The sequence below is a fragment of the Pseudomonas trutticola BRTCR10 genome (assembly GCF_056155105.1).
Map to the genome: position 1 here is coordinate 3,336,283 of NZ_CM149552.1, position 230,686 is coordinate 3,566,968.

198 protein-coding genes, 2 tRNA genes and 4 pseudogenes (2 of these 204 running past the window's edge) are annotated in these 230,686 nt (G+C 59.8%); 109 read left to right on the top strand and 95 right to left on the bottom strand.

The genetic code is table 11. The annotated features are described in order from the left end of the window. Positions 1-451: the 3' end of an ABC transporter permease subunit gene (locus ACVVH8_RS14965; protein WP_315445459.1), read on the top strand. The gene continues 1,145 nt to the left of window position 1, outside the view; the window shows 451 of its 1,596 coding nt (coding positions 1,146-1,596); its start codon lies beyond the left edge, outside the window; the stop codon is at positions 449-451. Beyond that, a complete protein-coding gene (locus ACVVH8_RS14970; RefSeq protein WP_475224484.1) occupies positions 448-1,506 on the top strand; it encodes an ABC transporter ATP-binding protein in 1,059 nt (352 codons plus the stop codon). The genes ACVVH8_RS14965 and ACVVH8_RS14970 overlap by 4 nt, the downstream gene beginning before the upstream one ends. Here ACVVH8_RS14970 and ACVVH8_RS14975 read toward each other — a convergent pair whose 3' ends face one another. After that, positions 1,507-2,397 (bottom strand): site-specific integrase, encoded by an 891-nt coding sequence (locus ACVVH8_RS14975; protein ID WP_315445541.1) that lies wholly within the window; start codon positions 2,395-2,397, stop codon positions 1,507-1,509. A 433-nt stretch (positions 2,398-2,830) separates the two neighbouring features. Between ACVVH8_RS14975 and arnB the strand changes: the two genes are divergently transcribed. The 14 genes from arnB to ACVVH8_RS15045 all read left to right on the top strand — a co-directional run bounded on the left by arnB (position 2,831) and on the right by ACVVH8_RS15045 (position 18,376). Then, complete coding sequence (gene arnB, locus ACVVH8_RS14980; protein ID WP_475224486.1) at positions 2,831-3,979, top strand: UDP-4-amino-4-deoxy-L-arabinose aminotransferase; 1,149 nt, start codon at positions 2,831-2,833, stop codon at positions 3,977-3,979. Beyond that, positions 3,976-5,010, top strand: a complete 1,035-nt coding sequence (gene arnC / locus ACVVH8_RS14985; RefSeq protein WP_103302022.1) for an undecaprenyl-phosphate 4-deoxy-4-formamido-L-arabinose transferase — start codon at positions 3,976-3,978, stop codon at positions 5,008-5,010. The genes arnB and arnC overlap by 4 nt, the downstream gene beginning before the upstream one ends. Continuing rightward, the gene (gene arnA, locus ACVVH8_RS14990) at positions 5,007-7,013 is read left to right on the top strand and encodes a bifunctional UDP-4-amino-4-deoxy-L-arabinose formyltransferase/UDP-glucuronic acid oxidase ArnA (RefSeq protein ID WP_475224489.1); all 2,007 of its coding nucleotides are present in this window, start codon (positions 5,007-5,009) and stop codon (positions 7,011-7,013) included. The genes arnC and arnA overlap by 4 nt, the downstream gene beginning before the upstream one ends. Continuing rightward, positions 7,013-7,897 (top strand): 4-deoxy-4-formamido-L-arabinose-phosphoundecaprenol deformylase, encoded by an 885-nt coding sequence (arnD, locus tag ACVVH8_RS14995; RefSeq protein WP_315445463.1) that lies wholly within the window; start codon positions 7,013-7,015, stop codon positions 7,895-7,897. Before arnA ends, arnD begins: the two co-directional genes overlap by 1 nt. Continuing rightward, positions 7,894-9,546, top strand: a complete 1,653-nt coding sequence (gene arnT / locus ACVVH8_RS15000) for a lipid IV(A) 4-amino-4-deoxy-L-arabinosyltransferase (RefSeq protein ID WP_475224492.1) — start codon at positions 7,894-7,896, stop codon at positions 9,544-9,546. Before arnD ends, arnT begins: the two co-directional genes overlap by 4 nt. Continuing rightward, complete coding sequence (gene arnE / locus ACVVH8_RS15005; protein WP_401296298.1) at positions 9,543-9,887, top strand: 4-amino-4-deoxy-L-arabinose-phosphoundecaprenol flippase subunit ArnE; 345 nt, start codon at positions 9,543-9,545, stop codon at positions 9,885-9,887. The genes arnT and arnE overlap by 4 nt, the downstream gene beginning before the upstream one ends. After that, positions 9,884-10,288, top strand: coding sequence for a 4-amino-4-deoxy-L-arabinose-phosphoundecaprenol flippase subunit ArnF (gene arnF, locus ACVVH8_RS15010; protein WP_103302027.1), 405 nt, complete (start codon positions 9,884-9,886; stop codon positions 10,286-10,288). Before arnE ends, arnF begins: the two co-directional genes overlap by 4 nt. Next, on the top strand, positions 10,285-11,664 hold the full coding sequence (locus ACVVH8_RS15015; protein WP_103302028.1) for a UDP-glucose dehydrogenase family protein: 1,380 nt from the start codon (positions 10,285-10,287) through the stop codon (positions 11,662-11,664). The genes arnF and ACVVH8_RS15015 overlap by 4 nt, the downstream gene beginning before the upstream one ends. Then, positions 11,661-13,256, top strand: a complete 1,596-nt coding sequence (locus ACVVH8_RS15020) for an ArnT family glycosyltransferase (protein WP_475231189.1) — start codon at positions 11,661-11,663, stop codon at positions 13,254-13,256. Before ACVVH8_RS15015 ends, ACVVH8_RS15020 begins: the two co-directional genes overlap by 4 nt. Before the next feature lie 35 nt (positions 13,257-13,291). Then, on the top strand, positions 13,292-13,810 hold the full coding sequence (locus ACVVH8_RS15025) for a GNAT family N-acetyltransferase (RefSeq protein WP_475224494.1): 519 nt from the start codon (positions 13,292-13,294) through the stop codon (positions 13,808-13,810). 118 nt (positions 13,811-13,928) lie between these two features. Continuing rightward, positions 13,929-15,107, top strand: coding sequence for an MFS transporter (locus ACVVH8_RS15030; protein WP_475224497.1), 1,179 nt, complete (start codon positions 13,929-13,931; stop codon positions 15,105-15,107). A gap of 154 nt (positions 15,108-15,261) precedes the next feature. After that, positions 15,262-15,951 carry an HPP family protein gene (locus ACVVH8_RS15035; RefSeq protein ID WP_475224499.1) on the top strand — a complete coding sequence of 230 codons (690 nt, stop codon included), beginning with the start codon at positions 15,262-15,264 and terminating at the stop codon, positions 15,949-15,951. Between the two features lie 163 nt (positions 15,952-16,114). Beyond that, positions 16,115-17,221, top strand: a complete 1,107-nt coding sequence (locus tag ACVVH8_RS15040) for an enoyl-CoA hydratase/isomerase family protein (RefSeq protein WP_475224502.1) — start codon at positions 16,115-16,117, stop codon at positions 17,219-17,221. A 3-nt stretch (positions 17,222-17,224) separates the two neighbouring features. Next, on the top strand, positions 17,225-18,376 hold the full coding sequence (locus ACVVH8_RS15045) for an acyl-CoA dehydrogenase family protein (protein WP_212808877.1): 1,152 nt from the start codon (positions 17,225-17,227) through the stop codon (positions 18,374-18,376). 121 nt (positions 18,377-18,497) lie between these two features. On the opposite strand, the gene ACVVH8_RS15050 is transcribed toward ACVVH8_RS15045, so the two are convergent. From ACVVH8_RS15050 to ACVVH8_RS15075, 6 genes are all read right to left on the bottom strand, one after another. After that, entirely contained in the window at positions 18,498-19,271 is a 774-nt protein-coding gene (locus tag ACVVH8_RS15050) for an enoyl-CoA hydratase (protein WP_212808878.1), read from the bottom strand. A gap of 16 nt (positions 19,272-19,287) precedes the next feature. After that, a complete protein-coding gene (locus ACVVH8_RS15055; protein WP_475224504.1) occupies positions 19,288-20,415 on the bottom strand; it encodes an acyl-CoA dehydrogenase in 1,128 nt (375 codons plus the stop codon). A gap of 142 nt (positions 20,416-20,557) precedes the next feature. After that, positions 20,558-21,751 carry an acetyl-CoA C-acyltransferase gene (locus ACVVH8_RS15060; RefSeq protein ID WP_103302036.1) on the bottom strand — a complete coding sequence of 398 codons (1,194 nt, stop codon included), beginning with the start codon at positions 21,749-21,751 and terminating at the stop codon, positions 20,558-20,560. A gap of 12 nt (positions 21,752-21,763) precedes the next feature. Continuing rightward, the gene (locus ACVVH8_RS15065; RefSeq protein ID WP_475224507.1) at positions 21,764-22,525 is read right to left on the bottom strand and encodes an SDR family NAD(P)-dependent oxidoreductase; all 762 of its coding nucleotides are present in this window, start codon (positions 22,523-22,525) and stop codon (positions 21,764-21,766) included. Positions 22,526-22,541: 16 nt separating this feature from the next. After that, a complete protein-coding gene (locus ACVVH8_RS15070) occupies positions 22,542-24,206 on the bottom strand; it encodes an AMP-binding protein (protein ID WP_475224510.1) in 1,665 nt (554 codons plus the stop codon). Positions 24,207-24,453: 247 nt separating this feature from the next. After that, positions 24,454-25,470 (bottom strand): AraC family transcriptional regulator, encoded by a 1,017-nt coding sequence (locus ACVVH8_RS15075; RefSeq protein WP_475224513.1) that lies wholly within the window; start codon positions 25,468-25,470, stop codon positions 24,454-24,456. 290 nt (positions 25,471-25,760) lie between these two features. Here ACVVH8_RS15075 and efeU point away from each other — a divergent pair, with 290 nt between their 5' ends. The 4 genes from efeU to efeO (ACVVH8_RS15095) are packed head-to-tail and all read left to right on the top strand — an operon-like array spanning position 25,761 to position 29,976. After that, entirely contained in the window at positions 25,761-26,600 is an 840-nt protein-coding gene (gene efeU, locus ACVVH8_RS15080) for an iron uptake transporter permease EfeU (RefSeq protein ID WP_212808882.1), read from the top strand. Positions 26,601-26,608: 8 nt separating this feature from the next. Further along, a complete protein-coding gene (gene efeO, locus ACVVH8_RS15085) occupies positions 26,609-27,808 on the top strand; it encodes an iron uptake system protein EfeO (RefSeq protein ID WP_475224516.1) in 1,200 nt (399 codons plus the stop codon). A gap of 17 nt (positions 27,809-27,825) precedes the next feature. After that, positions 27,826-29,124, top strand: coding sequence for an iron uptake transporter deferrochelatase/peroxidase subunit (gene efeB / locus ACVVH8_RS15090; RefSeq protein ID WP_475224518.1), 1,299 nt, complete (start codon positions 27,826-27,828; stop codon positions 29,122-29,124). Between the two features lie 27 nt (positions 29,125-29,151). After that, positions 29,152-29,976: an iron uptake system protein EfeO gene (gene efeO / locus ACVVH8_RS15095; RefSeq protein ID WP_475224521.1), complete on the top strand. Its 825-nt coding sequence runs from the start codon at positions 29,152-29,154 to the stop codon at positions 29,974-29,976. Positions 29,977-30,107: 131 nt separating this feature from the next. Here efeO (ACVVH8_RS15095) and pssA read toward each other — a convergent pair whose 3' ends face one another. Further along, a complete protein-coding gene (gene pssA / locus ACVVH8_RS15100; RefSeq protein ID WP_475224524.1) occupies positions 30,108-31,451 on the bottom strand; it encodes a CDP-diacylglycerol--serine O-phosphatidyltransferase in 1,344 nt (447 codons plus the stop codon). Between the two features lie 206 nt (positions 31,452-31,657). Here pssA and ACVVH8_RS15105 point away from each other — a divergent pair, with 206 nt between their 5' ends. The 6 genes and pseudogenes from ACVVH8_RS15105 to ACVVH8_RS15130 all read left to right on the top strand — a co-directional run bounded on the left by ACVVH8_RS15105 (position 31,658) and on the right by ACVVH8_RS15130 (position 36,655). Beyond that, positions 31,658-32,221, top strand: coding sequence for a TetR/AcrR family transcriptional regulator (locus ACVVH8_RS15105; protein WP_475224527.1), 564 nt, complete (start codon positions 31,658-31,660; stop codon positions 32,219-32,221). Between the two features lie 55 nt (positions 32,222-32,276). Beyond that, on the top strand, positions 32,277-32,756 hold the full coding sequence (locus ACVVH8_RS15110) for a nuclear transport factor 2 family protein (protein ID WP_103302046.1): 480 nt from the start codon (positions 32,277-32,279) through the stop codon (positions 32,754-32,756). Between the two features lie 268 nt (positions 32,757-33,024). Beyond that, positions 33,025-33,882, top strand: coding sequence for a glucose 1-dehydrogenase (locus ACVVH8_RS15115; RefSeq protein ID WP_103302047.1), 858 nt, complete (start codon positions 33,025-33,027; stop codon positions 33,880-33,882). Between the two features lie 306 nt (positions 33,883-34,188). Next, complete coding sequence (locus ACVVH8_RS15120) at positions 34,189-34,800, top strand: Yip1 family protein (RefSeq protein WP_475224530.1); 612 nt, start codon at positions 34,189-34,191, stop codon at positions 34,798-34,800. A gap of 45 nt (positions 34,801-34,845) precedes the next feature. Further along, a pseudogene (locus tag ACVVH8_RS15125) lies at positions 34,846-36,208 on the top strand (cation:proton antiporter). A 150-nt stretch (positions 36,209-36,358) separates the two neighbouring features. Beyond that, positions 36,359-36,655, top strand: a complete 297-nt coding sequence (locus ACVVH8_RS15130) for a hypothetical protein (RefSeq protein WP_475224532.1) — start codon at positions 36,359-36,361, stop codon at positions 36,653-36,655. A 78-nt stretch (positions 36,656-36,733) separates the two neighbouring features. Here the strand turns inward: ACVVH8_RS15130 and ACVVH8_RS15135 are convergent, their stop codons facing one another. The 4 genes from ACVVH8_RS15135 to ACVVH8_RS15150 all read right to left on the bottom strand — a co-directional run bounded on the left by ACVVH8_RS15135 (position 36,734) and on the right by ACVVH8_RS15150 (position 43,236). Continuing rightward, entirely contained in the window at positions 36,734-37,270 is a 537-nt protein-coding gene (locus ACVVH8_RS15135) for a hypothetical protein (RefSeq protein ID WP_212808889.1), read from the bottom strand. A 76-nt stretch (positions 37,271-37,346) separates the two neighbouring features. After that, positions 37,347-39,266: a hybrid sensor histidine kinase/response regulator gene (locus tag ACVVH8_RS15140; RefSeq protein ID WP_401296335.1), complete on the bottom strand. Its 1,920-nt coding sequence runs from the start codon at positions 39,264-39,266 to the stop codon at positions 37,347-37,349. Positions 39,267-39,271: 5 nt separating this feature from the next. Next, complete coding sequence (locus tag ACVVH8_RS15145; protein ID WP_475224534.1) at positions 39,272-41,587, bottom strand: ATP-dependent DNA helicase; 2,316 nt, start codon at positions 41,585-41,587, stop codon at positions 39,272-39,274. Continuing rightward, positions 41,584-43,236, bottom strand: coding sequence for a VRR-NUC domain-containing protein (locus tag ACVVH8_RS15150; RefSeq protein WP_475224537.1), 1,653 nt, complete (start codon positions 43,234-43,236; stop codon positions 41,584-41,586). The genes ACVVH8_RS15145 and ACVVH8_RS15150 overlap by 4 nt, the downstream gene beginning before the upstream one ends. A 194-nt stretch (positions 43,237-43,430) precedes the next feature. Between ACVVH8_RS15150 and ACVVH8_RS15155 the strand changes: the two genes are divergently transcribed. The 3 genes from ACVVH8_RS15155 to ACVVH8_RS15165 all read left to right on the top strand — a co-directional run bounded on the left by ACVVH8_RS15155 (position 43,431) and on the right by ACVVH8_RS15165 (position 44,324). Then, complete coding sequence (locus ACVVH8_RS15155; RefSeq protein ID WP_103302452.1) at positions 43,431-43,655, top strand: YgdI/YgdR family lipoprotein; 225 nt, start codon at positions 43,431-43,433, stop codon at positions 43,653-43,655. Between the two features lie 140 nt (positions 43,656-43,795). Continuing rightward, positions 43,796-44,041: a type II toxin-antitoxin system ParD family antitoxin gene (locus ACVVH8_RS15160; protein ID WP_212808893.1), complete on the top strand. Its 246-nt coding sequence runs from the start codon at positions 43,796-43,798 to the stop codon at positions 44,039-44,041. Further along, the gene (locus ACVVH8_RS15165) at positions 44,034-44,324 is read left to right on the top strand and encodes a type II toxin-antitoxin system RelE/ParE family toxin (RefSeq protein ID WP_212808894.1); all 291 of its coding nucleotides are present in this window, start codon (positions 44,034-44,036) and stop codon (positions 44,322-44,324) included. Before ACVVH8_RS15160 ends, ACVVH8_RS15165 begins: the two co-directional genes overlap by 8 nt. Positions 44,325-44,381: 57 nt before the next feature. Here the strand turns inward: ACVVH8_RS15165 and ACVVH8_RS15170 are convergent. The 7 genes from ACVVH8_RS15170 to fdnG all read right to left on the bottom strand — a co-directional run bounded on the left by ACVVH8_RS15170 (position 44,382) and on the right by fdnG (position 53,483). Then, positions 44,382-44,477 (bottom strand) — tRNA-Sec (locus ACVVH8_RS15170). 6 nt (positions 44,478-44,483) lie between these two features. Next, positions 44,484-46,400, bottom strand: a complete 1,917-nt coding sequence (gene selB, locus ACVVH8_RS15175) for a selenocysteine-specific translation elongation factor (RefSeq protein WP_475224539.1) — start codon at positions 46,398-46,400, stop codon at positions 44,484-44,486. Further along, entirely contained in the window at positions 46,397-47,809 is a 1,413-nt protein-coding gene (gene selA, locus ACVVH8_RS15180; RefSeq protein WP_475224542.1) for an L-seryl-tRNA(Sec) selenium transferase, read from the bottom strand. The genes selB and selA overlap by 4 nt, the downstream gene beginning before the upstream one ends. An 80-nt stretch (positions 47,810-47,889) precedes the next feature. Beyond that, a complete protein-coding gene (gene fdhE / locus ACVVH8_RS15185; protein ID WP_475224544.1) occupies positions 47,890-48,816 on the bottom strand; it encodes a formate dehydrogenase accessory protein FdhE in 927 nt (308 codons plus the stop codon). A gap of 3 nt (positions 48,817-48,819) precedes the next feature. Then, complete coding sequence (locus ACVVH8_RS15190; protein WP_475224547.1) at positions 48,820-49,485, bottom strand: formate dehydrogenase subunit gamma; 666 nt, start codon at positions 49,483-49,485, stop codon at positions 48,820-48,822. Next, positions 49,482-50,417: a formate dehydrogenase subunit beta gene (fdxH, locus tag ACVVH8_RS15195; RefSeq protein WP_475224551.1), complete on the bottom strand. Its 936-nt coding sequence runs from the start codon at positions 50,415-50,417 to the stop codon at positions 49,482-49,484. Before fdxH ends, ACVVH8_RS15190 begins: the two co-directional genes overlap by 4 nt. Beyond that, a complete protein-coding gene (gene fdnG, locus ACVVH8_RS15200) occupies positions 50,418-53,483 on the bottom strand; it encodes a formate dehydrogenase-N subunit alpha (protein WP_475224553.1) in 3,066 nt (1,021 codons plus the stop codon). A 334-nt stretch (positions 53,484-53,817) separates the two neighbouring features. Between fdnG and ACVVH8_RS15205 the strand changes: the two genes are divergently transcribed. The 3 genes from ACVVH8_RS15205 (at position 53,818) to ACVVH8_RS15215 (ending at position 56,552) form a co-directional block, all read left to right on the top strand. Then, on the top strand, positions 53,818-54,972 hold the full coding sequence (locus tag ACVVH8_RS15205; RefSeq protein ID WP_475224556.1) for a MalY/PatB family protein: 1,155 nt from the start codon (positions 53,818-53,820) through the stop codon (positions 54,970-54,972). 108 nt (positions 54,973-55,080) lie between these two features. Then, on the top strand, positions 55,081-55,671 hold the full coding sequence (locus ACVVH8_RS15210; protein WP_475224558.1) for a carbohydrate binding domain-containing protein: 591 nt from the start codon (positions 55,081-55,083) through the stop codon (positions 55,669-55,671). A gap of 101 nt (positions 55,672-55,772) precedes the next feature. After that, positions 55,773-56,552, top strand: coding sequence for a TSUP family transporter (locus tag ACVVH8_RS15215; RefSeq protein WP_103302453.1), 780 nt, complete (start codon positions 55,773-55,775; stop codon positions 56,550-56,552). Here ACVVH8_RS15215 and nudC read toward each other — a convergent pair. The 4 genes from nudC to ACVVH8_RS15235 form a co-directional block, all read right to left on the bottom strand. Beyond that, positions 56,520-57,350, bottom strand: coding sequence for an NAD(+) diphosphatase (gene nudC, locus ACVVH8_RS15220; protein WP_475224561.1), 831 nt, complete (start codon positions 57,348-57,350; stop codon positions 56,520-56,522). The genes ACVVH8_RS15215 and nudC overlap by 33 nt on opposite strands. Before the next feature lie 6 nt (positions 57,351-57,356). Beyond that, positions 57,357-58,169 carry a crotonase/enoyl-CoA hydratase family protein gene (locus ACVVH8_RS15225; RefSeq protein ID WP_212808904.1) on the bottom strand — a complete coding sequence of 271 codons (813 nt, stop codon included), beginning with the start codon at positions 58,167-58,169 and terminating at the stop codon, positions 57,357-57,359. A gap of 204 nt (positions 58,170-58,373) precedes the next feature. Continuing rightward, a complete protein-coding gene (locus tag ACVVH8_RS15230) occupies positions 58,374-59,297 on the bottom strand; it encodes a CorA family divalent cation transporter (protein WP_315445491.1) in 924 nt (307 codons plus the stop codon). 7 nt (positions 59,298-59,304) lie between these two features. Next, positions 59,305-60,879: a RimK family protein gene (locus ACVVH8_RS15235; RefSeq protein ID WP_249412033.1), complete on the bottom strand. Its 1,575-nt coding sequence runs from the start codon at positions 60,877-60,879 to the stop codon at positions 59,305-59,307. A gap of 92 nt (positions 60,880-60,971) precedes the next feature. Between ACVVH8_RS15235 and rimI the strand changes: the two genes are divergently transcribed. Beyond that, the gene (gene rimI, locus ACVVH8_RS15240) at positions 60,972-62,072 is read left to right on the top strand and encodes a ribosomal protein S18-alanine N-acetyltransferase (RefSeq protein WP_401296411.1); all 1,101 of its coding nucleotides are present in this window, start codon (positions 60,972-60,974) and stop codon (positions 62,070-62,072) included. 167 nt (positions 62,073-62,239) lie between these two features. On the opposite strand, the gene ACVVH8_RS15245 is transcribed toward rimI, so the two are convergent. Continuing rightward, positions 62,240-63,385, bottom strand: coding sequence for a PQQ-dependent sugar dehydrogenase (locus ACVVH8_RS15245; protein WP_475224563.1), 1,146 nt, complete (start codon positions 63,383-63,385; stop codon positions 62,240-62,242). 52 nt (positions 63,386-63,437) lie between these two features. Next, positions 63,438-63,755 (bottom strand): hypothetical protein, encoded by a 318-nt coding sequence (locus ACVVH8_RS15250; RefSeq protein WP_475224566.1) that lies wholly within the window; start codon positions 63,753-63,755, stop codon positions 63,438-63,440. Positions 63,756-63,944: 189 nt separating this feature from the next. On the opposite strand from ACVVH8_RS15250, the gene ku reads away from it, so the two are divergent. Continuing rightward, the gene (gene ku / locus ACVVH8_RS15255; RefSeq protein ID WP_475224568.1) at positions 63,945-64,805 is read left to right on the top strand and encodes a non-homologous end joining protein Ku; all 861 of its coding nucleotides are present in this window, start codon (positions 63,945-63,947) and stop codon (positions 64,803-64,805) included. Between the two features lie 133 nt (positions 64,806-64,938). Here the strand turns inward: ku and lpxO are convergent, their stop codons facing one another. Further along, on the bottom strand, positions 64,939-65,838 hold the full coding sequence (gene lpxO / locus ACVVH8_RS15260) for a lipid A hydroxylase LpxO (RefSeq protein WP_475224570.1): 900 nt from the start codon (positions 65,836-65,838) through the stop codon (positions 64,939-64,941). A gap of 383 nt (positions 65,839-66,221) precedes the next feature. Here lpxO and ACVVH8_RS15265 point away from each other — a divergent pair, with 383 nt between their 5' ends. After that, a complete protein-coding gene (locus ACVVH8_RS15265) occupies positions 66,222-67,808 on the top strand; it encodes an ABC-F family ATPase (RefSeq protein ID WP_103302075.1) in 1,587 nt (528 codons plus the stop codon). 263 nt (positions 67,809-68,071) lie between these two features. Further along, positions 68,072-69,259, top strand: a complete 1,188-nt coding sequence (locus tag ACVVH8_RS15270) for an MFS transporter (protein ID WP_475224573.1) — start codon at positions 68,072-68,074, stop codon at positions 69,257-69,259. 67 nt (positions 69,260-69,326) lie between these two features. Here ACVVH8_RS15270 and ACVVH8_RS15275 read toward each other — a convergent pair whose 3' ends face one another. Together ACVVH8_RS15275 and ACVVH8_RS15280 are read right to left on the bottom strand one after the other, a co-directional pair. Next, the gene (locus tag ACVVH8_RS15275; protein WP_103302077.1) at positions 69,327-70,364 is read right to left on the bottom strand and encodes an alpha/beta hydrolase family protein; all 1,038 of its coding nucleotides are present in this window, start codon (positions 70,362-70,364) and stop codon (positions 69,327-69,329) included. Between the two features lie 236 nt (positions 70,365-70,600). Then, positions 70,601-71,212: an FMN-dependent NADH-azoreductase gene (locus tag ACVVH8_RS15280; protein ID WP_201238228.1), complete on the bottom strand. Its 612-nt coding sequence runs from the start codon at positions 71,210-71,212 to the stop codon at positions 70,601-70,603. A 128-nt stretch (positions 71,213-71,340) separates the two neighbouring features. Between ACVVH8_RS15280 and ACVVH8_RS15285 the strand changes: the two genes are divergently transcribed. Continuing rightward, complete coding sequence (locus tag ACVVH8_RS15285; protein WP_475224576.1) at positions 71,341-72,249, top strand: LysR substrate-binding domain-containing protein; 909 nt, start codon at positions 71,341-71,343, stop codon at positions 72,247-72,249. Continuing rightward, positions 72,246-72,605 carry an MmcQ/YjbR family DNA-binding protein gene (locus tag ACVVH8_RS15290; RefSeq protein ID WP_103302080.1) on the top strand — a complete coding sequence of 120 codons (360 nt, stop codon included), beginning with the start codon at positions 72,246-72,248 and terminating at the stop codon, positions 72,603-72,605. Before ACVVH8_RS15285 ends, ACVVH8_RS15290 begins: the two co-directional genes overlap by 4 nt. 56 nt (positions 72,606-72,661) lie before the next feature. On the opposite strand, the gene ACVVH8_RS15295 is transcribed toward ACVVH8_RS15290, so the two are convergent. Both ACVVH8_RS15295 and ACVVH8_RS15300 read right to left on the bottom strand, forming a co-directional pair. Beyond that, entirely contained in the window at positions 72,662-73,090 is a 429-nt protein-coding gene (locus ACVVH8_RS15295) for a DUF1294 domain-containing protein (protein WP_475224579.1), read from the bottom strand. Then, positions 73,087-73,917 carry an undecaprenyl-diphosphate phosphatase gene (locus ACVVH8_RS15300; protein WP_315445499.1) on the bottom strand — a complete coding sequence of 277 codons (831 nt, stop codon included), beginning with the start codon at positions 73,915-73,917 and terminating at the stop codon, positions 73,087-73,089. Before ACVVH8_RS15300 ends, ACVVH8_RS15295 begins: the two co-directional genes overlap by 4 nt. Before the next feature lie 304 nt (positions 73,918-74,221). Here ACVVH8_RS15300 and ACVVH8_RS15305 point away from each other — a divergent pair, with 304 nt between their 5' ends. From ACVVH8_RS15305 to ACVVH8_RS15345, 9 genes are all read left to right on the top strand, one after another. Beyond that, entirely contained in the window at positions 74,222-75,856 is a 1,635-nt protein-coding gene (locus ACVVH8_RS15305; RefSeq protein WP_212808912.1) for a methyl-accepting chemotaxis protein, read from the top strand. A gap of 286 nt (positions 75,857-76,142) precedes the next feature. Continuing rightward, complete coding sequence (gene pnuC, locus ACVVH8_RS15310) at positions 76,143-76,706, top strand: nicotinamide riboside transporter PnuC (protein ID WP_212808913.1); 564 nt, start codon at positions 76,143-76,145, stop codon at positions 76,704-76,706. Further along, entirely contained in the window at positions 76,703-77,227 is a 525-nt protein-coding gene (locus tag ACVVH8_RS15315) for an AAA family ATPase (RefSeq protein ID WP_103302085.1), read from the top strand. Before pnuC ends, ACVVH8_RS15315 begins: the two co-directional genes overlap by 4 nt. 344 nt (positions 77,228-77,571) lie before the next feature. Next, on the top strand, positions 77,572-78,021 hold the full coding sequence (locus ACVVH8_RS15320; protein WP_103302086.1) for a hypothetical protein: 450 nt from the start codon (positions 77,572-77,574) through the stop codon (positions 78,019-78,021). Between the two features lies 1 nt (position 78,022). Next, the gene (locus ACVVH8_RS15325; RefSeq protein ID WP_212808914.1) at positions 78,023-78,595 is read left to right on the top strand and encodes an adhesin; all 573 of its coding nucleotides are present in this window, start codon (positions 78,023-78,025) and stop codon (positions 78,593-78,595) included. A 73-nt stretch (positions 78,596-78,668) separates the two neighbouring features. After that, on the top strand, positions 78,669-79,691 hold the full coding sequence (locus ACVVH8_RS15330; RefSeq protein WP_212808915.1) for a heme utilization protein: 1,023 nt from the start codon (positions 78,669-78,671) through the stop codon (positions 79,689-79,691). Positions 79,692-79,754: 63 nt separating this feature from the next. Then, positions 79,755-80,435 carry a C39 family peptidase gene (locus ACVVH8_RS15335; protein WP_103302089.1) on the top strand — a complete coding sequence of 227 codons (681 nt, stop codon included), beginning with the start codon at positions 79,755-79,757 and terminating at the stop codon, positions 80,433-80,435. Positions 80,436-80,479: 44 nt separating this feature from the next. Next, positions 80,480-81,226: a hypothetical protein gene (locus ACVVH8_RS15340; RefSeq protein ID WP_103302090.1), complete on the top strand. Its 747-nt coding sequence runs from the start codon at positions 80,480-80,482 to the stop codon at positions 81,224-81,226. A 45-nt stretch (positions 81,227-81,271) separates the two neighbouring features. Then, positions 81,272-82,579 carry a transporter gene (locus tag ACVVH8_RS15345; protein WP_103302091.1) on the top strand — a complete coding sequence of 436 codons (1,308 nt, stop codon included), beginning with the start codon at positions 81,272-81,274 and terminating at the stop codon, positions 82,577-82,579. 94 nt (positions 82,580-82,673) lie between these two features. On the opposite strand, the gene ACVVH8_RS15350 is transcribed toward ACVVH8_RS15345, so the two are convergent. Continuing rightward, the gene (locus ACVVH8_RS15350; RefSeq protein ID WP_103302092.1) at positions 82,674-83,999 is read right to left on the bottom strand and encodes a sigma-54 dependent transcriptional regulator; all 1,326 of its coding nucleotides are present in this window, start codon (positions 83,997-83,999) and stop codon (positions 82,674-82,676) included. 355 nt (positions 84,000-84,354) lie between these two features. Here ACVVH8_RS15350 and ACVVH8_RS15355 point away from each other — a divergent pair, with 355 nt between their 5' ends. From ACVVH8_RS15355 to nhaB, 3 genes are all read left to right on the top strand, one after another. Next, complete coding sequence (locus tag ACVVH8_RS15355; protein WP_103302093.1) at positions 84,355-84,621, top strand: hypothetical protein; 267 nt, start codon at positions 84,355-84,357, stop codon at positions 84,619-84,621. A gap of 283 nt (positions 84,622-84,904) precedes the next feature. Beyond that, positions 84,905-86,194: a hypothetical protein gene (locus ACVVH8_RS15360; RefSeq protein WP_475224581.1), complete on the top strand. Its 1,290-nt coding sequence runs from the start codon at positions 84,905-84,907 to the stop codon at positions 86,192-86,194. Positions 86,195-86,300: 106 nt separating this feature from the next. Beyond that, the gene (gene nhaB / locus ACVVH8_RS15365) at positions 86,301-87,803 is read left to right on the top strand and encodes a sodium/proton antiporter NhaB (RefSeq protein ID WP_475224584.1); all 1,503 of its coding nucleotides are present in this window, start codon (positions 86,301-86,303) and stop codon (positions 87,801-87,803) included. A 121-nt stretch (positions 87,804-87,924) separates the two neighbouring features. Here the strand turns inward: nhaB and ACVVH8_RS15370 are convergent, their stop codons facing one another. Genes ACVVH8_RS15370 through gnd form a run of 3 tightly spaced genes read right to left on the bottom strand, consistent with a single transcriptional unit; the run spans position 87,925 to position 91,231 of the window. Next, a complete protein-coding gene (locus ACVVH8_RS15370; protein ID WP_315445503.1) occupies positions 87,925-88,734 on the bottom strand; it encodes a Cof-type HAD-IIB family hydrolase in 810 nt (269 codons plus the stop codon). Beyond that, positions 88,731-90,254: a glucose-6-phosphate dehydrogenase gene (zwf, locus tag ACVVH8_RS15375; RefSeq protein WP_103302097.1), complete on the bottom strand. Its 1,524-nt coding sequence runs from the start codon at positions 90,252-90,254 to the stop codon at positions 88,731-88,733. The genes ACVVH8_RS15370 and zwf overlap by 4 nt, the downstream gene beginning before the upstream one ends. Then, entirely contained in the window at positions 90,251-91,231 is a 981-nt protein-coding gene (gnd, locus tag ACVVH8_RS15380) for a phosphogluconate dehydrogenase (NAD(+)-dependent, decarboxylating) (protein ID WP_103302098.1), read from the bottom strand. The genes zwf and gnd overlap by 4 nt, the downstream gene beginning before the upstream one ends. 274 nt (positions 91,232-91,505) lie before the next feature. Between gnd and ACVVH8_RS15385 the strand changes: the two genes are divergently transcribed. From ACVVH8_RS15385 to ACVVH8_RS15400, 4 genes are all read left to right on the top strand, one after another. Continuing rightward, a complete protein-coding gene (locus tag ACVVH8_RS15385) occupies positions 91,506-91,688 on the top strand; it encodes a DUF6026 family protein (protein ID WP_103302099.1) in 183 nt (60 codons plus the stop codon). 213 nt (positions 91,689-91,901) lie between these two features. Next, a complete protein-coding gene (locus ACVVH8_RS15390; RefSeq protein ID WP_103302100.1) occupies positions 91,902-93,650 on the top strand; it encodes a phosphoethanolamine transferase CptA in 1,749 nt (582 codons plus the stop codon). Positions 93,651-93,797: 147 nt separating this feature from the next. Beyond that, the gene (locus ACVVH8_RS15395; RefSeq protein WP_475224586.1) at positions 93,798-96,026 is read left to right on the top strand and encodes a TonB-dependent siderophore receptor; all 2,229 of its coding nucleotides are present in this window, start codon (positions 93,798-93,800) and stop codon (positions 96,024-96,026) included. Between the two features lie 186 nt (positions 96,027-96,212). Next, positions 96,213-96,422 (top strand): hypothetical protein, encoded by a 210-nt coding sequence (locus tag ACVVH8_RS15400; RefSeq protein ID WP_103302102.1) that lies wholly within the window; start codon positions 96,213-96,215, stop codon positions 96,420-96,422. A gap of 91 nt (positions 96,423-96,513) precedes the next feature. On the opposite strand, the gene ACVVH8_RS15405 is transcribed toward ACVVH8_RS15400, so the two are convergent. The 5 genes from ACVVH8_RS15405 to ACVVH8_RS15425 form a co-directional block, all read right to left on the bottom strand. Further along, positions 96,514-97,005 carry a GNAT family N-acetyltransferase gene (locus ACVVH8_RS15405; protein ID WP_103302103.1) on the bottom strand — a complete coding sequence of 164 codons (492 nt, stop codon included), beginning with the start codon at positions 97,003-97,005 and terminating at the stop codon, positions 96,514-96,516. 224 nt (positions 97,006-97,229) lie between these two features. Continuing rightward, a complete protein-coding gene (locus tag ACVVH8_RS15410; RefSeq protein ID WP_475224589.1) occupies positions 97,230-97,811 on the bottom strand; it encodes a DinB family protein in 582 nt (193 codons plus the stop codon). Between the two features lie 17 nt (positions 97,812-97,828). Then, positions 97,829-98,947, bottom strand: a complete 1,119-nt coding sequence (zapE, locus tag ACVVH8_RS15415; RefSeq protein WP_475224592.1) for a cell division protein ZapE — start codon at positions 98,945-98,947, stop codon at positions 97,829-97,831. Between the two features lie 68 nt (positions 98,948-99,015). Then, a complete protein-coding gene (speB, locus tag ACVVH8_RS15420) occupies positions 99,016-99,987 on the bottom strand; it encodes an agmatinase (protein ID WP_103302105.1) in 972 nt (323 codons plus the stop codon). A gap of 28 nt (positions 99,988-100,015) precedes the next feature. Beyond that, positions 100,016-101,107 (bottom strand): polyamine ABC transporter substrate-binding protein, encoded by a 1,092-nt coding sequence (locus tag ACVVH8_RS15425; RefSeq protein ID WP_475224594.1) that lies wholly within the window; start codon positions 101,105-101,107, stop codon positions 100,016-100,018. A gap of 99 nt (positions 101,108-101,206) precedes the next feature. Here ACVVH8_RS15425 and ACVVH8_RS15430 point away from each other — a divergent pair, with 99 nt between their 5' ends. After that, the gene (locus tag ACVVH8_RS15430; RefSeq protein ID WP_475224597.1) at positions 101,207-102,100 is read left to right on the top strand and encodes a LysR family transcriptional regulator; all 894 of its coding nucleotides are present in this window, start codon (positions 101,207-101,209) and stop codon (positions 102,098-102,100) included. Between the two features lie 121 nt (positions 102,101-102,221). Here ACVVH8_RS15430 and ACVVH8_RS15435 read toward each other — a convergent pair whose 3' ends face one another. Then, the gene (locus ACVVH8_RS15435; RefSeq protein ID WP_475224599.1) at positions 102,222-102,353 is read right to left on the bottom strand and encodes a hypothetical protein; all 132 of its coding nucleotides are present in this window, start codon (positions 102,351-102,353) and stop codon (positions 102,222-102,224) included. Positions 102,354-102,404: 51 nt separating this feature from the next. Between ACVVH8_RS15435 and ACVVH8_RS15440 the strand changes: the two genes are divergently transcribed. The 3 genes from ACVVH8_RS15440 to ACVVH8_RS15450 all read left to right on the top strand — a co-directional run bounded on the left by ACVVH8_RS15440 (position 102,405) and on the right by ACVVH8_RS15450 (position 105,007). Continuing rightward, complete coding sequence (locus ACVVH8_RS15440; protein ID WP_475224602.1) at positions 102,405-103,871, top strand: nucleobase:cation symporter-2 family protein; 1,467 nt, start codon at positions 102,405-102,407, stop codon at positions 103,869-103,871. Between the two features lie 63 nt (positions 103,872-103,934). Then, on the top strand, positions 103,935-104,408 hold the full coding sequence (locus tag ACVVH8_RS15445; protein ID WP_401296509.1) for an LEA/WHy family protein: 474 nt from the start codon (positions 103,935-103,937) through the stop codon (positions 104,406-104,408). Positions 104,409-104,461: 53 nt separating this feature from the next. Further along, a complete protein-coding gene (locus tag ACVVH8_RS15450; protein ID WP_475224604.1) occupies positions 104,462-105,007 on the top strand; it encodes a GNAT family N-acetyltransferase in 546 nt (181 codons plus the stop codon). Between the two features lie 123 nt (positions 105,008-105,130). Here ACVVH8_RS15450 and ACVVH8_RS15455 read toward each other — a convergent pair whose 3' ends face one another. Continuing rightward, positions 105,131-106,054 carry a carbon-nitrogen hydrolase family protein gene (locus ACVVH8_RS15455; RefSeq protein ID WP_475224606.1) on the bottom strand — a complete coding sequence of 308 codons (924 nt, stop codon included), beginning with the start codon at positions 106,052-106,054 and terminating at the stop codon, positions 105,131-105,133. An 84-nt stretch (positions 106,055-106,138) separates the two neighbouring features. Here ACVVH8_RS15455 and ACVVH8_RS15460 point away from each other — a divergent pair, with 84 nt between their 5' ends. Next, positions 106,139-107,053: a LysR family transcriptional regulator gene (locus tag ACVVH8_RS15460; RefSeq protein ID WP_475224608.1), complete on the top strand. Its 915-nt coding sequence runs from the start codon at positions 106,139-106,141 to the stop codon at positions 107,051-107,053. Between the two features lie 7 nt (positions 107,054-107,060). Here ACVVH8_RS15460 and ACVVH8_RS15465 read toward each other — a convergent pair whose 3' ends face one another. Then, a complete protein-coding gene (locus ACVVH8_RS15465) occupies positions 107,061-107,315 on the bottom strand; it encodes a hypothetical protein (protein WP_475224611.1) in 255 nt (84 codons plus the stop codon). 154 nt (positions 107,316-107,469) lie between these two features. On the opposite strand from ACVVH8_RS15465, the gene ACVVH8_RS15470 reads away from it, so the two are divergent. Next, the gene (locus tag ACVVH8_RS15470; protein ID WP_016982860.1) at positions 107,470-107,787 is read left to right on the top strand and encodes an ElaB/YgaM/YqjD family protein; all 318 of its coding nucleotides are present in this window, start codon (positions 107,470-107,472) and stop codon (positions 107,785-107,787) included. A gap of 167 nt (positions 107,788-107,954) precedes the next feature. Here ACVVH8_RS15470 and ACVVH8_RS15475 read toward each other — a convergent pair whose 3' ends face one another. Next, a complete protein-coding gene (locus ACVVH8_RS15475) occupies positions 107,955-108,995 on the bottom strand; it encodes an Ldh family oxidoreductase (protein WP_475224613.1) in 1,041 nt (346 codons plus the stop codon). 243 nt (positions 108,996-109,238) lie between these two features. Between ACVVH8_RS15475 and ACVVH8_RS15480 the strand changes: the two genes are divergently transcribed. Next, entirely contained in the window at positions 109,239-114,122 is a 4,884-nt protein-coding gene (locus ACVVH8_RS15480) for a dermonecrotic toxin domain-containing protein (RefSeq protein WP_475224616.1), read from the top strand. Positions 114,123-114,180: 58 nt separating this feature from the next. On the opposite strand, the gene ACVVH8_RS15485 is transcribed toward ACVVH8_RS15480, so the two are convergent. Then, positions 114,181-114,450 carry a PepSY domain-containing protein gene (locus ACVVH8_RS15485; protein ID WP_103302113.1) on the bottom strand — a complete coding sequence of 90 codons (270 nt, stop codon included), beginning with the start codon at positions 114,448-114,450 and terminating at the stop codon, positions 114,181-114,183. Positions 114,451-114,602: 152 nt separating this feature from the next. On the opposite strand from ACVVH8_RS15485, the gene ACVVH8_RS15490 reads away from it, so the two are divergent. Next, a complete protein-coding gene (locus ACVVH8_RS15490) occupies positions 114,603-115,604 on the top strand; it encodes a FecR family protein (protein ID WP_475224619.1) in 1,002 nt (333 codons plus the stop codon). A 56-nt stretch (positions 115,605-115,660) separates the two neighbouring features. On the opposite strand, the gene pvdQ is transcribed toward ACVVH8_RS15490, so the two are convergent. Next, complete coding sequence (gene pvdQ / locus ACVVH8_RS15495) at positions 115,661-118,006, bottom strand: bifunctional acylase PvdQ (protein ID WP_475224621.1); 2,346 nt, start codon at positions 118,004-118,006, stop codon at positions 115,661-115,663. 304 nt (positions 118,007-118,310) lie between these two features. Here pvdQ and ACVVH8_RS15500 point away from each other — a divergent pair, with 304 nt between their 5' ends. Next, positions 118,311-118,688 (top strand): fe2+ zn2+ uptake regulation protein, encoded by a 378-nt coding sequence (locus tag ACVVH8_RS15500; protein WP_103302116.1) that lies wholly within the window; start codon positions 118,311-118,313, stop codon positions 118,686-118,688. Positions 118,689-118,706: 18 nt separating this feature from the next. Here the strand turns inward: ACVVH8_RS15500 and ACVVH8_RS15505 are convergent, their stop codons facing one another. Beyond that, on the bottom strand, positions 118,707-118,895 hold the full coding sequence (locus tag ACVVH8_RS15505; RefSeq protein ID WP_103302117.1) for a hypothetical protein: 189 nt from the start codon (positions 118,893-118,895) through the stop codon (positions 118,707-118,709). Positions 118,896-119,052: 157 nt separating this feature from the next. Here ACVVH8_RS15505 and ACVVH8_RS15510 point away from each other — a divergent pair, with 157 nt between their 5' ends. From ACVVH8_RS15510 to ACVVH8_RS15535, 6 genes are all read left to right on the top strand, one after another. Continuing rightward, positions 119,053-119,193 carry a hypothetical protein gene (locus ACVVH8_RS15510; protein WP_177431341.1) on the top strand — a complete coding sequence of 47 codons (141 nt, stop codon included), beginning with the start codon at positions 119,053-119,055 and terminating at the stop codon, positions 119,191-119,193. A 246-nt stretch (positions 119,194-119,439) separates the two neighbouring features. After that, positions 119,440-120,687, top strand: a complete 1,248-nt coding sequence (locus ACVVH8_RS15515) for an MFS transporter (protein ID WP_315445519.1) — start codon at positions 119,440-119,442, stop codon at positions 120,685-120,687. Between the two features lie 10 nt (positions 120,688-120,697). Beyond that, the gene (locus ACVVH8_RS15520) at positions 120,698-121,828 is read left to right on the top strand and encodes a LuxE/PaaK family acyltransferase (protein ID WP_103302119.1); all 1,131 of its coding nucleotides are present in this window, start codon (positions 120,698-120,700) and stop codon (positions 121,826-121,828) included. 1 nt (position 121,829) lies between these two features. Continuing rightward, positions 121,830-124,232 carry an acyl-CoA reductase gene (locus ACVVH8_RS15525; protein WP_475224624.1) on the top strand — a complete coding sequence of 801 codons (2,403 nt, stop codon included), beginning with the start codon at positions 121,830-121,832 and terminating at the stop codon, positions 124,230-124,232. Between the two features lie 42 nt (positions 124,233-124,274). Beyond that, positions 124,275-125,585 (top strand): phenylacetate--CoA ligase family protein, encoded by a 1,311-nt coding sequence (locus ACVVH8_RS15530; protein ID WP_475224627.1) that lies wholly within the window; start codon positions 124,275-124,277, stop codon positions 125,583-125,585. Further along, entirely contained in the window at positions 125,563-126,507 is a 945-nt protein-coding gene (locus ACVVH8_RS15535; protein ID WP_475224630.1) for a GNAT family N-acetyltransferase, read from the top strand. Before ACVVH8_RS15530 ends, ACVVH8_RS15535 begins: the two co-directional genes overlap by 23 nt. 58 nt (positions 126,508-126,565) lie before the next feature. Here the strand turns inward: ACVVH8_RS15535 and ACVVH8_RS15540 are convergent, their stop codons facing one another. Further along, positions 126,566-127,093: a hypothetical protein gene (locus tag ACVVH8_RS15540; RefSeq protein ID WP_103302123.1), complete on the bottom strand. Its 528-nt coding sequence runs from the start codon at positions 127,091-127,093 to the stop codon at positions 126,566-126,568. A 381-nt stretch (positions 127,094-127,474) separates the two neighbouring features. Here ACVVH8_RS15540 and ACVVH8_RS15545 point away from each other — a divergent pair. The 19 genes and pseudogenes from ACVVH8_RS15545 to ACVVH8_RS15635 form a co-directional block, all read left to right on the top strand. Further along, a pseudogene (locus ACVVH8_RS15545) lies at positions 127,475-128,605 on the top strand (HAMP domain-containing protein); the annotation flags it as partial. A gap of 333 nt (positions 128,606-128,938) precedes the next feature. Beyond that, positions 128,939-129,466, top strand: a pseudogene (locus ACVVH8_RS15550) (methyl-accepting chemotaxis protein); the annotation flags it as partial. Between the two features lie 323 nt (positions 129,467-129,789). Then, a complete protein-coding gene (locus tag ACVVH8_RS15555) occupies positions 129,790-130,236 on the top strand; it encodes a DUF411 domain-containing protein (protein WP_103302125.1) in 447 nt (148 codons plus the stop codon). Then, positions 130,236-130,670 carry a VTT domain-containing protein gene (locus ACVVH8_RS15560; protein ID WP_315445525.1) on the top strand — a complete coding sequence of 145 codons (435 nt, stop codon included), beginning with the start codon at positions 130,236-130,238 and terminating at the stop codon, positions 130,668-130,670. Before ACVVH8_RS15555 ends, ACVVH8_RS15560 begins: the two co-directional genes overlap by 1 nt. A gap of 87 nt (positions 130,671-130,757) precedes the next feature. Then, positions 130,758-131,795 (top strand): alpha/beta fold hydrolase, encoded by a 1,038-nt coding sequence (locus ACVVH8_RS15565; protein WP_212808941.1) that lies wholly within the window; start codon positions 130,758-130,760, stop codon positions 131,793-131,795. A gap of 13 nt (positions 131,796-131,808) precedes the next feature. Further along, complete coding sequence (locus ACVVH8_RS15570) at positions 131,809-132,762, top strand: D-2-hydroxyacid dehydrogenase family protein (protein ID WP_401296538.1); 954 nt, start codon at positions 131,809-131,811, stop codon at positions 132,760-132,762. 620 nt (positions 132,763-133,382) lie between these two features. Next, on the top strand, positions 133,383-134,969 hold the full coding sequence (glgA, locus tag ACVVH8_RS15575) for a glycogen synthase GlgA (RefSeq protein ID WP_103302129.1): 1,587 nt from the start codon (positions 133,383-133,385) through the stop codon (positions 134,967-134,969). A gap of 17 nt (positions 134,970-134,986) precedes the next feature. After that, complete coding sequence (gene treZ, locus ACVVH8_RS15580; protein WP_475224632.1) at positions 134,987-136,789, top strand: malto-oligosyltrehalose trehalohydrolase; 1,803 nt, start codon at positions 134,987-134,989, stop codon at positions 136,787-136,789. Continuing rightward, a complete protein-coding gene (gene malQ / locus ACVVH8_RS15585; protein ID WP_103302131.1) occupies positions 136,786-138,864 on the top strand; it encodes a 4-alpha-glucanotransferase in 2,079 nt (692 codons plus the stop codon). The genes treZ and malQ overlap by 4 nt, the downstream gene beginning before the upstream one ends. Then, the gene (locus tag ACVVH8_RS15590; protein WP_475224634.1) at positions 138,861-141,629 is read left to right on the top strand and encodes a malto-oligosyltrehalose synthase; all 2,769 of its coding nucleotides are present in this window, start codon (positions 138,861-138,863) and stop codon (positions 141,627-141,629) included. Before malQ ends, ACVVH8_RS15590 begins: the two co-directional genes overlap by 4 nt. Positions 141,630-141,657: 28 nt before the next feature. After that, on the top strand, positions 141,658-141,972 hold the full coding sequence (locus ACVVH8_RS15595) for a DUF2934 domain-containing protein (protein WP_103302133.1): 315 nt from the start codon (positions 141,658-141,660) through the stop codon (positions 141,970-141,972). Between the two features lie 298 nt (positions 141,973-142,270). Next, positions 142,271-144,430 carry a glycogen debranching protein GlgX gene (gene glgX / locus ACVVH8_RS15600; protein WP_401296545.1) on the top strand — a complete coding sequence of 720 codons (2,160 nt, stop codon included), beginning with the start codon at positions 142,271-142,273 and terminating at the stop codon, positions 144,428-144,430. Position 144,431: 1 nt separating this feature from the next. Then, positions 144,432-145,430, top strand: coding sequence for an acyl-CoA dehydrogenase (locus tag ACVVH8_RS15605; RefSeq protein WP_475224637.1), 999 nt, complete (start codon positions 144,432-144,434; stop codon positions 145,428-145,430). Then, positions 145,427-146,197, top strand: a complete 771-nt coding sequence (locus tag ACVVH8_RS15610) for a PIG-L deacetylase family protein (RefSeq protein WP_475224639.1) — start codon at positions 145,427-145,429, stop codon at positions 146,195-146,197. The genes ACVVH8_RS15605 and ACVVH8_RS15610 overlap by 4 nt, the downstream gene beginning before the upstream one ends. Further along, positions 146,194-146,793, top strand: coding sequence for an SAM-dependent methyltransferase (locus tag ACVVH8_RS15615; protein WP_475224641.1), 600 nt, complete (start codon positions 146,194-146,196; stop codon positions 146,791-146,793). Before ACVVH8_RS15610 ends, ACVVH8_RS15615 begins: the two co-directional genes overlap by 4 nt. After that, positions 146,790-147,476 carry a glycosyltransferase family 2 protein gene (locus ACVVH8_RS15620; protein WP_103302138.1) on the top strand — a complete coding sequence of 229 codons (687 nt, stop codon included), beginning with the start codon at positions 146,790-146,792 and terminating at the stop codon, positions 147,474-147,476. The genes ACVVH8_RS15615 and ACVVH8_RS15620 overlap by 4 nt, the downstream gene beginning before the upstream one ends. 157 nt (positions 147,477-147,633) lie before the next feature. Then, positions 147,634-148,392, top strand: coding sequence for a PIG-L deacetylase family protein (locus ACVVH8_RS15625; protein WP_103302139.1), 759 nt, complete (start codon positions 147,634-147,636; stop codon positions 148,390-148,392). Positions 148,393-148,835: 443 nt separating this feature from the next. Next, the gene (locus ACVVH8_RS15630) at positions 148,836-149,618 is read left to right on the top strand and encodes an endonuclease/exonuclease/phosphatase family protein (protein WP_103302141.1); all 783 of its coding nucleotides are present in this window, start codon (positions 148,836-148,838) and stop codon (positions 149,616-149,618) included. 414 nt (positions 149,619-150,032) lie between these two features. Further along, a complete protein-coding gene (locus tag ACVVH8_RS15635) occupies positions 150,033-151,103 on the top strand; it encodes an autotransporter domain-containing protein (RefSeq protein ID WP_212808953.1) in 1,071 nt (356 codons plus the stop codon). Between the two features lie 162 nt (positions 151,104-151,265). Here the strand turns inward: ACVVH8_RS15635 and glgB are convergent, their stop codons facing one another. The 3 genes from glgB to ACVVH8_RS15650 all read right to left on the bottom strand — a co-directional run bounded on the left by glgB (position 151,266) and on the right by ACVVH8_RS15650 (position 158,997). After that, the gene (gene glgB, locus ACVVH8_RS15640) at positions 151,266-153,497 is read right to left on the bottom strand and encodes a 1,4-alpha-glucan branching protein GlgB (protein WP_475224644.1); all 2,232 of its coding nucleotides are present in this window, start codon (positions 153,495-153,497) and stop codon (positions 151,266-151,268) included. Between the two features lie 2 nt (positions 153,498-153,499). Beyond that, positions 153,500-156,841 carry a maltose alpha-D-glucosyltransferase gene (gene treS / locus ACVVH8_RS15645; RefSeq protein ID WP_475224646.1) on the bottom strand — a complete coding sequence of 1,114 codons (3,342 nt, stop codon included), beginning with the start codon at positions 156,839-156,841 and terminating at the stop codon, positions 153,500-153,502. Positions 156,842-156,999: 158 nt separating this feature from the next. Next, on the bottom strand, positions 157,000-158,997 hold the full coding sequence (locus ACVVH8_RS15650; protein WP_475224648.1) for an alpha-1,4-glucan--maltose-1-phosphate maltosyltransferase: 1,998 nt from the start codon (positions 158,995-158,997) through the stop codon (positions 157,000-157,002). A 217-nt stretch (positions 158,998-159,214) separates the two neighbouring features. Here ACVVH8_RS15650 and ACVVH8_RS15655 point away from each other — a divergent pair, with 217 nt between their 5' ends. Beyond that, positions 159,215-159,373, top strand: a complete 159-nt coding sequence (locus ACVVH8_RS15655; RefSeq protein ID WP_212808956.1) for a hypothetical protein — start codon at positions 159,215-159,217, stop codon at positions 159,371-159,373. Positions 159,374-159,513: 140 nt separating this feature from the next. Here ACVVH8_RS15655 and ACVVH8_RS15660 read toward each other — a convergent pair whose 3' ends face one another. Beyond that, positions 159,514-160,026: an MgtC/SapB family protein gene (locus ACVVH8_RS15660; protein WP_103302146.1), complete on the bottom strand. Its 513-nt coding sequence runs from the start codon at positions 160,024-160,026 to the stop codon at positions 159,514-159,516. A 124-nt stretch (positions 160,027-160,150) separates the two neighbouring features. Here ACVVH8_RS15660 and ACVVH8_RS15665 point away from each other — a divergent pair, with 124 nt between their 5' ends. From ACVVH8_RS15665 to mapR, 3 genes are all read left to right on the top strand, one after another. Next, entirely contained in the window at positions 160,151-160,399 is a 249-nt protein-coding gene (locus ACVVH8_RS15665; RefSeq protein ID WP_103302147.1) for a DUF3203 family protein, read from the top strand. 195 nt (positions 160,400-160,594) lie between these two features. After that, positions 160,595-162,025, top strand: a complete 1,431-nt coding sequence (gene ccoG / locus ACVVH8_RS15670) for a cytochrome c oxidase accessory protein CcoG (RefSeq protein WP_475224651.1) — start codon at positions 160,595-160,597, stop codon at positions 162,023-162,025. A gap of 238 nt (positions 162,026-162,263) precedes the next feature. Further along, entirely contained in the window at positions 162,264-163,673 is a 1,410-nt protein-coding gene (gene mapR, locus ACVVH8_RS15675) for a GntR family transcriptional regulator MpaR (RefSeq protein WP_008087199.1), read from the top strand. 221 nt (positions 163,674-163,894) lie between these two features. On the opposite strand, the gene ACVVH8_RS15680 is transcribed toward mapR, so the two are convergent. From ACVVH8_RS15680 to tpx, 7 genes are all read right to left on the bottom strand, one after another. Beyond that, positions 163,895-164,641, bottom strand: a complete 747-nt coding sequence (locus ACVVH8_RS15680) for an SDR family oxidoreductase (protein ID WP_103302149.1) — start codon at positions 164,639-164,641, stop codon at positions 163,895-163,897. Between the two features lie 165 nt (positions 164,642-164,806). Beyond that, positions 164,807-166,888 carry a putative bifunctional diguanylate cyclase/phosphodiesterase gene (locus tag ACVVH8_RS15685; RefSeq protein WP_475224654.1) on the bottom strand — a complete coding sequence of 694 codons (2,082 nt, stop codon included), beginning with the start codon at positions 166,886-166,888 and terminating at the stop codon, positions 164,807-164,809. Positions 166,889-167,106: 218 nt separating this feature from the next. Further along, a complete protein-coding gene (locus ACVVH8_RS15690; RefSeq protein ID WP_103302151.1) occupies positions 167,107-168,579 on the bottom strand; it encodes an efflux transporter outer membrane subunit in 1,473 nt (490 codons plus the stop codon). Next, the gene (locus tag ACVVH8_RS15695; protein ID WP_103302152.1) at positions 168,576-171,683 is read right to left on the bottom strand and encodes an efflux RND transporter permease subunit; all 3,108 of its coding nucleotides are present in this window, start codon (positions 171,681-171,683) and stop codon (positions 168,576-168,578) included. The genes ACVVH8_RS15690 and ACVVH8_RS15695 overlap by 4 nt, the downstream gene beginning before the upstream one ends. A gap of 100 nt (positions 171,684-171,783) precedes the next feature. Further along, entirely contained in the window at positions 171,784-174,885 is a 3,102-nt protein-coding gene (locus ACVVH8_RS15700; protein ID WP_475224657.1) for an MdtB/MuxB family multidrug efflux RND transporter permease subunit, read from the bottom strand. Then, the gene (locus tag ACVVH8_RS15705) at positions 174,882-176,189 is read right to left on the bottom strand and encodes an MdtA/MuxA family multidrug efflux RND transporter periplasmic adaptor subunit (protein WP_475224660.1); all 1,308 of its coding nucleotides are present in this window, start codon (positions 176,187-176,189) and stop codon (positions 174,882-174,884) included. Before ACVVH8_RS15705 ends, ACVVH8_RS15700 begins: the two co-directional genes overlap by 4 nt. A 188-nt stretch (positions 176,190-176,377) precedes the next feature. After that, on the bottom strand, positions 176,378-176,878 hold the full coding sequence (gene tpx, locus ACVVH8_RS15710) for a thiol peroxidase (protein WP_103302155.1): 501 nt from the start codon (positions 176,876-176,878) through the stop codon (positions 176,378-176,380). Between the two features lie 336 nt (positions 176,879-177,214). On the opposite strand from tpx, the gene ACVVH8_RS15715 reads away from it, so the two are divergent. After that, positions 177,215-177,640 (top strand): YciI family protein, encoded by a 426-nt coding sequence (locus ACVVH8_RS15715; RefSeq protein WP_475224662.1) that lies wholly within the window; start codon positions 177,215-177,217, stop codon positions 177,638-177,640. 121 nt (positions 177,641-177,761) lie between these two features. Here ACVVH8_RS15715 and ACVVH8_RS15720 read toward each other — a convergent pair whose 3' ends face one another. Further along, positions 177,762-177,965, bottom strand: coding sequence for a cold-shock protein (locus tag ACVVH8_RS15720; protein WP_401296581.1), 204 nt, complete (start codon positions 177,963-177,965; stop codon positions 177,762-177,764). A gap of 191 nt (positions 177,966-178,156) precedes the next feature. Here ACVVH8_RS15720 and ACVVH8_RS15725 point away from each other — a divergent pair. From ACVVH8_RS15725 to ACVVH8_RS15735, 3 genes and pseudogenes are all read left to right on the top strand, one after another. Further along, positions 178,157-179,614: pseudogene (locus ACVVH8_RS15725) on the top strand (spermidine synthase); the annotation flags it as partial. Positions 179,615-179,714: 100 nt separating this feature from the next. After that, positions 179,715-181,352, top strand: coding sequence for a J domain-containing protein (locus ACVVH8_RS15730; RefSeq protein WP_475224664.1), 1,638 nt, complete (start codon positions 179,715-179,717; stop codon positions 181,350-181,352). Continuing rightward, entirely contained in the window at positions 181,349-182,353 is a 1,005-nt protein-coding gene (locus ACVVH8_RS15735) for a DUF3829 domain-containing protein (protein ID WP_475224667.1), read from the top strand. The genes ACVVH8_RS15730 and ACVVH8_RS15735 overlap by 4 nt, the downstream gene beginning before the upstream one ends. A gap of 46 nt (positions 182,354-182,399) precedes the next feature. Here the strand turns inward: ACVVH8_RS15735 and ACVVH8_RS15740 are convergent, their stop codons facing one another. Beyond that, positions 182,400-183,071, bottom strand: coding sequence for a DUF3313 domain-containing protein (locus ACVVH8_RS15740; protein WP_103302159.1), 672 nt, complete (start codon positions 183,069-183,071; stop codon positions 182,400-182,402). A gap of 215 nt (positions 183,072-183,286) precedes the next feature. Between ACVVH8_RS15740 and ACVVH8_RS15745 the strand changes: the two genes are divergently transcribed. Then, the gene (locus ACVVH8_RS15745; protein ID WP_475224669.1) at positions 183,287-185,647 is read left to right on the top strand and encodes a tetratricopeptide repeat protein; all 2,361 of its coding nucleotides are present in this window, start codon (positions 183,287-183,289) and stop codon (positions 185,645-185,647) included. A gap of 58 nt (positions 185,648-185,705) precedes the next feature. On the opposite strand, the gene ACVVH8_RS15750 is transcribed toward ACVVH8_RS15745, so the two are convergent. The 3 genes from ACVVH8_RS15750 to ACVVH8_RS15760 form a co-directional block, all read right to left on the bottom strand. Then, positions 185,706-186,677: a hypothetical protein gene (locus ACVVH8_RS15750; protein ID WP_103302160.1), complete on the bottom strand. Its 972-nt coding sequence runs from the start codon at positions 186,675-186,677 to the stop codon at positions 185,706-185,708. Positions 186,678-186,999: 322 nt separating this feature from the next. Next, entirely contained in the window at positions 187,000-187,479 is a 480-nt protein-coding gene (locus ACVVH8_RS15755; protein WP_475224671.1) for a DUF934 domain-containing protein, read from the bottom strand. Continuing rightward, the gene (locus ACVVH8_RS15760) at positions 187,476-189,149 is read right to left on the bottom strand and encodes a nitrite/sulfite reductase (protein ID WP_475224674.1); all 1,674 of its coding nucleotides are present in this window, start codon (positions 189,147-189,149) and stop codon (positions 187,476-187,478) included. Before ACVVH8_RS15760 ends, ACVVH8_RS15755 begins: the two co-directional genes overlap by 4 nt. A gap of 409 nt (positions 189,150-189,558) precedes the next feature. Here ACVVH8_RS15760 and ccoN point away from each other — a divergent pair, with 409 nt between their 5' ends. After that, the gene (ccoN, locus tag ACVVH8_RS15765; RefSeq protein ID WP_475224676.1) at positions 189,559-190,986 is read left to right on the top strand and encodes a cytochrome-c oxidase, cbb3-type subunit I; all 1,428 of its coding nucleotides are present in this window, start codon (positions 189,559-189,561) and stop codon (positions 190,984-190,986) included. Between the two features lie 18 nt (positions 190,987-191,004). Continuing rightward, the gene (locus ACVVH8_RS15770; RefSeq protein WP_103302163.1) at positions 191,005-191,223 is read left to right on the top strand and encodes a CcoQ/FixQ family Cbb3-type cytochrome c oxidase assembly chaperone; all 219 of its coding nucleotides are present in this window, start codon (positions 191,005-191,007) and stop codon (positions 191,221-191,223) included. Positions 191,224-191,352: 129 nt separating this feature from the next. Here the strand turns inward: ACVVH8_RS15770 and ACVVH8_RS15775 are convergent, their stop codons facing one another. Beyond that, positions 191,353-191,844 (bottom strand): hypothetical protein, encoded by a 492-nt coding sequence (locus ACVVH8_RS15775; protein ID WP_475224679.1) that lies wholly within the window; start codon positions 191,842-191,844, stop codon positions 191,353-191,355. A gap of 192 nt (positions 191,845-192,036) precedes the next feature. On the opposite strand from ACVVH8_RS15775, the gene ACVVH8_RS15780 reads away from it, so the two are divergent. Then, positions 192,037-192,729: an aspartate/glutamate racemase family protein gene (locus ACVVH8_RS15780; protein WP_475224682.1), complete on the top strand. Its 693-nt coding sequence runs from the start codon at positions 192,037-192,039 to the stop codon at positions 192,727-192,729. Between the two features lies 1 nt (position 192,730). Here the strand turns inward: ACVVH8_RS15780 and ACVVH8_RS15785 are convergent, their stop codons facing one another. The 14 genes from ACVVH8_RS15785 to ACVVH8_RS15850 form a co-directional block, all read right to left on the bottom strand. Continuing rightward, positions 192,731-193,249, bottom strand: a complete 519-nt coding sequence (locus ACVVH8_RS15785) for a GNAT family N-acetyltransferase (RefSeq protein WP_475224685.1) — start codon at positions 193,247-193,249, stop codon at positions 192,731-192,733. A gap of 193 nt (positions 193,250-193,442) precedes the next feature. Then, a complete protein-coding gene (locus ACVVH8_RS15790; protein ID WP_475224688.1) occupies positions 193,443-194,423 on the bottom strand; it encodes a LysR family transcriptional regulator in 981 nt (326 codons plus the stop codon). A 183-nt stretch (positions 194,424-194,606) separates the two neighbouring features. After that, a complete protein-coding gene (locus tag ACVVH8_RS15795) occupies positions 194,607-195,554 on the bottom strand; it encodes a peptidylprolyl isomerase (protein WP_475224691.1) in 948 nt (315 codons plus the stop codon). Beyond that, positions 195,551-196,024 (bottom strand): YbjN domain-containing protein, encoded by a 474-nt coding sequence (locus tag ACVVH8_RS15800; protein ID WP_475224693.1) that lies wholly within the window; start codon positions 196,022-196,024, stop codon positions 195,551-195,553. Before ACVVH8_RS15800 ends, ACVVH8_RS15795 begins: the two co-directional genes overlap by 4 nt. 17 nt (positions 196,025-196,041) lie before the next feature. Then, positions 196,042-196,671: a DNA repair protein gene (locus tag ACVVH8_RS15805; protein ID WP_475224696.1), complete on the bottom strand. Its 630-nt coding sequence runs from the start codon at positions 196,669-196,671 to the stop codon at positions 196,042-196,044. 17 nt (positions 196,672-196,688) lie between these two features. After that, a complete protein-coding gene (locus tag ACVVH8_RS15810; RefSeq protein WP_475224698.1) occupies positions 196,689-198,386 on the bottom strand; it encodes a putative porin in 1,698 nt (565 codons plus the stop codon). A 39-nt stretch (positions 198,387-198,425) separates the two neighbouring features. Further along, positions 198,426-199,130: an energy transducer TonB gene (locus tag ACVVH8_RS15815; RefSeq protein WP_475224701.1), complete on the bottom strand. Its 705-nt coding sequence runs from the start codon at positions 199,128-199,130 to the stop codon at positions 198,426-198,428. Positions 199,131-199,133: 3 nt separating this feature from the next. Beyond that, positions 199,134-199,559, bottom strand: coding sequence for an ExbD/TolR family protein (locus ACVVH8_RS15820; RefSeq protein ID WP_007915482.1), 426 nt, complete (start codon positions 199,557-199,559; stop codon positions 199,134-199,136). Positions 199,560-199,570: 11 nt separating this feature from the next. Next, positions 199,571-201,370: a DUF2341 domain-containing protein gene (locus tag ACVVH8_RS15825; protein ID WP_475224703.1), complete on the bottom strand. Its 1,800-nt coding sequence runs from the start codon at positions 201,368-201,370 to the stop codon at positions 199,571-199,573. Between the two features lie 12 nt (positions 201,371-201,382). Beyond that, positions 201,383-202,981, bottom strand: coding sequence for a ShlB/FhaC/HecB family hemolysin secretion/activation protein (locus ACVVH8_RS15830; RefSeq protein ID WP_315449152.1), 1,599 nt, complete (start codon positions 202,979-202,981; stop codon positions 201,383-201,385). A gap of 59 nt (positions 202,982-203,040) precedes the next feature. Next, positions 203,041-203,652: a transposase gene (locus tag ACVVH8_RS15835; RefSeq protein ID WP_103302175.1), complete on the bottom strand. Its 612-nt coding sequence runs from the start codon at positions 203,650-203,652 to the stop codon at positions 203,041-203,043. 280 nt (positions 203,653-203,932) lie between these two features. Beyond that, positions 203,933-205,141, bottom strand: a complete 1,209-nt coding sequence (locus tag ACVVH8_RS15840; protein ID WP_475231191.1) for a DSD1 family PLP-dependent enzyme — start codon at positions 205,139-205,141, stop codon at positions 203,933-203,935. A 74-nt stretch (positions 205,142-205,215) separates the two neighbouring features. Continuing rightward, positions 205,216-206,544, bottom strand: coding sequence for a D-arabinono-1,4-lactone oxidase (locus tag ACVVH8_RS15845; protein ID WP_475231193.1), 1,329 nt, complete (start codon positions 206,542-206,544; stop codon positions 205,216-205,218). Between the two features lie 76 nt (positions 206,545-206,620). Continuing rightward, on the bottom strand, positions 206,621-206,983 hold the full coding sequence (locus ACVVH8_RS15850; RefSeq protein ID WP_103302178.1) for a c-type cytochrome: 363 nt from the start codon (positions 206,981-206,983) through the stop codon (positions 206,621-206,623). A 355-nt stretch (positions 206,984-207,338) separates the two neighbouring features. Between ACVVH8_RS15850 and ACVVH8_RS15855 the strand changes: the two genes are divergently transcribed. Both ACVVH8_RS15855 and ACVVH8_RS15860 read left to right on the top strand, forming a co-directional pair. Then, entirely contained in the window at positions 207,339-208,964 is a 1,626-nt protein-coding gene (locus tag ACVVH8_RS15855; protein ID WP_103302179.1) for an NADP-dependent glyceraldehyde-3-phosphate dehydrogenase, read from the top strand. 46 nt (positions 208,965-209,010) lie between these two features. Beyond that, a complete protein-coding gene (locus tag ACVVH8_RS15860) occupies positions 209,011-210,051 on the top strand; it encodes an FUSC family protein (protein WP_475231195.1) in 1,041 nt (346 codons plus the stop codon). Positions 210,052-210,054: 3 nt separating this feature from the next. On the opposite strand, the gene ACVVH8_RS15865 is transcribed toward ACVVH8_RS15860, so the two are convergent. Further along, positions 210,055-210,948 (bottom strand): DMT family transporter, encoded by an 894-nt coding sequence (locus tag ACVVH8_RS15865; RefSeq protein ID WP_475224706.1) that lies wholly within the window; start codon positions 210,946-210,948, stop codon positions 210,055-210,057. A gap of 148 nt (positions 210,949-211,096) precedes the next feature. On the opposite strand from ACVVH8_RS15865, the gene ACVVH8_RS15870 reads away from it, so the two are divergent. Together ACVVH8_RS15870 and ACVVH8_RS15875 are read left to right on the top strand one after the other, a co-directional pair. Continuing rightward, positions 211,097-211,534: an Lrp/AsnC family transcriptional regulator gene (locus ACVVH8_RS15870; protein ID WP_103302181.1), complete on the top strand. Its 438-nt coding sequence runs from the start codon at positions 211,097-211,099 to the stop codon at positions 211,532-211,534. 57 nt (positions 211,535-211,591) lie between these two features. Further along, on the top strand, positions 211,592-211,909 hold the full coding sequence (locus ACVVH8_RS15875) for a YceK/YidQ family lipoprotein (protein WP_212808996.1): 318 nt from the start codon (positions 211,592-211,594) through the stop codon (positions 211,907-211,909). A gap of 81 nt (positions 211,910-211,990) precedes the next feature. Here the strand turns inward: ACVVH8_RS15875 and ACVVH8_RS15880 are convergent, their stop codons facing one another. Beyond that, the gene (locus ACVVH8_RS15880) at positions 211,991-212,662 is read right to left on the bottom strand and encodes a Bax inhibitor-1/YccA family protein (RefSeq protein ID WP_008081508.1); all 672 of its coding nucleotides are present in this window, start codon (positions 212,660-212,662) and stop codon (positions 211,991-211,993) included. Positions 212,663-212,784: 122 nt separating this feature from the next. Between ACVVH8_RS15880 and ACVVH8_RS15885 the strand changes: the two genes are divergently transcribed. Next, a tRNA-Ser gene (locus tag ACVVH8_RS15885) sits at positions 212,785-212,872 on the top strand. Between the two features lie 305 nt (positions 212,873-213,177). Here ACVVH8_RS15885 and ACVVH8_RS15890 read toward each other — a convergent pair. Beyond that, complete coding sequence (locus tag ACVVH8_RS15890; RefSeq protein WP_475224708.1) at positions 213,178-213,498, bottom strand: hypothetical protein; 321 nt, start codon at positions 213,496-213,498, stop codon at positions 213,178-213,180. A gap of 392 nt (positions 213,499-213,890) precedes the next feature. On the opposite strand from ACVVH8_RS15890, the gene ACVVH8_RS15895 reads away from it, so the two are divergent. Then, a complete protein-coding gene (locus tag ACVVH8_RS15895) occupies positions 213,891-215,021 on the top strand; it encodes an ATP-binding protein (protein ID WP_475224711.1) in 1,131 nt (376 codons plus the stop codon). A gap of 48 nt (positions 215,022-215,069) precedes the next feature. Here ACVVH8_RS15895 and ACVVH8_RS15900 read toward each other — a convergent pair whose 3' ends face one another. Then, the gene (locus tag ACVVH8_RS15900; RefSeq protein WP_475224714.1) at positions 215,070-215,288 is read right to left on the bottom strand and encodes a hypothetical protein; all 219 of its coding nucleotides are present in this window, start codon (positions 215,286-215,288) and stop codon (positions 215,070-215,072) included. 432 nt (positions 215,289-215,720) lie between these two features. Here ACVVH8_RS15900 and ACVVH8_RS15905 point away from each other — a divergent pair, with 432 nt between their 5' ends. Further along, complete coding sequence (locus ACVVH8_RS15905; RefSeq protein ID WP_475224716.1) at positions 215,721-216,446, top strand: hypothetical protein; 726 nt, start codon at positions 215,721-215,723, stop codon at positions 216,444-216,446. Between the two features lie 23 nt (positions 216,447-216,469). Beyond that, positions 216,470-217,150 carry an SOS response-associated peptidase family protein gene (locus ACVVH8_RS15910; protein WP_475224718.1) on the top strand — a complete coding sequence of 227 codons (681 nt, stop codon included), beginning with the start codon at positions 216,470-216,472 and terminating at the stop codon, positions 217,148-217,150. Here the strand turns inward: ACVVH8_RS15910 and ACVVH8_RS15915 are convergent, their stop codons facing one another. The 7 genes from ACVVH8_RS15915 to ACVVH8_RS15945 all read right to left on the bottom strand — a co-directional run bounded on the left by ACVVH8_RS15915 (position 217,151) and on the right by ACVVH8_RS15945 (position 224,256). Further along, positions 217,151-217,381, bottom strand: a complete 231-nt coding sequence (locus tag ACVVH8_RS15915) for a hypothetical protein (RefSeq protein WP_475231197.1) — start codon at positions 217,379-217,381, stop codon at positions 217,151-217,153. A gap of 182 nt (positions 217,382-217,563) precedes the next feature. After that, positions 217,564-218,070 carry a lysis system i-spanin subunit Rz gene (locus ACVVH8_RS15920; protein WP_475224720.1) on the bottom strand — a complete coding sequence of 169 codons (507 nt, stop codon included), beginning with the start codon at positions 218,068-218,070 and terminating at the stop codon, positions 217,564-217,566. Beyond that, positions 218,070-218,492 carry a cell wall hydrolase gene (locus tag ACVVH8_RS15925; protein ID WP_475224723.1) on the bottom strand — a complete coding sequence of 141 codons (423 nt, stop codon included), beginning with the start codon at positions 218,490-218,492 and terminating at the stop codon, positions 218,070-218,072. Before ACVVH8_RS15925 ends, ACVVH8_RS15920 begins: the two co-directional genes overlap by 1 nt. A gap of 60 nt (positions 218,493-218,552) precedes the next feature. Next, on the bottom strand, positions 218,553-218,912 hold the full coding sequence (locus ACVVH8_RS15930) for a phage tail protein (RefSeq protein WP_475231199.1): 360 nt from the start codon (positions 218,910-218,912) through the stop codon (positions 218,553-218,555). A 347-nt stretch (positions 218,913-219,259) separates the two neighbouring features. Further along, positions 219,260-219,769 (bottom strand): hypothetical protein, encoded by a 510-nt coding sequence (locus ACVVH8_RS15935; protein WP_475224725.1) that lies wholly within the window; start codon positions 219,767-219,769, stop codon positions 219,260-219,262. A gap of 106 nt (positions 219,770-219,875) precedes the next feature. Next, positions 219,876-220,601, bottom strand: coding sequence for a hypothetical protein (locus ACVVH8_RS15940; protein WP_475224727.1), 726 nt, complete (start codon positions 220,599-220,601; stop codon positions 219,876-219,878). A 382-nt stretch (positions 220,602-220,983) separates the two neighbouring features. Further along, positions 220,984-224,256 (bottom strand): TipJ family phage tail tip protein, encoded by a 3,273-nt coding sequence (locus ACVVH8_RS15945; RefSeq protein WP_475224730.1) that lies wholly within the window; start codon positions 224,254-224,256, stop codon positions 220,984-220,986. A gap of 97 nt (positions 224,257-224,353) precedes the next feature. Between ACVVH8_RS15945 and rhuM the strand changes: the two genes are divergently transcribed. Beyond that, the gene (gene rhuM, locus ACVVH8_RS15950) at positions 224,354-225,382 is read left to right on the top strand and encodes a RhuM family protein (RefSeq protein ID WP_475224732.1); all 1,029 of its coding nucleotides are present in this window, start codon (positions 224,354-224,356) and stop codon (positions 225,380-225,382) included. Positions 225,383-225,466: 84 nt separating this feature from the next. On the opposite strand, the gene ACVVH8_RS15955 is transcribed toward rhuM, so the two are convergent. The 6 genes in view from ACVVH8_RS15955 to ACVVH8_RS15980 are tightly spaced (at most 43 nt apart) and all read right to left on the bottom strand, a layout consistent with a single transcriptional unit that may run on beyond the window. After that, positions 225,467-226,057 (bottom strand): tail assembly protein, encoded by a 591-nt coding sequence (locus tag ACVVH8_RS15955; RefSeq protein WP_475224735.1) that lies wholly within the window; start codon positions 226,055-226,057, stop codon positions 225,467-225,469. Between the two features lie 43 nt (positions 226,058-226,100). Continuing rightward, complete coding sequence (locus ACVVH8_RS15960) at positions 226,101-226,499, bottom strand: hypothetical protein (protein ID WP_475224738.1); 399 nt, start codon at positions 226,497-226,499, stop codon at positions 226,101-226,103. Between the two features lie 33 nt (positions 226,500-226,532). Further along, entirely contained in the window at positions 226,533-227,288 is a 756-nt protein-coding gene (locus ACVVH8_RS15965; RefSeq protein WP_475224741.1) for a C40 family peptidase, read from the bottom strand. Between the two features lie 2 nt (positions 227,289-227,290). Then, on the bottom strand, positions 227,291-228,040 hold the full coding sequence (locus ACVVH8_RS15970) for a phage minor tail protein L (protein ID WP_475224744.1): 750 nt from the start codon (positions 228,038-228,040) through the stop codon (positions 227,291-227,293). An 8-nt stretch (positions 228,041-228,048) separates the two neighbouring features. Continuing rightward, a complete protein-coding gene (locus ACVVH8_RS15975) occupies positions 228,049-228,387 on the bottom strand; it encodes a phage tail protein (RefSeq protein WP_315446145.1) in 339 nt (112 codons plus the stop codon). Next, positions 228,387-230,686, bottom strand: the 3' portion of a protein-coding gene (locus tag ACVVH8_RS15980) for a phage tail tape measure protein (protein WP_475224746.1). The gene runs 1,165 nt beyond the window's last position; 2,300 of the gene's 3,465 nt are visible here — the last part of the coding sequence; its start codon lies off the right edge, out of view; the stop codon is at positions 228,387-228,389. The genes ACVVH8_RS15975 and ACVVH8_RS15980 overlap by 1 nt, the downstream gene beginning before the upstream one ends.

Genomic DNA, 230,686 nt, shown 5'->3' on the forward strand with positions numbered 1-230,686 from the left:
GGCGCTGGCCTTGGTCACCGTGACCATCCATTTCGCCCGGCCGATCTACCAGACCACCATTACCGTGCTGCTCGCTTACCTGCTGATGTTTTTGCCGCGTGCGCTGGTCAGCCTGCGCGCCGGTTTCGCTCAGGCACCGGTTGAGCTGGAAAACATCGCGCAAAGCCTCGGCCGCTCGCCACTGCGCGCCTTGTGGCTGATCACCCTGCGCCTCGCCGCGCCCGGTGCAGCCGCTGGTGCGGCGCTGGTATTTCTGGCGATCACCAATGAACTGACCGCCACGCTTCTGCTCGCCCCAAACGGCACACGGACCCTGGCCACCGGTTTCTGGGCCATGACCAGTGAAATCGATTACGCCGCCGCTGCGCCTTACGCGCTGCTGATGGTCCTGCTTTCACTGCCGCTGACAGCCATTCTCTATCACCAATCCAGGCGCACCGCTGGCCGATGAACGCACTCGAACTGATCTCCCTAAGCAAATCCTTTGGCGCACAGAAAGCGCTGGATGACATCTGTCTGTCCGTCGCGACCGGCAGCCGCACGGTCATTGTCGGCCCTTCCGGTTCCGGCAAAACCACGCTGTTGCGGATGATCGCCGGTTTTGAATTTCCCGATGCCGGCAGCCTCACCCTTAACGGCCAGACGCTGGTCGACAGCAGCCACGCCGTGCCGGCCTACCAACGCCAGATCGGCTACGTGCCGCAGGATGGTGCACTGTTTCCGCACATGACCGTGGCCGCCAACATCGGCTTCGGCGTGGCCCTGACCGGTGCGGCCAGAACCGAGCGCATCGCGCAATTGATGGACAGCGTGGCGCTTGACGCCAACATGGCCAGCCGCTGGCCACACGAATTATCCGGCGGCCAGCAGCAACGAGTGTCCCTCGCCCGGGCGTTGGCCCAGCAACCGCGCTTGATGCTGCTCGACGAGCCGTTTTCCGCCCTTGATACCGGACTGCGCAGCGCCATGCGCAAAATGGTCGCGCGCCTGCTTGAAGAGGCCGGCGTCACCACCATTCTGGTGACTCACGATCAGGGTGAGGCGCTGTCGTTCGCCGATCAGTTGGCGGTCATGCGTGGCGGGCGGCTGGTGCAATCGGGTCATCCAATGGACCTCTACCGCTACCCGGACGATGAGCAGACCGCGCATTTCCTCGGCGAAGCGGTGGTGATGCCGGCGCGCATCGAATCCGGTTGGGCGCACTGCGATCTCGGCCCGGTGCCGGTCAACAGCAACGGCTTCATCGGCAATGCACAGATCATGTTGCGCCCGGAGCAGTTGCAGGTGATCGACGGGGTAAACGACGCGCAGGCCTGCAATGCCGTGGTCACCGAGCGCGATTTCGCCGGCAACACCTGCACGCTTACCGTCGAACTGCGTTCGCAAACCACTCAGGACCCGGGCCGTTCGCTACTGGTGCGCAGCTCGGGCATGCACGCGCCACCGGCCGGAAGCGCGGTGCAGTTGTCGATACTCGGCGCCGCCCATGTGTTCGCCGCGTCCTGATCAGAGGTCGAAGCGATCCACCGCACGGCGCCGCTCGTTGTCGTCGCGCACGTCGTAGTTGGCCGTGGTCTGGATGTTGCTGTGGTGCGCGAGCTTCTGCGCAATCGACAGATCGTGCTCTTCAATCACCCGGGTGATGAACGAGCGGCGGAAATCGTGGGGCATGATTTTCACGCCGACCTGGGTGCCGCGCTGGCGGGCGATGTAGTAGATCGCGTGTTTGGTGATGCGCTCGCGGGTGATGTGGCTGCCGCGACGGATGCGGTTGAACAGAAAGGCATCGTCGCTTTCGCCCTCCTTGAGTTGCGAGCGGCGAAATTCCAGCCAGGCATTGAGCTTGGCAAACGCCCAGGCCGGTGCGTACTTGATCAGTTGTTTGTTGCCCTTGCCGGTGACGGTCAGGCTGCGTTCGCTGAAGTCGACCTGATTCAGGTCCAGATCCACCGATTCCGACTTGCGCATCCCGGTGCCGTACAGCAAGGCAATCACGGCGGCGTCGCGCAGGCCTTGCGGGCGTGGATCGGCGGCGCACACCTCCATCAATTCGTGAATCAGCGTGCGCTTCAAGTTGCGCCCCTGCGACAAACGCGTGCCGGCAATGCCTTTGACCGAACGCATCTTCAATAAATGATCCTGCGTGATCAGGCTCATCCGCCACGCTTCATTCATCACGCCGCGCACGGCATTTACATAGAGCGAAGAAGTGTTTGGCGCGTAGTTGTCTTCGCGCAACGCGGCGACTAACGCAACAACATCTTCAGGTTGCAAGGCGTGCCACGGAATCTCTTCGACGTTCATGTCTTCGAAACCGAGGCGGTCGGCAGCGTCCTGCAAAACATAACGCATGGTCAGTTGGCTGGAGGGCGCCAGACGCGCCAGATACACAGTCATCGGATTGGTTTGGCGGGTTTCCAACGGGACAGCGGACAAGTCAGTCAAACGTAAAGGCCTTGAGTAAAAACAATTCAACACACCAACTAACAACTGCAACATTCCCAGTATAAGGGGAACACTTCTGTAGGACTTTTCTACTAAAAATGACGATAAACGGTAGAAGTCTGAACAGTGGCTGTATGAGTTTCATATAAACGATTCGCCAACCGCTTTTTCATGTTCCTTTCACAAAAACGGGCATAACCTTAATTCCAATAGAACCCGCGGCGGCGGTGCCCAAACTGCCGCGCAACGCCCGAAAAGTCAACCTGACCCCGACGGTAAGTCATTTCAGCAACTTATTGATGCGAAGGAATTTTTTGCGTCTACGCTGAAGTTGGATCCGATTTTCCGAGTTGGTTTTCTACTGATTGTTTGTGATGAGGTGTTCATGAGTCAGGCGTTTCTCCCCTTCTCTCGCCCCAGTATCGGTGATGAAGAAATTGCAGCCGTAGAGCAAGTATTGCGTTCCGGCTGGATCACTACCGGGCCGAAAAACCAGGCACTCGAAGAGCAATTTGCACAGTACGTTGGCTGCCGGCATGCGGTTGCCTTGTCTTCGGCCACCGGCGGCATGCACATCACCCTGCTGGCGTTGGGTATTGGTCCGGGCGACGAGGTGATCACGCCATCGCAGACCTGGGTCTCGACCGCCAACATGATCTCGCTGATCGGCGCCACGCCGGTGTTCGTCGACGTCGACCGCGACACACTGATGACCGACGCTGCCCGCATCGAAGCCGCCATCACCCCGCGTACCAAAGCGATTATTCCGGTGCATTACGCCGGCGCGGCTTTCGATCTCGATCCGCTGTACGCCCTGGCCGACAAACACGGCATCGCGGTGATCGAAGACGCTGCCCACGCCGCTGGCACCCGTTACAAGGGCCGTCACGTCGGCGCTCAGGGCACGGCGATCTTTTCTTTCCACGCGATCAAGAACATGACCTGTGCCGAAGGCGCGATGTTCGTCACTGACGACGAAGCGCTGGCCAGTCGTGTGCGCATGCTCAAGTTCCATGGTCTGGGCGTTGACGCCTACGACCGTCTCACCGGTGGCCGCAAGCCGCAGGCGCAGGTGATGGAACCGGGTTTCAAATACAACCTGGCCGACATCAATGCGGCGATTGCCCTGGTACAGCTGCAGCGTCTGGACGCGATCAACGCCCGCCGCACCGAGTTGGCCGCTGCTTACCGGCAAAAGCTCGAAGGCTTGCCGGTGCAACCGCTGGCCCTGCCCGACTACGCGCAAACCCACGCCTGGCATCTGTTCATCCTGCGCATCGGCAGCGAGCGCTGCGGCATGGACCGCGAAGCCTTCATGAAGGGTTTGCAGGATCAGGGCATCGGCACCGGCATCCATTTCATCGCCACCCACCTGCACACCTGGTACCGCCAGCGTGACCCCGATCTGTATCTGCCCAACACCGAATGGAACTCGGCGCGGCTGTGCTCGATTCCGTTGTTCCCCGACATGACCGATCAGGACCTTGATCGCGTGGTCGGCGCCATCGCCACTCTTATGGACAAACGCCCGTGAAACCTTACCCAATCCGTTGTGTGTCGATCGTCATCCCGGTCTACAACGAACAGGACAGCCTGCCGGAACTGTTGCGCCGCACCGAAGCGGCGTGCCGGATGCTGCGCCACGACTACGAAATCGTCCTCGTCGACGACGGCAGCCGTGACGAGTCCGCCAATTTGCTTGAGGAAGCCGCGAGCCGCGAAGACAGCCCGTTTGTGGCGGTGATCCTCAACCGCAACTACGGCCAGCACGCGGCGATCATGGCCGGGTTCGAGCAGTGCAAGGGCGACGTGGTGATCACCCTCGACGCCGACCTGCAGAACCCGCCGGAAGAAATCCCGCGCCTGGTCGCCGAGGCCGAAAAAGGCTACGACGTGGTCGGCACAGTGCGCGGCAATCGTCAGGATTCGGCGCTGCGCCGCTACCCGTCGAAACTGATCAACCTCGCCGTGCAACGCTCAACCGGCGTTGCGATGAGCGACTACGGCTGCATGCTCCGCGCTTACCGCCGCACGATCATCGACGCGATGCTCGCCTGCCGTGAGCGCAGCACATTCATCCCGATTCTGGCCAACAGCTTCGCCCGCCACACCACCGAAATCGTCGTCGCCCACGCCGAGCGTGAGCATGGCGATTCGAAGTACAGCCCGATGCGTCTGATCAACCTGATGTTCGACCTGATCACCTGCATGACCACCACGCCGCTGCGTTTGCTGAGCATCGTCGGTTTCACCATGGCCGGGCTCGGTCTGCTGTTTGCGTTCGCGCTGATTGTCATGCGTCTGGCTTTTGGTTCCGGCTGGGCCGGTGACGGCATGTTCGTGCTGTTCGCGGTGCTGTTCGTGTTTACCGGTGGCCAGTTCATCGGCATGGGCCTGCTCGGCGAATACCTGGGACGCATGTACAGCGACGTGCGCGCCCGCCCGCGTTTCTTCATTGAAAAGGTCCTGCGCAGCCACCCCGCTACGCCGGCGCCGGCCGTCACCGTTGATGGTCTGTCCTCTACTCCGTCTACAACTTCTACTACCGGTCAGGTTCTCTCATGAGTGCAAAAACTGTTGTCTTCGCTTACCACGATATCGGCTGCGCCGGCATTCAAGCCCTGCTTGACGGCGGCTTCGACATCGCCGCGGTGTTCACTCACGCCGATGACCCGAAAGAGAACGCTTTCTACGCCTCGGTCGCGCAATTGTGTGCAAACAAAGGCATTCCGGTGCATGCGCCGGAGGACGCCAATCACCCACTGTGGATCGAGCGCATCGCCAAGCTCGACCCGGATTACATTTTCTCCTTCTACTACCGCAACCTGCTGAGTGAGGCGCTGCTGGCCACCGCAAAAAAAGGCGCGTTCAACCTGCACGGCTCGTTGCTGCCACGCTACCGGGGTCGCGCGCCGGCCAACTGGGTGCTGGTCAACGGCGAAACCGAAACCGGCGTGACCCTGCACCGCATGGTCAAACGTGCCGATGCCGGCGCCATCGTCGCCCAGCAGCGCGTGGCCATCGAGCGCAGCGACACAGCGTTGAGCCTGCACGGCAAACTGCGCACCGCCGCCAGCGATCTGCTGCACGACACCCTGCCGGCGATGCTGCAAGGCAAGATCAGCGAAACCGTGCAGGACGAAACCCAAGCCACGGTGTTCGGTCGCCGTACCGCAGCGGACGGCAAACTGGTCTGGGCGCAACCCGCCGAGCAGCTGTTCAACCTGGTCCGCGCCGTGACTCAACCGTACCCGGGCGCCTTTTGCGCCGTGGGCGAGCACAAACTGATTGTCTGGAGCGCCGAAGTTGCCAAAGGCAACGAAGGCCAGGCGCCGGGCCGGGTGATCAGCGTCGATCCGCTGCGCATTGCTTGTGGCGAAGATTCGTTGGTGATTCTCTCGGGGCAGCGCAACGACAACGGTCTGTACCTGAGCGGCCCGCAACTGGCCAACGAACTCGGTCTGGTCGACGGCTCGCTGCTGCGCGGCGCCGAGTCCGGCCGTGGCCCACGTCGCACTCGCGTGCTGATCCTCGGCGTCAACGGTTTCATCGGCAATCACTTGTCCGAGCGTCTGCTGCGTGATGACCGCTATGAAGTCTATGGTCTGGATATCGGCTCCGACGCCATCGAGCGTCTGCGCAGCCATCCGCGTTTTCACTTCGTCGAAGGCGACATCAGCATTCACTCCGAGTGGATCGAGTACCACATCAAGAAGTGCGACGTGGTCCTGCCGCTGGTGGCCATCGCCACGCCGATCGAATACACGCGCAATCCGCTGCGGGTGTTCGAACTCGACTTTGAAGAAAACCTCAAGCTGGTGCGCTACTGCGTCAAATACAACAAGCGCGTGATCTTCCCGTCGACCTCGGAAGTCTATGGCATGTGCCAGGACAAGAACTTCGACGAAGACAAATCCAACCTGATCGTCGGGCCGATCAACAAGCAGCGCTGGATCTACTCGGTGTCCAAGCAACTGCTCGACCGGGTGATCTGGGCCTACGGCGCCAAGGGCCTGAATTTCACCCTGTTCCGGCCTTTCAACTGGATGGGCCCGCGTCTTGATCGTCTGGATTCGGCGCGCATCGGCAGCTCCCGGGCAATCACCCAACTGATCCTCAATCTGGTGGAAGGCACGCCGATTCGTCTGTTCGACGGCGGTGAGCAAAAACGTTGCTTCACTGACATCGCCGACGGCGTCGAAGCACTGGCGCGGATCATCGATAACGACAACGACGTCTGCAACGGCCAGATCATCAACATCGGCAACCCGGACAATGAAGCGAGCATCCGCCAGTTGGGCGAAGAGTTGCTGCGCCAGTTCGAAGCGCATCCGCTGCGCCACAACTTCCCGCCGTTCGCCGGTTTCCGCGACGTCGAGAGCAAGGCGTTCTACGGCGCCGGTTACCAGGACGTCGAACACCGCAAACCGAGCATCGCCAACGCCAAGCGCCTGCTGGACTGGACGCCGACCGTGGAAATGCGCGAGACCATCGGCAATACGCTGGACTTCTTCTTGCGTGAAGCCATGCTCGAAATCGCGGAGCACTCGAACAAAGAGGCAGGCTGATGCAGGCCGGTCTACGCATCGACGTCGATACCTTTCGCGGCACCCGTGAGGGTGTGCCGCGTCTGCTGGAAATGCTCGACGAAGCGCAGATCAAGGCAACGTTCTTCTTCAGTGTCGGCCCGGACAATATGGGCCGGCATCTGTGGCGCCTGATCCGCCCGCAGTTCCTCTGGAAGATGCTCCGTTCCAACGCGGCCGGCCTGTATGGCTGGGACATTTTGCTGGCCGGTACCGCGTGGCCGGGCAAACCGATTGGCCGCGAACTCGGGCACCTGATGCGTCAGGCCCGAGACGCCGGGCATGAGGTCGGCCTGCACGCCTGGGATCACCACGGCTGGCAGGCCAATGCCGGGCGCTGGAGCGATCAGCAACTGATCGAGCAGATCCGTCAGGGCGTCGACACCTTGAGCGACATTCTTGGCGAGAAGGTCACCTGTTCGGCCGCTGCCGGTTGGCGTGCCGACGAGCGCGTGATTGAAGCCAAGCAGGCGTTCGGCTTTCGCTACAACAGCGATTGCCGAGGCACGCGAGTGTTCCGTCCGCTGCTGGCTGACGGCACACCGGGCACGCCGCAGATTCCGGTGGATCTGCCGACCTTCGACGAAGTCGTCGGCCCCATCGTTGCGGCGCGGGATTTCAACCGCTTCATCCTCGATCACTTTCTGCCGCGACAACTCAACGTCTACACCATTCATGCCGAAGTAGAAGGGATTCTGATGGCTCAGGACTTTCGTCAACTGCTGGCCGATGCGCGCCAGCGCAACATCGACTTCACCCCGCTGGGCGACTTGTTGCCCGAGTTCTTCAACACCTTGCCCGTGGGGCGCGTGCAGCGCGGCGCCCTCGATGGCCGCGAAGGCTGGCTGGGAGTGCAAGGCGCATGACTAAACGCTGGACACTGCCGCTGCTGTTGTTGGCGATCTGTCTGCTGGCCTACCTGCTGCCGCTGGGCAGCCATGGCTTGTGGATTCCCGACGAGACCCGCTACGCACAGATCAGTCAGGACATGCTGCTGAGCGGCAACTGGGTGTCGCCGCATTTCATGAGCCTGCGCTATTTCGAGAAGCCGATTGCCGGCTACTGGATGATCGCGCTGGGGCAGGAATTGTTCGGTCAGAACCTGTTTGGCGTGCGCTTCGCTTCGGCGCTGAGCACGGGTTTGAGCGTGTTGCTCTGCTACCTGATCGCCCGGCGCCTGTGGAACGAGCCGCGCAAAAGCTTCGTCTGCGCCCTGCTCTACATGAGTTTCACCGTGGTTGCCGGGCAATCGGGCTACGCCAACCTCGATCCGCAATTCACCTTTTGGGTCAACCTGAGCCTGGTGGCGCTGTGGTTTGCCGTCGACAGTCAAAGCAGCGGTCAACGCATGGCCGCGTGGGCTGTGCTGGGATTCGCCTGCGGTATGGGCTTCATGACCAAGGGTTTTCTCGCCTGGGTGTTGCCGGTGCTGATCGCCTTGCCGTGGATGCTTTGGCAAAAACGCTGGCGCGAACTGCTGCTGTACGGCCCGGTGGCGATTGCTGTGGCGATCATTGTCAGCTTGCCGTGGGCGCTGGCGGTGCATGCGCAGGAACCGGACTACTGGCGGTTCTTCTTCTGGCATGAACACATTCGCCGGTTCGCCGGGGACGATGCCCAGCACGATGCGCCGTGGTGGTTTTATCTGCCACTGCTGGTGGCGTTCAGTCTGCCGTGGGTGGGGTTGTTGCCGACTGCTTTCAAGCAGGCATGGCAGAGCCGTACTCAGCCCAAAGTGGTGTTTCTGTTGCTGTGGTTGCTGATGCCGCTGGCGTTCTTCAGCCTGAGCAACGGCAAACTGCCGACGTACATCCTGCCGTGCCTGTTGCCGATGGCGTTGTTGCTCGGCAACGTGCTGGCCGATCGCCTGCGGCTGGAGCAAGGTCGAGCGTTGGGCATCAATGGTTTGCTGAATCTGGTGCTCGGAATCGCGGTGCTGATTGCGCTGGTGTATGTGCAGCTGACGCGGCCGATTTATGACCATGAACTGCACAGCCTGGTGCTGGTGTTCATCGCGCTGATCGGCTGGATCATCGCCAACCTGTTGCAAGCCTTCCTGCCCTTGCAATGCTGGGCGGCGCCGGCCTTCGGCAGTCTGTTGCTGATCGCGCTGTTGCCGGCGGCATTGCCAAAATCGGTCATCGCCAACAAGACACCTGATCAGTTCATCAAGCATCACGTCAGCGAACTGGCGCAGGCCGAGCATCTGTTGAGCAACGATCTAGGCGCCGCGTCGGCCCTGGCCTGGCGGCTGAAACGCCCGCAAGTGGGGTTGTACAACACGATAGGCGAATTGAAATATGGCCTTGCCTATCCTGACGGTATTCAACAACGGGTCGATCCCGAACAGGTTCAACAGTGGATGCGCGAGGCGCGCCGCAGCGGTTCGGTCGGCGTGGTGATGCGCGTCAAGGGGCAAGACGAACTGGACGAAATCGACAGACTGCCAAAGGACGGCGTGCGTTATGAGCAGGGCAACCTGGTGATCATGATTCTGCCCAAGGAGGCGTCATGAGCCTGTTGCTGCTGTTGCTCGCCTGCCTGCTGACCTGCCTCGGGCAGGTCGCGCAAAAGTACGCCGTGGAAAGTTGGCGCGGTGTCGAGTCGTCCTGGGCCGACAAACTGCGCTCGCCGTGGTTGTGGCTGGCGTTGCTCGCGCTGGGCTCGGGCCTGCTGGTCTGGCTGTTGGTGCTGCAGCGTCTGGAAGTCGGCATCGCCTACCCGATGCTCAGCCTCAACTTCGTGTTGATCACCCTGATCGCGCGCTTCGTTTTCCGTGAACCCATCGACCGTCAGCATTGGCTTGGCGTGGCGCTGGTGATCGGCGGCGTGGTTTTGCTGGGGCAACAATCATGAACCAGCGTCGTGGAATCACCTTCGCCATGGGCAGCGTGTTGTTGGTCAGCGCCGCACAACTGGGCATGCGCTGGAGCATGACGCGCCTGCCGGCGCCGGACCATTGGCTTGCGCTGGACAGTATCGACCTGCGTGCGCTGGCGGTTGTTGTCGCGGCGATCGTCGCCTACGCACTGTCGATGCTCTGCTGGCTCGCCGCCCTGCGCGATCTGCCGCTGGGCCGCGCCTATTCGCTGCTGAGCATCAGCTATGCGCTGGTGTACCTGTTGGCGGCCAGCCTGCCGCTGTTCAACGAATCCTTCAGTTTCACTAAATCACTGGGCGTGGCGCTGGTCATGCTCGGGGTCATCACTATCAACACTCGTCCGGCTCGTGCGCCCGAATTCAGGAGTGCTCCATGAAAATCACAGTATTTGGTAGCGGATATGTCGGCCTGGTGCAGGCCGCAGTACTGGCTGAGGTCGGCCATGACGTCGTGTGCATGGACGTCGATCAAAAGAAAGTCGACCTGTTGCGCCAGGGCCACGTCAGCATCTTCGAACCGGGGCTGGCCAGTCTGGTGCGTGAGGGCCTGGATTCGAAACGCCTGCTGTTCACCACCGATGAAAAACTCGCCGTGCAGCACGGTCGGGTCGCATTTATCGCAGTCGGCACACCGTCCCGTGAAGACGGTTCGGCGGATCTGCGTTATGTGCTTTCGGTCGGCGACGCGATTGCCCGGCATCGTGAACAGCCGTTGATCATCGTGGAGAAATCCACGGTGCCAGTGGGCACCGGCGACACCCTGCGCACGCACATCGAAAAGGCCCTGATCAAGGTCGGTCGCCTGCTGCAATTCGATATCGTCTCCAACCCGGAGTTTCTCAAGGAAGGCTCCGCCGTCGCGGATTGCCGCCGGCCGGATCGCATTGTTATCGGCTGCGAAGGCGATGAAGTGCGCGATGTCATGCGCGACTTGTATTCGCCGTTCAACCGCAACCATGACCGCATCATGTTCATGGACCTGCGCAGCGCCGAGCTGACCAAGTACGCGGCCAACTGCATGCTGGCGACCAAGATCAGCTTCATCAACCAGATCGCCGAACTGGCCGAACACCTCGGTGCCGACATTGAGTCGGTGCGTCAGGGCATCGGTGCCGACACGCGCATCGGCTATCACTTTATCTACCCGGGTTGCGGCTATGGCGGTTCGTGCTTCCCGAAAGACATGCGCGCATTGATCCACAGCGCCGAAGAAGCGCACTGCTCCAGCGATCTGCTGCAAGCGGTCGAGGCGATCAACCAACGGCAGAAACACAAGCTGTTCGAGCGCATCAACGCGTTCTACAAGGGTGATTTGCGCGGCAAGACCTTCGCCCTGTGGGGCCTGGCCTTCAAGCCCAACACCGATGACATGCGCGATGCACCGAGCCGGGTGTTGCTGGAAGAATTGTGGGCGGCCGGTGCCAGCGTGCGCGCATTCGATCCGGAAGCCATGCAGGAAACCCAGAGTCTCTACCCGGATGAGTCGAAACTGATGCTGATGGGTACGCCTGAATCGGTATTGCCCGGCGCCGATGCGCTGATCATCTGCACTGAATGGCAGCAGTTCAAGGCGCCGGATTTCGACCTGATCAAGCAGCGTCTCAACACACCGGTAATCTTCGACGGTCGCAACCTGTATGACGCCGAGCGCCTGGCGCGCAACGGCTTCCAGTATTTCCCGATGGGCCGTGGCGAATCGCGCAAGTTACCGATCCCGCTGCAACAGTGGCCGCACGCGTCCGACGTCGCTTGATTACGCTGACGCCTGCCATTCGCCGGCAGTCCCTGATCGCAGGGCTGCTGGCGTTTTTATTGTTGATCGCCGGGGTCTACGGGCAGGCCCCTATCGGTTTTGATTCACGTTTTGTGCTGTTCGCGCAGGAAATGCTGCGCCACGGGCCGACGGTGTTTCCCACCACTTACGGTGAGCCGTACGCGGACTACTCGGCGCTGTCGACGTGGTTTGTCTGGCTGCTGTCGCTGCCGTTCGGCACGGTCAACGCCTTAACCGCCTGGGCGCCGAGCGCTGTCGCCGGGGCCGTGATGGTGACGTTGATGTATCGCCTGCTCGCGCCGTATTCGCGGCGTTGGGCGCTGATCAGCATTGCCTTGCTGATGCTCACCGGCACCTTCGTCACTGAAGTGCGTGCGGTGTCGCAGGACCTGATGCTCGCCGCTGTGGCGTTTGCCGTGTTCTATCTCGGTTATGCCCATGATCATTTCAGTGGTGGACGGCGCTGGTCGCTGATCTTTGTGTTGCTACTGCTCGGTTTCGGTATTCGCGGGCCGATCGGGCTGGTGGTGCCGACCGGGATGCTGTGCAGTTATTACCTGCTCAATCGGCAATGGTCGCGATTGCTGATGTTCGGCGGGCTCGCGGCGCTGTTGCTGGTGGCGTGCGTCGGGCTGTTGTTGTGGCTGGCGCAGGTCAGCGGTGGTCCGGGGTTCATGCAGGACGTGATCCGCATGCAGTTCATGGGGCGCATGGACGGCAGCGAGGGTGTCAGCGGTTCGTTGTATTACTTCACCAGTTCACTCGGCAACTACGCGCTGGCGTATCCCTTGGCCTTATTGGCGTTGGCTTGCGCATGGCTGAGCAAACCGCACCAGCGCGGGCCGGCCTTGCGCCTGGTGCAATATTGCGCGGCGGCGGGGTTGATCGTGATGGTCGGGCTGTCGATCCCGCAGGCGAAGAAGGCACGGTATCTGCTGCCGATGTTGCCGATGGCGGCGATCATCGCGGCATATCCGTTTCAGGTGGCGCACGGTCGCGTGTTCGTCTGGTTGCGCGGCCTGATTCAAGGGCTATGGCTGCTGACGCCGGGGTTGTTGATGGTGGTGTTGCTGGTTGCGCGGCGGCGGGTTCCGGAGTTGCAAATTGGGTTGGCAGGCGTGTTGATCGTGCTTGGCGTGCTGCAAGCGTTTGCATTGTCGCGCCTGTTGCAGCCGCGCTGGCGTGCCGAGGTCATGGCATTCAGCGCGGTGCTGGCGTTGTGGGCGGTATATGCCATGGTGTTCGAACCGGTTGAGCGGCAGATGTACGACACCCGCACCTTCAGTCGTGAAGTGTTCGCCCAGGTTCAACAAAACCCGGCGCCACTGGTGCTGCACGGCATGGGCAAAGATGCCAAAGCGATCAAGTTCATGGTCAACCTCGAACAGGATCTGCAACCGCAGTTCAGCGAAACCGTGCAGGATCTGGAAGCACTCAAAGGCCCGGCGTGGCTGATGATGGATCGCAATGACTTCAAGGCACTCGCGGGCACGCCGCTGCAAACGCTGGAACCGGTGTTGAGTGGGCGTTTCGATAAAAACGACTATGTCCTGCTGTGGCTGAAACCGTAATCTGTCGGGCTTTGCTCGACAGGACTCGTCCCGACATGACTTTCATCGTCCGCCGCGCCAGCCCTGCTGACGCGGCCGCCCTCCCCGCCATCGAACGCTCGGCTGCCGGGCTGTTTCGTCTCGACCCTAACCTCGCCTGGCTCGCCGACGCCGAAGTGCCAGATAGTGCGCAACATGTGCAGGCCATCGAGCAGATGTGCGTTTGGGTGGTTGAAGGTGCTGACCAGTCACTGGCGGGGTTTCTTCGGGCACTGGAAATCGACAGTCAATTGCACATCGAAGAGCTGTCGGTGAGTCAGGATTTTCAGGGGCAAGGCATGGGGCGTGCGTTGGTATCAGCGGCCATTGAGCACGCGCGTCAGATGCAATTGCAGGCCGTAACCCTGACCACCTTTCGCGACCTGCCGTGGAATGCGCCGTTCTATCAGCGCCTCGGGTTTATCGTGCTCGGCGCTGAAGACACGCCACCGCATCTGCTGACCGCCCTGCAAACCGAAATCAACCACGGTTTCCCCGGCGAAAGACGTTGCGCGATGCGCCTGCCACTTCCCTGACAACACTCAAAACCAGCTCCTACATGGGCATGTCGGTGTGTCAGGTTGACCGCCGGGCGAGAGCCGGGGAGGATGACGGCGCGCCTCTCGCATTTGAAATAAGGACGTTGACCTCTTCGTGGCCACCTACTCGCGCCTCATTCGCCGACTGATGATCAGCTCGCTGACCGTCGTCGTCAGCCGTGCCCTGATCAGTCCGCTGCTGACCCTGTTCCTCAGCAACAAACTCGGCCTCAACCCGCAGGACGTCGGCCTGCTGCTGGGCGTCGCAGTGTTCAGCGCGACGCTGTTGTCGCTGTACGGCGGCTACATCATCGACAAACTCGACAAGCGTCAGTTGCTGATTGTGACGATGCTCTCCAGCGGTATCGGCCTGATGCTGCTGACCTTCGCGCAGAACCTGTATCTGGTCACCCTGGTGCTGATCATCAGCGAGACCGCGTCGGCGCTGTTCCTGATCTGCTCCAAGGCGATCCTCAGTGAAAACCTGCCGGTCGGCCAGCGGGTCAAGGCGTTCTCGCTGAATTACACGCTGACCAATATCGGCTATGCGGTTGGGCCGATGATCGGCGTGGTGATTGCCGGCATCCAGCCTTCCGCGCCCTTCATCGTTGCCGGCGCGATTGCCATTGGCAGTATTTTTCTGCTGCTCGGCGCCGCGAAAGAGGCCAGCCCGATCTCGCCAGTCGGCCAGCCACAAAGCTTTTTGAATACGCTGATCATCCTCAAGAACGATCGCACGATGATCCTGTTCACCCTCGGTTGCCTTCTCAGCACGCTGGTGCACGGGCGTTTCACGTTGTACCTGTCGCAATACCTGCTGGTGACCCACACCCAGCAACAGACGCTGGACACCATGGCCGCCCTGCTCGCCTGCAACGCGATCACGGTGATCCTGTTGCAATACCAGATCGGCCGCTTGCTCAAACGCGAGTACTTGCGCCAGTGGATTGCCGGTGGCACGGCGTTGTTCATTGTCGGTCTGATCGGTTTCAGCCTGGCCGACAGCCTCGTGGGCTGGTGCGTGGCGATGTTCATCTTCACCTTGGGCGAAATGATCATCTACCCGGCGGATTTCCTCTTCGTTGATACGCTGGCCCCAGAGGAGTTGCGTGGCAGCTACTACGGCGCGCAGAACCTGGCGGCACTCGGCGGTGCGGCGAGTCCGGTGATGTGTGGATTCCTGCTGATGCACACGCCGGCGCCGAGCATGTTTTACGCGCTCAGCGCGTTGGCGGCGTTGGGCGGTTATCTGTGTTTTGTCAGCGGCCGAAGAGTGGCGTCAGTTCAAAAATAATGCACTGAAACTGCATTAATATGAATTTGTCAGCATCGTGAATGATCGGCACACTGTGCACGTTCCTCCCCCAATGTTGGAACACTTCGAGGGCTTTCCGGATTGCCGGACAGTCCTTTTTTTTGCCCGCAATTTTTTACAGGATCTGATCTGCATGCTTGCTCGCTGGTTGCCCGCCGCCATCAACACCCGCCCCACCGAATGGAGCCGCGCCGCCATCGGCATGGCCTTGGGCACGCTGTTCAGCGTTTGGCTGTGTGCGCAGGTGTTCGGTCATGACGTGGCCTATCACCTGATCGGCCCGTTGGGTGCGTCGGCGGTGTTGCTGTTCGCTGTGTCGTCCGGTGCGCTCGCCCAGCCTTGGTCGATTCTCGGCGGTTACTTGTGTGCCGGTGTCGTCGCATTGTTGGTGGCCCACGTGCTCGGGCGAACCCTTGGCAGCGCGTGTCTGGCGGCGGGCATGGCGTTGATTCTGATGTGCTGGCTGCGTTGCCTGCATCCGCCGGCCGGTGCCTTGGCGTTGACGCTCGTGTTGGCAGATCCGGTGACCATCGCCATGGACTGGACAGCCATGGGGCCGGTGATGCTCGGCGCTGCGTGCATGCTGCTCAGCGCCCTCGCTTACAACAACCTGACGCGGATTCGTTATCCGAAACGTGCTGCCGATCCCGCACCAACGGTGGCACCGGTCGACAGTCAGGCGATCACCGCTGAAGACTTGAAACTGGCACTGGCGGACATGGAAGCGTTCATCGACATCACCCCCGAAGACCTCGAACAACTGATCCACACCAGCGAACAGCACGCCAAACGGCGCAGCATCGGTGAAGTCTTCACACGTTAGCCGCTGAGATCCCTCGCCACAAAGGCGATCTTGTGTCTAAGGTAAAAACGCAGACAGACCCTGCACATATCCCCGTTGTACAGGGCAAATTTGCACTGTTACGATCCGCTAACGCTCGCGCGCGAGCTTCTCGAATAAAGACAATAAAAGCAGGGAGTTAGTGATGACTGCTCAGGCTTCATCCCCGCGGACTGTGTCCATGGATGCCACGCAAAACGAAGTGCTGGCCGAGGTTCGCAACCACATCGGTCACCTCACCCTCAACCGCCCCGCCGGCCTCAACGCCATTACCCTCGACATGGTGCGCCTGCTGCAACAGCAGCTCGACGCCTGGGCGAGCGATGCCAATGTTCACGCAGTCGTGCTGCGCGGTGCCGGTGAAAAAGCCTTCTGCGCCGGTGGCGATATTCGTTCCCTGTACGACAGTTTCAAAAGCGGCGACACGCTGCACGAAGATTTCTTCGTCGAGGAATACGCCCTCGACCTGACGATTCATCATTACCGCAAACCGGTGCTGGCGTTGATGGACGGTTTTGTCCTCGGCGGTGGTATGGGCCTGGTGCAAGGCGCGGATCTGCGCGTGGTCACCGAGAAGAGCCGACTGGCGATGCCGGAAGTGGCCATCGGTTATTTCCCGGATGTCGGCGGCAGTTACTTCCTGCCGCGTATTCCCGGTGAGCTGGGCATTTATCTGGGGGTCAGCGGCGTGCAGATCCGTGCTGCCGACGCGCTGTATTGCGGCCTCGCCGACTGGTATCTGGACAGCAGCCAACTGGCGCTGCTTGACGAAAAACTTGATGAGATGGAGTGGCAGGACACGCCGCTCAAGGCCCTGCAAAACCTGCTGGCCAAACACGCCGTGCAAACCCTGCCCGACGCGCCACTGGAAGCCTTGCGCCCGGCCATCGACCATTTCTTTGCTCTGCCCGATGTACCGAGCATGGTCGAGCAACTGCGCGCAGTGACCGTGGCCGACAGCCATGAATGGGCGACTACCACCGCCAACCTGCTGGAAACCCGTTCACCGCTGGCCATGGCCTCGACTTTGGAAATGCTCCGTCGCGGCCGTCATCTGAGCCTGGAACGTTGCTTCGCCCTGGAACTGCATCTGGATCGCCAGTGGTTCGAACGCGGCGACCTGATCGAAGGCGTGCGCGCCCTGCTGATCGACAAAGACAAGACACCTCGCTGGAACCCGCCGACCCTCGCCGCGCTGGACGCGGCGCATGTTGCGAGTTTCTTCCACGGTTTTGATGAGAGCGGGAACTGAGCCATGCACGATCTCGAACTGACAGAAGAACAAGTGATGATCCGCGACATGGCCCGGGACTTTGCCCGTGGCGAAATCGCACCCCATGCACAAGCCTGGGAAAAGGCTGGCTGGATCGACGACGCGCTGGTGGCGAAGATGGGCGAGCTGGGCCTGCTCGGCATGGTCGTACCGGAAGAATGGGGCGGCACTTACGTCGACTACGTGGCGTACGCACTGGCGGTCGAAGAGATTTCTGCCGGCGACGGCGCGACTGGCGCATTCATGAGCATCCACAACTCGGTCGGTTGCGGCCCGGTGCTCAACTACGGCAGCGAAGCTCAGAAACAGACCTGGCTGGCGGATCTCGCCAGTGGGCAAACCATCGGTTGCTTCTGCCTGACCGAACCGCAGGCCGGTTCCGAAGCGCACAACCTGCGCACCCGTGCCGAATTGCGTGACGGTCAATGGGTGATCAACGGCGCCAAGCAATTCGTCAGCAACGGCAAACGGGCGAAACTGGCGATTGTGTTTGCAGTGACCGATCCGGAGCTGGGCAAGAAAGGTATTTCGGCGTTTCTGGTCCCGACCGACACGGCGGGTTTCATCGTCGACCGTACCGAACACAAAATGGGCATCCGCGCCTCCGACACCTGTGCGGTAACGCTGAACAACTGCAGCATTCCCGAGGCCAATCTGCTCGGCGAACGTGGCAAAGGTCTGGCGATTGCCCTGTCCAACCTTGAAGGCGGCCGCATCGGCATCGCCGCGCAAGCGCTGGGCATCGCCCGTGCGGCGTTTGAAGCGGCGCTGGTTTATTCGCGTGATCGTATCCAGTTCGGCAAGCCGATCAATGAGCACCAAAGCATCGCCAATCTGCTGGCCGACATGCACATGCAACTGAACGCGGCGCGCTTGATGATTCTGCACGCGGCGCGGCTGCGCACAGCGGGCAAACCGTGTCTGTCAGAGGCTTCGCAGGCCAAACTGTTTGCGTCGGAAATGGCCGAGAAGGTCTGCTCGTCGGCGATTCAGATTCATGGCGGGTATGGGTATCTGGAAGATTATCCGGTCGAGAAGTACTACCGCGATGCGCGGATTACCCAGATCTATGAAGGGTCGAGCGAGATTCAGCGGATGGTAATTGCTCGGGAGCTGAAGAACTACCAGATCTAAAAGCAAAAGCATCGCTGGCAAGCCAGCTCCCACAGGGTTCTCGGTCGATCACAAATGTTGTGTACACCGAAGATTGTGTGGGAGCTGGCTTGCCAGCGATGACGTCAGTAAGACTGCAGTATTATTTGCCCTGAAAATCCGGCGTCCGCTTGGCCACAAACGCCGCCATTCCTTCCTTTTGATCCTGCGTGGCAAACGCTGCATGGAACACCCGGCGCTCGAAACGCACGCCTTCAGTCAGATTGACCTCGAAAGCACGGTTGACGCTTTCCTTGACCATCATCGCAATCGGCAGCGACTTGCTGGCGATCACCGCGGCAACCTTCAGCGCTTCTTCCAGCAACTCATCGCTCGGCACGATCCGCGCAACGATGCCGCAACGCTCGGCTTCCACCGCATCGATCATGCGCCCGCTCAGGCACATTTCCATGGCCTTGGCCTTGCCCACGGCGCGGGTCAGACGCTGGGTGCCGCCCATGCCCGGCAGCACGCCGAGGTTGATTTCCGGCTGACCGAATTTGGCGTTGTCGCCGGCCAGAATGAAGTCGCACATCAACGCCAGCTCACAGCCGCCACCGAGGGCAAAGCCGTTGACTGCGGCAATGATCGGCTTGCGCCGGTTGGCGACGCGGTCGCTGTCACTGAACAGATCGTCCATGTAGATCTGTGGGTAGGTCAGCTCGGCCATTTCCTTGATGTCGGCACCGGCGGCGAAGGCTTTTTTCGATCCGGTGAGGACGATGCAACCGATGTTCGCATCGGCTTCCAGGCCATCGAGGGCATGGTTCACTTCGCTGACCAGTTGCGCGTTCAGGGCATTCAGCGCCTGCGGCCGGTTCAAGGTGATCAGGCCAACGCGGCCGTGGGTTTCCAGCAGAATGGTTTCGTAAGTCATGAATGCAGATTCCTTCTCAAAGATTGCGCGAAATGACCATGCGCTGAATGTCACTGGTGCCTTCGTAGATCTGGCAGACGCGCACGTCGCGGTAGATACGCTCCAGCGGGAAGTCGTTGAGGTAACCGTAACCGCCGAGGGTTTGCAACGCCATCGAGCAGACCCTCTCGGCCATTTCCGAAGCGAACAACTTGGCCATGGAGGCTTCGACCAGCGCCGGTTGGCCACTGTCGCGCAGGGCGGCGGCGTAATGCACCATTTGCCGAGCGACGGCGATTTGCGTGGCCATGTCGGCGAGGCGGAACGCCACGGCTTGATGCTCGATGATCGGCTTGCCGAAGGTGTCGCGCTCTCGGGCGTAATCACGCGCCGCTTCAAACGCGGCACGGGCCATGCCCACCGATTGCGAGGCGATGCCGACGCGGCCGCCTTCAAGGTTGGCCAAGGCGATTTTGTAGCCCTCGCCCTCCTCACCCAGTCGGTTGGCGACCGGGACTTTGAGGTCTTCAAAGAGGATCTGGCAGGTGTCCGAGGCGTGCTGGCCGAGCTTGTCTTCGACGCGGGCGACTTTGTAGCCCGGCGAATCGGTCGGCACGATAAACGCAGTGATGCCGCGCTTGCCGGCACTCGGATCGGTCACCGCAAACACGATGACGATCCCGGCGTTCTGCCCGGAAGTGATGAACTGTTTGCAGCCGTTGAGCACGTAGTGATCGCCTTCAAGACGCGCACGGGTTTTCAGGCTGCTGGCGTCGGAACCGGCCTGCGGTTCGGTCAGGGCGAACGCGCCGAGCATCGCGCCACTGGCCAATGGCTTGAGGAAGCGTTCGCGCTGGTCGTCGTTGCCGAACTTGAGAATCGGCACGCAACCCACCGAGTTGTGCACGCTCATGATGGTCGAGCAGGCGCCATCACCGGCAGCGATTTCTTCCAGGGCCATGGCGTAGGCCAGATAACCGGTGTCACATCCGCCCCACAGCTCCGGCACGAGCATGCCGAAGAAGCCCAGTTCGGCCATCTCGCCGATGGCCTCCTTGGGGAAACGGTGCTCGCGATCCCACTCGGCAGCGAACGGCTTGAGCCGTTCCTCGGCAAATTGCCGGGCCATGTCGCGGATCTGGGTTTGGTCTTCGTTGGGAATCATGGTGAATCCTTAAATCCGGGTGACAACACAAAACCCTGTGGGAGCGGGCTTGCCCGCGATGGGGTCGTGTCAGCAAACATATCTGCTACATGACCCACCGCTATCGCGGGCAAGCCCGCTCCCACAAGGTCAGCGATCAACTTCAGTAAACGCATTCCACGGCCATCGCCGTCGCTTCACCGCCGCCGATGCAGATGGCCGCGATCCCGCGCTTGAGGTTTCGCTGGCGCAGCGCCGAGAGCAAGGTCACCAGAATGCGCGCGCCGGACGCACCGATCGGATGGCCCAAGGCACAAGCGCCGCCATGCACGTTGAGCTTGTCATGGGGAATTTCCAGGTGAGTCATCGCCGCCATCCCCACCACCGCAAACGCTTCGTTGACCTCGAACAGATCAACGTCGCCCAGCGACCAACCGGTTTTCTTGATCAGTTTCTTGATCGCGCCGATCGGCGCCACCGGGAACAGCCCCGGAGTATCGGCAAACGCGGCATGGCCATGGATGACGGCCAGCGGTTTCAGACCGAGTTTCTGCGCCTGGGATTGACGCATCAACACCAACGCCGCTGCGCCATCGGAAATTGAGCTGGAATTGGCCGCTGTTACCGTGCCGCCTTCGCGGAACGCCGGTTTCAGCGAAGCGATCTTGTCCAGTTTGGCTTTCGGTGGCTGCTCATCGTTGCTGATCAGCACCTGTTCTTTGCCGACGGTCACGGTCAGCGGAACGATTTCGTCCTTGAAGCTGCCGTCTTTGATAGCCTGCTGCGCACGGGTGGTCGAGGCGATGGCAAAAGCGTCCTGCGCTTCGCGGCTGAAGTCATTGGTTTCGGCGCAGTCCTCGGCAAAAGTGCCCATCAGACGGCCCTTGTCGTAGGCGTCTTCGAGGCCGTCGAGGAACATCGAGTCGAGCACGCGGCCATGGCCCATGCGATAACCGGCGCGGGCACGATCCAGCAGATACGGCGAGTTGGACATGCTTTCCATGCCACCGGCAATCACCACGTCGGCACTGCCTGCAACCAGCATGTCGTGGGCCAGAATGGTGGTTTCCATCCCCGAGCCGCACATCTTGTTGACGGTGGTGCAGCGGGTCGATTTATCCAGCCCGGCGCCCAATGCCGCTTGCCGCGCAGGTGCCTGGCCGAGGCCGGCGGGCAGTACGCAACCGAACAACACTTCGTCGACCGCATCGCTGGCGACTCCGGCACGTTCAACCGCAGCCTTGATCGCAGCGGCGCCGAGTTGTGGCGCGGTGAGGCTTTTCAGTTCGCCTTGAAAACCGCCCATCGGGGTGCGGACGGCGCTGACGATGACAATCGGATCGTTGGAAAGGGTCATGACAAATCCTCCTTACTTGGCGGCCATGCGCAAGGCACCGTCGAGACGGATCACCTCGCCGTTGAGCATGCTGTTTTCGATGATATGCCGAACCAGTGCGGCGTACTCGGCAGGCTTGCCCAGACGCGGCGGGAACGGCACGCCGGCGGCCAGCGAGTCGCGTACTTCCGGGGTCATGCCGGCCATCATCGGTGTTTCGAAAATGCCCGGGGCGATGGTCATCACGCGGATGCCGAAACGCGCCAGCTCACGGGCGGCCGGCAGGGTCAGACTGGCGATGGCGCCTTTGGATGCCGAGTACGCCGCCTGGCCGATCTGGCCGTCGAACGCCGCTACCGAGGCGGTGTTGATGATTACACCGCGTTCGCCGTCGGCATTGGCCTCGCTTTCGGCGATGGCGGCAGCGGCCAGACGCAGCATATTGAAGCTGCCGATCAGATTGACGTTGATCACTTGCGCAAAACTGCTCAGCGCATGCGGGCCGTTCTTGCCGAGGATTTTCTCGCCACGCACGATGCCGGCGCAGTTGACCAGGCCATTGAGGCTGCCAAAGGCGCTGACGGTCGCCTGCACCGCGGCTTCGGCCGCGGCTTCGTTACTGATGTCGGCAACCACGCTTTGCGCGCCCAGACGCTGGGCCTGAGCCGCCACGGCTTCGGCATTCATGTCCACCAGCATCACTTTGGCGCCGGCACTGACCAGCAATTCAGCGGTGGCGGCACCGAGGCCGGATGCGCCGCCGGTGACGATAAAAACCTTGTTCTCGATCTGCATGACTGTACTTCCTGATTCAAGCTGAAACGTTCTTCGCCGCGGCCTCTTGAGCCTTGGCGATTTCCTGGTTGCGCAAGATAAAGCGCTGCAATTTGCCACTCGGGGTCTTGGGCAATTCGCTGACAAATTCGATTTCACGCGGGTAAGAATGCGCGGCCAGACGCTTGCGCACGTGTTGGCGCAATTCCTCGGCCAACTCCGGCGCCGCACGGTATTGCGCGCTGAGCACGACAAAGGCTTTGACCAGCTCGGTGCGCTCCGGATCGGGTTTGCCGACCACGGCCGCTTCGACCACCGCCGGGTGTTCGATCAGCGCGCTCTCGACGTCGAACGGGCCGACGCGGTAGCCGGAGGTGGTGATCACGTCATCGCTGCGGCCGACGAAGCTGATGCTGCCGTCCGGGTTCCACTCCACAGTGTCACCGCTCAGGTAGTAATCACCGACGAAGGCCTTGGTCGGTGCGCCCTGGTAGCCGCCGAACCAGCACATCGGCGACTGCGGACGGTCGATGGCGAGAATGCCGGGCTGGCCGACGCCCAATTCGTTGTACTGATCGTCGAGTACCACGATGCGATGCCCCGGCGAGGCGAAACCGGCGGCGCCGACATGCACCGGATGGTCGAGGCCGTGGTGGTTGCACAGGACCATGCCCAGTTCGGTCTGGCCGTAATGGTCGTGAATGACCACGCCAAGGTTGTCGGCGAACCAGCGGATCACTTCCGGGTTCAGCGGCTCGCCGGCGCTGCTGACAATGCGCAGCTTGCCCTTGATCGACTTGGCGAACTCGTCGCCGCCGGCAATCAGCAGGCGATAGGCCGTCGGCGAACCGGTGAGGTTGGTGATGCCGTACTTGTTGATCACCCGGCAGGTGCTTTCGAGGGTGAACGGACCATCGTAAAAGGTAATCGGATGGCCCATCGACAACGGCCCGGTCACGCCGAAATAAATGCCGTAGGCCCAGCCCGGATCGGCGACGTTCCAGAACGCATCTTCCGGCCGCAGATCAACCGCGTCGCGGGTGTAGCTCTGGAACGCGACGATGGCTTTGAGCGGGACGGAAAGCGCCTTCGACGGGCCGGTGGTGCCCGAGGTGAACATCAGCAGGAACGGGTCTTCGCCCGTGAGCATCAGCGGTTCGCAGACATTGGAATGGTTGGGCAGCTCGGCCCAGAAACTGAAATCGCCACGGACAATGCCCTGGCCCTTGGCGCCGCCGACGGTGACCAGGGTCGGGCAGTCGGCAACTTCCGAGAGTTTCGGCCGGTTGACCGCATCGGTCACCACCACTTTGGCGCCGGAACTGTTGAGGCGATGTTCAAGGGCTTTGGGGCCGAACGCGGTGAACAGCGGTTGATACACCGCGCCAATGCGCCAGGTGGCGAACACGGTGATCAGCAATTCGATATTGCGCGGCAGCAGGCCGGCGACCTTGTCACCCTTCTGCACGCCTTGGGCGAGGAGGAAATTGGCAAAACGCGCGGCTTTGTCCTGCAAATCGCTGAAGGTGTACGTCGCACTGGCGCCGTCGCGGCCTTCCCAGAACAGCGCGATACGCCCCGGCAAGGCATGGCGGTCGCAGCATTCGACGCAGGCGTTGAGCGCCTCAAGCGAACCGCTGAGTGCGGCATCCACGGTGTGCTGATAGTTGAACTGTGCGGTGGCAGACAAGTAATCGCGCATTGCCAGAATCCCTCTGTGTTTTTATTAGGTTGGGGAACCGTAAACAACAGAGGGATAGTCGCGCTGCGGCGGACTTGGGGCAATGGTCAAAGCCATCAAAGTGGCTGACTGGTTTGGCCAGGGTTCAGGTTATGTAGCGCCTGTCAGGCCGCCATCGCTGGCAAGCCAGCTCCCACAGGATTTGCGCTGACCCTGTGGGAGCTGGCTTGCCAGCGAAGGCGCCGGGCCAGGCGACGAATGATCTGGATCAGACTGCTTCGTTGAGGATCAATGTGCGGTAATGCCCCGGGTTCGACCCCGACCATTTGCGAAACGCCTTGTAGAACGAACTGGCATCGGCAAACCCCAGCCGCGCCGCAATCTCGACAAAACTGATCGAAGGCTCCGCCAGCCAGACAATCGCCAACTCCTTGCGCACGCTGTCCTTGAGTCCTTGATACGTCTGCCCTTCCTCCGCCAGACGTCGGCGCAACGTCGAAGCGGACATGCACAGTTGCTGGGCCAGGGTTTCGGTTTCCGGCCACCGCTCGGCGGGCAACTGGCGCAAGTCATGTTTGATCCGGCTGGCGAGACTTTCCGGGTCGCGGTACTTCACCAGAATGTTGGCCGGGGCGTGGGCCAGAAAGCGCTTGAGCTCTTCGGCGCTGCGCTTGATCGGCAGATCGAGACAATCAGCGGAGAAAATCATCCGCGTACGCGGGCGATCAAAGCGCAGGTTTTCCGAGAACATCACCCGATAGTCATCGGTGAAGTCCGGCGCCGGGCAACGCAGCTCGATGGCGAGAATCGGAATCCGCCGCCCCGCCAGCCAGCAGGCCACGCCGTGGACAATCATCCAGTAGGTGAAATAGGTGAAAGCGCGACGTGGCTGCGGATCGTCTTCAAGCAGGACGATTTCCGCCAGGCTCTGCTGATGCACCAGTTGTGCGGGCATTTTTTCCAGCATCAGCGAGAGGAACGTCAGCCCCGTGTTCAGGCCGTCGGCCAGCGTCGATTGCGCCATCGCACTGCGGCAGAGGAACGCCAGACTCCCCGATTTGAGCCGGCGCGGGTCCATGCCGAAGAACTCGTCATCGCCACGCCGGGCCAGCAAACGCCAGAGTCTGGCGTACTGCGAGGCCGGCACCCGGCCATCCTCACGTTGCAACAGCGCCGGATCGATGCCGACCTTGTTCAAGGCTTCTTCCGTGGCCACGCCCGGGGCACAACTTTGCAGCAGCGCTTCACGCACCAGTTGCACGGCGATGGTGTCTTTTTCCGACATGGAACTCGGTGATTCCTGTTGTTTTTGAGTGGCAGGCATCTTACCGCAGGACACGAATTCAACACGAACCCCTGTAGGAGTGAGCCTGCTCGCGATGGCGATGGGGCAGAAAAATATGCGCTGACTGACACGACGCCATCGCGAGCAGGCTCACGCCTACAGGGATCTATGTGAGGCAAAAATTGAGGTTGTTCAGCTTGCGTTCAGGTTTATGTCAATGATTGTCATGTGAGAATGAGTGTCATTATGTTACAACTTGTAACCTCTTCGAATGACTTATAGGATGCCGAATGCTCGTCCCCTTTCTGATCATGCTGCGCGAAGGCATTGAAGCCGCGCTGATCGTTGGCATCATCGCCAGCTACCTGCAACAGACCGGCCGTGGCCAATGGATGCCCGCCGTGTGGATCGGCGTGTTTCTCGCCGCTGCGCTGGCCCTGCTGGTCGGTGGTGGCCTGGAACTGGTCAGCGCCGAATTCCCGCAAAAGCAGCAGGAGCTGTTCGAAGGCGTGGTCGGGCTGGTGGCCGTGGGCATTCTCAGCTCGATGGTGTTCTGGATGCGCAAGGTGGCGCGCTCGATCAAGCATTCGCTGCAAGCCTCGCTGGATCAGGCGCTGACCTCTTCGAAACACCAAGTGATTGCCTTGATCGCCATGGTCTTCTTCGCCGTCGCTCGCGAAGGACTGGAAACGGTGTTCTTCCTGCTCGCGGTGTTCCAGCAAAGCGAAGGCCCGGGGGCGCCGATCGGTGCCCTGCTCGGCCTGATTCTGGCGATCATCGTGGGTTTCCTGATCTACACCGGCAGCATGCGCCTCAATCTTTCGGCGTTCTTCAAGTGGACCGGGCTGTTTATTCTGGTGGTGGCCGCCGGGATTCTCGCCAACTCGGTGCAGGCCCTGCATGAAGCCGGCCTGTGGAATCACCTGCAAACCGTGCTGTTCGACTTCAGTGCGACGCTGCCGATGGATGGCCCGCTCGGCTCGGTGCTGGCCGGCATGTTCGGTTATCAGGACGCGCCGACCGTCAGCACCCTCGGGGCGTATCTGATTTATCTGCTGGTGGCGCTGGGGATGTTTTTCTACCCGGCGCCCAAACCAGCCGCGCAATCGTCTTCCGTTTCCAGCCAATAAGGGCTCCCATGTCAAAGCCTAATACCCCTCAGGCCTCCCCTCCCCGCGCCTTGCGCTGGGCGGTGGCCGGTTCGGTGGTCGTGATGATCGCCGCCGGTGGCCTGTTCTACTACGCCTCGAAAATGGCCGCGGCCAAGCGTCAGCTCAACCATGACGAAGTGGTGGTCAACATTCATCCGGGCAGTTGCGAGCCAAACGCGCTGACGGTGCCGGCCGGCCGCGCCAGTTTCCGCATCGTCAACCGCTCCGACCGCGCCGTGGAATGGGAAATCCTCGACGGCGTGCTGGTGGTCGAAGAGCGCGAAAACATTGCGCCGGGCCTGAGCCAGGTGATCAACGCCAACCTGCAACCCGGCGACTACGCGATCACCTGCGGCCTGCTGAGCAACCCGCGTGGCACCTTGCACGTGACGCCGACGGCCGCTTCCGATGCGGCCGCCAAGGCCAAGCCGTCGATGGTCGCCTTCGTTGGGCCGTTGTCGGAATTCCGCGTGTATCTGGCCAGCCAAGGCAGCGCGCTGATCAAAGCCGTGACCGCACTGGATCAGGCAATTGCCAGCGGCGACCTCAGTCAGGCGCAGGCGTTGTACCTGCCTGCGCGTGCTGCCTATCAACGTCTGGCCCCGGCCGCGCAACGTCTGGCGGAACTGGACAACAGCATCAACGCCCGTGCCGATTACTTCGAGAAGCGCGAGCAGGATCCAGCCTTTGTCGGCTTCCACCGCCTCGAGTACGCGCTGTTCCAGCAACGCAAACTCGACGAACTCGCCCCCGTTTCCCAGCGCTTGCTGAGCGACGTCACCACGCTCAAACAGCAACTGCTCGCGCAGACGCTGCCACCGGAGCAACTGGTCAACATTATCGTGCGCAACCTCAACACCCTGGCCGACGTCCGTGCCGCCAGCGGTGAAGAAGAACGCTACAGCCACAGCGATCTCAACGGTTTTGCCGCGAATGCCGAAACCGCACACAAAGTTGTCGAGTTGCTGCGGCCAATGCTGAGCAAATCCGCCGCCGATCTGTTGCCGAAAATCGATCAGGCATTGGCCGACTTCGACACCCAACTGAACAGCTTCAAGGTCAAGGACGGCTACGCCACTTACGACACTGTGAGCGGCGAACAACGCAAGCAGATCGCCGACAAGGCTCAGGCCCTCGCCGACGCACTTGATGGCATCGACCCAGCCCTCGGCCTCTCCGGCCTGTAAGCAGAAGACGAGTACCGATGAAAGATTCCGAACAACTCAACCTGCAACGTCGCCGCGTCCTGCTGGGCATGGGCGCTGCCGGTGTCGCCCTCGCCGGTTCCGCCCTGAGCTGCCCGGCCATGGCGGCTGCACCTGCGCAAGTCACTGAAGCGCCGAGCAGTGACAAGACCGAAGACCGCCACGATTACCACGGTTTGCATCAAACCGGCATCGTCACCCCGCGCCCGGCCTCCGGGATGTTGGTGTCGTTCGACGTGCTGGCCAGTGATCGCGAAGACCTTGAGCGGCTGTTCCGCACGCTGAACGAACGCATCGCCTTCCTGATGAAGGGCGGCCCGGTGGCGCAGATCGATCCGAAACTGCCACCGCCGGATTCCGGCATCCTCGGCCCGGTGGTCACCCCGGACAACCTGACGATCACCGTGTCGGTGGGCGAATCGCTGTTCGACGAGCGCTTCGGTCTGGCCGACGCGAAACCGAAACGCCTGCAACGCATGGTCGGTTTTCCCAACGATGCGCTGGAAGCCGATTGCTGCCATGGCGACCTGAGTTTGCAGTTCTGCTCCAACACCGCCGACACCAACATTCACGCCCTGCGCGACATCGTCAAGAACCTGCCGGACCTGCTGCTGGTGCGCTGGAAACAGGAAGGCAGCGTGCCGCCGCAAGCCCCGGCCAAACCCGGCGTGCCGGCGCAGTCTGCGCGCAATTTTCTCGGTTTCCGTGATGGCTCGGCCAACCCCGACTCCAACGACGCCAAAGCCATGGATCGCCTCGTCTGGGTACAACCCGGTAGCGACGAACCAGCCTGGGCGGCGCATGGCAGTTATCAAGCGGTGCGGATCATCCGTAACTTCGTCGAGCGCTGGGACCGCACGCCGTTGCAGGAACAGGAAAGCATCCTCGGCCGGGTCAAGACCACTGGCGCGCCAATCGGCGGAAGCCATGAAAGTGAAGTCCCGGACTACAGCAAGGACCCGGCCGGCAAGCTGACCAAGCTCGACGCGCACATCCGCTTGGCCAACCCGCGCACCGCCGCGACTCAGGCCAATCTGATCCTGCGTCGGCCATTCAACTACTCCAACGGCGTCAACAAGAACGGCCAGCTCGACATGGGGCTGCTGTTCATCTGCTACCAGGCTGACCTGGAAAAAGGCTTCATCACCGTGCAGACCCGCCTCAACGGCGAGCCGCTTGAGGAGTACCTCAAACCGGTTGGCGGTGGTTACTTCTTCACCCTTCCGGGTGTCACGGGCGACAAGGACTTCATCGGTCGCTCGCTGCTCAATGCCACACAACCGAAAACAGCTGCATAAAACAATCCCGACACTGGAGCCGCCCCCATGAAAAAAACGCCACTCGCGTTATTGCTGACCTTTGGTTTGCTCAACACCCCGCTGTCAGCGTTCGCCGCGACAGCACCGCTGGATCTGGTCGGGCCGGTTTCGGACTACAAGATTTACGTCACCGAACAGCTCGATGAACTGGCCAGCCACACCCAGCAATTCACCGACGCGGTGAAGAAAGGTGATCTGGCCACCGCACAAAAACTCTACGCACCGACCCGCGTGTATTACGAGTCGATCGAGCCGATTGCCGAACTGTTCAGTGACCTCGATGCGTCCATCGACTCCCGTGTCGACGACCACGAGAAAGGCGTGAAAGCAGACGACTTCACTGGCTTCCACCGCATCGAATATTCGCTGTTCTCGGAGAAAAGCACCCAGGGTCTGGACGCACTGGCGGACGGTTTGAACAAAGACGTCAAGAACCTGCAAACCCGCGTGGCCGGCCTGACCTTCCCGCCCGAGAAAGTCGTCGGCGGTGCGGCTGCGCTGCTGGAAGAAGTCGCCGCGACCAAGATTTCCGGTGAAGAAGACCGTTACAGCCACACCGACCTGTATGACTTCCAGGGCAACATCGACGGCGCGAAGAAAATCGTCGACCTGTTCCGTCCGCAGATCGAGAAGCAGGACAAGGCTTTCGTAGCGAAAGTGGACAAGAACTTTGCCACCGTCGACAAGATTCTGGCCAAGTACAAGACCAAGGACGGGGGTTTCGAGACGTATGACAAGGTCAAGGATAACGACCGCAAGGCGCTGGTTGGCCCGGTCAATACACTGGCGGAAGACTTGTCCACATTGCGTGGCAAGTTGGGTCTGAATTAAGGTTTTTTAGCGTCTGTTAAGGCCCCATCGCTGGCAAGCCAGCTCCCACGGTTTTTTGGTGTACACAACATATGTGAACGACCGAAAACCCTGTGGGAGCTGGCTTGCCAGCGATGGCATTTTCAGCCTTCTTACAAAATTCGGTAGAGCAACCGCTCGATCCGCACCCGACTCACGCGCTTGAGAAACTTGGCCACGCCCGCCGGATATTCAGGCAACGTCTCCAGAGTATTAAAACTCTCGATCCGCGTGGTATGGCGGAAAATCTCCTCCAGCTCCTTCGCCCGCAGTTCCAGCCATTCCCCTTTCGGGTCATCAATCAGCAGCGCGTTTTCCAGATCCAGACGGAATGCCCGTGGATTGAGGTTGTTGCCGGTCAGCAGCGTATAACGCTGATCGATCCACATGCCCTTGAGGTGATAGGTGTTGTCGCCATCACGCCACAGGTGCAGATTCAATTGGCCGCTGTCGATGTTGCGCTGATGCCGTTTGGCGAAGCGGCGCAGGCTGATCTCGTACAGGTACGGCAACGCCGCGATCACCTTGAACGGCTCGCTCGGCGGAATGTAGAAATCGTTGGCGGTCTTGTCGCCGACCACGATGTCGATCTTCACGCCACGGGCCAGGGCGCGGTTGACCTCGCGGATCACACCCAGCGGCAGGTTGAAGTACGGCGTGCAAATGGTCAGTTGTTTTTGCGCGCTGGCGATCAGTTCAAGAATCGCCCGGTTCAACGGGTTGTTCTTGCCCACGCCGAGCAATGGGCTGACCGACAGGCCGTCTCTGGCCGTGCTGCCGTTGGCGGTGTCGTAAGTCGCGTATTTGAGGCGGCTGCGCAGATCGCCGATGTCGTTACGCAAGCTGCGCGTGGTCGGCAGATTGGGCAGGTCGAGGCGATGCACGGCTTTCGATTCGATCAGACCGTGCTTGACCAGGTGATGCATCGAATCCGCCAGTTCGCGGCTTTGCAGGACGTGATAGCGGTCGAAACGGTACTTGTCGAACTTGTGCAGGTAGACGTTGTTCAGGCTCGCGCCGCTGTACACCACGCAATCGTCGATCACGAAGCCCTTCAAATGCAGCACGCCGAACAGTTCGCGGGTCTGCACCGGCACGCCGTAGACCGGCACCTCACTCTGGTGAGTGCGGGTCATTTCCTGATACCACGCCGAATTGCCCGGCTGCTTGCCGGCACCGATCAGCCCGCGCTGTGCGCGCAACCAATCGACCACCACAGCGATTTCCAGTTCGGGACGCTTGAGTTTGGCGGCGTGCAAGGCATCGAGGATTTCCTGACCGGCTTCGTCTTGCTGCAGATACAGCGCGACGATGTAGATGCGCTGGGTCGCCGTGGCGATTTTCTCCAGCAGGCAACGACGGAACTCGGCGGCGCCGGACAGAATGGTCACGGCCTCGGCGGTCAGCGGAAAGCTGCGCAGTTTAGGCAGCAGAGAACGTTTGAAAAGCAACGGCATAGGGCTCGCAATGGGTCGAATCCGGAGAACCCGAGAGCTTACACCATCGCTTCCTTCGGGTCTTGTTAGTGTCTGTAATGAGCTATTCGCGGGCAGGCTCGTTCGCACATTTGAAATGCGTTCCCCTGTGGGAGCGAGCCTGCTCGCGAAAGCCATTGCAAAATCAACGCTTGACCAAGGAGAACGATCGTTCTACTGTTCGCCACATGAACGAAATCACTGACACCTCGACCCGCGACATCATTCTGGATGTCACCGAAAAGTTGATCTACAAAAGTGGCATCGCGGCCACCGGCATGGATCTTCTGGTGAAAACCGCCGGCGTCTCCAGAAAAAGCATCTACCGCTACTTCGCCAACAAGGAGGAGCTGACCGTCGCCGCCCTGCAACGCCGCGACGTACGCTGGATGCACTGGTACCGAAGCGCGGTCGATCAGGCCGAAACCCCTGCCGATCGCCTGCTCAACCTGTTCACTGTACTCAAGGGCTGGTTTGCCTCGGAAGGTTTCCGTGGCTGTGCCTTCATCAACACCAGCGGCGAAACCGGTGATCCCCAGGACCCGGTGCGCCAGGTCGCCAAAGACCATAAACAGAAGCTGCTCGACTACGTGTGCGAGCTGTGTACCGAACATGGTGCAGAGGATCCGCAATTGCTGGCCAGACAATTGCTGATCCTGATTGACGGTGCCATTACCGTAGCGCTTGTGATGGGTGATCACAGTGCCGCCGATAATGCGCAATGCATGGCGCGAAAGTTATTGGACCTGTAACGCCTAAGTAAGCCTGACCCGTTGTTTAAACGTTAAATCTTTCGGGAGACTGAATATGTCTACTGCAGCCCAAGTACGTCCGCCATTACCCCCCTTCAACCGTGAATCGGCCATCGAGAAAGTTCGGCTGGCCGAGGACGGCTGGAACTCCCGCGATCCGGAAAGGGTATCGCTGGCCTACACCCTCGACACCAAATGGCGCAACCGCGCCGAGTTCGCCAACAACCGAGAAGAAGCCAAAGCCTTCCTGACCCGCAAGTGGGCCAAGGAGCTGGATTACCGCTTGATCAAGGAACTCTGGGCTTACTCCGATACCCGTATCGCCGTGCGTTATGCGTATGAATGGCACGACGATTCGGGTAACTGGTTTCGCTCTTATGGCAACGAAAACTGGGAGTTCGACGACAACGGTCTGATGTTCCAGCGCTACGCCTGCATCAACGACATGCCGATCAAGGAAAGCGAACGCAAGTTCCACTGGCCGCTGGGCCGACGCCCGGATGATCACCCGGGGCTGTCCGACTTGGGTCTGTAATCTCTTACAGATGCAAAAGGCGGGAGCGGGCTTGTTCGCGAAAGTGCTGTGTCAGCGCAGTAGATAGCAACTGACGTGGCGCCTTCGCGGGCAAGCCCGCTCCCACAGTGTTCGGGGTGTTCAGCCCACTGTGGCATTGCGCTTTAGCCTCCCGTTCGCGCACCCATCGATTTTTCTACTCCTGTTGGCCATCGCAAATCCGATCGAACTCACGGCAAACGACCCGGGTCAACCGCCCATTCCTGCCATGAGCTCCCGGAGACCGACGATGACCGATTATCCAAAACCACCCTTCCCCGCCCAGGCGCAATCCGTTCCCGGCTCGCAACGCAAAATGGAGCCATACCCCGATTGCGGCGAGCAAAGTTACGTGGGCTCCGGCCGACTCGCCGGCAAGATTGCCCTGATCACCGGCGCAGACAGCGGCATCGGCCGCGCGGTCGCCATCGCGTTCGCCCGCGAAGGCGCGGATGTTGCCGTGGCCTACCTCAACGAACACGAAGACGCCGAGGAAACCGCACGCTGGGTCGAACAGGCCGGACGCCAGTGCCTGTTGCTGCCGGGTGATATCGCGCAAAAAGCGCAGTGCCAGGCCTTGGTCGACAAGACCGTCGAACGCTTCGGGCGCATCGACGTGCTGGTCAACAATGCCGCGTTTCAGATGACCCACGAAAACTTCGAAGAGATCCCCGATGACGAATGGGTGATGACCTTCGACGTCAACATCACCGCGATCTTTCGCTTGTGCCAGGCAGCGCTCAAACATATGCGCCCGGGGTCTTCGATCATCAACACCAGTTCGATCAACTCGGACATGCCCAAACCCACCCTGCTCGCCTACGCCACCACCAAAGGCGCGATCGCCAACTTCACCGGCGGTTTGGCGCAAATGCTCGGGCCCAAGGAGATTCGCGTGAACTGCGTGGCGCCGGGACCGATCTGGACGCCGCTGATCGTTTCGACCATGCCCGATGAAGAGGTGCAGAACTTCGGTGCGCAAACCCCGCTCGGCCGTCCCGGCCAACCGGTGGAAGTGGCGCCGATCTATGTGCTGCTGGCGTCGGACGAGGCCAGTTACATCACGGGTCAGCGTTATGGCGTGACCGGTGGCAAACCGATGCTCTAACCCTCGGTTCTGCTGATCGCCCGATCACTGCCGCAGCGTCAGCCAGGCAATTCGATCAACCTGTGGGAGCGGGCTTGCTCGCGAAAGCGCTGGGTCATTCAACATCATGGGTGCCTGATACAACGCTTTCGTGAGCAAGCCCATTCCCACAGTCATTTGTGGTCATTCTGCAAGGACTGCGGCGATTGACGGGTCAGCCGTCCTTACATGGTTTACCGGGGTCCGTTAAATAAAATGAACCCGGCTATCCGACGACTCTCCATACCTTTAAGAGCCCCAACCGGTCCACAGGATCAAGAGGTCGTCATGTCCGCGCCTATCATCAAGCTCTTCACCCAACCCAACTTCGCGTGGACCGATATCCGCCGCGAAGAAGAGGCCCATCCTCGGCATTACCTTGCGCATTTGCTGTTGTTGGCGCTGATTCCTCCCGTTTGCCTGTTCATCGGCACCACTTATGTCGGCTGGAGTCTGGCGGCCGGTGAAACGGTACGACTGAGCAGTTCCAGCGCCTTGCAGTTGAGCATTCTGTTGTATGTGGCCATCGTGGCCGGCGTTGCGGTGATTGGCGGGTTTATCCGTTGGATGTCGCGCTCCTTCGAAACGCGGCCGACGCTTAACCAGTGCATCGGTTTTGCGGCTTACACCGTGACACCGTTCTTCGTCGCCGGGATCGCCGGGCTGTATCCGAGTCGCTGGCTGGCAATTCTGGTGCTCGGTGCGGCCTCGGTGTACTCGACCTTTCTGCTCTTCGTCGGCCTGCCGACCTTCATGCACGAGCGCAAGGAACAGGGTTTGTTGAACTCGGCCTGTGTCTGGGGCGTGGGTCTGCTGGTCATGGTGACGATACTGGTGTCGATGATTCTGCTGTGGTTCAACGTGCTCACCCCTGAGTACCTGCGCGCGACCGTGGGCTGACGGGGTGCCTGTGCCGTCAGTAAAAACCTGCGGGGGCGGCGCGTCATGAGCTTTGTCGTGTGGGTCGCGGTGCTCGGCGCGGTGTTGCTGACCCTGGCGCTGACCTCTTCGTATCTGCGCTGGATGCCCGTGACCACCTCCGCTGTGTGCTTGCTGCTTGGGATCGGCATCGGCCCCAGTGGTCTCGACCTGTTGAAACTGTCGCTGGAAAACGCCTCTCTGTGGATGGAGCACCTGACGGAAGTCGCGGTGCTCTTTTCGCTGTTTGTCTGCGGGCTAAAGTTGCGTCTTCCACTGCGCGACAAGCGTTGGCGGATCGCATTTGGCCTGGCGGGCCCGGTGATGGTGTTGACCATCGCTGGCGTCTGCCTGCTGCTGCACTGGGGATTGCAACTGCCGTGGGGGCCGTCGCTGCTGATCGGCGCGATTCTGGCCCCTACCGATCCGGTGCTGGCAGCGCTGGTGCAGGTCAACGATGCGCGGGACGTCGACAGCGTGCGCTTTGGCCTGTCTGGCGAGGCCGGACTCAACGATGGTGTCGCTTTCCCCTTTGTCCTGCTTGGCCTTTTTGTTGTTGGATGGCTCCGGGCAATCCAGTGCATGGCCGGATTGGGTCTTGCGCAGCCTGCTGTGGGCCGTGCCCGCCGGGCTGTTGACCGGCTATTGGATGGGCCGGGGCATCGGACGCTTGACCTTGTCCATGCGTATTCACAACGACGACAGCACGCTGAGCCCCAACGATTACCTGGCGCTGGCACTGATCGCCCTGGCCTACGTGGTGGCCGAAGCCATCGGTGGCTACGGGTTTCTCTCGGTGTTTGCCGCTGGCCTCGGTCTGCGTCAGGAAGAAGTGAAATCCACCGGCGCCGGTCAACCGCCCGCTGAACATCTGGTGCAACCCGTGGTGGGTCACCAGAACGTCGAGCCCCAGCACGCGGTGCACGGCGATACTGAAAAACTGGAAGACAGCCAGGTCGCCGCCGGGATCATGATGGGCGACATGTTGTCCTTCGGCGGCCTCGTTGAACGGGCCATGGAAGTGTTTTTGGTGACGCTGCTGGGCGTGGTGCTGGTGACGCATTGGGACTGGCGGGCGCTGCTGGTCGGCGCGGTGTTGTTCGGCGTGATTCGCCCGCTGTGCGTGGCGTTGATGCCCTGGGGCTCGCTGCTCGAAGGACGGCAACGGCTGTTGATCGGCTGGTTTGGCATTCGCGGCATCGGCAGTCTTTTCTATCTGTTTTATGCCTTGAACCACGGTCTGAGCGATTCAGTGGCGGCGCTGTGTACCGACCTGACCCTGTCGGTCGTGGCCTTGAGCATCTTGCTGCACGGCATCAGCACCCAGCCGATCCTGGCGCGCTACGAACAACGCAAGAACAAATCACCCAAACGTGTTTCCGGGGAATGAAAATCTTCAGCAAAAAAATGGATCTCTCAGCGATAGCCGGCGGTCACAAGCATAACCCTCGCCAGATACAACCGGCGGGGCCCGGCAGGTTCGGTTCCCCTGCGGCGTTTCGCCCATGAAAAGGAATCCTTGAACAGTAAGGTCACGGTCATGAAAGAATGCTCGACTCCTGCGCAAATCAAGGCTTGCAGGGCTTTGGCCCTGGAACGCAATCGTCAATTGTTCGAAGAAGCGCAGGCGCTGAATCGAGCGGCTCATGAGCTGCTCGAATCCGGGCAACTGGATCACGAACAGTTTGAGCACTACCGCGCATTACGTAGTAAGGCCGATGTGAAATTTGCCGATGCGATCGAGCATTTGTGTGTGCTGAACGAGGATTTTCCGCCGATCCCGATGTCGGTGCAGAACTCGCAGGGCTTGCGGCGGCAGCTTGAGACTGCCGATTAAGTGCAGAGGAACAGAAGAGCGCCTCCTAGCCCTCTCCCTGGGAGAGGGCTGGGGTGAGGGGCTTTTGATCTTGAGCGTTCATCCGCCCGGATTGGTCACCTGAATAAACACCGCATAACTCCCCAGCAACACCCAGAACGTCGCAAAGATCCAAGGCGTGCGCACCGAAAACAGCAGCGACTTGCGATAGCCCTTGTGGCTCGATTCCATCTCGCTGAACAGCGGCGACTCGTCATAGGCCAGGCCCATCAACGGCTCGCTGAGGAGCAAATGACTCTGCTTGAAGTGCCAGTGGTCAATGATGTCATACGCGGCACGAATGCCCGGCCAGGCATTGAGCGAGCTGAGCAGCCCGAGCAGCGCCAGAAACGGTGGCACCACCAGCGTAAACAGCTTGCCCCATTCGGGGTTGAGGTTGGACATGCAGGACGCGAAGGCAATCACCAGAAACGACTGCGCCGCCAGATAGGCGTCGGTGCGATTGGCGAGGATGCTGGTTTCGTACTGGATCTCCCGGCGATAGAAATCCAGTCGTTCCTTGGGCGAACCGAACATCTTCGCGTCATGTTCGGTCTGTATTTCTTCAGCGGTTGGCTGGGTCAATATGCGAGGCACGAGACGCACGCTCCGGGGCAGGAAAAACGTTTAGAAGCCCCCTGCTGCGCACTAGTTCAGCCGGATGTGCCCACCGTCATTTCATCGCGTGGGCAATGATCTCCACCAGGTTCAACTGCGTGAACGGTTTGGGCAGTCGCGGCAGTTGCGCGCCAAAGCCTTCCAGACGTTCGGCGTAACCGGTGGCGAGGATGATCGGCAGGTCCGGTTTAAGCAGGCGCACCGCGTGGGCCAGTTGCGCGCCGCTCATGTGCGGCATGGCCATGTCGGTAATCATCAGGTCGATGACCTCGCCCTGATCGAACAATGCCAGCGCCTGGGTGCCCGACGTCGCACCGATTACACGATGGCCGAGGTCTTCGAGCAGCAGACTGGTGCTGGTCATCACCAGCGAGTCGTCGTCCACCACCAGTACGCTGAGGCGTGGCACCGCAATCGGTGCGGCAGGTGGGTAGAAAGGTTTGACGGCGGCGCCGTCGACAGCCACCGGTATCCACAGCTCTGCCATGGTGCCGTGACCTTTTTCGCTTTTGAGGATGAAACGACCACCCAGTTGTTCGATGAAACCATGGACCATCGACAACCCTAGCCCGGTGCCTTTGCCCACACCTTTGGTGGTAAAAAACGGATCCCGGGCCGAGGCCAGTGTTTGCGCGTCCATGCCCTCCCCGCTGTCAGTCAGGCTCAGGCAGACGTAACGCCCCGCCGCCAGTTCCGAATGACCCAGCTCAAGCACGACCTCCGGCTGAGCGGTGATCGTCACCGTGCCACCCTCGGGCATCGCATCGCGGGCATTGGTGGCGAGGTTGAGTAAGGCCAGTTCCAGTTGGTTGGTATCTGCCAGTACCGGTTCAAGGTCGGCAGGAAAGTGCGTGTCGATGCGAATCCCCGGACCCATTGAACTGCGCAACAGCCCGGTGATGCCTTGCACCAGTTGCGGGATATCGACCGATTCGGTCTTGAGCTCCTGGCGGCGGGCGAACGCCAGCATACGCTGGGTCAGCGAAACGCCGCGCATTGCGCCTTGGGTGGCGTTTTCCAGCAGACGGGTGATTTTCGGGTCGTCACCAACGCGCTTCTGCACAATCTCCAAGTTGCCGAGAATCACCGTCAGTAGATTGTTGAAGTCATGGGCGATCCCGCCGCTGAGCTGACCGATGGCCTGCATCTTCTGCGCCTGGGCCAATGCCTCGCGGGTCTTTTCCAGGGCCAGTTGGGCTTGATGGGCTTCGGTCACGTCGCGGGTGATCTTGGCAAAACCGAGCAAGGTGCCGGTCTCTCCGCGAATCGCATCAACCACCACGTGCGCGAGAAACCGTGTGCCGTCCTTGCGTACACGCCAGCTCCTGTTCTCGAAACGGCCCTCTTTGGTGGCGATCGCCAAGGCCCGTTGCGGCTCGCCGAGTTCACGGTCCTCGGGGGTGTAGAACACCGAAAAATGCTGGCCGATGATCTCTTCCGGCAGATAGCCCTTGATCCGTTGCGCGCCCTGATTCCAGTTACTGACGCGGCCTTCGGGGCTGAGCATGTAGATTGCGTAGTCGGTAACGCCCTGCACCAGCAGGCGGAACTGCTGCTCGCTTTGCTTGAGGGTTTCTTCGGCCATCTTGCGATCGGTGAGGTCGCGGGTGATCTTGGCGAAACCCAGGAGATTGCCGTCGGGGTCGATGATCGGATCGATCACCACATGCGACCAGAAATTGGTGCCGTCCTTGCGCACCCGCCAGCCCTCGCCTTCGAATCGACCCTCGCGGATCGCCGTGTCGAGCGCCCGTTGCGGCAGCCCCGCCGCACGATCGTCAGCGGTATAAAAGCGCGAAAAATGCTCGCCGAGAATTTCCGCCTCTTCATACCCCTTGAATCGCTTGGCGCCGGAGTTCCAACTGGTGATGATGCCGTCGGGGTCGATCATGTAGATCGCATAGTCGACAACCGCATCGATCAACAGCCTGAAACGCATGTTCTCGATCGCTGCGGTCTTGTTGTTTTCGCTCATCACTCTCACCAGCCGTTGTCATGAGCAGAAGTATGCGGCAATCCGGCCAATTGGGAAGCTGCTTCGTTATTGATTGCCCACCAGCGCGGCAGCAATTGTTTTATCCGGCTCTCGGCAAAGCGGTCATCGATCAGCATGACCACGCCGCGATCTTCGCGGGTGCGGATCACCCGCCCGGCGGCCTGCACCACTTTCTGCACACCGGGATACAGATAGGTGTAGTCGTAACCGGCGCCGAATATCGCCGCCATGCGTCGCTTCAGCTGCTCGTTGACCGGGTTGAGTTGCGCCAGCCCCAGCGTGGCGATGAAGGCGCCGATCAAGCGTGCGCCGGGCAAATCGATACCTTCACCGAACGCTCCGCCCAACACTGCGAAGCCGACGCCCTGGCTGTCGGCGGTGAACTGATCGAGAAACGCCTGCCGCGCCCCTTCGAGCATGCCCCGTGATTGCTGCCACAGGGTGATGTGCGGATGGCGCTCGGCCAACAAAGTCGCCACCTGCTGCAAGTAATCGAAACTGCTGAAGAACGCCAGATAGTTGCCCGGCCGTTCGCTGAACTGACGGGCGATCAACTCGACGATAGGTTCGAGCGACGCCTGTCGATGGTTGAAACGCGTCGAAATGCGGCTGACGATCTGCACTTGTAACTGCTCGGCACTGAACGGCGATTCAACGTCGATCCACACCGTGTCGGCCGGCGTGCCCAGCAAGTCAGCGTAATAGTGGCGCGGGCTGAGTGTCGCGGAAAACAGCACGCTGCTGCGCGCAGCTTTCAGACGCGGGCCAATGAACGCGGCCGGTACCACATTGCGCAGGCACAGTTGCGACAGCGGACGCTTGCGGTCGAGGTCGCGTTTGCTGATGTCGAACAGATAGTGCTCGTCGTACAGCTCCGCCACCCGACCGAATTGCAACAGGTCGAAATAGAAGTTCTGCAGGCCACTGTCGAGGCCTTGCGGATGGTCGTTGAGGTAATCGCCGATCGCGGCGCAACACAGGGAAATCGCCTGGAGCAGCTTTTCCGGGGCTTTGTCATAAGCCTGATACGCCGCCAGTTGCGGCGCATGCAGTGCATTCCATTCCCGGTTGACCCGTTGCAGCGAATTTTTCAGCGCTTGCGGCGCGGTTTTGCGCACGCCGCCGAGGGTGGCCTGATCAAGGCCGGCGCTGTACATCTGCCGACCGCGCTCGACCAGGTTATGCGCCTCATCCGCCAACACCGCGACTTTCCACTGGTTGAGCTGCGCGAGCCCGAACAGCAAGGCGCTGAAGTCGAAATAATAGTTGTAGTCGGCGATCACCACGTCCGCCCAGCGGGCCATTTCCTGACTCAGGTAATACGGACACACCGTGTGTTGTGCGGCGACGTCGCGCATCGCCGCCTGATCAAGCAGGTTGACGCGGCTGGCCGCTTCACGGGCGGCGGGCAGGCGATCATAGAAGCCTTGGGCCAACGGACAGGACTCGCCATGGCACGCCTTGTCCGGGTGTTCGCAGGCCTTGTCCCGGGCGACCATCTCCAGTACCCGCAAGGGCAGCGTGGTCGCTTGATCGAACAACACCTGACTGGCATCCAGCGCCAGTTTGCGCCCGGGGGTCTTGGCGGTGAGAAAGAACACTTTGTCCAGTTGCTGCGGCGCCAAGGCCTTGAGCATCGGAAACAGCGTGCCAAGGGTCTTGCCGATGCCGGTCGGCGCCTGCGCCATCAGGCAACGCCCGGTGCTCACCGCCTTGAACACCGATTCGGCCAGATGACGCTGGCCGGGACGAAAGTCTGCATGGGGGAACGTCAGTTGCTGCGCCGCGCGATTGCGCGCCTCGCGATGGGCCATTTCCTGCTCGGCCCAATACAGGAACAATGTGCATTGCGCCTCGAAAAACTCCTGCAAGGTCTCGACGCTGAACGCCTCGACCAGACAGGTTTCCTTTTCGCTGACGATATCGAAATACACCAGCGCCACGTTGATCTGCTGAAGATCGAGTTTGTGGCACATCAGCCAGCCGTAGACTTTCGCCTGTGCCCAATGCAACTGGCGGTGATTGACCGGCTGCTTGCTCAGATCGCCACGGTAGGTTTTGACTTCTTCCAGGCAGTTCTGCGCCGGATCGTAGCCATCCGCCCTGCCCTTGACCTTCAATTGGCGGAACTCGCCGTCCAGCGCCACTTCGCTCTGATACTGGTCATTGCGCCGCGACGCCACGGTGCGATGGCCGGCAATGCCTTCAATTGCCGTGGGGGACGGCGTGAAGCGCAAGTCGAGGTCACCGGTCTTGGCGGTGAACTCACACAACGCTCGCACTGCAATGCTGTAGCTCAAGCGCTCTGCTCCGCCCATTGCACATAGCACACGGCTACTGGCATCTGATGCTGATGGCAGAACTCCAGCCAGCGCAGTTGGTTGTCCTGCAAGCGGTCGCCCGGGCCTTTGACTTCGATCATCCGGTAGGTTTTGTGCTGCGGCCAGAACTGGATCAGGTCGGGCATCCCGGCGCGGTTGGCCTTGATGTCGAGCAGCAGGCGGTTGAACCAGTGCTTGAGGTGTGCGGCGGGCAGGCACGCCAGCGCTTGCTCCAGCAAATCTTCATTCAACGCGCCCCAGAACACGAACGGCGACTGCACCCCCCATTTCTCGACGAATCGGCCACGGATGGTGTCGGCATAACGGCCGTCGTCGAGTTCGCCAAGACAGGCCTGAAACCGTTCGGCGCGGCGTTGCTGGAAATCTTCGTTGAGCAGATCCACCGGACCGCGCTGGAACGGGTGAAAGAACGCCCCCGGCAACGGCGCGAAAATCGCCGGCCAGCACAACAGACCGAACAACGAATTGATCAGGCTGTTTTCGACGTAATGCACCGGGCCATCATCGGCGTGCAGATGTGCCTGCACATGAAACTCCACCGATAGCGCCGGATCGGTGCGCGGCAGGTGCAGATCCAGTCGCTCGACCGGTTTTGCCACCGCGCGCTTGAGCGGCGGGCCACCGAGCTTGCGCCGCAGCCGGGGCACGATGCGTTGCAAGCCTTGCTGTTCGGTGGCGCTTTCCGGTGCCTGTTCGGCGAGCGTGCCGAGTTCCAGTGCCAGGCTGTATTCGCCGCAACGCTCCAGCACGCGGATCATCCGCAATCGTGCGCCGGGATAGGCGCAGGTCCGGTAAATGCTCAGGGCCAGGGCAAACTCGGTGATACGCTCGCAGTATTGGCCGATCTGGAACAACACCTTGCCGCGTCGACGTTGCAGCCACGGGTTGTCGAAATGCAAGGCGCTCACTTGCTCAACGATGCTTTCCAGCGGCTCGCCGGCCTCGAAGCGCAATTGGCATTGGTGCAGGAACAGGCAGGCGTCGACGTCCTCACGGCTGCGCAGGCCCCGGGAATCGGCACAGAACTCGACTTTTTCGTAGGTGAAAATTCCGAGATCGGCGAGCACGAACTCCGACCAGTCCTGATACAGATTGCCAAAGAACATCAGACGCAAACGGTCGCACAGGTCCATGATGGTCAGGCTGAACAGGCGATCGGGCAGCAGCGGCGCCCAGTCGCGCAGGCTTTGTGCCTGGGGAAACGCTTCGGCCAGCACTGGCAGCCAATCGTCCTTGCGGCCCTTGGGTTGCTCGATAAAGGCACCGAACGCTTGCAGGATCTCAGCCTTGAGCAACACGTCGAACAGCTCTGCGATCACCAAGGGGGCGTGTTCGTCGATCCAGCCGAGTTCCAGCAACGGCTGCGCCGCCTGGGGAATCTCGCCGATTTCCGGGTAACTGAGCTTGCCCGCACGAAAATGCAGGCCCTTGCGCATCACCATCCGCACCAGCAAACCTTGCGAGGGTTTAGGCAATGCTTTGAAGTCGCCAATAAACGCCTGCTCCGTTTCGCTCATCACATCGGCATAACGAAGCTCAAGCCAATCAATGACTTGCAGGAAGTTGTTAAGGTAATAGAACGGATCGTCGAGGGGTTTGGCAGTCACGGGAATTCAGGGCCATGGCGAGCGAGTACTGGTTATGCGTACAGATAACAGCTCTTCCCCACCCGGCGCAAACAGAAAAAGATCAATGGCATTTTTTCACCGGGCCATCGAACTTTTCCCGGCACAATGGCACCAACCGCGTTAGAACGCCGACAATGCTCGGTATCACATGGAAAGAGGAATTTGAGGTGGGTATGAAAATCAAGACATTGGGTATTCCTTTGGCCGTCGCCGCGCTGCTGGCATTGGGTGGTTGCTCGACCCAGACCGTGGTGACCTTGCAGAACGGCACCCAGTACCTGACCAAGGACATGCCAGAAACCAAAACCAAGGATGGCTTCTATGAGTTCGAAGACATTTCCGGCGCCAAGGTAAAAGTACGCGCCGACGAAGTGGCCACCGTACGCAAGGAAGACTGACGGTTCATCCTTCGGGCTGGCACAGCAGAAGGTTGTAATCTTCTGCTTTTGATGTGGCGGAAGGCAGGCTGAATGCTCGATACAGCACCAATAGTATGATAGCTTCCACGCCAGTCGATCATTCTCCTGGAGGCCCGATCATGGGGACCGTGCGAAAAACCATTACCGTGACTGACCAGCAAGACAACTGGATCAAAGCGCAGATAGAAGCGGGCCACTACACCAACGACAGTGAATACATCCGTGATTTGATTCGTCGTGAGCAAGAGCGCAATGCTGAGCTAGAGACGGTACGGGCCGCTCTTCGGGAAGGTGAATCCAGCGGAAAACCTCGCCCATTCGATCCCGCTGCGTTCAAGCAACGAATGTTGACGGCGCATGGCTGAATACCGACTGACGCCTGCGGCTGAAGGCGACCTTGAAGCAATCTGGGGTTATACCGCACGTCAGTGGGGTCAAGATCAGGCCAGTCGCTACATTGATATCATTACCACCGCATTTGCGCAGTTAACCGAGCGCCCAAAAACAGCGCCAGCCTGTGACGCTATACGTCCCGGTTATCGACGCTACAGTATTGAACGACACACGATTTACTTCCGAATCACGGCGTACGGAATTGCGATCATTCGCATACTGCATGATCGTATGGACACGCAGCGCAACCTCTGACCGCCCGTTATTACGCACAGGCTCCCGGCAAGGAACTGGCATCTTTCGCTTTTGATGTGGCGGAAGGCAGCCGGAGTCGAACCTGCCCGGGAACGGATGCCGTCCCCAACCGGGTTTGAAGCCCGGCCGCGCCACCGGGCGCGATTGCCTTCCTTTAACTCAATGGGCGCCTGGGTTGGCCAGCGCGCTGTCGGGACGGATCAGTCGGTGTTCGCCGAGGCGTCGGGTCAGGCCGAGGCGGTCGAAGTATTCGAGGAACTGAATACAGCGTTTGCGTCCCAAGCCTAGCGCATCACGCACGCTTGTCACCTGGATCTGCGGATTTTCCTGCGCCAGTTGCAGGAGCATCGCCGCCATTTGCCGCAGGACGATGTCGGTGACAAATAGATCGCGCACCACTTGGTGGGTCAGGCCCAGACGCGCCAGTTTGCGCAGCAGCAGACGCACATTGGCGTCTTCTTCCCCGACAGCTTTAGCCAGATCGCGAACCCATGGCGGGTCGAAGCCGGCCTGTTCGAACAGCGGTTGCAGTTGTTGCCAGAGGATTTCGTCAGCGGCGCTCAGGCGTACCTGGTGATCCGGCAGGTGCAGCCACGGCCCACTGGCGTTGATCGAGCCGGCGGCGAGCAACTCATCGAGCAGGCTGAGGAACGTCGAGCGCTCCAGCGGCAGCGCACTGAAACGCCTCAGGCGATCGCGGTCCGGGCCCATCTGGTCGGGCTCCAGTTCATGCAAGCGCGCCAGTTGCTCCAGCAAAGTGAATTTGAGCATGCCCCAACGTTGCACGTTGAACAGCAGCGGGCCTTGGCGGGTGTCGATCAGGCGCACGTTTTGCGGCAATGACCAATCGGCGCGCGGGTGATTGAACTGGCGTTCCAGGCGCAACGGATCGAGCCCCGCCGCGCTGTGGTTGAGCAACAGCGGCAAGGCGTGTTCGAAGGTCTGATGAAGGGCCAGCGCTTGCAGCTGCGCCAGACGTTCAGGGCTGCGGCGATGCCTGGCCGGAGCGAACGGATCGAGCACCTGTCCGCCGCCGAGGGTACGTTGCGCGCTCTGGTCGCGCAGGATTAGCCGATCCCCCTTCACCGCATGCACCGGGGCGTTGATCAGCAGTTGCGCGAACATGCGTTCGCCAGGGTTCAGGCGTGAACCTTCGAGCAACGCGACGCGGGCGATCACGTCCTGCGTGCCGAGATGCAGGTGCACCGGGTGAAAGTGTTCGAAGGCGCGTTCGCCGGGCAACAGTTGAAAGTCGATGTCGATTCGTTGCGTCGGCGCATGCAGCCATTCCGACAACAGCCATTGGCCGCGATGGATCTGTGCCAATTCAAGACGTTCACCACTGAGATTGAGGGCCACGCGTTGCCCGGCGCAGGCTTGTTCAGCGGTTTGATTCTGCGCATGCAGACCGCGCACCCGTACCGTTTTCCCCGACGGCCCGAGTGCCAGTTTGTCGCCCACCGTGACCACGCCGGACAGTGCCGTGCCGGTAACCACAATCCCCGCACCGGCCACACTGAAGGCGCGGTCGATGGCCAGACGAAAGCCCCCGGCGCGACTACGTTCATGCACTTGGTTTTGCGTGTGCAACAACGCCGCACGCAGCTCATCGATACCCTGCCCGCTGACACTCGACACTGCCACTATCGGTGCTTTGGCGAATGGCCCCGGAGCCAGTAAATCGGTGATCTGCTCGCGCACCGCCATCACCCTGCCCGCCTCGACCCGATCACACTTGGTGATCGCGACCAATGCGCGAGGAATGCCCAGCAGTTCGACAATCGCCAGATGCTCACGGGTTTGCGGCATCACGCCGTCATCTGCCGCGACCACCAGCAACACCAGATCGATGCCTTGCGCACCGGCGAGCATGTTGTGGGTGAATTTCTCGTGGCCGGGGACGTCGATAAACCCGGTGAGGCCCACGCCCGGTTCAAGTTCGGCGTAGAGATAACCGAGATCGATGGTCATCCCGCGCTCACGTTCCTGTGGGCGGCGGTCGCCGGTTTGCCCGGTCAGGGCTTGCAGCAGCGAGGTCTTGCCGTGGTCGATGTGCCCGGCGGTACCGACAATCACGGATTGACCTGCAAGTGGGGCAATTGCCCGAGCCACGCCGGTTCATCGTCGAGTTGGCGCAGATCCAGCCACAGCGCATCGTCATCAATGCGTCCGAGTACCGGGATCGGAAGCGCCCGCAACGCTGCTTCCAGACTCAGCAAATAACGCCCGCGCAAGCGTTTCGAGACTTGCGGGCGACAACACAGTGCTGCGCTCGGCAAGCGCGCCACGGGTTGGCTGCCGCTGCCGATCATGCCCAAGGCCTCGACTGCGCTGACCTGCCAAACCGAGCCCAAGACTTTGGCCAGCGCCGGTTGCAACCGCGAAGCCTGGGCGAAGATGTCGGCTTGCGGTCGGGTCAGCAGGCGCAAGCTCGGCAAACGCTCGGCCAGTCGATCCGGATCGCGGTACAGACCGAGCACCGCTTCCAGCGCCGCCAAGGTCAGCTTGTCCACCCGCAACGCCCGTTTCAGCGGGTTCTTCTTGATCTTCGCGATGAGTTCTTTGCGCCCAACGATCAACCCGGCTTGCGGCCCGCCGAGCAGTTTGTCGCCGCTGAAGGTGACGATGTCCGCGCCATCGAGCAACGCCTGCCGCACCGTCGGCTCCGCCGGCAAACCCCAACGGGTCAAGTCCAGCAAACTGCCACTGCCCAGATCCTCCAACAGCGGCAAGCCATGACGGTGGGCCAGCGCCGCCAGTTCCGCCGTCGGCACGCGCGCGGTAAACCCTTCGATGCTGTAATTGCTCGCATGCACGCGCATGATCAAACCGCTGCGCGGGCTGATCGCCGCTTCGTAATCTCGGGCATGGGTGCGGTTGGTGGTGCCGATCTCATGCAGACGTACACCGGCGCGGGCCATGATGTCGGGGATGCGAAAGGCGCCACCGATCTCGATCAGTTCGCCGCGAGAAATGATGCCTTCCTTGCGGGCGCCGAGGCTGTTGAGCGTCAGCAGCACGGCGGCGGCATTGTTGTTGACCACGGTGACGGCTTCGGCGCCGGTCAGTTCGCGGATCAGGCCTTCGATCAAATCATCGCGGTCGCCGCGTTTGCCGCTGGCCAGATCGAATTCCAGATTGAGCGGATAACGGGCGGCCATGTGTACCGCTTCGATGGCTTCGTCCGGCAGTAAGGCACGACCCAGATTGGTGTGCAGCACCGTGCCGGTCAGGTTGAACACCCGCCGCACGTGACTGCGCTGTTGCTGCGCGAGGCGTTCACCGACGCGACCAGCGAGCACTTCGGGGCTGATTTCGACGGCGGATAATTGCCCGCTCAATACGCTGGAACGCAGTTCATCAAGCAACTGGCGCAAACCGGCCAGCAGCGATTCTCGCCCGTGGCGTTCGAGTAAGGGCAGACACGCCGGATGACGCAACAAACCATCAATGGAAGGTAACCGCAGGGCACCGCTCGCAGACATCAGCCACTCCCGAAATCAAAAGACTCTCCGGTGTCCAGACCCAGCACACCGTCAAACCTGTGGGAGTGTAGACGCTCTGGTCATTCGTCTCCCGGCGCCAGCAACAAGTTCGGCGCGAGGCGCTGATAACCGTCCTGAGCAAGGCGCATGTCGAGCAGCAAACTACCGAGATCCGCCGACAATGCCTCGGCGTCGGCATCGTTTTCCAGATAGACCAATTTCAGGTAGCTGTTACAGCCCGGACAGACCTCGGCGCGCAACGGCGCCTGATTGGCCGCGTAGCGATCGTCCTCAAGGCTCAGGTAATCAAGGCCTTTGCTCGATTCGCAATACACGCATTTGACCCGCACTACATGCCATTCGCAGGCGCACAGCGAACACACCAGATAACGCAAGCCGTTGTGTTTGCCCCGATGGCGAATGACCCCGGCCATGGCCGGCGAACCGCAGGCCGGGCATTGGCTGAGGCTGTTGCCGGGCGTCAGTTGCAGGTTCGGCGTACTCAGTAACCAGTAACTCCAGGCCGCTTGCAGCGCCGCGCCAAGAAACGGCACCAGCGCCGCCGGCACCAGCGAGTATTGGCCACTGACCAGCGCCACGGCCCAGGCGCGCAATTGTCCGGCACTGGCGGTGCGCAAAGTGGTAATCGCATCCACCACGGCGGGTTGCTCGGGCGGTGAGTAGCGTTGCAGCAAAGCCTCCAGCCAGGCTTGCCAGTCATCTTCGCGGATTAAGGTATCGGCAGCGAACGGCGGCAAACCGTGTTGCTGGCACAACTCAAGCCGTTGTTGATCGACAGCTTCTGTTGACGGCGGATCGTCCAGCACTTGCTGCTGAACCCGACACAACCCGGCAATCAAGCGCAGATACTCGGCCAGCGGATGCCCGTCGGCCAGTTGCTCGAGGCGTTGCGCGCGCAAGGTGAACAAATTATGCGGTGGCAGATGCAGAAACGGCGGCGAACTGGCCGCCGCCTCGATTTCCCCGGGTTCAAGAATAGTCGCCAAAGGTCAGCCCTTTTTGGTGATCGGTCGCTCCGGCACGTCCGGATTGCGTTCGTCGCGGGTGATGTCGCGGTACCAGAGTTCGTGGTGTTTTTTCGCCCAGGCGCGGCTGACCCAGCCATGCAACATCGCGTCCACCGAACCCTTGATCCACAGCCCGGCGTAGATATGGATGATGATGCTGAGGATCAGCACAAACCCGGCCAGTGCATGCAGCAGCATCGCCCAGCGGATCACGGTGATACCGAAGTACGTACTGAAATACGCCCGCCAGATGACCAGCCCGGTGAACAGCAAACCGAGCATGCACAGCAGTAAAGTCCAGAACAGCAGCTTTTGCCCGGCGTTGTATTTGCCTACCGGCGGCACGGTTTCCTCGTCGTTGACCAGCACCCGGTCGATGCGCCGCAGCCACTTCCAGTCATTGCCGATAAAGAAGTTCGCGCGCCAGAACCTGAACACCAGGCCGAGGAACAACACAAACATCACCACGCCCATGAACGGATGCAGAATCCGCGTCCACGGCCCGCCACCGAACAGGTGGGTCAGCCAGAACATCGACGGGTGAAACAACGCCAGCCCCGACAGCCCGGCCATGAAAAACAGGATCGCCACCAGCCAGTGATTGGTGCGCTGGTTGGCGGTGTAACGCAGGATTGTCTTGTTGCTCATGGCCGCTCCTCCCCGCGTGGATCGAAGGTATGCACCGCCGGATCGACGACGTGCACCGAGGTATCGGGCGGCGTCGGGTGCTCATCTTCCTCGACGCGATTGGGCCCGATGCGCACGTAATGGAAGAACCCGGCCAGCACCGCCGCGCCCATGGCCAGCAGGCCCAAGGGTTTGCTGATGCCTTTCCACAAGCCCACCAGCGGACTGATGGCCGGGTCCTGCGGCAGATTGGCGTAGATTTTCGGTGTATCGGCGTGGTGCAGCACGTACATAACATGGGTGCCGCCGACACCCGCCGGGTCATACAAACCGGCGTTTTCGAAACCACGGCTTTTCAGATCGACGATGCGTTCGGCGGCGTGTTCCTTCATGTCTTCCTTGGTGCCGAAGACGATGGCACCGGTCGGGCAGGTTTTCACGCAGGCCGGTTCCAGCCCCACCGCCACCCGATCCGAACACAAGGTGCATTTGTAGGCCTTGTGATCCTTCTGCGAAATGCGCGGAATGTTGAACGGGCACCCGGTGATGCAATAGCCGCAGCCGATGCAGTGATCCTGATCGAAATCGACGATGCCGTTGGCGTGCTTGATGATCGCGCCAGGGCTCGGGCACGCCGCCAGGCAGCCGGGCTCGGCGCAGTGCATGCAGCCGTCCTTGCGGATCAGCCATTCGAGGTTGCCGGCGTCGGTTTCGTGCTCGGTAAAGCGCATCAGCGTCCAGGTTTCTGCGCTCAAATCCTGCGGATTGTCGTAGGTGCCGTGGTTGTGGCCGACCTCGTCGCGCAACTCGTTCCATTCCGAGCAGGCGACCTGACAGGCCTTGCAGCCAATGCATTTGGTGGTGTCGATCAGCTTGGCCACCGCCTCCTGATTCCTCACCGATGGCGGCACCGTGGTGGTGGCCGAGCGGGCAATGATGTCTTGGCTGGCCATTTATAGTTTCTCCACGTTGACCAGGAATGACTTGGATTCCGGGGTCTGTGTATTGCCATCGCCGAGGAACGGCACCAGGGTGTTGGTCAGATAGCCGTGACGCGTCAGGCCGGTGAAGCCCCAGTGCAGCGGGATGCCGATCTGATGCACGACCTGGCCGTTGACCTGCAGTGGCCGAATCCGTTTGGTCACCACCGCCACCGCTTCGATAAAGCCGCGTTTGCAAGTGACGCGCACACGATCACCGGCCGCGATGCCCTTCTCTTTCGCCAGCACTTCGCCGATCTCGACAAACTGCTCGGGCTGAGCAATCGCGTTCAATTTGCAGTGCTTGCTCCAGAAGTGGAAATGCTCGGTCAGCCGGTAACTGGTGCCCGCATACGGGAAGTCCTTGGCCTCGCCGAGGGTTTCCCAGACCGAATCGAAGATCCGCGCCGCCGGGTTGCTAGTGGCTTTCTTGTTTTGCGGGTGCAACGGGTTGATGCCGATCGGCGTTTCGAACGGCTCGTAGTGCTCGGGGAATGGCCCCTCGTTCATCTTGTCGACGGCGAAGAAGCGCGCCACGCCTTCGGGGTTCATGATGAACGGGTTCATCCCGGCTTCCGGCGGCACGTCGGCCTTGTAGTCCGGCACGTCGGTGCCGCCCCAGGCCTTGCCGTTCCACCATACGAGGCGCTTTTTCGGATCCCATGGTTTACCCGCGACGTCCGCCGAAGCGCGGTTGTAGAGAATCCGCCGGTTGGCCGGCCAGGCCCATGCCCAGCCTTGATGCTGATGCATGTTGTACGGATCGGAATTATCGCGTCGGGCCATCTGATTGCCGGCCTCGGTCCAACTGCCGGCAAAGATCCAGCAACCGGACGCGGTGCTGCCGTCGTCCTTGAGCTGGGCAAACCCGGCCAGTTGTGAACCGCCCTTGATCACCGCGCCGCTGGCGTCGGTGAAATCGCTGGTGGCGTTGCCATTGAGTTCCTTGGCCAGTTCCTCGGGCGAAGGCTCGTCCGGGACTTTGTACGGCCATGACAGTTTCAGCAGCGGATCGGGGAACTTGCCGCCCTCGGCCTGATAACGCTTGCGCAGGCGCAGGAACAGTTCGGCCATGATGCGGATGTCGGTTTGTGCTTCGCCCGGGCCATCGGCGCCTTTCCAGTGCCATTGCAACCAGCGGCTGCTGTTGACCAGCGAACCGTCTTCTTCGGCAAAGCAAGTGGTCGGCAGGCGAATGACTTCGGTCTGGATCTCCTCGCTTTTCACATCGTTGTATGGCCCGACGTTGTGCCAGAACTCCGAGGTTTCGGTGGCCAGCGGATCCATCACCACCAGCCATTTGAGTTTGGCCAGAGCGCCCATCACGCGGTTCTTGTCCGGTAACGCAGCAATCGGGTTGAAGCCTTGGCAGAGGTAGCCGTTGACCTTGCCCTGGCTCATCAGGTCGAACATCTTCAGGACGTCGTAGTTGGGGATGTCGAGTTTCGGCAAATGGTCGTAGCACCAATTGTTCTCGACGGTGGCGTTGGCGCCGTACCACGACTTCATCAGGCTGACGTGGAATTTGCTGTAGTTCTGCCAGTAAGAGAGTTGTCCCGGACGCAGCGGCACTTGCGTGCGTTTGGTAATAAAGGCGTGGTAATCCTGCTCATTGTCGCTGGCCAGTGTCAGGTAGCCCGGCAGTGCGTTGGACAGCAGGCCAAGGTCGGTCAGGCCCTGAATGTTCGAGTGCCCGCGCAAGGCATTCACGCCCCCGCCCGGCATGCCGACGTTGCCCAGCAACAGTTGCACCATCGCCGCACTGCGGATGATCTGCGCGCCGATCGAATGCTGCGTCCAGCCCAGCGCGTAGAGAATCGTCATGGTCTTGCCCGGTGTCGAGCAAGTGGCAATCTCTTCCCAGATTTTCTGCATGGCATCGACCGGCATGCCGCAGATCTGGCTCGCCAGTTCGATGTTGTAGCGGCTGTAATGCTGCTTCATCAATTGATAGACACAGCGCGGGTGTTGCAGCGTCGGGTCGACAGTGGCGAAGCCGTCCTCGCCCAGCTCGTAACCCCAGCCGGATTTGTCGGTGTAGCTGCGCTTGGCCGCGTCGTAGCCGCTGAAGATGCCGTCTTCGAAGCCATAGCCTTCTTTGACGATGAACGACACGTCGGTGTAGTTGCGCACGTACTCGTGCTGGATCTTGTCCTCGGTCAGCAGGTAATTGATCAGGCCGCCCATGAAGGCGATGTCGGTACCGGTGCGGATCGGCGCGTAATAGTCGGCCACGGACGCGGTCCGGGTAAAACGCGGGTCGACCACGATCAGCCGCGCGGCGTTGTGCGCCTTGGCCTCGGTCACCCATTTGAAGCCGCACGGATGCGCTTCTGCTGCGTTGCCACCCATCACCAGGATCAGATTCGCGTTGGCGATATCGGTCCAGGTATTGGTCATGGCACCACGGCCGTACGTCGGGGCAAGACTTGCCACCGTCGGGCCGTGTCAGACACGCGCCTGGTTATCGAACCCCAGCATGCCGAGACTGCGAATCACCTTCTGGGTGATGTAACCGGCTTCGTTGGACGCTGCCGACGCCGCGAGGAATCCACTGGAAACCCAGCGATTCACCGTTTGCCCGTTGGCATTTTTCTCGATGAAGTTGGCGTCGCGGTCGGTTTTCATCAGATCGACGATGCGGTCGAGCGCTTCGTCCCAACTGATCCGCGTCCATTCGCTGCTGCCGGGCTTGCGCGTTTGCGGGTAGAGCAAGCGGCCCGGGCTGTGAATGAAGTCGAGCAGACCTGCGCCTTTCGGGCAGAGGGTGCCGCGGTTGACCGGGTGGTCGGCGTCGCCCTCGATGTGAATGATGCTTTGCGCTACGTTCTTCGCGGTATCGCCCTGGCTGTACATGATCAAGCCGCACCCGACCGAGCAATACGGGCAGGTGTTGCGGGTTTCATGGGTGTGGGCAAGCTTGAAGTGGCGCACCTGCTCGGCGAAGGCCAGCGTCGGGGCCATGCCCAACGCGCCCAGGCTAGAGCCTGCAAGGCCGATACCGGCGACCTTGAAGAACTGACGACGGCTGAGATCCATCGTGCACTCCTGATCAGGTGGAACCCGGTACTGGGGCCGGGCTTTTTCTGGACAATCACGGTTGCGGCAGACGAGTGCCGACTTTTTCACTGTAGACAAAGACCCCACAATCCGTGTGAAAACCGACCGTCGGCCGTTTGTCGGCACTCTCACGGACAACCGCGCCCCCCTGTGGGAGCTGGCTTGCCAGCGATAGCGGTGGGCCGGTCACCTTCATTGTTGGATGTGCCGAAGCTTTCGCTGGCAAGCCAGCTCCCACAGGTTTTGTGTGCTCCCACCGGGCCGTGGGCTTAGAATGCCCGGCAGGACCAATCCCGCCTTCACGAGACCGCGCATGACTTTCGATTTTGATCAGGTATTCGACCGCCACAACACCGGCAGCACCAAGTGGAGCCGTTACCCGGCCGATGTGTTGCCGATGTGGGTCGCTGATATGGATTTCGCTGCGCCACCGGTGGTGATCGAGGCTCTGCAACAGCGCCTGCTGCATCCGCTGGTGGGTTACAGCGTGCCTCAGGAAAATCTGCGTGAGGCCATCGTCGCCGACCTCTGGAACAAGTTCGCCTGGAAGGTCAAACCGCAGGAGCTGATCTTCCTGCCGGGTGTCGAGTCGGGCTTCAACATGGCGCTCAAAGCCCTGGTGCAGCCACAGCAGAACGTCGTAGTGCAGGTGCCGAACTATCCGCCGCTGCGTCACGCACCCGGCCACTGGGGTTTGAACAAGGTCGAACTGGAATTCGTCGCGCAGGCTGACGGCACCTACGCCACGCCGCTGGACGTGATGCGTAATTCATTGAACGGTGGCGGCGCGCTGCTGCTGAGCAACCCGCACAACCCGATCGGCAAAGTGTTCGTCCGTGAGGAGTTGCAAGCCGTGGCCGATATCTGCGTGGCGCAAGACGCGTGGATCATCTCCGACGAAATCCATGCCGAGCTGTGCTTCGACGGTCGCGTGCACATTCCCACGGCGTCCCTGAGCCCGGAAATCGCCCGGCGCACTATCACCCTGATGTCGGCGAGCAAGGCGTACAACATCGCCGGCCTCAAGACTTCGTTCATGATCATCCAGGACGCCGCGCTGCGCGAACGCGTCAACCATGCTCGTTGCGGCATGGTCGACAGCGTCAATCCGTTGGGGATGGAAGCCACCCGCGTGGCGTACAGCGAAGCCGGGCCGTGGCTGGCCGAACTGAAAACCTATCTGCAGGCCAACCGCGACTATCTGGTTGACGCGGTGCGCAGTCGCTTGCCCGGCGTGAGCATCCAGGTGCCACAGGGGACTTACCTGGCCTGGCTCGATTGTTCGGCGCTGGACCTGGGTAATCCGCAGCAGTTTTTCCTTGAACAGGCCAAAGTCGGTTTGAGCGCCGGTAGCGATTTCGGCGATCAGAGTCAGCAATTCGTGCGCCTGAACTTCGGCTGCCCGCGTTCACTGCTGGAAGAAGGCATTGCGCGGATGGAGCGGGCGTTGGCCAGCCGCATCGGTTGAAGGCCGTTGCCATATGCGCGAATTCTTGGTTTCGTGCCACCGCTATCGCCAATGGTGATTAAAAACTGTCATTTATGACAGTTGGCACCCACGCGAATTTGTCGAACCATGGGCTTGTACGTCGCGCCGTCCCCGCGACGAACAGCTTCCATCCCATGGCATCGAGGTTTCAACATGGCAATGCACAATCACATTCGCAATGGCGATTTCAGTAGCGGAGACTTCACACACTGGATTGCCAAAGCCTACGACACGCCAATGTCGGTAGAGCTATGGCAATCCAGTCATGCCGCGCGGATGGTCGGAGGCAGAAGCTCGGGGCAGAATCTGGCGAGCGAAACATTTACGGTCTCGCCCGGGCGATTCATCTTCAGTTTCGATGTGCAGGCTCCCGACGCCGTCCCGCTGGAGAACAGCGCGCATCGCCGGTTCCACATCGAGGGCCGCGAAAAAATCGATAACCCCCTGCTTAATGCATTCCTGACTTATACGGTTTGGGCCACCCACGGCAATGACGGCACCGCTGAGGTCTGGTTCGAACAGGCCTACGTCGATCCGAAAAAACAGCGGATCAATCTTGAAGGCGTTATCCCGCCGGGTTTTGCTCAGGTGGATGTTCACTTCGGGATTCCCAATGATCCATTCGGCAACAAAGGCCCTTACTTCATTGATAATGTGCAGTTTTTGATGGCGGCGTAAGTTCTGCCCGGGTGCCATGCGTTGTGATGATCCGAGTCGCTAGGACAGGTGTTACGGGCTATGATGGCGCCCCTTCCCGTCCTGCCATGCCAGTCGATTCCATGCCTTTCGAACTCAGCGTTGACCTGACCACCCTGGCCATTCTGGCCCTTGTCGCTTTCATTGCCGGTTTCATCGATGCCATCGCTGGCGGTGGTGGTTTGCTGACCACGCCGGCGCTGCTGACGGCCGGCCTGCCGCCGCACCTGGTATTGGGCACCAACAAACTGAGCTCGACCTTCGGCTCGGCCACCGCCAGTTTCACGTTCTACCGACGCAAGCTGTTCCATCCACGGCAATGGGTCCACGCGATTGTCGGCACGCTGGTTGGCGCACTGACCGGCGCCATCGTCGCGCATTACCTGCCAGCAGAATGGCTGAACAAAATGCTCCCGGTGATCGTCTTCGCCTGTGGCCTGTATCTGCTGTTCGGCGGCACGCCAAAAGCGCCGCTGGACAGCGACGCGCCGATCAAAAAGAAATGGCAATCGACCCAGGGCTTCAGCCTTGGTTTTTATGATGGCGTGGCCGGCCCCGGCACAGGCGCGTTCTGGACGGTCAGCAGCCTGTTGCTCTACCCGATCGACCTGGTCAAGGCCAGCGGTGTGGCGCGCAGCATGAACTTCGTCAGCAACATTGCGGCGCTGTCGGTGTTCGTGTTTTCCGGGCAGGTAGACTGGATCATCGGCCTGAGCATGGGCCTGTCGGTGATGGTCGGCGCGTTCTTCGGCGCACGCACCGCAATCAGCGGTGGCGCCAAGTTCATTCGTCCAGTGTTCATCACCGTGGTGCTGGGCCTGACCGTGCGCCTAGCCTGGCAGCACTGGTTCAGCGTGGCCTAAGCGCCGCGCCACGTAGACGTCGATCAGATAACGGGCAATCGACTTGGACGCCGGCAACGGCGGCAGGTCGTGCACGTTGAACCACTGGGCGTCTTCGATCTCGTCTTCCTGACAGACAATCTCGCCACCAGCGTACTCGGCATGGAAACCGAGCATCATCGAATGCGGGAACGGCCAGCACTGGCTGCCCATGTATTGAATGTTCTTCACCTCGATCTGCACTTCTTCGCGCACTTCACGAATCAGGCAGTCTTCAGCCGACTCGCCCGGCTCGGCGAACCCGGCCAGCGTGCTGTAGACACCAGTGACGAAGCGCGGTGAACGTGCCAGCAGAATCTCGTCACCACGGGTCACCAACGCAATCATGCTTGGCGAGATACGCGGATAACTGCGCAAATCACACGGCTGGCAATACATCGCCCGCTCGCGCGGCACCTGGGTCATGGCCTGCCCGCAGTTGCCGCAAAAGCGATGCTCACGCGCCCAGGTGCCAATTTGCGCGGCGTAGCCGAGCACTTTGTAAATCGTGTGATCGCCATCGAGCATGAACGCTCGCAGGCCTTTCCAATTGCAGCCCGGCACCTCGCTGGCACTGCGCAGTTCCAGCAGATACACCGGCTCGCCATCGAGATGGCCGATGCCGTGTTCGGCAAGAATCGACAAGTCCTGACGCTTGAGCCATTCCCGTGGGAACAGCGCGCCGTTGTCATCGAACAGAAAACCTTCGGGGCTGCGCGCCACGGCCCAGCCGCCCGGTTGATCGGTGTCCAGTACTGCAGTGGTCCAGCGAGATGTCATGGTTTCTCAATCCAGAAATTCGGGTTTCTGTTTGCTCATATGGGCGGCCATGGCCACGCGCAAGTCGGTGGATTGCAACATGGCGGCGTTCCAGGTGGCAACGTATTCGAGGCCGTCGTCGATGCGATGGTCGCGCATGTAGCTGATCATTTCCTTGGTGCCGGTGACCGCAATCGGCGATTTGCCGGCGATGTCGCGAGCGATATCGAAGACGCCTTCGAGCAGCACATCCTTGTCGCTGTACACGCGATTGACAAGGCCGATGCTGCGCGCCTCTTCCGCACCAAAGGTGCGACCGGTGTAAGCCAGTTCACGCAGCATGCCGTCACCGATGATCCGTGGCAACCGTTGCAATGTGCCAACATCGGCGGCCATGCCGATATCGATTTCCTTGATCGAGAATTGCGCGTCTTCGGCGGCGTAACGCATGTCGCACGCGGCGATCAGATCGATTGCGCCGCCCAGGCAGTAACCTTGAATCGCCGCCAGCACCGGTTTGCGGCAGTTATCGACGGCATTGAACGAAGCTTGCAGGGTCAGAATCTTTTTGCGCAGCAGGCGCGCGTTGCGACCGACGTCCTTGCCCAGTTCATTGGCGACGCCGGCGAGCATCATCAGGTCGATACCCGAGGAGAAATGTTTGCCGTTACCGCTCAGGACCACCACACGGACTTCGTCAGTGTCATCGATCCATTGGAAAATCTCGACGATCTCGCTCCAGAACGCGGCGTTCATCGAGTTGATCTTTTCCGGGCGATTGATCTGAACATGGGCGATGTTGTCGGCCAGTTCGACACTGAAGGCGGTGTATTGAGTCATGGCAGTGATCCTTTACCGGGCTGAAAATGAGGCCCGAACTATAACAAGGCATCACGGCGGCGGTTCGGCCAAATGCGGGACTGTCTTGAGTTTTGCTTTGCCAATGCCGGCCTCTTCGCGAGCAGGCTCGCTCCCACACGTTGAAATGCATTCCCTTTGTGGAAGCGGGCTTGCCCGCGATGGCGTCGGCTCAATCACCACCTATCATCGAGCCAGACGCCGAAGCCCAAACAACATCCCCCCTGCCCCCAACAGCATCACCGCCAAAAACAGCGGATAGGAAACCCACCACGGCGTCCCCGCCGTCATCATGCTGAACTCCGACATGCCGCCAATGCTCGCGATCAGGTTCAACGGCAGAAACACCACGTTGATCAACGTCAGCTTGCGCAGCAGGTTGTTCATGCTGTTGTTCATCAGGTTGCCACGCGCATCGATCAGCCCGGAAAACACCGTCGAGTAAATCTCCGCCTGTTTGTAGCACTGGTTGTTTTCGATGATCAGGTCGTCGATCAATCCGATCGCTTCGCTGCCGAAGTGCTGTTTCTCGGCGTGGTTACGCAAGCGCGTCAACACGGCGCCGTTGCTGTGCAGGGCATTGATGTAATAGATCAGGCTTTCACTGAGGTTGAACATCTGCACCAGATGCTGGTTTTGCATCGAGGCGTTGAATTTTTGCTGCAACTCGCGGGCGACCAGTTTGATCACCTTCAAGTGCCCGAGGTAGTGATGGATATTGTTGAAGAGCAAATCCAGCAACACATCCAGCGGCGTGTTTAGCGGCTGCCGCGTGCCAAGGCCGTGCAGCGGCGTATCGTCGGTGGCGATCACCAGCAATTGCCCCGGCGCGAACAGCAAACCGCAGGATGACACCTCGAAGGCCAGACTGCCGCCACCGGAATAGTTTTCCGGGCGTTTCCAGATCAGGAACAAATGATCCGGATGAAACTCGATCCGCGACACCTCGTCCGGGTCCAGCGCCGAGGCCAATGCATGTTCATCGACTTTGAAATGACTGTGCAGCAAGTCGCGCTCGGCGGCGTCAGGGTTGCTGAACAGCATCACCTCGGCGTCCAGCCGTTCGACCCGCTGCAAGGCGCCGTGGCTCAGGGCAAAACTGCTGATCATCGGCGTGTCACCAGGCCTGGCCGCGACGTTTAAGCTCCAGCCGCCGCACAAACTCTTCCAGCACCAGTGAATACAGATCGTCCTGCAAATAAGCGTCTTCGATCCCGGCGTCGAGGTTGGGGTTGTCGTTGACCTCGATCACCACCACTTTATCGCCGGCCTGTTTCAGGTCGACGCCATAGAGACCGTCACCGATCAGATTGGCGGTCTTCACGGCCAGTTCCACCACCGCGCGCGGCGCCTCGTGGATCGCCAGTGTCCGGCACTCGCCGTTGACGTCCTGGCCCTTGGCCTTGTGGTTGTAGATCTGCCAGTGGCCCTTGGACATGAAGTACTGGCACGCGAAGATCGGTTTGCGGTTGAGCACGCCGATGCGCCAGTCGTACTCGGTGTAGAAAAATTCCTGGGCCAGCAACAGCACCGAATGTTCGAATAATTGCGCCGTGGCTTCGAGCAGCGCCTGCTGGCTTTCCACCTTGATCACGCCTCGTGAGAAACAGCCATCGGGAATCTTCAACACCAAGGGAAAGCCGAGGCGTTCGCCGACCCGTTCGAAGTCTTCGGGTCGCTCCTTGTAGAGGATTTCGGTGGCGGGCATGCCCAGTTGATGGCTGTTGAGCAGGTCGGTGAGGTAGACCTTGTTGGTGCAGCGCAGAATCGACGCCGGGTCGTCCATCACCACCAAGCCTTCGCTTTCGGCCTTCTTGGCGAAGCGGTAGGTGTGGTTGTCGACGCTGGTGGTTTCGCGGATCAACAGGCCGTCGTACTCGGCCAATCGCGCATAATCCTTGCGCTCGATCAGTTCGACATCGATGCCCATGGTCTTGCCGACCCTGACGAAATTCTCCAGAGCCTTGCTGTTTGACGGAGGTAGCGCCTCTTGCGGATCGTGCAGAATCGCCAGGTCGTAACGCGCCACTTGCCGGGAGCGTGGCATGCGCCAGACTTTACGGCTGAAGCCGTCCAGTGCATTGGCGAACTGGTCCTCCTGATCGTCGCGCAACTTGTGCAATGCGCCGGATTTTATTCCTTCGATGTGCCAACCGTTAGTTCGACGAAACTCAACTAACAAAATCGGACAAGGGAACACTTCAAACAATTGACGGGCCAAATCCTGTAATGGCTCGATGTGCGTTCTGCCGAAATAAAGTGTCAGGGTGAATCCTTCGGTATCACTGTAGAGGTGATGACTGAGGGCTTTTTCCAATGTTTTATCGAGATCGTCCAGCGCCAGTCCGTAGAGTGATTTCTTGGTCAGTTCGCTGATGGTGCGCACCGATGGAATCACCTTGTGCCCTCGGGCTTCGGCCAGCAGCGAGCAGTAATAACCGTGGCCCAGGTACTTGTAGCTGCGGCACAGGTTGATCACCTGCACGCGCTTGCCCGACTCGTTGTCACGGGTTTGTTCAAGGTATTCCTGCGCCGTGACGATGTCCTCGCTGGGAAAATACGACGCCCAGTCTTCCTTGCGTTCGACAATGATCAGCACTTGGCTGGAAGTTCTGACCGCTGAATTTAAATAAGTTGCCGCCGGCAAACTTTGCTCGGATACTTCGCGCCAATGACCCTGTACCGCTGACATAGAGATTGATCCGTTGGAGAACAAGACCATTTCTATTAAGCACGAAGTTTTTCGAAAGTCCCGTTTCGTTACGCAACTTTTACGGTGGTCATATGAGTGCTGTTTTTCGTTTGGCGGTAGTTGAAGACCTGCCGGCATTGCTGGCATTGGAAATGCAATGTTTCACGACAGATCGACTCACCCCTCGCAGTTTCCAGTGGATGATCACTCGGGCGCATGCGCAGTTACTGGTCGCCGAACGGGAGGGCCAATTGCTGGGGTACGCGCTGGTGTTGTTTCATCGCGGCACATCCCTGGCGCGGCTGTATTCCATCGCCATTGCTGCCCAGGCGCGCGGCACAGGGTTGGGCAAGCAATTACTGCAGCACATGGAAACCTGCGCACTCGAACACGATTGTGCCTATCTGCGCCTGGAGGTGCGTACTGACAACCCTGCCGCTATCGCCCTGTACGAACGCAACGGTTACCGGCGTTTTGCGCTGATTCATGATTACTACGAAGACCACGCCGATGCACTGCGTCTGGAGAAACGCATTCTTCAACATCGGGACTCTCGCAGCATCAAGGTGCCGTGGTATGCGCAGACTACCGACTTCACGTGTGGCCCGGCCTGTCTGTTGATGGCCATGGGTGCGTTGCAGCCTTCGCGCTTACTGGAGCGCCGTGAAGAACTGCAAATCTGGCGCGAAGCGACCACGGTGTTCATGACCTCCGGTCATGGCGGATGCAGTCCGCAGGGATTGGCACTCGCGGCATGGCGGCGGGGTTTTCGCGTGCGTCTGCAACTGAGCCTGGCAGGCCCGCTGTTTCTTGATGGTGTACGCGACGAGCATAAAAAAGACGTCATGCGTCTGGTGCATGAGGAGTTCACTGAGCAACTTGACCAGAGCGACGTTGAGTGTGTGATCGGTGCGCCGCTGGATCTGCCGCGTTTACTGGACGCGGGTGGACAGCCACTGGTGTTGATCAGCAGCTATCGCCTGACCCGATCCAAGTCACCGCACTGGGTGGTGGTGACGGATTGCGATGCGGATTTTGTGTATCTGCATGATCCGGATGTTGATCACAGCCAGCATCGTCAGCCCATGGACTGCCAGCATGTGCCGGTAAGTCATGGCGAGTTCGAGAAGATGTGCCGGTTTGGGCGCGGGAAGCTGAGGGCTGCGGTGGTTTTGTACGCCTGCAACAGATGACTTATGCTCCAAAACTGCTTTCGTGGTGAGGGGATTTAGCGAAACGTCGCACCGCCCCGATGGGTCGCGAAGCGCACCCAGACTTTAATGAAAAAGCGGGGACCGCTGCGCAGTCCATCGGGGATAAATCCCCTCGCCACAACGCTCCCCTTGTACCTGAAATCAGGTTACTTCAGACCGATCTTGTACAGCGCGCCATTGTCCTCATCAGTCAACACATACAGATAACCATCCGGCCCCTGGCGTACATCGCGAATGCGCTGCTTCAGCTCGCCCAGCAAGCGCTCCTCATGCACAACCTTGTCGCCATCGAACTGCAAGCGAATCAACTCCTGACTCACCAGCGCACCGATAAACAGGTTTTGCTGCCAAGGCTTGAAGCGGTCGGCATCGTAAAACGCCATACCCGTCACGCCTGGCGATTTTTCCCAGACGTGGCGAGGATCTACACCACCTTCAATGCTTTTGCCTTGTGCTTCGGGGATTGGCTGCAGCGAATAGTTGATGCCATGGGTCGCCAGCGGCCAGCCATAGTTCTTCCCGCGTTCGATGATGTTGACCTCATCGCCGCCGCGCGGGCCGTGCTCGTTTTCCCAAATGGTGCCGTTCCACGGATTGAGCGCAGCGCCCTGCGGGTTGCGAATGCCGTAGGCCCAGATCTCCGGGCGCACGCCGGATTGGCCTACGAACGGATTGTCGTCCGGTACTTTACCGTCCGCAAAGATCCGCACGATCTTGCCTTGCAGTTTGTCGAGATCCTGAGCGGTCGGCCGGTCGTTGTTTTCGCCCAGGGTGATGAACAGATAGCCGTCTCGATCAAACACCAGCCGCGATCCGAAATGGTTGCCGGTCGAGAGTTTCGGCTCCTGACGGAAGATCACTTTGAAATCCTTCAGCGTTTTCAGGTCATCCGACAGATACCCGCGCCCTACCGCTGTCCCGGCCTTGTCGCCCGCACCGCCACCTTCGGCGTAGGACAAATACACCAGCCGGTCCTGTTTGAACTCCGGCGACAGCACGACATCGAGTAGGCCGCCCTGCCCCTTGGCCCAGACTTTCGGCACCCCACTGATCGGCGCCGAGAGTTTGCCGTCCGTACCGACCACGCGCAAATTACCCGGTCGTTCGGTCACCAGCATGCCCTGGCGATCCGGCAGGAAAGCCAGTGCCCATGGATGTTCAAGGCCTTGGGTGATCGTGGTGACTTCGAGGGTGCCCTGCTCGCTTTGCAGCTCTTTGGGGGCGGCGGCGAATGCCGGCGCGCTGATCAGAGCGCCGGCGCACAGGCTGGCTAGAAGGGTTTTACGCAACATGCACGATTCCTTTTGTTGGTTTCAAAGGCTGGCAGCACCGCAGTACCGCCGTTCAACGGGTGTCAGTGCTTCGTGAAGGTGGGTTGGGAATAAAGGTGGGCGGTGTACTTGGCACCGAACGAATGGGCTGGCCGTTGCCAATCCCGCGATTTTCGACGGTGGGCTGACGCTGCATCGGCACGGTGTTCGGCCCGCGAATGGGCGGAGCGCTGGGCTGGGTGCCCTGCATGCTGTTGGGATTAGCCCGGCGGATCGGGCTGTTGTATGGGTTGTTGCTGTTGCCGGTCGGACTTTGTGCAAGCACTGCGTCCGCATGAACCAGGCCGCCACTGAGTGTCAGGACGGCGATGCCAAGCATTAAGCGGTTCATGGGATTGCCTCTCGATGTGCAGGGAGTAGAGCCTTCGAGTCCACGCTACGCCGTGGGTTCGGATTTGTTAACCCGCGCCGCTTAAACAACATGTAACACGGCTTGACCAAGTCGTCTGAAACCCGTGCATTCACTGGAAACTTTCGCGCAAGCGCACAGGTCACCTGAACATCACTCGGAGAACTCACCATGGCTCGGGCAATCTGGAAAGGCGCGATCAGTTTCGGACTGGTTCACATCCCTGTCGCACTGGTTTCGGCGACATCGTCCCAAGGCGTGGACTTCGACTGGCTCGACAGCCGCAGCATGGACCCGGTGGGCTACAAACGGGTCAACAAGGTTACCGGCAAGGAAGTCACCAAGGAAAACATCGTCAAAGGCGTAGCTTATGAAAAGGGCCGCTACGTGGTGCTCAGCGAAGAGGAAATTCGCTCGGCGCACCCGGTATCGACCCAGACGATCGACATTTTCTCATTCGTCGACGCCGAGCAAATCCCCTTGCAGAACATCGATACGCCTTACTACCTGGCCCCGGACAAGCGCGGCGGCAAGGTTTACGCGTTGCTGCGCGAAACCCTGAGCAAGACCAATAAAGTCGCCCTGGCCCGTGTTGTCTTGCATACGCGGCAATACCTGGCGGCATTGATGCCGCTGGAGTCGGCGCTGGTGCTGGTAAAACTGCGCTGGCCGCAGGAAGTTCGCGGCCTCGATCAATTGGAACTGGGCAGCGAAGTGACCAAACCACAGTTGGCCAAGGGCGAACTGGACATGGCCAAGCGACTGGTTGAGGACATGAGTGGGGACTGGAGTCCTGAGGATTACAAGGACGAGTTCGAAGACAAGATCATGGCGCTGGTGGAGAAAAAGGCCCATGAAGGCAAGATCGAGGATGTTGAAACCGTGGGTGGCGAGGAAGAGCGCAAGTCGGCCGATGTTATCGATTTGACCGAGCTGCTCAAACGCAGCCTGGGTGGCAAGGCGCCCGCCAAATCAAAGCCTAAAACAGCGACTAAAGCGGCGCCGGCGAAGAAGACGAAGAAAGCGTCCTGAGCATGACAACTGAAGGTTTGTCAGGCAACTGACAGGTTGCTTTTGCGACAGTCATCGCTGGTAAGCCAGCTCCCACAGTGGTCGGTGTGATGCGCACACTTCGAACCCTGTGGGAGCTGGCTCACAGGAATATTCAGATCAGAATGAAGATCGCCAGCAATCCACCGAAGATCGCCCACTTTTCCATGTAGTAGCGCTTGCGATTGCGCTTTTTCAGCTCTTTACCGCGCAAACGGATCTTGTAGATTTTGGTAAACAACCGGTTGATCCCACCGGTGCGGTCACCGGCATCGTTCGGCGCGCCGGCGGCGGACATCACGGTGCGGCTGAACCAGCCATTAAACGCGGCGGCCCAGCGGTACTTCAGCGGTCGCTCAATGTCACAGAACAGGATGATGCGGTTCTTGTCCGTGGTGTTTTCTGCGTAATGAATGAAAGTTTCATCGAACATCACCGCTTCACCATCACGCCAGTGATAGTTCTCGCCGTCGACATTGATGTAGCAACCGGCATCATTCGGCGTTTCCAGGCCCAGGTGATAGCGATAGGAACCGGCATACGGATCGCGGTGACGAACCAGTTTCGAGCCGGGTGGCAGTTCGGCAAACATAGCGGCCTTGATCGAACCGATGCTCTGCACCAGTTCAGTGGTGCGCGGGCACAGCTTCATTGCCGACGGATGACTCTCGCCGTACCACTTGAGGTAAAAACGCTTCCAGCCGCTTTTGAAGAATGAATTAAAGCCGACATCGTCATACTGGTTCGAGCGCTTGATCTCACCGGCACGCAGCAAGTTCTGGCCTTCTTCGCGAATCTCCTGCCAATGTGCCTGCAATGGGCTGAGATCAGGAAATTCTGCGGGATTCAGATACGGCGTGTTGGGCTTTTTCGAAAACAGGTACAGAAAGCAGTTGATCGGCGCCAGAAACGTCGAATGGTCGCTTAACTGACGACCCAGTTTGTGGCGCACACGGCCACGCAAGTGAACGTATGCAATTGAAATGACATAAATAGCAGCAATGATGAGTTTCACGGAAATCGTCACACGTCAGAAAGTGAACAAACTGCGCGCCTGATGGCTAGAAGCCCAGCGTCTGATGCAGTGGTCTGAGTACAAAATGGCACGTCCTTGAGCCCGCGCCGCTGTAGGGCGTTGGGTGAATGGATGGCATTTTAGCCACAGTTTGTAACTGATAGTGAGCCTTCATCTGTGAAAATCTGTCCCGCGATTGCGCCAATCGGCGCTCACAGCGTCATCGCCCTATCGTTTAAAGAGCCAGACCAGTACAATCGCCGCCAAACTTTACGCGCCCCCCTTGGTTGATGACGGGAACCTCCCCGCTTCAGCGCACTTTGACTCGGGCCAAGCGCTCCAGCCGCACCCTCGCTACTCAGAATGCTTCGCAGGAAAAACTCTTGATTTCTACAGCTAACATCACGATGCAGTTCGGCGCCAAGCCGCTCTTCGAAAACGTTTCGGTCAAATTCGGCGCGGGCAACCGTTACGGCCTGATCGGCGCCAACGGTTGCGGCAAGTCGACCTTCATGAAAATCCTCGGCGGTGACCTCGACCCGTCCGCTGGCCAGGTCATGCTTGAGCCGAACGTGCGCCTGGGTAAATTGCGCCAGGATCAGTTCGCTTACGAAGAATTCACCGTGATCGACACCGTGATCATGGGTCACGAAGAGCTGTGGAAGGTCAAGGCTGAACGCGACCGCATCTACTCGCTGCCGGAAATGAGCGAAGAAGACGGCATGGCCGTTGCCGAGCTGGAAACCGAATTCGCCGAAATGGACGGCTACACCGCCGAATCCCGTGCCGGTGAGTTGCTGCTGGGTCTGGGTATCGGTATCGAGCAACACTTCGGCCCGATGAGCGAAGTCTCGCCAGGCTGGAAGCTCCGTGTGTTGCTGGCACAGGCACTGTTCTCCGATCCGGAAGTGCTGTTGCTCGACGAACCGACCAACCACCTGGACATCAACACCATTCGCTGGCTGGAAAACGTTCTGACCCAGCGTAACAGCCTGATGATCATCATCTCTCACGACCGTCACTTCCTGAACAGCGTGTGCACGCACATGGCTGACCTGGATTACGGCGAGCTGCGTCTGTTCCCGGGCAACTACGACGAGTACATGACCGTGGCGACCCAGTCCCGCGAGCAACTGCTGTCGGACAACGCCAAGAAGAAAGCACAGATTTCCGAGCTGCAATCGTTCGTCAGCCGCTTCTCGGCCAACGCCTCGAAAGCCAAGCAGGCCACTTCCCGCGCCAAGGCGATCGACAAGATCCAGTTGGCCGAGGTCAAGCCTTCGAGCCGTGTCAGCCCGTTCATCCGTTTCGATCAGAACAAGAAGCTGCACCGCCAGGCTGTCATGGTCGAAAAAATGGCCAAAGGTTTCGACGGCAAGCCGCTGTTCAAGGACTTCAGCTTCCAGGTTGAAGCGGGCGAGCGCGTAGCGATCATCGGCCCGAACGGTATCGGCAAGACCACCCTGCTGCGCACTCTGGTCAACGAACTGACCCCGGACGCCGGCACCGTCAAGTGGACCGACGCCGCGGAACTGGGCTACTACGCTCAGGACCACGCGCACGACTTCGAAGACGACGTCACCCTGTTTGACTGGATGGGTCAGTGGACGCAGGGCGAGCAGATGATTCGCGGCACTTTGGGGCGCATGCTGTTCTCCAACGACGAGATCCTCAAGTCGGTCAAGGTGATTTCCGGTGGTGAGCAAGGTCGCATGCTGTTCGGCAAGCTGATCCTGCAAAAGCCAAACGTCCTGATCATGGACGAACCGACCAACCACTTGGACATGGAATCGATCGAGGCGCTGAACCTGGCGCTGGAAAACTACCCGGGCACGCTGATCTTCGTCAGCCACGACCGTGAGTTCGTATCGTCCCTGGCCACGCGCATCATCGAGCTGAGCCCGAACGGCGTGACCGACTTCAGCGGCACCTACGACGACTACCTGCGTAGCCAAGGCGTCGTGTTCTAAAACGCTGCTGCAATCTGAAAAGCCCTGTCCACGTGACGGGGCTTTTGCATTTTAGAGCGCTGATCGTTCCCACGCTCTGCGTGGGAATGCATCCCGGACGCTCTGCGTCACACGAGCGGGACGCGGAGCGTCCGTGGCGACGTTACCACGCAGAGCGTGGGAACGATCGGTCACTTTTCAGGAAAATAGTTAGCCTGCTTTCTTTTGATTCAGACCCAAGCCATGATGCGAGCTCTCCTACCGCCGCCCGCGAACGAGTTCTCATGTCTGCGCAGCAACAGCCACCGCAAAGCTCCATGGCGATCACCCTGCAGATCGTCTCCATCGTTTTTTATACCTTTATAGCCTTCCTCTGCATCGGCCTGCCGATTGCCGTGTTGCCCGGTTACGTGCATGAACAGTTGGGTTTCAGCGCGATCATTGCCGGACTGGTCATCGGCTCGCAGTATCTGGCCACCCTGCTCAGCCGACCGATGGCCGGGCGCATGTCGGACACCATCGGCACCAAACGGGCGATTATTTATGGCTTGCTGGGGATCGTGCTTAGCGGTGTGCTGACGCTGATTTCCACGCTGTTGCAAAGCTTCCCGCTGACCAGCCTGTTGATACTGATCGCCGGGCGTTTGCTGCTTGGCATCGCTCAGGGCCTGATCGGTGTCGGCACCATCAGTTGGTGCATGGGTCAGGTCGGCGCTGAACACACGGCGCGCTCCATCGGCTGGAATGGCATCGCCTCGTATGGCGCGATTGCGATTGGTGCGCCGCTGGGCGTGGTGATGGTCGCCGACTACGGTTTTGCCAGTCTGGGGGTTGCGCTGACAGCATTGGCGACCATGGCGTTGGTGCTCATCCGCAATAAACCGTCAGTACCCGTGGTGCGCGGTGAACGCTTGCCGTTTTGGGCGGTGTTCGGCCGAATCGCACCATTTGGTGCCAGTCTGAGCCTGGCGTCGATCGGTTACGGCACGCTGACCACGTTCATCACCCTGTATTACCTCAATCGCGGCTGGACCGGCGCGGCGTACTGCCTGACGGTGTTCGGCGTGTGCTTCATCCTTTCACGCCTGATGTTCATTTCTGCGATTGCGCGATTCGGCGGGTTCAGCTCGGCAATTGCCTGCATGACCGTCGAAACCGTCGGGCTGACAATGTTGTGGCTGGCGCCTTCCACCGCGTATGCGCTGATCGGTGCGGGTCTGGCCGGATTTGGCCTGTCGCTGGTGTATCCGGCGCTCGGCGTCGAAGCGATCAAGCAAGTGCCCAGCTCCAGCCGTGGCGCGGGGTTGAGCGCTTATGCCGTGTTCTTCGATCTGGCGCTGGCGGTGGCCGGCCCGTTGATGGGCGCGGTGGCGTTGAACCTGGGGTATTCGTGGATTTTCTTTTGCGCGGCGATGCTTTCGGTCACCGGGCTGGGGCTGACCTTGCTGCTCAAGCGCCGCGCGATGGCTTAAATCTTCGGTCTAAAACCTGTGGGAGCGAACCTGCTCGCTCCCACAAGGGTTCTGCGGTGGGATCAGGTTATTGATCGGCGGTCTGCATGCCCGCCCGCGTCGGTTTGCCCAGTGCATGTGCAAAGAACCGCCCCGCTTCGGAAATCAGATTGCGATGGATGTCTTCGCGATCGACGCCATCGGCGTCGGTGCACAATGCCGGCATCGCAAGAATCTGCTCTTCGGTGCACGGGGCCATGAACACGAAGTGCCCTGCCCCGGCCAGTAACTTGAAGTCCGGTGCGGTGGGCAGTTTGCGCGCCAGTGCGGCAGCATTTTTGTCGAACGCGACGAGTTTGTCGCCGTCGCCGCTGTAGAGCAGCACCGGCACATGCACATCGGCCAGGGTGTGACGACCAAATTTCAGGCTCAACGGCGCCATCAGCAACAACGCGTGCACGCGCGGATCGGCCACCGGCTGCAGGTCATCGCGATCAACGATCAGTTCGCCCTGGGTGTTGCAGGCGTCGCGGTCGTCCGGACGTTCCTGGCAATAGCGGCGCAGGCGATCCAGATCCGGTTGCGCGCCGGACAGAATCAGCGCCGTCTCGCCCCCCGCCGAATAGCCGATCACGCCAACCTGATCAGCATTGACGAACGGCGCCAGCATGCGATCGCCGAGGGTCGCGGTGATCGCTTCGGAAATCTGGATGGGCCGGCCGTAGAGATTGCTCAAGGTGCCGAGACGGCTGTGGTCTTTGGAGTTATCGCCGGGGTGAATCACCGCCACCACGACAAAACCTTTGCGCGCCAGCGATGTGGCGAGGTCGTGCAGCGCCAGCGGTGTGCCGGTGTTGCCATGGGACAGCATCAGCATTGGAAAGCGGCCCATGGCGACTTTGGTGTCTTCACCGGCTTCGACCGAATAGCCTTCGAGCAGGCTCATGTGCTCGCGGTCGCTGGAGGGGTAGAACGCGATGGCGCGCATCGGTTGCAGGTCGAGCGGATCGAGGAAGGTCATCTCGTGATAACCGACGCTCCAGACAGGGTGTCGCCCCGGCGCAGCCTGCACTGAATTCAGGCTGCCGAGCAGGCAAATCAGTAACGTTGCACAAAGACGCATCATGGGATGCCCCACCCTGTTGTTACTCAATCGAAAGATCCGTTGCGTTGTCAGGCCGGAACGCCGGGGATTCAGCGCTCCGTTACGACACTGCACTCAGACGTTGATCGTTTGACTGCATAACCCGGGCCAGATTATGTAACAGTCAGAAACAAAAAACTCCGTATTCGGCCCTTGCAGAACCAGAATACAGAGTTTTTTGGGTATTACCTGAACCTCAGCTGTTCTTTACGCAAGCCTTACGCGGCGGCGAACAATTGCTCGCTGATCTTCGCTTGAGCTGCGGTCATGGCGTTGTTGCGCACTTCATCACCATACGCCAGACCTTCGGCACGGACGATTTCGATGTCGGTGATGCCGAGGAAGCCCAATACCAGCTTCAAGTATTCTTCGTGGGCGATGCCGCTGGCCTGACCGGCGTGGATACCGCCGGAGGTGGAAACGATCACCACTTTCTTGCCACCGCACAGGCCTTCAGGGCCGGCTTCGGTGTAACGGAAGGTCTGACCGGCAACGGCCACACGGTCGATCCACGCCTTGAGTTGGGTCGGTACGGTGAAGTTGTACATCGGTGCAGCAATCACCACAGCGTCAGCAGCGATGAACTCGGCCAGGGTCGACGCGCTCAGCTCGGCTTCGTGCTGTTGCGCGGCGTTACGCAGCTCAGCGGTGGTGCCGGCGGCGACCAGCGTGGTCGAAGAGAAGTGGCTGATGGCGTCAGCCGCCAGATCGCGGTAAGTCACCACGGCGCCTGGCTCAGCAGCTTGCCAGGCTTTGACGACTTGGCTGCTCAACTGACGGGAAGCCGAGTTGTCGCCCAGAATGCTCGAATCGATATGCAGCAGTTTCATGTGGAATCTCCTGGAATGAATCGCCGGTGGCGACGGAATGGAGAGAATCCTACGCAAGAAACCAATGGATGATTAGACGGCGACAATGCGATAGTTTGTCCCACTGATAGAACAGTCGGATTTAAACCATGCAAGACCTCAACGATCTCTACTACTTCGCCAAAGTCGTCGAGGCTGGCGGCTTTGCAGCTGCCGGCCGATTGCTGGGTATTCCCAAATCGCGGCTGTCGCGACGTATCGCCGAACTGGAAGAGCGTCTCGGCGCGCGCCTGTTGCAACGCACCACCCGCCAACTCAATCTCACCGCCGTGGGTGAGCGTTATCTGCGCCACTGCCAGGCCATGTTGCTGGAAGCGGAAATGGCCGACGAAGCCGTTGCCAGCATGTCCACCGAGCCGCGCGGGCGCCTGCGCGTGTCGTGCCCGACGGGACTGGCTCGGGAAATGCTGCCGTGGGTGATCAGTGATTTCCTCGGCAAATTCCCTCAGGTGCAACTGGAAGTCGTGCTGCTCAACCGTCGGGTGGATCTGGTTGCAGAAGGTTTCGATGTGGCCTTGCGCGTGCGAGAACTGGGCGACGAAGATCCGCTGCTGGTGACGCGACGTTTGCGTCAGGCGCAAATGGTCGTGGTGGCCAGCCCGGAGTTTATTCAAGGTCAGTCGATCCAGCATCCGCAAGACCTGAAAAGCCTGCCGGTGCTCGGTGCATTGGAGGCCGATCGCATGGTCCACGTACGCCTGCTCGATCAACAAGGCGAAAGCTTCGAACTGAACATGGAAGCACGGTTGGGCATCGACGACTTTATCGTGCGCAAGACCTGTGTGCTGGCCGGCCAGGGCTTCACGATGCTGCCGATGATGTATTGCGAAGCGGAGTTGCAAAGCGGCGCGCTGGTGCAGTTGCTGCCCGAATGGTCGCTGCCCGGCGGCTGGCTGCAAGCGGTGTATCCGCATCGGCGCGGCGTGATGCCAGCCGTGCGCGCGTGGATCGATCACCTGGTCGAATCGTTCAATGCCTGTGGGGAGCGGTTGTTATGAAGAAGGGAAAGATGAGCGAAGCGGACGTTGCGGCGTTCTGTCTGGCATTGCCGGGTGCGCGGGAAGACTACAAGTGGGGTGGCGTGCGGGTATTTTCGATTGCCGGCAACAAGATGTTTGCCTTGCAGGGGCTGCGTGGCGACTCGCTGGCATTCAAGGTCGACAAGGATCTGTTTCTCGGCCATTGCGATCGACCGGGCATCCACCCCGCGCCGTATCTGGCCCGCGCACAATGGATCATCATGCACCCGCCCTACCCGCTGGGCGCCGAGGAATTACAGGGGTTGTTGCAGCGCTCACATCAATTGGTGGTGAGCAAGTTGCCGAAGAAAACTCAGGTGGGATTATTGCTCTAGCTGGTGACTTTGTGGGAGCGGGCTTGCTCGCTCCCACATGAGTGCATGTGTGAAAGTTAAAACAGATTGAGCAGGTTCAAACGTAGAAACAGTTGGTCGATCCAGAACACCTGGTGCAACAGGACGATGACCCAGAACAGAACCTGAAACGACACCTTGCGCGTCTTGTGCCGAAACACCTGCTGAGCAATCAACGCGCCTGGCCAGCCGCCGGCCAGTTCCACCGCGTGCAGGATATTCTCCGGCGTGCGCCACGCATCCGTCCGGGCCTTGCGTTTGTCGGCCCAGTACATGAAGAACGCCAACACGCTGACGATTCCATACGCGGCCAACGGCACCAGTGAAATCCCGCGCAGCCACATCGACAGCGAGCCGAACAACGGCAGCGCGCAGACGATCACCAGCACCACCAGTTTCAATTTCAGATGCTGAATATGGCCGCCAGAGGGGCGACCTTCAGGACGGCGTGCGCGGGAATCACTCATGGCTTGGCCGCCGCCCAGTCCACCCAGCCGAACTGCCACGTCGCCAGAATGAACAGGCCAAAGACGATCCGATACCAGGCGAAAGCCGCGTAGCTGTGGCTGCCGATAAATTTGAGCAAGCCGCGCACTGCGATCATCGCGAAGATAAACGCGGTGACGAAACCGATGGCGAACACCGGGAAATCCGCCGGGACAAACAGATGGCGGTATTTGAAGCCCGAGTACACCGCAGCACCGACCATGGTTGGCATGGCAAGGAAGAACGAGAACTCGGTGGCCGTCTTGCGCGACAGACCGAAGAGCAAGCCGCCAATGATGGTCGAGCCAGAACGCGATGTGCCGGGGATCATGGCCAGGCATTGGGCGAAACCGATTTTCAGCGCATCGGTCCAGCGAATCTCATCAACCGTTTCTGCGTGCACTTCATGCTGACGTTGTTCAGCCCACAACATGATGATCCCGCCGACGACCAACGCCGCCGCAACGGTGATCGGGTTGAACAGGTATTTGTGGATCAGGTCGGCAAAGATCACGCCCAGCACGACGGCGGGCAAAAACGCGATCAGCAGGTTGGCGGTGAAACGCCGTGCGCTTGGCTGTGTTGGCAAACCGACCACCACATCCAGAATCTTGCGGCGAAACTCCCAGACCACCGCGAGGATCGCGCCGAGCTGAATAATGATGTTGAACGCCATGGCCCTCTCGCCGCCGAAGTCGAGCAAGTCGGCAACAATGATCTGGTGTCCGGTACTGGAAATGGGCAAAAACTCCGTCAGCCCTTCTACAACTCCTAGTATCAGTGCCTGCAAGGCGGTCCAAAGATCCATCAATCCCCCAAAGAGCGATGCACGCAGGCATGCCCCGATAGTATTTTTTTACGTTCACTGCGATCAGCGTAGCTGGTTGTTGCTGTACCGATTCCGCGCGCACAGGATCCACACGAAAGGGTCAAAATTCCGTGAAATATCAACTTGGATTCAGGTTTTCACGCGCGGGGCCGAAATCCTAACAGACAAGCCTTAATAGCGCTGCCGCGTTATACGACTTGGGTCGCGTATGCCTGACCGCGAAATCGTGGTTGGATGCTGGCGGTCGTTTATTACAAGAAAAAGAATCCGGAGTGACAGCGTTATGAACAGCTTGCGCAGTGTGTCGATCAGCCGACGCTTGTGGCTCATTTTGGTGGTGGCAGTGGTCATGTTGCTGACCTTGGGCGTGTTGATGCTCAAGCAGATCCACGATGACCTGTATCGCGCCAAAGCCCAGAAAACCCAGCATGTGGTGCAGACCGCCAGCGGTTTGCTGACCTACTACCACGATCTGGAAACCGCCGGCACTCTGAGCAAAGAGGCTGCGCAAAAGCAGGCGCTCACCGCCATCCGTGGTCTGCGTTATGACCAGAGCGACTATTTCTGGATCAACGACCTCACCCCCGTGATGGTCATGCACCCGACCAACCCCAAACTCGAGGGCCAGAATCTCTCGGCAATTCGCGATCCGGATGGTTTCGCGGTGTTCAACGAGATGGTTGCCATTGCCAGGTCCAAAGGCGCCGGCATGGTCGATTACCGGTGGCCGAAGCCCGGCGCCAGTGAACCGGTGGCCAAGACTTCGTACGTCAAACTGTTCGAGCCGTGGGGCTGGGTGCTCGGTTCTGGCGTGTATGTGGACGATGTGCAGGCCGAGTTCCAGGGACAGGTGATCAAGGCCACGGTCATTGGCTTGGCCATCGCCGTGATCATGGCATTGCTGGTGATCCTGATTGCGCGCAGCATCGTCCGTCCGCTGCAGGAAACCGTGAACGCCATGGCCAACATCGCCAGCGGTGAAAGCGACCTGACCCGCAGCCTCGATACCCATGGCAAGGATGAAGTGACTGAGCTGGCTCATCATTTCAACGCGTTTACGGCCAAACTGCGCCGGGTGATCGGCGACTTGCAGGTCTCGGCCAGCGCGCTGGGCCAGTCGTCCAGCGAACTGGGCAACGATGCGTCGCAGGCCCAGCAGCGCAGCCAGCAGCAATCGCAGCAGATGGAACTGGTGGCCACCGCGATCAACGAGGTGACCTACGGTGTGCAGGATGTGGCGAAAAACGCCGAGCATGCCGCCGCCGAAATGCGTGATGCCGAGGCCCAGGCGCAGCAAGGCCAGATCAACATTGACGGTAGCCTGCAACAGATCGACAAGCTGTCCGGCACCATCGATCAAGCCGTAGAGGTGATTCGCACCCTTGCCGCCGAAAGCACGCAGATCGGCAGCGTCCTGGAAGTGATTCGCTCGATTGCCGAGCAGACCAATCTGCTCGCACTGAATGCGGCCATCGAAGCGGCCCGGGCCGGTGAACAGGGGCGTGGTTTTGCCGTGGTGGCAGATGAAGTGCGCTTGCTCGCGCAGCGTACACAGAAGTCGACAGCCGAAATCCAGTCGATGATCGAGCGCCTGCAAAATCACTCCGAGGCAGCGGTCAAGGTGATTGGTGACAGCAGCAAAGCTTCGCAACTGACCATTGAACAAGCCGGACTGGCCGGCGCCAGCCTGAACGCTATCGGCCAGGCGCTGCGCAATCTCAATGGCCTGAATGCATCGATTGCCAGCGCCACGTTGCAACAGGCGCATGTGGTCGAGGACATCAATCAGAACGTGACCCAGGCTGCCGGGCTGTCGCACAGCACGGCCATCGCAGCCGAGCAGTCGAGTGCCGCCAGCGTGCGGCTCGGCCAGTTGAGCGAACAATTGAACAGCCTGCTGCGTCAGTTCCGCGTCTAGCACCGCCCCACTATAGGAGTGAGCCTGCTGGAGACAGGTTTATGTCAGCCAATATCTACCATGCTGACATACCGCCTTCGCTGGCAAGCCAGCTCCCACAAGGATTTATGCCATGCCCACCCATCTTGGGCATTACTCAAAACCCTGTGGGAGCTGGCTTGCCAGCGATGAGGGCGGAACATTCAACATCATTGTTGACGCCGCCGAAGCCATCGCGAGCAGGCTCACTCCTACAGCTTTTCTGGGTACAATCCGCCCCCTCCTCAACTCCCTCCAAGGAACCCACATGTCCGGGCTTGAACTGTTTGCCGCCGCTCTCGGTGTGATTGCCGTGTGGCTGACGGTTAAACAGAATCCGTGGTGCTGGCCGATCGGGCTGGTCATGGTGCTGCTCTATAGCTGGGTCTTCTTTGAAGTGAAGCTCTATTCGGACATGTTGCTGCAAGTGATCTATGCCGCGCTGCAAGTCTATGGCTGGTGGCAATGGACCCGCGCCGGGACGATGCACGACGGACGTCAGGTCACGCACCTGGATGCTCGCTCGATAATGCTGGGGCTGAGCGTGGGCGCCATCGGCAGCGTGTTGCTGGGCGCCGCCATGGCGCACTGGACTGACGCCGCGCAACCCTGGCTGGACGCGGCGCTGACCGGTTTCAGCCTGGTGGCGCAGCTGTGGATGGCACAGAAACGCCTGCAATGCTGGGCGCTGTGGTTCGTGCTGGATGTGATTTTCGTCGGATTGTTTCTTTATAAGGGTCTGTACCTCACCGCCGCCCTGTATGCCTTGTTCACGCTGATTGCGATTCAGGGCTGGCGCGAATGGCGCGCCGATCCGGCGTTGCGCACATGAAGGTCGTGGTGCTGACCGGTCCCGAGTCCACCGGCAAGAGCTGGCTGGCGGCCGGCCTGCAACAACGTTTCGGCGGGCTGCGGGTAGACGAGTACGTGCGCTGGTTTATCGAGCAGAACCCTCGTGACACCCGTCTGGCCGACATTCCCGAGATCGCTCGCGGGCAACTGCAATGGGAAGATCAGGCTCGGGCGCAACGGCCGCCGCTGCTGATTCTCGACACTCATCTGCTGAGCAACATGCTCTGGAGCCAGACGCTGTTCGGCGACTGTCCGGCCTGGCTTGAGCCGCAATTGCTGGCGCGGCATTACGACCTGCACCTTCTCCTGTCTCCCGAGCAGATCGACTGGACCGATGACGGTCAGCGCTGCCAGCCGGGTCTGGAGCAGCGCCTGGCGTTTTACCAGGCCACCCGCGAGTGGCTGGAACGCCATGACCAGCCATTCAAGGTCATAGAGGGCAATTGGGCTGAACGCCAGACTCGAGCCTTCGCAGCGGTCGAGGAACTGCTCGCGCAATAACCCGTCTTTGTGGGTCCGTTTACCCGGTTTCGGGGGCAAAGTGTCCGTTCCTGAAACACTTCCTCGCGTGCAAACGGCCCGTTTCAGCGGATTGATCAGTTTGACACTGCCGTTGTTACTTTGCTGAAACACTACGCCGCAAACCCTTGTCCCAGAGCATTGTTCAGCCAATAGACAGCTCAACGCGGCAGTGCCTGTTTCACCGCTGAAACAGCTTGTGTATCAAGTGCGCGCTCTTTCTGCGTAACTCATTGAAAATACTAAGCAATTAAAAAGCGGCACAGCTTTCGCTCTCTCCTTCACAACGCTGACAAGGGCAGCCCACTGAAGAAGGAATTGCAGCCGTGGGGAACTTCAATAAAACCTTTACCTGCCTCCTGCTGATCGGATCAGCGGCCAGTGCGTTCATCAGTTTCAACGTTCAGGCCGAAGGCAATGGCGTGATCGTCCTCAACCGCGATGTCCAGCCGATCCCTATTGGTCGCAGCGGGGGCAAAGACCCCTACCCGACCACCGTCAACGCCAACCCTTCGGCGCGCATCAATCAAGCGATGACCAGCACCGAACTCAATGACGGTGACTTTGCCAGTATCGCCAGCGGCTCTTCGATTCGCGGCAACATCACCACCCCTACTTCGAACATGCCTGGCATGAACGTGCTGAGCAATCCCAACGGCCTGCCAGGGATGAGCTCCGGTCATGGCGGCGGCGGTGGCGGCTCGATCTCCAACACCGTCAACCGCGCAATGGGCGCCGGCCTGGCCCCGCTGACCCGCATGGCTGGAGGCCAATAAGATGAATCGCTACCTGCTCCTGCTTGCTCTCTTCGGCTGCGCCAGCGCGATGGCCGACCCCAGCTCAGTGAACGACGCGAACATTCAAGACACCGGCATCCAGTACCGCGGCAACTACAACATCAACCAGGCCGCTGGCGACCAGATGCAACAGACCAACACCAAAGCCATCGCCATTGGCACCTCGGCCAGCGCCACCACCATCGTCAGGCAGAAGCTCGATACACCGGCCGATCCGTCGATGAATGCCAGCGCAACCATCGGCGGCAACTCTTTCAGTAACGGCAACGGGATCCTCGGTGTGAACCAGGGCGCCGGTGCCAACAACCAGATGGCCAACGTGACGCGCGTCAGCATCAGTGCTGCGCCGCAGAGCGTTGACGACAGCGCCCTGTCGCAACAGAACGTGGCGCTTTTACCGAGCTCAGGAGCAACTGGCACCTCATCCGGCAGTCGCCAGATCACGACAAGTGATCAGGCCTTCACCGGCAGCCGAGGGGTGATTCAGGTGAACCAGAGTGCCGGGGTGGGGAACCGAATGGCTAACACCCTGAGCATCCGGGTCGCTGACTGACCCAAATAACAAAAGCAGTGCAATTAGAAAGTACCAACACTTAACCAACTAATAAGCACGATGGAGAAACACCATGAAACCTACAATGGCTCTCAAACCACTGGTTTTCGCACTTGCAGCAGTGATGGCAATCGCAGCACAGGCAGGCGGTCGTGATGACGATCATGGTAATGGTAACGGGCACGGCAACGGTCATGGCAACAACCATGATCCAAAAGGCCCTACCCTCGAAGAACTGCTGCAAATCGGCGCTGGCGCCGGTGCCGCAGTGCTCGATGTGCAGAACAGCCAAGGCAACGTAGTCGGCAACCAAGGCACAAAAAATAGTGCCGGTATCGAAAACTCGGCCAACGGTTCCAACGGCAACCTGGGCATGAACAACACCGCTGGCGACGGCAACCAACAAGACAACGCCGCCGCACTGGCCACTGCTGACGAAAGCTTCATTTTCGGCACCGCAGTAGCTGCATCCAGCGCTACTCAGGTCAACGCCAGCAACTCCGTTGCCAACTACTCCACCACCAACACCGCAGGCTTGAACAATGTGGGTAACGGCGGTTCCGGCAACATTGGCGTGAACAACAGTGCCGGCAACTTCAACCAACAGAAAAACAACCTCGCAATCGCCGTATCCGGTGGCCGTGTGGCCCAGGCTGCTGCCGCTGCGAACCAAAGCTCCACAGGTCTGAACGTAGGCAACTACGGTACTCAAACCTACAAAAAAGATACCCTCACTGGCACTGTTGCCGCCGTCGGCGTGTTCGGCGCCGTTGGCGAAGCTACCATCAAAGATGACGATCACGGTCACGGCGGTGGCGGCTACGGCAACAACGACCGTGGCGGTAACGGTGGGCATGGCGGTAGCAAAGATCAGAAAGCTACCTTCGAAGCTGTGGGTGTCTTCGGTCTGGCTGGCGTAACCACTCAACAAGTGATGACTCCAGACGGCTGGAAAAACCCTGTAACCAACAATGCTGCAGTCAGCAACGTTGGCAACAACTTCTCCGGCAACGCTGGCTTCAACAACGCCGCAGGTGTTGGCAACCAACAAAGCAACTCGCTGTCCATCGCTGCAGGTTGCAAAGCCTGCATGTAATCGCGATCGAAACGAAAGCCCCGGAAACGGGGCTTTTCCTCAGTCCGCAAAGGCGTATCGATCATGCGTAAGACTGCCCTCATCGCTCTGCTTTGTCTGTCTGGCCTGACCCAGGCGGCGCAGATGCCCGTGGCTGCCCTTCCCGGCGGCACACTCATCTACAAGAACGTGCAAAGCATTCGTGAGCGCAAGTTTGCCGACATTGTCGAACAGAAAACCGATTTCAGCTGCGGCGCTGCTGCACTGGCCACGGTGTTACGCCAAGGCTATTGGCTCGACGTCGATGAGGAGCACATCATCAAAGGCATGCTGGTCAACGCTGACCAGGACCTTGTTCGTACTCAGGGTTTTTCCATGCTCGACATGAAGCGCTACATAGAAAGCATCGGCATGCGCGCCAGAGGCTACAAGATTCCGCCGGAAAAACTCGACGCTGTAACAATCCCGGTGGTGGTACTGATGGAAATTCGCGGCTACAAGCATTTCGTGGTGTTGCAACGTGCGGACAAGGATTGGGTTTACATCGGAGACCCGGTTCTGGGCCACAAACGTTACTCCCATGATGACTTTGTCAAAGGTTGGAACGGCATCGTCTTCGCCATCGTCGGCCCCGGATATGACAAGGCCAACGCCTTGCGCAGCCCGCCGACACCGCTGACGGCCAAGAACAAGCTGGATAACTTCAACCCTGTCAAAGATGCTGAATTGATGGACTTCGGGTTCATACAGAGCGACTTCTTTTAATCGCCGATTATAAAGAATGGGGCTGGATGTCCCGGGAGCAGCAGATGAAAACCTCATACTGGCTGGCCGCCGCCTGCCTGGCAGCGAGCGCGTCAGGCTATGCCAATGCAGGATTCAAACCTATAGAAATACAGGACAAGGAATTGTCCGAGCTACGTGGTCGTTATGTCATGCCGGGGCGGATTATCAGCTTCGGCATTGTCATGAGCAGTACCTGGCGCAACGCCAGTGGTGATCTGATCGGGGCTGCGACCTCGATGCAGCTTCAGGCAGCAACGGTCAAACCCGAATTCTATGTGCAAACCATCAAGGAGCACGGCAACGGCAGCACGCTGCCAACGGGCACCGGGACAATCACCGGTGGCGCTGGCCTCGACAGCAGCCAGGGCGTGACGCAAAGCGTGCGTGCCGCTGGCGACAGCAATACGGCCTATAACAACGTTGCCATTAACGTTTCGGAAGCCAGTCAGGCACCGGCACTGGTGCCCGCGCAAGGACAGGCCCTGATGGCCGGACAAACCATCGGCGGCAGCAATGCCGCGGGCAGCGTGGCCGTTTCGGCCAACGGTGGTGGCGTACAAATGGCCATTCAGGCTTCAGGTAATCAGGGCACGGCGCTGCAACAAGTGGCCCAGGGCGGTTTGCTGCAGAACACCCGTCTGCTCGGCAGTGCCAACGTGGTCAATAACATGACCCAACTCAACGTTGTGTTGAACAATAACGGCATGAGTGCCGGCGCACTGGACTGCAACCTGACTCAACTCAGGGCACTACGCAATATCGGATATTGAACTACGCTGAGTCTCGATCATTGGGCTTAAAGGGACGGCTTATTCATGTATCGATCAGTATCACTGCGTGCCGCTGTATGTCTGAGTACGCTTCTACCGGCCGCGATGCTGCAAGCAGCACCCGACGCTGACGTGGAAACGCTGAAACAGGAACTTCTGGAGCTGAAGCAACGATACGAAGTACAACAAAAGGCCCTGGCGGTACTCGAACAACGGGTCCGCCAGGTCGAAGATCAACCCGCCGCTCCACAACCCAAACGCCTGGCCAAATCGCCATCCGACATGAAAGGCAATCCGAAAGTGGCCACCGGCACCGGGGCCGCAGCAGCGTCGGGGGGCGCCGCCGGGGGCAGTGGCGCTTCCTACGGGCAATCGCTGGCCGACGATTCGCAACCGGCACAGAGTGTGTCCAACCTGTACGACGAGGCCAGCGGCTTCTTCGGCGGGGGCAAATTCAGCTTTGAAACCGGCATTACCTATTCGCGTTATGACACTCGCCAGTTGATTCTCAACGGCTTCCTGGCGCTGGACTCGATCTTCCTCGGCAATATCAACCTTGACCGGATCAAGGCGGATACCTGGACGCTTGACCTCACCGGTCGCTACAACTTCGACAATCGTTGGCAGTTCGACCTGAACGTGCCAGTGGTCTACCGCGATTCGACCTATCAGTCCGGCGGCGGCAATGGCGGTGCGTCCAACGTCACCACCGAGCAGGATGTCGACCGCGACCCGACCATCGGCGACGTGAACTTCGGCATCGCCTACAAGTTCCTCGACGAGTCGGTCAACACCCCGGACGCCGTGGTCACCTTGCGCGTCAAGGCGCCTACCGGCAAAGACCCCTTCGGCATCAAGTTGCGTCAGACCGATGCCAACTCCAACCTGTTCGTGCCTGACACCCTGCCGACCGGCAACGGCGTCTGGTCGGTCACGCCCGGCATCTCGCTGGTCAAGACGTTCGACCCGGCGGTGCTGTTCGGTAGCCTGTCCTACACCCACAACCTGGAAGAGTCGTTCGACGACATCAGCTCCACCGTCAACCAGAAAAACCCGGGCAAGGTGAAGATCGGCGACAGCTTCCAGATCGGTGCCGGTATTGCCTTTGCGCTGAACGAAAAGATGAGTATGTCGTTCTCGATGTCTGACCTGGTGCAACGCAAGAGCAAGCTGAAACAGGATGGCGGAGATTGGCAATCGGTGGTGTCCAGCGACGCCAACGCCGGTTACTTCAACGTCGGCATGACCATTGCGGCCACCGACAACCTGACCATTGTGCCTAACCTGTCCATCGGCCTTACGGATGATGCCCCGGACTTTTCCTTCAGCCTGAAATTCCCGTACTACTTCTAAACCACGCACAAGCAAAAGATCGCAGCCTGCGCCAGCGCCTACAAGATTCAAATGTAGGCGTTGGCGCAGGCTGCGATCTTTTGATCTATGGCTTCTACCGAATCTGATGCTTGTGCAACAGCCGATAAAACGTCGGCCGTGAAACCCCGAGTACCTTGGCGGCCACGCTGAGATTATCGCTGTGCCGGTTCAACACATCGCACAACGCCTGCCGCTCGGCGCGGGTCTTGTAGTCCTCCAGCGTCCCCATGGGCGTGGCGATCGACTGCTGACTGATCAAGCCAAGATCACGCGCTTCGATCTGCCGTCCTTCGGCCAGGACCAGGCCGCGACGCACCCGGTTGGCCAGTTCGCGCACGTTCCCTGGCCAATCGTGTTTGCCCATCGCAATCAGCGCATCCTCACTGAAACTGCGCGGACGACGCCCGGTTTCATGACTGTAGAAATGCGAGAAGTGGTTGGCCAGCATCGACAGATCGCCGTGACGTTCTCGCAACGGTGCCGTCACGACTTGCAGCACGTTGAGCCGGTAATACAGGTCTTCACGAAAACGTTTTTTCTCGATGGCGGCCTCAAGATCGACGTGAGTCGCCGCCAATACCCGCACATCAACCGGGATCGGCTGACTGCCGCCCACGCGCTCGATGTGTTTTTCCTGCAGGAAGCGCAGCAGATTGGCTTGCAATTCCAGCGGTAGATCACCGATTTCATCGAGAAACAACGTGCCGCCGTTGGCCGCTTCAATCCGCCCGACCTTGCGCTGATGAGCGCCGGTAAACGCACCTTTTTCATGACCAAACAGTTCGGACTGGATCAAGTGTTCGGGAATTGCCCCGCAGTTGATCGCGACAAAAGGTTTGCTGTGGCGCTGGGACTGACGGTGCAGCGTACGCGCAACCAGTTCTTTACCGGTGCCGCTTTCACCGCGAATCAACACCGGCGATTCGGTGGGCGCCAGTTTACTGAGCAATTTGCGCAGTTCACGAATCGGTTTGCTGTCGCCCAGCAGTTCGTGTTCGGGTTGATCGACGTGAATCGTGCCCTGCCCGCGCAGTCGCGCCATGCCGAACGCCCGGCCGAGGGTGACCTGCACTCGCGAAACATCGAACGGCAAGGTATGGAAATCGAAAAACCACTCGCAGACGAAGTCACCGACGTTCTGCAAACGCAGGACTTCCTGATTGAGCACAGCGATCCATTCGGTGCCGCTGCGGCTGATCAGCTCTTTGACGGCTTCAGGGCGTTCAAGGTGAAAAGGCTGCAAACGCAGCAAGCCGACATCACAACTGCGGTCGGCGGCGTTTTCCAGAGTACAACTGTCGACATCCCACCCTACCGCTCGCAAACCGGGCAATAAGCGGTGACAGTCGTCGCAGGGGTCGACTACCAATAAACGTCGTAACGCTGGCGCTTCGCTCATGACTGTTCCTTGGCGCCAAATATTAGAAATGATTGTAAAAACAGTCATTTGGCAGACCCGACTGTAACGTTAGCAAGATTTTGACAGCGCCTTGTATCGATTGCTTATAGGTGTACAAGTAAATTCGTTATAAGAATCTGGTTGATTAGTTAGCTATCGACTTAATCACTGTAAAAGACCTTTCAACAACCTTTCAAAAGCGCTCGACGAACCGAGTGAATGAAAGAAGTTTGAAATTTCTTTGTTTCGAGTGTGACCTGCCCCCGGGTTGCGTGCATCAGTACAAGTAACCAGCCGAACGGTAAGCCCAACCGACGGCACATCACTTGATTGGGCACTAAAGAGAGAAGACCCCATGACCGCCCCGCTCCGTATCAACGAAGCTCTTTTGATTGCCAACCGCGCGTTCCAACCTTTCCAATGCGTGGCCTGGGCCCCACAAGACGGCAATGGCGAACTGAACCTGACCGTCATCGATCGCACCAATTCGCATATCGGCCGCAAACAGATTCCATGCAGCACCTACTCCGATCCGGCGCAGCTGGAGCAACTGTTGCAACAGGCCCGCGCTGAACTGAGCAAAGAAGGTTATGCGCTGCAATCCTGGTCGATGTCACACTGATCAGCCGGGCGCTGCGGATGACGTCAACGTCATCCGCCCTCCTCTTGCTAGTTACTCTTTCTGATTATCCCCTGATACTTTTGTACAACTTCTGGCAGCGCGTTCTCGCGTAACTGCTTGGCAGGCTTGCTATTGGTTCAAAAAGACACTGTTCTGGCACAGTGTGACCCTCCACCTGTTAGTTCTTACAGTTGTACTTCTTCTAGTTCAGGTTTTGAATGTTCCGCTCATGCAGTTAGCCACCGGTTCCCCGGTCATGGTCAACTTGCAAGGAGATGCGTGCATGTCCACCCTGAACGCCGTTGCGCTCCCGACGTTATTGAATAATGCCGGTCAACTCGACAAATCGTTTGCCAGCACCGGCGTGGCTCAGGTGTATTTCGCCGGCAGCCTGTCTAGCCTGACCCAGGATGTCGCACTCGACGCGCAAGGGCGGATTCTGGTTGCCGCCAAAGTCGGCATCACCGAGGGTAGCCGTTTCGGTTTGGCGCGCCTGCTGGCGGATGGCTCGGCCGATCTGTCCTTTGGTGAGCAAGGCAGCGTGATCGATACATTTGCCCCGGGCTTCGAAGCCATGGCCGGCAAAGTGCAGGCGCTGCCCGATGGACGGATCCTGCTGGCGGGCCTGCATTATGAAAACAGTCACCGCACCCTGCCCGCGCTTGCCCTGTTCGACGCGCAGGGCCAACCGGATCAATCTTTCGGTGACAACGGTTACCAAGTGGTGCGCCTACCGGGCGACTTGTCCATGGGCACCCGCGACAGCTGGCTACCGCCCGGAGTGCCGGGCGCAGAGGCCTGCGATTTTGCGGTGCAGGATGACGGACATATTCTACTGATCGCCAACCATCACTTCGAACTGGCCGACCACGCCGGCATGCTCATCCGCCTCAAGCCTGACGGCAGCCTGGATGATAAGTTCAACGGGCGCGGTTTCGTGATGATCCGCCATCTGCTGCTCAACACCTGGCTCAGCCGGCTGATGCTGCAGAAGGATGGGCGAATTTTGGTGGGCGGCTCGATCGATTTTCCTCAGGAAGGCCTGTTGGCGCGTTACCTGCCCGATGGCCGGCTGGACGAACGTTTTGCGGTAGACGGTTTCATGGCATTCAAGGCCCACGGCAAAAGCGCTCTGGTCAGTCAGATCCTTGAATCGGCGGACACCCTGCACTGCTTCGGCAGCAGCCGCGACCCGATCCGATGCATGTCATTCAGCCTGCACCTCAATGGCCGGCCGGACCTGCGCAGCAATAACGGCCAGCCCCATTTGCTGGAAATCGGCCCCAGCGGCTGTCAATGGAGCGCCGCCCAGTGCATGGCAGACGGCTGCATCATCGCAGTGGGCGCCACCCTTGGCGGGGTCGAGGCCGACTTCATCGTCGCGCGTTACTGCGCAGACGGGCGCCTTGACCAGAGTTTCGGTCAGGGCCGCGGCTGGTTGCGTACGCGCCTGGGACGCAGCCTCGACACGGCGAATTCACTGGCCGTGCAATCGAATGACGCCATTCTGGTCGGTGGCTATTCGCTGGATGGCAACTACCGGGCGATGGTCGCGCGGTATCTCAATCAATAACAGCCTTCGGCAGCACCTACATGGAATCGTGTTCAAGTCAGGAACAACTTGAACTTGGCTGACACATCCGGCAACTTGCGCGCTTCTTAAAAACAAGGAGCAACCGATGTCCGGTTCAATGGCCCAGGCGTTCGCGCAAAATTTTCTCGGGCACTCGCCACGCTGGTACAAGGCGACCATCGTCGGATTTCTGATCCTTAACGCTGTCGTGCTGTTCACGGTGGGGCCGGTCGCGGCTGGCTGGTTGCTGGTGATCGAGTTCATCTTCACCTTGGCCATGGCGCTCAAGTGCTATCCGTTGATGCCCGGCGGTTTGCTATTGATCGAAGCTCTGCTGTTGAAGATGACCACGCCGCAGGCGCTCTACGATGAACTGGTACACAACTTCCCGGTGATCCTGCTGCTGATGTTTATGGTGGCCGGGATTTACTTCATGAAGGATCTGCTGCTGTTTCTGTTCTCGCGGTTGTTATTGGGCGTGCGCTCGAAAGCGGCACTGGCCCTGATGTTCTGCTTTCTATCGGCGTTTCTGTCGGCATTTCTCGATGCGTTGACGGTTACTGCGGTGATCATCAGCGCTGCGGTCGGCTTTTACTCGGTCTACCATCGGGTGGCGTCGGGTAACGATCCGCGTCAGGACAGCGGGTTCAGCGACGACCAACACCTGCCGACACTTCATCACGATGATCTGAATCAGTTTCGCGCATTCCTGCGCAGCCTGTTGATGCACGGCGCGGTCGGTACGGCGCTCGGTGGCGTGTGTACGCTGGTAGGTGAGCCGCAGAATCTGCTGATCGGCCATGAAATGGGCTGGCACTTCGCGGAGTTCTTTCAGAAAGTCGCACCGGTTTCGCTGCCAGTGCTGGCGGCCGGCCTGGTCACCTGCGTACTGCTGGAGAAACTGCGCTGGTTCGGCTACGGCACGCTGCTGCCGGACAACGTCCGCGCCGTGTTGGCCAATTACGCCGCCGAAGACAACGCCGAACGCACCCCGCGCCAACGTGCGGCGCTGCTGGTGCAAGGCACTGCGGCACTGATCCTGATCGGCTGCCTGGCGTTTCACGTCGCCGAGGTCGGCCTGATCGGCTTGATGGTGATTGTGCTGATCACCGCGTTTACCGGCATCACCGACGAGCATCGTCTGGGCAGCGCATTCAAGGATGCCATGCCTTTTACCGCGCTGCTGGTGGTGTTCTTTGCCGTGGTCGCGGTGATTCACGATCAACAGCTGTTTGTGCCGCTGATCGAGTGGGTGCTGGCGCTGCCGATCGATCAACAACCGGGCATGCTGTTTATTGCCAACGGCCTGCTCTCGGCGATCAGCGACAACGTCTTCGTTGCGACGATTTACATCACCGAAGTGAAACAGGCGTTCCTTGCCGGGCACATGAGCCGCGAGCACTTCGAGACGCTGGCAATCGCGATCAACACTGGTACTAACCTGCCAAGCGTGGCGACGCCAAATGGCCAGGCAGCGTTTCTGTTTCTGCTGACGTCGGCAATTGCGCCGCTGGTGCGCCTGTCGTACGGGCGCATGGTGTGGATGGCATTACCGTACACCTTCGTCATGGGCCTGCTGGGCTGGTACGCGGTCAGCTACTGGCTGTAATTACACCGGATAAAGTGTAGGAGTGAGCCTGCTCGCGATAGCGGTGTGTCAGCCCAGAAAATGGTGACTGAAACATTGCTATCGCGAGCAGGCTCACTCCTACATTTGTTTTGGGGTGAATTCAGTGAGGAAGGATGTACTTTTCGATCGCCTGAGCCACGCCGTCTTCGGTGTTCGGCGCGGTGATCACGTCGGCCTGACGCTTCACCGCCTCCTCCGCCTGTCCCATGGCAATCGACAGTCCCGCGCAATGGAACATCGCCGGGTCGTTGCCGCCATCGCCAATCGCGGCCGTCTGCTCCAGCGGGATGCCCAGGTGCGCGGCAATGGTCGCCAGTGCGGTGCCTTTGTTGGCCTCCAGCGCCGTGACGTCGAGGTACACCGGTTGCGAGCGCGAGACTTGCGCCATGCCGTTGACCTTGGACAGTAAACGCGCCTCCAGTTCGATCAACAGCTCAGTGTTGTTGCTGGTCGCGACGATCTTGTCGATGCGCTCAAGATACGGTTCGAAACTCTCGACCACCACCGGCGGATAGCCGAGGCCATGCTGCTCGCGCGGCACCATCGGCCCGTGCGGATCCTTGAGCAGCCAGTCGCCGCCGCTGAACACCCAGATTTCGACATCCGGTTGATCGGCAAACGTCGCGAGTGCAATCAGCGCCGTTGTCGCCGGCAGGTAATGCGCGACGAGCAAACTACCGTCCGGATTGACGATCGTGCCGCCGTTGAACGCCGCAGTCGGCAGATCGACGCCCAAGGCTTCGATCTGCTGCAACATGGCTTTCGGCGGACGCCCGGTGGCGAGACTGAACAGCACGCCCGCCTCGCGCAGCGAACGCACAGCGTCGATAGTACGCTGGCTCAGCGTGTGATCGGGCAGCAACAGCGTGCCGTCCATGTCGCTCAGCAGAAAACGGATCGGCTTGCTCATCCGAGGCCATGCCAGACGCGGCCATCGCGAGTCAGCAGGTCTTCGGCGGCTTGCGGGCCATCTTCACCGGCAGCATAGGTTTGAACGCTCGCGTCCTGCTGCCAGGCATCGAGGAACGGTTGCACCGCACGCCAGCCGTTCTCGATGTTGTCGGCACGCTGGAACAGCGTCTGATCGCCGGTCAGGCAGTCGTAAATCAGGGTTTCGTAACCGGTCGATGGCTGCATTTCGAAGAAGTCTTTGTAGGCAAACCCCAATTCGATGTTGGCCATGTTCAGCGCCGGCCCCGGGCGCTTGGCCAGCAGGTCGAACCACATGCCTTCATTGGGCTGGATCTGGATACGCAGATAGGTCGGTTGTAGTTCGTCGACTTCGGTGTCGCGAAATTGCGCATAAGGCGCCGGTTTGAAGCAGATGACGATCTCGGTGTCGCGCACACTCATGCGCTTGCCGGTACGCAGGTAGAACGGCACGCCGACCCAACGCCAGTTGTCGATCATCACCTTCAGCGCCACATAGGTTTCCGTGGTGCTGTCGGGCGAGACGTTGGCCTCCTGGCGATAACCGGCCAGTGCCTTGCCGCCGACTTCACCGGCGCTGTACTGGCCACGCACCGAGTTGGCCCGAGCTTCTTCAACCGTCCATGGGCGGATCGCGCCGACCACTTTGGCTTTCTCGCCACGTACCGCATCGGCGCCGAACGCCGCCGGCGGTTCCATGGCAACCATGGCCAGCAACTGGAACAGGTGATTGGGCACCATGTCGCGCAACGCACCGGTGTGCTCGTAAAAACTGCCACGGGTTTCGACGCCGACGGTTTCGGCGGCGGTGATCTGTACGTGGTCGATGTAATGGTTGTTCCAGAACGCCTCGAACAGGCTGTTGGAGAACCGGCTGACCAGAATGTTCTGCACGGTCTCCTTGCCCAGGTAATGGTCGATCCGATAGATCTGTTTCTCGGACATCACCTTGAGCAGGCAGGCGTTCAGTGCTTCGGCGGTCTGCAGATCGGAGCCGAACGGCTTCTCGATCACCACCCTTCTGAACGCTTCGGGGGTTTCTTCTAGCAAACCGGCGCTGCCGAGTCGGCGCACCACTTCACTGAAGAAACGCGGCGCGGTGGCCAGGTAGAACACCGCATTGCCGGTGCCGCTGTCGGCGATTTTCGCCGCCAGCGCTGAATAAGTGCTGTCGTCGAGGAAGTCGCCCTGGACGTAGCTGATACCTTTGGCGAGCTTGGCCCACAAGGCCGGATCAAGCATCTGATCGCCCTTGCCGACCTTCGCCGCCACTTCGGTACGGATGAAGTCCTCGAGCTTTTGCGCGAAGGCTTCATCGGTAATGGCGTTGTGGTCAACGCCAACGATCCGCAGGTTCTCATCAAGCAGGCCGTCGCGACTGAGGTTGTACAGCGCCGGCATCAGCAAGCGCTTGACCAGGTCGCCGTGGGCACCGAACAGAAACAGCGTGGTCGGTGGTGCGGGTTCTGCCTTGGATTTTCTGCGGATCGTATGGGTCATTTCTTCGGTGTCTCCACATGGCCGCCGAAGCCGAAGCGCTGGGCCGAAAGAATCTTGTCGCCAAAGGTGCCTTGGCCACGTGAGCGGTAGCGCGAGAACAGCGAGTTGGACAGCACCGGTACCGGCACCGCTTGCTCCATGGCGGCTTCGATGGTCCATTGACCTTCACCGCTGTCGGCAACCGAACCGGAGAAACCGTCAAGCTTCGGATCGCTGGCCAGTGCATCGGCGGTCAGGTCGAGCAGCCAGGAAGAAACCACGCTGCCACGACGCCAGACTTCGGCGATGTCGGCCACGTTCAGATCGAAACGCTGATCTTCCGGCAGGCGCTCGCTGGACTTGGTCTTGAGGATGTCGAAGCCTTCGGCGAACGCGGCCATCATGCCGTACTCGATGCCGTTGTGGATCATCTTGACGAAGTGACCGGCACCGGCAGGACCGGCGTGAATGTAGCCGTGCTCGGCGCGCGGGTCATCGGACTTGCGATCCTTGGTGCGCGGGATGTCGCCCATGCCTGGCGCCAGTGCGGCGAACAGCGGATCAAGACGCTTAACGGTCTCGGCATCGCCGCCGATCATCATGCAGTAGCCGCGTTCCAGGCCCCAGACGCCGCCAGAGGTACCGACGTCGATGTAGTGCAGGCCTTTCTCGGCCAGGGTTTTGGCGCGGCGGATGTCATCCTTATAGTTGGTGTTGCCGCCGTCGATGATGGTGTCACCGGCTTCCAGCAGAGTGCTCAGGGTGTTGATGGTGTCTTCGGTCGGCGCGCCGGCCGGCAGCATGACCCACACGGCACGCGGCTTGGCCAGGCCTGCAACCAGTGCCGGCAAGTCGGCAACGCCGGTGGATCCCTCGGCGACCAGGTTGTCGATGAAAGCGGTATTGCGGTCGTAAACAACGGTGGTGTGACCGTTGAGCATCAGGCGCCGCGCAATATTACCGCCCATGCGGCCCAGTCCAATAATCCCGAGTTGCATGTGCTGATGCTCCTTACTACAAATAAATGTGTGTCAAAGGTTATAGCCCAACGCGACTAATGGAGGTTAGTCCAGAGCGTCGGGGTGAAGTTTCCGGGCATTGTGCCCGATTCAGACAGATAACGCCCTGAATCGTGCCGAAGACACACCGACCATGAAAAATAAAAAAGTTCCATTCACTGGCAAAAGAAATCAAAATTGGCGCCGATAGTAAGTCAGTCACCCGAAATCGGGGGCGATTTACAGTTGAGACACACCATTTGCGAGGTGAGCAATGGGCACAGTACACACAGCAATGCCGCCACAAACCCTGTACGTGACAATCCGTCGCGATGAATTGCGCCAGTTGAAAGACGAGCGCGACCAACTGAAGCAGGAGTTGGCGCAACTGCGCGCGATGACACTGGGTGCTCAGCCCAAGCCGCTGCCGGTTGTTCAGCGCCACCCGCACGCCTGATCTCCCCCGCCCGATTCGGGAACGGCACTCGCGGTTCCCGACACGCTGTACTTCTGACCGTTGCCACGTCTACTGGCGCGGCAATTAACAAAACTTTCACATTCGCTTCGTAATACTCCGCCTCCATTCTGGCCGTACCTGCGCGTGCGGCCTTTGTTCGTCGGCTTCATGGATGTTCCGGCGGTGGTTGTAACGAGACAGCTGGAGCGCCGAATGGCATTGTTCAAACGCAGCACAACGACTGCGGCAGGTTTCGACTGGGCCGGTCTACTCTGGCTTTTTGTGTTCTTCTGGTACTTTTCCGGCATTACCCAACTGCTGATTCAGATCACCGGCACCTCCGGTTTCAGCGGGTTCCGCCAAGCGTTCTTCATGAGCGCACTCTGGCTGGCGCCGATGCTGCTGTTCCCCAAGCGCACCAAACTGCTGGCCGCCGTGATCGGCATCGTGCTGTGGGCTTGCTCGATGGCCAGTCTGGGTTACTTCTTCATTTATCAGCAGGAATTCTCCCAGAGCGTCATCTTCATCATGTTCGAGTCGAACGTGTCCGAAGCCGGCGAGTACATGACCCAGTACTTTGCCTGGTGGATGGTGCCGGCGTTCCTCGCGCATACGGCATTCGCCTACTTCCTGTGGACGCGCCTACGCCCCGTGTACATGCCGCGTGGCCGCGCCATGGTCGCCGCCGCCGCCATCGTGATTGCCGTGGTCGGTTATCCGCTGGTCAAACAGACCCTGCGTATGGGCACCTTCGCTCAAGGCTTCGAGAAATTCGAGACCCGCATCGAGCCGGCCGTGCCGTGGCAAATGGCCGTGGCCTACCACCGTTATCTCGATACGCTGGCCGACATGCAAGGCATGCTGCACAGCGCGAGCAAGATCCCGCCGCTGCATAACCTCAAGACAGCGGGCGCCGATCAGCCGTCCACGCTGGTGCTGGTGATCGGCGAATCGACCAACCGCCAGCGCATGAGCCTCTACGGTTATCAACGCAACACCACGCCTGAGCTGGACAAACTCAAGGATCAACTGGCTGTCTTCGACAACGTCGTCACCCCTCGCCCGTACACCATCGAGGCGTTGCAGCAGGTGCTGACCTTCGCTGACGAAGAAAATCCCGACCTGTACCTGTCGACGCCGTCGCTGGTCAGCATGATGAAACAGGCAGGCTACAAGACCTTCTGGATCACCAACCAGCAGACCATGACCAAGCGCAACACCATGCTCACGACGTTCTCCGAGCAGGCTGACGAGCAGGTCTACCTGAACAACAACCGCAATCAGAACGCCGCCCAATACGACGGTGACGTGATCGAACCGTTCAACAAAGCCCTGGCCGATGCTGCACCGCGCAAATTGATCGTTGTTCATCTGCTCGGCACGCACATGAGCTACCAGTACCGCTATCCGCCGACCTTCGACAAGTTCCAGGATCGCAATGGCGTCCCGGCCGGCGTACGTGACGATCAGGTGCCAACCTACAACAGCTACGACAACGCGGTGCTGTACAACGACTTCGTGGTGTCGAGCCTGATCAAGGATTACGCCAAGTCCGATCCGAACGGGTTCCTGCTGTATCTCTCGGACCACGGTGAAGACGTGTTCGACTCTGCCGGTCACAGCACCTTGGGGCGTAACGAAAACAAGCCGACGGCGCCGATGTACACCATCCCGTTCATGGCTTGGGCGTCGCCGAAATGGAAGGCCAACCATGACTGGAACTTCGCCGGCGACCTTGACCGTCCGTACAGCAGCTCGCACCTGATACACACCTGGGCGGACATGGCCGGTTTGAGTTTCGATGAGCTGGACCGCAGCAAGAGCGTGGTCAGCGACAGCTTCAAGCAACGCCCGTTGCTGATCGGTGATCCGTATCAGACCGAGCAGCGTGCGCTGATCGACTTCAGTCTGATGAAGCCGAAAAAGCCCGACACCGCACCCGCAGACGTCGCGCAAAAGTAACACTGTGAAGGGGCCGAAACCGGCCCCTTTTTCTTGCCCGCTACATCTCCAAACAATAATGTTTCGCGTTTGATACTAAATCTCAGGCTAGCGCTTCGTCTTTGAGCAAACGGATTTTTTTCCCTCGAAGACAAGGAGTCGGCTGCGATGTTCGCGCCCATCACCCGTTCCATGACCCTCACGCTCGGCCTCTGTGGAGCCGCCCTGAGCCCCGATCTGCTGGCTGAATCCGAAACGGAAAAGCCGCCGGAATCCGCCGCCACGGCGCTGGAGCTGGCATCGACCAGCGTCACCGCACAAGGTTTGGGCACCACCACTGAAAATACCAGCGCCTATACCACCGGCGCCATGAGCACCGCGACGCGGATGAACCTGTCGATCAAGGAAACTCCGCAATCGGTGTCCGTGGTGACGCGTCAGCAAATGGATGATTTCAAGCTCGGTACATTGTCCGAGGCCATGCGCCAGACCACGGGCGTGGTTGTGCAGCACATGGACTCCGACCGGGTCGACTATTCGGCGCGCGGTTATTCGATCGAAAACTTCCAGATCGACGGAATGCTCAACACCTTCGACCGCATGAAGACGGATGCCGACACGATCATTTACGACCGCATCGAGGTGGTACGCGGCGCCACCGGGCTGACGACGGGTGCGGGCGATCCTTCGGCGACCATCAACATGGTGCGCAAGCGTCCGACCGCGCAATGGCAGGCGCTGGCCGGAGTCAGTGGCGGCAGCTACGACAATTACTACAGCTACGTCGACGTCGGCGGGCCGTTGGCTTTCGACGGGCGCTTGCGCGGGCGGACGGTGTTGGCCTATCGCGACAACCAGTCGATCAAAGACAAATACGCGCTGCAACGCGAAGTCGGTTACGGCGTGCTGGAAGCCGACTTGACCGACTCCACGGTGCTGGCGGTCGGTTACGACTATCAGAACAAGCACGTGCAAGGCTCATCATGGGGCACCGTACCCTACTGGAATGCCGATGGCGGCAAGGCCGGTCTGGGGCGTTCGACCAACATGGCGACGTCCTGGAGCTCCTGGCCGCTGCAAGACAAAACCGCATTCGCCACCCTCGATCAGCAACTGGCCGGCGGCTGGCACCTGAAAGCGGCGTACACCCATCGCGACAGCAACAGTGACGGCAAGGTCTATTACGGCGGAGGCGGTTTCCCCGAGGCCGACCGCAGCGGCATGAACGCCTACACCTCGCACATGATCGGCACGCAGAAAATGCAGGCGTATGACTTCAACGTCTCCGGTCCTTACTCGCTGCTGGGGCGTGAGCACGAAATGATGTTCGGCTACGGTGAGGCGGAGCGCCGCTCAAACTCCCCTTACACCATTGCCGGTGCGCGCCCTAAGGATTACGCAACCATCCGCGACTGGAAATACATGGGTGACATCGCAAAATTCAGCGACACCGTCACCGACCTCACCAGCTCGAAGGACAATACCCGACAAAAGGCCGGATACATCGCCACGCGCCTGAGCCTGACTGATGAGTTGCACGCGGTGCTGGGCAGCCGATACGGCAGTTGGGAAGCCTCCAGCACCAGCAACCGTTACGACGCCAATCGGCAACTGAGCAAAGTCGATTACACCCGTCAGAAACAGAACGACGTATGGACGCCTTACGCTGGCCTGTTGTATGACCTGACCCCGGAATACACCGCGTACGTGAGCTACACCGACATCTTCAAACCCCAGGGCAACCGCGACAAGAATCGCAAGTACATCGACCCGGTGGTTGGCAAAAACTATGAAGTGGGCATCAAGGGCAGTTTGCTGGAGGAGCGCCTGAACCTGTCAACGGCGGTGTTCTGGAGCAAACAGGACAACGTCGCCGAACTCGATAACTCGGTACCGGCGGATCCGGTTACCCGCGAACAGTTCTATAAATCCGGCGGCAAGGGCAACAAGGTCAACGGTTTTGAGGCCGAAGTGTCCGGGGAAGTCCTCCAGGGCTGGAACATGACCGCCGGTTACACCTATACCCACTCGGTGAACGGCGAGAGCGAGCGCACCAACACCAATCAGCCGATGAACCTGTTACGCGTCTCCACGGCGTACCGTTTGCCGGGCGAATGGCAGGCCCTGACCGTGGGCGGTGCGGTGAACTGGCAAAGCGATGTATATGGCACCTCAAGCCGACCGGTCGGTCTCGACACTGAAGAGGCACGAATCAACCAGAGCGCCTACACAGTGGTCAATCTGATGTCGCGGTACGAATTTGATCGGCATCTGTCGGCGTCGCTGAACGTCAACAACCTGTTCGACAAGAAGTATTACGACAACGTCGGCTTCTATAACGGCGTGTACTGGGGCGATCCGCGCACAGTGACGCTGAGTCTCGACTGGAAGCTTTGACCCCTTCACCTCTGGCGCGGTGCACCTTCGCCTGATGTGCGCCGCGTCTGTCAGACAGCGCCCGGCAACATGCTGCAAAAACCACACTGAGCGGGCGTTAACCCGGTGTTAATTCAGGCCACCCAGACTCGCTTCCGAGATCTGCTTCATGGACGAACGGCTCCCACTTGTTCAGTAGGAGGCACCATGAAAATCACTACCGTAATCCTTGCCGGGGTGTTTGCCCTCGGTTCTGCCAGCGTCTTCGCCGAAGGTGGCGCTGAGCGCATGCGTTATTACTACGACAACTTCCCTGTCCACCAGGCCCAGAGCGAGCAGAAGAGCGACGCCAACGCGAAAGAAATTCGCGTTCCCGCCGATCAGACGGCGCAAGTGACCGAGTCCTATCGCGACTGAGATTGACCGAGCAACCGATGGACCTCTCATGGCTCCGCTCTGGCCTGGGAGAAGACAGTTGGGCGCCCTTTTCGGGCGCCTTTTTTTATGGCTAAAGGTTTTTGATCCAGAACAGCATGCGTCCGTGATCCGGATTGAACATACCGGGCGCGAAGCCGAATTTGCTATAGGAATTCTGGGCCACAGTGTTGCCTTCCAACACTTCGAGGGTGATCTTGCAGCAGCCGCGCTGGCGGGCGATTTCCTCGACTTTCTGCAGCATTTTCTGACTCAGACCGAGGCCGCGAAACTCGTTCACCACCATCACGTCATGGACATTGACCAACGGTTTGCAGGCAAATGTGGAAAACCCTTCAAAGCAGTTAACCAGACCCGCCGGTTCACCACCGACAAAGGCCAGCACGCTGAACGCATGCGGCCGGCGAGCCAGTTCTTCGGGCAGGCGACGCAGCAGATCAGGGTCGAGAGAATGGCCACCGCCCATAGGGTCTTCGGCGTAATGATTGAGCACGATACCGATGGCCTCGGCGTGCGTTGGATTGCTGTAGCTGGCTTGAAGCACAAGAATTTCTGTGGAATCCATTTCCATCCCCAAACACACAAAAGCCCCGGCGCGCAAAGTGCTTGCTGAAAGGCTGTCCCGACCTTAGCGCGAGCTACCCCGACTGCGCAAACTCTGTGGCGAGGGAGCTTGCTCCCGCTGGGCTGCGCAGCAAGCCCCGCTTTGATCCATAAAAAGCGAGGTCCGCTTCGCGCCCCAGCGGGAGCAAGCTCCCTCACCACAGGTAGATTTCAGGCAGGGATTTTTCAGTGACCCCAGATCAACTCTTCGGTCCAGCCCAGTTCGGCGAAGTCTTCTGCGCGTAATGCCGCTTCACCGACGCAGAAAAATTCGTCCAGTTGCGGCGGTTTTACCGAGGTGTCGCTGAGCATCGCATGCACTTGTCCACGATGATGGATCTGGTGTTCGAACAGGTGCGAAAGCATGCGCAGGCGGCTGTCATGCTGCGGTGTATCGCGGGCAATGGTCACGATCCGGGCCAGATCGGCATCGCGCAGTTGCTCGCAATAGGCGATTAGCCGTCGATCGACATGGGCCTGTTCTTCGCGCAGTTGCGGGCCGTCGGTAAACGGCTCGTCCACGTTGAAAAACACATAGCAGTCGGGGTGCGGCTCGGCCCCGCGCAGCTCGCGTTCAAGCGCGTCCACGTAGAACCAGTCACAGGCAAGAATGTGATTGAGGGTCAGGCGGATGCTCGGGAAAAAACTCACTCGCGGCGCTGCCAAATCATGGTCATCGAGTTGCGTCCAGGCCTTGGCCAAGCGGTGATTGGCCCACGCATTCTGGTAAGCCATGGTCAACAGATGATGTGATAACGGTTGGCTCATGTCGGCGCCCTCTTCACTCAAGCTTCGGCAAAGCGCTGTAGCTGCATCTCCTGCAAACGGCTGAGGGTGCGGCGGAACGGGAATTCCAGATAACCCTCGGTGTACAGCGCATCCATTGACACTTGAGCCTCGATGTACAACGGCACCTTGCGGTCGTAGCACTCGTCGACCAACGCGATGAAACGCCGCACGCCATCGTCGTGAACCGACAATTGCGGCAACTCGCGGTCACCCGCCACCACCCGCTGCGCACCGTCTTCGGTGCCGCGCGCGATGCGCCCTTCGCGTTTCTGTGCGCTGAGGTTCGGCACTTCGCTCAACAGGATAGCCCGGTAGCGGTCGCACAGCGCGATGAAATCCATGGCGGCGAATGGCTGCTCGCAGAGGTCAGCGTAGCGACACCAGATAACGCTTTCACTGGCCTGCACCACATTGAGCACACGATGCCAGACCGGCACCGGTTCCGCGCTGCTCGACTGCCCTGAGGTCAGCACTCGAAAAACCTCTGCCAATGCACTGGCGGCTCCCGGCGCAGCAATAAAGTAGCGCTGTTCGATAGCGCCCGGATGCAGCCGATGATCCTCGGCGCCATTTACCGCGACCACCTGCATATGTGCCTTGATCGCAGCGATCGCCGGAACAAAACGGTCGCGATTGAAGCCATCGGCATACAGGTCATCCGGTGGCAGATTCGAGGTACAGACCACCACCACACCTTCGTCAAACATCACCTGAAACAGCCGGCCGAGAATGATCGCGTCGCCAATGTCGTTGACGAACAGTTCATCGAAGCACAACACCCGCACTTCGGCTGCCAGCTCTTTGGCCAGTGCCCGCAGTGGATCGGCGATCCCGGTCAACTGGAACGAACGCTGATGCACCCAGCCCATGAAATGATGGAAATGCTGACGCCGCGCCGGCACTCGCAGGCTCTGATAAAACTGATCCATCAGCCAGGTCTTGCCGCGCCCCACCGGGCCCCACAGATAAACGCCGGTGACCGAACGGGCACCGGCGTGCAAGGCTTCGTGGCATTTTTGCAGCGCCCAGACGGCATGTTCCTGAGCTTCATCCTGGATGAAACCCTTGTGTTCGATGGCGTGCTGCCAGGCGCTTAGCGGAGAGTCGAAAGTCATGCGCGGCAGTATGCACGATGCCCCCCGGCCAACACAAAACCCCGCCCAGATCTCCTGTGGGAGCGGGTTTATTCGGTGCTGTTGAGATCGACTTTATGTCGGGCGGCATAGAGACAGAGCATTTCCATAGCCAGTGTGGCGGCGGCTAACGAAGTGACTTCTGCATGATCGTAAGCCGGCGCCACTTCCACCACGTCCATGCCCACCAGATTGATCCCGCGCAAACCACCCAGTATCTCCAGCGCCTGCACCGTGCTCAAACCGCCGCACACCGGAGTGCCGGTGCCGGGAGCGAACGCCGGATCGAGGCAATCGATGTCGAACGTCAGGTACACCGGGTTATCGCCGACGCGTGCGCGAATCGCTTCGACGATTGCCTCGCAGCCACGCCGATGCACTTGCCGGGCGTCGAGCACCTGAAACCCCTGATGATCGTCATTGGTAGTACGCAAGCCGATCTGCACCGAACGCGCCGGATCGACCAGACCTTCGCGCGCCGCATGCCAGAACATGGTGCCGTGATCGACACGCTTGCCCTCCTCGTCCGGCCAGGTGTCGCTGTGCGCATCGAAGTGGATCAGCGACAGCGTGCCGTGCTTGCGGGCATGCGCCTTGAGCAGCGGATAACTGATGAAGTGGTCGCCACCGAAGGTCAGCATGGCGCTGCCGGCATTGAGAATATGTTCGGCGTGGGCCTCGATGCTTTCCGGGATGCTGTGGGGCGAACCGTAATCGAAATCACAGTCGCCGTAATCGATCACCGCCAGCTGATCGAACGGGTCAAACGCCCATGGCCAATGGCGCTCCCAGGCAATCCCGGTGGACGCAGCGCGTATCCCCCGTGGCCCGAAACGGGCGCCCGGCCGATTGCTGGTGGCGGTATCGAACGGCACGCCGCTGACCGCCACGTCGACACCGCGCAGGTCGCGGCTGTAGCGGCGGCGCATGAAACTGGTGATGCCGGCGTAGGTGCTTTCGGCGGCTGTGCCGTACAGGCTGTCACGGGTCAAAGCCTGGTCATTGAGCATGGGCTGATCCATCGGTGTGCTCCTGGTTGCCATTGTTGAGTTATTGATGGCTACGGAACGTGGTCCACAGACGCGTGCGCTGACGCATGTCCTTGAGACTCATGCTGCGGTCGGCGTACAGGCGTTCGCGCACTGCGCTCGGCGGGTAGATGTCAGGGTCGTTGCGCACCGCTTCATCCACCAGCGGCGTCGCGGCCTGGTTGGCGGTGGCGAAAAACAGCGTGTTGGTCAGTTCCGCCACCGAGTCGGGACGCAACATGAACTCGATAAACGCCCGCGCCGCTTCGGGGTGCGGCGCGTCCTTGGGGATCGCCAGGTTGTCCTGCCAGATCAACGTGCCTTCCTTGGGAATGCGGTAAGCGACTTTGTACGGCTTGTTGGCCTTGCGCGCCTGATCGGCGGCCATGCTCGCGTCACCGTTGTAGGTCAGGGCCAGGCACACGTTACCGCTGGCCAGATCGTTGATCTGCCGGCCGGTGGCGACGTACAGCACCGACGGCTGAAGCTTTTGCAACAACGCTTCGGCGGCGGCCAGATCCTGCTTGTCGGTGCTGTAGGGATCTTTGCCGAGGTAGTGCAGCGCCAGACCGATCACTTCCTGCGGCGAATCGAGAATCGCGATGCCGCAGTCCTTGAGCTTGCTGGCGTATTCGGGTTTGAACAGCAGATCAAGGCTGTTTAACGGCACGTTCGGCAGACGTTGCTTGACCGCCTCAACGTTCATGCCCAGCCCGAGCGTGCCCCAGGTGTAGGGCACACCGAAGCGATTGCCGGGATCGACGGCGGCAAGTTTCTCCAGCAGATCGGCATCAAGATTGGCGTAGCCCTTGAGCCCGTCGTGGGGAATCTCTTTCAGCGCCCCGGCTGCCAGCCCACGGGCCAGCACGCTGGAGGACGGCACCACAACGTCGTAACCACTGCCGCCAGTGAGCAATTTGGTTTCCAGCACTTCCGAGGTATCGAACGTGTCGTAGCGCACATGGATCCCGGTTTGCTGTTCGAAACGCTGCAGGGTCTGCGGCGGCACGTAATCGGCCCAGCTGTAGAGATTGAGGGTTTGGTCCTCGGCCTGGGCATTGATGGCCACGGACAACAACAGCGCGGGGAAACACAGCTTGAACATGGGAGCCATGACGAACACCTGACCGGAGGAAGTGGTGACAGGATGCGCGCTCGGATACATTGGCAAAATTCCAAGTTTGTTAACCTGACTTTATCGCGGAGTAATGTGATGCTCGGACAGCTTCACGACGTCGATCTGCAGCTGTTGCGCCTGTTCGTGCGGGTGGTCGAGTGCGGGGGCTTCAGTGCCGCGCAAGGCGAACTGGGCCTGAGCCAATCGAGCATCAGCCAGCAGATGGCCAAACTGGAAACCCGTCTCGGCTATCGGCTGTGCAGCCGTGGCAAGGGCGGTTTCAGTGTCACCCCCAAAGGTGAGCAGTTACTGATCGCCGTGCGCAGCCTGTTTGAGTCGATTGAAACCTTCCGCCATCAATCCAACGGCGTCGCCGGGCGATTGATCGGTGAAGTGCGGTTGGGCATTTCCGAGGCCGTCGATCAATCGGTGCTGCAACGGGTTGCTGAGGCGATCCGCCGTTTTCGTGAGCGCGATCAATCGGTGCGTATCGAGTTGATCAGCGCAATGCCTGGCGAGATGGAGCGCTTGCTGCTGCAACAGCGGCTGGATCTGGCGATCGGTTATTTCTCGCAGGTACAGAGTGCCTTCGACTACCGCCAGTTGTTCAGTGAAACCCAGCATTTGTATTGCGCGCCCGGGCATCCGTTGTTCACGGATGAGGCGCCCAGTGATGCGGCAATAGAGGCGTGTGACCGGGTCGATCACCCGTATCGGTTTTTGCGTTCGGATGAGCCGTTTCAGGGCAAACGCTGTTCGGCGCGCTCGGAGCAGGTCGAGGGGACGCTGGCGTTTATCTTGTCGGGCAAGCATGTCGGTTATCTGCCGGATCACTATGCGCGTGGCTGGCAGGCCAAAGGCTTGTTGCGACCGGTGCGTGAGGGCGAATTGAGTTTCGAGGTGGCATTTCATCTGGCCCGTCATCGCGCGCAGGTGCCGGGGGATACGCAGAAAGCCTTTGAAGAGGATTTGCTCGCGGCGTTTGCTTGAACAACCTTTGAGAACCCCCCCCTGTGGCGAGGGGATTTATCCCCGATGGGGTGCGCAGCGCCCCCAGCTCTGTGCCCTGAAAGAATGGGCCTGCTGCGCAGTCCATCGGGGATAAATCCCCTCACCACAGATAAATCCCCTCGCCACAAAGTTCTCTGTTGGTCTGATGGATATGTTCAAACCCGCTTGCCCCAATAAAACCTGACCTTTCAGGCAGTTTTAATGCGTTGCCCTCGCCGCCCTCTTCCGGCATTCTGCGCCTCCATTTTTTGACCCGGCCTCGCCTCACGGCGCGCAAAACACCATGACCGTCTCTGAAAAAGCCCCGCGCAACAACGATCTGATCTACGGCCTCAACGACCGCCCGCACCTCACCGCGACGGTGTTTGCCGCGCTGCAGCACGTGCTCGCCAGTTTCGTCGGCATCATCACCCCGACCCTGATCATGGGCGGCGCCCTCGGTTTGCAGAGCGAAATTCCGTACCTGATCAGCATGGCGCTGTTCGTTTCCGGCCTCGGCACCTTCGTGCAAGCCAAGCGCTTCGGCCCGGTCGGTTCGGGGTTGTTGTGCCTGCAAGGGACGAGTTTTTCCTTTATCAGCGTGATTCTCAGCGCCGGTTTCATGGTCAAGGCGCGCGGCGGCGGCACCGATGAAATCCTCTCGACGATCTTTGGCGTGTGCTTCTTCGCCGCGTTCATCGAGGTGGTCCTGAGCCAGTTCATCGGCAAACTGCGCATGCTGATCACCCCGGTGGTGACGGGCACGATCATCACCCTGATGGGCTTGTCGCTGATCAAAGTGGCAATGACCGACATTGCCGGCGGTTTCGGCGCGCCTGACCTGGGCGCCGCCAGCCACATCTTCCTCGCGGCGCTGGTGATCGGCACCATCGTTGTGCTGAACCGCGTCGACGTACCGTTTCTGCGTCTGGGTGCCATCGTCATCGGCCTGACCCTCGGCTACGTGGTGGCGTGGCTGATGGGTACCGTGGATTTCGCGACGATGCCCGAGGTACCGCTGGTCAGCGTGCCGGTGCCGTTCAAATATGGTTTCAACTTCGACTGGGTGGCGTTCGTGCCCGTGGCGGTAATTTTCCTCGTGTCGCCGCTGGAAGCCGCCGGCGACCTGACCGCCAACTCGATGATCTCCCGGCAACCGGTGAAAGGCCCGCTGTACATCCGCCGGATCAAGTCCGGCCTGCTCGCCGACGGCCTCAACTCGGCCATGGCCGCTGTGTTCAACAGCATGCCGATGGTGACCTTCGCACAGAACAACGGGGTGATTCAGCTCACCGGCGTGGCGAGCCGTTACGTGGCATTCTTTATCGCCGGCCTGCTGGTGGTGTTGGGGCTGTTCCCGATGATTGGCGCTGTTCTGCAACTGATGCCGAAACCGGTGCTCGGCGGTGCGGAACTGGTGATGTTCGGCACCGTCGCCGTGGCCGGGATCAAGATTCTCGCCGAGGCCGGCCTGCATCGACGCAACATGCTCATCGTGGCGATTTCCCTGGGGATGGGCCTGGGCATCGCCGCTGTTCCGGAAGTGCTGCGCGAACTGCCGCAGGCTTTGCGCAACATCTTTGAATCGCCGATCACCGTCGGTGCCTTGTGCGCTATCGTGCTGAACATTTTCCTGCCGGAGGAATTCATCGAGCTGGAAGAGGACGACTTCGATCCGGAAGCCTCTATTCTTCAGGTCATGGAAAACCCGGACGTCCCGGCCAAGGGTGAACCTGCCTCGGCTGCGGCTGTCGCACAGTTGAACCGCTAAAAGCTTCGCCAATAAAAGGGCTGAGCCGGCAACGGTTCAGCCCTTTTTTATTGAGAGATTTTTATGCGCCGTTTGCACGCCGTCATCCTGTCGCTACTGCTGTTGTCGCTCAGTGCCTGCGCGCTGTTTCCCAATCGTGATCCGGTCAATATCAACGTGGTCGGCATCGAGCCACTGACCAGCCAGGATCTGGAAGTGCGCTTCGCCATCAAACTGCGCGTGCAAAACCCCAACGAAACCGCCATCGATTACAACGGCATTGCCCTGGATCTTGAAGTCAACGGCCACCCGCTGGCCTCTGGCGTCAGCGACCAGCGCGGTACGATCGCGCGCTTCTCTGAAACCGTGGTCAGTGTGCCGGTCAGCGTTTCCGCGTTCTCGGTGCTGCGCCAGACCCTCGGCCTGAGCCAGACACAGACCCTCGACAACCTGCCTTACGTGCTGCGTGGCAAACTCGCCGGCGGGCTGTTCGGCACCATGCGCTTTACCGACAGCGGCAAACTGAGCCTGCCCAAAGCCAGCGCCGCGACCTGGTAAAGATGCGGTAGTCTGCGTGGTTCAACACAGACACACATGGAGGCCGCAGGTTTATGGAAGACACACCGACGTTGTACACCGAACGGCTGATCCTGCGTCCGCTGGAGCTGGCGGATGCCCACGCTGTACAACAGCAGTTTGCCCACTGGGAAGTGGTGCGCTACCTGAACGCCGCCGTGCCGTGGCCGTACCCGGAGGATGGCGCCCTCACCTACCTGCGTGACATCGCGCTACCGGCGATGGCCGCCGGCAAGGAATGGCATTGGTCGATTCGCCTGAAGACCTCGCCGCAACAGTTGATCGGCAATATCAGCCTGATGGATCAAGCAGACAACAACCGTGGACTCTGGCTGGCACCGGCCTGGCAAGGTCAGGGGCTGATGACCGAGGCCTGTGTGGCCGTGACCGATTACTGGTTCAACACCCTCGTCCGCCCCGTGCTGCGTGTGCCGAAAGCGGCGCCAAACATTGGCTCGCGCAAGCTCTCGGAACGTGCCGGGATGCGCTTGATTCGAACGGATGAAGACGAATTCGTCAGCGGCCGTTTCCCCCGGGAACTCTGGGAAATCACCCGCGAGGAATGGTTGCAAAATCACTAACCCTTGAACCCTGTGGGAGCTGGCTTGCCAGCGATGGGGGCTTATCTGCCAACATCACTGTTGTTTGACCTGCCGCCATCGCTGGCAAGCCAGCTCCCACATGTTATGTGTCGAGCCCGATCGTTATGTGTTGAAGCGCACCCCCGGTTTGGCGCGTTCGTCGACGCTCAGCTCGAAGATATCGGGCCGGGCGTAATGGCCGACCACGTCGTAGTCATACCGGGCGCGAACCAGGTCTGCCGTATCGATTTCGGCCGTCAGCAACCCCACCTCCCCACGCAACGGCCCTGCGAGTACGTCGCCCATCGGCCCGACGATCACACTGCCACCGGCAATCAACGGACGATCCGCCGGCCAGTTGGCAATCTCCACGCCCAGTTGATTCGGCGACGCCTGCACCTGACAGGCACTGACCACAAAGCAACGGCCCTCATGGGCGATGTGGCGCATGCTCACCTGCCACATTTCACGCTCATCCACGGTCGGCGCGCACCAGACTTCAATGCCCTTGGCGTACATCGCCGTGCGCAGCAGCGGCATCATGTTTTCCCAGCACACCACCGCGCCGAGTTTGCCGACCTGCGTGTCGAGCACAGGCAATGTCGAGCCATCGCCCTTGCCCCAGATCAGCCGTTCGGTGCCCGTGGGCATCAGTTTGCGGTGCCTGGCTACCAGTCCGGTCTGCGGATCGAAATACAGCACCGTGCAATACAAGGTGCTGCCGGCGCGCTCGATCACGCCGATCACCAGATTGGCGCCGGTACGCGCCGACAGACCGGCCAAGGCTTCGGTTTCCGCCCCGGGTACATCAATCGCATTGGCGAAATAACGCGCATACGCCTCGCGACCTTCCGGCAACCGATAACCCAGCTGCGTGCCAAAGCCTTCGCCTTTCGGATAACCACCGAGCAACGCTTCCGGCATCACCACCAAAGCCGCGCCGGACTCGATGATCGCCGCCTCCCAGCCCAGAATCTGCTCCAGGGTTTCGCCCTTGCCACCGGGCAAAGAGCCGATTTGCAGGGCAGCAACAATTGACTTTGGCATCGCGGTCACTCCATCCGATTCAAGTGTTGCTGATTCTCCGGCGCCACGGGATCATGAATAAAGCCCCGATCACTGCTGAATGATATGAGCCAGATGAATATCGCCAATGTCGACCTCAACCTGCTGAAAGTCTTCGAAGCGCTGCATGAGGAATCCAGTGCCAGCCGTGCAGCATTGCGCCTGGGCGTGACGCAATCGGCCGTCAGCGCGGCGTTGCGGCGCTTGCGTGAGGTGTATGGCGATCAACTGTTTGTGCGCACCGGCCGGGGACTCGCGCCGACGCTCAGGGCCAATCAGCTCAAACCGGTGGTCAGCGAGGCCCTGAACAAATGCCGACAAAGCCTGGCGATGGTCGACCCGGCGGCCAATCAATACGACGGGCGTTCGGTGACCGTTGGTCTGTCGGACGACTTTGAAATCGCCTATGGCCGTCGCTTGATCGAGGAAATCGCCCGGAGCGCGCCGAAACTGCGGCTGATTTTCCGCCAGACGCATAGCCAGATCGTCGCCCGCGCCCTGATGGAACGCAGTATCGATCTGGCGATAACCGCTGGCGGATTTGCCGAGCGCCTGCTCAGTCGTCAGGTCTTGGGTGAAGGGGGTTACGCCTGTCTGGTCGACCCGGCGAGCCTCGCGCCCGGCCAGCAGCAGATCACTCTGCACGAGTTCGTCGACCGCGAGCACATTCTGGTGTCGTCCGGCGGTTTTATCGGGATTACCGATGAGGGGCTGGCAGCCGTGGGGATGAGTCGCCGGGTATGCGCGTCGACCACGCATTTTGCTGCATTGCCTCATCTGCTCAAGGGCAGTCAGGCCGTGGCGACGATCCCGGCACATGCCGCCGAAAGTATCGCCGCGCTTACCGGTCTGGCGTTGTTGCCCTGCCCGCTGGCCTTGCCGCGTTACCCGATCGAACTGGGCTGGCGCACCAGCACGCAGATCGACCCGGTGGTGGTGAAGGTCCGCGAGGCGATCGTCGCGTGTTTCGCCCTCGACTGAGGCGGCGTTACTTGTTCGCCGCCATCAGGCGATTGACTTCACTGCGCACCATGTTGGCGAACTCAGGTGGCGATATGCCGTCCAGTTCCGCGCGGACCCACTCGGCCCACTTGCCCTTGCGCTTGGCGCGCTCGCCGAACAAACGCGCGGCTTCGCCTTTGGCTTTGCCCAGATTGTTCTGCCAGAGTTCGAACAGACGGGATTTCTCATCTTCCAGCGCGGCGCGCTCTGCGAGGGATTTGTCGGCCAGATTGAAACTCATGGGGAATTATCCTGCTGCGTAAAATGGCGACATCTTACACGCTCGACGGAAATCTCCCGCGCAGGTTTTTGTTCAAGGGCTAAATTCAGTGCAACTTTTTACAAAGCGCCACACTCCATTGATCACTGTCCATTCAACTGCAAGGAGTCACCCAATGGCCCGGAAATCCGCCGTGCAAGCCGCCGAAGACCAAATCAAGGATCAAGCCTTCAGCGAACTTCAGGCTCTGATCGAAGAGTCCGACAAACTGCTCAAGAGCAGCGCCTCACTGGTCGGTGAAGAAGCGGAGACCCTGCGCGGGCAAATCGCCCTGAAACTGCAACAGGCGCTGGATTCGGTTTCCAGCGTACGCGACCGCACCAAACCTGCCGTCGATGCGACCGAAAGCTACATTGGCGGCCATCCATGGCAGACCGTGGCAATTTCCGCCGGTTTCGGTCTGGTGGTCGGCCTGTTGCTCGGCCGTCGTTAAGCAAAATAATTTTGAGCAGAAACTCGTACCTGAGTTTGAACTCATTGTGGTGAGGGGATTTATCCCCGATGGGGCACGAAGTGGACCCGCTTTTAAATCAAAAGCCGGGCCTGCTGTGCAGGCCATCGGGGATAAATCTCCTCGCCACATATTTACTACCAGTCAACTCAATCAGCAGCCAGTTCCCGTAACTGCGCCAGCGCCTGCTGATCCAGCACGATTCCCTCAGCCAACGACTTCGCCCGCTGCAAATGCCGACGATCGCCCGGCAAACGCTTGAGCCCGACCCCGTGCATCTGTCGCACCAGCTCTTCACTGCGCTCGGCAAAACTCTGCCCGGCAGCCTTGCTCGGGTCGATAACGATCAGCAACTGCCCGGTCCATGGGGTTTTCGCCCCGGGATGATTCGACCAGTCGAACTCGAAGGAGAAGTTGCCGCCAGTCAGCGCCGCCGCCAACAATTCCACCATCATCGACAGCGCCGAGCCCTTGTGCCCGCCAAACGGCAACAACGCTCCACCTTCGAGAATCGCCTTCGGGTCCTGGGTGGGCTGACCGAGGCTGTCGACGCCCATGCCTGCCGGTAACTTCTCACCTTTGCGTGCAGCGATTTGTACGTCGCCATGGGCGATTGCGCTGGTGGCCAGATCGAAGACGATCGGTGCAGCGCCGGCACGTGGTGCGGCAAAGGCAATCGGATTGGTGCCGAACAACGGCCGATCGGCGCCGTGCGGTACCACGCAGGTCATGCTGTTGACCACGCTGAGCGCCACCAGACCTTCGTCGGCGAAGGGTTCGACATCCGGCCACAGCGCCGCAAAGTGATGGGAATTGCGGATCGCCAACACCGCGATGCCGGCATGCCGCGCCTTCTCTACCAGCAATGGTCTGGCGGCGGCCAATGCCGGTTGGGCGAAACCGTTACCGGCATCGACGCGGACAAATCCGGGGGCGATATCTTCGACCTGAGGCACGGCATGTCCATTGACCCAGCCGCTGTTCAGGGTCGAGACGTAACCGGGAATGCGGAACACGCCATGGCTGTGGGCACCGTCGCGCTCGGCGTTGGCGCAGTTGGCGGCCAGGACTCGGGCGACCTCGGCAGAAGTGCCGTGGCGCAGAAAAATCGTTTCGAGCAGTTGTGTCAGCGCTTCACGCGATAACACGGAGGATTCGGCGGTTGAGACGTGATCGTGTGGCGCAGACATCTGAAGCTCCAGAATAATTATTGGAGGGAACAACAGCGTACGAACAACTTGCCGACCGATTAACCATGCCCGGGCGGCCGCGTGTCAACCCTCAATACCGAGCGTGTCATGGATAACCCGTCAGCCTGACAGTTTTACCTGTGCACCGTGACCTAACTATCTACCGCCTGCGCAGCAGCGTGCGGTCCTAGTCTGGCGGCTCCGTCTGCTGGCGCTGATCCATGCGCCCCGAAAAGAGCCTCGATGATGACCACCTCCGTTTCTCCCCTCCTGTTTCCCGAAACCTTGAACTCGCCCGGTTTGTGGAAAGCGCTGGCCAAGACTCATCTGCTGAATCAAAACGATTTTGACTGGCTGGCCCATGTGAAGCTGGCCTCGCACACACTGCGCAACGAGCAGAAGCCGCCCATGCTCGCCCAACGCATTCGTATCACGGCGGGCACGCAATCACCCGTCACCCTGGCGGGAAGTTTCATCCTCAGTGCCACTCCCGATGACAACGGCGCGATCCTCTACACGCCATACGACGGCCTCAAGAAATACGACAGCCTGGCGTCGCTGCACACGGCACTTGAAGAGCGGGTGAAAGAAGCTGCCGAGGAAGATGAGTTACTGGCGTTTCTCGGTTCGCTTCAACGCCAACAACTTGTCGAGCAAACCAGCATTGCGTTGACCTACGAGACCATCGAGGGCGATGTGTTTGATGATCAGAAGGCGGCCATTCTGGCGTCTCGACAGTTGAATGCCGAGGCCATGCTGAGCGAGTTGAAACAACTGCCATCGCTCACGGCCCTGCTGGAGACCAGCCTCGACGAGTTGCTGAAGGAACATTTTCCGAACCTGCAGCAAGGGCAGACCCGCACCAGTTTCTATACGCTGGCAGACCCGAGCGCCAAGGAGACACCCGCCCGGCACTGGCACGACTCGACCAGCCTGAGTGAAGCGGTGCTGATGCGTTACCGCCAGCAGAACTGGCCTGCCGGGCAACTGCATGAGTTTTCCAACCCGCGCCACACCCCGATCCCCGGTGATCAGGCGCTGTGGGACAACGCCCTCAAAGCCGCGTCGGGCAAGTTGCTGGTACTGCTGTTTCACGCGATGGAAAGCTATTGGGATGGCGCCAGCGCAGACGGCTCGACTCGCCGCGTATTTTTCGCCAAGGCCCTGCTCGAACAGGCGCGTACCGAGCTGATGATCAAACGCGAAACCGGCATCATCGATGCCGCCCAATTCGCCACCCTGCACCAGATGATTCGCCCCGCCGCTTTGCCGACCCGCCGCGCGACCATCGAAAACGTAAGGCTGTGGGAATACGAGCCCAACTACGTCGAACTGGCCGGCTCGTTGATGATCAGTTTCAGCGAGGCCTGTCTCTACACGCCAACCCTGGGTCTGCAAGTGCTCAAGGATTACCAGGACCTGAAAGACACCGTGCAGAGCAAATTCCTCGCGGCCGGCCATGAAGACGAGTTGTATGGCCTGCTGAGCCTCGAAGAACGAAAACGCTTTGTAGGCTTCGACAAGCCCCACGTGACGGGTGTGTCGATCGGCGGCGAGATTTTCGAGGTGCTGTTCGAAGCCATCATCACCAAACAGCGGCAGAACATCGAATACGCCTTGCAGGTGTTCCGCCTCAGCGATGGTGCCGTGGATATCCATGCGCTGTTCGACAAGGCCCTCGACATACGCGCCATGATCCAGGAACGCTTGCTGGAACTTGATGCCGGCGAGCGCTGGACCACGCGACCGGTACTGGTGGGAGTGCAACAACCGTCCGCGGTCCTCGCAGAGAAGGCCGATAACCTGGCGCGCTCCTGCACGGGCATCGAAGCGTTGCTCACCGGGTCGTTTCGCGGCCAGCCCATTGCTACAGCGGCGGCACAGCGCAGCTACCTTGAGGGCATGCAGTCACGATTGGGGCATTCACTGTATGTCGGGGTACGCGGTGAAGCCCAATTGCGCGAACTCAGCGGGTCGCTGAAGGCTGCCGAACGGGCCATTGTCGATACCGTGTTCCATTCCGATCAACCGAGCCGCCGCGAGCGACGTTCGCTCAACGGCTTTCGGCCGGATGCCTGGTCACTGAGCGTTGAACGTGAGGGCATCCAGGCACTATTGCCCTTGGCCCACTGTGTGTTGCTGACCGAACGCGGCGGGCTCGACGATGCGCACTCCGGGCGCGCGGTGCTGTGGACGCCCGCCCTCGGGCTGGAAGTGTTCGCAGGCATCGGCATTGCACGCCAAGCGCTGGCGCGACGGCTCAAGGACCCGGTTGACAGCCTGACCCTGCTGGAAAACCTTGCCCCGCAAAAGCGCCAGCCCCATCAGCGCTACACCCTGGGCGCCCTGCGCTTGATCGAGGACGATGTGCTGCACAACCGCGCGCAATCGGGCATCGAGCACTTTCTTGCCCGCTGTGATCAAGTGCGTGAGCACATGAAAGATAAAACCGGCCTGCCCGCCGCCCTCGACAAGCTGAAGAGGACGCTGATCGACACCAACCTGCCTCGCGCCATTCACCTTGCGAAAGCCATTAATCAGCAACAGACGCTACCGGCATGGCTGGGCATGGCACCGGTCGCTGAGCAACAACTGCACCTGGAATTGCTGGAGCAGTGGCACAACAGCGTCGTCGACAACAAGGATTACCTCAGCGGTGTCCCGACTCTGCAGGATTACGTGGACAAGACATTGCAGTCACTGCTCGACAGCCGGTTTGCCGATAGCAAGCTCACGCCGAAAGACATCGAGATCACTCCGAACCTGACCCTCGCCGGCCCTGCCCTCATCCTGGGCGAATTTGCCCTGAACCATGTAAATATCGCTCAAGGCACTGGCTTCAAGGTCGCGTCAAAAACCACGCAGAAATTGCCGAAAGGGTTTGACCAGGCGGCGGTCAATCAACTGTTGCTGTCGCTGGAAATACCCTCGACTTTTGCCGCGCAGGTGACCGAGGCCCTGACGGGGAATTCGACCGAGGTGCAGGAACGCAAACAACGTTTTTATCGGCAGATCCCCTGGCAACTGTTGCAGCATGCCCACGCCATGAAACTGCAACAGCGATTGTCCGGCACGGCGTTCGACCAGATCTGCCAGGTGCTGGACATGCCTGACGGCATCGCCCGCGCGACGGTCGAGGGTGCTCATGCTCTGGTCTCGCCGTTGTCGCTGATCAAAACAGCTGGCGCCGACGCGGTGGAAGCGTTGGGGTTGTATGTGATCGGCCCGGGCACGGGGCACAAAGGCCCGTCGGTGCTTTACACACCCTATGCCGACCAGGTGTTTCACGAATTCGAAGGCCAGACGCAACTGATCGCGGCACTGAATACGCCGGGGCCTCTGCAGGATTTGCTGATTCGCCGGTTGCCGGCCGAGCATCAGGCGGTCTTTCGCGCATTGCTGAAGTCGAGTGTCGGCGAAACCAGTGAAATGACCCTGTCAGGCGCCGCCATCACCGGCAATCTGTTGCACCGGTTGTTCAAGGACAACCTACAACTGTTGACGCAATTTTTGGGCTGCCAGGGGCAAAGCACGGCGCAGGGTGATTGGGAAAACGCGAAAAACCTGTTCAGCCACGGGATCAAACTGCTCTCCGGTCTGCTGCCGGGTAAATTGTCCTATCTGACGTTTCTCTGGCAGGCCTACAAGGACTTCAAGGTCTCGGCCGAAGCGCTGCAGGATCACCACTGGGCAATAGCCTTGAAAGCTTTTATCGACGGAGGGATGCAGATGATCAGTCTTGGCCGGATAGCACTTGAGGGATCGGAAGCCTCGGCGCAGGCACCCGAGGTGGCGGTTGCGACGGCAAGGGTCAGGGTCAGGCGTCAGACGCCAACCACTGTGGCGGCGATCACTGAAGTGACAACCAAAGCGGTCGACCTGACAAAACCACTCACGCTGCCTGTTCCACGCTGGTCAACCATCAGGCTCACGTCGCCATTGCGCACGGTGCTGCAAGTATTTGAAGCGGTAAACGTGGCACTTGAGGGTCTCAAGCGCAATGCGAAGAATGGCACCTACGAGCAGTCGCTCAGCAAGCGGATTTACAACGTTATTGCGGGCAAGGTTTATCGCGTCGAAAAACCTGGAATTGTCTGGCGCATCGTCACTGATCAAATCCAGGGGCCGTCGCTAAAAGAACAGGATAAGCGGCTGTTACTGGCGCCGGATCCACACACGGTCCATTACGGCAAAGCCATTTCCAGACTGCACAATCGCTTCGTCGTCGAGCAAAGTCGGCGGACTGTGCTGAACATCGAAGCCAAGGGCATGGAGAATATCCGTCGCCATCATCCCGATAAAGCCCACGCCATTCAGCATGCAGTCGACATGGCGCGGTTCTATGCGTTCAACAGCCTGCACAATCTGGTTCAACTGAAAAACAACGTATCTGGTAGTCGTCTGAATGGCTTTCTGAAGAGTTTTTTCGGGGTCTCACAGATTGATAAGGTGCTGTTGGGCAAAATCAACAACGCCATCGTGCCTATCTGCAATGCCCTGGTCGATCCTGACGAAGACCTGATGAACACCGATCGCTTCATTGTCGGCTCAAATGTTTTCAAGTCATCGCTCATTGCGTTCGTGTTGATCAACGACAATCAAAAAAATGTGCATTTCACCGAGCACTTCTTCAATCAACAGTTGGACTTGTATGAAGGTTTCTTGTCCGAGTCCTTCGATGTCAACGGACACGCGCAAGCTGCGACCCTGATCCACGAATTCGCCCATCAATTTTCCAAGGCCGAGGACATCGCCTCACTGGAAGCGCGCCGACCGTTTTTCGATTTGATTGATCCCCTGACCCACTACGGGCAGGAGCTGCGCAATGACCTGGAGTCTTTCCAGAGCAAGGCGCTGTCATTGCTTACCCCCCGCGACGAGCTGTTTGCACATTGGAGCGCCAAAAAGGGCGCGTTTGTCAGTCTGGACAAGATTCGCGGAGGGGAAGTATTGACCCAGAATATTCTCAAGTTGACCCAGAGTTCGACCATCGATGAGGCACGCAACAAATTTTATGATCGAACGTCATCGGATGTACGTGCCGATGTCATCCTGCGCAACGCCGACTCGATCGCACGGCTGATTTGCGAGATGGGCCGACGGCTTGATCCGGTGCCCGTGCGCTGAAAACCGGACATGAAAAAGGCGCAGGTCGTAACCTGCGCCTTTTTCGGGTCAAGCCGGATCAGTCTTTCTGATCACGCAGCACATTGCCCGATGCGCCGTCGATGCGGAATTCGTAGACGATGCCATCGGCCTTGCGTCCTTCGCCTTCCCAGTAACCGTCGTTGTCGGCTTCGATTTTGTAGATTTCTACATAACCGGCCTTGGTTTTAGCGGTTTCGATGGCTTTTTCGATAGTGATCCAGCCTGCGCCTGGCTTGTCAGCCAACGCGGCACCCGCGCTGAGCAAAGTGGCAGTGGCAATCAGGGCTGCAAAAGTCTTTTTGATCATTTTTTCACTCCATTTATGGATAGTGGTCATTGGCGTCCTGCTTTTTGGGCGCCTGTGGGAAAAATAAGTTCCACTTTGATGGGTAAATGCCATGACGGTTGTTCTCGGTAACTTCCCGTCAAGGTTAGAATGTGCGAAATCAGGACGAGTCAATGACCCAAGACACCCTCTCGGAAGCCGAATACGACGCGATCACCGATGCCGCCGCGCACTGGTGCATGCGTCTGCACGCCGCCGACTGCACGGACGACGAGCGTCGCGCATTCGAACATTGGCACGAAGCCCATCCTCTGCATGCGTTCGAGTACGAAGCCATGCTGGAAATCTGGGACGTGGCCGAGCATTTGCCGCGCCCCGAACCAGCGCTGGCCACGCCGATCCGGCAAGCCCCTCGCTCCTGGCGTCAATACACGGTAGCCGCCAGTGTCTGCGCACTGGCGTTGCCACTGGCGGCTTTCACCGGCTGGAACCTCGGCTGGCTGCCCGACAGCTATCAACATTTCAGCGCCACCGACAACGTCCGTCAGGTCACCCTGAGTGATGGCAGTCAGCTTGAGCTGAACCTCAATACTGATCTGACCTTCAGCAACTACAAGGACGAGCGGCGGGTCACGCTGAAAAAAGGCGAGGCGTTCTTCACCGTCAGTCATGACACCTCGCACCCGTTTGTCGTGCGCGCCGGTGAAGGCAAAATCCGCGTGACCGGCACGCGCTTCAACGTCTGGATGTATGAAGATCAAGTGCGAGTGAACCTGATCGAAGGTTCAGTGCTGGTGACCAGCAACAGTGCATTACCGGGCGACGGGTTGCGCCTGGGGCCGGCCATGCAGGCACGCTATAAACACGGCGATTACATGCCGCAGATCAGCCAGACCTATCCCGGCGACACTTCGCTGACCTGGCGCAGCGGCAAACTGGTGCTGGACAACCTGGCACTCATTGACGCCCTGCCACTGATCAATCGTTACCTGGACAAGCCGTTGATGCTCGCCGACAGCAGCACTGGCTCGATTCGCGTGGGCGGCATTTACAACGTCAAAGAACTGCACAATCTGGCCAACTCCCTGCCCAAGGTGTTGCCCGTCTACCTGACGCGCAACAAGGAAGGCAACCCGGTAATCAACCCGATGCCGCAACAGCCACCCAAAAACTGAAGGCCGCGCCCCTTGCGGGATGCGGCCTTCAACGTTTGCTCAACTGATGCTCGGTTTTACTGCGCGGCGACTTTCCCCGCCTTGTCCAACGCCCCACGAATGGTCTGCACCTGATAGTGCGGATCCGCCTGGATCTGCTGCTCGGTGAATGGCATCACACTCCACTGCTTCTTCGAGAAGGCCTCGGTCTGATCCCGCGAATATTTCGATGCCGGATCACTGGACAGCGAGAATGCCAACAGCCCCTGCGCGTGCGGGCCCTTTTCATCGAACGTCACCACTTGCAGGTAGCTGGTGCCGCTGACCACTTCAAGTTTTCCGTCTTCGCGTGGCACGCTCTGGATGGCGTTGTAGATCCCCAGCGTGCCCGGCCCGCCATGAATCGGCGTCTGCTGCCCGCCGCTGCTGACCACCTGGATATCGCCCCAACGGGTTTTCGGGGTAAGCCCCATCTTGCCGGCCAGTTCAGCCGATGCCAGCATCGCCGCGCGCAATGCCTTGGCCACCTCTGGCTGCTCGATCGCCAGACCACGCGGCGTGTGTTGCGGATCTTTTGCATCGAAGGCAACGCGCCAGACATCGGCGGAGCCCTGCATGGCCTGCATGATGTTCTGGAAGTGCACCAGGCCTGCGCCCGAATCCAGATTGGCCCGACCGTCCCACGCCTTGAGGCTCGCACATACCGGTTTCAGTGCTTGCGCATCAGCCCCCAGATCGGCGGCGCAGAACTTCAACAGATCCGGTACGACCTGAGTCGCCAGATACACCTGATCATCCATCACCATCTGCTGCAAATCTTTCACCGCCAGCGGACCTTTTTTGCTCAGGCCTGCCAGACGATCGAGGGCAAAGCGCGAACGCAGGCCCAACGGTTGACCGTCCTGACTGATCACTGGCGAGAAACCGGTCAGCGGTTGCGCCGGGTTGGCCAGCCACGCTGAATCGTTGGAGTGCTGGACGAAATCCTTGCGCAGCAGTTGCGGCAATTGGCTGGACGCATAGATGCCCTTCTGCGCCGCTTGCGGATCAATGTCCCAGGCGCAGGCGCTGTTGGAGCCGTCCAGCACGATCATCTGTGTGCCGATGCGCGGGTCGCTGCACCGGGCAAGTTTTTCGCGGCTGACGTTCGGCACCACCGACAGGTTCATGTACAGCGTCTGCCCCTTGTCATCGACGGCGAGCGTGTTGACCCATGGAATACCCTGGATCTTGTGCACCGAATCCTGCAGCGCCTGAAGCGTCGGGGCCTGATTCATCGCATACCACTGCGTGAGGACGCGATCGTTATCGAGGTTGGCATCGCGCAGGCTGTAGGCGAACTGATTGTCCCAGTCGAGCTTGCCCGGCCATTGCACGATCGGGCCGAACTTAGAGCTGTAAACGTCGCGGGCCACCGGCACCACTTGCCCGTCAGCCTGTTTGACCTGCACGGTAACGGTCTGCTTGTTCATGGGCACGGATTGACCGTCGAGCAGATAATGCGTCGGGGCTTTCGGATCGAGTTGCAGGCGATACAGGGTGAAGTGCTTCGATGAGTCGACCGTGTGCGTCCAGGCCAGATGCTGGTTGAAGCCGATGTTGATCATCGGCAGGCCCGGCAAGGCCGCGCCCATCACGTCGAGTTTGCCCGGGATGGTCAGGTGCATTTGATAGAAGCGCATGCCGCCGACCCACGGAAAGTGCGGGTTGGCCAAGAGCATGCCGCGCCCGTTGAACGAGCGTTCGCTGCCCACCGCCACTGCATTGCTGCCACGATCCAGGGCAAAACGCTGCTGACGGGCGTCGGCCATCTGGTAGGCGTGCTTATCGTGTTCGACGCGAGCCGTAGCCTGCGGAGGTGTCGCACCCGCCAGTGCTTCGGCGAATTGGCCGACACCGCCCTCGACCAGCAGACGGCGGGTCAGTTTGACCAGATCTTCCGGCGCAATGTCGCGTACCCACTCGCCCTGACATTGCTGCGGCAACCCCTGCGGACGACGCTCGGCGAGATAACGGTTGTAGCCAGCGGCGTAACCTTCGACCAGATCCCGCACCTGTGCCGGCTGGGCTTGCCAGAACGCATTGACCGCTTCAGGCGTATTGAGCCAGTTGAAGAAGACGTCGCTGACGCGGTTTTCGCGTTCTTCCACGGTCAATTGATCCGGACCGAAGTAGCGTGAGCGCTGGCCATTGACCGTAACAATCTCGTTGGCCAACAGGCACAGGTTGTCCTGTGCGTACGCATAACCGATGCCGAAACCCAGGCCGCGCTCATCTTCGGCGCGGATATGCGGCACACCAAAACCGGTACGACGAATCTCGGCGCTGGCATCAACGGCCGAGGTCAATGCATGAGCCGACGGGCTCAGCCCGAAAAACAGACCGGCAAGGGTCAGCCCGGTTAATTGCCTGGAAATAATCACGCTCGCTCCTGATCGAAATGCCGAAGAGCGGATCTGGCGCTGCCACACGAAGACGATATGACGGTCAATGGATCCGCTCTGGAAACACCCACGCGTCCACGCGCAATGAGCCTGTCCTGAAAACGAACCCGAAGAAAAAATATTTAGTGCGGCACAGGGCGTTTTTTGCCCGGCATTACAAGGTGAGGACGAATTTCCGACAAATTTTCTACATTTTTTCTTTCATGATTTGTCGAGCTGATACGTCTTGTTTAGAGAACGCAAAAAAACCTTTCCCGATCAGGCTCTGAAAAGGAGTAATCGCATGTACAACTCGCAACTACCAACGGACGGTAGCCAGGCCCCACAAGGAGTTTCCATGAGCCCCCACGCGAGCGATTTCGGGCAACGCGTCGAGCGTCACGGTAACGAACGCATCCGGCTGTTGCTGAAAAGTTTCGGTCTGCGCACCAGCCTGATTCGCCTGAAAGTCATCGACGCGCTGCTGGTAGCAGCACAAAGCGAGCGCCGTCTGGGCGTGCGTGGCGTCCACAGCCAATTGCTCGACCTGGATATTCCGCTGTCCTTCCTCAGTGTGCGCGAAGTCCTCAAGCGTCTGTGCGCCGAAGGCGTGATCACCTTCAATGCGGACAAGAGCTACAGCCTGCATCCACAGGCTGCTGCCGTGCTCAACAACGACTGAAGCGTACAGCGATCGCCGTCAGGGCTTGACCTTGCGGCGCATCACGCCGTTGATCACCACCACAACCACCGCCACACCGATGGCGATGTACTGGAACGTCTTTTCATCGATTTTTCCGGCGTTTTGCAGCCAGGACAGGCCGAGCATGATCGCCAGTACGGACACGGCGATCAGAATCGAATAAATCAAGCGTTGCTTCTGGGTCATTGCGGTTTCCTGAATCTTTGAAATGTATCCGGTTTGTATCCGTTCGCATGCCATGCACTTACCGTGTTTCGGGGATGCACCGACGCAAACGGGGTCTCATGTTACAGCCGATGAAGAGTTTTGGCTTCATGACGGCATCACCATGAGGACTTTTGAAATGCTGCGTCGAATCACCTGGCTGATTCCCCTTCTCGCCCTGCTGACCCTGAGCGGTTGCATCATCTTCCCCCACGGCGGCTGGCACGACGATCACCATCGCTATTACCAGGGCGGTCCTGGTTATTATCAACATCGTTAGAACAGGATTGTTCGCCCTGCTCGCTGACCGATAAATGCGCAGGGACATTCACAGCCCACCCCACTTCAAACAATGCCCGCCTACAGCGGGCATTGTTTTTTGCGCAACTTGCCCACGACGCATCCTGGATCCAATAAACACGATGCAAGCATTTGAAATTTAATGTCGTAGCAAACAACTAGGTCACCCACACCACACCCCCTAGTCTCTGCAAGCTTCCTGAAAACTAACTGACAAGGATGTTTTATGCAGAGAACACTTATAACTATCGGCCCTCGCAAACTGATCGGATTCTGTTTGGCCCTGACCGCTTTCGAGCTGCTGACTTATATGGCCAGCGACTTGATCATGCCGGCGATGTTGAACGTCACTACTGATTTACAAGCCGATATCCGCCATGTCCCCAATGCGTTCAATCTTTATTTGCTGGGGGGCGTCTGCCTGCAATGGTTGATGGGGCCGCTGTCCGATCATTGGGGCCGACGACCGATGTTATTGATCGGTTGCGCAGTGTTCGGTGTGGCTTGTGCTGCCACATTCGTCACTCACAGCATTGAACTGTTCAATCTGCTGCGACTGATTCAAGGCGCAGGCCTGGGGTTCGTCGTTGCCGTCAGTTATCCGGCCCTGCAGGAAGTGTTCCGCGAGGCCGATGCCGTGCGACTGATGGCCCTGCTGGGCAACGTCGCTCTGTTATCGCCATTGCTCGGTCCATTGCTCGGCAGCCTGCTGCTGGAATGGCTGACCTGGCGCGAGTTGTTTCTGGCTCTCGGTCTCGCTGCAGCGGCGGTGTGGCTGGGGCTCTACGCTTGCATGCCAGAGACCGTGGGCGTTGTGCGCCATGATGGCCGGCAACAGGCGCAAGTGCGTTTTTCCCTGCGGCAGACGTGGCAGCGCTACCTGGCATTGTTTGGCAATCGGCGGTTCCTTTGGGCGTGCCTCGCATTGGGGCTGATGAGCCTGCCGCTGATTGCCTGGATCGGCCTGGCACCGCTATTGCTGATCCAGTTGCTGGGCCTGACGCCGCTGGAGTACGGGCTGTGGCAGATCCCGATTTTCTCGGCCGTCATCGCCGGCAATCTGATCCTCGACCGCTTGCTGGTCACGCATTCGTTGCCCCAGTTGATTCAACTGGGGCAGTGGCCATTCTGCCTGGGCCTGATGGGGCTGATTGGCTGCGCGCTACTGAGGACAGGCCTGGAACCCGTGGTCGCCAGCCTGGCGCTTTACGCCGTCGGGCTGGGCATGAGCAATGCCGCACTGTATCGAGTAGCCCTGTTTTGCACCGATGACAGTAAAGGCCTGGTCTCGGCCATGATCGGCATGATTTCGATTGCCGTGATGGGCGTCGGTGGAACACTCATTGCCACCCTCAGCGGCGGCACACACCTTGAACTTTTCGCGCTCTTGTCCGCCTTCGGCGGCCTGATGTGCCTGCCCTTTCTGCACGGAATCCTGCAGGACGGGAACAACAATTCCACCTCACTTCAATAAAGGAATATTGATGACTCACTTACCCGCGAGCGACGCGCTCTGCGCGTTGCCAAGGCCTTATTGCCCGGATTCCGTGCCCTGTGGTCTGTTTGACCAGGCCATGGCCGAAATCAGCCGGTTTCACTGCCGGCACACACCCGGTTATGAAGGCTGGCTGAACGCCAACGGCCTCACGGTAGACGATCTGGACAGCCTCGATGACTGGTCACGCCTGCCGCCAATCTTCGCCAATTTTTTCAAGCAGCGACTGCTGCTCAGCACCACCGGCGAAGACGCGCTGGAACTGACCTCTTCCGGCACCAGCGGTCAGCAAAGCCGCATGCGCTATGACGCGCGCAGTCTGGCAGCGGCGCAGTTCATGGTCGCGCAGATATTCCGGCATTACGGCTGGGACACCCCGGACACGCCCTGCAACTACTTGCTGCTGAGTTACGAGCCGCAAGGCCGGATCACCCTGGGCACCTCATTCACTGACCAGTTTCTCTGTGGTTTTGCCCCCGCCAACCGCGTGGTGTATGCCCTGCGCAATACCGGTGGCGGTCACCAATTCGATGTTTTCGGCGTGATCCAGGCCTTGCAGGCATTCGCCGAAGAAGGGCTGCCCGTGCGCATCCTCGGCTTCCCGGCATTTCTCTGGCAGACCCTGCAACGGATGCAGGCCACCGGCGCTGCGGATCTTCAGTTGCCCGCCGGCTCGCTGGCTTTTTTTGGTGGTGGCTGGAAAACCCAGGCCGCACAAGAAATTCCCCGACAGCAGCTATACGCACGCATCCACCGGCAACTGGGCATTGAAAAGGTCCGTTGTCGCGATGGCTACGGCGCTGTCGAGCACGCGGTGCCTTATATCGAATGTGACCACCATCACTTCCATGTCCCGGTTTATTCAAAGGTACTGGTGCGCAATCCGGCGGACTTTTCCCTGCAGCCTTATGGCCAGCAAGGCCTGCTCGGTTTTGTCTCGCCATATATCTCGTCGAGTCCCGGGCATGCGGTGGTGATGAGTGATCTGGCGACGCTGCACCCTGGCGCAAGCTGCGGTTGTGGATTGGCCAGCGACTGGTTTGAACTGCATGGCCGCGCGGGCACCACGCCGGGCAGAAGCTGTGCGATGGCAGCTTCCGAACTGCTCGGAGGTCGATGACATGTACTTGATCAACGGACAGCAACACGACGTCTGCAACTTCGACAATGCACTCGAAAACCTTGAGGCGCAGCTGGCGCAACAGTTGAGTACGCCGCTGGACAGCCACACGGTCATTGAAGCCGCCGCGCACTTTGCGCTAAACCTGCGCAGCGCTGACATAACGCTGCCACTCACTATCGAGCAACGGCAGGCGTTGATCGACTTCTGCGAACCGCAGGCGTTGCGCCGCAAGATGCAGCGCGAACTCGGCACGCAACCCGGCTCATTGCGACGATTCGATTATCGTCAGGCCCGATTCGAATGCTGGAGCCCGCTTGGCCTGGTGGTGCATATCACGCCGGGCAACGCGCCCTTGCTGGCATTTTGCGCGGTGCTGGAAAGTCTGCTGGCCGGCAACGTCAACTGGTTGCGGCCCAGCAGTAGCGATCAGGGTCTGACCGCGAGCCTGCTTGGCGCTTTGCTGCAATGCGACCCGAGCGGTCAACTCGCCCGTTACGTTGCCGTACTGCCGGTCAGCACTGCGCAGATCGCGCGCCTGTGCAAACGCGCCAACGGCGTCGCAGCCTGGGGCGGTGAAGCGGCCCTGCAAGCCATTCGCCAACAGCTCCCGGCCGGCTGCCGCTGGATCGATTGGGGCCACCGCATCAGTTTCGTTTATCTGACGCCTGACGCCGCCACCCCACAAGGGCTGGATGCCGTGGCGGATGAAGTCTGCCGGCTGGATCAGCAAGCCTGCTCCAGTCCGCAATGGTTACTGGTCGACAGCGACGATCCGCAGGTTCTGCGGGACATCGGCGAACGGCTGACGGCCGCCTTCGAACGCCGCGCCGGACAATGGCCGGCGTTGTTGCCTACGTCGCAAGAAGCCGCGCAAATCACCACGCACACACAAATGGCGCGGCTGGCGCAGAGTTTCGCTGAACAAACCGGACATGTCTGGAGCGCACCGGGCTGGCGAATCATCTGGGCGCACAACCGTCAACTGACGCCTTCGCCGCTGTTTCGCAGCGTACTGCTGCATCCCGTGCCCCGCGCCCTGATCACCGAGACGCTGTTGCCGTGGCGCAACGTCCTGCAAAGTTGCGCGCTGCTGTGTGGCGCAGCGCAGACCGGCGAGCTGGCACGCACGCTGATCGGTGCGGGCGTCACGCGAATCGCCCCGGTCAGCAGCATTCATGACGGCTATGACGGTGAGCCACATGACGGCGTCTACGCCTTGCAACGGCTGAGCCGACGCGTGTCCGTCAGCCTGCCCGCCGATGTCCTGCCGAACCATGCCACGCTTGATAGCGCGTCATTGCCCGCGACGCAATCCGGGCAGCCGCTCATGGACAAGGCTACTTTCGTCACCCAACCACTCAACGCCGCTGCGCGGCTATATTTCCGTTCCGGAGGCAGCAGCGGTACTCCGGCGTTATCGGCTTACAGCTATGCCGATTTCCATCGGCAAATGCGTGCTACCGCCGACGGACTGTTCGCCGCCGGCCTCGACCCGGCTCGGGATCGAGTGATGAACCTGTTCTTCTGCGGCGGCTTGTACGGCGGCTTCCTCAGTTTTGCCAAAGTGCTTGAGTTGCTGGACATCCCGCACCTGCCGATGGGCGCTCCGGCCGATGACGATTACCGCGAAATCGCCGAAATGATCGTCAGTCAGCGCGTGACCGTGTTGATTGGCATGCCGAGCACCGTGCATCGCCTGTTCCTCAACGAACGACAACGGTTGCAGGCCTATGGCGGGATCGACAAGGTTTTTCTCGGCGGCGAACACCTCAGTACACAAAGTCGCGAGCTGCTGCACAGCTGTGGCGTGCCGAGCATCCGCTCGGCGATTTACGGCAGTGTCGACGCCGGCCCGCTTGGCCACGCTTGCCAAGCCACCGACGATGGCGTCTTCCATTTGCTGAGTGACACCCAGCACCTGGAAATTGTCGGCCTCGACGTCGATGAACCCGTCACGGGCAATCAAGTCGGCCGCTTGCTGTTCACGTCGATCGCACGCGAGGCGCAAAACGTTCGGCGTTACGAGGTGGGCGACACGGGACGCTGGATTTCCGGCCCCTGCGCCTGCGGACTCACGTCGCCGCGCTTCGAACTGTTGCAACGGCACGGCAAGCTGATTCGCATCGGCTCTGACTTCATCTCGTTGAGCGAACTGGAAGAACACCTGCAGGTGCCGTTCCAGTTGCTGCTCGGCCATGCCCCCGATGGACTGGAACGCATGTGCCTGCGAATCGGGATTGACGCGGCAGACGCACGATTGCGGTTGTCCCGCTACCCGACACTGGCGACGCTGATCGAAACCGGACTATTGCATCTGGACGTTGACGTCTGTGCTGTCGAGCACTTCACCCGCAACAGACACAGCGGCAAGACGCCGATCCTGATTGATTCACGTAGTTGATGCCGTGAGTTCGATCAGACCACAACAAGAATGGTGAACATTATGAAAACTTCCGAACAACTGAACGAGTTGATCAACTACGCTCGTCAACATTCGCCCTATTACCGCGCACACTTTTCAGGCGTCTCGAAACAAACATCAACATTGACCGAACTGCCGCTGATTGAACCTGCTGAATATTGGCAAAACAGTCAGACGCTAAATAAATGGCCGGTACTCACCGGCGCTGTGGCACAGGCTCTGATATTTAAAACCGGCGGTTCAACCAGCGCCGGGAAGCTCTCTGTTTATACGCAAAATGAATGGCGTTTATTGGTCAGTGAATTCGGCAAAAGTCTGAGTTCACAATTCCAGCCCGGTGATCGCGTCGCCAATCTATTCTTTGCCGGTGACCTGTATGCCAGCTTCCTGTTCGTCCACGACGCACTGGCCCATGTTGCCGTAGAGATTACCGAGTTCCCCTTTACCGGCAATGTCGACTCCGCCGTTCTGGCGCAATCCATCGTGCAGCATGAGATCAATGTACTGGCGGGCGTGCCGGCACATCTGCTGACCTTCGCGGCGTGGCTCAATCGTCAGGAACAGACGCTGCCTGAGGTCGACACCCTGCTTTACGGCGGGGAAAGTCTGTTCGCGTCGCAACGCCAACAACTCGAACTGGCATTTCCCAACGCGCGCATTGCCTCTGTCGGCTATGCCAGTGTCGATGCCGGTTTCATCGGTAGCAGTCAGCGCGACTGCGCCGAAGGCGAGCATCGAATGCATGCCGAGCACACCTTGGTGGAAATCATCGACGAACATTCCGGTGCCGTGATCGATGCCTGTGATCACACCGGTTTGCTGGTGATCACCAGTCTGCACCGTCGGTTGATGCCGCTGATTCGCTACCCGGTCGGCGACCGCGCCTGTTGGCGAGAGCCCGCAGGCAGCGCCCGGCGCAAGTTCGCGCTCAAGGGCCGCAGCGCTGACAGCCAACGGGTTCGGCTGGGGATTTTGTCGCTGATGCCGCAGGAAATCGGTGCGCTGATTCAGCACACCGCCAACAGCGACGACTGGCAACTGCTGATCGAACAGGTCGGGCATACGGATGTGCTGAGCCTGAAATGGGTGGCGACCGCGCAATCCCCCGCCGTGGCCGACGTCAACCGGGATCTGGAGGCGGGATTGATTGAACAGTACCCGCTGATCGCGCAACTGCAGGCAGATCATCTGCTGAATCTGCGAATCGAGTGCTGCCCCCATGGGGATCTGTCACGCCACGCCCGCTCGGGCAAATGCATGCGCGTGGTAGATCTGCGCTGCTATGAACACAGGCACAAGGAGGTGCCCTATGCCACCGCTGATTCTGCGTAACTACCGTGACACCGATGCAACGGCCGTCAGCCAATTGTTTCGCAAGGTGTACGGCGACCTTTATGTGCAGCCCCATGTGTATCTGCCGCACATGATCAGTCAGAACCACGCCGACAAGCGCTGGCACTCGCTGGTTGCAGTGGTCGGTGAGGAAATTTGCGGGCACGCCACGCTGTTCCGCGAGCCAAACGCCAGCACGGCCGAACTGGCCCTGTGTGTGGTTCACCCGGATACCCGGGGACAAAATATCGCCACACGTCTGGGCCAGCATTTATTGACCCACGCACAGGTATTGGGCTGTCAGAACGTCGTGATCAAACAGGTCACCCACCATCCGTACACGCAGCGGATGGCAATCAACCTCGGCTTTCATAACACCGGATTATTGCCGGACTACGTCCCTTCACCGTTCGATAGCCCGGTGCCGGAATCAATTGTCCTGGGATGTTATGCCATCGACGGCTACCGACGCCCCTTGCCCCGGCAAACCTGGCCTGCCGGTTACCGGGATTTCATGCAGCAGTTAGGTCGGGTGTTCGGTACGAAGAAGCAAACATTTCGATGGCACGGCGCGGCCGTTCAGCTGGAAAAGCACGCTAATCGTTATGACATGCGCCTGAAAAAACTGCGGCCCGGGCTGCTCAAACAATTACGCGAACTGCCTCGGCAATGGCTGATTTCGCTTCAACTGCGACTGTCGCGGCACTTTGCCTGGGACCTGACCCGGCTGAACGCGATTGGCTTTTTCTTTACCGGGCTGGCGCCCATGGAAGGTAAAGGGGGGGGATGGCTGGCGCTGTTTCACCGGGGGTTCCGGTCACGGCAGCTGACATTGCCCTGTCCGCACATGCAGCACCTGCATGATCAGGCCCAACAGGAACTCGCCGCTCACTTGAGCGAGAGCCCGTCACCGCAGGTTTGAACGCGGTGCCGGTTCTCGACCAAGGCCCGCTCGATGTCGGGCGGGCCACATTAACGTCTCAAGCCTTGGCTTTAACACCTTGGTCGATCGGTTTCGGCGCGTTGCCTTCACCATACGTCTTGAGATTCTGCAGGACGTAGATGGCTTTTTTGTACTCAGGGATTAGGGCTTTGCCGTAAGCGTTGCCATTGAGGCCATTGTTCTGGATCGCATCAAGCTGAGTCGCGAAATATTCCAGTGCGTTGAATTTGACATCAATGTCTTTGGTCACGCCGAAACGGTCAAACTTGTCGCCGGCGTTCATCAGCGTAAAAGATGTGATCTCGGAAATCAGCCCGCGGCTACGCAGCATGGCGGCAAGGTTGCCCATCTGTTTGACCGAAACGTTCGCAGGATCGAAGCCCTTGATGTTCTTGCGCAGGCCTTGCTTGTCCATTTCGGCGGTATTGATAGCGTTGGGATCATTCCCCACCATGGTGAGCATCTGCTGCACCTTGACGCTTTGAGCCACCTGTTTCTTCGCGCCAGTGTTACGCACCATCACGCCAGCCTTGCTCTCCCAACCGCCGACTATGCCGATCGTCATGAGAAAACTCCCTGTGCAATAAACATGAAATGTCCTTGTTGAACCATTCGAATGCCGGGGAGTATCTACCGGCTAACTAATAGCACCAACCCTTTTAGTGCGCCTTTTTACAATTCTTGTACATTCTCGATACAAACCAGCAAACGCCCATAAATGCTGGCCTGCACGCCCTCGCTTGAAAAGCTTTCAATAGATCTTTTGCTCTAACGGACAGGTTCCTGAGGTTGCCTGTATCAGACTCGATACTGACCGGTCGTCGACACAGGACTTTTTAGGACGGCTGTACCTAAAGCTTCTCGCAGCGGCGACGATACGTTAGGGATACCCGCACTGTTTTATCCCCCGCCCCTAATAAGAATTGCAGCTCAAGGACCGGTCTCCATGCCCGCATTCCGCACTATTCAGGCTCGCTACACGCTGTTTCTGGTTCTGTTCATTCTGCTGCTGTCGGTACTGACCGTCGCGGGCATCAGCCAGCTGGTTGCGCCCAAACTGCGGCATACCGAAGAACAGGTGGTGCTCAACCGCATCGCTGAAGTCGCCGAGCAGATTCAGGGCGAACTGAACAAGGTTCAGGCCCAGCAACGCAGCATCACCCAGACTATTCCGTTGCTCGACAGTGCGGCCATCGACACGGTATTGCCGGGACTGGTGGATCAGTACGGCGAATTGAAAGTGTTTGGCGGCGGGATCTGGCCTTTGCCGGGCCAGCGTGAAGCCGGACGCAACAAGTTCAGCACCTTCTGGCACCGCGATGCCTCGGGCAAACTGGCCGTAAACACGTTCTGGAACAGCGATGCGGCGCCCAACTATTACGACCAGAGCTGGTACAAGGGCGGCATGGCCACACCTCGCGGTCAGTGCGCCTGGGCGGCGGCCTATAAAGATGACGCCAGTGCCGAGCCGCGCACCAACTGCGCCATGGCTATCCAGAAAAACGGCAACGCCTGGGGCGTCTCGACCATTGACGTGACCCTGGGCTTTTTCAATGACCTGGTGGCCCGCAAGGAAAAAGACCTCAACGCCGAAATGCTCATCGTCGAGGCCGACGGCAAGATCATCAGCAACAGTTCGCGCATCAGCGGCCCGATCGTGCTGAAGAACATCAGCGAACTGGCCGCCAACTCGACCTTCGCCAGCCAGGTCAAGGCCGGCCTGCAAAACCGCGATCAGGCGCAGCGCGTCGAGTTCGACAACAACGGGCAAGACAGCACTTTCTTCATGCGCCCGATCGAAGGCACACCGTGGTTCCTCGCCACCGCCCTGCCGACGCAAATGCTCACCGCCCAGCGTGACGACGTGCTCAGCACCCTGAGCCTGTTGCAGATACCGCTGGTGATCCTGTTGGTATTGCTGCAGATCTATGCGATTCGCCAGTTGGTGCAGCGCATGAAAGCGCTGAAAGCCAACATCGATTTACTGTCCAGCGGCGATGCCGACCTGACCCGACGCATCACCATCCGCGCCGAAGACGAACTCGGCGCCATCGGTCACTCGGTCAACACCTTTATCGCCTACCTGCAAAACATGATCGGCGAAGTCACTCAGGCCACCGGCGCCATGGCGTCGAGCCTCGACAACCTGCAACGCACGTCGACGCACACCAGCCAGATTCTCCTGCGTCACGCCTCGGAAACCGATCAGACCGTCACCGCCATTACCGAGATGAGTTCGACCGCCGAAAGCGTGGCGCAGAACGCTGCTGAAACCGCAGCATTTACCCAGCGCGCCAACGAAAACGCCGACCGTTCGCGGGTGGTCGTCGGCGAGGCAACCAACAGCGTGGTGGCACTGATCGACGAGGTGGCCAGCGCCACCCATAAAGTTGAAAACATGCAACAGGACGCCCAGCGCATCACCGAGATTCTCGGCGTGATCGGCGCGATTGCCGGCCAGACCAATCTGCTGGCCCTCAACGCCGCCATTGAAGCGGCCCGCGCCGGTGAACAGGGCCGCGGGTTTGCCGTGGTCGCCGACGAAGTCCGCGCCCTCGCCGCCCGCACCCAGGCCAGCACTTCGGAAATCAACGAGATGTTGACGCGTCTGACGCAAGGCGTGAGTTCGTCGGTCAGTGCCATGGAAAATACCCAGGCCAGCTGTCAGTCGGCCGCCGACGCCACCGCCCGGGTCAACTCCGGGCTGGATGAAATGGCCGGCTCGGTCAGCCACATCAACAGCCTCAGCACGCAGATCGCCACCGCCGCCGAACAGCAAAGTGCGGTGACCGAAGAAATCAATCGCAGCATGGTGCAGATCCGCCACATGGTTGATGAACTGGTGCAGAGCGGCCAAGCCAGCGAACTCAACACCCGTCAGTTGCTGGAAGCCAATGGCCGGGTGAGTGCGATCATGGGGCGCTTCAAGGTCCGCTGATTCGTGCAGGGATTTTTGCCAATCAGATAACCCCTGTGGGAGCTGGCTAGCCAGCGATGGGGCCCGGTCAGTCAGACATTCATTGACTGACTCTGCGCCATCGCGGGCAAGCCCGCTCCCACAGGGTTCTACTTCGTTCACGCAATAGTCATTCGTGGCCACCTGACAACATTGTCATCTCGCGCTCAGCAAGCTGTCAGCCGTGATCTACGATCATCCTGCCTGTCCGCGTTGCAACAACTGGAAACATTGCGTTGATGCCCGGCGGAAAAAACCGGTCAAAATGCGTGCTTTCCGATCGTCACCCGAGCCGAGAATCCGTTATGCGAACCCATCTGCGTCTGCTCGCCCTGAGCGCCCTGTTCATCTCCTCCCTGGCCCAGGCCGCCGATTTGATCCCTATCGAAGTGCATCGCGACGCCAACTGCGGCTGCTGCAAAAAATGGATCAGCCACCTGGAAGCCAATGGTTTCAAGGTTGAAGATCACGTCGAAAGCGACATGAGCAGCTTCAAGCAACAACATGGCGTGCCACCGCGCCTGGCTTCGTGCCACACCGCAATCATCAATGGCAAATTCGTCGAAGGCCACGTGCCGGCAGAACAGGTGCTGGCCCTGAGCAAGCGCGACGATCTGCTCGGTGTTGCCGCGCCGGGCATGCCGATGGGCTCGCCGGGCATGGAAATGGACGGCATGAGCGATGCCTATCAAGTGATCGGCCTGAAAAAGGATGGATCTGACGTAGTGGTGGCGGACTACCCGGCCCATTGATGGGCGCCGCGTACCTCGGATTGTTCTTTGCCGCTTTTGGCGCAGCGACTCTGTTACCGCTGCAATCCGAGGCGTTGCTGGTCGGGTTGATTGTCAGCGACCGGTACTGGCTCTGGGGTTTGCTGGCGGTGGCGACCGTGGGCAATGTACTCGGCTCGCTGGTCAACTGGTGGCTGGGCCGTGGGCTGGAACGTTTTCAGGATCGGCGCTGGTTTCCGGTCAGCGCCAGACACATGGCCACGGCACGCCGACACTATGAACGTTACGGGCATTGGTCGCTGTTGCTCAGTTGGCTGCCGGTCATCGGTGATCCGCTGACACTGATTGCCGGCGTCATGCGCGAGCCACTTGGGCGCTTTCTCTTCATCGTCACCCTCGCCAAAGGCGCGCGTTATGCCGTGTTGGCGATGCTGACGCTGGGCTGGCTGGAGTGAACGATCAGTGCGAGGCGTTGCCTGTGTTTAACGTCGCCCTAATCCGGTCATTCCAGCATCGGCCGATTTCAAACGGAGTTTGACCTTATGTCTGTCACGATTTCCCGTTGGTTGCCGGGCCTGCTCCTTACCGCTGCCCTCCCCCTGTTCGCCCACGCCGCCGCATCAGCCGAAGGCCCGGCGTACGGCCCGGAGCTGCAAGGCTTCGAATATCCCTACACGCTTAAACATTTCGCTTTCCAGTCCCAGGGCAAATCCCTGCAAATGGGTTACATGGACGTCGCCGCCCACGGCAAGGCCAACGGCCGCACGGTGGTGCTGATGCACGGCAAAAACTTTTGCGCCGCCACTTGGGACAGTTCGATCAAGGCGCTGAGCGAGGCTGGATACCGGGTCATCGCACCGGATCAGATCGGCTTTTGCACCTCCAGCAAACCGGACAATTATCAGTACAGCTTCCAGCAACTGGCGACCAACACCCAGCAATTGCTCAAGGCGTTGGGCATTCAGAAGGCCACCCTTTTAGGTCACTCCACCGGCGGCATGCTCGCCACGCGTTATGCGCTGTTGTTCCCAGAGCAGGTCGATCAACTGGCACTGGTCAACCCGATCGGTCTGGAAGACTGGAAAGCCCTCGGCGTGCCGTACCGCACCGTGGATCAGTGGTACCAGCGCGAGCTGAAAGTCAGCGCCCAAGGCATTCGTGAATACGAGCGCACCACCTACTACGATGGCCGCTGGAAACCGGAATTCGACCGCTGGGTCGACATGCTCGCCGGCCTGAGCAAGGGCCCGGGCAAAACCCAGGTGGCATGGAACTCGGCGCTGATCTACGACATGATTTTCACCCAGCCGGTGTATTACGAGTTCAAAGACCTGAAAATGCCGACACTGCTGCTGATCGGTACGTCGGACACCACCGCCATCGGCAAAGACCTCGCGCCACCCGAGGTGAAAGCGAAAATCGGTCACTATGACGTGCTCGGCAAACAAGTGGCGAAGCTGATCCCGCAGTCGACACTGGTGGAATTCCCCGGCATGGGCCACGCGCCGCAAATGGAAGAACCGACGCAGTTCCATCAGGCGCTGCTCGGCTGGCTGGACAAAATCAATCCCGTTCGTTGATGAGGTAAGGCTGATGGCGGTGCAGATTGCAGTGATCGATGACTGGCAGGACGTGGCTCGCGACGTGGTCGACTGGTCGGTACTCGATAGCCTCGGTGAGGTGACGTTCGAACACGATTACCCGGCCGACAACGCGACCCTGGCCGAGCGCCTCGGCCAATACCAGGTGATCTGTGTGATGCGCGAACGCACACGATTCGACGAAGACCTGCTCAAGCGCCTGCCTAATCTCAAGCTGCTGGTCACCGGAGGCATGCGCAATGCCGCACTCGACATGGCGGCTGCGGCGGCACTGGGCATCAAGGTCTGTGGCACCGACAGCTACAAACATGCCGCGCCGGAACTGACTTGGGCGCTGATCATGGCCGCCACGCGCAATCTGCTGAATGAAGCCAACTCATTGCGTGCAGGCCGCTGGCAGCAGGGCCTGGGTGGCGATCTGCATGGCAAGACTTTGGGTATCCTCGGGCTGGGCAGCATCGGCCAGCGTGTAGCGCAGTTCGGACAGGTGTTCGGTATGCGCGTGATTGCCTGGAGCGAAAACCTTACCGCTGAACGCGCACAGCAGGTCGGCGTGACCTATGTGAGCAAGCAGCAATTGTTCGAACAGGCCGATGTGCTGTCAGTGCATCTGGTGCTCAGCGAACGCAGTCGCGGGCTGGTCGATGCGCAGGCACTGGACTGGATGAAGCCGACGGCACTGCTGGTCAACACTGCCCGTGGGCCGATTGTCGATGAAGCGGCACTGATCAAGGCATTACAAAAACAGCGCATTGCCGGTGCAGCGCTGGATGTATTCGAGCAGGAGCCTTTGCCGGCACTGCACCCGTTTCGCACACTGGACAATGTGCTGGCGACGCCCCACGTGGGCTATGTCAGTCGGCAGAACTATGAGCAGTTCTTTTCGCAGATGATCGAGGATATTCAAGCCTGGGCGGCCGGCAATCCGCTTCGCCAACTGAACTGACGCCTGCCCGATGGCTGTGGGTGGACTCACCGGCGCCTTCGCGATCATGCCCGCTCCCACAGGGTATCTGTGTTGAACACCAGATTTGTGTAACAACAGAAATCCGCTGTGGGAGCAGGCTTGCTCGCGAAGAGCCTTCAGAAGCAACAAATCAACAAACTGTTCGCACCACAACAGTGCGACCGCCCTCCCCGCCAGCACAAAATTGTGACTGATCAGTCACCGTTTTGATCCGCGCCTGCCAAAAAACCTGCACTTCGTCGGTGCGTTTGCACCCTCACACCGCGATTTCCGTGGCCCCCCAACCGATTGTCGAACAATTTACCCATTTGCTCTGGCCCGCTCTAGGATCTGGCCTAGACTGATTTTCGCGGGGCAAAACCGGCCGGTTACAAACTGGAAAAATTATCGAAACTTTTGCTGATCGCGTCGGGTCATCTGAAAGGCAGGGCCAAAGCGACTGGTGCAATCCTTGCAATGGCCTCTTCACCCATTCTGCTTGCGCGTGTTGGGTAGCGTTTGCTTACCGATGCGCGGCGCGTTTGCGCCCGGCCACAGGACGTGGTCATGGACAGGGTTTGTTCAAGACAAGAATCAGATCAACGACACGGGAGATTCATATGATCAGTGCGGCATTGGATATTCAGGGAGAACGTGCTCAGCAGTCAGTAGGCGAAGCGAGCACCGTCAGCGTTCCCGGCAGCCGATCAATCAACATCCCCGGCACCAAGACGCTGACTCCGGTAGCGAGTCAGAATCCCAACAAGAAAAAAGTGTTGTTCGTCACCTCGGAAATTGCCGATCTGGTGAAGACCGGCGGCCTCGGTGACGTTTCCGCCGCCCTGCCCCGTGCCATGGCGCATCTGCATGACGTAAGGGTGTTGATCCCCGGTTATCCGCAAGTGATGCACAGCGAAAACCCAATTCATATCATCGGCGAACTGGGCGGCCATGCAGCGCTGCCGCCGTGCAAGATCGGGCGCATGGACATGCCGGACGGGCTGGTGATCTACGTGCTGATCTGCCCCGAACTGTACGAGCGTGAAGGCTCGCCTTACGGCGCCAACAACGGCCGCGACTGGCCGGACAACCACATTCGTTTCGCCCGTCTGGGCCTGGCTGCCGCCGATATCGCCGCCAACCTCGCGCAAATCCACTGGTGCCCGGATCTGGTGCACGCCCATGACTGGCCGGCTGGCCTGGCGCCTGCTTATATGCACTGGCGCGGTCAGCGCACCCCGACGCTGTTTACCATTCACAACCTCGCCTACCAAGGCGTGACCAGCCTCGGCTCTTGCCCGGAGCTGGGCATTCCGACCCACGCGCTGCAACAGGAAGGCATGGAGTTCTACGGCAAGATGTCGTTCCTCAAGGCCGGCATGGCCTATTCGAGCCACATCACCACGGTCAGCGCCACGTACGCACAGGAAATCACCACCCCGGATTTCGGCTGCGGACTCGACGGTTTCCTTGCCGCCAAGACCCAGCAAGGCTTGCTCAGCGGCATCCCCAATGGCATTGACGAGAGCTGGGACGCGGCCACCGATCCACACCTGTTCGCGCCGTTCCACATCGGCGACTGGGAAGGCAAAGCGGTCAACGCCGCTCACGTTCGCGAATTGTTCGGTTTGAAAGACTCCGAAGGCCCATTGTTTGCCGTGGTTTCGCGGCTCGTCTACCAGAAAGGTCTGGATCTGACCGAAGCGGTCTCCGAGTACATCGTGCAAAACGGCGGCCAGATCGCGATCATCGGCCGTGGCGAACCGGAAGAAGAGCAAGCCATGCGCGAACTGGCATTGCGCTTCCCCGGCCAGGTCGGCGTACGCATCGGCTTCAACGAAACCGACGCCCGCCGCATGTTTGCCGGCAGCGACTTCCTGTTGATGCCTTCACGTTACGAACCGTGTGGCTTGAGTCAGATGTACGCCCAGCGTTTCGGCTCGTTGCCGGTGGCGCGCAATACCGGCGGTCTGGCCGACACCATAGAAAACGGCGTGACCGGTTTTCTCTTCGACGAATCCACCGTCGAGAGTTACCGCGAAGCCCTGAGCCGCGCGTTCAAGGTGTTCGCCTTTCCCGAACTGCTCAACGCCATGCGTTGCCGCGCAATGGCCGCACCGTTCAATTGGTGCAAAGCCGTCGAACCGTACGCTGAACTTTACGAACAACTGGTCGCCAAGGCGCTGGGTAAAGCACACCACAAATAATCAGGGAGTTTTCCACGATGCCGTTACGGACCCAAGAGAACTGGCCCCACGGCGCGATCAAGCTGGACGCCGAACACACACAATTTGCACTGTGGGCACCTGACGCGTTTTCCGTAAGCGTCGAACTGCAAGATGGCCAGTCGCTGCCGATGCTGCCCCAGGTAGACGGCTGGTTCATGATCGAGGCCCGCTGTCCGGCGGGCACGCGTTACCGCTACAACATCGATGGTGAAATAGAGGTGCCTGACCCCGCCTCCCGCGCTCAGGACGGCGACATCGACCGCTACAGCGTGGTGGTCGACCCTGACGCTTATCAATGGCAACACACTACCTGGCACGGGCGGCCGTGGAACGAAGCGGTCATCTATGAGTTGCATGTCGGCGCGCTGGGCGGCTTTGCGGCAGTTGAACAGCATCTGGCGCGGCTCGCAGAGTTGGGTATCACCGCCATCGAACTGATGCCGATCGCACAGTTTCCCGGTGACCGCAATTGGGGCTACGACGGCGTCCTGCACTACGCACCGCAAGCGTCCTACGGCACGCCGGAACAGCTCAAACACTTGATCGACACCGCCCACGGCCACGGTCTGGCGTTGATTCTTGACGTGGTCTACAACCACTTCGGCCCCGACGGCAACTACCTGAGCCGCTACGCCAAAGGCTTCTTCCGCGAGGACAAGCACACGCCATGGGGCGCCGGGATCGATTTTCGGCGTCGTGAAGTTCGCGAGTTTTTCATCGAAAACGCATTGATGTGGTTGCTGGAGTATCGCTTCGACGGCTTGCGTCTGGACGCCGTACACGCCATTGAGGACCCGCGTTTTCTACGAAAACTGGCGCAGCGCATTCGCCAACAGGTTGATCCCGGCCGCCATGTCTGGCTGACCGTCGAGAATGAGCTCAACCAGTCGAGTTTGCTGGAAGAAGACTACGACGCGCAGTGGAACGACGACGGCCATAACGCCCTGCACGTGTTGCTGACCGGGGAAACCGATGCCTATTACGCCGACTATGCGCTGCAACCCACCGAACAGCTGGTCCGTTGCCTGAGCCAGGGCTTCGTGTTTCAAGGCCATATCACCCGTCACGGCGAACCACGGGGCGAGCCGAGCGAACATCTGCCGTCGACCGCGTTCGTCCTGTTTCTGCAGAACCACGACCAGATCGGCAATCGCGCTTTCGGTGAACGTCTGCATCAACTGGCCGATCCGCGCGCCTTGCAAGCGGCGACGGTATTGTTGCTGCTGTCGCCGATGATCCCGCTGATGTTCATGGGCGACGAGTTTGCCGCCGAACAGCCGTTTCTGTTTTTCACCAGCCATCACGGCGAACTGGCCGAGTTGGTGCGCGAAGGTCGGCGCAACGAATTCGCCGGGTTCAGCGCCTTCACCGATCCACACAAACGCGAGCAAATCCCCGATCCCAACGACGAACGAACCTTCCAGACGTCGCGCCCCGAACTGCTCGGCAACGGCACGCCGCAGCAACAGGAAACCCTTGCGCTGTACCGGGAACTGCTGCAATTGCGCCATCGCTACATCATCCCCAATCTTTCCGGCACGCAAGCACTGGGCGCGCACATGCTCGGCCACGCCGCCGTCAGCGCACGCTGGCGACTGGGCGATGGCAGTGAGCTGCGAATCGACCTGAACCTCAGCGATACGGCAGTGGTCAACCCTCCACGGACCGGCGCGGTGTGGCTGTTTCAAAAGCCACCTGCGATCGAAATGTCGGATGAGGGCCTGTTGCCCCCGTATTGCGCGCTCGTCAGCCTCACGGCCGCAACCCCTCTGCAACCTCTGAATGGAGAGCGCCTATGAGCGATGCGCAACTGGAAATTCTGGCCAGCCGGGCCGGCCTCGCGGTCGACTGGATCGACGCCAACGGCCGCCCGCAAAAAGTCGCCCCGGCGGTATTGCGCAATGTCCTGATCGGCTTGGGCCACCCCGCCAGCACTGCCCAGGAAATCGACGCCAGCCTGCTTGAACTGCAACAAGTCCAACAAGATCGCCATTTGCCGCCGCTGCTGACCAGTGACGTCGGTATCGGCGTCGATCTGGCGCGCTATTTCAAACCCGAGACGCCGTGTGAGATCCACCTTGAGGACGGTTCGCGAATGAACCTGAAACTCGACGCCGAGGCGATACTGCCCGGCCTGATCCCGGTCGGCTATCAGCAGGTTCACATTGACGATCAATACTTCACGCTCGCCGTAGCGCCGGAGCGCTGCTTCAGCGTCGGCGACGCGGTTGACAATCCGATCCCCCGCGCCTGGGGCCTGAGCGTGCAGTTGTATGGTCTGCGTCGCCCCGGCGATGGCGGTTTTGGCGACACCCAGGCCTTGGAAGAACTGGCTCGCGTGGCCGGTGAGCGCGGCGCCGACGCCCTCGCGATCAGCCCGTTGCATGCGATGTTCAGCGCCGACACCGGACGTTACAGCCCGTATTCGCCGTCCAGCCGTCTGTTCCTCAACCCGCTGTATGCCGCGCCGGGCGCGATTCTTGGCGAGCGCGCCTTGCGCGATGCCATCGAGGCCAGCGGTCTGGCGGAGCAATTTGCCCAACTGGAAAGCCTGAAACTCATCGACTGGCCAGCCGCCGCCGAAGCCAAGCAGAAACTTCTGCAAGCCTTGTACGAGGGTTTTGTCGCCGGCGATCACCCGCTCCACCCCGACTTCGCCAGTTTCCGTCACGCCGGTGGTGAAGCACTTGAGAACCATTGCCGCTTCGAGGCCATTCAAGAGATGCGCGCCGCCCGCGGCGAAAGCCTCGACTGGCGCGAATGGCCCGAGCATTGGCATGACCCACGCGGCGCCGCCCTTGGAGCGTTTGCCGAGGAGTACGCCGAGCGCATCGGTTACTTCGCCTTTTGCCAGTGGCTGATCCACCGTTGCCTCGAACGCGCGCAAACCACCGCACGCAGCGCCGGCATGGGCATCGGCCTGATCGCCGACCTCGCGGTCGGTGCCGATGGCGCCGGCAGTCAGGCCTGGAGCTTTCAGGACGAACTGCTCGCCTCGCTGACCGTTGGCGCACCGCCGGACATCCTCAATCGCTCGGGTCAGGGCTGGGGTATTTCCGCGTTTTCCCCGGAAGGCCTGATCCGCAATGGCTTTCGCGCATTCATCGAAATGCTCCGCGCCAACTTCGCCCACGCCGGTGGCCTGCGCATCGACCATGTGATGGGCCTGCAACGGTTGTGGGTGATTCCCAACGGCGCGGCGCCCGCCGACGGTGCGTATCTGTATTACCCGGTGGATGATCTGCTGCGTTTGTTGACCCTCGAATCCCATCGTCATCAAGCCATCGTGCTCGGTGAAGACCTCGGCACCGTGCCCGACGGTCTCCAGGAAAAGCTCATCGCCCGTTCAATGCTCGGCATGCGCGTACTGTTGTTCGAGCAGGACAACACCCATTTCAAACCGATTCTCGACTGGCCCGACAATGCGCTGGCCACTACCAGCACCCACGATCTGCCGACGCTCAACGGCTGGTGGCATGGCCGCGACATCGACTGGAATGCACGCCTGGGTTTTGTCGATGCCAACGGTGAAATCGAATGGCGACGCCACCGCCAGCGTGAGCGCGAAGGTCTGCGCGGTGCGCTGAGTCAGGACCCGCAGAACTTCCGCGAAGAGTCCCACGAGGCCGATCAAGTGGTCGACGCCAGCGTGCGTTTCCTTGGCCATACCCGAGCGCCGCTGGTGCTGCTGCCGCTTGAAGATGCGCTGGGCATTGACGAGCAGGCCAATCTGCCGGGGACCATCGACACGCACCCGAACTGGTCGCGGCGTTTGCCGGGCACCAGTGAGGCGTTGCTCGACGGCGCGGATGCCGCGCGACGTCTGGAACTTCTGGCGTGCGCGCGCCTGCAGGCTGCCGAGCGTGACCAATGAATCAATCGCTCATCCAACCATTGCGCGCCACCCTGCGCCTGCAATTTCATAAAGGCTTCACCCTCGAACACGCGGTGCCGCTGGTGCCCTACTTCGCCCGGCTCGGCATCAGCCACATTTATGCCTCGCCGTTGCTCGCCGCTCGCGCCGGTTCGATGCACGGCTATGACGTGGTCGACCCGACGCAAGTCAACCCGGAACTGGGCGGCGAACCGGCGCTGCGGCGGCTGGTCAGCACCCTGCGCGACCACGACATGGGTCTGATTCTCGACATCGTCTCCAACCACATGGCGGTCGGCGGCAATGACAATCCGTGGTGGCTTGATCTCCTCGAATGGGGACGCTTGAGCCCCTACGGCGAGTTTTTCGACATTCAGTGGCACTCGCCGGACCCGTTGATGGAAGGCCAGTTACTGCTGCCGTTTCTCGGCAGTGACTACGGCGTGGCATTGCAGGAAGGCACGCTGAAACTGCAGTTTGATGCGCAGCGCGGCAGCTTTTATGTCGAGCACTACGACCATCACTTCCCGATCTGCCCGAACGATTACGCTGATTTTCTTAACGGTGATGATGCGCTGAGGTCACTGGCTCAGCGCTTCAGCGCGCTCAGCGACCAGACCGACGCGCATTCACTGGCCGTTCCTTTAAAGGAAGAACTGCGGCAATTGGCGAGCGATCCGTCGATACTCGACGCCATCCAGCGCAACCTCAAGGCCTACGATTCCACTACCGATGAAGGCTTCCACAAGCTGCATCAATTGCTGGAACGGCAGAGTTACCGCCTCGCCAGTTGGCGCACTGCTGCCGACGACATCAACTGGCGGCGCTTCTTCGATATCAATGAACTCGGCGGTCTGCGCGTCGAACGCCCGGCGGTGTTCGAAGCGACTCACGGCAAAATTTTCCAGTTGATCGCTGAAGGCCTGGTCGATGGTTTGCGCATCGACCACATCGACGGCCTCGCCGATCCACGCGGCTACTGTCGCAAACTGCGTCGCCGTGTCGATCTGCTCGCACCCGGGCGGCATCTGCCGATCTACATCGAGAAGATCCTCGGCGCCGGTGAAACGCCGCGCCGCGACTGGGCGGTGGACGGCACCACCGGTTACGAATTCATGAATCAGCTGTCGTTGCTGCAACACGATCCGGACGGCGAACACATCCTTGGTGACTTGTGGCAACGGCGCACCGAGCGCCCTGCGGCGTTTATCGAAGAAGCGCAACTGGCGCGTCAGCAGATCCTCAATGGCTCGCTGGCCAGCGATTTCGAAAGCGTTGCTCAAGCCTTGCTGCAGGTCGCCCGCGATGACCTGATGACCCGTGACCTGACCCTCGGCGCGATCCGTCGGGCTTTGCAGGCGCTGATCGTGCATTTCCCGGTGTACCGCACTTACATCAGCGCGATGGGTCGCTCGGCCCAGGATGAAGAATTCTTTCAGCAGGCCATGGACGGTGCGCGGCAGACACTGGGCGAAGGCGACTGGCCGGTGCTCGATTGTCTGGCAGCCTGGCTCGGCGGCACGCCGTGGAGACACAAGCCCCGAGGCCGTTCACGAAAAATCCTCAAACATGCATGCGTGCGTTTCCAGCAACTGACGTCGCCGGCGGCCGCCAAAGCCGTGGAAGACACCGCGCTGTATCGTTCGGCGGTGCTGCTGTCGCGCAATGACGTCGGCTACAACACCGAGCAATTCAGCGCACCGCTCAGCGACTTCCACGCCCTCAATCAGCAACGCCTCGAGGCGTTCCCCAACAACCTGTTAGCCACCGCCACCCACGATCACAAACGCGGCGAAGACACCCGCGCGCGTCTGGCCGTACTCAGCGAGCGCAGCCATTGGTATGCCGAGCAAATCGAATTGTGGCGTGCCCTCGCCCGGCCGGTGCGCAGTGACGAGCAGATGCCGTCTACCGGCGACGAGCTGATTTTGTATCAGGCCCTGATCGGCAGTTGGCCGCTGGAGCTGCGCGACGATGATCAGGCCGGATTTGCCGACTACGCCAAACGGATCTGGCAATGGCAGCAGAAAGCGTTGCGCGAAGCCAAGTTGCAAAGCAGTTGGAGCGCACCGAACGAGGCCTATGAAAACGCCGCGCAATCGTTCACCGAAAAACTCCTGACCGGTGATGAAGGTGAACTGCTACGCGCGGCGCTGAGTAAAACCGTCAACAGCATCGCGGCGGCGGGTGCGCTGAATGGCTTGGCGCAAACCTTGCTGCGCATGACCGTGCCGGGGGTGCCGGATCTGTATCAGGGTAACGAGTTCTGGGACTTCAGCCTGGTCGATCCGGACAACCGCCGGCCGGTGGATTACGCCGCTCGCGAGCAAGCCTTGCAGGCACCCGTGCCGGTCGGGGAAATGCTGTCGAACTGGCGTGACGGGCGCATCAAGCAAGCCTTGATTGCCCAGGTGCTGAACCTGCGTGTCGAGCACGCCGAGTTGTTCCGGCGGGGTTCGTATCAGGCCCTTGAGGTACTGGGCAGCCGGGCGCACAACGTGCTCGCGTTTGCCCGTGAACATGAGGGAATGCAAGCCATCGTGATCGTGCCGGTCCGTTGCGCAACCCTGCTGGAAAACAGTGCTGTACCTCAGGTCGATGCGCTGCGCTGGGGCGATACGCGGGTGGTTTTACCGTTCGCCGCCTCCGACACAAACCTGAAGGGACTTTTTTCGAGCGGCGCAGTCACAAAAAACAGGGAGCTGAATATCAGCGACGCGCTGGGGGATGTCCCGGTCAATCTCTTTATCCAACACTTAACGTAAAGCATGAGTTCAGTTCAGGAGCATTGCGATGAGCACCGACGATAAACGCATCCGCGAATTCGCCTATCAGATCTGGGAGTCGGAGGGTAAACCCGAAGGCCAGGAAGATCGCCACTGGGAAATGGCGCGCAAGCTGGCCGAAGCCGAAGCCCTGGCGCCGAAAAAATCGCCGAAGGCGGCGGGCAGCAAGGCTGCCGGCAAAACCGCCGAGGTGAAAGCACCCGCCGCCAAACCCAAAGCCCCGGCCAAAGCCAAGCCAGCAAGTGCTGCGAAAGTGATTCCACCGGGCGAAAAAGCCGTCGAGAAAAAGCCGCGAGCTGCGCGCAAGCCCCCGGCGAACTGACGCTACCCGTTTTATTGAACTGAACAACCGTGTGGCGGGCTTGCTCGCCACAGAGGGCCAACTCGTCCTCAAAAAACACTAACCGCCATGTGGGTGAAGACCTCTGTGGTGAGGGGATTTATCCCCGATGGGTTGCGAAGCGACCCCAAAAACAACAAATGCGGAGCATCTGCCACACCGCATCCAATGGTTTTGCGACTGCTACGCAGCCGATCGGGGATAAATCCCCTCACCACAAAATCACTCTGCCACAGGTTCAGATTTAACCGAACGACCCCCGATTTTTGCAGGAGCAATCATGACCCGTCCAAACAAAGCCGAGCCCGTCACGCACGCCGAACCCTCGAGAATCCGCGAAGGCCTGCCCTTCCCGCTCGGTGCGACCTGGGATGGCCTGGGGGTGAACTTTGCCCTGTTCTCCGCCAACGCCACCAAGGTCGAACTGTGCATCTTCGACGACACCGGCGAGGTCGAACTCGAACGCATCGAACTGCCGGAATACACCGACGAGATTTTCCACGGTTATTTGCCCGACGCGCATCCCGGGCTGATCTACGGCTATCGCGTTTACGGCCCGTATGACCCGGCCAACGGTCATCGCTTCAACCACAACAAATTGCTTATCGACCCGTACGCCAAACAACTGGTCGGCGAGCTGAAATGGTCGGAAGCGCTGTTCGGCTACACCATCGGCCATCCCGACGCTGACCTCAGTTTCGACGAACGCGACAGCGCGCCGTTCGTGCCCAAGTGCAAGGTCATCGACCCGGCGCACACCTGGGGCAACGACCACCGCGTCAGCATTCCTTGGGACAAAACGATCATTTATGAGACCCACGTGCGCGGCATCAGCATGCGTCACCCGTCGGTGCCGGAGAACGTGCGCGGCACCTTCGCCGGGTTGATGGTCGATGACGTGCTGGAACACATCCGCAAACTTGGCGTGTCCACGGTCGAGTTGCTGCCGATCCATGCCTTCGTCAACGATCAGCATTTGCTGCACAAGGGCATGACCAACTACTGGGGTTACAACAGCATCGCGTTCTTCGCCCCGGACCCGCGCTATCTCGCCAGCGGCAAGATCGCCGAGTTCAAGGAAATGGTCGCGCACCTGCACGAGGCCAATCTGGAAGTGATCCTCGACGTGGTCTACAACCACACCGCCGAGGGCAACGAACAAGGCCCGACCCTGTCGATGCGCGGCATCGACAACGCCTCCTACTACCGACTGATGCCGGATGACAAACGCTTCTACATCAACGATTCCGGCACCGGCAACACGCTGGACCTGAGCCACCCGTGCGTGCTGCAAATGGTCACCGACTCGCTGCGCTACTGGGCCAGCGAGATGCACGTCGACGGCTTCCGCTTCGATCTGGCGACTATTCTTGGCCGCTATCACGACGGTTTCGATGAGCGCCACAGCTTCCTCGTCGCCTGCCGTCAGGACCCGGTGCTGCGTCAGGTGAAAATGATTGCCGAACCGTGGGACTGCGGCCCCGGGGGCTATCAGGTCGGCAACTTCCCGCCGGGTTGGGTTGAGTGGAACGACAAGTTCCGCGACACCGTGCGCGCCTTCTGGAAAGGCGATGACGGTCAGGTCGCCGACTTCGCCAGTCGCATGACCGCGTCTGGCGAGATGTTCAACCAGCGCGGACGGCGGCCGTATTCGTCGGTGAACTTCATCACCGCCCACGACGGCTTCACCCTCAACGATCTGGTGTCGTACAACGACAAGCACAACGAAGCCAACGACGAGAACAATCAGGACGGCAGCAACAACAACCTGTCGTGGAACCACGGTGTCGAAGGCCCGACCGACGATCCCGAAATCAATGCGCTGCGCCATCGGCAGATGCGCAATTTCTTCGCCACCCTGCTGCTGTCACAAGGCACACCGATGATCGTTGCCGGCGACGAATTCGCCCGCACACAGGACGGCAACAACAACGCGTACTGTCAGGACAGTGAAATCGGTTGGGTCAACTGGGACCTGAGCGAGGACGGCAAAGCCCTGCTGAAATTCGTCAAACGCCTGATCAAGTTGCGCCTGGCTTACCCGATCCTGCGTCGCGGCCGCTTCCTGGTCGGCGAATACAACGAGGACATCGGCGTCAAGGACGTCACCTGGCTCGCCCCCGATGCCACCGAGATGACCACCGAACACTGGCACGATGCGCACAACCGGTGCCTGGGCATGCTCCTCGATGGCCGCGCGCAGGAAACCGGCATTCGCCGCAAGGGCGCCGACGCGACCCTGCTGTTGGTGGTCAACGCCCATCACGACATCGTCAACTTCACCTTGCCGGAAGTGCCTGAAGGCAGTTTCTGGACCTGCATGATCGACACCAATCAGCCGTCGATTCGCGGTCAGGAACGCTTCGACTTCGGTCACGAATATTCAGTCACCGGCCGTTCGTTGCTGCTGTTTGAACTGCAACGCGAAGAAGAAGATTGATATGGAATTGCAGAACTATCTCGCGCGCCGGCCACCGGACTACGCCAACATCGTAGCCCTCGGCGGTTGCCTGCGGGCGATGGTCGAGGCCGGGCTGGATCGTTTACCGCTGCCGGGCAGTGGCCACACGCTGGAGCGCTTCCGGCATCTGGCCGATGTCGGCGGACATGATCTGGGGCTGTGCAAACTCTACGAAGGTCACACCGACGCGCTGTCGATCATCGAGCAACTGGGTGGTTCGCCAACGCCGGGCAGCACCTGGGGCATGTGGGCCGCGGAACCACCGCAGGCGCGGGTACAAGTGCGCCCCGCCGGGCACATGGTCGCGCTGCACGGGCGCAAGGCCTGGTGTTCCGGCGCGGCGGTGCTCAGCCATGCGCTGCTCACCGCGTGGGATGCCGATGATCAGCAGCAACTGGTGGCGGTGGCGCTCGATCAACCGGGCGTGAGCATTACCGATCAAGGCTGGCAAGCGGTGGGCATGGGCGCCACCGGCAGCGTCGAAGTAGTGTTCGAGGGCGCCGAGGGCCAAGCCATCGGCAACCCCGGCGACTACCTGCAACGCCCGGGTTTCTGGCAGGGCGGGATCGGCATTGCCGCCTGCTGGTACGGCGCCGCGCGGCAGATTGCCGAGGCGCTGCGCCAACACTGCGCGCAACATGAAGAGCCGCACGCCCTTGCCCATCTCGGCGCGGTCGATGCGGCGTTGCAGGCGGCGGCCGATGTCCTGCGCTTCAGCGCTTTGCACATCGATGCGCACCCCGAAGCCAACGCCGAACTGTTGGCCCGGCGTGCCCGCGCTGTGGTTGAACAGTCTGCCGAGCAAGTCATCCGCGACGTCGGCCGCGCACTGGGTGCCGGGCCTTACTGCAAGAATCGGCATTTCGCCCGACTGCTCGCCGACCTGCCGGTCTTCCTGCGCCAGAGCCACGCCGAACGCGACCTCGCGGCCCTCGGCCACATCGTCGCCGCGCAACCGAAAGAGGCATGGACGCTATGAACGCCGTCAAAAAAGATAATCCAATCGTCGGCCAAGGCACGACCCTGCAGCAATGGCAGGGCTCCCGACATCTGGCGCAACTGCAACGCATCGACATTCTTGATCTGGTGCCACCGGGCTCGCGTGCGGTGGTCATCGCCCCGCACCCCGATGACGAAGTGCTCGGCTGCGGCGGCTTGCTGCAACTGCTCGCCGCCGCTGGCCGTCCGTTGCAGTTGATCTCCGTGACTGACGGCAGCGCCAGTCATCCCGGTTCCGAACGCTGGCCCGTCGAGCGCCTCAGCATGATTCGCCCACAGGAGTCCGCCGAAGCATTGCGCCGGCTCGGTGTGCCCATGCATCGCCTGAAATGGTTGCGCGGCGGCTTCAGCGATACGCAAGTGGCCTCTCAAGAACAGGCACTGAGCGAGTTTATCGAACGCCACCTGCGCCCCGATGATGTGGTCTTCACCACGTGGTGCGAGGACGGCCATTGCGATCACGAGGCTGTCGGCCGCGCCAGTGCCGAGGCGGCGCAAAGTGTCGGTGCGACTTGTCACGAGTTGCCCGTGTGGACTTGGCACTGGGCAACGCCCGAAGACGCCGCTGTGCCGTGGCAACGGGCGCGCAAGATTCTGTTGTCGCCGGCGCAGGTGGCGCGCAAACGCCATGCTGTACATGCCTTCGCCAGTCAACTGGAAGGCGATCCCGAAGCAGGGCTTGGCCCGGTGCTGGCGCCCTATGTGCTCGATCGCCTGCTGCAGCCATTCGAGGTGGTGTTTCTATGAGCGTCGAAGATCGCTACTTCGATGGCCTGTTCGCCGGCAACGACGACCCGTGGGCCTTTCGCGAGCGCTGGTACGAGCAACGCAAACGCGCAATCACTCTCGCCGCATTGCCGCGCCCGCATTACCGCTCGATTTTCGAACCGGGCTGCGCCAACGGTGAGTTGAGCGCTGAACTGGCCACGCGCTGCGACCGCTTGCTGTGCTGTGACACGGCGAGCGCCGCGGTCAAACTGGCGACCACCCGACTGAGCCTGTTTGACCACGCTCAGGTGCGGCAAAGTCGCTTGCCAGGTGACTGGCCGGAAGAAAAATTCGACCTGATTGTATTTAGCGAAATCGGCTACTACCTCGACGGCAAGGATCTGACAGACCTGATCCGCCGGATCAGTGATTCCCTGACGGCCGACGGGCAATTGCTCGCCTGCCATTGGCGCCCGCCCATTGATGATTGCCCGCTGAACGCACGGCAGGTTCACGACTTGATCCACGAGCAACTCAAGCTGCCGCGTCTGGTGCTGCATCAAGAGGCGGATTTCATCCTTGAAGTCTGGAGCCGTGAGCCCCGTTCGGTGGCCGCGCTGGAGGGTTTGCGATGATTGGCATTCTGATTCCGGCGCACAACGAAGAGGACCTGCTCGATGAGTGCCTGAGCGCCGCCATGCGTGCGAGCCGCCACGGTTTGCTCGCGGGCGAACCGGTTGAAGTGCTGGTGGTGCTCGACAGCTGCACCGACCGCTCGGCACAGATTGTCGATAACTACCCGGTGCTGAGCCTGCACATCGACGCGCGCAATGTCGGCCAGGCCCGCGCTGCCGGCGCTCAGGTGCTGTTGGAGCGCGGCGCCCGCTGGATTTCCTGCTCGGACGCCGACAGCCGCGTCGCCGATGACTGGCTGGTGGCCCAGCTCGGATTGGGCGCCGACGCGGTGTGCGGCACCGTCACGGTCGAGCGCTGGCACGAGTCATTCGATGCCGCGGCGCAAATCCGCTACCACCGTCACTACCGCGCCTGCGATGGCCATCGGCATATCCACGGCGCTAACCTGGGCGTCAGCGCTGATGCCTATCGCTGGGCCGGCGGCTTTAAGCCACTGGCGTGCGATGAAGATGTGCAACTGGTGCGCGAGCTGGAACTGGTTGGCGCAAACATCGCCTGGAGTCACCGCCCGCAAGTTCACACCAGCGCTCGTTTCGACAGCCGTGCGCGAGGCGGATTTGGTGACTATTTGCGAAAACTGGCACAGATAGAGCAAAAAAATACGGATCAGATTGATCTGTGACGCGACGAACGTCACTTCATGAGCAATACTCTGCTGCGCGGCAATCCAGGGTTCGGAGCGTCGCACCGCAATCAACCAGCCTTCACGGGTCGGCCGCGCCAGATATTCATGGTCACGGGCACGACTGAGGGCGAGACCACACAAGGACGTCGCACCCATGAAACCGTTATCGCTCACCGAAAACAGTCCGTCGGCGCAAATCTGGAACAGCGCCCCGCAACTGGACAACATTCCTGTCATCAACACCCGCAGCCTCGTGCCACCCGGCGCCCGCGCCGTGGTGATCGCCCCGCACCCCGGCGATGAAGTCGTGACCTGCGGCGGTCTGCTGCAATTACTTTCAAGCCTCGGCCATCCATTGCAGTTGCTGTCCATCACCGACGGCAGCGCCAGTCACCCCGGCTCCCGGCAATGGTCGGAAAAACGCCTGAGCGTGTTTCGCCCGCAGGAAAGTGTCGAAGCCCTGCGCCGTCTCGGTCTGCCAATGCACAGCCTGAAATGGGTGCGCGGCGGTTTCACCGACAACGCCCTGAACGATCAGCACAGTCAGCTCACCGAGTTCATCGGCCGCTACCTGCGCCCCGGCGACGTGGTGTTCAGCACCTGGCGCGGCGACCGCAACGACGATCATGAAGCGGTCGGTCGCGCCAGCGCCGAAGCCGCTGAACTGGCCGGTGCGACCTTCCACGACGTGCCGGTCTGGGCATGGCACTGGCCGGAGCGCGACCAAAAACTGATCCCCTGGGAACGCGCACGCAAACTGCGCCTCGACACCTGGACCGTCGCGCGCAAAAGCCACGCCACCCACGCCTACGCCAGCCAGCTCAAGGGCGAACCGGCCATCGGCATCGCGCCGATGCTGCCGCCGGTGATCCTTGAGCGGATGCGTTTGCCGTATGAAATCGTCTTCGTCTAAAACCGCCTCCGTTGCAGGAGCTGCCGCAGGCTCGGGCCGCGATCGGACGATCTTTTGATTTTGTTTTTTGAAGAGCAACATCAAAAGATCGCAGCCTTCGGCAACTCCTACAGGGCCTACACATTTGCCATTTTGGAGTGCAATCAACTCCCACAGGGATTTGTGGCCACTCTGCAAGGGCTGCGATTTTTGGCTTTTGAACACCTACGTTTAAATAACACGCAAAGACACGTAATCAGGCTACATATCCTTGCGTAATTGCCTACAGCTACGCCAGAATCCGCCGGCTTGTGCGCCTTGGGGCGGGTTCAATTGTGGTTCGGTCGCTGACGAATCAGCGATCGGATTTGACCGTCCGTCCAACATCAAGGTGTTTTCAGACGGAACTGCCGCCCTCACCCATCAGTCGCATGAACAGGCACTCAGGATTCAGAGGAGTAACCGTGTCCAGCGATCCCAAGCGTCATGCCGTCGACGCCCCCGTCATTCATCGCCTGCGTGTGTTGACGGTCAATACCCACAAGGGTTTCACCGCGCTCAACCGGCGTTTCATTCTCCCGGAGTTGCGCGAGGCGGTACGCAGTACCTCGGCCGATCTGGTGTTTCTGCAAGAGGTAGTGGGTGAGCACGAACGGCATTCGAGCCGTTACAACGAATGGCCGCAAACCTCGCAATACGAATTTCTCGCCGACAGCATGTGGAGTGATTTCGCCTATGGGCGCAACGCGGTCTATCCCGACGGCCATCATGGCAATGCACTGTTGTCGAAATACCCGATCCGCGAATACCGCAATCTCGACGTGTCGATCACCGGCCCCGAACGCCGTGGCTTGTTGCACTGTGTGCTGGATGTACCGGGCCATGCCGAAGTCCACGCGATTTGCGTGCATTTGAGTCTGCTCGAAAGCCATCGCCAATTGCAGTTGCAGCTGCTTTGCCAGTTGCTCGAATCGTTGCCGGACGATGCTCCGGTGATCATCGCCGGCGACTTCAATGACTGGCAGTTGCAAGGCAACACCGCCCTCGCCCGGCGCGATTATCTGCACGAAGCGTTTGAGCGCCATCATGGCCGCCCGGCGAAGACTTATCCGGCACGCTTTCCGTTGTTGCGCCTGGATCGGATCTATCTGCGCAATGCCAGCAGCCATGACCCGCAGATCCTCGGCAACAAGCCGTGGACGCACCTGTCGGATCACCTGCCGTTGGCGGTGGAAGTGCATCTTTGATCGCCATCGACGGGCTCGCGACCAGCCGCAGTATTGACAGCAACATGCTGTGCACTTTGGCTGGTCGTTGGCATATCACGATCCGCGACCAGACCTTCCGTCGGCAATAAAACACCTCTGGCGCGGGGCCTGCGCAGTGATTTTCCATACAAACAATCACTTAGTTATGTGCAGAAAAACAAACGCTTGCGTAACACGATTCGGCATTACCGCTCATCGTTCAATTTCTTGACGCACAGGCCCGACTCTTCTTATCTCTACCTTACTACCCCCGGAATCACTACCCGGGGCGAGCCTCCGGACTCTCGCGAAAGCGAGCGCCCACGGTTCGCCTCGCTCCATTCGGTCGCCCCTCGTTCGGGGTAGGAGAGACGCCACATCGAGATGCCGCATGCGCCTGCAAGGTAGACCTCCATGAAAATTTCACTCACACCACACGAGATCAAAATCACTTTTTGCACAGTGTCGAGTTCTATCTTGCTGTGCTCATCCATGGAGGCGCAGGCCCGCCCTGCGGCGGATGAAACCACGCCCTGGTACCGAGAGAACGTACCGGTCATGAACCTGCCCGCGACGGTCATCACTCCCGACCCGCAGCGTTTCAGCCCCCGGCCTGACCTGCGCGGCGCCAACCTGCTCACCGAAGAGCTGGCGCCGGGTGCCTGGGACCAATTGTATGGACGTAGCGCCCGCCAGGCGCAAACCGACGTGTTGTCCTCGGGTTTCGCAACGCCCGGCAGCGGTGACTTCAAAGGCCCCGCCGTGCTGACCTTGCAAAGCGGCAACGGCCACACCCAGAAGATCGGCCTGATCGGCGGCGAAAACCAGATTCAGGCCAATGGCAATGGGCTGATCACCAGCCGCGCCCTCGCCGATCCGAACACCGACACCCTCAATCTGCAGGGCCAGAGCCTGGGGGCCTATTACAGCCTGATCGGCGCGCAGGGTTGGCACGTCGATGTGTCGGCCAGCGGCGGCCGGGTCAGCGGGTTCAGCCGCAATGAACAAGGTGCGCGGCAGGCCACTGAAGGCAGCGCGATGACCTTCTCGGTGGAGGGCGGTTTTCCGATTGGCTTGAGCGAAAACTGGGTGGTCGAACCCCAGGCGCAATTGATCAATCAGCGCATCACCCTCGATACACCCTATGCAGGCTCGGGCAATGCCTCGTCAACCGATCTGACGGCATGGAGCGGTCGCGTCGGTGCGCGTTTGAAAGGCAGTTATGACTTGAGCGGCCTGCCGGTCGAGCCGTACGTGCGCACCAACCTCTGGCACACGGTGTATACGGGTAATACGGTGACGCTGGATCAGGTCGACAAGATCAGCAGCAGTCGCAAGTCATCGACCGTCGAACTGGGCTTGGGTCTGGTGGCGCGGGTGACGCCGGCGGTGAGTTTGTATGTCAGCGCCGATTACAGCAGTGATGTAGATGACAATGATCTGAACGGGTTGATCGGCAGTCTGGGTGTGCGGATGCGCTGGTGAAACGGGATTTTCAGAGTGTCTGGGCTGGCGCCTTCGCGAGCAGGCTCGCTCCCACATTTGGAATGAGTATCCCTGTGGGAGCGGGCTTGCCCGCGATGGCGGTGGATCAGCCAACAGAAATGTTGAATGTCGTGCCCGCGATGGGCGCGACGCGGTATCGGATCAGCCCCCCGGTCTGAGGATCAACACCGCCAGAGGCGGCAGATTCAGTTCCAGCGACAGCGCCTGGCCATGGCTCGGCACTTCCTCGGTAAACGCCCCGCCGCCGTTGCCATAGTTGGAGCCGGCGTAAGTATCGGCGTCGCTGTTGAGCAACTCGCTCCAGCGCCCGGCAAACGGCACGCCGACCCGATACGACTGACGCGGCACGGGCGTGAAGTTGGCCACTACCAGCACCGGTTCGCCGTCCTTGCTCCAGCGCAGCCAGGCATAAACGCTGTTGATCGCATCGTCACCGATCAGCCACTGGAAACCTTGCGGTGCATCGTCCTGATCGTGCAGTGCCGGCAGCTCGCGGTACAGCCGGTTAAGGTCGCCGACCAGTTTCTGTACGCCTTTGTGCTCGGAATATTGCAGCAGATACCAGTCGAGCTGCTGGTCGTGATTCCACTCGCGCCACTGGCCAAACTCGCAGCCCATAAACAGCAGTTTCTTGCCCGGATGCGTCCACATGAAACTCAGGTAGGCGCGCAGGTTGGCAAATTTCTGCCAGCGATCGCCGGGCATCTTGTCGATCAGCGAGTGCTTGCCGTGTACCACTTCGTCGTGGGAGATCGGCAGGATGAAACGTTCGGACCAGGCGTAGACCAGGCCAAAGCTCAACTCGTTGTGATGATGGGCGCGGTACACCGGGTCCTGCTGGATGTAATGCAGCGAATCGTGCATCCAGCCCATGTTCCATTTATAGGCAAAACCGAGGCCGCCCTGCTGCGTACTCTGGCTGACGCCGGGCCACGCGGTGGACTCTTCGGCGATCACCAGCGCCCCCGGTGCTTCCAGTTCAACCACGTCATTCAAGTGGCGGAGGAAGTCGATGGCCTCCAGGTTTTCCCGACCGCCATGACGGTTCGGTACCCACTCGCCGGCCTTGCGCGAGTAGTCGCGATAAAGCATCGAAGCCACCGCATCCACGCGCAGGCCATCGATGTGGAAATGCTTCAACCAGTGCAACGCCGAAGCGAGCATGTAGCCATGCACTTCGGTGCGGCCGAGGTTGTAGATCAGCGTGTCCCAATCCTGGTGAAAGCCTTCCAGCGGATTGCCGTACTCGTACAGCGCGGTGCCGTCGAACTGCGCGAGACCGTGGGTATCGGTAGGAAAATGCGCCGGCACCCAGTCGAGGATCACGCCGATATCGGCTTTATGGCAGGCGTTGACGAACTCACCAAACTGCTCCGGTGTGCCGTAACGCGCACTCGGGGCGAATTGCGAGAGCAACTGATAGCCCCACGAACCACCGAACGGGTGTTCCATGATCGGCATCAGTTCAATGTGGGTGAAACCCAACTCTTTCACGTACGGAATCAAGCGTTCGGCCAGTTCCGGCCAGTTGTATTGGCGCGCAACCTCACCCAGATCATCCAGCTCGCATTGCCAGGAGCCGACGTGCAACTCGTAGATCGACAGCGGCGCCGAATGCTTCTGGTGTTCGCGGCGAGCGCTCATCCATTCCTGATCCTGCCAGTCGACTCGCAGCGGCGCGGCGACTTTCGACGCAGTGTCCGGCGGCAGACTGGTGGCCAACGCCATCGGGTCAGCCTTGAGCGGCAGAATGCCGTGGCTGCCGAGGATTTCGTATTTGTACAACTCCCCCGCTTGCAGGCGCGGGATGAACAATTCCCAGACCCCGGACGGATGACGCAGGCGCATCGGATGGCGACGGCCGTCCCAGACGTTGAAATCGCCGACCACGGAAACCCGCCGCGCATTCGGCGCCCACACGGCGAAACGCACGCCATCAACGCCATCGACGGTCATCAGTTGCGCGCCGAGGCAGGCGCTGAGGTCGCGGTGATTACCTTCGGCAAACAGATACAAATCCATTTCACCGAGCAACTGACCGAAGCTGTAGGGATCTTCCGCTTCCTGTTCACCACCGGCCCAACGGGTACGCAGTCGATAAGGCCGCGCCTGATCGAAATGGCCGACAAACAGCCCCGGCGTTTCGCTCGGCTCCAATGGGCCGCGCTCTTCGCCAGAATCCTTGTCGATCACCACAACGCTCAGCGCACCGGGTAAATAGGCGCGAATGAATTGCCCGCCGGCACCGTCGCCGTGCGGACCGAGAATGGAAAACGGATCGTGATGCTCGGCACGTACCAGCGCATCAATGTCTTTCGCCGACGGCAGCAATGCCTCTTTGACCTGACCCTGTTCCTTGTTCGAGAAACTCATGACTACTCTCCACCAAGATCGGAAAAGGGTTTAAGCCCTGTCAATAACCCATACAAACCGTGCAACGGCACGGGCAGCCACGTCGGGCGATTTTCGGCTTCATAGGCCACTTCATAGGCCGCCTTCTCCAGACCGAACAACGCCAGCGCGGCGTCGGCACCCTCAGGATCTTGCCAAGCATGATCAAGACTAGCTGCCGCTCGGCGATATGCCTGAACAAATGCCTCGCGTGCTTCACGCAGATAGCGTTCGGCGACGCGGCGACGGGCCGCTTCTGACTCCGCACTGTGATCGACGTTGTGCACGTTGATGGTCATCGCCGCCGCGTAATCGAACGAACGCAGCACGCCGCTGACATCTTTGTACGGACTGTGTTTGCCACGACGCTCACTCAATGGCCGCGCCGGTTCGCCCTCGAAGTCGATCAGATAAGCGTCGCCCTTGATCACCAGCACCTGGCCCAAGTGCAAGTCGCCATGCACGCGAATACGCAGACCACCGACGGACTTTTTCGCCAGATCCTGCACATGAGCAAGGATGGTCTTTTTCTCGTCGAGCAGGCGCTTGACCAGTTTCTGATCCGCCGCGTTGAGTTCGCCCTGATGCTGCTTGAGCAGTTTCAACGCATGCTCGACCTGCGCAGCAACGTCCTTGCCGCTGGCCTGTGCATCCTTGGCCGTACTGACTTGCGGCGCGAAATCGGCATTCTCGGTCGGCGCGGCGAGCACTTGGTGCATTTCGCCCAGACGCTGACCGAGCATCGCGGCGAAGTCCTTCAATTCGCCCAAGGCGTTGTAGTGCTGTTCCTGCTCGGACATGGCATCGGCCAGTTCATCGCGCAACGCCCGTTCGAGGTTGTTCTGCGTCCATTCCCAGGCGTCGCCCTGATTGCTCAGATAGCCCTGCGCGATCATCAACAGATTGTCTTCACCCTGCGCGTCGCGGCGAATCACCGAGCCGAGCAGCGGAGAGATATTGGCAAATCCGGCAGCGGTCAGGTAAGCGCTCATCTCCAGTTCCGGGTGTACGCCGGACGCGACTTTACGGATCAGCTTAAGCACCAGGCTGTTGCCGATTACCACCGAACTGTTCGATTGCTCGGCAGACAGATAGCGCACTTCGGATTCGCCACTGAGGTTGAGTTTTTCCAAGTGCGGGGTGGGTGCGAAACGGATTTCGCCATCGCTGGATTCCAGCACGGTGTTGTTCTGCATGCCTTGCAGGACAGCGCGGACAAACGCTTCAAGACTGAACGCATCGGTGATCAAACCGACCTGACGCACTCGACGCACACGGGCCAGTGCCAATTGCTGTGGCAGCGCCGGACCGACCTGATCTTCAGAAATGAAGCCGAACGGCAGTTGATAACGGCTGGTCTGGCCGCCGCTGGTGACTTCGATCTCGCTGAGCAGCACCGGGTGTTCGGCATCGCCAAAACGCACACCGTAGGCCAGGTTGACCTTGTCGATAGCCGCATCCTTGCCGGCGAACCAGCGACGGTTCTGCAGCCAGCTCGGCAGAATACCCTGCTCCAGCGTGGCGCGGGACGGCGCTTCGAGCAGTTCTTCCATGCGTTTTTTCAGCACCAGCGTGGTGAAGTCCGGCAGGCTCTGCGCCGGCTCGACGTGCCAGCTCGGCATCTGGTTTTCGGTGGCCAAGGCGAACCAATAGAAGCCGTACGGCGCCAGGGTCAGTAGAAAAGGCAGTTGGCCAATCGGCGGGAACGCATTACCGCCAAGCATCTCCACCGGGACCATGCCAACGTAAGCCGACAGGTCCAGTTCCGCCGCCTGCGCACTACGCGAGACGTTGGCCACGCAGAGGATGATTTCGTGTTTGCCATCGGCGTCGGTGAATTCGCGGGTATAGGCCAGAATTCGCCGGTTGCTCGGCGAGAGCATTTTCAGCGTGCCACGGCCAAATGCCTTGGATTGCTTGCGCACGGCGAGCATGCGCCGCGTCCAGTTGAGCAGCGAATGCGGATCGCCGGCCTGGGTTTCGACGTTGACCGACAGATAGCCGTATTGCGGGTCCATGATCGGCGGCAGCACCAGGCTGGCCGGGTCGGCGCGGGAGAAGCCACCGTTGCGGTCAATCGACCACTGCATCGGCGTACGCACGCCGTCACGGTCGCCGAGGTAGATGTTGTCGCCCATGCCGATCTCGTCGCCGTAATACAGCGTCGGCGTGCCCGGCATCGACAGCAACAGGCTGTTGAGCAATTCGACACGGCGGCGATCGCGTTCCATCAGCGGCGCCAAGCGACGTCGGATACCGAGGTTGATCCGCGCCCGACGGTCAGCGGCGTAGTAATTCCACAAATAGTCACGTTCTTTGTCGGTGACCATCTCCAGCGTCAATTCATCATGGTTGCGCAGGAAAATCGCCCACTGGCAATTGGCGGGAATTTCCGGTGTCTGGCGCAAAATGTCGGTAATCGGGAAGCGATCTTCCTGCGCCAGCGCCATGTACATGCGCGGCATCAGCGGGAAGTGAAACGCCATGTGGCATTCGTCGCCATTGAGGCCGTGCGCATCGGTGTCGCCGAAATACAGTTGAGTGTCTTCCGGCCATTGGTTGGCCTCGGCCAGCAACATGCGATCGGGATAATTGGCGTCGATTTCGGCGCGGATCTGCTTGAGGACGTCGTGGGTTTCCGGGAGGTTTTCGTTGTTGGTGCCGTCTCGTTCGATCAGGTACGGAATCGCGTCGAGACGCAGACCGTCGATGCCCATGTCCAGCCAGTAGCGCATGACCGAGAGCACCGCTTTCATCACTTGCGGGTTGTCGAAGTTCAGGTCGGGCTGGTGCGAATAGAAACGGTGCCAGAAGTACTGGCCGGCGACCGGGTCCCAGGTCCAGTTGGACTTTTCGGTGTCGAGAAAAATGATCCGCGTGCCGTCGTATTTCTGATCGTCATCCGACCACACGTAAAAATCCCGCGCCGCCGAACCGGGTTTGGCCTTGCGTGCGCGCTGGAACCACGGGTGCTGGTCGGAGGTGTGGTTGATGACCAGTTCGGTAATCACCCGCAAACCGCGCTTGTGCGCCTCGGCGATAAAGCGCTTGGCGTCGGCCATGGTGCCGTAATCGCTGTGCACGCCACGGTATTCGGCGATGTCGTAGCCATCGTCGCGACGTGGCGAGGGGTAGAACGGCAACAGCCAGATGGTGTTGACGCCCAGTTCGGCGATGTAATCGAGTTTGGCGATCAGGCCGGGAAAGTCGCCGATCCCGTCGTTGTTGGAGTCGAAAAACGATTTGACGTGAACTTGATAAATCACCGCATCCTTGTACCAGAGCGGGTCTTTGATAAAGGTGGCTGCCTTGGGTTTCTTCGCCATGTGAAACTCCTGAAAAATTCTGAAGATGTCTTAACTGAAAAAATACGGTCCATGTGGGAGCTGGCTTGCCGGCGATAGCGGTGGTTCAGCACCGAAGATGCAAGCTGACAGACCGCAATCGCTGGCAAGCCAGCTCCCACATTCAAATGTCGCGAGCCTTAAGAGGCAGTAATCCGCCAAATCCCGAACGGCTGGTAAGCCGGGTCTAAACGCATGAACTGATACTTGCCATGCCAGTCCCAGCGATGCCCGTTCATCAAATCCTCACCATGGGTCGTCGCATCGTCGGGCAGGCCCATTTCCCACAGTGGCAATTCGAAATTCGCTTCCTGCACGTTATTTGGATCGAGGTTGACGGCCACCAGAATGAAGTTGCTGCCGTCAAAACTGCGCTTGCCGAAGTACAGAATGTTGTCGTTCCAGGCGTTGTAGATTTTCAGGCCCAGGTGCGTGTGCAGCGCCGGGTTCTGCCGGCGAATGCGGTTGAGCTGGGCAATCTCGGCAATGATGTTGCCCGGCGCATTGAAGTCGCGGACGCGGATCTCGTATTTCTCCGAATCGAGATATTCCTCCTTGCCCGGCACCGGAGCCGCTTCGCATAGTTCATAGCCCGAATACATGCCCCACAGGCCCGAGCCCATGGTCGCCAGCGCCGCGCGGATGAGGAAACCGGGGCGCCCGGACTCATGCAGGAACGCCGGGTTGATGTCCGGCGTGTTGACGAAGAAATTCGGCCGGTAGCATTCGCGCCACGGCGACTCATTCAGTTCGGTGAAATAGGTCGCCAGTTCGGCCTTGGTGTTGCGCCAGGTGAAATAGGTGTAGCTCTGGGTGTAACCAACCTTGCCCAGACGCGCCATCATCGCCGGTGTGGTGAATGCCTCCGCGAGGAAGATCACTTCCGGATGCAGCGCCCGCACATCGGCAATCAGCCATTGCCAGAACGGCAGCGGTTTGGTGTGCGGATTGTCGACGCGAAAGATCTTCACGCCCTCCTCGACCCAGCCAACGACGATGTCGCGCAACTCGACCCACAGACTCGGAATCGCGTCCGGCGCATAGAAGTCGACGTTGACGATGTCCTGATATTTCTTCGGCGGGTTTTCCGCGTATTTGATCGTGCCGTCCGGCCGCCAGTTGAACCAGCCCGGATGCTGCTTGAGCCACGGGTGATCCTGGGAACACTGGATGGCGAAATCGAGGGCTATTTCCAGGCCATGCTCAGCCGCAGCGGCCACCAGCCGGCGGAAATCTTCACGGGTGCCAAGTTGCGAATGGATCGCCTCGTGGCCGCCCTCCTCGCTGCCGATCGCATATGGGCTGCCGGGATCGTCCGGGCCAGCGGTCAGGGAATTGTTGCGGCCCTTGCGGTGGGCGCGACCAATCGGGTGGATCGGCGTGAAGTACAGCACGTCGAAGCCCATGTCCTGAATCATCGGCAGCCGCGAGTGCACATCATTAAAAGTGCCATGGCGGTTGGGATCATCGGTGATCGAGCGCGGAAACAGCTCATACCAACTGGCGAACTCGGCGAGTTCACGCTCGACGTCCATGGGGAATTCGGCACTGACGCTCAGATAGGCACGGTGATCGGCCTCGGTCATCAGTTGCGCACTGTGCGAGTGCAGAAACAGCGCGACCTGCTCGGTTTCGAGCAGTCCGGACAGTTCGTGGTGCAACGCCGCGAGCTGTTCGCTAAGCTGGCCTTCGCTGCGCTCGGCGGCCTGCTGCACCATCGTCCGGCCTTCTTGCAGCTCAAGGGAAACCGGCACGGCGGCGTTGTGCTTCTTCTCCAGTTCGTACTGGAAACTGGCGAAGTGATCGATCCACGCCTCGATGCAATACAGAAAGCGGCCCTGATGCTCGGGGCGGAACTGGCCTCGCCAGCCGTTATTGCCCTGATCGGACATGACCTCGCTATGCCAGGTCTCTTCGCCCTCCTCGCGCCAGCGAATGCGCACCGCAAGTTTGTCGTGGCCATCGGCGAACACTTTGCTGGTGACCACCACGTCGCGGCCGGCAATCGACTTCACGGCGAACTGCCCGCCATCGAGGGTTGGCATGGTGTTTTCGATCACGATGCGCGGCAGCAGTAATGCCTGCGACAGCGGCATGTGCGGGTTGTAGCTCACTTCCGAAGGTCTTTCAGCAGTCATTGAGCATCTCTCCTTAACGCCCCAAGGACGCTCTTGTGCCGGATCAGTGTTCACAACAAGACACCGGCCCCGTCATGAACTCGCTTAGGTTCCGAGCGACCGGCACCGGGAAAAGTTCAGAGCAAATTGCCCGACACGAAAAGCGGATCGAATTCGCCACGAGGTGGTCAATCCACTTAAGCACTTCTCACGCCATGTGCCACACGGAGGTCTACCGATGAACAACCCATTCCCGGCGGAAACGCCTGATCCGAACATCGACAACCCGACGATTCCCGAAACCGAACCGCAACCGGTCCCCGAGCAGGAACCGCCAGGCACCACGCCACCGCCGAAGGAAGAGCCGCCAACGACCATGCCGCCAGTGATCCTCTGAACCTTCACTGAATGCTCTTGATCGTTCCCACGCTCTGCGTGGGAATGCAGCCCGGGACGCTCCGCGTCCCAAAGCGGACGCGGAGCGTCCATTGAGGCATTCCCACGCAGAGCGTGGGAATGATCAACATCAGTCAGTGGTCAGTGGTCATCCGTCTTCTGCTCTTCTTTTTCGAAGAGTTTTACGATGCGCGGCATCACGCTGAAAATCCCCAGCGCCAGCAGGGTACTGAGCAATGCCGTCGCTTCCTTGCCCAACCCGGTCGCCACACCAATTGCCGCGGTCATCCACAGCCCGGCAGCCGTGGTCAGGCCCTTGACGTGGCCCTCATCGCCTTCGGGTTTTTTCAGAATGGTCCCGGCGCCGAGGAAACCAATCCCGGCGATCACGCCTTGCAGCACTCGACTCATCGCATCGGACTCGGCGCCTGAGGTTTGCGGCACCAGCACAAACAGCGCCGCGCCAAGCGCCACCAGCATATGCGTACGCACACCGGCGGCCTTGCCCTTGTGTTCGCGCTCGAACCCGAGAATGCCACCCAGAATGGCCGCCATCAGCAGGCGCACGGTAATGCGCGTCAATTGCGAAGCATCGCCAACGTCGGCGAACTCCGCTTGCAGGGTTCCCCACACTTCATGCCACCACGCGTTCATCGTGCAGTCCTTGTTATTGGTTCGATAGACGATGGACAACGGCGACCATTAATCGGTTGCGCAGAACGAACGGCAAAGCGTGTGCCCTAACGCTTTAGACATCCCCATAAAAAGGACAGCCACCATGACCCTGCGAGTCGATGAGTCCAATCCCGAGAAAAAAGTCTGTTTTTTCACCGTTGAGAATGGCGAGGAAATTCGTATTTGCGATGAGTTGGAAGTCAGAACCGATAGCGACAAAGCCATGTCGTTTGTGGAAATCGAATCCCGGCGCGTCTACATCACCGAAGCAGAAGCCGATGCTCTGACCGTTGCCGGCGCCAAGGATGGTCGCAAACACCTGAAGGCCGACGAGAGTGATTCGGTGATTTGACTGACCTGGATCAACACCCCGCGCAAACGTCTGGGTCAGGCGTTTGCGCCTTTGCCTGCGGGCTGCTTCAAGTTGTCGCAGGACTAGTGTCGAACGACATCTGATCCGCTTTTTATTGAAATAGCTGAGTCTGTTATGCAAACAGATCGGCGCTCATAGTGCATCGGCCTGATGGAGGCTGATGAGCGAACGACCATGAGCGAACAAATCCCCGTCCGAACCGTAGAAGCATCTCCAACTATTAAAAGTGTGCCCGCACGCCCAATGAAGGCGACGGCCAAATCCAGCGACAATCAGATCCACACCCGCAGCTTCACCGGCCTGTTCCGCACCCTGCGCATGAGCGGTGCGGGTTTCCTGTTTGTGCTGTTTTTCGGCACGGTGTGGCTGAACTGGGGCGGTCGTCAGGCTGTGTTGTGGGATTTGTCGGAAAGCAAATTCCACATCTTCGGCGCGACCTTCTGGCCGCAGGATTTCATCCTGCTCTCGGCGCTGCTGATCATTGCCGCGTTCGGCCTGTTCGCCATCACCGTGTTCGCCGGGCGCGTCTGGTGTGGCTACACCTGCCCGCAGAGTTCGTGGACGTGGATCTTCATGTGGTGCGAGAAGATCACCGAGGGCGAACGCAACCAGCGGATCAAACTGCAAGCGGCGCCGTGGGGCCTGAACAAACTGGCCCGGCGTGCGGCCAAGCACACGCTGTGGCTGGCAATCAGCGTGATGACCGGTCTGACCTTTGTCGGCTACTTCACGCCGATCCGGCCGCTGGCCGAAGAACTGCTGACCCTGCAAATCGGCGGTGTCAGTCTGTTCTGGGTGTTGTTCTTCACCGGCGCGACTTACATCAACGCCGGTTGGCTGCGCGAAGCGGTGTGCATGCACATGTGCCCGTATGCGCGATTCCAGAGCGTGATGTTCGACAAGGATACCCTGGCGATTTCCTACGACGTGGCCCGTGGCGAAAACCGTGGCCCGCGCAAACGCGATGTGAAACCGGCCGAGGCCGGGCTCGGCGATTGCATTGATTGCCAGTTGTGTGTGCAGGTGTGCCCGACCGGCATCGACATCCGCGATGGCTTGCAGATGGAATGCATCGGTTGCGCGGCGTGCATCGACGCCTGTGATTCGATCATGGACAAAATGAACTACCCACGCGGTTTGATCCGCTACAGTTCCGAGCGCGAATTGCAGGGTGGCAAGACGCATCTGTTGCGGCCACGACTGATCGGTTATGTCGCGGTGCTGCTGGTGATGATCGGCGCACTCGCCCTGGCACTGGTCGAGCGGCCAATGGTCTCGCTGGACGTGACCAAGGATCGCGGGCTGTTCCGTGAAAACGGTCAGGGCCAGATCGAAAACATCTACACCCTCAAAATCATCAACAAGACCCAGCAGCGTCAGGACTACAACCTGAGCCTGGTCGACGGCGACGGCTTCCAGCTGCAAGGCAAGACCGAGCTGAGCCTGGCGCCGGGCGAGATTGTCGATGTGCCGGTGTCGGTGGCGATGACCACGGACCGCCCGAGCAGCAGCTCGCAGACCTTGAGTTTCAAGATCGCCGACAGTGATGAGCCTGAGATTTACAGCGTGGCGAAAAGCAGGTTTGTGGCGCCGATGAATCGCTGAGCCGCTAGAATCCTCCCCCTCACCCCAGCCCTCTCCCCGAGGGAGAGGGGGCCGTTCGAGGTGTCTGGCGCGGTACATAGACCTGACAGACCGAGTCGATTATGGATTCAGCAAAGCAATTTCAGGTCGGTGTGTTTCGCGAGCATCTCCCAATCAGTCCCCTCTCCCTCTGGGAGAGGGTTAGGGTGAGGGGCAGTTCCCTGACACCCCGCACAACCAACAAACACCAAGGGCCCCGATGAAACGCTACGAAAAATTCGCCGACGACATCGCTGAACTGATCCGCTCCGGAGTCCTCGGCCCCGGTCAGCGCGTGCCGTCGGTGCGCTACGCCAGCCAGACCTACGGCGTAAGCCCGTCCACGGTGTTCCAGGCCTATTACCTGCTCGAACGCCGTGGCCTGATCCGCGCCCGGCCGCGCTCCGGTTATTTCGTCAACACCCACGCTCCGAGTCCGTTCTCGGAGCCGGTGATCAGCAGCCACGTCAACGACTCCACCGAAGTCGACGTCAGCGAACTGGTGTTCTCGGTGCTGGAGTCGATCAAGGACCCGAGCACCGTGCCGTTCGGCTCGGCGTTCCCCAGCCCGACGCTGTTTCCGCTGCAACGCCTGTCGCGTTCGCTGGCCAGCGCCGCCAGGGAAATGGACCCGCGCATGGTCGTCACCGACATGTCGCCGGGCAATCCGCAACTGCGTCGACAAATCGCCCTGCGCTACATGGTTGGCGGGCTGATGCTGCCGATGGAAGAACTGCTGATCACCAACGGCGCCCTCGAAGCGCTCAACCTATGCCTGCAAGCCGTCACCGAACCGGGCGATCTGGTGGCTATCGAAGCCCCGGCGTTCTACGCCAGCCTGCAAGTGCTGGAGCGCCTCAAGCTCAAAGCCGTGGAAATCCCCGTGCACCCGCGCGACGGCATCGACCTCGGCGTACTCGCGCAGACGCTGGAACGCCACCCGATCAAGGCTTGCTGGTGCATGACCAGTTTCCAGAACCCGATGGGCGCGACCATGCCGGAGGCCAAGAAGCAGGAACTGGTCGAACTGTTGCGCCGCCATCAGGTGCCGCTGATCGAAGACGACGTCTACGCCGAACTCTATTACGGCCAACAGGCCCCGAAACCGGCCAAGGCGTTCGACACCGAAGGACTGGTGATGCATTGCGGCTCGTTCGCCAAGAGCCTGGCCCCCGGCTACCGCATCGGCTGGGTCGCTGCCGGGCGTTACGCGCAGAAGATCGAACGGTTGAAACTGATGACGTCGTTGTGCGCGTCGATGCCGGCGCAAGCGGCAATTGCCGATTACCTGCAACACGGCGGTTACGATCGGCATCTGCGCAAACTGCGTTATGCGCTGGAAGAGCAGCAAAGCGCGATGCTGGCGGCGATTGCCCGATATTTCCCGGCGCAGACGCGGGTCAGTCAACCGGCGGGCGGCTATTTTCTTTGGCTGGAACTACCGCCACAGATGGATTCGTTGAAGTTGTTTCAGATGGCGCTGGCGCAAGGCATCAGCATCGCGCCGGGGCCGATCTTTTCGCCGACGCAGCGGTTTCGCAATTGCATTCGACTGAACTATGGCAGCCCGTGGACCGAGGATTCGGAGAAAGCCATGGAGACGCTGGGGCGGATTGTGCGGTCGTTCTGACAGGCTGAGGGTGTTTGCACTGGCCCTATCGCTGGCAAGCCAGCTCCCACAGGTTTCAGTGTCGTACACAATATTTGCGACTGGCATCGATTGTTCTGGGAGCAGGCAAGCCAGCTCCCAAAGGTTTCGAAGTCGATCACAAAATTTGTGTTCAATACAAAACACTGTGGGAGCTGGCTTGCCAGCGATGAGGCCCTAACAAGCAATAAAAATCCTGAAGATCAACGCCCACCACCCAGATCAACAAACGTCCCGGTTGCATAAGAAGCCTTGTCCGACAGCAACCAGACAATCGCCTCCGCCACCTCATCCGGCCGCCCGCCCCGAGCCATCGGAATCGCCGATTCCAGCTTGCTGACCCGATCCGGATCACCGCTCAACGCATGGAAATCGGTGTAGATGTAACCCGGGCGCACCGCGTTGACCCGAATCCCCTCGCCCGCCACTTCTTTGGACAGACCGATGGTAAAAGTGTCGAGCGCACCTTTGGACGCCGCGTAATCGACGTATTCATTGGGTGACCCCAAACGCGCAGCCACTGAAGAGACGTTGACGATACTGCCACCCTGCCCGCCATGCTTGGGCGACATGCGCAGGATCGCGTGCTTGGCACAAAGGATCGGCGCCAGGACATTGGTTTTCATGATTTTCAGGATACGGAATTCGGACATTTCATCGACTCGCGATTTGTGCCCGACAGTGCCGGCGTTGTTCACCAGTGCGGTGACCCGGCCCAGCTCGGTGTCGACCCGATGGAACATCGCGACCACTTCGTCTTCGATGCTGACGTCGGCACGCACCGCGATAGCCTGTGCGCCCAGCGCCCGGACTTGCTCCAGCACGCTATGCGCGGCCTGTTCGTCTGACTGGTAATTGATGCAGATCCGATAGCCCTGCTCGGCCGCCAACAACGCCGTCGCGGCGCCAATCCCGCGCCCGCCGCCGGTGATCACAATGACTTTATCCATGCTGGCCTTTCCCCCCAATGCACACGTAACAGTCGGGGGAAGAATAACCGCCATTGGCGGGTTTTGCATGAGGTGTGTGCGAAGCGAAACCTGAGTTGAACACTTGTGGTGAGGGGATTCATCCCTCACCACAGAGTTTTCCTCATCAGATATGAATTGTGGCGATCAAGCAGTCGTGCGCTTCTCGCCCCGGACAATGCCCTGCATGAACTGATCTGCCGGCATCGGATGCCCGAGCAGATAACCCTGCAACGAGTCACAGCCCAATTGCGTCAGAAAATCCTGCTGCGAGCCCGTCTCTACCCCTTCCGCGACAATCCGTAACCCCAACGCCTGGCCCAGCGCGACAATCGCCGAAACAATGGCGGCATCGTCGCTGTCGTGCTCCAGATCGCGGACAAAACCGCGGTCGATCTTCAGCTCATTGGCTGGCAGGCGCTTGAGGTACATCAGGCTCGAATAGCCAGTACCAAAGTCATCGATGGACAGGTCGACGCCCATGTCCGACAACTCCTGCAACACCGTCATGCTCGCATCGGCGTCGCTCATGGCCGTGGTTTCGGTGATTTCCAGGGTCAGGCTGTTGGCCGGCAAACGGTGCGTCGCCAGCGCCTTGGCAACACTTTGCACCAGCCCGGCATGGCAGAACTGCAAGGCCGAGAGGTTCACCGCGATGCGCCAGTCGGTGTAGCCCAGCACGTACCACTCGCGCATCTGACGGCAGGCTTCATTGAGCACCCATTCGCCGATCGGGATGATCAGGCCGGATTTCTCCGCCAGATCAATGAATTTGTCTGGCATCAACATGCCGTGGCTCGGGTGCTGCCAGCGCAGTAACGCTTCGGCGCCGACCGGATGCCCGTTGGCGGCGTTGAACTTGGGCTGGTAATGCAGGCTGAACTGGCTGTGTTCCAGCGCGGCACGCAAGTCCTGCAACAATTGCAGTTGTTTGCGCGCGTTGTTGTTCATCGAGGCGTCGAAGAAGCTGTAACCATTCTTGCCGCCACCCTTGGCGTGATACATCGCGGCGTCGGCGTTCATCAACAGTTCCTGGGCGGTTTGGCCATTGCCCGGATACAGGGCGATGCCAACGCTGGCGGATATCTGCAAATCATGTTCAGCCACGCGGAACGACTGGGCGATCAGGCCGACCTGACGCGCGGCCAGCCCCAATGCATCGTTGGGTTCGCTCAGGCGCACCAGCAAAACGAACTCATCACCACCGATTCGCGCCAGCGTGTCCAGGCTGCGCAAGTCTTCGCGCAGACGCACACCGACTTCGCGCAACAGTTGATCGCCCATGTGATGGCCGAAGGCATCGTTGACCGGTTTGAAACCGTCCAGATCGATGAACATCAGCGCAAAGCAACCGCCCTGCTCGTTGACCTTTTTCATCGCCTGATTGATCCGGTCATCCAGCAGCATGCGATTGGGCAGACCGGTCAAGGTGTCGTGCAGCGCCAGTTGCGTCAGTTCGCGATTGGCCACCGTCAGCGAGTGCGCCAGATCGGCCGTGCGCGCTTCGAGGCGTGCGTCGAGAATCGAAGTCAGCAAGGCAATCGACAACACCGCCAACGTGGTGATCAGCACCAGGCTATCGAGGCCATTGCCCTTCAAACCGTTGAGCGTCGCACCGCAGAAACTGCCGTCGGGAAACTGTGCGGCCGCCATGCCGGTGTAGTGCATGCCGACAATCGCGATGCCCATGATCACAGCAGCACCAGCGCGAATCAGCCGAACATAGGGTGAATGCTGGCGCAGACGAAAAGCGATCCACAACGCGGCGGCGGAAGCGCCGACGGCGATCAGCAATGATGCGCCGAACAGCGTCGGGTCGTAGTCGATCCCGGGGGTCATGCGCATGGCCGCCATGCCGGTGTAATGCATGGCACTGATGCCGGTGCCCATGATCAATGCACCAAACGCCAATTGCAGGACCGGCAGTTTCGGCTGGCTCACCAGCCACAAGGCAAACCCGCAGGACAGCATCGCGATCAGCAGCGACAGTGATGTGAGCGTGACGTCATAACCGAGGTTGATTGGCAGTTTGAAGGCAAGCATGCCGATGAAGTGCATCGACCAGACGCCGACACCCATGGCGAACGCGCCACCAGCCGTCCAGAAATGCACTGCCCGCCCTTTTGCCGTAGCGATGCGCCCGGTGAGGTCGAGCGCGGTGTACGAAGCGAGGATTGCTACGCACAGCGAAATGAAAACCAGCGTGGAGGAATAAGTACCGATGAGCATGCGAATTCTCGTGGCCACCCAACCCCGATAGCGTCCATTCTCGGTCGGGCAAATGCGGCGATTGTACTGATTGCGCAGAAGAACGCACTGACAAAGTGAGCAATTTGCCATCAACCCGATGAAACGCTTGTTCCATTGCCCTAAAAGGCTCTAGCCCGGTGTTCACGGCTTTACCCGATCGTTCCCACGCTCTGCGTGGGAACGATCAAAGCCAGCCTTCAGCGGGTGTTATCGCTCACATCAAGCTGGCCATCCCAACCACCGCCCAGCGCGGCTATCAATTGCACGCTGGCAATCAATCGGCTCTGCAGAATATTCAGCACAGTACGCTCGTTGCTCAGCGCCGTGGCTTGCACCACCACCACGTCGATATAGGCAATCAGCCCGGCCTTGTACTGGTTTTCCGTCAGACGCAAAGAATCACGCGCGGCATCGAGGGCCTCCTGGCGCACCGCCGCTTCGTCTTCATAAACCTTCAACTGCACCAGATAGTTTTCCACTTCGCGGAAACCATCAAGCACGGTCTGCCGGTATTTGGCCACTGTCTGGTCATACACCGCCTCAGTGCGGTCGACTTCCGCCGAACGTATGCCACCGTCGAACAGCGGCAGGTCGAGTTTCGGCCCGACCGACCAGAACCGGTTCGGCAGACTGATCAGGTCTTTTGAGGTGCTGCTGCTATAACCGCCACTCAGGCTCAGGGACAGGTCCGGGTAGTACGCTGCTTTCGCCACGCCGATATTGGCGTTGGCAGCAATCACCGAGCGCTCGGCCGAGGCGATGTCCGGGCGCCGCTCGAGCAACTGCGACGGCAGACTCAACGGCACCTGCGGCAAGTTCGGAATGCTCTGCGTTTCCGCAATGTTGAAATCCGCCGGGGCCTGCCCGGTCAGCACGGCGATGGCATTCTCGAATTGCGCCCGCTGCCAGATCAGATCGACCAAATCAGCCTGGGTGCTCTTCAACTGCGTTTGCGCCTGAGCCACCGCGTCCCGCCCGGACACACCCGCACGGTACTGGTTCTGGGTCATTCTCAACGATTTTTCGTAAGCTGCCACCGTCGATTCAAGCAGGCGTTTCTGCTGGTCGATCACCCGCAGTTGCAGGTAGTTCTGCACCAGTTCCGACTGTTGGCTCAGACGCATTGCCGCCAGATCGGCAAAGCTGGCCTGCGCACTGGCCTTGTCGGCTTCAAGCCCGCGACGCAGCTTGCCCCAGATGTCGGCTTCCCAACTGACGCCCAACTGCGCGTTGTAGGTGTCGCGGATACCGCTGGAAGAACTGCTCAGACTCGAACTGCTACTGCCAGTACCCTGGCTGGAGCGGGTTTTGCCCAGGCTCAGATCGACATTCGGATAAAACGCCCCACGTGCGCTGCGTACCAGAGCCTGGGCCTGACGGTATTGCGCTTCCGATTGAGCGACCGTCTGGTTGGAACTGTTGAGCTTTTCGACCAGGCCGTTGAGCTGCTGATCGCCATACAGTTCCCACCAGGCGCCACGGGCCAGCGAATCGCTCGGGTTGGCCTGACGCCAGCCTTCGGCTTCCTTGTATTGAGCGATTTCGGCAGTCTGCGGGCGCTGGTAATCCGGGCCGACAGCGCAGGCACTGAGCATCGCCACGCACAGCGACAGGCTCAACAGACGCGAGCCGCGAACAGTGGCCAGATGGATAAGCGAACGGTCAGTCATAGCGGAGTTTCCAGAGCGGCATCAGTACGCACGCCACGCCATTTGTTGAAGCGATGGCGCAGCTTGTCGAGATAGAGGTAAACCACCGGGGTGGTGTAAAGCGTCAGCACCTGGCTGAAAATCAGCCCGCCGATGATGGTCAAGCCCAATGGCTGGCGCATTTCCGCACCTTCGGCACGGCTGAGCAGCAGCGGCAAGGCACCCAGAATCGCCGCCAGCGTCGTCATCAGAATCGGCCGCAGACGTTGCAGACAGGCGCTGCGGATCGACTCCAGAGGGGACAGTCCCTGATGGCGCTCCAGTTGCAGCGCGAGATCAATCATCAGGATCGCGTTTTTCTTTACCACGCCGATCAGCAGGAACAACCCGAGCAGCGAGATCAGGCTGAACTCGCCGCCCAGCGCATAGATCGACAGCAATGCGCCGACCCCGGCCGAAGGCAGCGTCGACAGAATCGTCAGTGGGTGAATGTAGCTTTCATACAGCACACCCAGCACCAGATACACCGCCAACAGCGCGCCGAGGATCATGAACGGCTGGCTCTTCTGAGTCGCGGCAAAGGCGTCGGCGGTACCGGCCATTTTCGCGATCACATCTTCCGGCAAACCGAGTTTGGCAATCGCCCGCTCGATGGCAGCGCTGCCCTGCTCCACCGTCACGCCTTCGGCCATGTCGAAGGAAATGTCCTCGGAGGCAAACTGGCCTTCGTGGCTGACCCGGTCGTCTTCCAGGCTACTCTCGTAGTGAGCGATGGTCGACAGCGGAATTCGCGCACCGTCAGCCGTGATCACCTGCACCTGTTTGAGCGTCACCGGGTCCTGGGCGTATTTCGGATTGACCTCCATCACCACTTGATACTGGTTGAGGCTGTCGTAGATCGTCGAAATCTGCCGCTGGCTGTAAGCGTTGTTCAGCACCGCCGTGACCATGTTCATGTCGACGCCCAGGCGTTTGGCCTGATCGCGGTCGACAATCAACGTCACCTGTTGCGCGCCCGCGCCCTCGCGGGCATCAATCGCGGTCAGTTCCGGCAACGCTCGCAATGCCGCGACGACCTTTGGATACCACTTGCGCAACTCGCCCAGATCACCGCTCTGCAGGATATAGCTGTACTGCGAAGTGGTCTGTTCGCGGCCACCGCCGAATTGCAGGTCCTGATCAGCCATCAGCATCAATTGCGCACCGGCCACCTTGGGCATTTCCTTGCGCAGGCGCTCGATGACTTTCTGCGCCGACAACTGGCGCTCCTTGATCGGCTTCAAGCGGACCAGCATGAACGCGTTGTTGGTGCCGTTGGTGCCGCCGATGAACCCGGCGACACTCTCTACCGCGTCATCCTTGAGCACCGCACGGCGGAAGGTTTCCATCTTTGGCTGCATCACACTGAACGACAGACCGTCGTCACCGCGAACAAAACCGATCAACTGCCCGGTGTCCTGCTGCGGCATGAAGGTTTTCGGCACCACCACGTAGAGCGCCACGTTGACGCCAACAGTGATGATCAGGCTGAGCAGCGTCAGGCGCCGATGGCGCAGCACCCAATCAAGGCTGGTGGCGTATTTGCCGACCATCCAGTCGTTGGTCTTGCGGCTCCAGCGCTGCAAGCGGTTTTCCTGCCCCGGCGTGTGCGGTTTGAGCCAGCGGGCGCAGAGCATCGGCGTGAGTGTCAGGGACACCACCAGCGAGACCACAATGGCCGCTGCCAGGGTGATGGAAAACTCGCGAAACAGGCTTTCGACAATCCCGCCCATGAACAGGATCGACAGGAACACCGCCACCAGCGAGACGTTCATCGACAGGAGCGTGAAGCCGACTTCCTTGGCCCCGAGGTACGCGGCCTGCATCGGTTTGACGCCCTCGTCGATGTGCCGGGAAATGTTCTCCAGCACCACAATGGCGTCGTCCACCACCAGGCCGGTGGCAAGAATCAGCGCCATCAGCGACAGGTTGTTCAGCGAAAAACCGTACAGGTACATCACCGCGAAGGTACCGACCAGCGACACCGGCACCGCCAACGTCGGAATCAACGAGGCGCGGAAGTTACCGAGGAACAGGAACACCACCAGAATCACCAGTGCCACGGCAATCAGCAAAGTCATCTCGGCTTCGTGCAATGTCGCCTTGATCACCGGCGAGCGGTCCATCGCCAGATTCAGCTTCACGCTGGCCGGCAGCACCGCTTGCAGGGCAGGGAGTTGCGCCTTGATCTCGTTGACCGTCTCGATGATGTTGGCCCCGGCCTGGCGGTTGATCACCAGCAACACCGCCGCGTCGTCGTTGAAGAAACCGCTGTTGTAGCGGTCTTCGACGCCGTCGCTGACCTTGGCCACGTCCTTGAGGCGCAACGCAGCACCGTCGGCGTAATGGATGATCAGCGATTCGTAATCCTTGGCTTTCTCCAGTTGGTCGTTGGCCTGAATCTGCCACAACCGTTGACCGTCCTCGACCGAACCTTTGGGCCTACGCACGTTGGCGTCGGCGATGGTCTTGCGCACATCGTCGAGCGCTACGCCGTATTGGTTGAGTGCCTGCGGTTCGAGTTCGATGCGCACGGCGGGCAAGGAGCTGCCGCCGATCTGCACTTCGCCGACGCCCTGAACCTGCGACAGGCTCTGCGAAAGAATGGTCGAGGCCAAATCGTAGAGCTGGCCTTTTTCCAGCACGTCCGAGGTCAGCGACAGCACCATGATCGGCGCCTGCGACGGATTGACCTTCTTGTAGGTCGGCATGCTGCGCATCCCGCTCGGCAGCAGATTACGCGAAGCGTTGATCGCCGCTTGCACTTCCCGCGCCGCGCCGTTGATGTCGCGGTCGAGGTCAAACTGCAGAATCACCCGCGTCGAGCCCTGACTGGATCGACTGCTCATGGTATTGACGCCGGCAATCGCGCCGAACGAGCGTTCCAGCGGCGTGGCCACGGTGGACGCCATGACCTCCGGACTGGCGCCGGGCAGGCTCGCCTGGACGACAATCACCGGGAAATCCATCTGCGGCAACGGCGAAACCGGCAACAAGCCGAAACTCACACCGCCGAGCAACATGATCGCCAGGCTCAGGAGCATTGTCGCGACCGGGCGCTTGATGAAAGGACCAGAAAGATTCATAGCTCCAAGCTCCCAGCTTCAAGCTTCAAGCTAAAAGCCAAGTAGCCGAGTTTCTGCTGCTTGTCTCTTGCAGCTTGAGGCTCGAAGCTCGTAGCTGCCTTCATACCGCCACCTCTTCGGTGTCGGCATCGGTTTTGCCAAAACGACGGCCGAGACGGTCGAAGTACAGGTAGATCACCGGTGTGGTGAACAAGGTCAGCACCTGGCTCACCAGCAAGCCACCGACCATCACCAGACCCAGCGGTTGACGCAATTCAGCCCCGGAGCCGGTGGCCAGCATCAACGGCACGGCGCCAAACAACGCCGCCAGCGTGGTCATCAGAATCGGCCGGAAACGCAACAGCGCCGCCTGATAGATCGCCTCCTCGGGCGCCATGCCCTGGTTGCGTTCGGCATCGAGGGCGAAGTCGATCATCATGATCGCGTTCTTTTTGACGATGCCGATCAGCAGAATGATGCCGATGATCGCGATCATGCCCAGGTCGTTGCCGCTGAGCAGCAACGCCAGCAAGGCGCCGACCGCCGCCGACGGCAGGGTCGAGAGAATGGTGATCGGATGGATGTAGCTCTCGTACAGCACGCCGAGCACGATGTACATGGTCACCACTGCCGCCAGAATCAGCAGCAAGGTGCTCGACAGCGACGCCTGGAAGGCTTCGGCCGCGCCCTGGAACTGGGTCTGCACGCCAATCGGCATGCCGATGTCTTTCTGCACCTGTTCGATAACGTCCACTGCATGCCCCAGCGCCACACCCGGTGCGAGGTTGAACGACATCATCACCGCCGGGAACTGGCCGATGTGAGTGATCGCCAGTTGCGCCTGACGCTCTTCGACGTGGGCCAGACTCGACAGGCGTACTTGCGCACCGTCGGTGGTTTTGACGTGAATCTGATCCAGCGCCTGCGGGCCGATCTTCTCTCCGGCCTGCGCTTGCAGGACCACGCGGTACTGACTGGCCTGCGTATAAATAGTCGAAATCTGCCGCTGGCCGAAGGCGTCGTACAGCGCATCGGTAATGTTCGCCACCGAAACGCCGAGGCGCGAAGCGGCATCGCGGTCGATCACCAGATAGACCTGCAAGCCTTTGTCCTGCAAATCGCTGGCAACGTCGGTCAGTTCCGGACGCTGCGCCAATGCCTCGACCAGTCGCCCACTCCATTGGCTGAGCAACTCAGAGTCAGGCGAAGACATGCTGAACTGGTACTGCGTGCGACTGACGCGATCTTCGATGGTCAGGTCCTGCACCGGCTGCATGAACAGACGGATACCGACCAGTCTGTCCAGTTGCGGTTGCAGGCGTGCAATCACTTCGGTAGCGGTCAGATCGCGCTCGCCGTGAGGCTTGAGGTTGATCAGCAAGCGACCACTGTTGAGCGTGGCGTTGTCGCCATCGACGCCGATGTAGGACGACAGGCTTTGCACCGCGGGGTCTTGAAGAATGACCTTGGCCAGTTCCTGCTGACGCTCGCCCATCGCGGCGAAGGAAATTGACTGCGGGGCTTCGGAAATACCCTGAATCACCCCGGTGTCCTGCACCGGGAAGAAACCTTTGGGTACGACCATATAAAGGAACACGGTCAGCGCCAGTGTGCCGATGGCCACTAGCAACGTCAGCGGTTGATGCTTGAGCACCCACTGCAACTTGCGTCCGTAAGCAGCGATCATCCAGTCGATGCAGGCGCCACTGGCCCGGTAGAAACGGCCCTGCTCATGCTCTTCCGGCTCGCGCTTGAGCAGACGCGCGCACATCATTGGCGTCAAAGTCAGCGAGACCACGAGGGAAATCAGGATTGCCACCGCCAGAGTGATGGCGAATTCGCGGAACAGCCGTCCGACCACGTCGGCCATGAACAGCAACGGAATCAGCACCGCGATCAACGACAACGTCAGGGAAATCAGGGTGAAGCCGATCTGCTTGGCGCCCTTGAGCGCAGCTTGCATCGGACTGTCGCCCTCTTCGATGAAGCGCGCGATGTTTTCCAGCATCACGATCGCATCGTCGACCACAAAACCGGTGGCGATGGTCAGGGCCATCAGGGTCAGGTTGTTGACCGAGAACCCGGCCAGGTACATCACGCCGAAGGTGCCGATCAGCGACAGCGGCACGGCCACAGACGGAATGATCGTCGCGCTGAAACGGCGCAGAAACAGGAACGTCACCATCACCACCAAGGCGATAGCGATCAGCAGTTCGTGCTGCACGTCAGTGACGGAGGCGCGGATGGTCTGAGTGCGGTCGGTCAGCACCGTGACTTCGAGACCGGCCGGCAGGTTGTCGGTGATGCTCGGCAGCAAGGCCTTGATCCGGTCGACCACTTCAATCACGTTGGCGCCCGGCTGGCGCTGGATGTTCAGCAATACGGCCTGATTCAGGTTGGCCCACGCGGCCAGACGCTCGTTCTCGGCACCGTCGACGATTTCCGCGACGTCCTTGAGCCGCAGCGGCGCGCCATTCTTGTAGGCGAGGATCAGGTTGGCGTAATCCTTGGGCGACGTCAGTTGATCGTTGGCATCAAGCATCGACACCCGGGTCGGGCCGTCGAAGTTACCTTTCGGCTGGTTGACGTTGGAGGCGCTGATCAGTGTGCGCACGTCCGACAGGTTCAGGCTATTGGCGGCCAGCGCCTCCGGGTTGACCTTGATCCGCACCGCCTGACGCTGACCGCCGGCAATGCTGACCATGCCGACGCCGCTGATCTGGGCGATTTTCTGCGCCATGCGCGTATCGACCAGGTCATTGAGTTTGGGCAGGAGCATGGTTTTCGAGGTGATGGCCAGGGTCAGCACCGGGGTGTCCGCCGGGTTGACCTTGTTGTACACCGGCGGCGCCGGCAAGTCGGTCGGCAGCAGGTTGGTCGCGGCGTTGATCGCGGCTTGCACCTGTTGTTCGGCGACGTCCATGTTGATGTCGAGGCTGAAACGCAGGGTCAGCACCGAGGCGCCGCCGGAACTGGTCGAGGCCATTTGCGTCAGGCCCGGCATCTGCCCGAACTGACGTTCAAGCGGCGCGGTGACGGCACTGGTCATCACGTCCGGGCTGGCGCCGGGGTACAGGGTCATGACGCGAATGGTCGGGTAATCGACCTGAGGCAGCGCCGACACGGGCAGCAAGCGATAAGCGATCAGTCCGGCCAGCACGATGGCCAGCATGCTCAGGGTAGTGGCTACCGGACGGAGGATGAACAGCCGCGAAATGTTCATGCGCCCTTCTTGGCCTTGTCAGTGACGGCGGCGTCAGTCGGGGTCGCGGCAGACTTGCCTTGCAAGTGTTCAGTCGGCGTGGTCGGCACTTGGTTGCTGTCGTTGACCACCTCCACTTCGCTGCCCTCTTTCAGGCGGTCGGTACCTTCCAGCACCACGCGATCACCCGCTGCCAGGCCTTCGGTGATGACCGTGTTTTCACCGTCACTGGCGCCGATTTTCAACTGGCGGATGGTGACTTTCCTGTCACCGTCCAGCGCATAGACGAAGGTGCCGTTGGTGCCGAACTGGATGGCGGCGGACGGTGCCAGGACCACGCCTTTGAGCGTATCGGCGAGCAGGTGCACGTTGACGAACTGATTGGGGAACAGCGACTGATCGCGGTTCTCGTAACGGGCCTTGAATTTCAGCGTGCCGGTGGCGACGTCGATCTGGTTGTCGAGGCTTTGCAGCACGCCGGTGGCTTGCAATTTGGTGTCGCCGCGATCCCAGGCTTCGGCCGGCAGTTTGGCGCCGCTGCGATAGCGCGAGAGCACGGTGTCCAGGCTGTTTTCCGGGAGTGTGAAGGCAACACTGATTGGCTGGGTCTGGGTGATCACCGCGAGGAACGTGGTGTCGTTCGCCGTGACGAGGTTGCCGACGTCGACCTGACGCAGGCCGACGCGACCGGCAATCGGCGCGCGGATTTTGGTGAATTCGAGATTGAGCTTGGCGTCGTTGACCGCTGCCTGATTGGTCTTGACCGTGCCCAGGTACTGACCGACCAGCGCTTCGGCGGTATCGAGGGTCTGTTTGGCGATGCTGTCCTCTTTGAACAAACCGCGATAACGCTCGACGTCGACCTGTGCGTTTTTCAGCTGCGCCTGATTCTGCAGCAAGGTGCCTTCGGCCTGGAGCAAGGCGTTCTGGTAAGGGCGCGGATCGATCTCCGCCAGCAGGTCGCCGGCCTTGACCATCTGGCCCTCTTCGAAATTGATCTTCACCAACTCGCCACCGACCCGGCTGCGCACGTTGATGGTGTTCAACGCAGTCACTGTGCCCAGCGCCTTGTAATACAGCGGGAAGTCACCCGTGACCGCCGGCGCGACGCGCACCGGAATCGGTCCGGAGCCACCACCGAAGCCTGGGCGCATCATCCCCGAACGCCCGGTGTGCCCGGCCGCAGCCTTGTCTGCGCCCTCCTTGTGGGCTGAACCGGCTGGCCAGAATTTCCAGCACAGGACGGCAATAACCAACAAGACCAGCAGGCTGATCAGCCAGCGACGGGAGTGACGGGGGGACGATTGCATGGAGTGATTAACCATTGGGCGCGTGGGCTTCTTTTACAGGAGGCTGAACGATAAGCACTGGTGGGGGTAAAGCAAAGCAGCTTTACCGGCAATTTACCTTCAACTTACGTTTCAAGGTGTGAGGCAAAACACTGATACACAAATGAAAACGGCCTGGACAGGGCCAGGCCGTTAACAATTGTAAACCGCTTGTTTCAGAACACTTATTTCAGAACGGCCAGAGCCGCTTCGTAATTAGGCTCTTCAGCGATTTCCTTGACCAGTTCGCTGTGCAGGACGTTGTCGTTTTCGTCCAGAACCACGACGGCGCGAGCGGTCAGGCCTTTCAGCGGGCCGTCAGCGATGGCCACACCGTAGTTCTCGATGAACTCGGCACCGCGCAGGGTCGACAGGTTCTGCACGTTTTCCAGGCCTTCGGCACCGCAGAAACGGGCCTGAGCGAACGGCAGGTCAGCCGAGATGCACAGCACTACGGTGTTGGCGACTTCGTTGGCCTGAGCGTTGAACTTGCGTACGGAAGTGGCGCAGGTCGGGGTGTCAACGCTTGGGAAGATGTTCAGCACTTTGCGCTTGCCGGCGAAGTCTTTCAGGGTGACGTCGGACAGATTGCCGGCAACCAGAGAAAAGGCTGGCGCCTTGGAACCGGCTTGTGGCAACTGGCCGTTGACTTGAACCGGATTGCCTTTAAGGGTGACTTGAGCCATGACTTGAGTCCTTCTGATGTTTTGATTGGAAAGCATGCAAGAGGCCGAAGTTAACCACGAAATTGTCCGACGACCTATGCCCTGTCTGGAAATTGTTGGGTGCCTGCGCGAAAAATTGTATACACGATCCGCACAATTCCCATGTGGGAGCGAGCCCGCTCGCGAAAGCGTTGGATCAGTCAGCATAAATGCTGAACGTGACGACGTCTTCGCGAGCAGGCTCGCTCTCACATTAGATTCTTCGGTGTTACTGGTCTTTTATTTAGAGACCCTGTCGATTCACCGCCGGCCCGTTCGACTAAGCAGTGAATCCCCACACGCCACGGAGTACTCACCATGCGATTCATGATCCTTGTCAAAGCCAGCGCCGATTCCGAAGCCGGCATCATGCCCAGTGAAGAACTGATTACCGCCATGGGCAACTTCAACGAAGAACTGGTCAAGGCCGGCATCCTCGTCGACGCCGATGGCCTGCACCCGAGCAGCAAAGGTGCGCGCGTGCGGTTTTCGGGTGACAAACGCACGGTGATCGACGGCCCTTTCGCCGAAACCAAAGAGCTGGTGGCCGGCTATTGGATCTGGGACGTGAAATCCAAGGAAGAAGCCATCGACTGGGTCAAGCGATGCCCCAACCCGATGCCGGGCAGCGACTCGGATATCGAGATCCGCCAGATCTTCTCCGCCGAGGATTTCGGCGCCGAATTCACGCCGGAACTGCGTGAGCAGGAAGAGCGGATCCGCGACCAAGCGAATAAATCCTGACCCAACCCGCGCATAGAATGCGATCAGCCTGTGGGAGCGGGCAAGCCCGCTCCCACAGGGGATTGGTTTTGATCCTCAAAAATTTGCAGCCTGCGGTAGCTTTTACAAAAAGCTGAAAGCGTTAAGCAGGCTGAATATTTATAGCTAGCAATTGTTTGGGCCCTCGGGATATTTCGAATGAAACCCTCTGGCCTGCTTCAAGTGTTTTGAAACCAGCGGTTTGAATGCTAGAAAAATGCGCAAATATATCATCGCCTCCCTCATCCGGAGTAATAAACCCAAACCCCTTGGCATCGTTAAACCACTTCACCGTTCCTGTTGCCATGATTGCCATCCTTTCGCTCATCTTCGCGCAAGCCGATAATTTCGCGCGGCACCCAACCATCAAACACCCATCCCCTCCCCCCGACAACTGTCAAACCTGACAGGGTGTAAATATCCACAGTCCCCGTTTACGAGCTGCCGCAGGCTGCGATCTTTGACGTTGATCTAAAAAACAAAATGAACAGATCGCAGCCTTCGGCAGCGCACGGCGCAGCATTTCCGCTGGCCTTGCGCCTGAGTGTCGGCCATGAGCGGGTCGGCCGTGATGTCGGCGCCGTGGTGGCGTTCAATACGCTGGGCGGAATTATCGGCGTGATGCTCTGCGGCTTTGTGCTGATCCCGCTGCTGGGGCTGGTGCGCATGCTGGGGCTGGTACGCCCCCTGGGCCTGTTGGCGATCATCGCGGCGGCGGTCGGTTACTTCGCGGTGCGCAAGGGCCACGGTGTGAAGAAAGGCCGGCGGCAGGCGGTGGTGGCGCTGGATCTGGTCTCGGTGCTGTTCGCTGTGCTGACACCGGTCAACAAGATCGCCAATCTATTACCCGGCGCACGCAACGGTACGCTGGCGTTTTATCAAGAAGGTCGCGGCGGAACCGTGGCAGTGGTCGCCCAAGGCAAAGGCGAGAACACCTTCCACCGTTTATACATCCAGGGGGTTTCCAGCACCGGCGATGCCATGCCGTCGCTGCGCTACATGCGCATTCAAGCGCTGCTGCCGCTGTTGATTCATAACGGCGAACCGCGTTCGACACTGGTGATCGGCTTCGGCACCGGTATTACCGCCGGCGCCATGCTGCGTTATCCGGGGCTGGAGCATCGCGTGGTCGCCGAGTTGCTGCCGGCGGTGGTCAATGCTGCGCCGCTGTTCAACGGCAATTTCAATGCGGCCAGTGATCCCGGCGTCGAAGTGCGTCTGCGCGACGGGCGCCAGGAACTGCTGCGCAGCGAACAGACTTACGATCTGATCACCCTCGAACCGCCACCGCCGTCGGCGGCCGGTGTGGTCAACCTGTATTCGCGGGATTTCTACCAGTTGGCCGCCAGTCGCTTGCAATCCCAAGGCCTGGTCGCGCAATGGCTGCCGCTGCCGACGCAGAACATCGATGACTCGCGCTCGCTGGTGCGCAGTTTTCTCGACGTCTTCCCCTACGCGAACCTCTGGACCAGCGAATTCTACGAAATGTTGCTGGTCGGTTCGATGCAGCCGATTGAACTGGACGTGGCGAAAATTAACGCGCGCTTCCAGCAGGACAGCGTGCGCGGCACTTTGCAGGATGTCGGCATCGGCTCGGCCGCCGCCCTGCTTTCGACCTGGGTCACTGACCTTGAAGGTCTGGAACGTTTCGCCGCCAACGTTGCGGCGGTCACCGACGATCAACCGCGCATCGAGTACGCGCCGTGGGTGCGAGCCAAGGAAATCACCCGTGTACTGCCAGCGCTGCTCGATCTGTATCAGGCGCCGCCACTGTTGAACGCCGACGCCGGTTTCAATGATCGGATGGCAGCGCATCGGCAGCGTCTGATGCAGTTCTATCGGGCGAGTCTGCATGCCTATGACGGCGATCGTGATGCCTGGGGTCGTGATATCCGCGAAGTGATGCGCGGTGACGGCGGCAATCCGTATTTCCGCTGGTTTATTATCGGTAACTGAACGGCGACTGAGGACTTTCTGACGCGAAACAGGTAGGGTGCGCAAAATCAAATTGCCACCACTGGACCGCGTCGCAGGTTTTCATGGAGTTGTACACGCAATGAGTTGCTGGACCGTCCTTGGCCTTTCGGCCGACGCCGATACGCGCAGTATCAAACGCCAATACGCCGCCCTGCTCAAAAAAACCCGTCCGGACGAAGATCCGGAGGGGTTTCAGCGCCTGCGCGATGCGTATGAACAAGCCCTCAATGACAAGGAATGGGCACAGTTCCACGAAGAGCGGGAGGCCCCCGAGCCTGACGCCAGCCAATGGGACTTGACCGGCCTGACCGTGGTCGAAGCCGATGCCCTGCAACTGGTCACGCGCTCGCTGGACGGTATCAGCCTCGAAGAACTGCGCCAGCGTCACGCACTCGCCGTCGAGCAAGGGTGTGCGCACATCCTCGAAGAAACCCTGTTGCAGCATTGCATCGAACAACCGCAATCGTCCGGGCCGCTGGTGGATTGGGCGGTGCAGCAGTATCACTGGTTCAGTGCCTGGCAACGCCTTGAGCTGGACGAAGAATCCGTTGAACTGCTGCTGGCTCAACAGCGTGAGCGCGTCACCCAGCCCCTGTGCGATGCACTTGAGCAGCAAGACAGTGAAGCTTTTTTGCAGGCTTACCAGGATCGCGTCAACGTCCTCTGGCTTGAAGGCGAAGTGCACCGACAATGGTTCAACCGCTTTTTGAGTCAGTTGCTGCTGGACAGCCGTTACTGGTCTGCGCACATTTTCGAGCAGGTTTGCGCCGGCCAGGGCTGGCACGCAGGCCCGTCGAACCGCTGCCCCGAAAGCGAGTGGAAGCGACTGGTCGCGCGCCATGAGGCGCCGATTTTTCTGGCGCGACAGCGCCAGCTCGCCCAGGAACCGCTCGCCACGCCGCAACACCGCGCCGCACGCCTGTTACTCGGCAGCGGACCCTTCAGTCAGCGCCGCGCGCTGGCCCGGCGCCTGCACGAGGAGGACTGGGCCCAGTGCCGTCAGTTGAGTTCAGCGCTGTACGCCAACACGCCCGAGATCTGGGCGGACATGCCCGGCGGCACCGCGTTCTTCTGGCGCGATTGGGAAACCCGTTTCAACGACTGGCCAACTTACGTGGGCGTCGTGCTGGCCTGCCTGATCGGCGCATTTACCCACTTCATCCCGCAGGGTCTGCGTCTCAGCGGGCTGATCAATATCGTCATGATCACAACGGTGGTGTTTGCAGTGATCGGCGCCGGGCTCAATTGGCTGGTGCATAATTTTGCCCATCGCTGGTGGGTGCTGGATGACCGGCTCAGTGCGCGGCTTTGCCTGGGTTTCGCCGCTGAGTCACCGCCGTTCGGGGTCCTGCGCGATCTGATTCCCTGTGCACTGATGGTGGCCGGGTTGAGCTGGTTTTTCGGCCCGATCGCCGGCGTAGTGTACGCCACGACGTTGGCGACTTTCGGGCTGATACGTCGGCGGCAGGTCAAGCCACACGTTTCCTGGGAACAGACCAACCCGCTGCTGAAAGTCTGTCTGACGACCCTCGCGACCATGCTGTTGATCGTTGTGCTCGGCGTGATCAATGTGATCGGCAGCCAAGGCACGGTCAAGCGCAACCAGGGGCTGCAACCCTGGACCGAACGTTTGTGCAGTCGCATGCCGGCGACCACCGCTGAATGCAGCGCACCGGCAACCGTTGAACAGTGGTACGGCAAGGAGGCGCACCCATGAATACCAAACTGCTGTTCCCGATCGGTCTGGTGATCGGTGTCGTCGTCATGGGTTTGACCGGCGCCAGTCGCCCCTTCTCCCAACTCGACCTCTGGCTCGATCAACGCGATGCGCCGGTCACCGCCCAAGCCAATGCCTTGAGCCCGCTGATTGCCTGCGTTAATCGGGTCGACGTGCAATGGCGCGTGGCTTATGACCTCTACAAGACCCCACAGCCACCTCGGCAGATCACCGAGCAATGGTTGCGCAGCCTCAGCGATTTTGAAGACAGCGATGCGCACAATGTGCGCGACATCCAGCGTGACCTGTGCTCCAGGCGTCTCGCTGAAAAGCTCGAGCTGTTGGCCTATCAGCCGGAACTGGCACAAACGGCAAATGCCTACGCTCGCGCGCTGGACCAGGTGGCGATGACGATACCAAGCGGCCGGTTTGACCGGGAAGCGAGCTTTGTCACCGGGACACAGAATGCCGCGGCCCTCATTGTCGAAAATGTTTTTATTCCGCCCGTGGCAGACAGTTACAACAGCGCTTCAATCGCACTGAGAGAAAGCCTGCTGCCCCTCGATGCCGCGCAGCGACCCGAACAGTTGAAGCGCCTGGAAGAACGCGTGGGCAAGGACATCCACTGGTATTTGCTGGCCTATATGATGCAGGCGCGCGAGACCATCGACGTGCTTGATGCAGCCATGAAAAACCGCACGCTGACCCCGCAACTGCTGGCCGACACCACAGCAAAATTGCAACAAGCCTGGGATCGTCGGGAACCCTTTCTTGTCGCGCAAACGAGTGGCGGTTTCCAGACCAGGACTGACGCGGCACGGGATCTGTGGTTGTACATCGGCAAGCCGTCGACCGTCTATCTACAGGCGTTGAACACCCTGCACAAGGACTGGCAGGAACACGCCCCACCGCAGCGCCTGAGCGACGACTTCTACACGGTCGGCCGCAGTTACGATGGGCTGCTCAGCTACTACAACCGCAGGGCCAGAGCCGAGTTCTGAGGCCGCACGCGGGATCGCTCACCCTGAACGATCCCGCTGCCGGATCTTACTTCGCCTTGAGTTTGAGGTAGGACTGATGCAAGTCCGAAGCCCAGCCATCGATCACGCCTTTGACGTCATTGGCTTTCATCACTTGCGAATCGTTTTCCAGTGGTTTACCGGTACCTTTGCGCACCACCTGGGCGACGACTTTGTTGTTGCCGCCGTCGAGGAATACCGCTTCGGTGGCCAGGGTGGTTTCCTGATCGCGGATGCCGCTAGCGGTACTGACCGCTGCTGCCACCAGCGCAATCGGAATGACTTCGTAAGGCTTGAGGCCTTCGGTCTTGCTGCTCACCGCAGTGATTGCCGCACGCACCACGATCACCCCCGGGCCAGGACCGGCGGCCAGTGGCAGCGACTTGCCGATTTCGCGTTTGAGTGCCTGATCGTAATAGCTGGTGATGCCGTTGAGGGTCTGCTGCGGAATCTTCGTGGTCGGTTGCGGTTTTGGATAGAGCTGGGTCGGTTCGATATAGACGCTGGTGAATTTGTTGATATCGACTTTCGGATCGATCCAGCGCATCACTTCGGCGCCGGACGGCGACTTGGCCTCCTTGAGCTGGCTGTAGTCCTTGAGAAACCCGGAGTATTCATCGGGAGCAACGGTTTTGCTCGAGCAGCCGACCACGCCGAGGGTGGCGATGCAGAGCGTGCCCATCATTACTGCTAGCTTCATGCTGTAACTCCTGTCAGAAGGCCTGAATGTATTGCTTGAGGGGGTGCTACAGGTATAGCCAAAACCTCGGCAATTGCGATTCGAAATCACAAAATTCATGCAAGACTGCGCGGCGCCTCACACGTGTCATTTGACAGACGCCGGGCATCCGGCAAAGCTGCACCGAGCTTGAACGCACGCCAGACGGCAAATGCACCTGGACTACGGAAGTCGCAATGCCCAAGCATAAAAATAAAACCGTACAACCTGACCCTGATTCGTCTCCATCCGCACTTTCCCGCTACTTGTTCCCCATCACCATCGGCGTCCTCTTGGCCGCCGTGGCGGGCATCGGCTGGTTTCTGTTCAGCCCAGCTCCGCCGCCGATAAAACCAGTCCCGCTCAGCACGCCCGTCGCCCCGCCCGCGAAACCGCAGACGGTGATTGCGAGCCAACCGGCAACGATGGTCGATGAGCAACAGTGCCAGGGCTGCCACACCGAACAGGTCAAGGACTGGCAAGGCTCGCACCACCAGTTGGCGATGCAACCGGCGACGGCCGAAACCATGCTCGGCGACTTCAGTAACGTGACGTTCAACGCTGAAAAGGAAACCACGCGGTTTACGCGCAAGGGCGATGAGTTCTGGGTCAACACGCCCGGCATCAACGGCAAGAATGCCGACTTCAAAGTCGCCTACACCTTCGGCATCGCCCCGCTGCAGCAATACCTGATCGAAGTCGGCGAAGGACGCCTGCAAGCGCTCGGCGTTGCCTGGGATACCGAGAAGAACCGCTGGTTTCATCTGTATGCTGGCCAAGGCGTCAACTTCAAGAATCCGCTGCACTGGAGCAAGCCAAGCCAGAACGCCAACTTCATGTGCGTCGAGTGCCACACCACCGGTTACAAGCGCAATTTCGATGCGGCCAGCAACACGTTCAACAGTCAGTGGAACAGCCTCGGCGTTGGCTGTCAGGCCTGCCATGGCCCGGCATCAAATCATCTGGAATGGACGCAGAAAAAAACCGACCTGATCCACGCCGGTTTCGATGTCGACCTCAAGGACAAGAACGCCACCGTAGAAATCGAAACCTGCGCCCGTTGCCACGCGCGCCGTGCGCCGCTGGGCGATGGCTACACCGTCGGCAAACGCCTGATGGACGATTACCTGCCGAGCACCCTCACCCGCGAGCTGTATGCACTGGACGGCAAGATCAAGGATGAAGTGTTCGAACACGGCTCGTTCCTGCAAAGCAAGATGTTCGACAAGGGTGTGCGTTGCAGCAATTGCCACAACCCGCACAGCACCGAACTGAAAGCACCAGGCAACGCGGTGTGCCTGCAATGTCATAACACCGCCGGCAAGACCGCGGTCGAAGGGGTCGACGGCAAAGGCTTGCAAGCGAAGAACTACGACTCCATCGAACACACCCGCCACACCATGGGCCAGCCCGGCTCGCAGTGTGTCGATTGCCACATGCCGGGCAAGTTCTACATGGGCAATGACTTCCGTCATGACCACAGTTTCAGCATTCCCGATCCGGAACGTGCGCAAAAGCTTGGCACGCCGGACGCCTGTCTGACCTGTCATCAGGGCAAGGCTGGCGATAAGGTCACCGCGCAGTTCAAGTTATGGAACGCTTCCACTGCCCCGCAAGCCCCGCGTTATGACGAAAGCCTGTGGCTGATCCGCAACGGCCATCCCGGCGCTGCCGACGCGTTGTACGCGCAATTGCAGCGCAGCAATCTGCCAGCGATTCAGCGCGTCACGTTGCTCGCGGAACTGCCGCTGTACCCCAGTGAACAAGCGCTGAAACTGGCAACCCAGGACCTGAAGAACCCGGCGCCGCAGGTACGAGAAAGTGCTGTGCGAGCGATCAGCGCGTTTCTGCCACCGCCGGAGCGGGCGCTGTTGTTGTCGCCGCTGTTGGCTGACCCGGTGAAAGCCGTGCGCATTGTCGCGGCCAGAGATCTGCTGAGTGTCGCGCACAACAATACGTTGGGTGCAGCGCAAGCCAACTGGGACGCGGCGATTGCCGAGTACGAAACGGTGCAAAAAAGCCTGGCGGAACGCGCCGAGGCCAATCTGAACCTGGCAATGCTCTATCAGGCCAGCGGTCGCAGTTCGGAGGTTGAAGGTCTGCTGCGCAGCGCCCTGAAACGCGACCCGGATTTCTACCCGGCGCTGGTGACGCTGGTGCAATGGCTGGAGGCCAATGGGCGTGGTCAGGAAGCACAACAGCTGCTCAACGACAGTCTCAAGCAGCATCCGGAGGCAGCCCTGTTGCAGCACACCCGCGGCCTGTCGCTGATCCGCGCCGGCAAAACCGCCGAGGCCATGACTGCCCTGCACAAAGCTGCGCAACTGGAGCCGCAGAACGCGCAATACGGGTATGTGCTGGCGGTGGCGCTGCACGACAGTGGCAAGGTTGATGAGGCGTGTGAGGTGCTGGAGGGACTGTTCAAGGTGCAACCGGCGAATCGCAATGCGCGGCTGTCGTTGATGCAGTATTACCTTGAGAACGGCAAGGAGCCGAAGGCGCAAGTGCTGCTGCAGGGCTGGAAGAAAATGAACATGGGCGATCCCGCCCTGAAGTAATCCACTACCCCCTATAGGAGCTGCCGCAGCCTGCGGCAGCTCCTATAGGGTTCAGGTTTTACCAGGAAGATTCGCCGCTGCGCAGGGCGATTTCGCGTCGGCTGTGGATGCGCATAGCCTTGATCAGCGACACCGTCCCGACCATCAGAATCGCCGCGCCAAACAGGAAGTCGATGTTGTATAGCTGGAAGTCCTGCACCGGCCCGATCAACAACCCTCGCACCACGGCAACGCCGACCAGCGTGGCCAGGAAGTCGATCCCTGGCGCGTCACGATAGAACACCAGCATCAACGGCAGGCACAGCACCAGCAGAAGCATCAGCACGACCACCTTGAACGAACCTTTGCGCTCGACGCTGAACGCGCATTCGTGCGGGCCGTAGGCCTTGTAGTCTTCGTCGCGGATCATCGAGGTTTTTTCGTTGATGTAGTCGACGCGGTTGTACTTCTGGATCGGTGTGAAGGTATTGGACATCTCCATCAGCGTGGTGATGTTCTTGAAGCGCAGGTCAATGCGCTCGCTGCCCTTGAGGTAATAAAGCACCGGTTTATAGCCATAACGGTAGGTATCGAACGGGAACTCGGTGACCTGGCCCTGAACGCCGATCGGGCGTGGCTCCAGTTCCGCGTAAGCACTTTTGTTGGTGGCCGAGAGGTTGCGGCTCAGTGGCTGCACCTTGACCTGTTCAAGGAAGATCGGCGTGGCCCCGTAGGTCCACTGCAACGGTTCCAGACGCAGGCGCAGTTCGTTGCGGCTCAGGTCATAACGGTTGAACGTGCGTTCGGAAACCACCAGCGAACCGCTGAGCATGAACTCGCCGCGCAGGTTGTTGGTAACGCGCAAGGTCAACTGATCCTTGCCCAGCAACGCCGCTTCGTTGGTCGGCGGAGTGCCGCACCACGCTGTGCTTTCGCCCGCGCCGCCGAGTTGGCCGTCGCGGTTTTCCTTGAATACATAAAAGTAACTGGCCCACAGCGTCAGCAGCAAAAGAAACGCTGTGAGGCCGAGGATTTTCTTGCCCGGACTCACTGATCAGACTCCCTTCTTCGGTTCCATCGTCCAGCCGAAAACCCGCTGGCGACGGCGACTCTAACAAAAGGCCATCATCGACCCAAGGGAAAATGCCTGATCGGCGAAGGTTGTAAGGGTTTCCCCTGCATGCGTAACACCCTGTGGCGAGGGGATTTATCCCCGATCGGCTGCGCAGCAGTCGCAAACCCGGCGGACGCGGTTGAGCTGCGAGAGCCAGTTGGCAGGTTTAGGGGCCGCTGCGCAGCCCATCGGGGCGGTGCGACGTTTCGCTAAATCCCCTCACCACAAGGTTAGACACCACAGGGAGTAAATTCCGTACTCAGCGTCGACGGAATAGCGGACGTGGTTCGATGACTGAGCGGCCATACAGCACGCTCATTCCCGCCAATCCCTTCAGCGCATCTTCAGCCGATTTGTCCTCGCGCACGGCAAAACTGTCGAAGCCACACTGGCGCATGTGGCTGAGTTGATCGCGCAGCACATCGCCAATCGCGCGCAACTCCCCTGCCCAGCCGAAACGACTGCGCAGCAAATACGCCTGACTGTAAGCGCGGCCGTCGCGAAAGCTCGGGAAGTCGAGTGCAATCAGGGGCAGCGAGGCCAACCACGGAACAAGGCTTTCGACTTCATCGTCCGGCCCCAACCACACCGCGTGGGTCGATGGCGATTGCAGCCAGTGCGCCAACGGCAAAATCAATAATCCTGCGGGTCGTGCCATTGAAGGCTCGCGAATCAATGTCCAAGGATCATCCGTCACAAGCCGCGCCACGCCCTGCTCCAGCCGCAGCAAATTGTTCATGCCGAGACCTCCAGTGCTTTCGGATACACCCGCTCCTTGAATGGCTCCAGACCAATCCGCGCCAAGGTATCGACAAACAACTCCTCACTCTCGCGGTAGCGCACAAAGGTGCCGATGATCCGCTCGATGACCTGCGGCACTTCAGCGGCGCTGAACGACGGACCGATGACTTTGCCCAGTGCGCTGTGCTTGCCCTGCGCGCCACCGAGGGTGATCTGGTACCACTCGCTGCCGTTCTTGTCGACGCCAAGGATGCCGATATTGCCGATGTGGTGATGGCCGCAGGCATTCATGCAGCCGGAGATGTTCAGACTGATGTCGCCCAGATCGTGCAGATAGTCGAGGTTGTCGAAACGTGCCTGAATCGCCTGGGCAATCGGGATCGATTTGGCGTTGGCCAGCGCGCAGAAGTCGCCGCCGGGGCAGGCAATGATGTCGGTCAGCAAGCCAACGTTGGCGCTGCCCAGATTTCGCTCGCACGCCAGTTGCCACAAGGCATACAGATCGGCTTTCGGCACATCCGGCAGGACGATGTTCTGTTCATGGGCAATGCGGATCTCGCCGAAGCCGAAACGCTCCGACCAGTCGGCGACTGCCAGCATCTGCAATCCGGTCACGTCGCCCGGCGGCGAGACCCCGCCCGGCTTGGTCGACAGGACCACGCTGGTGTAACCCGGCACCTTGTGCGGCTGCACGTTGCGCGCCACCCAACGGGCGAACGCCGGGCTCTCGGCGAGGCGCGTGCCGAAGTCCAGATCGGTATCCGGCAGCGTCCGATACGTCGGCGGCACGAAGGCGCTGGCAACCCGCCGATATTCGCCATCGGTGAGCTGCGCTGGACCGTCCTTGAGGTGCTGCCATTCTTCTTCCACTTCTTTGGCAAACGCCTCGATACCCAACGCTTTGACCAGAATCTTGATCCGCGCCTTGTACTTGTTGTCGCGCCGGCCATGGCGGTTGTAGACCCGCAGCACCGCTTCGACATACGACAACAGATGCTGCCACGGCAGCCCGTCGCGAATCTGCAAACCGAGGATCGGCGTGCGCCCCAATCCGCCACCGACGATCACTCGCAGGAGCATCTGGCCCTCGCGGCCGGGGTAAAGGTACAGGCCGATATCGTGCATCATGATCGCCGCGCGATCCTGCTTCGCAGAGCAGATGGCGATCTTGAATTTGCGTGGCAGGAAGAGGAATTCCGGGTTGATCGTCGACCACTGCCGCAGGATCTCCGCCAGCGGTCGCGGGTCGATCAACTCGTCCGCTGCAACGCCGGCAAAGGCTTCAGTGGTGATGTTGCGTACGCAGTTGCCGGAGGTCTGGATCGCATGCATGTTGACCTGGGCCAGACGTTCGAGGATGTCCGGCACCTCCGCCAGTTCAATCCAGTTGAACTGCATGTTCTGCCGCGTGGTGAAGTGGCCGTAGCCACGGTCGTAATCAGCGGCGATGCTCGCCAGCGTGCGCATCTGCCCGGCGCTCAGCGTGCCGTAGGGAATCGCCACGCGCAGCATGTACGCGTGCTTTTGCATGTACAGGCCGTTTTGCAGACGCAGCGGCAGAAACTCTTCTTCACTCAATTCCCCGGCCATGAAGCGCTCGACCTGATCGCGAAACTGCGCAACGCGCTCGAACACCAGTGCGCGGTCGTAATCATCGTATTGGTACATGCAACTGCCACCTCATCAGGACGCACACAATTCCTGTAGGAGTGAGCCTGCTCGCGATTGCGGTGTGTCAGTCGACATCTCTGTTGCCTGACACACCGCAATCGCGAGCAGGCTCNCGATTGCGGTGTGTCAGGCAACAGAGATGTCGACTGACACACCGCAATCGCGAGCAGGCTCACTCCTACAGATTTTGCGAGGACTATGGCACTACGGCGCAGCACGCAACAGATTCACCTGAAACGATAAAAACCGTATCAGGACGCGGCAGAACGCCGCAGGCAGTACCTCAATCTGATCCGCATAAATGAAAGATTCCTGAGCCTGTTTTGTTTCCGGTGGGGTTTCTACAGTGCAACCCATGCCAGACCGGGTGGCCTGGCAAGACTTTGCAACCGTGGATGAACTGACCATGAGCACAGCAACAATCGGACAGGCTTATAACTACAAGGTCGTCCGCCAATTCGTTATCGCGACGGTTTTCTGGGGTGTCGTGGGCATGGCGATGGGGGTATGGATCGCCTCGCAACTGGTATGGCCGGAGATGAATCTGGACTTGCCGTGGACCACCTTCGGTCGCTTGCGGCCCTTGCACACCAGCCTGGTGATTTTCGGCTTTGCCGGCAGCGCGCAGTTCGCCGCCAGTTACTACGCGGTGCAGCGCACCTGCCAGGTGCGGCTGTACTCGGACAAGCTCGCCGCGTTCACCTTCTGGGGCTGGCAATCGGTGATCGTGATCATGCTGATCACCCTGCCGATGGGCTACACCACCACCAAGGAATACGCCGAGATCGAATTCTCCGGCGCCGTGTGGATGGCTTTGGTCTGGGTCGCTTACGCCATCGTGTTTTTCACCACCGTGGTGCAGCGCAAGACCAAACACATCTACGTCGGCAACTGGTTTTTCGGCGCGTTCATTCTGGTGATCGCCATGTTGCACGTGGTTAACCACCTATCGATTCCGGTGGACTGGTTCAAGTCGTATCCGGTGTATTCCGGTGCCACCGACGCCATGGTGCAGTGGTGGTACGGGCACAACGCCGTGGGCTTCTTCCTGACCACCGGGTTCCTCGGGATGATGTATTACTTCGTGCCGAAACAGGTGAATCGGCCGGTGTATTCGTACCGGTTGTCGATCGTGCATTTCTGGGCGCTGATCACCCTGTACATCTGGGCCGGCCCGCACCATTTGCACTACACCGCCCTGCCGGACTGGGCGCAATCGCTGGGCATGGCGATGTCGCTGATCCTGCTGGCACCGAGCTGGGGAGGCATGATCAACGGCATGATGACCTTGTCCGGCGCCTGGCATAAATTGCGCACCGACCCGATCCTGCGCTTCCTCGTGCTGTCGCTGGCGTTCTACGGCATGTCGACGTTCGAGGGGCCGATGATGGCGATCAAGACCGTCAACGCCCTCTCCCACTACACCGACTGGACCATCGGCCACGTCCACGCCGGCGCGCTCGGCTGGGTGGCGATGATCACCTTCGGCGCGACCTATCACATGGTGCCCAAGGTCTTTGGCCGCGAGCAGATGTACAGCACGCCGCTGATCAACCTGCACTTCTGGCTGGCGACCATCGGCACGGTGCTCTACATCGCCTCGATGTGGGTCAACGGCATCACCCAAGGCCTGATGTGGCGGGCGATCAACGAAGACGGCACGCTGACTTACTCGTTTGTCGAGGCACTGCAGGCCAGTCATCCGGGGTTCATCGTGCGTTTTGCCGGCGGGGTGTTCTTCCTCAGCGGCATGTTGCTGATGGCTTACAACGTCTGGCGTACGGTACGCGTCGCCGATGTGGCCATCGCCCACCGTGAAGCGCAGATCGCCTGAGACAGGGAGCCGGTGAATATGGATATTTTCTTCAATGTGTTGGGGGTGGTTTTTCTGTGGCTGGCGGTGGAGTACTGCCTGCGGCGGGAGACCGCACAGAGTCTGGAGGATGCGAGCATGGTGCCGTTTGCCGATGATCCGGAGGTGGCGCGGCGGGTTGAGCTGGCCACGGGTAAAACCGTGAAGGCTGTGGCGCCAGAAATAGCCAAACCCGGCTGGATTAACCTCGATATGTAAGTCACCCAAAACCAATGTGGGAGCGAGCCTGCTCGCGGATACGGTAGATCACTCGACATCGATGTTGAATGATGTATCACATTCGCGAGCAGGCTCGCTCACACTGGGAAATGTGTGAATCCCTGCGATCTAGGTGCGGTCGCGGGGAATCAGGCTCTGCAGTTGCTGCGCCAGAAAATCCGCATCAAACACAAACGTATCCGGATCCTTCAGCCCATTGGTCTTGCGCCACTGCCACTCGCCGTTCGGCAACCCCACCAGCGAAATACTGCCGTAGCGCGCCGCCGTCAGGCCCATCACCGCCAGCGAAATCTGGCCCGCGCTGCCCATCACGTCGGGCACGAACTCCACCGGTTTGCCGGCGATCACGATGCTCAGCTTTTCAGTCTTGAAGGTCGAAGTCTCTACCGGGGTGCTCGGGCCGAAAGCGACATACGCCTCGCGGCTCACTTCCAGCAGATTCGGTGCCTGCACCGGCTCCAGCCATTGCTGGATATGGCTGAACAGTTCGCTGATGCGGGTTGCCCAGGTCTGTGACTGCGTTTCGAACAATTGCTTCTTGTGCGCTTCACTCTCGGCATAGTGACGAAGCATTTCGCCCAGCTGTTGTACGTCGTTCATCGGTACGTTCCTCGGTGAGCCTGCGTTCTCCGATAGTGACAGATCGAAGCGCCGGCGTACGTTAAACCTCAGAACCCGGCACCGGGACACTTTGCAGAAGGATCAACGGTACAGTTTGCCTGGCACTGGCATGCGCTTGCGAACAAATGGACACTCTGCCCAAGCCCAACCTTCATCACCAAGGGAAGTCCAATGCGCACCATCGGCATGATCGGCGGCATGAGCTGGGAGTCCAGCGCCGAATACTATCGACTCACCAATCAACAGGTCCGTGATCGTCTCGGCCCATTGCGCTCGGCACAAGTGCTGATGTACAGCGTCGATTTCGGCCCGGTCGAACAAGCCCAACATGCCGGGCGCTGGGAAGACGCGGCGGCAATTCTGGTGGATGCCGCGCGCAGGCTTGAGGCCGGCGGCGCCGAATGCGTGGTGCTGTGTACCAACACCATGCACAAGGTCGCCGAGCAGATTCAGGCTGCGATCAGCATTCCGTTCCTGCACATTGCTGAACCGGCCGCGCACGCCGCGATTGCAATTGACGCGCGAACGGTCGGCTTGCTCGGTACGGCATTTACCATGGAACAAGACTTTCTCAAGCAACGCCTGATTGCCCAGGGTTTGACGGTATTGGTGCCCGATGATGCTGAACGCCAGCAGGTGCACCGGATCATCTACGACGAGCTGTGTGTCGGGGTGATCAGCGAGGCATCCCGCAAGATCTACCAACAGGTGATCGAGTCGCTGACGGCGCGTGGCGCCCAGGCGATCATTCTCGGCTGCACGGAAATCGGCCTGCTGATCAAACCCGAACACAGCGCCCTGCCCTTGCTCGACACCACCGAGCTGCACGCGCAGTCGGCGGTGGCGTTCGCGCTGGGCGACTGAGTCAGGCTTTCGGACGGTTGCGCAGACGGGCCATGCTGAGGGTATCGACCCACTGCCCGTCGCGCACCGCATAATCGCGAAACAGGCCTTCGGTCTCGAAACCGAACTTGCGGTAGAGACCGATGGCCGCCTCGTTATCGGCGTACACCGACAGCTCGACGCGGTGCAGATTCATCCAGTTGTCGGCGACGTCCAGCGCCGCCGCCAGCAATGCCGAACCCACACCCTTGCCCTGCCACGCCTGCGCGACGGCCATGCCGACGCTGCCGGCGTGACTGCGGCGAATCCGCGAATAGTTTTCCAGGCCCAGATTGCCGATCACCACGCCCTGGTGCAGCGCCACCAGTTGCACCACGCGCTCGTTGTCCGGCATCAGTCGCTTGCGCCAGATCTCGGTGGCTTGAAACGGCATCTGCAACACCTGCCGGGTCACGGCCGGGTCGTTGTACAGCGCAGTGATGCCCTCGACGTGGGATTCGTTGAAGCGCTCGATATGAATGGCAGGGGTGTGCTCGGGCATGGCGGATCTGTCCGTGATCGATGTGTGGCCGCCCACTCTAAACCGATCAACACGTTGTCTGCCATAGGTACATATTTGTAGGAGCGAGCCTGCTCGCGATAGCGGTGTATCAGTCGAAATTGATTAATCTGACACACCGCTATCGCGAGCAGGCTCACTCCTACAAGGGAATGTCGGCGTAGAGGGAATAAGGTCAGCTCTGGAACCATTCCTGGCGTTCGTTGAAGGTGTGGTGGATCAGTTCCACCAGCGTCTGCACTTCGGCGATATGTTGCGACTCGGCATTCACCGCCAGCCACGCCTGCAACTGCATCGACTCCTCGAACAACCCCGGCAATGCCACCAACCCACGGTCGTAGCGGCTCATGTAAATGGGCAGCAGACCGATGCAAGCGCTGCACCGGATCATTTCCAGCATCAGCTCGTAGGACTGCATCTGCACCACCCCGGCCAGACGTTGTTCGACGAGGTTGTTCCAAGGGCGGAAGCTGTCGATCTGACGGTCGTGCTGCCATTGCACGAGCATGAAATCGGCGAGGTCGTCAGCGCTGTCCGGGCGCGCGGTGACGCGGGAGTAGCGTTTGGCGATGTGCGGCAGGTAGTCCAGTCGCGCAAGCCGTTGCGGCTCGCTGGTGGCGAAGGTCGGGCCGGGATGCGCGGAATCGCCGTGGGCCAGCCAGAGGACTATGTCGGCGCTGACCGCACGCAGGGACAATTCGCTGTCGAGAGCGATGATCTCCAAACGTACGCTGGCATTGCGTCGCAGCAACGCGATCAGGTCACGGCCGAGAATGTCATGCAGGATCGATTCGGCGACGGCCAGACGTATCAGCGGCTGTTCGACCACCGGCAGTTTGCGCTCGTTGGCCAGCGCTACCAGTTTGGCCTGCAGTTGCTGGCCTTCGCGGGTCAGGCTCAGCGCGCTGCCCTGAAAGCTGAACAAGGTATGTTGCAGCTCCTGCTCCAGTTGCGCCAATTGCTTGCGCAACAAGGTCGAACGCACATTGAGACTGCGCGCGGCCTGCATGAAGCAGCCGCAGCGGGCGCTGACCAGAAAGTATTGCGCGACTTCGGCGTCGATCGTCGCGGCTTGCGCCAGCCAGGGTTCGCTGTTGCCCTGCGGCCAGCGAAATTCGGCGCTGCCCTGTCGTCCTGCGGGTTCGGTGAATGACATCGATGACTCCCTGTCGATCTTTGTTGTTTGATGGCTTCCAGCACTTGATAAACATCTGAACCCTGTGAGGGACCTGTGGGAGCTGGCTTGCCAGCGATGAGGTGGGCACATTCAACATCGCTAGACTGACATTCCGCTATCGCTGGCAAGCCAGCTCCCACAGGGGTTGTGGTGAAAGTGAAATCAGAGTTTTTCCTCAAGGACCTTGTTGAGTTCAGCGCCGTCGATACTCAGGGTCGCGGTGTTGAGCATGCCGTCCAGATACGCCTGGGCAATCTGCTCCTGCCGCTGGGCACGCAGGGCCTGAGTCAGTTGATCGCGCAATTCGTCCAGCGTCGCCGTTCGCGGCGGTTGCTGTTCGGTGAGTTTGATCACATGGAACCCGGCCGCGCTTTGCACAGGGTCGGAGACTGCGCCGACCTTGAGCCGCGCCACCGCGCCGCGCACTTCCGGCACCAGTTGCTGCAACGGTTGCAGCCCCGTGTCGCCGCCGCGTTCAGCGGTGACACGATCCTGCGAATACTGCGTCGCCAGTGCAGCAAATTCCCCTGGGGCGGCCTGAGCTTTCTTGCTCAATTCCGCCGCCTGTTTGCGCACTGCTTCCAGGTTCTGCGGCTCATTCACTCCGAGGAAAATCTGACTGACCCGATACAGCGCCGGCGTCTGCCAGTTGGCTTTGCCGGCGTCATAGGCCTGCTGCAACTCGGCCGCGCTCGGGTACTCGGCCGGCACCTGGCTGACCGAACGCAAATAATCGCGGAAGACAATCTGTTCAGTCGCCGCACGCATCTGCTGCGCGACGTCCGGACGCTGCGCCCATCCTTGCGCATCGGCTTGTTCGAGCACCGCTTTTTCGGCCAACCGCGTACGAATCCAGCGCTCCAGCGCCTCACGATTGCCGCGCAGCTGTTCGCGGGTTTCGGGCGCGACAGTCGCCAGCAGCGCCTGCAATTCGGCCGGCGACACTTGCTGATTGCCCAACCGCGCCACCGCCGGCCCCGTAGCAACCGCCGCCACCGGCGACGATTGCTGGGCGGCGACCGGGTCACTGCCCGGTCGCACGGCCAACGCCACGGCCACCACCAACAGCGCCACCGCAGCGGCGCTGATCACCATGGCAGGCTTTTTCACAGCGCGACTTCCTCTTGCTCGGCCACGGCCACTTTGGCGGTCTGCGCGGCGGCGCCGTTCTGGGTGAAATCCCGCAGATAGACAATGAATTCCTGCAACAGACGATCCCACAGTTCCAGATTGCCGCGCAGGTGATCGTTGCTCACGCCCGCCGCGACCACCACGTCCATTTCCATCACCAGAAACTCGCCCTGCAACGACAACCGCGCAAAGCGACGGGTCGCGTTCCACTGCTCGGCCACACCCTGTGGCAACTCACCCTGCACGCGCAGCGCACAACTGAAAGTAAAATCGACAAAGCTGCCCTGCTCCACCGCCGGATTGCCGAAACGCACGGCGTAGCCGATGCCCTGGCTGGCGCTGAGCAACTGGACGATGCCGTTCTGTTCGGTCTGGTTGACGCGATAACCGGCGGCTTGCAGGACATCGGTCAGGGATTGCGGGGAAACGTGGCTGATCAATTGAGTCATTATTTCTTCCTTGTTCATCAGTGTGCGAGCGCGGCTTGCGGCGCGTCGAATTGAGTCTTGTAGAGGTCGTCACCGAACCCCTGGGCCAGTTCATCGAACTTGACCCGGGCGCTGCCCGCGAAGGGCTGGCGAATCTTCATCACCTCGGCCACATCGATGTTTTCGTAGGCGGTGAGGATCTGCTTGGCGACGCCGTACATCTGCTGATTCTTGACTGAACATTGCTGCACTTGTGTGTCACGTTCAGCCAATTGCGCTTGAAGCTTAGACCGTTCTGCCTCTTTGGCACGGGCCATCACCAACAGCTCGTCATAAGCCTTTTTGAACTTGCCGGTCTGCTCATTGCTGGCCGCCACTTGCGCCTGCGCCTGGCTGTGCAGGCTTTGCTGCTGCCCGGCCAGTTGCTCGGCAATACCTTTGGCCTTGGCCAGTTCCGCCGTCAATTGCTTGATCTGCGCCTGCGCGGCCTTGGCTTCGTTCTGCGCCGCCAGTTGCGCGGCGCTGGCCTGGGCCTGCTGACTTTGCAGGGCCTGCAACTGTTGCGTGGTGCTGCGCAATTGCGTACGCAGGCGTTCTTCCATGCCTTCAGCAGTTGCCCCGGTGGCAATCAACATGCCGACCCCCAGCCATAAAAAGCGGATTTTCATCACCCTCTCCCGGCGCCTTAGAAGCGCGTGTTGATCTCAAGCTGCAAGACGTCGATGTCGAACGGCGCGCCGTACACCGCTTCGGTGCTCATCCAGCGACCCGTCGCGTAAACGTTCTTCGCCAGACCGTAGTTGCCGCCGATGAAGTAACCCTTGGCGTTGGTGCCGCCGAGGTGGAACGACGAGTCGTTGAAGCCGTCCGGCAAGGCATCTGGCTGGATGTACTTGTAGCCGGCGAACATGTTCCAGTCGCCCTGCTTCTTCAGGTCCAGCGCGCTGCCAAGGGTGAACTGCACCATCCACGCATTGGCACCGCTTTCGATGTCGCCATTGCTGTCGAGGTTGTTGACGATCTGCCCGGCCGAGCGCTTGCGCATGTCGCCTTCGTCATAAGCGAGGTTGTGGATGTAGTTGCCCTGGCTGCGCAACTTGAAGTCTTCTGGCAGGTCGGCGTCCCACACCATGTTCAAGTCCAACAGATTGAATTCGGAAGCGAGACCAACGAATTGCGGCTGCGGCGTGGTGGTCGGGTTGAGCGGGTTCGGCGTGATGTCACGTAGCAGGAATACGCTGTTGCCCTTCTGCATGAACGCCGCGCGGCTGCCGTCGCTGTCGCAACCCGGGGCGCCGGCCCACGGTTCGCAAGGGCTGGAGCGCTGGCCCTGAATGTCGTCGAAACGGTAGTAAGCCAGCGCACCTTTCAAGCGATTGTTGCTGTTGATCGCCCATTTGGCACCGATCTGCGCACCGTACAGCCACTTGTTGTCGCTTTCTTCCTTGTCGAAACCGTTGCTGCTGGCGGTGTCGTTGGTGTAATCCACCGGGAACGCGCCGACGGTGCCGAACACGCCCCAGTCGCGGCTGAGTTTGTGATCGAAAATCGCCGCCACACCGTCGAAGTTCAAATCGTTGGAATAGAGCATGTCGGTGGACATGAACGGGTTGGCGAAACGCCCGCCGGTCAGGGTCAGTTCATCCGTGGGTTTCCAGTTCAGGTAGCCCTGATCGAGCCAGATGTCCTTTTTGGCGAAACCGCCGCCGAGGCTTTGGGTGGTCGATACCGGGTTGTTGTCCGAGCCGGTGCCGATACGAATGCCGGCGGTCCATTGCGGTGAAATCTCCGCTTTCATGCCCAGACGTGCACGAATGCGGAACTGGTTGGTGCGGTCTTCGCGGGTGTTGAGCAGCGGCGGCAGATTGGTGCTGCTGTTCGGGTTGACGTCGTAGGGGCCGTTGTTGTTGAGCTTGGCGAAGTCGACGATTTCGTTGCTGTTGCTGTCCGAGTAGTAGCGCGATTCGTCACGCAGACGAATATCGCCGTCGAAACTGATGCGCGCAGCCCATTCCGGGAAGCTGTTGGGCGCGGCCCAGTTTTCCTGTTTGGCGGTGGCCATGACTTCGGCTTTGACCTGATCGCGGATCTGGTCGCGCACGGCGGCCGGCACGTATTGCACCCGCACATCGCCAGGCGCGGCAACTGGCCCGGCCGCGACGGCGGTGGATGCCGCAGCCTGTTTTGCCTGCGCCGCTTCGTTCTGCGCCTGAGCGATCAGCGCGTCGGCCTTGTCCTGTTTCAGAATGCCCTGCTCGACCAGCAAGCGGATCAGATTGATCGTGGCGTTTTCCGAGGGCGCAGGCGCTGCCACGGCCTGACCGACCAGGGTCGCAATGACCATGCCGACCGCCAGGGACAATCGATTCACGTTGGAAATCATCTGCACACAACTCCTTTTCATACAGCTTTATGAATTCGGTTAACCCGGACGCCGCCCTTGCAGGGACAGGCGCACAGGCAAAGTGATGGAGGCCGGCGGCCGTTCGCTCAGGGCCGGCGCACCGCGCAGCGCGGCCAGTACCTGGGTATCGGTTTCCGGGTTGCCGCTGGACTTGATCAGCTCGACCCGGGTGATCTCGCCGACGCTGCTCAGCCACACATCGGCCTGCAACGTGAACGCGAGGTTGCGCAGATCAGGGTTCTCGCGCAGCAGCTTCTGGAAGGTGAACGCGAGGAACTGGCTGTAAGTCCCGGTGCCCAGCCGTCCGCCACCGGCGCCAGCCATGCCGCCGCCCTTGCCCGCGCCGATGTTGAACGCGTCGTTACCGGACTGAGCGTCGCCGTCCATTTGCATCGGATTGGCCAGATCGTCCGCCGGCGATGGCGGCGCTTCTTCCTCGGGCTTGACCTCTTCCGGTTCAGGCGTTGGCTCAGGCTCGACGACTTTTTCTTCCACCGGAGTTTCCGGCTCTGGTGGTTTCTCCGGCGGCGGCGGTGGTGGTGGCGGCAACGGAATGATCGTCGGCACCTTCGGCGCTTCACGTCGAATGCCGCTCATGTCGTTGGCCCACTGCCACAGCAGATACGCGGCGATGGCGCCGAGCAGCAGCCCGGCGCCCCATTTCACAAAACGCAACGGCGACCGTTTCACGGGCAGCGGCTCGAAGGGCATTTGTGCAGTCATGACTCAGCCCTGACTCGGTTTGCCGGTCACAAGACCGACCTGGGACAGTTCGAGCCGGCGCAACAGATCCAGCACTTCGATGACTTTCTGGTATTGCACCGTCGCGTCACCGCGCACGATCACCGGAAAATCCGGGCTCTGCGCCTTCTCGATGCGCAGGCGTTCTTCCAGCTCAGCCAGGGTCACCGGATAGGCATCGAGGAACACCTGACCGCCGTCGTTGACCGAAATCGCCTTGGTCTTGGCCTCGGACAACGACACCGAAGCGCTGGCCTTGGGCAGGTTGATCTGAATCCCCGAGACCTGCGCCGTGGCGGTGAGGATGAACATCACCAGCACCACCATCAGCACATCGACCAATGGGGTGATGTTGATGCTGTCCACCGCTGCATCTTCGTCATCGTCGTGGGAGGCATTTACAGACGCCATGTCAGTGCTCCTCAGGCCGGTACGGAGTGGTTGGCGTGATGGCCGCGCTGATGCGATGCCTCACTGAACTGGCTCTCGCCGTGCATCTCGGCCAGACGGGTGATGAACTCGTCGACGAACACGCGCATGTCGGCGCTGACCTCCTTGTTGCGGGTGATCAGGCGGTTGTAGCCAAACAGCGCCGGGATCGCGACGAACAGGCCCATCGCTGTGGCGAGCAATGCCGCCGCCATACCCGGGGCGATCGCATTGATGTTGACGTCGCCGGCCATCGCCGTGCCGAGGAACACCACCATGATCCCCATGACGGTGCCGAGCAGACCGATGTACGGGCCGCCGGCGATGGCGTTGGACAGGGTCGAGAGTTTCGAACTGAGCTGCTGGTTTTCGCGGGTGCGCACGCCGTCCATCGAGCAGCGGATCGCTTCGATGGTTGCAGCGGAAACCGACGAGGTGTCGGCGCCCTGCTCGCGGCGGGTGCGGATCTCTTTGACCGCCACTTGATAGAGACGCCACAGCGGCGAATGCTGCAAACGCTGGGCGAGTTGCGTGTCGTCGGCAAACATCTCCAGACGCGTGCCGACCTTGGCAAATTGTACGCGGAAGTCTTCGTTGGCAGCGGTCACGCGGCTCAGGGTGCGGTTCTTGCGCAGCATGATGATCCACGACTGGAACATCATCAGCACCAGCACGGCGATGATCACCCAGGCATCGATTGGCACCGCGTTGAGCAGGAAGCCGAGGCTGCCGAAACCAAAACCGGATTGCTCTTCATCGACGCCGTAAGCGACCAGTTTCGATTCGGCGCCTTGCGAGTTGGCGTCGGCCAGTAGCAATGGTGCCGGACGCGCGACTTTCGACAGGCGTAGTTCGTCGATGGCGCCTACGAACGGCTGGAAGGCACTCGCTGAAAGATCAGCGCCGATGGCCATGACCGAGTTGAATGCCGGCATCGCCAACGCCAAGGTCGCACCTTCGCGGCCGTTGATGTACAGGGTGACTTTCGAGCCTTCAGCGGTCAGCGCGACGTGCTGCCATTGGCCCGGATTCAGCGCTTGGGTGGCGACCGCACGTTGGCCGTCGATCTCCACAAACGGTACGCCTTGGTTGGCACCGATCAGCAGACTGTTGGCGCCTTCACGACGGGCCAGAATCAGTTGCTCGCCACTGGCCTGATCCAGACGCAGCCAGGCACTAAAGGTGAACGCGCTGCCAGCGTTGTGCTGCAACGACGGACTGGCCGGCAGCAACAACGGCTGACCGTTGAACTGCAAGGCCCGCCCGACTACGCCGTCAATCGCCGCGCCAGTCGCGCTTTGCGCGGTGTTGCCGTAGGCGGTGGTGTCTTTGGCCGGAGTACCGGTGGCGCCATCGAAGTGATAGAGCGCGGTGTAATTAGGATCGAAGGTCAGTTGGCCGTTGCCCGTCGCCGGGGCCTTCTGATTGCCGTAATACATCCAGATGTCCTGGCGCTGGCCGCCCTCGACATTCGGCACGTCGACCCAGATCAACGCCATGCCCATCAGCGCATCGAAGCTTTCGATCTGGTGATTGAGCACAGTCTTGTCGTCAGCCGCGACGAAGCGCAGATCCGAACCGTCCTCTTTCACCCCGTCGAAGGTGAAGTTGCCGGTGTGCAGGCGCACCAGCAGCGCGGTGCGTCCCAGGGCCTGATTGATCGCCGCGCCCTGCGGCGTGGTGTCGACGGCAATCTGTTTGCGGTAATGCCAGTCGTCCTGCCACCAGGCCTGAGCCGTGGCCGGGAGCACGAAGCCCAGGCAGATCAACAACGAAAGAATGAGGCGCTGCATGAACGTGCTCCTTTAAAAAGTGGCTTGAAGGTTGAAGTGCAGGCGCGATTCCTGTTTCGAGGTGTTCGGCCCTTCGAGTAGCGGGTAGCCCCAGTCGAGGCTGCCGGACAGCCATTTGCTCAGGCTGGCGCGGGTGCCGAGGCCGACGCTGGCCAGGGCGTAATTGGCGTCCTGATCCGGCAGTTCATCGCGCAGGTAAAGTTGTGCGCCTTCGGCAAAGGCGTAGAAACGCCAGTCCTGCATCCACGTGCCGGCGTACTTGGCGAGTGATGGCGTGCGGACTTCCTGACTGAGCAGCAAGCCGTCATCACCGGTGCGTTCGGCCGCCAGATAGCCGCGTACCGAAGTGGCGCCGCCGGCAGAAAATTGTTCGTTGGAAACCAGTGGCCCGGACGCCAACTGGAACGCGGCTTTGCTCGCGCTCTGCCAGTCGCTGTCGAAGGTCCAGGTGTAATTGGTATCGCCCTTGAGCACGGCGAAACTCGGCTTGGCGCGATAGCGTTTGTAGTCGAAGTCTTCGTCGGAACTGCCGTAGCCGAAAATGCTCCGCGTGGCGGCGACCAGACTCAGGCCGAGGCCGAGCTGGCTCTTTTCGCTGTAGCGATAACCGTTGTAGGCGAAGGTGAACGGCGCGTATTGCAGTGGGACTTTGTCGCTTTCGCCGGACAGCGTCAGGCGTTCGTCGAAGTCCTTGAAGTCGATGCCGGCGGACAGCGAGTTCGACCAGTTGCCGCTGGAGGGCAGCGTGTAGATCGCCGACACGCCGTAGCTGTGACCCTTGCCGAGCACGTTGCTGCCGCCGATGGTGGCGACGTTGCTGTCGGACTGGTAACCGGAGAACTGCACGCTCCAGCGCTCGGTCAGCGGCGCGGTGTACGACCCCGACCAGACCTTGGCGTTGTCGGTTTCCTGTGGCGCCGTGAAGAACGTCAGGTTGACGCTATGGCCGAGTTGCCAAAGGTTGTTGTAGCCGAGGCTGGTGACGGTGCGCAGCTTTTCAGTGTCGGCGCTGTAATCGTTATTGAGGCCGACGCTGGCGGTCCACGGGTTCTGGTCTTCGACCTGCAAATCGACGTCCATGGTGCCCGGGCGCTGGCCTTCGCGAACCAGTGGCATGACCTGCCGGCCCGGGGTTTTGTTGAGCTGTGCCAGTTCGCCCTGAACCTTGGCGAAGTCCGGCACTTCGCCCTCCTTCAGCGCCGGGACATTGTCGCGGATGTCCAGGGGCGAATAGTGTTTGGCACCGACCACGCGGACCCGGCCGACCTTGGTTTCGCTGACTTGCAGATAGACGATGCCGTCGGCGACAGCTTGCTCCGGCAGCTCGACGAACACCGATTGATAGCCGCGCTCCTGATAAGCCTTCTGCAAGGCATCCCGCGCGCCTTCGATATCGTTCATGCCTTTCTGCGGGCCGAGAAACGGGTACACCGCTTCTTCAATCGCCCGCGCATCAAGCACGGTATTGCCACGCACGAAGTACTCGTTGACGTCGACCAGACGCTGCGGCGCTGCGTTTTCGACAGCCTCCTCGGCCAATGCCGGCTGCACGCCCGCCGTCACCAGCAGCCAGCCCCACAGCGCCAGCCGTGACTTGAAAATCGGTTCCACACTACCCCCTGAATTCGCGATGACCTGTTGGCGCCTCAGCGCCTTGTGTGTTGCCGCTGTCAATTGCTGACGTGCGGGGCGCAGGCGTGCTTGCCGAGCCAGGTGTGCAGCAGCGCGAAGTTCAACGAGAACTCGGGCATTTGCAGCAAGGCACCGCAGAACACTTCGCCAATGATTTTCTGAATGAGTTGCACCGCCTGCGGGTTGTTGAGCAACGTGGCGATGTCGCGACTGAGGACGTTGAAGCTCCAGACTTTCTGGTTCAGGCCGAGGCCGACGAACCAGCGGAACAGCAGGTTGTAATTGAGCTGTTCATACAGCTGCTGCTCGCTGGGCACCGAATACAGCAGTTGCAGCAGCAGGATGTGCATGACCGTTTGCGCGGGGATCAACATGCCGGGCTCGGCATTGAGGTCGTGCAAGAGTTCGCGATGGGTGTCGAGCAAATCGTCGATCTGTGGGCGCAACAGAACCAGCGAATGGCCCGGCGGAATGTAGCTGGACACTTCTTTCAAAGCGCCCTGCCAGTCATCCTGCGAAACAATCCAGACCCACGGCGCGCCGTAGCGATACACCGAAACCGGCTTCTTGCGCGCGGCTTCGACGATCTTCGACAAGCGTTGATCGAGTTCCTGCATGCCCACTTTCGAGTAGCGTTCCATAGTCCCCATTGCCTCACTCCCGGCGTCCCGCCTCGGCTTGTGAAAAGCGCCCCGTTGGGCCCCTCAAGCGCGTTACATAGGCATGACCGGACTGGCGATGTGCTACCGAACTTTTGTCATAAAAGCTTCATTACAGAATTGCTCGGGATTTAACAGACAACCCAAAACCCTGTGGGAGCTGGCTTGCCAGCGATAGCGGTCTGTCAGCGAAGTAAAGGGTTGCTGATGTGACGCCATCGCTGGCAAGCCAGCTCCCACAGGGGGACGTGGTGTTTGGACTATTGGGTTTTCAGGTGTAGACAGGCCAGTTGTCGACGATTTTTCCGCCGCGCACGGCCAGCAAATCACCGAACTGCAGAAGCACCGCTTCAGTCTGGGTCGGGCGCAGGAAGACTTGATCTTCGACCGTCAGGCCGACGGCATTCGAGCCGTTGACCATCTCCTGATTCGAGCTGCGGCCGTAGACACTGTTGCTTTGCAATCCGGACGGCGATTCGAACTCGGCCATCCAGTTGCCGCCGTAAATGAAAAAGGTCTGGCGCTGGTTCTGATCCCACCACGAGAACAGTTTCGACTTGTCATCCAGCGCCGGAATATTCACCGCGCCCGTGCTCTTCAACACCGGCGTGGCGATGTAGGTTGCCGGCACGTGCTCGACCAGCGACGGCAAGTCGTAGTGCGTCGGTTTGAGCATCGCCGTCCCCACCGACACTTCGCTGCTGAGATTTTCATTTTCGTGCATGCGGTAACTCGGGCTGCCGGCGGTGTTCAGGCACAAGCCGTCATGCCACAACTGCGGAAACTGCTGGCGAGTGAAATCCACGCAGCGCTGATAAATCACCATGACCTTGGCGAACAGCTCTTCTGGCGAACCCAGAATCCCCGGCACACCCATGCCCACGAACGGGTCGTAGCCCATGAACCCGGTGAATTCCAGATGCTGCGGGTTGGCGCTGATCAGCGTGAGCATCTGCCCCAGCACATTTACATCACTGACCCCGCCGCGATGCAGACCGACGTCCAGCTCGATGTTGATGCGCAGTCGCGTGCCCAAACCCTGAGCCAGCGCAAGGTACTGCTGCAAACGTTCAGGGCCGTCGAGCAGCCATTGCAGTTGCTTGCTCGGTTCGAATGAACCTTTGTGATTCTGATAGAACAATTCGGCCGAGCGCACCGGCAGTGGCTTGCCGAGCAGAATGTCCGACCGCGGGAACGCGACCGCATCGTGATTGAGAAACGGCTGATGAAACGACATCAGGCGCTGCGTCCCGGCACGCTGGCCGATGTAGTTCAACAGCCCCGGAGCCGGCAGGGATTTCTCCACCAGCCGCAGTTGCTTGCCGCCGCGCTTGACCGACTGCATGACCACATCGATGTTGTGATCGAGGCGATCCAGATCGATCAGCAACACCGGGCGCATCGGGCCTTTGTCCTTCAACTCTTGATTCAGCGCACGGAAATATTCGCTGTACGGCGCGCCCCGGTCGCCCGGACGCAACCAGGCGCCTACACCGATCAACAAAGCGCCGACACCCAGTGTGCCGAGCAGAAAATCACGTCGATTGACCGCCATCAGCTCACCCCCAGAATTGACGACAGATGCGCGTTGAGAAACCGGCCACTGGGGTCCAGCGCCTGGCGCACATCGATAAATTCGCGCCAGCGCGGGTACAGCGGTTGCAGGTTTTTCGCGTTGAGCGTGTGCAACTTGCCCCAATGCGGCCGGCCGTTGTACTTCCAGAAGATTGGCTCGACGGCGGCGAAGAAGTTGTGATGGTCCATCTGATAATGCTGGTGCACCGAGATTGAACAGCTGTCGCGACCGTCGAACATGCTCAACGGAATATCGTCGGCCTTGACGTAGCGGTACTCGATGGGAAACCAGGTGCGCAGGTCCTTGTCCTGAATCAACTTGAGAATTTCGCGCAGGCACGCCGGGCCGTGTTCGGCTGGCACGGAATATTCCATTTCGTTGAAGCGCACGGTGCGCACGTTGGCGTAGATGTCGAACGAGTCGCCGACGCGGTCATCGAAACTCGCCAGATGGCGCAAGCTGTTAAGCAGCGTACGGCGCAGGTCGGGGAAGTCGCTGCCGTACTTGTCGATCTTCTCGATCAGGGTGACGAACTCGTTGCCGCCCTCCTCTTCGGGCGGAATCGGTGGTGTGGCCGGGTCATCGGTTTCGTTGAGGGCGATGGACAAGGCGTAATCGGAATGGGTGACGACGAGCATTTCCCAGTGCTGGTTTTCACGGGTGTTCTTGTCGAGGTCTTCCAGCAGCTCTTCGGTCTTGGCGATCCACTGGCGTTCGCGCAGGCGATAGGCCGGGCGGTTTTGCAGGCGGATTTTTGTCGCCACGCCGAGGGCACCAAGGGACACGCGCGCAGCGTTGAACACTTCGGGATGGCGCTGGCTGTCGCAGTCGAGCACCTCGCCGCTGGCGGTCACCAATTGCATGCCGCAGACGTGAGCGGAATAGGACTGGAAGTTTTTCCCGGTGCCATGGGTCGAGGTCGAGATCGCCCCGGCAAGCGTCTGGTAATCGATGTCGGCCATGTTCTGCAGGGCCTGGCCGATGTCTTTCAGTGGCGCGCCCATACGTGACATCGGCGTGCCGGCGGCGAATTCGGCTTGCAGGGTTTTCGCATCGTGATCGAGCAGACCGTTGAAATAGCTCAGCGACAACAGTGTGCCGTCGGTAGGCACCAGTGCGCTGAAGGAATGCGCCGAACCGACCGGACGGATCTTGCCTTGCGCCTGCCTGATGACGGTCGTCAGCTCATCGAGGCTCTTTGGCGCCAGTCGCGCTGCCGGCAGACAACTCTGCCCGCCCGACCAGTTGCGCCACGGAATCAAGCGAGGCGCGCGCAGCAATTGGCCCAATGCCGGGGTGCTGGCCAACGCGCTGAACGCGCCGACGATACTTGCCCGTTGCAACAACTGACGCCGTGTCAGATCCATGGTCATGCGCGCACCCTTATTGTGGGAGAGGCTGGTCGGCCATGAAGCCGATCAATTGCAGAAATTGCTCTTCCGAGCACTCGACGCACTGGCCCATCGGCGGCATGCCGTTGTAGCCGTTGATCGCATGGTCGAGCAGCGTGTCGGCGCCCTGCTGGATACGCGGCTCCCAGGCCTGGCGATCACCGGTGAGCGGAGCGTTGGCGGCAGGGTTGGCGTGGCAGAGCTGGCAGCTGTTGGCGTAGATCTGTGCCAGTGCCGGGTCTTTGGGAATGGCGTTGCCGGCGATGCTGGAAGTGGTCGTCGGTCTGGCGTCATCGCCGCAGCCAGGCAACGCCATGGCCAACGCCAGCAGTACAGTGAGTTGGATTGCCCGCATAACGGCCTCGCTTATTGTTGTGATCACACCTTAAGACAGCGGCAGACAACGGTTGAGGGCATTGCGGGACAGCGAGGGGGGCAAACGGGGCCAGCCCTCTCCCCCGATGATGAAGATCGTTCCCACGCTCCGCGTGGGAATGCAGCCCGGGACGCTCTGCGTCCCATTGGAACGCGGAGCGTCCCTTGAGGCGTTCCCACACGGAGCGTGGGAACGATCTCCAAGCCAGCCCGCTCTGTTGTGCGCCTTTGCGTGACATTCGGGTGACATTTGCGGGTTTAAATTTCGGCGCATTCAGGCGTATAACCTGTAGAGACTTTTGATCTGCACGCAGACATCAACACGGGGTAGCGACATGACCACAGCAAACATCCTTGGCAACCTGTTCCCTTCTGTCAGCGACATCCCGGAAAAATACCGCCTCGACGCTCAGGTCGAGCAACGCGAATATCTGGTCGACGGCCAGTTGCGCCGCTGGGACGGCCCGCTCGCCACCGTGCGCAGCCCGGTCTATCTAAAAGGTGAGAATGGCGACGAACAAGTCATCCTCGGCAGCACGCCGCTGCTCGATGCCGACACCGCCCTCACCGCCCTCGACGCCGCCGTGCGTGCCTACGACCGTGGTCAGGGCCTGTGGCCGACCATGCGCGTGGCCGAACGTATCCAGCATGTCGAAGCCTTCCTCGGCCGCATGCGCCAGCAACGCGATGCTGTGGTGAAGTTGTTGATGTGGGAAATCGGCAAGAACCTCAAGGACTCGGAAAAAGAGTTCGATCGCACCTGCGACTACATCGTCGACACCATCAATGCGCTTAAAGAACTCGACCGCCGCTCCAGCCGTTTCGAGCTGGAGCAGGACACGCTCGGGCAGATCCGCCGCGTGCCGCTCGGCGTCGCGCTGTGCATGGGGCCTTACAACTATCCGCTGAACGAAACCTTCACCACGCTGATCCCGGCGTTGATCATGGGCAACACCGTGGTGTTCAAACCGGCCAAGCTCGGCGTGCTGCTGATTCGTCCGCTGCTGGAAGCGTTCCGCGACAGCTTCCCGACCGGGGTGATCAACGTGATCTACGGCAGCGGCCGCGAAACCGTCAGCGCGCTGATGGCCAGTGGCAAGATCGACATCTTCGCCTTCATCGGCACCAACAAAGCCGCCAGCGACCTGAAAAAGCTGCACCCGAAACCGCACCGCTTGCGTGCCGCGCTGGGTCTCGATGCGAAGAACCCCGGCATCGTCTTGCCGGAAGTCGATCTCGACAACGCCGTCAGCGAAGCGGTTACCGGCTCGCTGTCGTTCAACGGCCAGCGCTGCACCGCGCTGAAAATTCTCTTTGTGCATGAAGATGTGGTCGACAGTTTCATCGAGAAATTCAACGCGAAACTGGCCACCCTGAAACCGGGCATGCCGTGGGACAGCGGTGTGTCGCTGACGCCGCTGCCGGAGTCAGGCAAAGTCGATTATCTGCACGGCCTGGTGGCGGATGCGCGCAGCAAGGGCGCTGAAGTGGTCAACCCGAATGGCGGCGAATCCCGCGAGTCGTTCTTCTACCCGGCGGTGCTGTACCCGGTGAACCCGCAGATGCGCGTGTACCAGGAAGAACAGTTCGGGCCGGTGGTGCCGATCGTGCCGTACCGTCACCTCGATACGGTGATCGACTACGTGCTGGAGTCGGATTTCGGCCAGCAGTTGAGCATCTTCGGCACCAACCCGGTGGCGGTCGGCCGGCTGGTCGACACCTTTGCCAACCAGGTCGGGCGGATCAACCTCAACGCGCAGTGCCAGCGTGGCCCGGATACCTATCCGTTCAACGGCCGCAAGAACTCCGCCGAAGGCACACTGTCGGTACACGATGCGCTACGCGTGTTCTCGATCCGCACGCTGGTGGCAACCAAGTTCCAGGACAGCAACAAGGACCTGATCAGCGAGATCATTCGCGGACGTGATTCGAGCTTTCTGACCACCGACTACATTTTCTGACGAGGGCCTTGCACTGAGTACGTTCAGCACCCACCGACTGCCACCGCTGTTGCGCCGAATCCTGCGTCCGCTGCTGGACCCGTACCGGCGCTACCGACACGCCCGATTGATCCACGCGGTGCGTGTGGCATTGGGGTTGCTGGCGACGATTCTGCTGACCACCGGCATCAACCTGCCCCACGGTGAATGGGCATCGGTGACCATGCTGGTGGTGATCGGCGGTTTGCAGCACCACGGCAACATCGGCAAGAAAGCCGCCGAACGCGCCACCGGCACCTTGATCGGCGCCGGTGTCGGTTTGCTGCTGGTGGCGCAGCAGGCGTGGCTGGGCATGCCGTGGCTCACCTACTTCGCCATGGCCGTGGTTTGCGGCTTTTTCTCCTATCACGCGATTGGCAAGGGCGGTTATACCGCCCTGCTCTCGGCGATCACCGTGTTTATTGTCGCCGGGCATGGCGACAACCCGATCACCGATGGCTTGTGGCGTGGAGTCGATATTCTGATCGGCATTGCCCTCGCCCTGGCTTTCTCTTTCGCCCTGCCGCTGTACGCGGTGTACTCGTGGCGCTACAACCTGGCAGATGCCTTGCGCGATTGCGCCACGGTGTACGGACGCATCATCAACGGTCAGCCGGTCAGTGCTGACGAGCATCTGAAACTGATGAGCCGCCTGAGCGCAGTGATGGTGCAATTGCGTTCGCTGATGCCGTCGGTGTCCAAGGAAGTAAAGATTTCCATGACCGAACTCGATGCGATCCAGCGCAACCTGCGCATGTGCATCAGCACCCTGGAAATCCTCGGCAACACCCGCCCCGATGCCAACGACCCCCAGGCCATGACCCATCTGCAATCAGCGTTGAAGGCTGAGCACAGAGTCATTCGCGTGCAACTGATCGGCATGGCGCGCGCGTTGAAATCCGGCGCGACGCAACGCCTGGAGCGGCCGCTGGAATTGCCGGACGCCAGTCTCGATGCGCCGGTCTACAGCGCCCTCGATGGCTATCGATTGTTGACCCGGCAACTGGCGGCGAACATTGCAGAAATGCGCCAGCGCTTGGCGAAAAGCGCGCCGCGCTGGAATATCTGAGGGTTACTGCGCAGCCAGTCGCCGAGCCTTGAAGCCCCAGCCTTGTTGCATGCCGGCAGCGGACAGCAATATTGCCGCCACACCCACCCATTGCAGGGTTTCCAGGCGATGGCCGAACGCGAACCAGTCAACGAAGATCGCGGCAATCGGGTAGATGAATGACAGTGCGCCGGTCAGAGCGGTCGGCAATTTCTGAATCGCACCGTACAACAGCACGTACATCAGGCCGGTGTGCACAATGCCCAACGTGATCAGACTGGCCCACGCGCTCGGTGCCTGCGGCATTGCGGAAAAGTGTGCGAACGGTGCGAGCAACAGCACTCCAGTGCACACTTGAATCAGTGCAATCAAGTGCGGTGGCGTGCCGGTCAGACGCTTGATGATCAATGCTGCAATCGCGTAAAGGAACGCCGCACCCAGCGCCAGTGCGATGCCCACCAGATAGTCGCTACCGCCCTCGCCTTGCTGGCCATGGGCACTGACGATCGCCAGCATCCCCATGAAGGAAATCGCCAGCCAGAACATTTTCTGCAGGGTGATTTTTTCGCCGAGAAACAGCGCCGCCAAACCGACCAGCATGAAAGGCTGCACGTTGTACACCGCCGTACCAATGGCAATGGAAGCCCGGGAATACGAGGCGAACAACAGTACCCAGTTGCCGACAATCGCCACGCCGCTGAGCACGGCGAGCAGGAGTGTCGTGCGGGTCAGAATGGCCGGCCGCAGAAAGCCGAATGCTGCGCAGATCAACAGCAAGGTGCCAGCGCCGAACACACAGCGCCAGAACACCACGTCCAGCACCGGTTGCCCGGAAACCAGCACGAACCAGCCGATCGTCCCGGATATCAGCATCGCAACGGTCATTTCAAATGAGCCGCGACGGAGTTTTTTGTCCATCATCAATCTCCTCTGCATTTGTCGAAAGCATGGCAAAAGTATGCCAAGCCAACGCAGGAGCGCTCCAGCGTAAAAAGCAGGCTAAACTGGCTTTCTGCCTTTTTTATCGAGGGTGATTTTCATCAATCGCCTAATACGGGAACTCGCCATGACCGATGACATCGACCAGGTTCTAATCAGTGCCTTGATGGAGGATTCGCGACGTTCGCTCAAGGCACTGGCACAGATCAGTGGTCTGTCTTCGCCCAGCGTGGCCGAGCGTTTGCGTAGGTTGGAAGAGCGCGGCGTGCTCAAGGGCTACACCGTCGAGATCGACCCCAAATGCTTTGGTTATCAATTGCAGGCGATCGTGCGGGTACGGCCGTTGCCGGGGCAGTTGCAGGAGGTTGAGCGGCAGATTCTGTCGATCCCGGAATTCACCGAGTGCGACAAGGTCACCGGCGAGGACTGCTTTATCGCCCGTCTGCACGTGCGCTCGATGGAGCAGCTGGACACCCTGCTAGACCGTCTCAATACGCTGGCCGAGACCAACACGGCGATCGTCAAGAAAACTCCGGTCAAGCGCCGTTTGCCGCCGATGGCTTAAGTGCTTTTTCCTGACGTTCGGCGTAAATTGAGGGTTTTCCGGCGAAGGATTGGCGGTATGAAAGTTCTGGCAATGATGCTGATGGCGGCGATGCTGGGCGGATGCGGGACGGTGCAGACCGTCGCGCGTAGCGATCAGGTGGCCGTGGACGATTTAAAGCGGAGCAAATCCTATTGCGGGGCGGTCCCTCGGATCTACAGCGGTGTGATGTACGATTTTTGTACGCTGCATGCGCCGATAGGCGAAGGTAACGCTTACAACGCGGCACTTCCGGGCTGGGCGATTGATGCCGTGGCCTCGGGGGTACTCGACACGTTGCTGTTGCCTTACACGATCTACAAGCAACAGGCCGATGGCAGCATCGTGATCAACTGATCAAAAGCCTCCGCATGTGGCTTTTCTGCAGGCAACAAAAAACCCGCCGAAGCGGGTTTTTTGTTGAAACGCAGACCTGAATCAGTCGTCGCGGCTCATGATGCCGAAGATCTGCAACAAGCTGATGAACAGGTTGTAGATCGATACATACAGGCTGATGGTCGCCATGATGTAGTTCCGCTCGCCGCCATGAATGATGGCGCTGGTCTGGAACAGAATGCAGACCGACGAGAACAGCACGAAACCTGCGCTGATCGCCAGTTGCAGACCGCTGATCTGGAAGAAGAAGCTTGCCAGCGTTGCACCCAGCAGGACGAAGAAACCGGCGGTGATGAAACCACCGAGGAAACTCATGTCCTTGCGGGTGATCAGCACGTAAGCCGACAGACCACCAAACACCAGTGCAGTCATCGCGAATGCGGAGCTGACCACTTCAGCGCCGCCCTGCATGCCCAGATAACGATTGAGAATCGGGCCGAGCAGGAAACCCATGAAACCGGTCAACGCAAACGCGGACACCAGGCCCCACGCGGAATCACGGAGTTTGTTGGTGAGGAAGAACAGCCCGTAGAAGCCGATCAGCACCACGAAAATATTCGGGTAGCCAACGCGCATCTGCTGAGCCACGAAAGCCATCACACCACTGAATGCGAGGGTGAGAGCGAGTAGACCATAAGTGTTGCGCAGGACGCGGCTAACCTCTAGCTGCTCAGCCTGCACGCTGTTATTAACTGCGTAATCCTGTTCGCGCATGGCGACACTCCTGTTGGTTTGAAACGTTCAGTCGCAAAGATCATAACAGACGCTCTGTAACAAGCTATGCAGAGAGTTTGACAGTGTGTTTCATTCAGGTATTATGGCGCCCGCAACGCAACGGAGGTGTGGCCGAGTGGTTTAAGGCAACGGTCTTGAAAACCGTCGACTGTAACAGGTCCATGAGTTCGAATCCCATCGCCTCCGCCATCTTATGTACGACAAAGCCCTGATTATTCAGGGCTTTGTCGTTTCTGGCTGTTGAGATTTTCGCTGAGCTCACGGAAGCGTTACAAAACTTTTTGATACGCGTTACAAAACTTTCTGGCTTATCTCCCTTCTCTGGCGTCCTGCCAAACGTAAAACACTCTTCATGTAACACGGTGCTACGGCGCGATCACTGAAGCGCCACAGCTCGTCAGCACTGGCCGCCTGGCTAGTACGTGCGAGAAGTTTCAACGTCTGCACCTTTATCGCCGGGGGTAGGTCCAGGGGCGCCAATGCATCAGCCATGCTCACTCCCACTTCCAACCGCTGGCCGATGGCTCCGGCGCCAGCTCGAAGTGCCCGTCATGAATCATCAACCAGCCGCCGCTAGGTTCGTTACTGCCGTCGATGATCTGCCCTTGCAGCGTGCGTCCGTCGAGCAACCTGAGCCGCAACAGATTCGCTGCCTTGGGCCCGTGCAGGTATTGCTGCAGTCCGATGCGCACACGTCCGGTCCCTGCAACGCTCAAGCGCACCGGACACGCGAACGTGGTCCGCTCAATGGGCACCTGCCCCAGATAACGGGCGATCACCACCACGGTGGCCAAGCCCTCATAAATATCAGACATGCATGGTGTTCCTGTTCGAATCAGTCGCGGGAGATATCAGCCAGAAGGTCAAGGGATGGTAGACCAGTCGAGGGGGGACTGGTTTCCACAGTGCGAAAAAAGGCCCCCACACCGGGGTCGGGTGTGGGGGCCGATTGAACATAGGTTGGAATTATGTCTACCGGTGGTCAAAAGCCGCAATTGGGCAAAAAAATGCTTTTTTCTCCAGACAGTAATGTGGACACCTGTAAACGCGCCCATCGTGAATCATTGGGCATTGTCATTTACAGCTGTATTCTCGAACGGGAACGACGCCTGTGGTCCAAGATCATGAAGTTGGCCGCTTAGCTGTTGAACTGATCTACTCATGATCTGACTAAAGCATAGTGCCAATTTCCCACTCAGGAGTATCGATGCGTCTTTCCTCTTTCATCCTTGCCAATCTGGAGCCCATCGTTCAGGAGTGGGAAGATTTCGCCCGCACCATGAGCGTTCCTGGAGAGCCACTGGACGTTAAGGCGTTACGCAACGATTCCAGGGAGATGCTCCACGCCATTGCAGAAGACCTTTCGTCCGCACAATCTTTTGAAGAGCAGGTCGAAAAGTCGCAGGGACTACAGGTGTCAGACGACGCCTCAGCGGCGAAAACACACGCCGTTGCGCGGCTGGCGTCAGGTTTCTCAATTGATCAGTTAGTATCGGAATTTCGCGCGCTGCGTGCCAGCGTCATCAAGCTTTGGTTGCGCCAAGAGAGCCAAGTTACCGCGAGACAGCTCGAGGACATGATCCGCTTCAATGAAGCTATCGATCAGGCGCTCACCGAATCTATTACCTCCTATACTAAGGCCGTTCAAACCTCGCGAGATATTTTTCTAGGCACCCTCGGCCACGACCTTCGCACGCCTCTGAGTGCCATATTGTTGGGCGCCGATGTCCTGCTGCGTTCAGATGAACTGCCCCCTAAGGCAGCTAAGACCGCTGCAAAAATTTATTCCAGTGTGAAGCGCGCAACCAAGATTGCCGGAGATCTGCTCGATTTTACTCGCTCTCATCTCGGCCCTGGTATACCACTAAATAGGCAGGCGATAGATGTTCAGCCGATCTGCGCCAAGATCGTTGAAGAGGCCAGAACCATCTATGCCGACGCCGCGATTCAGTATTCGAACTGCGGAAAGCTCAACGGCTTTTTCGACGGTGATCGGTTGGAACAGGTCTTTTCCAATCTCATTACCAACGCGATCAAACACGGCAGTAACACTGAGCCGGTGTACGTGACATTGGTCCTTGACGAAGATGCACTTCACTTTCGCGTTCACAATGCAGGCGACGCTATTCCTGCAGCCTTGCTTGCGAATATTTTCAATCCGATGGCCCGCTTTCCAAGTCAGGAGGCCAAAGACCATAGCCCGCATGCTGGCGTCGGCTTGGGTCTATTCATCGCCTCACAGATTGTTGACGCTCATGGCGGGCAGATACTGGTGAGTTCGTCCGAAGAGGCGGGCACAGAGTTTCTGGTAGCAATCCCTTTGCACGCGGCTAATTAATAAGTCCCTACGACTCAGCCAATACGGTCGAGATTATTTGACTATTCCTTAAAGCTGCCGAAGTCGCGTAATCGCATCTGTAATTGCTTTTGCATTTGTGTCCAATGCTTCCATGGCCACGAATGCATTATTTGCAACATCCTCTACGCCACTCTGTGAAAGCCATCTAGTGACCTCTTCTATCGCTGCTGCCAAAGCATGCTGGTTGTGCAGGAGCAACGTCAGAGCATCCGCCGTGACGATGTTTGAATCTCTTGTATCGGGCATGTTTCACATCCTTGAGGAGTACCTGCGAAACTCTAGTACATCGGAACCGCACAGACCGACTTGGGCGCCCATCAAGGACCGCCTTTTTTGCACCGCAACAGTGCGCCAGTCCCATCTCAGTCCCATATGGCCTATTTTCAAACGCCAAAAATCACAACCCCCCCCGATTTTCTCTAGGTAAATCAGTGGTTTGCGTATGCTGAATGTGGCGGTGAAGGAGAGATTCGAACTCTCGAATCGCAAATATGGGCGACGAAAAATGCTGACCAGTTGGTGACGTCAAGGCGGCCCGATGCCCCGGCGAAGTTTAGCGAAACCGAACGATTCAGCAGAAAGCTGCCTCCTCCCTACAGTTCGTCGCCCCATCCTCGCCTCCTCGCCGCGCCTCGATTACTGTACATACATACAGCTTTGTACAGCGAACCACGCAGCATGAATTTCGACCAAGCGAAAACCCTCCGGCTTAAGCAATGGCGCGCCACACTCGACGATCAGGACTTCCGCATGCAAAACCCTGAAGGCCACCGGGAAACACTCCATGAAATGGCTGCGGCGCTGCATGCGGAGGGGCTGGCCGATAAGCTTGAGCAGTTCGACATGAACGAGATGGCGGATGCAGCCTACTGGCACGCCGTCGAGGAGTTGCAGAACTCGCCGGGCCAGTACCGCGGAGCGTCGACCTATGACGTCGTGCGGATCGACAACGGAGAGCTGTTGGGCACGATCAGCCGCTCAATCTTCGACTTCGCAACGACCGCGCCGCACGGCGCGTCGTCTTCTTATGACGGCAAGGTTTACTCGGGCCCAGAGGGGATACACCTGAATCTAGGGCTTTCCCGTAATGTCGGCACGATCACGGGGCTGATTTTGGAAATGCACGGGCGGCGATACCAATTGATCGAGACGCAGCGGATGATCCGCGGCATTTGCCACAACCCCATCGACGACCCGGATACTTATCGAGCGCTGGTTGATGCGGCTCAGATTGCCCAGGAGGACCGGGATCTCCGCGTCATTGAAAAGGTGCGACCTCACATCGAGTCAGCCGCCTTCTGCATCTGCCCTGCCTGCCTCGATCGCTTTGGTACGCGTGACGACTGTCCGACCTGCACCGGAAAAGGTTTTGTGACGAAGCTGGCGCCGGCGGGTCTACGCTGAAGGAACCATGCGAGGAACGGGCAATGTGCGGACGACTCTCCCAGTACAGCGGCATTCACGATTTCGTGGCCGCGCTCAGCATGCCGAACGCGCTGGTCAATTCGACCGGCGAGCAACCTTTCGAGCGGTACAACGCCGCACCGACCGCTCAACTCGCCCTCTTCCACCAGGAAGGCCAGTTCCTGCACGCCGACATGGTTCGTTGGGGGTGGCGACCGCACTGGGCCAAGGATCGCGCTGCGCCGATCAATGCCAGGGTAGAGAAAGTTGCCCATGGCCCATTCTTCCGTGCGATCTGGCCACACAGAGCGATCATCGCAATCAACAACTGGTTTGAATGGGTCGACGAAGGCGGGCAAAAAAAGCAGCCCTATCTCATCAGGCACCGGGACCAATCGCCAATCCTCTGCGCCGCGATCGGCCAGTACCCAAATGAAGAGCATGGCCCCGGCGAGCATGATGGCTCCGTGATTATCACGGCCGACAGCGCCGGTGGAATGGTCGACATCCACGACCGGCGGCCGGTGGCATTGTCACCGGAGCTGGCTCGGGAATGGTTGGACCCGGCAACGCCGAAAGAGCGCGCCGAAGAAAGTGTTCTGCACCAGGGTGAGCTTACAGAGGTTTTCGAGTGGTTCAAGGTTGACCGGGCCGTGGGGAATGTTAGGAACCAAGGCCCGGACCTCATCAAGCCGGTCGATTGATCAGGTCCGCGTCAGCGTTTTCAGGCGTTCCACCAACGCGGCTTCAAAAATAATGTACAGATTTTCAGCATCGCCAGTGCGCAAAGCGCCGCCGGTTTCCAGTCCAAGCACGAAGCCATCCGCCCGTGCTCCTGCCTTCACAGCGATAATCATCGAATCAGCCCGGACAATCTGCGCCAGAAGCCGATCCGCTTCTCGCTTCATCCTCTCGCTCAGCACCACGCCTTCCACGTCAGCCACCTATTACCCTCACTACGACATCCAATAAATGACAGAAAGAACGACCGAAACCCAGACAATCGTCATCACAATTGAGTAGCCTGCCAGTTGCTTGTCCACATGATCCGCTTCATCCAGTTTGAATGTGAATGATGGTTCAGGACTGATGGCACCGCAAGAATGGCTCTGAGCCATCACTGCACCAGGTTCCGCACATACGCCTGGCACGCCTGCAGAGCGATCAGTCCCCGGTCACCGTTATCGGTGATGGCGATAATTCGTTGAGCATGCGCCGGGTCAAGTCGGGCTCGTACGGCTGCATGATCCACGCCGCCGGCGCCGGGGGTGGCTGGCACCCCACAGCCATTGGCAACGTCGGTTGCGTCGAGGAGAACTGACAACCGCACATCAGCAGTGGCAAGGCGATCGCGCAGGCGATCCTGATCACGTTGGGCATCACTCATTTTCCTGAAGTGGGTTTGCTCACTGGACGCCAGCCGCTGCTCGAGCGCCAGACGCTTGTCCTGCTCTACCTGCTGCGCGGTGGCGGCGGCCTGGGTCAGTTGATTCATGGCGTCGGCGTGCAGTCGCGCCTGCTCGGCAAGCTGCCTGCCGTAGCGCCAATCCTGAAACTGCCAGGCGCTGCCGGCGCCGATCAGCACCAGCGCCAGTATTCCGGCCAATTTCCAAGGCACGACCATCACGGGACATCCCTGAAGAAGACGTGCCCGCCAAGCTTCAGGGTCTGTTTCGCCTTCGCCGCCCAGGCCGGCGCCTTGATGCTGGTCGCGTAGTAGTGCGTCGCTCCGCCGGTGGGATCGGGTACCTTGCCGTCGATCACTTGGTCAGCAGCGATCCGACATTGCGCCAGTTCGCGGAATGGGATCTGCTTCACGCCGATCAGGAACTGATAGTTCGGGTCGGCCTTGTTCCAGCAGCTGAACTGGTATGGCTTCTGGCACACGCCGGCGTATCCCTCGCCCCACCAAGAATTGGTCTTGCCGTCATTCACGCGATTGCTGATCGTCCAGGCCACGGCGACCTGACCGGCCGTACCTTCGCCGCGCGCCTCACCCCATAGCGTGCGGGCGAGAATGTCGCGGTCTTTTTCGGTTGCAGTCATCACTTTTCTCCAGGCAAAAAAATACCCGCTCGATGGCGGGTTGTTCTCGTTCAGTCGGCGTCAGACCGCTGCTTCGGCCGCCAGCGTTGGAGCGGCAATGATTTCGGGCGTAGCAGGCTCGACTGGCCACGCCGGGGACTCAAACCAGCCCTCTTTGGTGGTGACCTTTCCCAGTGCGTACTTGTAGGCTTTCCACGCTTTCAGGCTGAGCGTCAGTGTGGCGTGCTCCGCCTTGTCTTCCGGAGTGGCCTCCCCAGCCTCCATGCCGTACCCCAGAGTGGCGACTCGATCAGCGATCCGATCAATCTGCACGACGGCGGAAGAGTTGCGGGTGGCAAGCTCCGCCCTTGCAGCGGCCAAGCGCGCGGCAGCGGCTTGCGCGTCCTTCTGGGCAAGGGTTATCAATTTTCCCCAATCGATAACGCCTTCCCGCGCAGGCCAGGGTACTTGCGCAGATGGCGGCTCATCGCTCGGGAGCGGCTCAGGCAAGACCACGGGCCCGTCGGCAACATTCACGAGCGGCACGGGAAAAGCCTGAGCTTGGCTGTAGTTCTGTGGAAGAGGAAGAAGCAGGTTCAGCATCAGCTCGCCGTTCTGCTTGTCGACATCGCCGGCGATCCAAATGCAGTTGAACGCCCCAACGGGCAGCGTGTCCCCTTCGGACATCCGCGAAAAGTTGAATTGTTCGCCGTTGATGGTCAGCGTATCGCCAGCCTTGGATACCTCGAGCGTACCGTCCATACGGCAAGGAGACAGGTTAATGATCATTAGTACCACCGTCCGGATGCGAAAAAATTAAGCCATGCAAAGCCGCCTGTAGCCGTCGGGGAGAAGGCTACCCATCCGCCCCACGCGCTCTGCGTCTGCTCCACGTAATTGCCAGCCCACGAAAAAGCTACGCCGCTCGCCGCTGCGATGACTACAGGCAGGCCGACAAAGGCTGCCGGGAAGTTTCCCGGGTAAATCGCCGCACTGTTGAAAACACTGCCGTTCAAGTTACTCACGGCAGTTGTTGACATACGCGTCCAGCAATGAAGAGTTCCGTCAGCGTATTTGATGTAGCTGCCTTGCGCGTTCGCGCCCCTTTCGAGTATCGCGCCGGTAGGAACACCGGACGCCTGAGAGACGGTGCCAATGATGTTCGCTCGCTTGTAATTGACGGCATCGGCTGCATAAAGCTCGTCGAAGTTGCTTTGCGCTTTGGTAAACGCGCTACGCGGCGTATCGCCGCCGACACCCGTTGGGACGGTGCCAAGATTGATCGTTTGTTTGGCCATGCGATTACTCAAATTCTGGTCAATAAAAAACCCGGATCTCCGGGTCGTCGTGCCACCAAATCGTTACGGGGTGAGGAAAGGCCGGGCGACAGTTCGCCCCAAAACTTTAAGTATTCAAATATCGCGAGGCCGGGAACTTACAAACCGGTATAGCCAGGCACGTATTATTTGTTCCCTGATAGTACCAATCTCCCCTAACGACATTATTGTTTATCCTCAGCATCCTTACACCATCCGATAGTAAAGTTAAGCCGGCGTACTGAGCATGACCTGTAAACCAATTCACTCCCCTATCAATGCTTGAAATGGATACAAAATCATCCGCATCAATGGTTAAGCCGCTATCATAGTAATCAACCCAGTCACCTTGCGTCAGCTTCCAGTTTTTACTGAACTTGCTAAACTTGACGACGTTATCGCTGGATGTGTAGATGGTGTTGCCTTGATAGTCAAACAGCTCCAAACCATAATCCGATGTACTCTTGAGGTTGGAATACATGCATGAGACATACTCAAGTGTATAGTTTTGTAGATTGGGATTACCCCTTACAGCCGACACCACCAGAAAGCCGGTCCAATTACCCGGGCCACCGAAAAGGCCCGTGTAGATGGAAAGATCGTTGTGCACGCCCGAGACAAGCCGCACGAATATCTGAGGTGGCTCCTGGGTTCTGATGGGCTTATTGAACATCACAGAACCGTTGCCTTCCACATCCGTGTATTTAGACGTGATTTTAAAGGTGCCTCTTTCTGAGAACACCATTATTTTATAGTCACTCGAAATTGTAACGGACCCATAATCATTGGCGACAGACAATCCGAAATCAGTCATTAAATCACCTTAACCACTTCAATAACGCATTCCACAGTGCTTTCTACCCACCGCTCTAACCATTTACCAGTGCCGTTTGGCGCCCTGTAATTCGCGTATGTATATATTGCAATCTGCGTCCCGCCCAAATCCTTGTAAGTCGGAATAACAGATCGACCGAAAAATGCTCCCGTACTGTAGTACCGGGGCGTTATCGTCACAAAACATGTAGACGGGTCGTAGCCGATCACATCCATCAATATGTAATCGCTTCGCGGCGCGGGCCTGGCACCTCCCCCGGAGGGGTTGGCCGGCAGAACCATGACCGCAAGCTTTTGTAATGTGAAGTCCCCCATATCCAAAGTAAGCGATCCATTTTCATTCCACACATTTATCCCGAAACTCATGCGGTTAGGTCTCCCAACTGGACTCGCTTGATACCGTTTTGATCAAAGACCTTGATTGCCCTGTTGGTCATCGTCAGTCGTCCGCCTCCCGGTGCCGGGCCGTTGAACTCAAGGTTGCCGGCCTTATCAAGGCGCCAACCTTGCACGCCGGGTATGTAGTTGTCCGACTGCAACGCTTGGCCGATCTTCAGCATCGTGATGCTGCCGTCTGCAATGAATGCGGAGCTCATGAACGTCTGCCCGTTTTGCACCACGAATGGGGCTGTTGGACTGCCGCCCGAGCCGTTCACGACGGCGAACCGATCCGCGCTCACGAGGAACTGGCTCTGCAATCCCGCCGGTCCGTTCTCGATGCCCAGACCAATACCGGCAGCAACGTATCGCCCGTTTGCGTCGATCTGCATCTTCACAGACCACATGGCCGAAGCCTTGCCATCTGCGGCAACCTGCGCCTGACTGACCTGCTGAATCGCGGCGCTGTTTTTGCCCATTTCGACTTGAACGGTATCGACACGCTTGCCGGTGGCGACGTCGCCTTCGATCACCGCGGACTGCAATGACCACACGCCGACGAAGGCTTGCGTCGATCCCGCGTAACCTTCGGTTTCACCCGCCAAAGGCGGATTGACCTGCGCGAATACGCCGTCCACCTTTTCCGAGATCGCATCGACTTCGCCGCTCACCACCTGGATGCGGTTGTTGACCGACCCGGGCAAATCGGCAGGCCCATCAATAAGCTCAATGCGGTCACCCAGGTGTTTGCCCAAAGCCGACTCGCCGATCTGTCCGGAGAAATATTTCTCGTACTCCGTCTGATCCGAACTGGCTTGGCCGTTGACGCCGTTACCCTGCGGATACCAAGGCCCGATGTTGCCGGTTCGATCCACCAGGCGCGCCCAGAAAAAGAAGCTGGCCCCTGCAAGGATGTTTTGCAGCTCGTGCGACGCCTGCGGGTAAGCAAAGTCGCCGAGCTTTATCGCGTCATCCCGCGAAGTCGTTTTGCTGTACCAAATCTCGGTGCGCTGTGTGTCCTCTGCGCCAGGCGGGAAACCCCACGCCATTCTGATGCCGTAGACAAGACTGGTTGGAGTCAGGAAAGACACCGCCGGCGGTAATCCTTCCTTCCCTTTCAGGTTGGTCAGGATCGAGTTGCGCCAGATCGACGAGATGTCGAACGCACTCACCGCCCGGACACGGGCCACGTAAGCGCCGGCGTAAATGCCGACCACGTCGACGCTGGTCATGCCGGTTCGCTGCAGCTTGATCCAGTTGCCACTGTCCTTGCGCCACTCCACGTCATAGCCGACTGCGCCGGGCACAGCGGGCCAACTGATGGACATGGTGGCCACGGCCAAGCCTTGCGCGATCGACGATGTCGAAGACAGGGAAACGCTTGCCGGTGCAGGAACAACGGTAATTGGGATCACGCTGATTGGGCGTTCTTCCAGGCGTGCGCCGGTATCGATGAATGCGAATTTGCTTGGCTCGAACTGAAGCGCGCTGATCTCGTAGTCACCTTCGGTGGTGCGCCTGGTGCGAAGCACGCGATACAGCGGAATCGCCAGATCATCAGCGTCGAGCGCCCATTGCAACTGCGGGACCGGCGGTTCGCTGTAGGCAACCGTGACGGTCACGGCGCGGCCGCTGACGCTCTGCACGGTGCGGCCTTCAGCGCGGCCGCCCGGAAGGTTGATGATCAGCCGGTCGCCGGCCTTGGCCTGGGTATCGCGATCGAGCGTGATCACCCGCCCCGCCACCGCCGATATCCGCCCGCCGACCTCCCGGCCGGCCAGCAGCGAATCGGCCACTGGAATGATGTGGCCTGGCAGCGGGATTACACCTTCCATGCCGGTCTTGAAAGAAACGGTTCGATCCTGGTTGTTGCTGAGGATCGCCCACTTGCCGCGGCGCTGCGCCTCGGAGGCGCGGGTGCAGCCAATAGCGCTCAGTTCGGTCGGACGGTCACCGTAGCGGCGCTGCAAGTCCAAGTCAGCGAATGGGATAACGTCGGTGTCGTAGTTGTTCGCCGGGTTGTCGTAGCTGACCAGTGCCCGCGTGTAACGGGTCTTCGCCGAGGCGCTGCCGTACGAGAACTTTCCGTCGATCACGTTGGCCCGGGTGAACACGTAGTCGAAGTCCTGCGCACGCGGCATATCCGCCTGCATCACCAGTTGGCCCTGCGCCCAGTAGGTCATGCCCCGGTAAATCGCCGAGATATCGCGCAGCAACGACCAGGCATCGGCCTTGCCCTGCAGGTTCATGTCACAGAGGAAGCGTGGTTCCTGGCCGCCCAGACCGTTCGGCACCAACTGATCACTGTACTGAGCGATTCGGTACAGCTCCCACTTGTCGACCATGAACGGCTTGATCCGCTTGCCGAGGCCGAAACGGTCCTCGGTGCAGATACCGTAAGTGATCCAAGCCGGGTTATTGGTCCAGGCAGACTTCATCGAGCCGTCCCACGTCCCGGTATAGGTGCGCGCGATCGGATCGTAGTTGCTCGGCACCCTCCAGCGGCGCGCCTTGCACTTCACGGTAACGGCCGGGATGTTGGTGAACTGCTCAGCGTCGAATTCGATGTAGAGCAGCGCAGTGTTCGGGTAGCGCAGCTTGGCGTCGATCACTTCGGTGTAACCGGCAATCCGCATGATGTCGGCCACCTTGTTACTGTTCTGATTCGGGGTCAGACGGCGCACTCGGATCTGCCACCCAGTCGTCGCTTCCGGCAGATCAATGCGGCGCGAGCGCTCGTAGCGAGTGGTGGTCTTGCCGTCGACTGCATCCACCAGCACCTGCTGATAGGCGCCGCCATCGGTGGCCACATCAATGGCGTACTCGATACGGTAGCCACCAACACCATTTTCGTCAGATCGCTGTAGGCCTGGCCATGCGAAGCGCATACGTACGGCGGAAAGCTGTGTATTGGTGATCGAACGAATCCACGGTGAATCGCTGCGCAGTTCAATGTCCAGCGACGTTTCGCTCTCAACTGACGGAATGCCCGGGATGTAATTCTGATCCACCGAGCCCGGGCGCCAGTCCCACTTCACGTTCGGAAAGTTGTAGTTGCCGCTGGCATCGCGGATCGGCGTGTTGTCCAGGTAAATGTCGTAGTCAGTAGGGACACTGTCGAACTCACCCTCGCCCACGGCGATCAGCAGCTTTGCCAGGTTGGTCGAGCGCAGGCTGTCACTGGCTTCGGTTGACGACTTCGGCTTGCTGCTACCGCCCTTCTCACCGTGGATATCGATCTGTGCTGCTGCGCCCATGCTTTCCTCCAGGCATAAAAAAGCCCGCACTGAGCGGGCAAGAGTTAATAGTTTGCTGGCACACTGGTAGGTAACCCCATCAATTCAGGAGCACACGATGTCAAGAGAAGTTGACGCAAGCGCAGGCGAGCCAGGTAACTCAGTAATGTTTACTGACGATGCGCTTCACGTGGCGCTCAGATTCGCTCAGGATGATCAGTCGATTTGGGCGACCGCCCAGAACGTTGCGGATCTATTTGGCACTACTGCTGACAACGTCGGAATACACGCCAAAAATATCTTTTCTGATGGCGAACTCGTCGAGTCGGCAACTACCGAGGATTTCTCGGTAGTTCGACTGGAAGGCGCACGCCACGTACAGAGGACAATAAAGCACTACAACCTTGATGCGATCATATCCATTGGATATCGCGTCAACGCCAAACAAGCAGTGAAATTCCGCCAATGGGCAACCCAAACGCTTAGAACCTATATCGAGCAAGGCTACGTAATCAACGAGAAGGCTCTACGTGAGTCTCCCGAAAAGCTAAACAAGTTAGCGGCTGCCGTCCGCGCTCTTCGGAACGAGGAGAAGCAGATCTACGCCAAGGTTCGTGAGTGCTTCAAAATCTGCTCATCAGACTACGACGCGAACTCAAAGCAAGTCAGAAATTTTTACGCGTTACTGCAAGATAAGTTTCACCACGCCATCACTGGAATGACCAGTTCCAAACTGATATTGGATCGAGCCAGCCACATGGCTGACAACATGGGTATGCAATCAGTCAGGGGCGACGTTCCAACTTTGGAAGAGGCAAAGACAGGGAAAAATTATCTGAGCAACGAAGAACTCTATCGCCTTCATTTGTTATCCGAACAATTTATGCTCTTCGCTGAAAGCTCAGCTCTAGCCAAAAAACAAATGACTATGGAATCCCTGCACCAAAAACTGGATGCCCTGTTGGTTTTTAACGAGTATCCCGTTTTCAGTGGATGGGAGGACTTTATTAAGGAGCAAGCCGTGAGCCATGCTCGTCAGGAGCTAGGTCTTTACAAAAAGCGCAAGAAAATCGAAGCGCTCGGCTACGAGTACGATGAAGATGCCCTCGCAGCAGGCGAATATGACGAGTTCCTGATCGAGGATTGATTTTTGGCCAGACAGCAGCAGATTGTGCGTTGTCGCGCGTAGGCTTAAAAAATACAGATTGGCGACTGTTCTACTGCTATCTGCTCACACCTTGTCTTCAGCCACGATCGAGGCCGAAATGATCATCCCACCCCACCGGCGCTCGCCGATGCAGATCGGTACCGGGTTGCCGCTGGCGGTGGTGTTTTTGGCACTGCCGAAGGCGTAGGACGGCGAGTTCTCTGGGGATGCGCTTTGAGAAAGCCCCTTTGCTTGCGGGCTGAGCATCTGAACGACACCGCCAGCAACGAGGGCAACGCCCATTTGAACCGCCCAAGTTTGACCGAAATATGTCCCTGCGACGACAAGCACAGCTCCAATTACGGTCTGCAATAAGCCCGCACGCTTGCTCCCGGAAATCACCGGGACAATTCGAATCTCTTGGGTTCCGCCGACGCCGAAATCTTTTTCAGCTACGTTTTTCCGGTTTCTGAAAATCGCAAAGCGCATCCCTTTGCGCTCAAAATCTTTAATGGCGCCTTCGAATCCTTCGATAGTGCACTTCAACGCTTTGAATGCCTCGCCCACGGACTTGCTGCCAAGCTCGCGGTGATGGACGCGACCAAAGAGCTTGATAAGCGGCCCTGAAAGAAGAATGGTCGTCATCGCTTGTTTGTTACTTGCCGTCGCTGCCACAGCTTTCTCCGGTCATAAAAAAACCGCCCGTAGGCGGCTTTTGTCATTGCATCGTGGGTGATAAGTCCATGCTCATTGATGAGTCGATGGATATCCTGAATTTCTTGGTGACACCAGCCTTTATGTTGGCTTCCCGCTCTTTAAGCCCGCTGCCGCATGATGATGCACCGACGACGTGCTCACCGGCGGAAACGTAGAACTTTGCAGTTTCACCAGAACCAATCTCGGCAGCTTTTCGCCCGTCGATGCTCACGGATGTGTTGCAGCCGCCACCAACAAAGCCGGAATCACGGGTAACGATCAAGATAGCGTCACCGGTGGCTGGCTTCTGATATGCGAACAGGCGCGCGCTCGGCACAGGGTCAGCCTTTCCGGACGGCACCGGCGAAGTCGCACACCCCGCCAACAGCGCTACCACCAACGCTCCTACGATCAATTTCATAAAGGTCACTCCTGTGTAAAGGCAACAACCTTATCACCGAGCATCACGGTGGCGCAGCACCAGGCAAGTGCGCTCTCCCCACGGTCCACCGAAAACGATTACCTCGGAAGGCCTGCCGTACAGGTGGTGAAGCAGGAACGGCCCAGGGCCGAATGTCGCTGCATCCTCACCTGGCAGCGCAGCATCGGCGCCGAGGAAAATCCCGGCGTGGTTTGGATAAACCGTGCGGCCCACCTCCATCACGATCATGTCGCCGCGCTGCGGCTGGTCTACGCGGTAAAAGCCCGCGGCCTCGTAGTTCGCTTCGTACAGGCTGGCGTTGTCCTTACTCTCCCACCAGCCATCGGCGCGCTTGAAGTTTTCAAACTCAAGTCCCCACTCACGCTTGTACCAATCGGCGCAGACCTGCCAGCAGTCCCAGGCACCATGCACGAATGGACGTTTCAGTAGCGGAACCTCGCCGGAGGGCATGATGGTTCTCAGATCCCCCTCCGGCCAGCTGAGAATGTGCCACGGCAGAGCAGTCGCTTCACACATGGCCAGGTCGCGTGGTGAAGGTCTGCTGGTGGCGTCCGGATGCGAATGAACTACACCGATTACTTCGCCGATGTCTTCGGCTTGGGCGTATTCCTCCGGATCGATTCGAAACTCTTCGTTCGGCTCGGTCGAGACATTGACGCAGGGAAAGTATTGTTGCTTGCGTCCGATCGCCAGAAGTAGCCCGCACGACTCGGCGGGGTAGCACTGCTGTGCGTGCGCCTGGATCGCGCTCAAGATGTGCTTGCGCATGGTCAGCTCCGGGCAATGAGAGAAACTGCGGGAAATCCACCGAACGGCAGCGGGTTTCCCTCACCGAAGCGCGGTATGCAACCTCGGCCAAGCGTGGCGTCACACTCGTCCAGTTCGGGGTTGTCAGTTACGACGCAGTCTTTCGTGACATATGGCCCGGTGTAACCGCAGTTCGGCCCTCTGTAACCACCGGTGAGGCACCAGTGGCACAGCGTCGTGGCTTGCCGGCCGATCGATTCGTTGCCTACGTCGCCCGGGCTGGCCAGCTCCCAACTGACCGTCTCCCCGTCCTCGTTTGTCTTCTGGTCGATGTACCAGACCTCGATCGTCTCCTGGGTAGGATCTGCCGTTGGGTTGCCGGCGGGGAAGTTCGCCGCGTCGAGGTAAGTGCCCAGTGTGTGACGCATCGTCAGCTTGAACTCGAGCAGATCCTCGAATGCCAAGCACAGCGCAGTGATGCGCCCGTTGACGTTGCCCACTGACAGTGTCGGCCGAACAGCCGTGCCGTCGCCGTTCGACTCGATGCCGTCGATTTGCATCGGCCAGGCGCTGTACTCGTTGCCCTGCCAGTAGATTGCCTTCGCCGGCAGTTGGTCGGCATCGTCGCCGGCGGCAATCAGCTCAGCCGCTGTATGCGGGATCGCGTGACCGTGGAAGCGGAGAACGTCTGCGCCGTAGTCCGTGCCGTCCAATTCAAAGAGCAGCACTTCACTGCCAGGCTCAAGCACCTGGATATCACTGATCAGCGACATGATCGCTCCTAGGGTTGAAAAGCACGCTCGAACGTGGCTGTGAGTTTGAACACGCCCCCACCCATTGGGGTTGGAGCGGGATTTTTACAGGTGAACAGGCCCAGTTGGCCGAGGGGCGTTGTCCAGAGAAACGCCTTGGCGCCGGCGTGCCGATCGAGGAAGTCCATGATCTCCAGCACCTTGGCCTTCTGACCGGTGAAGGTGATCGGATAGGAGTCCTCTTTGTTGTTGGGTCCGTCACCGACGTTCTGCGCATATCCGCCGCCGAATTGGGCGGTGCGAACCCGATAAGTAATCTCGGGTGCGCCGCCGCGCTCGGTTGGCCAAGTGAATTTTTCGATGGCCATCAGCCTCTCCCATTTGTCAGGCGCCAGATCGAACCGCCTGGCTGTAGAGCTCGGGCAATTGCAGTTTCCGCTTCAGTTTTTGCAGCCTGCTGGATGCCTTTGCCGAGTTGGGTCGATGCCTCTTGCGAGACACCGCCTCCCTCGCTGCCAGATGTTTGCACAGAGACCGCTACAGGGAAGTTGTAAGTATTGCCGCCGCCGGTACCGGACATTGCTGCAAGCGCGGGCCCGCCACCGGAAGTCAGAGGCGTGACGCTACCGCCACTCGCGCCAGTCATGAGGTAAGACCTGCCGCCCTGATTGAAAAGCTCAGGTCCCTTTTCATTCACTTCGTAGAAAGTGTTCGGTTCGACACCGCCACCAACAGCACGCCCCCCACCGAAAGACACGGATGCAGAGCTGGCATCAAACTGACTGCCAAAACTTTGGGCCCCTGCATCAGCCGCACCTGCCGTTGCAGAAGCCGTCGCCCCACCTCCCGTGAAGTAGCTTGTGGCAGCACCCACCAAACTGCTCAGCAACGCCGAACTGGCCTGACGAGTCGCAATCCGAGCCATGTCCGCCAAAATCGACTTGGTGAAATCGGCAAAGGACAGCTTCTCGGTCATGGCGAAGTTGACGATCGCGTCTTCCATCGAGCTGAAGGCATTGGTGAAAAGGCTTTTGGTTTGCCCGGCAACATCTCGCGCAGAATCGAGGTAGTTCTGCCACGCCGACGATGCGCCAGCGCTCCAGTCACCTTGAGCCGCCGTCATCTCGTCATAGTTGGCTTGAACTGTGTCGTGTAGATCCTGCTGAATCGCTTTGAGCGCCGCCAGTTTCTGGGTGTACTCGTCGAGGCTCATGCCACGCGAGCCGTCGCCGTACTGGTTGGCCAAATCAAGCTTCTGTTGGTTGAAGCGGTCGTCGATAGAGTTTTGCTGATCCGTCAGCCCGCGCTGCCGATCACCTTGGCCAAGCCCTGCCGCAGCTCTCTCCCCTTGCTGACGCAACGTGTCGACTTGCTGCTGCAACGCGCTGGTGTAGGTTTGAACGGCCTGCTCCTGCTTCCTCAGCCTGCCCTGTTCATTCTTCGCCAGTACATCCAGCTCGCTATCCGCCGCCTTCTGCGCCTTGACCATATCGGTGCGAGCGTCGGCGATATTTTGGTCGAGTTGAATGCGCTGCTCGGCCGTGGTGCCAGCCTTGGACTTAGCCGCTTCAAGCGCGGCGATCTCCGCCTCGTATGCGGAAGTGATCTCGTCTCGCTCGTTGCCGATCAGTGCCTCGCGCTTCAGCAGATATTCCTGCTGCGAGATCAACCCAGCCTTCTGCGCGGCATCCAGTTGTTTCTGGGTGTTCGCGTATTCGGCCTGGATTTCCTTGAAAGCGTTCTGCGCCGCGTTGTAACCGGTGAGGTCGACGGCGCCGGCCGATGGTCCCTTCTGATCTTTGTTTTTGTCCTTGATGTTCTGCAGCGTTTTGGCGACGAAATCAGACTGAACCTTTGGGTCGTTAGGGTTGGCCTTTCTCAAAACCTCAACGTCACGGAGGTAGGCTTTCGTCAGCTTGTCGCGCTTCTCGGCATTGGTCAGGTTCGAGTCGCTGATCTGCTTGAGTCGCTGCTCAGCCTCGATCCCTTCTTTCTGCACCTTTGCACGATCAGCCTCGATCGCCGCGTTTTCAGCGAGCGCAACCTTCCGCTTCTTGAGCTCTGCAAGCTGTTGCTCAAGAAACTTTGTCGAGTTGCTGGATGCCCCCAAGTCTTCGGGGAAAAGCGAGGTGAGAAACCCACCTTTGCGTTCACCGACGATCTTTTCGAGGTTGGCGATCTGGGCGTCGATGGACTGCACCCTGCCGACGTCCAAGATTGAATCAAGGGCACCGCTCGCGGAGTCCTTCACGCCCTTCCAGGCTTTTTCCCACAATCCGAGATTCTGCGTGACCTGCCCGGAGCGTTGCTGAATGGTGTCGGCATAGGTTTTGGTGAGTAGATCGGCAGCCCCGACCGTATCGCCCTGCTCCTTGAGCGCAACGATCTGCGAATACACCGACGCTGTCAGAAACTGGTATTGGCCGTTCAGCTCCTTCGCGGCGGCTACAGGGTCTTTGGCGATCTTGATGAATTCGGCAATGGTTGCATCCACAGACTTGCCGGTAGCGTCTTCCATCGCAGCCGCGGCATCAGCAATTTCTTTGAAACTGGAGCCAGCAATAACCCCACTGGCGGCCAGCGTGGTCAACGCTGCCGCTGCCTCACCGGTCGTACCATTCGTTGCGCTGACCTGCTGAGCCAAATTGGCCAGTTGGTCGGCCGATG

Bases quoted from the DNA above. Each gene is read 5' to 3' on its own strand.
- ACVVH8_RS14970 (WP_475224484.1), top strand. From the start codon at position 448: ATGAACGCACTCGAACTGATCTCCCTAAGCAAATCCTTTGGCGCACAG.
- ACVVH8_RS14975 (WP_315445541.1), bottom strand. From the start codon at position 2,397: ATGACTGTGTATCTGGCGCGTCTGGCGCCCTCCAGCCAACTGACCATG.
- arnB (WP_475224486.1), top strand. From the start codon at position 2,831: ATGAGTCAGGCGTTTCTCCCCTTCTCTCGCCCCAGTATCGGTGATGAA.
- arnA (WP_475224489.1), top strand. From the start codon at position 5,007: ATGAGTGCAAAAACTGTTGTCTTCGCTTACCACGATATCGGCTGCGCC.
- arnD (WP_315445463.1), top strand. From the start codon at position 7,013: ATGCAGGCCGGTCTACGCATCGACGTCGATACCTTTCGCGGCACCCGT.
- arnT (WP_475224492.1), top strand. From the start codon at position 7,894: ATGACTAAACGCTGGACACTGCCGCTGCTGTTGTTGGCGATCTGTCTG.
- arnE (WP_401296298.1), top strand. From the start codon at position 9,543: ATGAGCCTGTTGCTGCTGTTGCTCGCCTGCCTGCTGACCTGCCTCGGG.
- arnF (WP_103302027.1), top strand. From the start codon at position 9,884: ATGAACCAGCGTCGTGGAATCACCTTCGCCATGGGCAGCGTGTTGTTG.
- ACVVH8_RS15015 (WP_103302028.1), top strand. From the start codon at position 10,285: ATGAAAATCACAGTATTTGGTAGCGGATATGTCGGCCTGGTGCAGGCC.
- ACVVH8_RS15025 (WP_475224494.1), top strand. From the start codon at position 13,292: ATGACTTTCATCGTCCGCCGCGCCAGCCCTGCTGACGCGGCCGCCCTC.
- ACVVH8_RS15035 (WP_475224499.1), top strand. From the start codon at position 15,262: ATGCTTGCTCGCTGGTTGCCCGCCGCCATCAACACCCGCCCCACCGAA.
- ACVVH8_RS15040 (WP_475224502.1), top strand. From the start codon at position 16,115: ATGACTGCTCAGGCTTCATCCCCGCGGACTGTGTCCATGGATGCCACG.
- ACVVH8_RS15045 (WP_212808877.1), top strand. From the start codon at position 17,225: ATGCACGATCTCGAACTGACAGAAGAACAAGTGATGATCCGCGACATG.
- ACVVH8_RS15050 (WP_212808878.1), bottom strand. From the start codon at position 19,271: ATGACTTACGAAACCATTCTGCTGGAAACCCACGGCCGCGTTGGCCTG.
- ACVVH8_RS15055 (WP_475224504.1), bottom strand. From the start codon at position 20,415: ATGATTCCCAACGAAGACCAAACCCAGATCCGCGACATGGCCCGGCAA.
- ACVVH8_RS15060 (WP_103302036.1), bottom strand. From the start codon at position 21,751: ATGACCCTTTCCAACGATCCGATTGTCATCGTCAGCGCCGTCCGCACC.
- ACVVH8_RS15065 (WP_475224507.1), bottom strand. From the start codon at position 22,525: ATGCAGATCGAGAACAAGGTTTTTATCGTCACCGGCGGCGCATCCGGC.
- ACVVH8_RS15070 (WP_475224510.1), bottom strand. From the start codon at position 24,206: ATGCGCGATTACTTGTCTGCCACCGCACAGTTCAACTATCAGCACACC.
- ACVVH8_RS15075 (WP_475224513.1), bottom strand. From the start codon at position 25,470: ATGTCGGAAAAAGACACCATCGCCGTGCAACTGGTGCGTGAAGCGCTG.
- efeU (WP_212808882.1), top strand. From the start codon at position 25,761: ATGCTCGTCCCCTTTCTGATCATGCTGCGCGAAGGCATTGAAGCCGCG.
- efeO (WP_475224516.1), top strand. From the start codon at position 26,609: ATGTCAAAGCCTAATACCCCTCAGGCCTCCCCTCCCCGCGCCTTGCGC.
- efeB (WP_475224518.1), top strand. From the start codon at position 27,826: ATGAAAGATTCCGAACAACTCAACCTGCAACGTCGCCGCGTCCTGCTG.
- efeO (WP_475224521.1), top strand. From the start codon at position 29,152: ATGAAAAAAACGCCACTCGCGTTATTGCTGACCTTTGGTTTGCTCAAC.
- pssA (WP_475224524.1), bottom strand. From the start codon at position 31,451: ATGCCGTTGCTTTTCAAACGTTCTCTGCTGCCTAAACTGCGCAGCTTT.
- ACVVH8_RS15105 (WP_475224527.1), top strand. From the start codon at position 31,658: ATGAACGAAATCACTGACACCTCGACCCGCGACATCATTCTGGATGTC.
- ACVVH8_RS15110 (WP_103302046.1), top strand. From the start codon at position 32,277: ATGTCTACTGCAGCCCAAGTACGTCCGCCATTACCCCCCTTCAACCGT.
- ACVVH8_RS15115 (WP_103302047.1), top strand. From the start codon at position 33,025: ATGACCGATTATCCAAAACCACCCTTCCCCGCCCAGGCGCAATCCGTT.
- ACVVH8_RS15120 (WP_475224530.1), top strand. From the start codon at position 34,189: ATGTCCGCGCCTATCATCAAGCTCTTCACCCAACCCAACTTCGCGTGG.
- ACVVH8_RS15130 (WP_475224532.1), top strand. From the start codon at position 36,359: ATGAAAGAATGCTCGACTCCTGCGCAAATCAAGGCTTGCAGGGCTTTG.
- ACVVH8_RS15140 (WP_401296335.1), bottom strand. From the start codon at position 39,266: ATGAGCGAAAACAACAAGACCGCAGCGATCGAGAACATGCGTTTCAGG.
- ACVVH8_RS15155 (WP_103302452.1), top strand. From the start codon at position 43,431: ATGAAAATCAAGACATTGGGTATTCCTTTGGCCGTCGCCGCGCTGCTG.
- ACVVH8_RS15160 (WP_212808893.1), top strand. From the start codon at position 43,796: ATGGGGACCGTGCGAAAAACCATTACCGTGACTGACCAGCAAGACAAC.
- ACVVH8_RS15165 (WP_212808894.1), top strand. From the start codon at position 44,034: ATGGCTGAATACCGACTGACGCCTGCGGCTGAAGGCGACCTTGAAGCA.
- selA (WP_475224542.1), bottom strand. From the start codon at position 47,809: ATGTCTGCGAGCGGTGCCCTGCGGTTACCTTCCATTGATGGTTTGTTG.
- ACVVH8_RS15190 (WP_475224547.1), bottom strand. From the start codon at position 49,485: ATGAGCAACAAGACAATCCTGCGTTACACCGCCAACCAGCGCACCAAT.
- fdxH (WP_475224551.1), bottom strand. From the start codon at position 50,417: ATGGCCAGCCAAGACATCATTGCCCGCTCGGCCACCACCACGGTGCCG.
- ACVVH8_RS15205 (WP_475224556.1), top strand. From the start codon at position 53,818: ATGACTTTCGATTTTGATCAGGTATTCGACCGCCACAACACCGGCAGC.
- ACVVH8_RS15210 (WP_475224558.1), top strand. From the start codon at position 55,081: ATGGGCTTGTACGTCGCGCCGTCCCCGCGACGAACAGCTTCCATCCCA.
- ACVVH8_RS15215 (WP_103302453.1), top strand. From the start codon at position 55,773: ATGCCTTTCGAACTCAGCGTTGACCTGACCACCCTGGCCATTCTGGCC.
- nudC (WP_475224561.1), bottom strand. From the start codon at position 57,350: ATGACATCTCGCTGGACCACTGCAGTACTGGACACCGATCAACCGGGC.
- ACVVH8_RS15225 (WP_212808904.1), bottom strand. From the start codon at position 58,169: ATGACTCAATACACCGCCTTCAGTGTCGAACTGGCCGACAACATCGCC.
- ACVVH8_RS15230 (WP_315445491.1), bottom strand. From the start codon at position 59,297: ATGATCAGCAGTTTTGCCCTGAGCCACGGCGCCTTGCAGCGGGTCGAA.
- ACVVH8_RS15235 (WP_249412033.1), bottom strand. From the start codon at position 60,879: ATGTCAGCGGTACAGGGTCATTGGCGCGAAGTATCCGAGCAAAGTTTG.
- rimI (WP_401296411.1), top strand. From the start codon at position 60,972: ATGAGTGCTGTTTTTCGTTTGGCGGTAGTTGAAGACCTGCCGGCATTG.
- ACVVH8_RS15245 (WP_475224563.1), bottom strand. From the start codon at position 63,385: ATGTTGCGTAAAACCCTTCTAGCCAGCCTGTGCGCCGGCGCTCTGATC.
- ACVVH8_RS15250 (WP_475224566.1), bottom strand. From the start codon at position 63,755: ATGAACCGCTTAATGCTTGGCATCGCCGTCCTGACACTCAGTGGCGGC.
- ku (WP_475224568.1), top strand. From the start codon at position 63,945: ATGGCTCGGGCAATCTGGAAAGGCGCGATCAGTTTCGGACTGGTTCAC.
- ACVVH8_RS15270 (WP_475224573.1), top strand. From the start codon at position 68,072: ATGTCTGCGCAGCAACAGCCACCGCAAAGCTCCATGGCGATCACCCTG.
- ACVVH8_RS15275 (WP_103302077.1), bottom strand. From the start codon at position 70,364: ATGATGCGTCTTTGTGCAACGTTACTGATTTGCCTGCTCGGCAGCCTG.
- ACVVH8_RS15280 (WP_201238228.1), bottom strand. From the start codon at position 71,212: ATGAAACTGCTGCATATCGATTCGAGCATTCTGGGCGACAACTCGGCT.
- ACVVH8_RS15285 (WP_475224576.1), top strand. From the start codon at position 71,341: ATGCAAGACCTCAACGATCTCTACTACTTCGCCAAAGTCGTCGAGGCT.
- ACVVH8_RS15290 (WP_103302080.1), top strand. From the start codon at position 72,246: ATGAAGAAGGGAAAGATGAGCGAAGCGGACGTTGCGGCGTTCTGTCTG.
- ACVVH8_RS15295 (WP_475224579.1), bottom strand. From the start codon at position 73,090: ATGAGTGATTCCCGCGCACGCCGTCCTGAAGGTCGCCCCTCTGGCGGC.
- ACVVH8_RS15300 (WP_315445499.1), bottom strand. From the start codon at position 73,917: ATGGATCTTTGGACCGCCTTGCAGGCACTGATACTAGGAGTTGTAGAA.
- ACVVH8_RS15305 (WP_212808912.1), top strand. From the start codon at position 74,222: ATGAACAGCTTGCGCAGTGTGTCGATCAGCCGACGCTTGTGGCTCATT.
- pnuC (WP_212808913.1), top strand. From the start codon at position 76,143: ATGTCCGGGCTTGAACTGTTTGCCGCCGCTCTCGGTGTGATTGCCGTG.
- ACVVH8_RS15315 (WP_103302085.1), top strand. From the start codon at position 76,703: ATGAAGGTCGTGGTGCTGACCGGTCCCGAGTCCACCGGCAAGAGCTGG.
- ACVVH8_RS15325 (WP_212808914.1), top strand. From the start codon at position 78,023: ATGAATCGCTACCTGCTCCTGCTTGCTCTCTTCGGCTGCGCCAGCGCG.
- ACVVH8_RS15330 (WP_212808915.1), top strand. From the start codon at position 78,669: ATGAAACCTACAATGGCTCTCAAACCACTGGTTTTCGCACTTGCAGCA.
- ACVVH8_RS15335 (WP_103302089.1), top strand. From the start codon at position 79,755: ATGCGTAAGACTGCCCTCATCGCTCTGCTTTGTCTGTCTGGCCTGACC.
- ACVVH8_RS15340 (WP_103302090.1), top strand. From the start codon at position 80,480: ATGAAAACCTCATACTGGCTGGCCGCCGCCTGCCTGGCAGCGAGCGCG.
- ACVVH8_RS15345 (WP_103302091.1), top strand. From the start codon at position 81,272: ATGTATCGATCAGTATCACTGCGTGCCGCTGTATGTCTGAGTACGCTT.
- ACVVH8_RS15350 (WP_103302092.1), bottom strand. From the start codon at position 83,999: ATGAGCGAAGCGCCAGCGTTACGACGTTTATTGGTAGTCGACCCCTGC.
- ACVVH8_RS15355 (WP_103302093.1), top strand. From the start codon at position 84,355: ATGACCGCCCCGCTCCGTATCAACGAAGCTCTTTTGATTGCCAACCGC.
- ACVVH8_RS15360 (WP_475224581.1), top strand. From the start codon at position 84,905: ATGTCCACCCTGAACGCCGTTGCGCTCCCGACGTTATTGAATAATGCC.
- nhaB (WP_475224584.1), top strand. From the start codon at position 86,301: ATGTCCGGTTCAATGGCCCAGGCGTTCGCGCAAAATTTTCTCGGGCAC.
- ACVVH8_RS15370 (WP_315445503.1), bottom strand. From the start codon at position 88,734: ATGAGCAAGCCGATCCGTTTTCTGCTGAGCGACATGGACGGCACGCTG.
- zwf (WP_103302097.1), bottom strand. From the start codon at position 90,254: ATGACCCATACGATCCGCAGAAAATCCAAGGCAGAACCCGCACCACCG.
- gnd (WP_103302098.1), bottom strand. From the start codon at position 91,231: ATGCAACTCGGGATTATTGGACTGGGCCGCATGGGCGGTAATATTGCG.
- ACVVH8_RS15385 (WP_103302099.1), top strand. From the start codon at position 91,506: ATGGGCACAGTACACACAGCAATGCCGCCACAAACCCTGTACGTGACA.
- ACVVH8_RS15390 (WP_103302100.1), top strand. From the start codon at position 91,902: ATGGCATTGTTCAAACGCAGCACAACGACTGCGGCAGGTTTCGACTGG.
- ACVVH8_RS15395 (WP_475224586.1), top strand. From the start codon at position 93,798: ATGTTCGCGCCCATCACCCGTTCCATGACCCTCACGCTCGGCCTCTGT.
- ACVVH8_RS15400 (WP_103302102.1), top strand. From the start codon at position 96,213: ATGAAAATCACTACCGTAATCCTTGCCGGGGTGTTTGCCCTCGGTTCT.
- ACVVH8_RS15405 (WP_103302103.1), bottom strand. From the start codon at position 97,005: ATGGATTCCACAGAAATTCTTGTGCTTCAAGCCAGCTACAGCAATCCA.
- ACVVH8_RS15410 (WP_475224589.1), bottom strand. From the start codon at position 97,811: ATGAGCCAACCGTTATCACATCATCTGTTGACCATGGCTTACCAGAAT.
- zapE (WP_475224592.1), bottom strand. From the start codon at position 98,947: ATGACTTTCGACTCTCCGCTAAGCGCCTGGCAGCACGCCATCGAACAC.
- speB (WP_103302105.1), bottom strand. From the start codon at position 99,987: ATGGATCAGCCCATGCTCAATGACCAGGCTTTGACCCGTGACAGCCTG.
- ACVVH8_RS15425 (WP_475224594.1), bottom strand. From the start codon at position 101,107: ATGGCTCCCATGTTCAAGCTGTGTTTCCCCGCGCTGTTGTTGTCCGTG.
- ACVVH8_RS15430 (WP_475224597.1), top strand. From the start codon at position 101,207: ATGCTCGGACAGCTTCACGACGTCGATCTGCAGCTGTTGCGCCTGTTC.
- ACVVH8_RS15435 (WP_475224599.1), bottom strand. From the start codon at position 102,353: ATGCCGGAAGAGGGCGGCGAGGGCAACGCATTAAAACTGCCTGAAAGG.
- ACVVH8_RS15440 (WP_475224602.1), top strand. From the start codon at position 102,405: ATGACCGTCTCTGAAAAAGCCCCGCGCAACAACGATCTGATCTACGGC.
- ACVVH8_RS15445 (WP_401296509.1), top strand. From the start codon at position 103,935: ATGCGCCGTTTGCACGCCGTCATCCTGTCGCTACTGCTGTTGTCGCTC.
- ACVVH8_RS15450 (WP_475224604.1), top strand. From the start codon at position 104,462: ATGGAAGACACACCGACGTTGTACACCGAACGGCTGATCCTGCGTCCG.
- ACVVH8_RS15455 (WP_475224606.1), bottom strand. From the start codon at position 106,054: ATGCCAAAGTCAATTGTTGCTGCCCTGCAAATCGGCTCTTTGCCCGGT.
- ACVVH8_RS15460 (WP_475224608.1), top strand. From the start codon at position 106,139: ATGAGCCAGATGAATATCGCCAATGTCGACCTCAACCTGCTGAAAGTC.
- ACVVH8_RS15465 (WP_475224611.1), bottom strand. From the start codon at position 107,315: ATGAGTTTCAATCTGGCCGACAAATCCCTCGCAGAGCGCGCCGCGCTG.
- ACVVH8_RS15470 (WP_016982860.1), top strand. From the start codon at position 107,470: ATGGCCCGGAAATCCGCCGTGCAAGCCGCCGAAGACCAAATCAAGGAT.
- ACVVH8_RS15475 (WP_475224613.1), bottom strand. From the start codon at position 108,995: ATGTCTGCGCCACACGATCACGTCTCAACCGCCGAATCCTCCGTGTTA.
- ACVVH8_RS15480 (WP_475224616.1), top strand. From the start codon at position 109,239: ATGATGACCACCTCCGTTTCTCCCCTCCTGTTTCCCGAAACCTTGAAC.
- ACVVH8_RS15485 (WP_103302113.1), bottom strand. From the start codon at position 114,450: ATGATCAAAAAGACTTTTGCAGCCCTGATTGCCACTGCCACTTTGCTC.
- ACVVH8_RS15490 (WP_475224619.1), top strand. From the start codon at position 114,603: ATGACCCAAGACACCCTCTCGGAAGCCGAATACGACGCGATCACCGAT.
- ACVVH8_RS15500 (WP_103302116.1), top strand. From the start codon at position 118,311: ATGTACAACTCGCAACTACCAACGGACGGTAGCCAGGCCCCACAAGGA.
- ACVVH8_RS15505 (WP_103302117.1), bottom strand. From the start codon at position 118,895: ATGACCCAGAAGCAACGCTTGATTTATTCGATTCTGATCGCCGTGTCC.
- ACVVH8_RS15510 (WP_177431341.1), top strand. From the start codon at position 119,053: ATGCTGCGTCGAATCACCTGGCTGATTCCCCTTCTCGCCCTGCTGACC.
- ACVVH8_RS15515 (WP_315445519.1), top strand. From the start codon at position 119,440: ATGCAGAGAACACTTATAACTATCGGCCCTCGCAAACTGATCGGATTC.
- ACVVH8_RS15520 (WP_103302119.1), top strand. From the start codon at position 120,698: ATGACTCACTTACCCGCGAGCGACGCGCTCTGCGCGTTGCCAAGGCCT.
- ACVVH8_RS15525 (WP_475224624.1), top strand. From the start codon at position 121,830: ATGTACTTGATCAACGGACAGCAACACGACGTCTGCAACTTCGACAAT.
- ACVVH8_RS15530 (WP_475224627.1), top strand. From the start codon at position 124,275: ATGAAAACTTCCGAACAACTGAACGAGTTGATCAACTACGCTCGTCAA.
- ACVVH8_RS15535 (WP_475224630.1), top strand. From the start codon at position 125,563: ATGCCACCGCTGATTCTGCGTAACTACCGTGACACCGATGCAACGGCC.
- ACVVH8_RS15540 (WP_103302123.1), bottom strand. From the start codon at position 127,093: ATGACGATCGGCATAGTCGGCGGTTGGGAGAGCAAGGCTGGCGTGATG.
- ACVVH8_RS15555 (WP_103302125.1), top strand. From the start codon at position 129,790: ATGCGAACCCATCTGCGTCTGCTCGCCCTGAGCGCCCTGTTCATCTCC.
- ACVVH8_RS15560 (WP_315445525.1), top strand. From the start codon at position 130,236: ATGGGCGCCGCGTACCTCGGATTGTTCTTTGCCGCTTTTGGCGCAGCG.
- ACVVH8_RS15565 (WP_212808941.1), top strand. From the start codon at position 130,758: ATGTCTGTCACGATTTCCCGTTGGTTGCCGGGCCTGCTCCTTACCGCT.
- ACVVH8_RS15570 (WP_401296538.1), top strand. From the start codon at position 131,809: ATGGCGGTGCAGATTGCAGTGATCGATGACTGGCAGGACGTGGCTCGC.
- glgA (WP_103302129.1), top strand. From the start codon at position 133,383: ATGATCAGTGCGGCATTGGATATTCAGGGAGAACGTGCTCAGCAGTCA.
- treZ (WP_475224632.1), top strand. From the start codon at position 134,987: ATGCCGTTACGGACCCAAGAGAACTGGCCCCACGGCGCGATCAAGCTG.
- malQ (WP_103302131.1), top strand. From the start codon at position 136,786: ATGAGCGATGCGCAACTGGAAATTCTGGCCAGCCGGGCCGGCCTCGCG.
- ACVVH8_RS15590 (WP_475224634.1), top strand. From the start codon at position 138,861: ATGAATCAATCGCTCATCCAACCATTGCGCGCCACCCTGCGCCTGCAA.
- ACVVH8_RS15595 (WP_103302133.1), top strand. From the start codon at position 141,658: ATGAGCACCGACGATAAACGCATCCGCGAATTCGCCTATCAGATCTGG.
- glgX (WP_401296545.1), top strand. From the start codon at position 142,271: ATGACCCGTCCAAACAAAGCCGAGCCCGTCACGCACGCCGAACCCTCG.
- ACVVH8_RS15605 (WP_475224637.1), top strand. From the start codon at position 144,432: ATGGAATTGCAGAACTATCTCGCGCGCCGGCCACCGGACTACGCCAAC.
- ACVVH8_RS15610 (WP_475224639.1), top strand. From the start codon at position 145,427: ATGAACGCCGTCAAAAAAGATAATCCAATCGTCGGCCAAGGCACGACC.
- ACVVH8_RS15615 (WP_475224641.1), top strand. From the start codon at position 146,194: ATGAGCGTCGAAGATCGCTACTTCGATGGCCTGTTCGCCGGCAACGAC.
- ACVVH8_RS15620 (WP_103302138.1), top strand. From the start codon at position 146,790: ATGATTGGCATTCTGATTCCGGCGCACAACGAAGAGGACCTGCTCGAT.
- ACVVH8_RS15625 (WP_103302139.1), top strand. From the start codon at position 147,634: ATGAAACCGTTATCGCTCACCGAAAACAGTCCGTCGGCGCAAATCTGG.
- ACVVH8_RS15635 (WP_212808953.1), top strand. From the start codon at position 150,033: ATGAAAATTTCACTCACACCACACGAGATCAAAATCACTTTTTGCACA.
- glgB (WP_475224644.1), bottom strand. From the start codon at position 153,497: ATGAGTTTCTCGAACAAGGAACAGGGTCAGGTCAAAGAGGCATTGCTG.
- treS (WP_475224646.1), bottom strand. From the start codon at position 156,841: ATGGCGAAGAAACCCAAGGCAGCCACCTTTATCAAAGACCCGCTCTGG.
- ACVVH8_RS15650 (WP_475224648.1), bottom strand. From the start codon at position 158,997: ATGACTGCTGAAAGACCTTCGGAAGTGAGCTACAACCCGCACATGCCG.
- ACVVH8_RS15655 (WP_212808956.1), top strand. From the start codon at position 159,215: ATGAACAACCCATTCCCGGCGGAAACGCCTGATCCGAACATCGACAAC.
- ACVVH8_RS15660 (WP_103302146.1), bottom strand. From the start codon at position 160,026: ATGAACGCGTGGTGGCATGAAGTGTGGGGAACCCTGCAAGCGGAGTTC.
- ACVVH8_RS15665 (WP_103302147.1), top strand. From the start codon at position 160,151: ATGACCCTGCGAGTCGATGAGTCCAATCCCGAGAAAAAAGTCTGTTTT.
- ccoG (WP_475224651.1), top strand. From the start codon at position 160,595: ATGAGCGAACAAATCCCCGTCCGAACCGTAGAAGCATCTCCAACTATT.
- mapR (WP_008087199.1), top strand. From the start codon at position 162,264: ATGAAACGCTACGAAAAATTCGCCGACGACATCGCTGAACTGATCCGC.
- ACVVH8_RS15680 (WP_103302149.1), bottom strand. From the start codon at position 164,641: ATGGATAAAGTCATTGTGATCACCGGCGGCGGGCGCGGGATTGGCGCC.
- ACVVH8_RS15685 (WP_475224654.1), bottom strand. From the start codon at position 166,888: ATGCTCATCGGTACTTATTCCTCCACGCTGGTTTTCATTTCGCTGTGC.
- ACVVH8_RS15690 (WP_103302151.1), bottom strand. From the start codon at position 168,579: ATGACTGACCGTTCGCTTATCCATCTGGCCACTGTTCGCGGCTCGCGT.
- ACVVH8_RS15695 (WP_103302152.1), bottom strand. From the start codon at position 171,683: ATGAATCTTTCTGGTCCTTTCATCAAGCGCCCGGTCGCGACAATGCTC.
- ACVVH8_RS15700 (WP_475224657.1), bottom strand. From the start codon at position 174,885: ATGAACATTTCGCGGCTGTTCATCCTCCGTCCGGTAGCCACTACCCTG.
- ACVVH8_RS15705 (WP_475224660.1), bottom strand. From the start codon at position 176,189: ATGGTTAATCACTCCATGCAATCGTCCCCCCGTCACTCCCGTCGCTGG.
- tpx (WP_103302155.1), bottom strand. From the start codon at position 176,878: ATGGCTCAAGTCACCCTTAAAGGCAATCCGGTTCAAGTCAACGGCCAG.
- ACVVH8_RS15715 (WP_475224662.1), top strand. From the start codon at position 177,215: ATGCGATTCATGATCCTTGTCAAAGCCAGCGCCGATTCCGAAGCCGGC.
- ACVVH8_RS15720 (WP_401296581.1), bottom strand. From the start codon at position 177,965: ATGGCAACAGGAACGGTGAAGTGGTTTAACGATGCCAAGGGGTTTGGG.
- ACVVH8_RS15730 (WP_475224664.1), top strand. From the start codon at position 179,715: ATGAGTTGCTGGACCGTCCTTGGCCTTTCGGCCGACGCCGATACGCGC.
- ACVVH8_RS15735 (WP_475224667.1), top strand. From the start codon at position 181,349: ATGAATACCAAACTGCTGTTCCCGATCGGTCTGGTGATCGGTGTCGTC.
- ACVVH8_RS15740 (WP_103302159.1), bottom strand. From the start codon at position 183,071: ATGAAGCTAGCAGTAATGATGGGCACGCTCTGCATCGCCACCCTCGGC.
- ACVVH8_RS15745 (WP_475224669.1), top strand. From the start codon at position 183,287: ATGCCCAAGCATAAAAATAAAACCGTACAACCTGACCCTGATTCGTCT.
- ACVVH8_RS15755 (WP_475224671.1), bottom strand. From the start codon at position 187,479: ATGAACAATTTGCTGCGGCTGGAGCAGGGCGTGGCGCGGCTTGTGACG.
- ACVVH8_RS15760 (WP_475224674.1), bottom strand. From the start codon at position 189,149: ATGTACCAATACGATGATTACGACCGCGCACTGGTGTTCGAGCGCGTT.
- ccoN (WP_475224676.1), top strand. From the start codon at position 189,559: ATGAGCACAGCAACAATCGGACAGGCTTATAACTACAAGGTCGTCCGC.
- ACVVH8_RS15770 (WP_103302163.1), top strand. From the start codon at position 191,005: ATGGATATTTTCTTCAATGTGTTGGGGGTGGTTTTTCTGTGGCTGGCG.
- ACVVH8_RS15775 (WP_475224679.1), bottom strand. From the start codon at position 191,844: ATGAACGACGTACAACAGCTGGGCGAAATGCTTCGTCACTATGCCGAG.
- ACVVH8_RS15780 (WP_475224682.1), top strand. From the start codon at position 192,037: ATGCGCACCATCGGCATGATCGGCGGCATGAGCTGGGAGTCCAGCGCC.
- ACVVH8_RS15785 (WP_475224685.1), bottom strand. From the start codon at position 193,249: ATGCCCGAGCACACCCCTGCCATTCATATCGAGCGCTTCAACGAATCC.
- ACVVH8_RS15790 (WP_475224688.1), bottom strand. From the start codon at position 194,423: ATGTCATTCACCGAACCCGCAGGACGACAGGGCAGCGCCGAATTTCGC.
- ACVVH8_RS15800 (WP_475224693.1), bottom strand. From the start codon at position 196,024: ATGACTCAATTGATCAGCCACGTTTCCCCGCAATCCCTGACCGATGTC.
- ACVVH8_RS15805 (WP_475224696.1), bottom strand. From the start codon at position 196,671: ATGAAAATCCGCTTTTTATGGCTGGGGGTCGGCATGTTGATTGCCACC.
- ACVVH8_RS15810 (WP_475224698.1), bottom strand. From the start codon at position 198,386: ATGATTTCCAACGTGAATCGATTGTCCCTGGCGGTCGGCATGGTCATT.
- ACVVH8_RS15815 (WP_475224701.1), bottom strand. From the start codon at position 199,130: ATGACTGCACAAATGCCCTTCGAGCCGCTGCCCGTGAAACGGTCGCCG.
- ACVVH8_RS15820 (WP_007915482.1), bottom strand. From the start codon at position 199,559: ATGGCGTCTGTAAATGCCTCCCACGACGATGACGAAGATGCAGCGGTG.
- ACVVH8_RS15825 (WP_475224703.1), bottom strand. From the start codon at position 201,370: ATGCAGCGCCTCATTCTTTCGTTGTTGATCTGCCTGGGCTTCGTGCTC.
- ACVVH8_RS15835 (WP_103302175.1), bottom strand. From the start codon at position 203,652: ATGGGGACTATGGAACGCTACTCGAAAGTGGGCATGCAGGAACTCGAT.
- ACVVH8_RS15850 (WP_103302178.1), bottom strand. From the start codon at position 206,983: ATGCGGGCAATCCAACTCACTGTACTGCTGGCGTTGGCCATGGCGTTG.
- ACVVH8_RS15855 (WP_103302179.1), top strand. From the start codon at position 207,339: ATGACCACAGCAAACATCCTTGGCAACCTGTTCCCTTCTGTCAGCGAC.
- ACVVH8_RS15865 (WP_475224706.1), bottom strand. From the start codon at position 210,948: ATGGACAAAAAACTCCGTCGCGGCTCATTTGAAATGACCGTTGCGATG.
- ACVVH8_RS15870 (WP_103302181.1), top strand. From the start codon at position 211,097: ATGACCGATGACATCGACCAGGTTCTAATCAGTGCCTTGATGGAGGAT.
- ACVVH8_RS15875 (WP_212808996.1), top strand. From the start codon at position 211,592: ATGAAAGTTCTGGCAATGATGCTGATGGCGGCGATGCTGGGCGGATGC.
- ACVVH8_RS15880 (WP_008081508.1), bottom strand. From the start codon at position 212,662: ATGCGCGAACAGGATTACGCAGTTAATAACAGCGTGCAGGCTGAGCAG.
- ACVVH8_RS15890 (WP_475224708.1), bottom strand. From the start codon at position 213,498: ATGTCTGATATTTATGAGGGCTTGGCCACCGTGGTGGTGATCGCCCGT.
- ACVVH8_RS15895 (WP_475224711.1), top strand. From the start codon at position 213,891: ATGCGTCTTTCCTCTTTCATCCTTGCCAATCTGGAGCCCATCGTTCAG.
- ACVVH8_RS15900 (WP_475224714.1), bottom strand. From the start codon at position 215,288: ATGCCCGATACAAGAGATTCAAACATCGTCACGGCGGATGCTCTGACG.
- ACVVH8_RS15905 (WP_475224716.1), top strand. From the start codon at position 215,721: ATGAATTTCGACCAAGCGAAAACCCTCCGGCTTAAGCAATGGCGCGCC.
- ACVVH8_RS15910 (WP_475224718.1), top strand. From the start codon at position 216,470: ATGTGCGGACGACTCTCCCAGTACAGCGGCATTCACGATTTCGTGGCC.
- ACVVH8_RS15920 (WP_475224720.1), bottom strand. From the start codon at position 218,070: ATGGTCGTGCCTTGGAAATTGGCCGGAATACTGGCGCTGGTGCTGATC.
- ACVVH8_RS15925 (WP_475224723.1), bottom strand. From the start codon at position 218,492: ATGACTGCAACCGAAAAAGACCGCGACATTCTCGCCCGCACGCTATGG.
- ACVVH8_RS15935 (WP_475224725.1), bottom strand. From the start codon at position 219,769: ATGGCCAAACAAACGATCAATCTTGGCACCGTCCCAACGGGTGTCGGC.
- ACVVH8_RS15940 (WP_475224727.1), bottom strand. From the start codon at position 220,601: ATGACTGATTTCGGATTGTCTGTCGCCAATGATTATGGGTCCGTTACA.
- ACVVH8_RS15945 (WP_475224730.1), bottom strand. From the start codon at position 224,256: ATGGGCGCAGCAGCACAGATCGATATCCACGGTGAGAAGGGCGGTAGC.
- rhuM (WP_475224732.1), top strand. From the start codon at position 224,354: ATGTCAAGAGAAGTTGACGCAAGCGCAGGCGAGCCAGGTAACTCAGTA.
- ACVVH8_RS15960 (WP_475224738.1), bottom strand. From the start codon at position 226,499: ATGAAATTGATCGTAGGAGCGTTGGTGGTAGCGCTGTTGGCGGGGTGT.
- ACVVH8_RS15965 (WP_475224741.1), bottom strand. From the start codon at position 227,288: ATGCGCAAGCACATCTTGAGCGCGATCCAGGCGCACGCACAGCAGTGC.
- ACVVH8_RS15970 (WP_475224744.1), bottom strand. From the start codon at position 228,040: ATGTCGCTGATCAGTGATATCCAGGTGCTTGAGCCTGGCAGTGAAGTG.
- ACVVH8_RS15975 (WP_315446145.1), bottom strand. From the start codon at position 228,387: ATGGCCATCGAAAAATTCACTTGGCCAACCGAGCGCGGCGGCGCACCC.